This window comes from Methylobacterium sp. PvP105, assembly GCF_017876975.1.
Taxonomy (GTDB): Bacteria; Pseudomonadota; Alphaproteobacteria; order Rhizobiales; family Beijerinckiaceae; genus Methylobacterium; species Methylobacterium radiotolerans.
In genome coordinates this window covers 6,192,855-6,414,191 of the sequence record NZ_JAGIPA010000001.1, presented here as the reverse complement: position 1 = coordinate 6,414,191, position 221,337 = coordinate 6,192,855, and the positions used below count along the sequence as shown (strand labels likewise).

Genomic DNA, 221,337 nt, shown 5'->3' with positions numbered 1-221,337 from the left:
TGCGCGTTCAGCTCGAGCCGCAGCTGCTCCAGCTCTCGGCACCGCACCTGACCCCCGACGACATCCGCGATCTCGACGCCCTCTCGAAGGAGTACGGCGCGGCGCTGGAGACCGGCCAGGTCCTCCGCTGGGGCGACCTGAACAGCCGCTTCCACCTCGACCTGATCCGGCACGCCGGCCGGCCGCGCTCCCTGGCGATCGTGTCCGCGCTCCTGCAGGATTGCGAGCGGCCGACGCGGCTGCAGATCTCGACCTCCGAGGACGCGACCCGCGCGGTCAGGGAGCACGCGCAGATCCTGGCCCTGTGCGAGGCCGGCAAGTCCGACGAGGCGGCCGCCTGCCTGCGGCGCCATATCGAGCATATCGGCGTCTCGCTCATCGCCCTCTACCGGGGCGCGCTCGTCGAGGCGTGAGGGGGCCCGCCCCCGCGCGGCCGGGTCAGTCCGGCTTGGCCGACCGGCCGCCGATCCGGCCCGGCAGGCGGGTGAGGCGATCCTTCATCTCCAGCACCTTCTGGACCTTCGAGCCGAGAGTCAGGAGCTGGACGAGGCGCTCGGTGTCGAGGCGGCGCACGTCCGCGTACCATCCGGCGAACAGCTCGAAGAGGTCGTGCATCTCCCGGAGCCGCGCCTGGGCGTGCCGCTCCTCCTCGGTCCCGGGCTCCTGCATCAGGAGCTCGCGCAGGAGTGTCAGCGTCGGGTCGACCTCGCGCTTCTTGCGCTCCTCGACCAGCGTGCGGACGATCTGCCAGATATCCTCGGGCGTCGTGAAGTAGTCGCGCCGATCGCCCGGCCTGTGCTGGAGCCGGACGAGGTTCCAGGCCTGGAGCTCCTTCAGGCCCATGCTGACGTTCGAGCGCGACACGCCGAGCCGCTCGACGATCTCGTCGGCGTTGAGCGGCCGCTCGGCCACGAACAGCAGGGCGTAGATCTGCCCCACGGTCCGGTTGATGCCCCAGCGCGAGCCCATCTCGCCGAAATGCAGCACGAAGGTCTGGACGAGCGGGGGCAGCTGCACGGCAGGGATCCGACGCGGGGAGAGGTCAGGCGGGCGCCCCCCGGCTTATCAGCTCTTGAGCCAATACCGGAGGACCGTCGCGACGAAGCCGAGGCCGACGATGCTCGAGGCCCAGAGCCCCGCGAACCACGCGAGGCGTTTCCAGAGGGGCTGTGCTGCTGCGGGTGCCATCAGTGATATCCGTGCGCGTCGACTTTGCCGCGGAAGACCCAGTACGCGTACGCGGTGTAGGACAGTATGATCGGGATCAACACCGACGCGCCGGCGAGCAGGAAAATCTGGCTCGCCTCGGGGGCGGCCGCCTGCCAGATCGTGATCCGGCCCGGCACGACGTCGGGGAAGATGCTGATGCCCAGCCCCGCGAAGGTCAGGGCGAACAGCCCCAGCGCGATCAGGAAGGGCGCCCGCTCGGCGCCGCCCCGCAGGGTGCGCCACAGGGCGAAGGCCGCGAGCGCCACGAGCAGCGGCACCTGCGCGGTGACGAGCACGTTCGGCATCGCCAGCCAGCGCTCGTAGTAGCGGCCCTGGAGGAACGGCGTCACCGCGCTGACGAGCGCGATGGCCGCGACCGTCGCCGCGGTGAGGCGCAGGGCGAGGCGCCGGGCCCGCGCCTGGAGCAGGCCCTCGGTGCGCATCACCAGCCACGTCGCCCCGAGCAGCGCGTAGGCGACGACGAGGCTCGCGCCGACGAGGAGGCTGAAGGGCGTGAGCCAGTCCCACCAGCCGCCGGCATAGGCCCGCCCCTCGACCGCGATGCCCTGCAGCAGCGCGCCCAGCGCGATGCCCTGGGCGAGGGCCGCCACCAGCGAGCCGCCCGCGAAGGCCACGTCCCAGGCGGCGCGGTGGCGGGGATCGCGCCAGCGGAACTCGAAGGCGACGCCGCGGAAGATCAGGCCGAGGAGCATCGCGATGATCGGCGCGTAGAGCGCCGGCAGGATCACCGCGTAGGCCAGGGGGAAGACGGCGAACAGGCCGCCGCCGCCCAGAACCAGCCAGGTCTCGTTGCCGTCCCAGACCGGGGCGACCGAGTTCATGGCGGTGTCCCGTTCCTCGCCCGGTCGCAGGACCGGGAACAGCAGGCCGATGCCGAGATCGAACCCGTCCATGACGATGTAGGCGAAGACCGCGAAGGCGATCACGAGCGCCCAGACCACCGTGAGGTCGAAGCTGTAGGCCATGGGTCCCTCACTCGGCCGGCTGGAGGTGACGGTCGGGATCGATCGCCGGGGCGGGCGTGATGCCCGCCGTCCGGATCGGCGCGCCGGGCTCGATCCCGCTCTCGCCGGCGTGCGGGGGCTGGCCCATCAGGCGCAGGATGTAGCCGGTGCCCATGGCGAAGACCGCGAAGTAGATCACCACAAAGGCGGTGAGCGAGGCCGCCACCGCCGGCGCGTGCAGCGGCGAGGCCGACTGCGCGGTGCGCAGCAGGCCATAGACCGTGTAGGGCTGGCGCCCGACCTCGGTGGTGATCCAGCCGGCCAGCACCGCCACGAACCCCGCCGGGCCCATGGCCACCGCGAAGCGGTGCAGCGGGCGCCACGCGTAGAGGGTGCCGCGCCAGCGGGCGAGGAGGCTCAGGGCGCCCAGGAGCAGCATCAGCATCCCGAGGCCGACCATGACGCGGAACGACCAGAACACGATCGGCACCGGCGGCCACTCCGCCCGCGGCAGGCTGTCGAGCCCCTTCAGGGGCGCGTCGAGGGCGTGCTTCAGCACCAGCGAGGACAGCTTCGGGATCTCGACCGCGTAGCGCACCGTGCCGGACTCCTGGTCGGGCAGGCCGAACAGCACCAGCGGCGCGCCGTCCGGGTGGCTCCGGAAATGGCCCTCCATGGCCATGACCTTGGCGGGCTGGTGCTCCAGGGTGTTGAGGCCGTGCGCGTCGCCCGCGAGGATCTGGACCGGCGCGACCAGGGCGGCCATCCACATCGCCATCGAGAACATCGTCCGGGCGGCCGGGTTGGCCCGGTCGCGCAGCAGGTGCCACGCGCCGACCGCGCCCACCACCAGCGCGGTGGTGAGGTAGGCGGCGAGCACCATGTGCACGAGGCGGTACGGGAAGGACGGGTTGAACACGATCGCCCACCAGTCCAGCGGCACGAACTGGCCCTCGGCGTTGGTGCCGTAGCCCGCCGGCGTCTGCATCCACGAGTTCACCGCCAGGATCCAGAACGCCGAGAAGAAGGTCCCGAACGCCACCATCAGCGTCGCCGCGAAGTGCAGCCGCGGCCCGACCTTCGTCATGCCGAACAGCATCACGCCGAGGAAGCCGGCCTCCAGGAAGAAGGCCGACAGTACCTCGTAGGCCATCATCGGGCCCAGGACGGGGCCGGTCTTGTCGGAGAAAACCGACCAGTTCGTGCCGAACTGGTAGGACATCACCAGCCCGGACACGACGCCCATCGCGAAGGCGATCGCGAAGATCTTTATCCAGTACTTGAACAGGTCCATGAAGACCTGGCGGCCGGTGGCGAGCCAGAGCCCCTCCAGCACGGCGAGGAAGCTCGCGAGGCCGATCGAGAAGGCCGGGAACACGATGTGGAAGGCCACGGTGAACCCGAACTGCATGCGGGCGAGGATCAGGGGATCGAGGTTGGCGAGCACGTCGGGCCTCCGGCTCTGGGCGCGACTCGTCCTATAGCAATTTCAGAAATATCTGAAAAGTCGGAACATACGGGAGCCCGCGCGGCGTCGGGCCGCGCGCCGGCGCGCGGCGGCGATCCGGGCATCGGGGGTCTGGACGTCCGCGCCCGAACGCGTCAGGGTCGCGGCATTCCCTACAGGTCGGGACCGCGCGGGCCCCTGGACGCGCGCCGCGCGACGGGACGCCGCGTCCCGACGCAAGGAGAGCACGCGCCCCCATGGCCGACACCCCCGTCTCCGCCGCGCCCGTCGATCTCGCCGCCGCGCTCTCGGCGCGCATCCGCGGCATCGGCACGAGCCAGATCGGCCTCGTGGCGGATCGCGGGCGCGACGACCCGGAGGTGGTCAAGCTGTGGATCGGCGAGGGCGACCTGCCGACGCCGCCCTTCATCGTCGAGGCCGCGCACCGGGCGATGCTGGCCGGGCACACCCGCTACACGACGTCGCTGGGGCTGCCGGCGCTGCGCGCGGCGCTCGGCGCCTACCACGCCCGCCACTGGGGCGTGGAGATCCCGCCGGACCGGTTCGGCGTCACGGCGGGCGGCATGAACGCGATCATGCAGGCGGCGCAGGTGCTGCTGGAGCCGGGCGACGAGATGATCATCCCCTCCCCGGCCTGGCCCAATCTCGGCGAGGCGGTCCGCATCGCCGGCGGCGTGCCCGTGACGGTGCCGTACCGCCGCCTGCCGGACGGGCGCTTCGCGCTGCCGCTCGCCGACATCGCGGCGGCGATCACGCCGCGCACCCGGGTGATCATGGTGAACTCGCCCTCGAACCCGACGGGCTGGACCATGCCGCTCGCCGAGATGAGAGCCCTGCGTGACCTCGCCCGGGAGCGCGGCCTCTGGATCCTCTCGGACGAGGTCTACGCGCACTTCACCTACGGCAACCGGATCGCGCCGTCCTTCCTGCAGATCTGCACGGAGCACGACCGGCTGATCGTGACCAACACCTTCTCGAAGAACTGGGCGATGACCGGCTGGCGGGCCGGCTGGGTGATCTATCCCCGCGGCCTCGCGCCGACCTTCGCCAAGCTCGGGCAGTACAGCACCACCTCGATCCCGACCTTCGTCCAGCACGCCTGCATCGCGGCCCTCGAGGAGGGCGACGGCTTCATCCGCACGATGGTGGACCGCTGCGCCGAGGCCCGGTCGATCCTGGTGGAGGGGCTGTCGCGCCTGCCGGGCGTCACGGTCGCGCCGCCGGACGGGGCCTTCTACCTCATGGCCCGGATGGGCGGCGACGAGCCGAGCCTCGACCTGGCGCTGCGCCTGCTGCGGGAGGCCAAGGTCGGCGTGGCGCCCGGCACCGCCTTCGGCCCGGAGGGCGAGGGCCTCGTGCGGATGTGCTTCGCCATCAGCCCGGACCTGGCGCGGGAGGCGGTGCGCCGGCTCGCGGGCGTGCTCGGGACCCGGGCGCCGGCCGCCGCGGCGCAGTGAACCGGGCGGGGTCCGGCGGCCCTTCCGCCGCCGTGCGGTCCCCGCCCGCGCCGGCTCAGCGACCCCAGCGCAGGACCAGCGCGTCGTTCCGCCGGGCGAGCTCGATCAGGCCGGCCCGCGTCGCCGGGTGCAGGGGCTGGATCGGCAGCCGCGCGGTCTCGCTCGCGATCACCCCGCCCTCGGCCATCAGCGCCTTGCAGGCGAGCAGGCCGCACTGCCGGTTCTCGTAGTTGATCAGCGGCAGCCAGCGCGCGTAGGCGTCCATCGCCTCCTCCCGGCGGCCGGCCGCGTAGGCGTCGGTGATCTGGCGGATGCCGTCCGGGTAGCCGCCGCCGGTCATCGCACCCGTAGCGCCGGCGTCGAGGTCGGCCATCAGGGTGATCGCCTCCTCGCCGTCCCACGGGCCCACGACGGCGTCGCCGCCCAGCGCGATCAGCTCGCGGAGCTTGGACGCGGCGCCCGCGGTCTCGATCTTGAAGTAGGCGACGTTCGCGATCTCCCGGGCCATGCGCGCCAGGAGCGGCGCCGACAGCGGCGTGCCCGCCACCGGCGCGTCCTGGATCATGATCGGGATCGCGATCGCGTCCGAGACCGCGCGGAAGAAGTCGACGATGCCGAGCTCCGGCACGCGGATCGTGGCGCCGTGATAGGGCGGCATGACCATCACCATCGCGGCGCCGGCCGCCTGGGCGCGGCGCGAGCGCTCGGCGCAGACCTGCGTGGCGAAGTGCGTCGTCGTCACGATCACCGGCACGCGGCCGGCGACGTGCTCCAGCACGGCGTGCATCACCCGCTCGCGCTCGTCGTCGGTGAGGACGAACTGCTCGGAGAAGTTGGCCAGGATGCACAGGCCCTGGCTGCCGGCGTCGATCATGAAGTCGACGGCCCGGCGCTGCCCGTCGAGGTCGAGGGCGCCCGACGCGTCGAAGACCGTGGGGGCGACCGGGAAGACGCCGCGATAGGCGCGGGCGGGCGAAGTCATGCGCGATCCTCCTGCCGGGATCGCGCATCCGGCGGACGACCGTGTCCGCGGGCGGGATCCGGGCGCCTCTTAGCACGCGGCCTCGATCCTGGCGCGGGCCGGGGCGCGCGCACCGAGCAGTCGACAAGCGCACCGGCTTTCCTGTACGGCCGAGCTCTTCTTTGCTTTGTCCCTCGACAGCCGAGATCACGCGCGGCGGCCGCACGAGAACAGCGTTCTCTTTTCGGAGCTACTGTAATGCGATTTTTCTCTGCCAGCCGCGTCGCGGCGTTCGTCGTCGCGGCGCTCCTCGGCGCAGCCGCCAGCGCGCCCGCGAAGGCCGACGATCTCGACGCGATTCGCGCCGCCAAGACCCTGCGCATCGGCACCGAGGGCACCTACGCGCCCTTCACGTTCCACGACGCGTCCGGGCAGCTCGTCGGCTTCGACGTGGAGATCGGCCGCAAGGTCGCCGAGCAGCTGGGCGTCACGCCGCAATTCCTCGAGGGCAAGTGGGACGGGCTGATCGCCGGGCTCGACGGCAAGCGCTACGACGTGGTCATCAACCAGGTCGGCATCACCAAGGAGCGGCAGGCGAAGTTCGACTTCTCCGAGCCCTACATCCGGGCGCGGGCCGTGCTGATCACGCGGGCGGACCGGTCCGACATCAAGTCCTTCGCCGATCTCAAGGGCAAGAAGGCCGCCCAGAGCCTCTCCAGCAACTTCGCGCGCCTCGCCGAGCAGTCCGGCGCCGAGCTCGTCGGGACGGACGGCTTCGACCAGTCGGTCCAGCTCGTCCTCACCGGCCGCGCCGACGCCACCGTCAACGACAGCCTGTCGTTCCTGGACTTCCACAAGCAGAAGCCGAACGCCCCCGTGAAGATCGCCGCCGAGCAGGCCGACGCGGACGCCTCCGGGATCATCATGCGCAAGAACAACCCGGCGTTGAAGGCCGCGATCGACAAGGCGCTGGAGGCGATCCGGGCCGACGGCAGCTACGCGGCGATCGCCCAGAAGTACTTCGGGGCCGACGTCTCCAAGTAACCCGTCCGCGGCGCGCCCGCCCGGGCGCCGATCCCGCACAGCCCGCCGCTCGATCCGCCCGGTAGGAGACGCCGCCCCGTGCCGCACTGGCTCGACCTCATGCTCCAGTCGCTGGGGCCGCTGCTCGCGGCCGGCCTGCGCTTCACGGTGCCGCTGACGCTCATCGCCTTCGCGCTCGGCCTCGCGCTGGGACTCGGCACCGCCCTCGTGCGGCTGTTCGCGCCCCGGCCGCTGGCGGCGTTGGCGTGGCTCTACGTGTGGATCTTCCGGGGCACGCCGCTCCTCGTGCAGCTGTTCGTGATCTTCTACGGCCTGCCGAGCACCGGCATCCTGATCGACGCCTTCCCGGCCGCCGTGATCGGGTTCACCCTCAACGTCGGCGCCTACACGTCCGAGATCGTCCGCGCCGCCATCGCCTCCATCCCGAAGGGGCAGTGGGAGGCGGCCTACGCCACCGGGATGACGCCGGTCCAGGCCCTGCGCCGCACGATCCTGCCCCAGGCGGCGCGGGTGGCGGTGCCGTCGCTGGCGAACTCCTTCATCGCGCTGGTGAAGGACACCTCGCTCGCGGCCGCCATCACGGTGCCGGAGCTGTTCCAGGCGGCCCAGCGCATCGTCGCCGTCACCTACGAGCCGCTGATCCTCTACATCGAGGTGGCGCTGATCTACCTCGTCCTGTCGACGCTGCTGTCCTGGCTCCAGACGCTGCTGGAGCGGCGCCTCGGGCGCTACGGCGGCTACCTGGAGGCCCGCGCGTGATCGCCCTGTCGGCCATCGAGAAGCGCTTCGGCGACAACCCCGTCCTGCGGGGCGTCGACCTCGCGGTCCCGGAGGGGCGGGTCACGGCGCTGATCGGCCCGTCGGGCTCGGGCAAGTCGACGCTCCTGCGCTGCGTGAACCTGCTGGAGGTCCCGCAGGCCGGGACGCTGACCCTCGGCGACGTCCGCCTCACCTTCCGGCCCGGCAGCCCGCCGGCGCGGCGGGACGTGCTCGCCGTGCGCCGGCAGACCGGCATGGTGTTCCAGAACTTCCAGCTCTTCCCCCACCGGACGGTGATGGAGAACGTCACCGAGGGGCTCGTCACCGTGGCCAAGTGGCCGCAGGCCCGGGCCCGGGCGCGCGCGCTGGAGCTGCTGGAGCGCGTCGGCCTCGCCCACAAGGCCGCGGACTGGCCCGCCAGCCTGTCGGGCGGCCAGCAGCAGCGGGTGGCGATCGCCCGGGCGCTGGCCCCCTCCCCGCGCCTGCTGCTCTGCGACGAGCCGACCTCGGCCCTCGACCCGGAACTCGCCGCCGAGGTGGTGGACGTGCTGGCCGGCCTCGCGGGCGCCGGCACGACCATGCTGATGGCGACCCACGACCTGCGCCTCGCGCGGCGCGTCGCCGACACGGTGGTGTTCCTGGAAGGCGGGCGCGTCGTCGAGCAGGGCGCGGCCGCGGACGTCTTCGCCCGGCCGGCCGATCCGCGCAGCCGCCGGTTCGTCCGGACGCTGCTCGGCGAGGCGGCGGACGAGGCCTGACCGGCACGGGCCGGACGCGCGGATCAGCGCGACAGGCAGCGCAGGGTGAGAAGATCCTCGACGGTCAGCGCGGTCCCGAAGATCAGCGGCCGCCAGGCCGGCAGGGTGGCGAGGATCAGGCCGGCCGTCAGGGCGAGCCAGGGCAGGACCGGTCGGAGGCCGGGGCCGGCGGCCCTCACGCGGGAGACCGCGCCAGCGACGCCTCCTCCCCGCGGCCGACCAGCACGAGGCCCAGGCCCGCGGCCAGCATCGCCCCGCCCCAGAGCAGGAAGCCGAGGTCCCAGTACAGCCACTGCTCCCGGGGCGTCAGCTCGTTGACGTGGTGCACGCCGAGGATCTCGTGGTCGATCACGCCCTCGACGAGGTTGAACAGGCCCCAGCCGATCAGGAGCGACCCGGCGAGCAGCTTGCTGGACCAGTAGAGGTGCGTGCGGTGCGCGGCGCGCCAGAGGATGAACAGCCCGAGGACCACGAAGACGTAGGTCGCGCTGTGGAAGATGCCGTCCCAGCGGGTGTTCAGTTCGAGGTTCGGGATCGTGTCGATCGGGTACCAGCTGCTCAGCATGTGGTGCCATTGCAGCACTTGGTGCAGCACGATCCCGTCGAAGAAGCCGCCGAGGCCGAGCCCGAACAGGATGCCCGCGCTCAAGGGGAAGACCCGTTCCCGGGTGTCAGCCGCTCTCATGCGCAACTCCAGCGTGGCGGATGCCGAGGTAGCGCGTCGCCCTCCTCGCGGCGGGCGCAGCGAAGCGCCGCGGGACACGCGGCATCCGTGAGCGTCGTGTCGTCCGGGCGGCTTCGCTCCGCCCGCGCGGACGACGGCGTCCTGGGGGAACCCGCTCCGGAACCCGGCGGATCCGTCACGCCCCCCGCTGGGCCGCGGCCGGCGTCGAGACCATCCGCAGGTAGACGGCGAGGCCCGCCAGGAACACGGCGAGGCCGAGCCCCGTGGCGTAGGGCGCGAAGCCCTTGCCGGCGACGGCGATCGCCGAACTGTGCCCAGCCAGGAGATCGGTGCCGGCGAGCAGCACGCCGATGCAGCTCTCGCCGACGAGGAATCCGGAGGCGAGGAGCACGCCCCGCCGGCGGGCGTACCCCACTGCCTTGTCGGCCTTCGCGTCCCCCTTCGGTCCGACGCGGGCGCGCAGCCGGCGCTCGGCGATCCAGCCGAGGACGCCGCCGATCGCGATCGTCATCTCCACCGAGAGCGGCAGGTACATGCCGATCCCGACCGTCAGGGCCGGGAAGGTGAGGTCGCGCCGCTTCAGCCAGGTCTCGGCCGCCACCAGCACCACCCCGAGCCCGGCCCCGATCAGCACCATGGTCCAGGGCAGCTCGCCGTGCGTGATGCCGTTGGCGATCTGGGTCATCAGGGCCGCCTGGGGCGCCGGCATGGCGCTCCCCGCGTCCTGCCCGTCATGCGCGGGCGCGCCGACGAAGCCGTAGGCCTCGTAGAGCAGCGACAGGAGCGGGGCGATCACCACGGCGCCGACCCCGACGCCGAGGATGAGCGCGACCTGCTGGTGCCAGGGCGTGGCGCCCAGCACCTGCCCGGTCTTCAGGTCCTGCAGGTTGTCGTTGGCGATCGACGAGGTGGTGATGATCACGGACGTCAGCAGCAGCGCCATGCCGGTCACGAACCGGTCCCCCTCGGGCCCCGCGGAATGCCCCAGGATCAGGGGCAGGAGCAGCGCGGTCGCCATCGTGGTCAGGATGCCGATCCCCGAGATCGGGCTGGACGAGGAGCCCAGCAGGCCCGCGAGGTAGCCGCAGGCCGCCGCCATCAGGAAGCCGAACAGCACCGTGAACAGGGTCGCGGCCACCGCCAGCACGATCATCAGGCCGCCGAGGTCGGCCGGCGCGGCGAAGTACGCGAACAGGATCGCGAGCGGCACGCACAGGGCCAGCGTCGCGGCGGCGACCCAGGTGATCGGCAGGTCGCGCTCCTCGCGCGGGTGATCCTTGCCGAGACCGCCGCTCCCGGACAGGGCGGCGCGGATGCTTCCGAAGATCGGGCGCGCCAGCGAGCCCACGGTCCACAGCCCGCCCACCGCGATGATGCCGGCGCCCATGAGGCGCACCTGCCCGGACCAGACCGCCTCGGCGGCCGCACCCGCGGACTTGCCGGGGTCGGGCGACAGGGCGGTCAGCATCGGGACCGCGATCCCCCAGGCGATCAGGACGCCGGTCAGCAGCGCGAGGCAGGCGCCGATGCCCACGAGGTAGCCGACGCCGACCAGCGCCAGCGAGAAGCCGGTCCCGGTGCGGAACACCGCGCCGCCGAGGCTGACCGCGCCGTTGAGGCCCTCGCCCAGGACCTTCAGCCCCGTGGTGGCGAGCCCGATCGTCCCGGCCGCCGCGGCGGCCCCGAGCAGGTCGCGCAGGCCGCGGCCGCCCTGCTCCTCGTGCCCGGTCTTGAGAACCTCCGCGGCGGCGATGCCCTCGGGATAGGGGAGATCGCTGCCCGACACGAGGGCGCGGCGGAGCGGGATCGAGAAGGCGACGCCGAGCAGACCGCCCAGCAGGCAGACCGCCGTGGTCTGCCAGAACGGGAAGCCGTGCCAGTGGCCGACGAGGACGAGGCCGGGGAGAGCCAGGATGACGTTGCACAGGGTGCCGGCCGCCGAGGCCTGGGTCTGCACGATGTTGTTCTCGAGGATGCCGGCGCCGCCCATCAGCCGGAAGGCGCCCATCGAGATCATCGCGGCCGGGATCGAGGACGAGAACGTCATCCCGGTCTTCAGGCCCATGTAGAGGTTGGCGGCCATGAACACGACGGTGATGGCCGCGCCGAGCGCGATCCCCCGCAGGGTCAGCTCGGCCTGACGGTCCTGCGTCTTCGGCGTGATCGTCGGGCTGCGGGCGTCCATCATCCACTCGGGCTGCGGAAGGCACAGCACGCGAGGGGCCGGAAACGTTCCCGCGCCGTCGCCGGCCGGGCGGCCTCGCCCGGTCCCTGGGGCGATCTGTCCCGCCGCGGACCGAGCATCGTGATGCAGTCACCCGGCGCGGCGGCGGGTTTGACAGCAGACCGCCCCGTCCGGGTGCGGACCTCTCCTCCTCCGGAATGCGCCGCCGTGTCCAAGTGGTACCTCTACGGCATCGCCCTCGTGGCCGGGGTTGCGAACGCCATCGAGCCCGGCCAGAACGCCACGCTGGCGAAGGTCACGGGGCAGCCGATGCTCGCGGGCCTCTTCTGCTTCGGCCTCGCGATCGCCTGCTTCCTCGCCGCGATGGTCGTCGCCCGGCTGCGCGGCCGGACCCGGGCCGAAGCGGCCACGCCCGTCCCCTGGTGGGCGTGGCCGGGCGGCATCCTCGGGGCCACGGTCGTCCTGGCGCAGCTCTACATCTCCGAGAAGGTCGGCGCGGCGCCGTTCCTGGGCTGCGTGATCACGGCGGGCGTGGTCGGCTCCATCATCCTCGACCATCGCGGCCTCGTGGGCTTCGAGCGCCACCCCGCCGGGCGCTGGCGCGTCCTCGGCGGCGCGCTGATGGTCGCGGGCGTCGCCCTCGTGGCGGCGTTCTGACGGGTCGGTCGATCCGAACGCCTCGCACCCTCAGGATCCCAGCATGCTCTTCCTCTACGGCTTCGCGCTGCTCGCGGGCGTCGCCACCGCGATCGAACCGGGCCAGAACGCGGGCCTCGCCAAGTCCCTCGCGCGGCCGCTTCTCGCCGGCGTGGTGAGCCTCGTCGTCAGCGTCGCGGCGATCTCCGTCGCCATGCTGGTGACGGGGCAGTACGGGCTGCCGCCGGTGGACCGCCTCGCGCAGGTGCCCTGGTGGGCGTGGCTCGGCGGCCTGATGAGCGCGGGCCTCACGATGGCGCAGCTCTCCGTGTCCAAGCGGATCGGGGCCGCCACCTTCCTCGGGCTGATCGTGACGGCGGGCGTCGTCACGTCGATCCTGCTCGACCATTTCGGCTTGGTGGGCTTCAAGGTCCACGAGGCCGGCCTGTGGCGCGTCCTGGGCGGCGCCCTGATGATCGGCGGCGTCGGGCTCGTCGCGCGGTTCTGAAGCCCGCCCGGTCAGATCGTCCAGCCGCCGTCGATCACGACGGCCTGGCCGGTCGTGTAGGTCGCGCCCGCGAGGTAGACGGCGAGGTCGGCGATCTCCTCGGGCGTGCCGAGCCGGCCGATCGGCTGGCGCGCGATGAAGGCCGCCCGGGTCTGCTCGTAGTCGCCCTGCTGGCGGATGCGCTCCTGCAGCGACGGGCTCTCCACCGTGCCGGGGCAGATCGCGTTGCAGCGGATGTTGTGGCCGACATAGTCGGCGGCCACCGCCTTGGTCAGCCCGATCACCGCCGCCTTCGTCACCCCGTAGGCGCAGCGGTTGGGTACGCCCTTCACCGAGGAGGCGACCGAGGCCATGTTGACGATGGCGCCGTCCCGGCGCTCCAGCATCCCGGGCAGGACAGCCCGGATCGTGCGGATCATCGCCTTCACGTTGAGGTCGAGGGCGAAGTCGAGCTCGTCGTCGCGCATCTCCAGGATGGTGCCGGCGTGCACGGTGCCGGCGCAGTTGAACAGGATGTCGACCGCGCCGATGCGCGCGACCAGGGCCCTGACCGCGTCCCCGTCCAGCACGTCGAGGGTCGCGGTGCTGAGGGTGTCGGCGCGCAGCGCGGCGAGGGCGTCGGCGTTGATGTCGGTGGCGTGGACCCGCGCCCCGGCGCGGGCGAAGGCGAGCGCGCTGGCGCGCCCGATCCCCTGCCCCGCCGCCGTGACCAGGACCGTCTTTCCGGAAAGATCTGCCATTGCTCGCTCCAGCAGGCTGCGCGTCGCCGCGACGGTGTCCGGACCGGGTCGCGCGGGTCGCGCCCGGCGGGGCCGCCGATCAGGTCCGGAGGCCCGGCTGAGCGGCCCATCCTTGTAGGTTCTGACCGCGCCGGGCTCCAGGCCCGATCGTCCCGCGCGCCCCGCCCGGACACGACAGAGGCGGCGTTTCCAACATAGGCTGTCGCCCGCCCGCATCCGGCCCCGTATGGCGACTGCGATCACGAGCGGGGCAGCGCGTGCGCCGAAACCTACGACGCCTCTGGTCGGGCGAGGCCGGGATCACCTGGCGCGCCGCCATGCTGCTCGGCCTGCTCAGCAGCACCGTCTCGACGCTGTTCAGCCAGCTCACGGCGGCCCGGATCGGCCGGGACGCCGCCGTCGACTGGATGGTGGTCGCCGCGATCCCCCTGCGCGACGGCGCCCTCCAGGTGGATCCGTCCGGTCCGGTGATTCTCGCCGGCATCCTGTTCCACCAGTGGGCGGACTTCTCCTGGGCCGTGGTGTTCTTCGGCCTGCTCGGGCGCTGGACCGGCCGCCTCGGCCCCTGGACGCTCGCGCTGGTCGCGCCGGCCTGGGCGCTGCTCACCTCGGCGAGCGAGTGGCTCGTGCTCGTTCCCCTGCTGCCGTTCCGGCAGCCGATCTTCCCCCTGGAGCAGCCCTACTGGATCGGCTTCCTGGTCCACGCCACCTCGGCCTCGCTCTACCCGCTGTTCCCGTACCTGCGGGACGCCGTCGCCGGGCGGCGCCCATCGCCGCATCGCCGGTTCGCGGCCGGCTGGAGCGGCGCCACGCTGCTGATCGGCGGGTTCCTCGGGGTGCTGGCGCTCCTCGGCGCGCAGGGTCGGGAGATCGCCTGGATGGGCCGCGACCCGGCCTTCGACCAGGCTTACATGCGGCGCATGATGGCGCACCACCGGCAGGGAATCGACCTCGCGAGGCTCGGGGCCGAGCGCGCGCAGGACGCGCATCTCCGGGCCCTCGCCCGCCTGATCGCCGCCGCCCAGAGCGGCGAGAACGCGGTCTTCGATCAGTGGTGGCGCAGTTGGTTCGGGGCCGCGTCGCAGATCTGCGCGCCGGCGGAAGAAGCGTCGATGCCGGGCATGCTGGAGCCCGGCCGGATCGACGCGCTCCGCGGGATGCCCGGCAAGGCCTTCGACGCGCAGTTCGTGGCGCTCATGACCGTCCACCACGTCGGCGCCATCCGGATGGCCGACGCCGCGATGGCCGAGGCGTCCGATCTCCGCCTGCGGATCATGGCGCAGGCGATCCGCCACGGGCAGCGCGGGGAGATCGCCCTGATGCGCGGGGTCGAGGGGCCCGAGGCGGTGCGGGTGGCGCTGGGCAACCTCGTCCTGCCGGCCGGCGACGCGGCCCCCGACCGGGCGGCCGCGGATCGGCCGGCCCCGTAGCGTCGGATCCGGGGCCGGCGTTCGGGCGTTCTCCCGGAATCGTCGTTCTATGGAGGATCGCCGTGGGGCTCGCCGCCTTCGTCTTCTTCGTCGTCCCGTGGATGGCCGTCGCGATCTGGATGTCGATGCGCCCGTCCGGCGCGCGCCTCGGTACGCCGGCCGCCCCCTGGCGCCCGCTGACCGATTACCCGCCGCCGGCCCGGGACCAGCGGCGGGCCGGCGAGACGCGGAGCATGGAATCGGGCTCCGCCCACGACGGCAAGCACGCGCCGATCGAGGCCGTCTAGGGCGCTCGCCGCCGCGGCGGATGCCGGCTCGGCGCGCGCGTCAGAACGCGGGCTTCGAGCCGGGTCAGGGCTCCGCCTGCAGCAGGTGGAGGTTGAAGTCTCCGCCCTCGCCCTTCCAGAGGGCGCGGGGCTGCCAGCCGCTCTCGACCGCGAGCGCCCGGAAGGCGTCCGCCGGGTACTTGTGCGAGATGTCTGTCCGGATGCTCTCGGCGGCCGCGAACGCGATCGTCCGGTCGCCCAACCGGTAGGTGGCGGGCCGCGTCGCGACGAGGTGGGCCTCCACCCGCAGCGGGTCCGGGCAGATCCGGACGGCGTGCCGGAAATTGTCGCGGTCGAAGTCGGCGCCGAGTTCCCGGTTCAGCCGCGTCAGGATGTTGCGGTGGAACGCGGCCATCAGGCCGTCGGCGCGCCCGTAGGCGCGCTGCAGGCGGTCCGGGTCGGCGGTGCCGTCCGCGCCGACGAGGAACAGGCTCGGCCCGAGCGTCGCGCGCGCGCGCTCCAGGAACAGCCGGGCCTCGCGCGGATCGAAGTTGCCGATGCTCGTCCCCGGATAGAAGCCCAGGATGCCGCCCGGCCCCGCCGCGCGCGGCAGCCGCACCGGCTGCGAGTAGTCGGCGCAGACCGGGATCATCGGGATGCCGGGGTAATCGGCGGCCAGCCGCCGGATCGCGGCCTCCAGGTACGCCCCCGAGATGTCGATCGCCACGTAGGCCGCCGGATCGGGCAGCGCGTCGAGGAGCGTGCGGATCTTGCGGCTCGCGCCGCTGCCGAACTCCACGACCGTCACGCCCGGCGGCACCCGGCGCGCCACGTCGGCGGCGGCCTGGGGCAGGACGGTCATCTCCTGCGCGGTCGGGTAGTAATCGGCGCTGTGGCAGATCCTGTCGAACAGGTCCGAGCCGGTCTCGTCCCAGAGATACTTTCCCGGCAGCGTCTTCGGCTCGGCGGTCAGGCCCGCGAGGGCGTCCTGGAGGAAGGCGTCGGTCGAGGCGTCGGTCGAGCTGTCGGTCGAGCTGTCGGTCATGGCCGGGTCGCCGGGCGCGTGGCGGTCAGGATCACGAGGGCGAGCCGCTCGACCGCGTCGTAGGCGTCGGTCGCCAGCTCCTCGCCGTACTCGTCGGGGTCGAACTCGCGGTAGGTCCAGTCCAGTCCGGACCGGCCGCAGAGGTCGGCCACGGCGTCGCGGAACGGGTCCTCCCCGTCGACGATCGCCGCGCCGGTGAACAGCACGAGGCTGCCGCCGGGCGCGAGCCGCCCGGCCGCCTGCTCGGCCACCGCGAGCGACAGCCCGGCCCCGAGGGGACCGCCGCCGTGCCGGTAGGCCCGCTCCGCCGTGTCGATCATGAAGGGCGGGTTCGACACGATGAGGTCGAACTGGCCCTCGACGTCGCGCAGCATGTCGCTGCGGCGGACGTCGACCCCGTCGGTCCCGGCGAGCCGGGCGTTGACGCGCGCCGCCCGCATGGCCGCCGGGTTGATGTCCACGAGCACCACCTCCGCGCCCGGCGCCCTCTTGGCGACGCAGATCCCGGCCGCGCCCGAGCCGCAGCCGATATCGACCGCCCGGCGCACCGGCCGCGACCGCCCCTCGAGATGCGCGATCACAGCCGCGGCGAAGCGCATCGTGTCGGGACCGAAGAACACCGCGTCGGCCGCGCTCGGGGGATACGCGGAATGCGCGAACAGCTCGCCGTCGAGGCTGGAGAAGCGCAGCGTCGGCCGCAGCAGCGGGCCGTCCTCGATCACGGCGCCGGCCGCCCGCATCAGGCGCAGGATCGGCTCCGGGACCAGGTCGGCGCGGAACGGCCGGCTCCAGCCGAACACGTCGCGCAGGCTCCGGGCCTCGGCGTTGCGCGGCCGGGCGTTGACGTGCGCGTGGGTGGCCGGCGTCACCGTGGTGAAGCTGTAGCCGGTCTCGCGCAGCGCGCGCCCGAGCGACAGCACCGCCTCCTCGTCCTCGGGAAACGGAACGGCGGTCGGAACGGAACGCGTCATCGGTCGGCCCTCAGCTGTCCATCTGGCGCACCACGAAGGCGCCCGATGCGAGATCGGCGGCGACCTGCTGGGCGTCCCAGGTCGGGGGCGCCTCCCCGCGGCGGAACGGGCAGGCCCAGTCGTCGGGAACGGCGCGTCCGCTGAACTGACGGGCTGCCGAGCTCTCGCCGTGCTGGGCGAGCATGGGATTGATCGTCCCGGTCCAGGCGGCGTCGCGGTCGACGATCGCGGTGCGCAGGCGCTCGTAGCGGCCCGCCGCGCGCAGCCGCTCGAACTGGTCGTGCAGGTTGAACACCAGGGCGGGCGTCTCGAAGCGCCGGGCCCGGCGGCTCGCCCCGGGATGCAGCCCGACCAGGAAGAACCCCTGGCCGCCGAGGCTCAGCGAGAAATGCGGATCGTCCGGGTCGGCGGCGACGCGGGGATCGTAGGCCTGACCGAGGCGCTGGTCGGTGTCGGAGAGCGACTGGACCCGCCGCCACAGCGCCGCCTCGAAGGCCTCCTCCGTGAGCGTGCGCGGCCCCTCGAACAGGACCGCGAAGCTCTGGAACAGGCTCGGCTGCGCGCGGTACCGACAGATGAAGGCGAGCAGCGCCGGATAGATGCGGGTATCGTCCCGGTCGGAGGTGATGTCGCGGGCGACCACGATCTTCATCTGACCGCGCGAGAGGGCGGATTTGGCGCCGACGCAGGGAAACGGGGCATGCTGGATGAAGTCCCGGAACCGCGCGGCAACGGGATGATGCTCGTCATTCGTGGGAAGCTGCATGTGAGCGTTGGTTCACACCACCGAGATCGGGCGCGCACGCACACCCCCGCCCGACCGGCCGAGGTGTCGTCCCGACTTGAATGCCCGGAAAACCGGAGCCCGAGGGCATTGTTCCCGATCGAACACAGCCATACCGCGATTAATGTATGTTAATCCCCGAATTGATAGATAGGAAATCGACTGAATACTTGGGTGGCGGCGACGGTGATCTCGATCGACCGGTGGCCGAATGCTCGGGGGCGCTCACAGGGCGCGCGGGATCGCGGTGCGGCAGCGCGGCCACGCTCGCCGCGTCGTGATCCGTGCCGGAGACGGCGTTAACCATCCGATTACCGCGCGATCCTAGCGCGATCGACTGAAACGGCGCCGTCGCGCCGGCCGGTCGCGCACGATGAACGCCGCATCTTACCTGTATTCCTGGTCCGCCGCCGCCGCGACGCACCTCGATCTGTTCGGTTCCCTGGGCCTGATCCTGGGTTTTACTGCGGGGGTGATGCCGCGGCGGACCTGGATCCTCGCGGCCTCGGCGGCCTGTGCGGCGTGCTTCGGTGCCCATTACCTCACGCTCGGTGCGCTCACCGGGACGGCGATGTGCGCCATCTCGGTGCTGCAGAGCCTCGTCTCCCTCCGCTGCGTCGGCGCGCCCGGCCGGAGCGGCTGGGTCCCGCCCGTCTTCGCCGCGAGCACCCTCGCGGCGGCGTGCCTGACGGCGGCCACGTGGAACGGGTGGCCCTCGGCCTGCGCGGCGACGGGCTCGCTGCTCGCCACCGGCGCGCGCCTCCAGGCGGCGCCGCAGACGATGCGCCAACTCTTCCTCGGTGCCTCCCTGTGCTGGGCCGGGCACAATCTCCTGGTCGGCTCGGTCTTCGGATTGACCTGCGACGTGCTGACGATCCTCGGCCTCGTGATCGCGCTGCTGCGCGCCGTCCCGGTTCCGCCGCTCGAGCCGGTCGGGCCCGACTGCGCGCGGGCGTGAGGCGCACCGGGCCTGCGGCGATCGATCCGGGAAACCCGCCGCGGCTCCGCTGTTGCACAGGTGCGGGGCCGTGCCGGCCCGCGGCCGAGGAAGAGAGCGGGACTTGCCCGAAGCGACCTATCCGCCCCTCGACGTGCTCAAGCCGGTGGCCGACGGCGTCTGGATCGTCGACAGCGGGCCGCTCCGCGCCCTCGGCATACCCCTGCCCGTCCGGATGACCGTCGTCCGCCTCGCGGACGGAGCGCTCTGGCTGCACTCGCCCACGCGCTTCGACGCGGGCCTGCACCGAGCGATCGCCGCGCTGGGACCGATCCGCCATCTGGTCGCGCCCAACATCGCCCACTGGACCTACCTGAAGGACTGGCAGGCCCAGTGTCCGGAGGCTCTGACCTGGGCAGCCCCGAACCTGCGCGAGCGTCGCCAGGTCCGCCGCTCCGGCCTGCGCGTCGACCGGATCCTGGAGGACGCGGCGCCGCCCGATTGGGCGGCGGACCTGCGCCAGGTCGTCGTGCCGGGCGGGTTCGGGTTCCGGGAGGTCGCGTTCTTCCACGGCGCGAGCCGCACCCTGATCCTGACCGACCTCGTCCTCAACCTGGAGCCCGCGAAGATGCCGGCGCTCCTGCGCCCGTTCCTGCGGCTCGCCCGCATGACGCCGCACGGCGAGCCGCCGCCCTATCTGCGCCTCGTGATCAGGCTCCGGCGGCGCGACGCCGCGCGGGCGGCCGCGGATCTCGTCGGCCTCGCGCCGGAACGCGTCGTGTTCGCGCACGGCCTCTGGTTCGCCGCGGACGGTGCGGCACGTCTGAGACGCTCCCTCCGCTGGCTCGGGACGCCGTCCTGAGCATGGCCGCCGTCGGCGTCAGGCCGCGGCGATCCGCTGCCGCATGATCCGGGCCCGGCCCCGCCGGCAGGTCCGCGGACAGCGGCGGCGCGACGGGCCCGATCGGGCCGAACCCGGCCGCCAGGAACCACTTCCCGGCATCCGCGTCGCGCCGCGCGATCAGCCCCTCGCGGCGAAGTTCCGGCCCCGCACCGCTCCGGAACACCGCCGGGACCGCGCGGTCGGCCAGCCACGGACCGGCGGCCGCGCAGGGCGGGATCGCGGCCGTCCCGGCCGGCTCAGGCGCGGCCCATGGCGACCGATCCGTCCGCCCGGTTCAGGGCGCTGACCCGGGGCCCGCGGAGACGCGGGTTCTGCTGCTCCAGCGCGTCGAGGACGGCGTTGGCAGCCTCGATGATCGCGCCCGGCGATCCGCCCGGGATCTCGGGCCGGATCGCCTCGGCGAGACGCGCGAGGCAGGTCTGCTCGATCTGCGGATGATCGGCGCCGGCGGCCTGGCGCCAGTAGGCGGCGTAGACGTTCTCGGCGATCGTTCGGGCCGTCCGATCGTCGCCCGGCGTGTCCTGCTCCATCGCGTCCCTGCCTCGATCGCGTGATGACCGGCACAAGGGCGGCGACGGCAGCGGTGCGTTCAAGGCTCTCCGGGGAAGTCCTTTTCCGGACCGTCCGCCCCGCCGCCCTCCCCGCCCTCCCCGCCTTCGGCGGGATCGGCTCCCTCGATCGCGCGGGCGAGCTCGGTCAGCACCTCCTCCACCATCGGCGGCCAGGGTGCCCGCTCCTCGTCCATCAGGCGCGCCGCGCCGACCAGCGCCGAGATCTGCGCCTCGTAGACCGGCCGGCCCACCAGCTGCGCGTAGCGAACCCGCGCCGCGAGCGCCGTGGCGAGGCGCTGAACCTCCGCGATCTTCGCGCTCGGCGCGCCGCTGCCGTCGCCCATCCGTCCACCCCCTCGGGATCCTCAGAGATCCTCATAGGCCATGGCCGGGATGCAGTCAGGACCGGCTACCAGGCTTCGAGGATCCGGCCGCCGACGAGGGCGACCACGAGGCCGACCAGCAGCGCCAGACCGATGTCCCGGAGCGGCGCGGTGATCCAGCCGGTCTCGGGAACCGGGGGCGCCACGAAGCGCGTCAGGCTCTCGGGCAGGGCCGGCGCCGGCGGCACGGACCTCCGCCGCAGGCCGTTGCGGATGCGGTGCATGGGCGCGATCCCCGGGCGACCTCAGGCGGTCTCGACTTGGCGGGACGCGGCCGCCGGCTGGGCCTTCCGCGCGGACGTCTTCGGGCGAACGAAATCGCCGAGCGGCTTGCAGGTCGGCAGGCCGATCACCTCGACCGAGCGGGGCGCGGCCTGCGGCAGCGCGGTGTGCGGAACCGGGGTCTCCGTCCCGTCCGCGGCCTCGGCCTGCCCGTCGGCGGAGTCCGGCAGCTCGACGCGGTGCCCGATCAGGTAGGCCTCGATGTCGATGAGGCGGTGGCGCAGGCGCCAGATGTCGTTCTCGACGCCGTTGATCTGCACGAGGAGGTCGGAGACGGTGCCCTGACGCGCCGCGATGGCCGAGAGCACGGTGGCCCGCTCGTTCAGCAGAACGGCCTTGACGGTCGGGTTCATGACGTACGCCTCCGAATGTTACGGCACCACGATTCGCGAATTCGGAAGCGAAGACAGTTCTCAAAATGGCTTAGCCGTTACGCCCGAAGGTGAGCCGCCGCATTCGCTCGCCGAACGACTCGCGCCGCGACGGCGATCGCGCGGATGGCTGACGGAGGCGGACGGGAACTTCTCGCGCGCGCGTGCGTCAGTTTCGCACAGACCGACGCACGCAGCGCTGGGAGCTTCACATGCGCAGATCCGCGACTCTCGCCATGGCCGCCGCCCTGACCCTGGCCTCCGTCACCGCCTGGGCCGATCCCGTGAGCCAGACGGGCACCGGCGGCGGCCCCGCCACCACCGCCAAGGCGCCCCACACCGCCGCGACCGGCCAGACCGTGCCGAATCCCGGCGCCCTCGGCCCGAACGAGACCGGCAGCATCGAGCGCCGCGACGCCGTCGAGGAGCGCAACGACGCGATCACCCGCGGCATCTGCATCGGCTGCAGCCGCTGAGGTGTCGGTGCGCCGAGGGCGGGACGTCGATACGGCCGCGTCATGACCGCGGTTCATGGCCGGGGCGCCGCGGCCGCGGCCGGGGCTTGAAGCCGCGGCCGTCCTGGCCCACATCAGCGCGCCTCACCAACCATGAACAGGAGTGAACACGTGGCAAACGAGTCTGTCGAACAGGCGGCAGAGAAGACCTATTACGGCCTGACCCTCTCGCAGCACGCCGAGCGGATCCGGAAGCTCGCGACGGAACGCGGCCTGACCGGGGAGACCTTCGACCGCGTGACCGCCCAGGCCGTGGCGATGATCCCGACCATCAAGGTGACCGACGCCGCCCAGCGGTGAGCCGGGCCGGGCCGATCACTGCTCGGCCCGCAGCCCCTTGAGGATGCGCCGGGCGATGGTGCGCACGGCCTCATCGTCCCGCGCCTCGCCCTCGACCGTATCCCACAGGTGGGCGAGGCTGCCCTCGAGCTCGTCCAGCAAGTCCGGGTGCCGCCGCGCCAGGAACCGCATCGTCCCGAACAGGAGATGCTCGGTCGCCATCTCGCGCCGGCGCGCCTCGGTGACGGGATCCGCGTGCGGTTTGGTGGTCTGATCACTCATGGTCGGGCAACGGCCCGAGCGGGCCGCGGTTCGCCGGGCCGAGCGCGGTGCGACGCCGCGGATGGCACCGCGCTCGGCCCGGTGCGCGCGACCGGGAACAGCGCCGGACCGGCCCGGTTTGCCGGTCAGGACAGGGCGTCCGGAGAGGGCAGACGATGGCCGAGGCGGATCCGCGCAAACCCGGGGACGAGGCCCCGCCCGGCACGCCGGGCACCGGCGAGAACCTGTGCCGGACCTGCGGCGGCACCGGCAAGGTCGCCGACGCGCAGTGCTCCGAGTGCCGAGGCACCGGCATGGTGACGACCGGCATCGGCGGGGCCTGACGCCGCACCGCCCCGCTCAGGGGTCCGCTCGGAGCCGCGGCGGGCTCAGCGCCGCAGCGCGCCGAACCACGCGGTGAGCGGTTCCACGAACGCCGCCCAGGTCCGCGACCACACCGTGCCGGTGCGCGCGTCCGCCGGGCGCGAGCCGGACATCAGGGCCGCCACCAGGGCATCCTCGCGGGTCTTGCACTCGTCGAGGGCGTTGCGCTCGTCGCCGGCGCGGCTCTGCCCGGTCGGCTGATGCCCCGAGGCGTCCCGCAGGCAGCGGTGCCAGGCGCGCTCCAGCTCGGCCGGATCGGTCGCTCCGGCGGCCGGCGCCGCAACCGCAGGTCCGGTGGCCAGGAGGAGCATCGCGGACAAGCTGAGCACCGGCATGCGCATGCTCGCTCTATGCCCGATTCGCGTCCCGGAGGGATAGAACGTAGCAGCAACAGTGGTCGCGGCTCGGCGCGGTCGCCGGTCAGCCGGACCGATCGTGCTTGGCCATCCGGCAGCTGTGATCCATCAGGTACTCGGCGCTGGCCTCCGGCTCCCGATACGCCAGCAGAATCATCCCGCCCCGCGGATCCCCGGGATCGGCTTCCACCGCCGCGAAGCTCGCGTCGTGCAGCCGGCCCTGCCAGCCGGGCACGCGGGCCAGCGCGGCGAACGGGTTGAACGCCGCCATCGCGTCCGCCGGGACCCGCATGGCGACGTAGGGCACCTCCTCGAGCGGCACCGGGAACGGGGCCCAGCTCTCGCCGACGGCGTCGCCGTGGGCCTTCAGGGCCGCCACGACGCTCCGGCGCATGCAGTCGAGGTGGATGTGCAGCTGATCCTGGCTGCGGCCGCCCACGGAATTGACCTCCAGGCCGACCGCAGAGGCGGGCAGACGGCCCTGCAGCGCGTCCGACACGTAGTGCCGGGCCGCGAGCGCCGCCCGCCAGTAGGCCGCTCCCCGAGGCCCCTGGAGCACGGAGGCCTCGATGCCCGAGACGCTGTCGGTGGGCATCACCACCGTGTGGGTGGGCTGGCCCGGCGCGCGCAGCACCGCCGTTCCCGGGCGCGCCGCGTCGCCGAGGTCGACCGCGAGGCAGGGAAAGCTCCGGCCCGCGGCCTTTTTGGCGAGCACGCAGCCCTGCAGCGCCACCCAGAGCACGTCCCGGACCGGGTTGGCCGCGATGGCCGCCGGCATCGCCGCGAAGGCGAGGAGGGTCGCGACGACCAGAGTACCACGCATGATCAGATGTTCCGGTCCCCGGCCGTTGTTATGATACGTCCGGCGGCGCGCCAGCAGTGTACGCGGCCGCCGTCGCCGTGAGGTTACGTTTCCGCGATGCTGAGATGGAACGCGCAGTGGCAGGGCCTGATACGGGTCGCGGCCTGGATCCTGGTGGCGCTGATCGCCGCGGTCACGCTGGTGCCGATCGGCCTCCGCCCGGTGGTCACGGCCGATCCCAGCTTCGAGCGCGTCGCGGCCTACGCGGTGGCCGGGCTGCTCATGACGGTGGCCTACCCGCGGCACTGGCTCTGGATCCTGGCGGGCACCGTCGTGCTGGCCGGCGGCTTGGAAGCCGGCCAGACCCTCACCGGCACCCGCCACGGCCGGTTCGACGACTTCCTCGTCAAGGCCGCCGCCGGCCTCGTCGGGGCCCTGGCGGGCCGCCCGCTCGCGATCCTGGCCGACCGCTACCGCGCCGGCGGCACCGTGACCGGCACCACCCTGGCCGGCCGCGATCTGGGCGACCGCACCTGCGGCTGAGTCGCGGCGGGCCCGGTCCGCCGCCATCTCGGACACGGACGGCGCGCGGCGCCGCGGGCCGTCACCGCGCCCATGCCGCCGGTGCATGGCCGCGGCGCCGGTCCGGTGCCGGGCGACGGGCTCCCGGTGGAAACCGCCGAGCTTGACCCGCGTTGCCCGAAGGGGCTCTCACGCGGGGTGCTGCATGTTCGGCGCGGCCAAGCTCACGGGACGGTTCTGGTTTCGCAAGACGTGGACGGGCAAGCTGGTCCTGCTCGTCGAGGAGGAGAGGCCGCGGTGGTTCGGCCGCTCCGGCCTCACCAAGCTTCGCTGGCGCGACGCCCGCCTCCTCGACCTGGCCGAGGCGCCGATGCGCACCCTGATGACTCTCGAGCGCAGCTACCGGGCCGACTACGCGGCCGGGCCAGCCCGGGTCCTGCAGGCCGTCGTCCCGCCCGGGGCGCGCGGCGCGATCACCACACCGATCGGGACCGCGGCCAACGCCTGAGCGTCGCCGCGGCGCGAGGGCGCGGGCCGAGCATGGAGGGGCAGGGCTCGGCCCGCCTGTCGTTCGGCTTCTTACCCCCAAAGCCGGAGCGACCCTGCCAGTCACCATGGCAGGGTTAACGCTTCCTGAAGAGCCCGCGGCTGGCCGGTCGGTGGGCGGCGGCGGAACGCGCGCCGCGACCCGCGGGTCGGCCCCGGGGCGGCGGAAAGATCGGGCACGAAGAGCGCCATTGATCTATGTTGGTATTCGCCACTCCATTCGGTAGATAACAGGCATAATGGGTTATCTCCGTGCAGATAAGGCCTTGACTGTCGAGAAGCGAATCCACGTTCATGAATCACTCACACGTGAGAGGCGCCCATGGAAGATAGCAATCCTGCACCGCATCAGGACCCGATCGATTTCGTCGAGCTGACTGCCGATATTGTTTCGGCTTATGTCGCCAACAACTCCGTTCCGGTTCCCGACCTCCCGTCGCTCCTGTCCGGCGTCCACGCCGCGCTGGCCGGTCTCGGCCACACGACGGGCTCGTCCGAGCCGGAATTCAAGAAGGCGACGCCCGCGCAGATCAAGAAGTCGATCACGCCCGACGCCCTGATCAGCTTCATCGACGGCAAGCCGTACAAGACGCTGAAGCGGCATCTCACCGGCAACGGCATGACGATCGAGCAGTACCGGCAGCGCTACGGGCTGCCGCCGGACTACCCGACGACCGCGTCCAACTACTCGGCGATGCGCGCCGAGTTCGCCCGCAACGCCGGCCTGGGGCACAAGCGCCGCAGCCCGGCCGCCAAGCGGAGCGAGCCCGCGGACTCCGTCGCGGCGGATGCCGGCGCCGGCACCGGCACCGGCACGAAGGCCACCAAGAGCCGCAAGACCCGGAAGGCTACCGCGGAGGCGTGAGAGCCCCGGCCGCGCGCTCCGGCGCGCGCTCTGCCGGCGCCCACCGCGCCAGGACCTGAGATGACGGGACCGGGTACGGCCTCGCCGGACCCACCCGTCACCTCCCGGCCGGTCCCGGACCGGCCCGCGCCACACCGGCCCGTCCCGTGCGGGCCCCTCCGCCGGTCGGCGCGTCGGAACGACGCCTGCGGCCAGCCGTTGGGCCGGTTGAACGCCCGACCGCGCCCGACGGAGCCGAGCTTGACCCGATCGATCCCCGCCCTTCTCCTCGCCGCCGCCACGTTGGCCGCCCTTCCGGCCGCGGCCCTCGCGCAGGATCGGCCCGGAGCCGGAGCGGCGCCTCCGGTCGAGACCGCGCCGAAGCCGGCAGCCGACACGAAGGATCCGGGCAAGACCGCCACGGAGGCCGTCACGCATCCGTCCGCCGTGCCGCCGGCGGAGGGCGAGGTCGGCACCGGCAAGCCCCCGGCCACCGGGGACGCCCCCACGACCGGCCGGTAACGTCCGCCCCCGCGAACCCCACCCTGTTCGCCCGTCCGCCTGCGCGGCCGGCGGGCCTCTCCCTGTCGCGGCCGAGCCCCGTCGCGGCCAAGCATCGGCCCTGTCGGGCGAGGTGAGCCGGATCATGCGTCCAGACCGGGTCGTTCACACCGGCCGCGAGCCCATCGTCCCCGTTCGAAGCCCCGCCGGCACTGGGTCGCGCCTGCTGCGCCGGCACAGCGCCGGCATCGCCGCGCCGGACCCGCGTCTCTGGGCGCTGACCCTGGCGATCATCGCGGTCGACGCCGTCTGGATGGCGGCGTCCGGCATGGCCGTCGAGCCCCTGGGCTTCGGCCTCGCCGCCTTGGCCGTCCTCGTCCTGCTGCTCGCCGCGGCCTGCCTGAGCACGGTGAAGTCCGATCCGCCCCTGCGGGGCATGGCCCTGGCGAGCGCGTTCCTCATCGCCTTCACGGTGCCGGTGGCGGTCCTGCATTTCCTCGCCGCCGGGATCGGGCTGCCCTTCGTCGATCCGGCTTTGGCCCGCATCGAGACCGCCCTCGGCTTCGACTGGACGGGCCACGTGGCCTTCCTGGCGCGGCATCCGACCCTGTCGTGGTGGCTGGCGCTCGCCTACCATTCCAGCGGCCCGCAGGTCGGGCTCGTGGTGATCGCGCTGAGCGCGACCCGCCGGCTCGGCCGGCTCTGGACCTACATCCGGCTGTTTTCCGCGACGCTGCTGTGCGTGATCGGCCTCGCCGCCCTCCTGCCGGCGCTCGGCCCCTACGCCCACTACGCCCCGCGGGTCGTCCCGTCCGAGCCCCTGGAGACGGTCGGCGCGCTCTGGCACCTCGAGCCGGTGGCGCGGCTGCGGGCCGGCACCCTGCACACGCTGGCGCTCGGCGACCTGCGCGGCCTCGCGACCTTCCCGTCCTTCCACGTCTGCCTCGCGCTCCTCACGGCCTGGGCGCTGGCGCCGGTGCCGCTCCTCGGCCCCCTGGCCGCCCTGCTCAACGCCGCCGTGATCGTCGCGACCCTCGGGTCGGGCGGCCACTACCTGCCGGACGTGCTGGCGGGGGGGCTCCTGGCCCTCGCGGCCCTGGCCTGCCGGGCCCGGCGGCGCGGGCCGACGGCCGATCCGGCCGCGCGCGGTCCGGCCGCCCGGAGGATCGAGGCGCTCGACGCGATCGAGACGATCCGGCCCGCCGACGCCTGAGGGCCGGTCCGGCCGCGAACAACCCCGCGCCCGGCGGATTAGCCGAGGAGCGGAGAGGCGCGACGATGACCCGGACCCGGTGGACGACCCGCGACATGCCGAGTCAGGCCGGACGGCACGCGATCGTCACCGGCGCGACCAGCGGGCTCGGCTACGAGGCCGCCCTCGCCCTCGCGGGGGCGGGCGCCGCGGTCACCCTCGCCGCCCGCGACGGCGAGAAGGCCCAGCGCGCCATGGCGTCGATCCGGCACCGTCACCCGGAAGCGCGGCTGGCCTTCCGCCGCCTCGACACCGCCAGCCTCGCCTCCGTGCGCGCCTTCGGCGAGGCCTGCCGCGCGGACGGGCAGCCCGTCGACATCCTGCTGCTCAACGCCGGCATCGCCTCCGTGCCGCGGCGCGAGGAGACGGGGGACGGGTTCGAGCGCCAGTTCGGCACCAACTATCTCGGCCATTTCGCGCTGACCGGGCTGCTCCTGCCCCTGGTGCCCGCGCGGGTGACCTCCCGGATCGTCCCGGTGGCGAGCCTCGCCCACCGGCCCGGACGGATCCACTTCGACGACCTCCAGCTCCGGCGCGCCTACGGGCCGCAGAAGGCCTACCGGCAGTCGAAGCTCGCGATGCTGATGTTCGGGCTCGAACTCGACCGCCGCCTGAGGGCGGCGGGGGCGCCGATCCGCGCGATCCCGGTCCATCCCGGCGCCGCCCGGACGGACGTGTTCCGCCGCGGCGACCGGGCAGGCCCCGTCCAGCGCCTTGCCGGGCACCTGATCTTCGCGGTGATCGGCCAGCCCGCGGCGCGGGGCGCGCTGCCGCTGCTCTTCGCCGCCACCGCGCAGGAGGCCGAGGGCGGCGCCTATTACGGTCCCGACGGGATCTGGGAGCTGCACGGCCATCCGGCCCGGGCCGACATCGCCGCGCAGGCCCGCGACACCGCCGCCGCCGCGCGGCTCTGGTCGGTATCCGAGGCCCTCACGGGCGTCGACTGCACCGTCTGATCCTGCGCCCCCGACGGGCGCCGCTTGCCCCCCGACCCCGCTCTCCATAGATCCCGACGATGACGGCACTCCCCTTCGACAACAGCTACGCCCGCCTGCCGGAGCGCTTCTACGCGCGCCGGCCGCCGACGCCGGTGGCGGCGCCGCGCCTCGTCCGGCTCAACCGCCCGCTCGCCGAGGAGCTCGGCCTCGACCCGGACTGGCTCGCCGGCCCGGACGGCGTCGCGGCGCTCGCGGGCAACACCGTCCCGGACGGCGCCGACCCGATCGCCGCGGCCTATGCCGGGCATCAGTTCGGCCAGTTCGTGCCGCAGCTCGGCGACGGCCGCGCGGTCCTCCTCGGCGAGGTCGTCGACCGCAACGGGCACCGCCGCGACATCCAGCTGAAGGGCGCGGGCCCGACGCCGTTCTCCCGGCGGGGCGACGGGCGGGCGGCGCTCGGCCCGGTCCTGCGCGAGTACCTCGTCAGCGAGGCCATGGCGGCGCTCGGCATCCCGACCACCCGGGCCCTCGCCGCCGTGACGACCGGCGAGCGGGTCGTGCGCGAGACGCTCCTGCCCGGCGCGGTCCTGACCCGCGTGGCGGCGAGCCACATCCGGGTCGGCACCTTCCAGTTCTTCGCGGCGCGGGGCGACGTCGAGGGCCTGCGGGCGCTCGCCGACCACGTCATCGCCCGGCACCATCCGGACGCCGCCGGGGCCGCCAACCCCTACCGCGCGCTCCTGGAGGGCGTCGTCGCGGCCCAGGCCGACCTCGTGGCCCGCTGGCTGCACGTCGGCTTCGTCCACGGGGTGATGAACACCGACAACATGTCGGTCGCCGGCGAGACGATCGATTACGGGCCGTGCGCGTTCCTCGACGCCTACGATCCCCGGACGGTCTACAGCTCCATCGACCGCAACGGCCGCTACGCCTACGGCCAGCAGCCGCGGATCGCGCTCTGGAACCTGACGCGGCTCGCCGAGACCCTGCTGCCGCTCCTCGCCGAGGCCGAGGACGCCTCGGTCGCCGAGGCCGAGGCGGCGCTGGCCACCTACGCGCCGCGCTTCGAGGCGGCCTATCACGGCGGCCTCGCCCGCAAGCTCGGACTCGCCGAGACCCGGGACGGCGACCCGGCCCTGGCGGGCGACCTCCTCAAGCGCATGGCCGAGAACCAGGCCGACTTCACCCTGACGTTCCGCGCCCTCTGCGCCGCCGCGGAGCGCCCGGACGCCGATGCGACCGTGCGCGACCGGTTCGTCGATCCGACGAGCTACGATGCCTGGGCGGCCGACTGGCGCGCGCGGCTGGCGCAGGAGGCCCGCGACCCGGCCGAGACCGCCGCCGCGATGCGCGGGGTGAACCCGGCCTTCATCCCGCGCAACCACCGGGTCGAGGCGATGATCGAGGCCGCCGTGGAGCGGGACGACTTCGCGCCGTTCGCGACGCTCCTCGCCGTGCTGGCCCGCCCCTACGACGACCAGCCGGATCACGCCGCCTTCGCCGAGGCGCCCGCGGGCGGCGGCGTCGGCTACCGGACCTTCTGCGGCACCTGAGCCCGGGCGCCGCCGGTCAGGACCGCGGCCAGGTGAAGATCTCGCGCACCCCGCCCGCGTGGCGAAACCAGTGGACGCGGGTCGCTGGATTGAAACCGTGATCCTGGTACGAAGTGGCGATCACCGACACGAGAGTCTCGGCCGCCGAGCGGTCGTGAATGTCGTAGGCCAGAAGTTTCGGAGCACCGTCGGTCTCGCGGGTGAGATCGCGAACCAGAATCGAATACGACATATCCCCCCTCCTTTCGACACGAAGCATGTACTCAAGATTATATCTCCAACGCCAGGATCGTTCGCGGAAGGATCATGTAAAGGTTAAACAACGTTAACGGGAATGTGTTGATTTGATACGGCCCCGGTTGGACTCGCCGAGCGCGGCGGTCATCCCGGCGGTTCCGCGGGTCGCGACGCCGGATCGGTCCGGGGCGAGAGGCGAGGCTGTCGACCGGGCTCGAGCACCGAATCACGCCGCGGCACCGGCCCGAGAGCTGCTCCCGATCGTGTCGCAGCGGTCTGGACGGACGACGATCCGGGTGGAGAAAGTCGCGCCATGCCCCCTCTCACGTGCGGCACAGGCTCGGCGCGCCTCCGCCTCAACTCGATCGGGACCGGCCCTAGATGAAGGCGAGCGCCCGACCGGACCTGACGGGCGCCGGAGCGGACCCGGAGGCCATGGTGAAGCGGATCCGGGCGGGTCTCGTCGCGGCAGGACTCGCGCTGCTGGTCGCCCAGTGCGCGCCCACGCCCGGCGCGCCGGCGGCCGGGATCGTCGTCGCCTCCAAGCTCGACACCGAGGGCGGGGTGCTGGGCAACATCATCCTGCAGGCGCTGCAGGCCCGGGGCCTGCCGATCGTCGACAAGATCCAGCTCGGCGCGACCGCGATCGTCCGGCAGGCCCTGATCGAGGGGCAGATCGACGTCTACCCGGAATACACCGGCAACGCGGCGTTCTTCTTCGGGAAGGCCGATCTCCCGGTCTGGAAGGATCCGGAGGCGGCCTACCGCACGGCCCGGGACCTGGATCGCGCGGCCAACGACCTCGTCTGGCTGACGCCCGCCTCGGCCAACAACACCTGGGCGATCGCCGTGCGCCAGGAGATCGCGCGGGCCGCGGGCCTGAGGACCATGAGCGACTTCGGCCGCTACGTGGCGGGCGGCGGCGCGATCAGGCTCGCCGCCTCGTCGGAATTCGTGACCAGCCCGGGGGCGCTGCCGGCCTTCGGCCGCGCCTACGGCTTCACCCTCCGGCCGGACCAGCTCGTCATCCTGGCCGGGGGCGACACGGCCGCCACGATCGCGGCGGCGGCGCGGGGCACCTCCGGCACGAACGCCGCCATGGTGTTCGGCACCGACGGCAGCATGGCGGTCGCGCGCCTCGTGATGCTGGACGACGACAAGGGCGTCCAGCCGGTCTACCAGCCGGCGCCCGTGGTCCGCGGCGCGGTCCTCAAGGCCCATCCGGAGATCGCCGCGGTGCTGGACCCGATCTTCCGCAGGCTCGATCTGGCCACGCTCCGGGATCTCAACGGGCGGGTCCAGATCGGCGGCGAGCCGGCCTCCGCGGTCGCGGCGGACTTCCTCCGGCGGAACGGGTTCGCGCGCTGAGCCGGTCACGCGGACAGCGCCGCGACCCGCGCCTCCGCGGGCGGGGTCGTCGGCCGCCCGCGGGATCCCGCGTCGACAAGCCGGGGCTCCGTCGGCAAGGATGCGCGGCGGGGCGCCCGAGAGCGTCGCGACGCCGGTGACCCGCCTCATGAGACCCGTCCCGCTTCAGTCCACCTGTGCGTCCCGGGACGCCGTCGGCGCGTGAGGACGGGATTACTGTCCGCGACCGGGCGGCCGCGCCCGGGCGTCGATCCGCTGGGCGCGGCCTTCGCGGCCGTGCTCGGGGTGAGCCTGCTCGCCCTGCCGCTGATGACGACCCGGCCGAACCGGATCGCGGCCGGCACCGCGCTGTCGGCGTGGTCGGCGCTCCCGACCGGCGCGGCGCTCCTCCTCGGGGGCGTCGTCGCCCTGGCGCTGCCGCTGCTGGCCCTGCGGTCGGCGCCGCTCCTGCGGCTGGCCGCCGCCTCCGCGATCCTGCTGCTGCTCGGCCTCGCGGCCGGCTGGGCGGCCGACCACCTGACCGCGCCGGGCGACCGCTACGGCCGGGTCTCGCCGGATGCCGGCTGGTGGCTCGCCTCCGGGACGGCGGCCCTGGCGGTCGGCGACGCGCTGGCGCGGATGCGGCCGGGGCCGATCCCGCGGATCGCCCTGCTGGCCCTGCTGGTCGCCGCGACGGGGCTCGCCCTGCGCACCGGGTTCTGGGACAACCTCTCGGTCCTGCGGGAATATGCCGGCCGCTCCGACACGTTCGGCCGGGAGCTGCGGACCCACGCCGCCCTCGCCCTCAGCTCGGTCGCGGCCGCCGCCCTCATCGGGATCCCGGCGGCCGCGCTGGCGCGCCCGGTCCCGCCCCTGCGGGCGGGCCTGCTCACGGGCCTCAACGTCGTGCAGACCGTCCCGTCCATGGCCCTGTTCGGCATGCTGATCGCCCCCCTGGCCTGGATCGGCCGGGAGGTCCCGGGCGCATCGGCCCTCGGCATCGCGGGGATCGGCGCCGCGCCGGCCTTCGTGGCGCTGTTCGCCTACGCGCTCCTGCCGGTGGCCGCCGCGACCGTCGCGGGCCTCGACGCCGTGCCCGGGCCGGTGCGCGACGCCGCCCGGGGCGTCGGCATGACCCAGCGCCAGCGGCTGTTCCAGGTGGACCTGCCCCTCGCCCTCCCGGCGATCCTGACCGGGATCCGGATCGTCCTCGTCCAGAATATCGGCCTCGCGGTGATCGCGGGCCTCGTGGGCGGCGGCGGCCTCGGCGTGTTCGTCTTCCAGGGCATCAGCCAGAATGCGGGCGACCTCGTCCTGCTCGGCGCGCTGCCGACCGTCGCCCTGGCGACCGGCGCCGCCGTGCTGCTCGACGCCGTCATCGACCTGAGCCGCGGCCGCGCGGCGGAGCGGACCCCATGATCGATCTCGCCGGGGTGAGCCGCGTCTTCGAGGGGCGCACGGTCGTGGCGGACGTCACCCTGCGGGTCGAGGCCGGGACGATCCTGACGGTGGTCGGCACCTCGGGATCCGGCAAGACCACCCTGCTGCGCATGATCAACCGCCTGATCGAGCCGAGCGCCGGGACGATCCGGATCGCGGGCCGGGACGTCCGGGAGGTGCCCCCGCACCTCCTGCGCCGCGGGATCGGCTACGCCATCCAGGGACACGGGCTGTTCCCCCACCGCACGGTCGCGGAGAACATCGCGGTGGTCCCGAAGCTCGTCGGCTGGGAGCGCCGGCGGATCGCCGCGCGGGTCGACGAGCTTCTCGGCCTGTTCAACCTCGATCCGGCGGTCTACCGGGACCGCCTGCCGGCGGCGCTCTCCGGCGGCGAGCAGCAGCGGATCGGCGTCGCCCGGGCGCTCGCGGCCGAGCCGCCGATCCTGCTCATGGACGAGCCGTTCGGCGCCCTCGATCCGATCATCCGCGGGCGGGCGCAGGCGGATCTGCTGGCGATCCAGGCGCGCTACGGCACCACGATCGTGCTGGTGACCCACGACATGACCGAGGCGCTCCATCTCGGCGATCGGGTCGCCGTGATGGATGGCGGGCGCCTGGTGCAGGAGGCCGCGCCGGCGGACCTCATCGGCGCACCCGCCACCGCCTTCGTCGGCGCCCTCCTCGGCAGCGGCGAGCGGGCCTTCCAGCTCATGGCCCTGCGCGTCGTGGACGATCTGGTCGAGCCCGGCCCGGCGCCGGGCCCGCCCATCCCGGCCGGGACCACGGTGCGGGCCGCCCTCGCCGAGAGCCTGTGGTCGCGGCGCCCGGCCCTGCCGGTCAGCCGCGACGGCGTCGTCCTGGGCCGGGTGACGCGGGAGGCCCTCGCGGCGCGGGGTGCCCGGCCGTGATCGGCGCCCCGCGGATCGCCCGGGCCGCGCTCCTCGCCCTGCTGGGGGCGTTCCTGGTCGCTCCGGGCCTGTTCGCGCCCCTGTTCCGGCCCTTCGCCCCCGGCGACGCGCCGCCGATCTACGCCCAGACGCCGCTGCTGACGCTCGCCGTCACCCACCTCCTGCTCGTCGCCGCCGCGACCACGATCGCGGCCGCGATCGCCCTCGGCCTCGCGGTCGCGGCCACGCGGCCGGCCGGCCGCGACGTGCTGCCGTTCGCCCGGTCGGTGGCCCGCATCGGGCAGACCTTCCCGCCCGTCGCGGTCCTGGCCCTGGCCGTCCCGATCCTCGGGTTCGGGGCGGTTCCGACCCTGATCGCCCTGGTCCTCTACGGACTCCTGCCGATCTTCGAGACCGCCCTCACCGGGCTCGAGGATCTCGACCCGGCGCTGATGGAGGCCGCGCGCGGCATGGGGCTGACCGACCGGCAGCGGCTCGTCCGCGTCGAGCTGCCCCTGGCGCTGCCGATGATCCTGTCGGGGATCCGCCTCGCCGCCGTCATCGGGCTGGCGACGGCGACCATCGGCTCGACGGTCGCGGCCAGCACCCTCGGCGAGGTGATCATCTCCGGCCTGCTCACCGGCAACACCGCCTACGTGCTGCAGGGCGGCCTCGCCGTGTCCGCGCTGGCCCTGCTGATCGATGGCGGCTTCCGAAGCCTCGAGCGCGAAGCCGCACGACGGGCTGGATTTCGTTCCTAGACGCGACTAGAACGCCAGCGGGGCCGTACGCGCGGCCCTGGGGCGTGGAACCCCCTGTCTGATGGTCGGTGCCGACCACAACGGCACCCGTATCCTTGACCACACGGTCGGGGAGCCTGCGGCGTATGTCCAGGCGTTCCGGCGCTAAAGGTCGTAGGGACCGTTCAGACACGGTTTTCCAACTCCCCGACTCGGGATGGTCGAAGGCTCGCTCGCGGGGGCGCACCGCGAGCCAGGGCCTGCCGGGAGGATGGGCCGTGGGTTCCAGCGATCCCGAGACGCGCAGGCGGCAGCTCGACCGGCTGCGCGCGGCCTACGAGGCCCATCCGGGCCGGCCGGACCGCGCGACCATCGGCAGCGGCGCGCGGCACTCGCGGGCGCTCCTCGGACGGATCCTCGTGGCGCTCGGCGGACTGCCGGACGGGACCGGCCTGCCGGCGATCGGACCGCGCGGGAGCGGACGCGTCCGGACGTAGCGGCACGGGCCGCGGGCCACCGCCGGGAGACCTCGCGGAGGGCGTCGTCCGGATCGTTTGCGAGAGGCTCGGCAGCGGCAGCTTCGCCGGCACGGTGGCCGGCGCGCCGCCGCACTGACGGATCGGAGCGACGGGACAGGCGGGCCGACTTGGCGGTAAGACGCCGCTCATGACCCCCGCCGACCGAGACCGGTTCGAGAAATGCCTCGCGCTCGCCGCCCAGGGCGCCACGGCGGGCGAGCGGGCGGCCGCCCGGGCCGCCGCCGAGCGCATCGCGCGGGGCGCCGGAATGACCCTCGCCGAGGCGGCCGAGGCGCTCCGGCGTGACGGGCAGGCCTCCGCCGACCGGGCGCCCCGCCCGCCTCCGCCGCGGCGGCCCTATCCCTGGGCGCAACCCAGGGCGCCCGTGACCCCCATCACGGTCGAGGAGTTGCTGCGCCAGAAGGCCGAGACGGAGGCGTGGCGCAAGCGGAGCGCGGCGGCCGCCGACCGCCGCCGGAAGCGGGAACGCGCCGACGAGAACGCCTACGTGGCGGAGCAGCGCGCCCGACAGGCGCAGCGCGACCGGGACTGGGCGCGCGCCCGCGCGGATCCCCCGGGCGCGCCGGGCGACGAGACCTGAGCGCCGGCCGGCCGGCTCAGCGGTGATGCCGCGGCCGCGCGCTCCGGTGCGCCCGCGCCCTGCGGTGCCGCGGCGCGACCCGCGGCGGCGGCGGCTCCGCGGCGGCAACCGGGGGGCCGGGCGCGACGCCGTCATGGGCCGCGACGACCCGGCGGGCCTCCTCGACGCTCATGTCGCAGGCGCTCGTCATGCCCTGCAGGGCGCCCAGGGCGCGGTTGTACTCGGGAAGGTTGGTGCATCCGGGGACGCCCCACGCCCAGGCGGGGGCCGGCGCCGCGCCCGCCGCCGCCAGCACGAGGGCGGCAAGACCGTTCCTGACCGACACGGATCCCTCTCCTCTTCACCGGCGCCCGGAATCCGGCCCCGGGAGGCCGCGCGCTCGTCCGAGCGGCGGGTTCACGGAGGCCCGTTCAGGCCCCGCCGCACATGTGCTGCGAGTCGGGCAATGTCCAGGAATCCAGCGTGCGCAGGTTGGTCGTCGTGTACATCTTGCCGCGATCGTCGCCCCTGGGGCAGCCGGTCGGCAGGAGAACGAGGCAGGTCATCACCCGGTCGCCGACCCGCGAGCGCGCGACCGCGTCGACATACGCGTAGGACACGCCGTAGACGCCGTTCTTCAGATCGACGCTCGTCCCCTCGTCGATCCCGTCGCCCTTCGGCTTCGCGAGCGTGTCGCTGAACCGCGTCCCGATCCGCGCGATGGTTGTCGCCACACAGGTGCCGACCCGCGTCGGCATCTGCGCCTCGGCGGCGGGCGCGAACCCGAGACCGCCGAGGACCAGCGCGCCGCCCAGGATCGCTCCGGGACGAAGGCGCATCAGGCGGCTTCGAGGAGGAAGTTGGCCCGGCGGAACATCAGTTCGCGCCGGTAGAAGTAGACGCCGCGGCTCCGCATCGCCGCGTGCGCGGCGTCCGCGTCGAACCCGTACGGCCTGTCCCGGGTGATGTCGATGCAGCCGACATACGTCCAACGCACACCGTCGAGGAGCGACGGGATCGGCTGATCCTGCCGGACGGCGCAGAACTGCTCACCGTCCGAGGCCGAGACGAAAATGTAGAAGGTCTTCCGCGCGCACATCCGAACCTCCACGGGACTCGGGGGTGTAACCGCAACGCCACGGTCAAGCTATAAACCGATCACGGCAGAATAGTCAAGCTTCTGCCACATTTTCGTCACGTGTGAGACGGAACGCCCACGCCCTCCGCCTCACAGGCAGCCGACCCGCCGCAGGGCGCCGATCAGCTTCCGGCCGACGCGATAGCCGTTGAGGGATTCCGATCCGAGGATGCGGACGGTCTCGGCCGTGTCGGTCCGGTCGTACAGGAACAGGTGGTAATCCGCCCGTCCCCGCTCGGCGGGACCGCTGCTGACCTGACCGCAGAACGCCACCGTGGGCCCCGCCTCGGCGGGGATCGGCCGGATCTTGCGGAACAGCACGAGGCCGGCATCCGGGAAGGCCGCGGCGACCCGCGCCCGCATCTCGGCCTCAGGATCGTCCGCGGCCTGCCCGTGGGCGAACGGGGCCGCGAGCAGGCCACCGAGAAGCGCCGCCAGCACCGCGCATACACGGCCGGCTCCGGGCGCGGCGCGGAACGTCCGGACCTTCGATCTCGGTGCGGGCGGGCGGCAAGTGGCGACCATGGAGAGATTTCGCGACGCGCTCGAACCGTATTGGACCACGAAGATCCGCGAAGCGGAAGCGTCGGAGCCCGGCCGGTGCCGCACGTCGCGCGCGCGTCGAGAAATTCGACGGCTACCCTCGAAACCTCAGACATCACGACGGGCAGATCATCGGCCAGAGGAAGCAGATCACGTCGCAATAATTCTGCATTCAAAATTCGTTACTTGACGATCCCGTCATTCTTCATTGACATCGGGTAATGTCCGAGTATTCATGGTTCATATCAGGTATCGCGGAGATCGAAGAAGGGGCCGATCGAGTTGCGCAAGAATCAGGATCATCTCGAACGGACGATCAGCGACGTGGCCCTGCGCGTCGTGACCGCCTACCTGTCGAACAACGCGCTGCCGCACACCGGCATACCGCCGCTTCTGGTCACCGTGCACGGCGCGTTCTCCGCGCTCGCCGTCCGGCCGGCGGTTACCGAGGCGCCGCCCGAGCAGCCCGACGCCGCGCAGATCCGCGGCTCGGTCCGCCCGGACGGCATCGTCAGCTTCATCGACGGCCGGTCGTACAAGACCATGAAGCGGCACCTCACCGCGCACGGGCTCACGCCGGAGCGGTACCGCGCGCGCTACGGGCTCCCGGACGATTACCCGATGACCGCGCCCGGCTACGCCGAGCGCCGCTCGGAGATCGCCAAGGCGATCCGGCTCGGCAAGGCCGCCTGACCGACGTCCCCGTCCGCCGAGCCCCCCGTGAGCCGATCGCCCGCACGGACGGAGATACGCGGGACGGGGCGGCGCGCGGGCGCCTTCACCGAGGGTTCGCCCGTCGCGGCAACGCGCTCGGGCGGGAGGTATCGGGCCATGAAGGTTCTGTCGGGCTGCGTCACGCTTCTTCTCGTCTGCGCGGGGCCGGCCTCGGCGCAGACCGTCCTGGCCCCGTCCGGCGATTCGGCCGTGACCCAGCCCGGCGGGACGGCGGGTCGGGCCGCGCGACACAACATCCGGGAGGCCTATCGCAACGGCGACGTGGTCGGCCATCGGCACGCCCCGGTCACCCCCGCGCCGCGGCCGGACCAGCCCCGCCGCACGAACCCGCGCTTCTAGAAGCCCGATCCTCCGCGGCGGGGCCGGGCACCGCCTTCGGCGCTCGGGACCGCGCCGCACGGCGGACATCGCGTTTCCGCGTCCGCGCGGGCCGCGGTCTGAAATCGTCGTGTAATCCGGGCCGGTCACGGTCCGCGCACATATCGACCGCGGATCGCGGTCGCGGCGGGTCGAGGAGGACCGGATCGCTCCAGCAGCCGGTCCCGCCCATGACGGACAGGCGCTCGATGCTTCGGATTGTGATCGTCCTGACACTTCTGCTGGCCGGCGCACCGGCCTGGGCCGGGGCGCGCTGGCAGGACTTGCCGCCGACCCCCGCGCCGGTCGCCGGCACGACCCCGGGCCGGGCCGCCATCAACGGCATCCGGCTGTATTACGCCACGATCGGCAGCGGTCCGCCGGTCGTCCTGCTGCACGGCGGCCTGTCGAACTCCGATTACTGGGGCCATCAGGTCGCCGCGCTCGCCGCCCGCCGCACGGTCATCCTCGTGGACAGCCGCGGGCACGGCCGCAGCACCCGGGACGATCGGCCGTTCGGCTACGACCTCATGACCGACGACGTGGTCGGCCTGCTCGACGTGCTGAAGATCCCGCGCGCCGACATCGTCGGGTGGAGCGACGGCGCGATCCTCGGTCTCGACATGGCGATGCGCCACCCCGACCGCGTCGGCAAGGTGTTCGCGTTCGGCGCCAACGCCGATCCGTCGGGCCTGATCGAGGGTGTGGAGAAGAACCCGACCTTCGCCGCCTTCATCGACCGGGCCGGCAAGGAGTACGAGGCCCTCTCGCCGACCCCGAAGGACTACGCCGCCTTCGTCGACGCCGTGGGCCGGATGTGGAGCGGGCAGCCGCGCTGGACCGAAGCCGATCTGAAGCGGATCCGCGCGCCGGTCCTCATCGCGGACGGCGACCACGACGAGGGGATCAAGCGCGCGCACACCGAGTACCTCGCCGCCACGATCCCCGGGGCGGGCCTGCTGATCCTGCCGAACGCCAGCCACTTCGCGTTCCTGCAGGATCCGGCGCTCTTCAATGCAGCGCTTCTCGCCTTCCTGGACGGGCCGTGACCGCCGTGGACAGCCGCTCACGCGCGTGACGTCCGCCGCGCGCAACACGGCGACAGCCACGCACGGGCGGATACCCCGCCCCACAACCTGGATGGCCCGCCTCGACCCCGTCCGCCGCTGCGGCCGGTCGCACGGATCGCGGCCGCGCGACGCTCCGGGAACGGCGGCGCGATGTGGCCCCCGCTCGGTCAGGCGATCGCGAGATGGAGGAACTGGTTGAATTCACTCGGCAGGTAGGTCCCGAACGCGGGGCCGTTCACGAAGCCTCGACGCCGATAGAGTGCGAGCGCGGGCGCGAATGCGGGTCCGCATCCGGTCTCGAGGCTCAGGCGCCGCGCGCCGCGGGCGGCGGCGGCCGCGATGATGGTGTCGAGGATCGCCGCGCCGGCTCCCTGACGGAGGAAGTCCGGATGCGTCCGCATGGACTTCACCTCCGCCCAGCCGTCCGTCGCCATCCTGAGCGCCCCGACGCTCGCCACCCGTCCGCCGCGCCGCGCCGTCCAGACGGTCACGCCCGGTGCTCGCAGGCCTGACAGGTCGAGAGCGAACACGCTGCCCGGCGGCGAGGATGCGTGCATCCCGGCGAGATGGAGCGCCAGCAGCGCCCGTGTCTGACCATCGGACAGATCGTCCTGCGCGACCTCGAACATCGTGCCCCGACCATCCGCCCCGACATCCCCCGCGCAGGATGTCCTCCCGACCGACGATCAGCAAGGCGCGTGATGGCGGTGCCGGCCCGCGCGCCGAGGCTCCCGGCGGAGGGCTCGTCGGCGGATCCGCGCGATCCGCGGATCGCCGGACCGGGCCGCCCCGGCCTCCGCGCGACCCGCGACCGTGGCGCGCTCGGTGCATTTGTGAACGCCATCGCGTTCCCCGGTGCGGAACACGCCGCTATGGCGGTGCGTCACCGGGTGCGCGCACGCTCCGGTCGCAGAGGATCCACACGCTTGGTCGACGCCCGAATCCAGGCCGCGCGCCTCTCCGACCCCCTCGCGCCGGTGGACGGGTCGGTCGCGGCCGTCACGCGGCGGCTCGATTCCCTGCCGATCACGCGGCTCCACGCGGCGGCGCTCGCCGTCTGCACGCTGGGCCTGTTCACCGACATCGCCGAGGTCGCCCTGAGCAACGCCCTGGCGGCCATCTTCCTCGCGCCGCCCCACAGCATGCCGCGGGGCAGCCTCTCCCTGCTCCTCGCCTCCGTCTTCGCCGGCGGGGCCGTGGGCGCGCCCGTCTTCGGGATGCTGGGGGATCGCCTCGGCCGCGGGCGCGCGCTCCAGGCCTCCCTCGCGCTGATGGCCGCCGGATCGCTGGCCGCGGCCGCGAGCCAGGGGCTCACGGCGCTGACGATCGCCCGCACGGTCTCGGGCTTCGCGATCGGCGGGTTCCCGCCCCTGGTCGCCACCTACCTCGCCGAGGTGACGCCCGCGCGCCACCGCGGCGCGACGCTGCTGGTCTGCGCCGGCCTCGGGCTCCTCGGCGGCCTGGCCGCCATCGGCCTGGTCCAGATGCTCGCACCGGGCGCGCCGCTGGGGATCGAGCCGTGGCGCTGGGCGCTGATCCTCGGGGGCGCCCTGGCGGCGCTCGGCGGCCTCCTGTTCGCGCGGCTGCCGGAATCGCCGCGGTGGCTCGCCTCGGTCGGGCGCTCCGCCGAGGCCGACGCCGCCTGCCGCCGGTTCGAGCGGGCGGCCGGCCGGGTCCGGGTCGCCGCCCCCGCCGGCCCGGACCCGGCGCCGGCCGCGGCCGGGCCGGCGGGGTTCCGCGGCCTGTTCGCCGGGCCGCGCCAGCTGCGCCGGACGGCGCTGTTCGTCGGGCTCTACACCCTCGCCCCCCTGGCGACGATCGCCTTCCCGCTGCTCAGCGCCGTCGTGATGGTGGAGAAGGGGTTCAAGGTCGACCAATCCCTGGTCTTCGCTGCCCTGTCGATGCTCGGGCCGCCGCTGGGTACCCTGCTGACCGCGCTGGTGATCGACCGGCTCGAGCGGCGCGCCTGCCTGACGGCCCTGGCGGCGGCGATGGCGGCCCTCGGCACGGCCTTCGCCGCGAGCGGCACGTTCCTGACGCTGGTCCTCGTCGGCATCGCGTTCAACACCGCCGCGGCGACCTACGGCAGCATCCTCGCCGTCTACGCGACGGAGCTGCTCCCGACGCCGCTGCGGGCCTCGGCCATGACCTGCGCCTGGGCCGGCGGCCGGGTCGCCGCCGCGCTGGCGCCGATCATCCTCCTGCCGGTCCTCTCGGCCTACGGGCCGCACGCGATGTTCGCGGTGATCACGGTCGTCCTCGCGGCGAGCGCGGCCCTGCTCCTCTCCGGACCGCGCGGCCTGTCGGGGCGGGCCGTTGCGTAGGGAGCGCCAGAGGCGGCGCGGGCCTCCCGCAGGCGGGACCGGGGCGGATGGCGCCGGTTGCCGATCCGGCACGATTCACACGATAGGGTCGCGCAGGCGGCCGAAAGGGCGCGCCGGGAGTGCCGCACGTGTCTAGCCCGGAGCTCGTCCCGAGCCTCGTCGAGACGACCAGCCACGTCGACCCCAAACGGGCCTTCGAGTTCTGGCGCTGCACGGCCCTGGCCAGGTTCGGCGATATCGGCCGGCGGCACCCCCGGGAGCGGTTCTCGGCCAAGCGCCTGAGCGTGGCCTCGGCCGGCTGGTCGCTGACCCACACGGTGAGCAGCCCGGTCGAGCTGGAGTTCCGGTCCCGCCACGTCGACCGCAACGCCCGCGCCATGGTGGTGATCGGCCTCGGGCTCGACGGCGTCGGCTATCACGAGCAGCACGGACGGGGCGCCCAGCTGAACCCGGGCGACATCAGCTTCCTGACGCGGAACCGGCCCTTCGTGGCCGGCACCCAGAGCGCCTACGAAGAGATCCGCCTCGCCGTCCCGCGCGAGATGTTCGAGGCCTGGATCGGCGCCGCCGACGCCTTCGCGGGCCGCAGCCTCGGCCCGCACCCGGCCGGGGCGGAGGTCCGGGCTCGGCTGCGCGGCGTGGCCGGCTCGATCGCCTGGATGTCCGCGGACGAGGCGCAGGCGGCCGTCGAGGGCGTGCTCCATCTCCTCGGCCACCTCGTCGACGGCGCCGCCCGGCGCGGCGACCCGGAGGCGGTCTCGCAGGCGGCCGTCGTCTCCCTCGCCCGCGCCCATATCGCGCGGCGGATGCACGATCCCGACCTGAACCCGCAGGACATCCAGCGCGCGCTGGGCCTCTCCCGGACCAGCCTGTACCGCGCCTTCGCGGAGACCGGCGGCATCGCGGCGGCGATCCGCGACGCGCGCCTCGACCTCGCGCGCCGGCGCCTCGAGGCCCGCCGCGACGACAAGGTCCGGATCGCCTCGATCGCCTACGCGTGCGGCTTCACCGACGTGCCGACCTTCAACCGCGGCTTCCGCAAGCGCTTCGGCCTGGCCCCGGGCGACCTCCGGCCCACGCTCCCCTAGGCGCGGCGCGTCAGCCGGCGGCGGCGAGATCCGCCCGGCCCCGGACCTCGGCGGGGAAATCGAACACCGCGTCCGCGTGCGCGATCGTCGCCGGGCGATGGGCGACGATGACCCGCGTCATCCGCAGGTCCCGCAGGGCCCGGGCGATCACCGCCTCGGTGGCCTCGTCGAGATGGCTCGTGGCCTCGTCGAGGAACAGGATCTCGGGCCGCCGGTACAGGGCGCGCGCCAGCACGATGCGCTGCTTCTGGCCGCCCGACAGGGTCGAGCCCATGTCGCCGACGAGGCTCTCGAAGCCCATCGGCATGCGGCGGATGTCGTCCAGGATCGCCGCCCGAGCGGCGCACTCGGCGATCCAGCCCGCGTCCGGATGCTCGTCGAAGGCCGCGATGTTCTCGGCGATCGAGCCGGCGAACAGGCCGTCGCCCTGCATCACGCCGGCGATCCGGCGCCGGTAGGACCCGGCCGCGGTGCGGATGTCCTGGCCGTCGGCGGCGACGATCCCCTCGCTGGGCGGCGTCAGCCCCATCATCACCTTCATGAGCGAGGTCTTGCCGCATCCCGAGGGGCCGGTGATCGCGAAGCAGGCGCCGGCCCGGACCGACAGCGAGACCCCGCGGAAGATCCAGGGCTCGTCGGCGCCGTAGCGCAGCGCCAGGCCCGCGCCGGCGAGCGCGCCGGCCCCGATGGCGGCGACCGGGGGCGCCCCCGGCTGCGCGCCGGCGGCGAGATCCTGCTCCTCGGGCTCGCACAGCACGATGTCGGCGAGCCGGTCGGTCTGCACGTCGAGCATGCGCAGCTTGAACCACGCGTCGATCAGGCTGCCGATCCGGGTGGCGAACTGGTCGCGGTAGGCCAGGAACGCCACCAGCATGCCGAGCGACAGGGACCCGCCGATGACCGCGCGGGCGCCGAGCACCAGCAGGATCAGGCGGTCGAGGCCGAACAGGAACTCGTTCGCGCGGCCGAACACGAGGTCGAGGCGCTGCAGCCGCAGCCGGGCGTTCAGGGCCGTGACGAAGTGGTTCATCCAGGCGTTGCCGCGCCGCTCGCGCAGGTCGAGGAGCTTGACGCTCGCCATGCCGCGGACCGTCTCGATGAAGTGCGTCTGCTGGCGGGCCTCGGCCACGAGGGCCTCCTCGCTGCCCTCCCGGTAGGCGCCGTAGGCGAAGACCCGCAGGACCGCGTTGAGCGCCGTCGAGGCCAGGACCACGGCGACCAGCCAGCCGCCGTAGACCGTCAGCATCACCAGCATGCCGACCGCCATGAGCCCGTCGAGCATGGCCTGGACGAGGTCGGTCGTCAGGCCCTTCTGGATGGTGGCCAGGGAGCCGAACCGCGAGATCACGTCGCCGACGTGGCGCTTCTCGAAATAGTCGAGGGGCAGCCGCGACAGGTGGTCGAACAGGCCGGCCGACCACTGGTAGTTCAGCCGGGTCCCGGCCAGCATGATCGCCCAGGTGCGGGCGATGCTGAGGCCGAGCTGGAGCAGCAGCAGCAGCGCGAGGCCGATCGCCACCACGAGGAGCAGGTCGTGGTCGGCATTCACGATCACCTCGTCGATCACGACCTGCGAGGCGATGGGCATCAGGAGGGCGACGAGCTCGATCCCCAGCGACAGGGCCAGGACCTGGGCCAGGGCGGCGCGGATGCCGGCCATGTTGCGGAACAGGTCGCGCAGCCGCAGGCCCGGGGCGGCCCGCTCGCGCCGGAAGCCCGGGTTGGGCACCGCCTCCAGGGCGACCCCGGTGAATTCCCGCGACGCCTCCGCGAGGCTGACCCGGCGCCGGCCGCGGCCCGGATCGTTGATGACGAGGCCGCCGCGCTCGACCCGGGTCAGCACCACGAAGTGGTTGAGGCCCCAGTGCAGGATGCAGGGCAGCCGGAGCCGGGGCAGATCCGTGAGCTCGACCCGCAGGGCGCGGGCGGTCAGGCCCTGCGCGCCGCACAGGTCGATCAGGTTGCGCAGGGTCATGCCCTTGAGGGACAGGGGATGGCGCCGCCGCAGCGTCGCGAGGTCGATCTGGCGCCCGTGATAGGCCAGGACCATGGCGAGGCAGGCCATGCCGCACTCGGCGGCCTCGGCCTGGAGGACGACCGGCACCCGGCGGCGGAGCCCGAAATCCAGCCGGGCGGCGCGGGACGGCGCCGTCACGGCGCGGCCTTCCGGACCGGCAGGGCGTCGAGGCCGCCGCGCGTGACGAGGGCGAGGCTCTCCCGGACATGCGCCACGGGATCGAGCAGCCAGCGGTACAGCGACCGCTTCTCCAGGGCGATGTCGGCCTCGACCCGCATGCCCGCCTCGAGGCTGCGCCGCTCGCCGTAGGCCAGCACGGTGTCGGAATCGGGCCGGACCACGATGCGGTAGAGGTCGGTCCCCTCGCCCCGGGCGGCCGCGCGCCGCGCGAAATCGGGCGCGTCGTCGCTTCCCAGCGGCGCCCGCGTCACCTCGGTTACGACGCCGCGGTGCAGGCCGAAGCGCTGGAACGGGAAGGCGGCGTAGCGCAGCATCACCGGCGCGCCGGCCTCGGCGAAGCCGATGGCCGACGAATCCACGAACAGGTTGGCCTGGAGGCGCCCGGCGCTCGGCAGCAGGGTCAGCAGCGTCGCCCCGGCCGCCACGGTCTGGCCGACCTGCGCGCGGATCGACGTCAGGGTCCCGGCCTCCGGCGCCCGGACCTCGATGGCGCGGCGCGCCTCGCTCTCGGCCTTCTGCTGCGCCAGCTGGGCGGCGGTCCGGTCGAGGTCGGCGAGGTCGCGGGCCAGCCGGTCGTCGTAGGCGGCGAGCTGGGATCTCGTGTCGGCGAGCTTGCCGTCGATCTGGAGGCGGCTCTGCTGGAACTGGGCGAGCTGCGCGCTCGCCTGCATGTAGAGGTAGTTCTGGCTCTGGAAGTCGGCGGCGCGGGCGTAGCCGCGCGCCACGGCGTCGGCGAGCTCCTCGACCCGCGCCCGGAGCGGCGGAACCAGCTTGTCCTGCAGGTCGATCTGCTTGGCGAGCTGGGCCGACTGCTCGCTCAGATTCGCCACCTGCTCGCGCAGCGCCTGCCGCTCCGTGCCGGCGAGATCGGCCCGGGCGGCCCGCTGCCGCTCCACGCTCTGGCGCTGCCGCTCCAGCTCGGCGATCACGCGCTCCTGCGTGGGGCCGCTCGCCGACACGGCATCGAGGTCGATCGTGTACAGGAGCTGCCCGCGGGCGACCTTGTCGCCCTCGCGGACGCCGGTCGAGCCGACGCGCCCCGCCACCGGGCTGGCGAGGCTGATCAGCCCGATATCGGGCGCGAGCAGGCCGACGGCGTGGATGCGGCGCGTGTAGGTGCCCTGCCAGGCATAGAGGCCGAACGCCGCCACCATGACCACGCAGGCCAGGGCCACGATGCGGACCGGCAGAGGCTGGATGATCTGCGCCTCGCCCAGCCACGCGTTGCGTCGCGCCTCGATAACCTCAAGTCGAAAGAGCGGACTTGGCACCCGGAGAAAGCAACCTTCCTGAAAGAGACAGCCGTATTCGAGGACTATGCGCTCAGCATGCGCCGCCATACTCGGTCGCACCACGTGATCTGTGTGTCAACACTTGTTGCCACAACGAATTTTGAATACTTTCTGGTGCGTCAGAACGTCGCGGTCAGCCATAAATCTCAAACACAATCAGAGACTTACTCAGAAATCAGGCATCGCCGAGTTTGCGTCGCAAAATCGGGTCAATTTTTGCGATATCAGATGCTGCACCGCGAAGATCCCGCGGGAGGGGCCGCGCGGGAATCCGCCGTTCCGCAGCGCGCAGGCCGTCGAGTCCTGCGACGCCTGGAGCAGCGTCCGCGAATGGCAAGCCCTGTCAGTTTTTGCGCAGTCGCCGATATCGGTCGTCCGCGAACGGCATCGGCCGTTCCAGACCGATTGACACGAAGCACATCTCTGTAATCCTAAGGGCAGGCGCCGACGTCCAAGGCGCCTCGACGCTACGATCAGGCAATAGATCGAAGCAAATAACCTTCTTCCTGAATTCCAATCTGGAGAACGATCATGCAGGACAGCATCGATACCGTCCGCGAGCTGAGCGCTGCCGAGCTGGACCAGGTCGGCGGCGGCCTCGGGGTCGGCCTCACCGTCGGCCTCGGGGTCGACGCGAGCCAGGAGCTCGGTGCGGTCTCGGGGGTCGTGGGCCAGGTCGGCGGTCTAGTGAGCGGCCTGGTGGGCAGCGTGCTCGGCGCGGTCGGCGGTGTCGTCGGCGGCGTGACCGGATCCCTGCGCTGACGGTCTGACACCGGGAGGGCGGCCGCGGGGCCGCCCTCCTCCGTCGTGGGGAAGACCGCGACGATACCGGGATCGATGGGCCCGCATGGACGACACAGCCGAGAGTTCGGCCGAGAATTCGGCCGCGACCACCGACGGGACGTTCGCGTACGCCACGAGCGGCAGCACCGGGCATCTCTCCGGCCGTCCCGAGCTGACCTGCTACGCGCCGAGCGACCGCGGCCTCCCGGAGATCACCTTCATCGATTTCCGCTTCCCCGTCGGCGGGTGGAGCACGCACGCGGTCACCGGCCTCGAGGTCGCGGCCAGCACGCAGCCCGCCGGGGCGCACCACGCGGTCGATTACGAGATCGCGGCGCGGCTGAGCGAGCGCGAGGGCCTGCTGGTCCGGCGTCCGGGCCTGACCGGCACGACCCGGTGGGTGGGTCCGTATGCCGGCCGGGTCCTCTCCTTCTCGGCCGCGGCCGTCGAGCGGCTCGCCGAAGCGCCGGTCGGCAAGATCGCCTTCGCCGCGGACGGGCGCGATCTCCGCGCCTGCCGCAGCACCTGTCACATCCTCGACGCGCTGGCTTGCGCGCACCGGGACGACCCGTCGCCCGACCCGCTGCTCATCGAGAGTCTCCATCTGGCCGTCCTGCGCTCGGTCGTCGCCGCGCGCGCGCCGGGCCGGTCGGCGGCGCCCGACCTCTCGGCGTCGCAGGCCGGACGGGCCTGCGCGTATATCCGGGAGCACCTGGACCGGGAGATCACCGTCTCTGCCCTGGCCGGCATCGTCGGGCTCAGCGAGGGCTACTTCATCCGGGCCTTCCGCCAGACCACCGGGGTCACGCCCTACCAGTACATCATGCGCGAGCGCGTCGGCCGGGCCGAGGCCCTGATCCGCTCCGGCGCGGGATCGATGGCGGAGGTCGCCGCGCGATCGGGCTTCACGAGCGCCGGCGCCATGAGCCGCACGTTCCGGAAGCTCGTCGGGCGCTCGCCGACCGGGCGCACGGCGGGCCGGCGCGCCTGAGGCTCTGGAGCCGCTCACGATCGCTCAGGCAACGGTCTGGAACACGGGCATCTCCGGTTCGGACGGCCGCGCCACGAACCCCTCTCCCGCAAGGGGAGAGGGACCCGCGCCTCGTGCGGCGCGGGCTCGGCAATCGCGTCCGACTCATCGCGGTCGGGAACGGCTCTACCCGGCGGGCCGCCCCGTCGCCCCGCGGAACAGGTCCTCCATCTCGCGACGGACGCGGATCGCCTCCTGACCGGCGTCGTAGGCGACGTCGCTCCAGCGCACGGCCCGGCCCGCGGGCACGTCGGTCTTGAGGACCATGTTGTGGGCGAGCCCGATCGGCAGGGCGTCCTGCGCCAGGGACTCGGCCGCCGGCATCAGCTTGCCGTAGACGGTGAACCCGCCCTCGCCGTCGAGCCGCTCGCCGGCCCGCAGCGCGCGCTTGGCCGTGGCGGCGACGTCGCCGCGCCACTCGCCCGTCGCCCCCGTCGCCTCGCCGCGGACCGCGATGGAGGCGACCGAGATGCCGAGCTCGAGGCCGATCAGGTGATAGGGCTTGTAGGTCGCGGCGAACCGGCCGCTCGAATCGGTCTTGAGGCCGTACTGGGCGAAGCAGTCGCGCACGTAGGGGCTCGGCGCCTCGAACACCGCGTAGACGCCCCAGCGCAGGTCCCGGAAGACCGGCCGCCCGTCCCGCTCCACCGACGAGACCACCTCGACGGTGCCGCGCTCGGTGAGGAGGCCGCCGTCGGCCGCCGGCTTGAGGATGCCCGGCAGGTCGTCGACGCCGCAGGGCGGGAAGGCGAGGCCGTCGCGCGGCGGGGTGAGCCCGCAGGCGTTGGCCACGGCGGCCATCTCCAGCGCCGACTTGGTGCCGTCGAGGAAGGAGTTGAACATCTGCGGGTTGAAGTCGCCGCCAGCGACCTGGCTCTCGCTGAAGCCGTAATGGCCCCAGACCGTGTCGGGCGTGGAGGCGTGGTAGGCCGGGAGGTACTTGGTGCCCTTCCCGGCGCAGATCACCTCCAGCCCGATGGTGCGGGCCCAGTCGACCAGCTCGGCGATGAGCGCCGGCTGGTCGCCCGAGGCCATCGAGTAGATCACCCCGGCCTCGGCCGCCCGGCGCGCCAGCAGCGGCCCGGCCAGCACGTCGGCCTCGACGTTGACCATGACGATGTGCTTGGCCGCCGCGAAGGCCTGGAGCGCGTGGCGGATGCCGGCGGCCGGGCTACCGGTGGCGTCGATGACGATGTCCACGAACGGGCTCGCGATCATCGCGTCGGCATCCTCGGTCACGAGGGTCGTGCCGCCGCGCGCGGCCGCCTCCAGCGAGCGCGCGGCGAACCGGGCGTCGTCCCAGCCGACCCGGCGCAGCGCTTCGCGCGCCCGGTCCGGCGACAGGTCGGCCACCGCGACGAGGTGGATGCCGGGCGTGCGCGGCGCCTGCGACAGGTACATCGAGCCGAACTTGCCGGCGCCGATCAGGCCGACCCGGACAGGCCGGCCCTCGTCGGCGCGCCGCCGCAGCTTCGCGAAGAGGGACATGGGGCGTTCTCTCCCTGGGCGGGGCGGTCGGGACCGGGCCCCGCCGCGTTCGCCGCGTTGTTGGACAGGGACCTAGTGCGGTTCCCGAGGGCGTTGAGGGCCGCGGCCTGACAAGTCTGGCCGTCGGTACGGACGACGCGCGCCCTCGCCCGTGCCGGCGAGGGTCGGGGCGAGGGATCAGGTCTCTGCGCCTCGGGCCGCCCCCGCCCGGCTCTCCGCCTCCACGTCCAGGAGCCAGCGCCGGAAGGCCCGGATCTTCTCCAGGGCCCCGTCGCGCTCGCGGTAGCAGATGAAGTGGAGGTCGCGGGTCAGGCTCGCGGCCCGATCGCCGCCGAGGCGCACCAGCTGCCCGGCGGCGAGCTCGTCCCGGGCGAACCGCAGGGTCTCGAGCGCCACGCCGAGCCCCTGAGCGGCCGCCGAGATCACCAGCGAGCCCCGGTCGAAGGCCGCGCCCGCCGCCCCGGTCGGCATCGGCAGGCCGTTCCGGGCGAACCAGTCGGGCCAGCGGACGGGACTGAAGGACGAGTCGAGCCGCGCGAAGGGCCCGATCGGCCCGGCCGCGTCCGGCTGCGCGGCCCGGGCGACCGCCGGCGTGCACAGGGCGGCGATCTCCTCCGGTCCGAGGGACTCGACGGTCAGCCCGGGCCCGCGCGGCGGGCGGCCGTAGGCGATCAGGATGTCGATCTCCGCGTGCCGGCCGAGATCCACCGGGTCGGCGCTGGTCGACAGGTGGATGGCGATGCCGGGATGCGCCTCCACGAAGGCGGGGAGCCGCGGCCCGAGCCACTTCGCCGCGAAGCTCGGCGTGCAGTGGACGGCGAGCGCCGCGGCGAGGGCCGCGGGCGGCGGGCCGAGCTCCGCGCAGATCGCCTCGATCGCGTCGAAGGCGCCCGTCAGCCCCGCGAGCAGGCGCCCCCCGTCCGGCGTGAGCGTCGCCTGCCGGTTCGCCCGCCGGAACAGGGCGCGCCCGAACCACCGCTCCAGGGCGCGGATCTGGTGGCTCACCGCCGAGGGGGTGAGGTGCAGCTCCTCGCTCGCCCGCGCGAAGCTGCCGAGGCGCGCGGCCGCCTCGAAGGCCCGCAGGGCGGGGAAACTCGGGATCCGGCGCATCGGCGATCCGTGAATTGAATTCACGAAAAGCGTGAGAAATCGTCGTTTGTCAACGGAACGGGTGCGCAAGAGAGTGCCGGCGACTGCGCGCTCGGCCGCCGGACGGGCGCCCCGACGGGAGGATACGCCATGCTCGACGATCACGCCCACGACGCGGCCGTCGCCCTCGACCTGCCGAACGACGATGCCGGCCGCAGGCGGACCTCGATCTACCAGCCCGAGCAGGCCGGCCTGATCTTCCCGGAAATCCCGGACTTCGCCGACCACGCCGAGGAGCGCGCCTACCGCAAGCAGCACCTCGTCGCCGCCTGCCGCGCCTTCGCGCTGCACGGCTTCGACTACGGCTTCGCCGGCCACCTGACGATCCGCGACCCCGAGCGCCCGGAGCTGTACTGGACCAACCCGATGTGCGTGCACTTCTCGCAGGTGCGGATGTCGAACCTGATCCTGGCCGACCACAAGGGCCGGGTGGTCGAGGGGCGCCACGCCATCAACCGCGCGGGCTTCGTCCTCCACGCCGCCGTGCACGAGGAATACCCGGAGGTCATGGCGATGTGCCACGCGCACACGACCTACGGCACCGCGTGGTGCGCCACCGGCCGGCCGCTGGACATGATCAGCCAGGACGCGGCGGCCTTCTACAACAGCCACGCGGTGATCGGCGCCTCGGCGGGCGCCGTGGCGGTCGAGAAGGAGAGCGGCCTGTCGGTCGCCCAGCAGATCGGCCGCAACCGCGGCGTGCTGCACCAGAACCACGGCCTGCTGACCTGCTCGCAGCACAGCATCGACGACGCCGCCTTCTGGTTCATCGCCCTGGAGCGGGCCTGCCAGCAGCAGCTCCTGGTCGAGGCGTCCGGCATCAAGCCGCAGCTCCTCTCGGAGAAGACCGCCCGCTACAGCCGCGAGCACGTCGGCAGCGACTATATCGGCTGGCTGCACTTCCAGACGCTGTACAACCACATCGCCGAGACCCAGCCCGACATGTTCGCCTGAGACCAAGATCGACCCGAGCGGGCCGGCCCTCCCGCTAGGGGCCGGCGCGATCCGCCGGCCCTCGCCGCCCCTCGTACCGGGCCCGCGGCCGGATCAGGCTGCCCTGGCGGCCCTGCTCCATGGCGTGCGCCGCCCAGCCCAGGCTCCGGCCGAGCAGGAAGATCGTGAACGGCGCGCTCCGCGGCAGGCCCGCCGTCCGCACGAGCGCCGTCAGCGCCAGGAACGGCGTCGCGGCGGCGCCGGCCGGCACATCGAAGAGGGTCGGCTCCGGGCTGTCCCACAGCAGGTCCGCCGTCGCCTCCAGGCTCGCGTCGCGGGCGAAGGCCACGGCGTCGCGGCCGCGATAGATCAGGCTGCCCCGGTGGACGGTGCTGATCGCGGTGACGACCGACGGCTCGCCCCAGGCCATCGCCCCCGCGGCGATCGCCGCGCTGGCGCGGCTCCGGCCGCGCCGGTCGGCGAGCGCCGCGACGTCGGCGGCCCGGTACTGGCTGCGGCGCCCGCCCGGGGCGCGCCGCGCCTCGATCAGCCCGCGGCTGACATAGGCGTAGAGCGTCTGGGCCCGGATCCCGAGGGCGTCGAGGGCTTCGGCGCGGTCCAGCCAGTCCGTCATGTTGATCAGATGTATCAAGATTGATCGGTCCGTCGACGGCCGGCAGCGTGCGCGAACCACCCGAGGGCCGCGACCATGCGCGAACGACATGCCGACCACGACGCCCTGCCGCCGATCCTCACCGAGGCGCTGGCGGCCCTGGCGCTCCCGCCCGAGGCCGGGCACCGGCTGACGGTGACCGGCACCGGGAGCCTGCCCTCCTGCTTCCCGGTCACGGCGCTGGCGACGGCGTCGATCGCGGCCGCCGGCCTCGCCGTCTCCGAACTCCTCGGCCTGTCCGGACGTGCGCCCGCCGTCACGGTCGACCGGCACCTGGCCTCGGCGTGGTTCGGCACCTCGGTGCGGCCGCAGGGCTGGACGCTGCCGGCCGCCTGGGACCCGATCGCCGGCGACTACCGGACGGCGGACGGCTGGATCCGCCTGCACACCAACGCACCCCGTCACCGCGCGGCCGCCCTCGCGGTGCTCGACTGTCCGGGCGAGCGGGAGGCGGTCGCGTCGGCGGTCGCCCGGGCAGCGGCGGAAGGCCTCGAATCCGCCATCCTGCGCGCGGGGGGCTGCGCCGCGGCGATGCGCGGTCCCGACGAGTGGCCGAGGCTCGACCAGGGCCGGGCGGTCCGGGGCGAGCCGCTCGTCGCGGTCGCGGACCGGCCCGTCCGGCACCGCGCGCCCTGGCGCCCGGACCCGGACCGGCCCCTCGCGGGGATCCGGGTCCTCGACCTGACCCGCATCCTGGCGGGACCGGTGGCCACGCGCTTCCTGGCCGGCCTGGGCGCCGACGTCCTGCGGATCGACCCGCCCGGCTGGGACGAGCCGTCCCTGGCGCCCGACGTCACCCTGGGCAAGGTCTGCACGCGGCTCGACCTCCGGCAGGCCGCCGACCGCCGGCACTTCGAGACCCTGCTCGCCGAGGCCGACATCCTCGTGCACGGGTACCGCCCGGACGCCCTGGAGCGGCTCGGCTACGGCGCGGCGCGGCGGCGGACGCTCAACCCGGACCTGATCGACGTCGCGCTCTGCGCCTACGGCTGGGCCGGGCCCTGGGCCGGACGGCGCGGCTTCGACAGCCTCGTCCAGATGGCGGCGGGCATCGCGGCGGCCGGGCAGCGGTGGATGCGGGCCGAGCGGCCGGTGCCGCTGCCCGTCCAGGCGCTCGACCACGCCACCGGCTACCTGATGGCGGCGGCCTCCATCCGCGGCCTGATCGCCCGGCGGAGCGAGGGGCGCGCCGTCACCGCCCGGCTCTCCCTGGCCCGGACCGCGTGCCTGCTCACGGATCATCCCGGCAGCGCGCCGGGGCCCGCCTTCGGCGGATATCGCGACCGCGATTACGCCCCGCGGATGGAGCACACGGCGTGGGGACCGGCCCTGCGGCTGCACCCCCCGGTGCGGATCGGCGGCGCGCCTCTGCGCTGGGATCACCCGGCCGGCCCACTCGGCGCGACGGACGCGGCGCAAGTCCGGACGTTCGATAGCGCACGATTGTCCGGCTCGATCCGCCATCTCGGGGAGCAGAAGCGCTAGAAATTGACCAATCCTGGGAATGTTTTTGCAGCCGCCGCGCCGGCGAACGCTTGACACCGATCTATGTTATCTGGCAATCCGCATTCATGATTTGAAATCCGATCTGTAGCCGCTTTAAATATTGACTTTGATCTATCGACAAGCATCCAATTTTTATAAACACGATTCAGATCCGCAAAAAGCAGAGTAAATCACCACCGTTTACGTCAAAGCGCACCCGGTTCGCCGACCCCGTCTTGCACTGTGCCACACGGTTCGATGCCGAGAAGGATGACGATGAACGCGCCCGTCCCGGACCATCCCGTCCTGCGCGATGTCCCGATCGGCATCTCCGCCACGGGGATGCGGCGGGAGACGGATTCGATGGGCGGGATCGACGTTCCGGCGGACCGCTACTGGGGCGCGCAGACCCAGCGCTCGCTCCAGCATTTCTCGATCGGCAACGATCGCATGCCGAAGCGGGTCTACCACGCCTACGGCTACGTCAAGAAGGCCGCCGCCCTGGTCAACGCCGCCGCCGGGCGGCTGGAGGATTGGCGCGCGCAGGCCATCGTCCAGGCCGCCGACGAGGCCATCGCGGGGAAGCTCGACGCGAACTTCCCGCTCTACGTCTGGCAGACCGGTTCCGGCACCCAGTCCAACATGAACGTCAACGAGGTGCTGTCGAACCGCGCGATCCAGCTCCTCGGCGGTGAACTCGGCTCCAAGAGCCCGGTCCATCCGAACGACCACGTCAACATGGGCCAGTCGTCGAACGACACCTTCCCGACCGCGATGCACATCGCCACGGTGCTCGAACTCGACGAGGTCCTGCTCCCGCAGGCGCGGGCGCTGGCCGACGCGATCGACGCCAAGGCGCGGGCCTGGATGGACGTGGTCAAGACCGGAAGGACCCACCTCCAGGACGCGACGCCCCTCACGGTCGGCCAGGAATGGTCGGGCTACGTGGAGCAGATGCGCGACGCGCTGGCCCTGGTCGAGGCGTCGCGCGCCGGGCTGTACAAGCTCGCGGCCGGCGGCACCGCGGTCGGCACCGGCCTCAACGCCCCGGAGGGCTTCAGCGCCGAGATCGCCGCCAAGATCGCCGACCTCACCGGCAGGCCGTTCGTCACGGCGCCGAACAAGTTCGCCGCGCAGGGGTCGCTGGACGCCATGGTCGCCGCCATGGCGGCGGTGCGCGGGCTCGCCGTCGCGCTGATGAAGATCGCCAACGACATGCGCTGGCTCGCCTCGGGGCCGCGCTGCGGGCTCGGCGAGCTGCTGCTGCCGGCCAACGAGCCGGGCTCCTCGATCATGCCCGGCAAGGTCAACCCGACCCAGTGCGAGGCCATGGTGATGGTCTGCATCCAGGTGATCGGCGAGGACAACGCGGTCGCCTTCGCGGGGGCGCAGGGCAATTTCGAGCTGAACGCGATGCGCCCGATCATCATCAACAACACGCTGCACGCGATCCGCGTGCTGGGCGATGCCTGCGAGAAGTTCCGGACCTACTCGGTCGCGGGCACGGAGCTCAACCGGAAGCGGATCGACGAGACCGTGAACCAGTCCCTGATGCTGGTCACGGCCCTGTCGCCGGTGATCGGCTACGACCTCGCCTCGAAGATCGCCCACCGCGCCAACGACGAGGGCACGACGCTGCGCGCGGCCGCCCTGGCCGAGGGCGTTCCGGCCGAGCGCTTCGACGCGGTGTGCGATCCCAAGACCATGATCGGCCACGGGCTGGCCGGCGCCTGACCCGCCGGGACCGTCCGTCCTGCCCCCTCAGCTGAGCGAGACACCATGAGCACGAAGGTCGCCGATCTGTTCGTCCGGGCGCTGGCGCAGGCCGGCGTGAAGCGCATCTACGGCGTGGTCGGCGACAGCCTCAACGGCCTGACCGAGGCCCTGCGCCAGGACGGCTCGATTGCCTGGATCCACACCCGCCACGAGGAGAGCGCCGCCTTCGCGGCCGGCGCCGAGGCGCACCTGACCGGCGCGCTCGCGGTCTGCGCCGGTTCCTGCGGGCCCGGCAACCTGCACCTGATCAACGGCCTGTTCGACGCGCACCGCTCCCGCGTGCCCGTGCTGGCCATCGCGGCCCAGATCCCCTCGGCGGAGATCGGCCGCGCCTACTTCCAGGAGACGCACCCGCAGAACCTGTTCCAGGAATGCAGCCACTACTGCGAGTTGGTCTCCTCGCCGGCCCAGCTGCCCGGCGTGATCGAGACCGCGATCCGCGTCGCCGTCGCCGAGCGCGGGGTCGCGGTGGTGGTGATCCCCGGCGATGTCGGCCTCATGGCCATGCCGGGCGGGGCGCCCGACCTCTCGGCCGCCCTGGTGCCGCCCCCGCCCGTGGTGCGCCCGCGCGACGCCGAGCTGGACGCCCTCGCCGGGATGCTCAACGCGGCCGGGCGCGTGACCCTGTTCTGCGGCCGCGGCTGCGCCGGCGCCCACGCGGAGCTGCTGCAGCTCGCCGAGGCGCTGAAGGCCCCGGTCGTCCACGCGCTCGGCGGCAAGGAGCACGTCGAGTGGGACAATCCCTACGACGTCGGCATGACCGGCCTGATCGGATTCTCGTCGGGCTACCGGGCGATGCTCGACTGCGACACCCTGCTGCTGCTCGGCACCGGCTTCCCCTACCGCCAGTTCTACCCGGAGGACGCCAAGGTCGCGCAGGTCGACCTGCGGGCCGGGAGCCTCGGGCGCCACTGCCGGATCGACCTCGGCCTGATCGGCGACGTCGGCGCGACCATCACGGCGCTGCTGCCGCGGCTGCAGGCGAAGACCGACCGGGCGCATCTCGACGACAGCCTCGCCCATTACCGCAAGGCCCGCGCCGGGCTCGACGCGCTGGCGGTGGGCAAGCCCGGCGGCAAGATCCACCCGCAATACGTCGCCCGGACGCTCAGCGAGGCGGCCTCCGAGGACGCGGTCTTCACCTTCGACGTCGGCACGCCGACGATCTGGGCGGCGCGCTACCTCGCCATGAACGGCAAGCGCCGGCTGATCGGCTCGCTCAACCACGGCTCCATGGCCAACGCCCTGCCGCAGGCGATCGGCGCGCAGGCGGCCTATCCCGGGCGGCAGGTCATCTCGTTCTCGGGCGACGGCGGCTTCGCCATGCTGATGGGCGACCTGCTGACCCTCAACCAGCACAGGCTGCCGGTGAAGATCGTGGTGCTGAACAACGGCACGCTGGGCTTCGTCGAGATGGAGATGAAGGCCGCGGGCTTCCTCGAGACCGGCGTCGCGCTGGTGAACCCGGACTTCGCCGCCATGGCGAGCGGGGCCGGCATCTTCGCCCGGCGCGTGGAGGATCCGGCCGCGCTGCCGGACGCGATGCGCGCGATGCTGGACCACGACGGCCCGGCGCTCCTCGACGTCGTCTCGGCCCGCCAGGAACTGTCGATGCCGCCGAAGATCGGCCTCGAGCAGGCGACGGGCTTCGGGATGTGGCTCGCCAAGGCGGTGATCGACGGGCGCGGCACCGAGATCATCGACCTCGCCAAGACCAACCTCTGGCGCTGAGGCGCCCTTCCGAAGCCGGAGCTCTGCCCGATGATCCGCTGCGTACGCATCTGGACCGGTGACGACGACAATTCCTACTTCGCGGAAGGTGTCATCGACCTGCCCCACGGCGAGCGCGGCGACATCCTCAGCGGCACGACCGACGTGGTCTCGATCTCCTTCCGCGAGACCCAGGCCGGCGGCACCTACGCGTGGCACGCGGCGCCGACCCGGCAGTTCGTCATCACCCTGCGCGGCACCCTCGACTTCCAGACGAAGGCCGGGGCGCACTTCACGATCCGGCCGGGGGACATCCTCATCGCCGAAGACACGGCCGGCTCCGGCCATTCCTGGCGCCTCGTCGACGACGAGCCCTGGTGCCGGGCCTACGTGATCCTCGCCCCCGGCGCCGAGGCCAGGCTCCCCTTCGTCCCGAACAAGACCGCCTGAGGAGGGGCCCGATGGCCGACACGAGCGACGACGACAATCCCGACGTGGTGCTGATCGGCGCCGGGATCATGAGCGCGACCTTCGGCACGGTCCTGAAGGAGCTGGAGCCCTCGCTCAGGATCGCGATGTTCGAGACGCTGCACGACTGCGCGCAGGAGAGCTCGGAGGGCTGGAACAACGCCGGCACCGGCCACGCGGCCAATTGCGAGCTGAACTACACGCCCCAGCGCCCCGACGGCAGCGTCGACATCGCCAAGGCCCTGGAGGTCAACACCGAGTTCGACATCTCGCGTCAGCTCTGGGCGCACCTCGTGCGCAAGGGCGCGATCCCCGATCCCCGCGCCTTCATCCATCCCTGCCCGCACATGAGCTTCGTCTGGGGGGCCGAGAACGTCGCCTTCCTCAAGGCGCGCTACGCCGCGATGTCGGCGCACCACTGCTATCACGGCATGGAGTACAGCGAGGACCCGCAGGTCATCGCCGGCTGGGCGCCTCTGATCATCGAGGGCCGCGCCCCCGGCGAGCCGATCGCCGCCACCCGGATCGTCACCGGCACGGACGTCGATTACGGCGCCCTCACGCACCTGCTGGTCGGGCAGCTCGCGGCGCAGCCCGGCTTCGCCGTGCACTACAACCGCAAGGTCGTCGCCCTCGACCGGGTCGACGACGGCCGCTGGGCGGTGACCGTCGAGGACACCTACGACGCCACGCGCCGGACCGTGACGGCCAAGTTCGTGTTCATCGGCGCGGGCGGCGGCTCGCTGCCGCTGCTGCAGGCCTCGAAGATCCCGGAGGGGCGCGGCTACGGCGGCTTCCCGGTCTCGGGCATCTGGCTGCGCTGCGACGTCGACGCGGTCAGCGCGCGCCACCACGCCAAGGTCTACGGCAAGGCGGCCTCGGGCTCGCCGCCGATGTCGGTGCCCCACCTCGACACGCGCATCATCGGCGGCAAGCGCTCGCTGCTGTTCGGGCCGTACGCGGGCTTCTCGTCGCGGTTCCTCAAGCACGGGTCGCTCACCGACCTGTTCACCGCGCTGACGCCGCACAACGTCGTGCCGCTGCTCGACGTCGCCAAGGACAACGTCGCGCTCACCGAGTACCTCGTAGGCCAGGTGCTCCAGAGCTCCGACCACCAGTTCGCGACCCTGAAGCAGTTCTTCCCCAAGGCGCTGAAGCAGGACTGGACGTCGGCGGTGGCCGGCCAGCGGGTGCAGACGATCAAGCCGACCGGCCGGTCGAACCCGCTGGAGGAGGGCTACCTCGAATTCGGCACCGAGCTGGTGGCCGCGGCCGACAACTCGATCTGCGCGCTGCTCGGCGCCTCGCCCGGCGCCTCGACGGCGGCCTACATCGCGGTCGAGGTGCTGGAGAAGTGCTTCGCCGACCGGCTGACGCCGGACGCCTGGCTGCCCCGCCTCAAGGCCGTGATCCCGACCTACGGCATCGACCTCAAGCAGGACGCCGAGGCCTGCCGGCGCAGCCGGGCCGAGACCGCGCCGGTCCTGCGGATCGACAACGTCTGACAGTTCCGCGAGGCGCGGTTCCCCGCGCCCCGCCGGCGGACATCTGAGGGGGCGACGCGCCCGCTCCGGGGCGGCGGACCGGCGAGCTTCGGCCGGAGAGAGGACCGATGGACATCTCCGCCCTGATGCTGTCGCGCATCCAGTTCGCCTTCACGGTCTCGTTCCACATCATCTTCCCGGCCTTCACGGTCGGCCTGGCGGCCTGGCTCGCCTTCCTCCAGGCGCGGGCGATGATCTCGGGCGAGCCGGTCTACGACCGCCTGTTCGACTTCTGGCTCAAGATCTTCGCGGTCGCCTTCGGGCTCGGCGTCGTCTCCGGCATCGTCATGGCGTTCCAGTTCGGGACCAACTGGAGCGAGCTCGCCCGCCGCACCGGCCCGATCCAGGGGCCACTCCTCGGCTACGAGAGCTTCACGGCCTTCGCGCTGGAGGCCTCGTTCTTCGGGGTGCTGATGTTCGGCCGCAGGCGGGTGCCGCGCTGGTTCTACCTGTTCGCCTGCCTGATGGTCTGCCTCGGCACCAGCCTGTCGTCGTTCTGGATCCTCGTGAACAACTCGTGGATGCAGTACCCGACCGGCTTCGCCCTCCGGCCGGACGGCGTGTTCGTGCCGACCGACTGGTGGGCGATCATCTTCAACGGAGTCGTCTGGGTCCGCTTCCCCCACATGGTCCTGGCCGCCTACGTCACCACCAGCTTCTGCGTGGCGGCGACGGGCGCGTGGTCGATGCTGCGCGGTCGGGACCGCGCCGAGGCCCGCGCCATGGTCCGGATGGGGCTCGGCCTCGCCGCGGTCCTGGTGCCGCTGCAGCTGTTCTTCGGCCACCTCACCGGCGACTACGTGGTCAAGCACCAGCCCTCGAAGATCGCCGCGATCGAGGGCCACTGGGAGAGCCGGGCGCCGGCCGGCGAGATCCTGTTCGCGTGGCCCGACGAGGCGCAGGAGAAGAACCACTTCGTCATCGCCCTGCCGGCGCCCGCCGGCAGCCTGATCGACGACGGCACCCTCACCGGCAAGGTGATCGGCATCAAGGACATCCCCAAGGCCGACCGGCCGCCGGTGCTGATCCCGTTCTTCGCCTTCCGCATCATGGTCGGCTGCGGGCTGCTGATGCTGGCCCTGGCCTGGGGCGGGATCGCCTTCTACGCCACCGGGCGGCTGGAGCGGGCGCGCTGGCTGCAATGGGCGATCTTCCTGTCGTTCCCCCTGGGCTTCGTCGCGACGCTGACCGGGTGGTTCACCGCCGAGGTCGGGCGCCAGCCCTGGACGGTCTACGGCCAGCTGCGCACCGCCGACGCGGCGACGCCGTTCCTGACCTCCCCGCAGGTGGCGACCTCGCTCGCCGTGTTCGGCGCGGTCTACGCGCTGATCTTCGCGGCCGGCACCGTCTACATCTACCGCATGCTCAGGGCCGGCATCCTGCCGACGCCGGCCCATGTGGGGAGCGCCGCCAACCCCAAGCGGCCGCTCGCCGTGCCGGGCAACAGTCCCGGCACCCCCAGCAGCAATCCGGCGGAGTGAGCGGCCGTGATCGAATTCTGGGCCGCCGCCCTCGCCCTCACCCTGATGCTCTACGTGCTGCTCGACGGGTTCGACCTCGGCGTCGGCATGCTGTTCGGGATCGCCCCGGACGAGACCGCGCGCCGACACATGATGCAGGCGATCGCCCCCGTCTGGGACGGCAACGAGACCTGGCTGGTGCTCGCCGCCACGATCCTGTTCGGCGCCTTCCCCACGGTCTACGCGCTGCTGCTCTCGGCCTTCTACCTGCCGCTCCTCCTGATGCTCGCGGCCCTGATCCTGCGCGGCGTCGCCTTCGAGTTCCGCTACAAGTCCCGGCGGCTGCGGCGGGTCTGGGACGCGGGTTTCGTCGGCGGCTCCGCCTGCGCGGCCTTCGTGCAGGGCGTGACGGTCGGGGCGCTGGTGCAGGAGCTGCCGGTGCGCGACGGGCTCTACGCCGGCGGGGCGTTCACGTGGCTCACGCCCTTCTCGCTGCTCTGCGGTCTCGGCCTGTGCCTCGGCTACGCGCTGCTCGGCGCCGCGTGGCTGTGCGGCAAGACCGAGACCGACGTGCGCGACCTCGGCTTCCGGCTGCTGCCGCGGCTCCTGCTCGGGGTGCTGGTCTTCCTCGGCGCGGCCTTCGCGTACGCGCTGGCGATGAACCTGCGGGTGCTGCACCGCTGGCTCGAGCGGCCCGAGATGCTGGTCCTGCCCCTCGTGGGGGCCGCGGCCTGCGCCGGGCTCCTCTACGCGGCGCGGCGCCGGAACGACGCCCTGCCCTTCCCGCTGGTGGCGCTGATCTTCGCCGCCGCCTTCGCGACGCTCGCCGCCTCGTTCCTGCCCTACATGGTGCCGTTCAGCGTGACGGTGACCGAGGCGGCGGCGCCGGAGGCGAGCCTGTCCTTCATGTTCTGGGGGGCAGGCGTCGTGGTCCTGCCGATCACCCTGATCTACACCCTGGTGGTCTACCGGGTGTTCAAGGGGAAGGTCGACGTCGCCGAGCACTATGACTGAGCCCGCGGCCGGGTTCCCGGACCCGCTCCGGCCGGCGAGGCCGCGCGATGGCCGGTGAGGTCGCGCTCCCCGGCGACGCGCCGGGCCTCCTGCAGCGCGCCGCCGCGTGGTGGCCGCGCGAGGCGGCCGAGGCCGTGCGCATCGCGCTCACCGCCATCGCGGCGGTCTGGCTCGCCATGTGGCTCGAGCTGGCGCTGCCGCACTGGGCCGGCTGGACGGTCATCTCGGTGACGCTCGCCACCCGCGCGGCCTCCCTGCGCAAGAGCCTGTGGCGGGCCGGCAGCACGCTGGTGGGCGTCACCGTCGCGATGGTGCTGGTGGCCAATTTCGCCCAGGCGACCCTGGCCTTCGACCTCGCGCTGGCCCTGTGGATGGGCCTGCTCACCGCGGCCTCCAGCGTCGAGAGCGGCCAGCGCGCCTACGGCTTCGCCTCGATGGGCTTCACCGTGCCGATCATCGCGCTGGCCGACGTGCAGAACCCCGAGGCCGTGTTCCAGATCGGCGTCGACCGCTGCTCGACGATCCTCCTGGGGATCGGCTGCGCCTACGCGTCGAACGTGTTCGTGGCGCCGGGCGTCCCCGCCGTCAGCCGCGCCCTGGCGGGGCGGCTCGAGGCGGCCGCCGAGGCCTGCGATGCCTGGATGGCCGCCCTGCGGCGGGGCGAGCGGCCCGGCCCGATGCCGATCGCCGCCGTCATGACCCTGGGCGAGGAGGTCACCGACGCGTTCACCGAGCAGCCCTCCCTCCGCTCCGGCGGCCGCGGCATCCGCAACGCCGCGCCCCGGCTGCGGCGGGTGCTCGCCGCGGGCCTGCTGCGGGCGCTGCTGCCGGACCGGCCGGGATCGCGCTCGACCGACCTGATCGGGGCCGGCGGGGCGATCGCCGTCCGGCAGATCGGGCGCGTCCGCGTCTCGGCCCGGCTCCTGCGGGCCGGGGGCCGCGTGGGCCGGCGGCGGGTGCCGTTCCGCCCGCACCTGCTCCTGTGGAACGACCTGGACTGGGACGGCTGGCACGCCTTCGACAACGGCCTGCGCACCGCCGCCGCCGTCCTGCTCGTCAACGGCTTCTGGTACGTCACCGGCTGGTCGCACGGGGCCGGCGCCGCGACCTGGGCGAGCCTCGTCTGCGTCCTGCTCGCCGCCCATGCCGACCCGCGGGCGGAGTCCCGCGCCTTCCTGATCGGCGCGCTGCTCGCCGGCGTGGTCGGGCTGACCCTGCGCTACACCCTGCTGACGACCACCGGGAGCTTCGCGCTCCTGGCCGCGGTGCTGCTGCCGGTGGCGATGCTGGCGGTGGTCGGCCGCGCCGACAAGCGCGCGATCTACGGGATCGGCTTCGGCTTCTTCGTCTTCGGCGTGCTCGATCCCAAGAACCCGATGACCTACGACCTCGCCGACTCGCTCAACACCGTGCTGGCCGAGCTGCTCGGCATGGCGGTGGCGGCGATCGCGTTCGCCGCCCTGCCGCCGCCCGTGAGCGCCGCGACCCTGCGGATGCGGGCCCGCCGGCGGCTGGTCCGGTCGGTGCGCGGCGCGGCCCTCGACCCGGCGCCCCTGCTGCCGCCCCTCGACCGCTACCTCGCCCGGGGCTTCGGCCGGCTGGCCCTCATCGGCGCGGACGACGCGGCGGCCCGGAGCGGCGAGCGCCTGCTCGTCATCGGGCTCCTGCTGCTCGCCCTGCGGGAGACGGACGACCGGGAGGGCCGCCGCGTCGGCCGGGCGGTCTGGGCGCGGCTCGCCGCGCACCGACCGGCGGGGCCGGAGACGGCGCCGGATCCCTTGCGCGATCTCGCCGACCGGGCGACCCTGCCGCTCCAGGCGGAGCGCATCGGGGCGCTGGCCGCCCTCGTGTCGGATCTCGACCGCGCGGGCTGGCCCAACCTCGATCCGGGAGGGCGGGCGTGATCGGCGTGGTCGGGTTGCGGGCGGTCGACGTGCTGGGGCTCTACGTCGAGCCCGCGGTGATCTGCCTGCTCGCCGCCCTGGTGATCACCTGGGGCCTGCGCTGGATCCTGGACCGGATCGGCATCAACCACCTTGTCTGGAACCGCGCCCTGCTCGACTTCAGCCTCCTGACCGCCGTGACGGCGCTGCTGATCCTGTCCCTGCGCGTCCAGGGTCCGTGACATGGCCGCGAACCCGCGATCGTCCCTGCGCGACTGGCAGCCGCCGCCCGCCTACAACGTCGCCGCCACTCTGCTGGCGCTCGCGGCGGCCGTGGGCCTCGCCTACCTCGCCTTCCTCTACTACGCCTACACGCCCTGGACCCGGGACGGGCGCGTGCGCGTCTACACCGTGCAGGTGGCGCCCGAGGTCTCGGGCACGGTGGTGGCGGTCCGGGTCCGCGACAACCAGTTCGTCCGCAAGGGCGACGTGCTGTTCGAGATCGACCCCGGCACGTTCAGGAACGCCGTGACCCAGGCCGAGGGCGCCCTCGCCAGCGCACGGGCGCAGGCCGGATACCTCGCGGGGATCGCGCGGCGCACCGCCGATCTCGACGATCTCGCCACCACGCCGGAGCAGAAGCAGACGACCAGCGGGCAGGCGCAGGCCGCCCAGGCCAGCGTGGTCCAGGCGGAGGGCGCCCTGGCGCAGGCGCGGCTCAACCTGGAGCGCACGACCCTGCGGGCCACCGTGAACGGCTGGGTCACCAACCTGCTGCTGCAGGAGGGCGGGTTCGCCGCCACGGGGCAGCCGGCGCTGACCCTGGTCAACGGCGACAGCTTCTGGATCGAGGGCTATTTCGAGGAGACGCAGCTCCCGCGCATCGGCGAGGGCGACGCCGCGCGCGTGTCGCTGATGGCGTGGCCGGACCGTCCGATCCGGGGCCGCGTCACCGGCCTCGGCCGCGGGATCAGCGTCGCCGACGCCGCCCCGGGCGTCCAGGGGCTGCCGACGGTCAACCCGATCTTCACCTGGGTCCGGCTGGCGCAGCGGGTGCCGATCCGGGTCGAGCTCGACGACGTGCCCTGCCCGATCGTGCTGGCGGCCGGGATGACGGCGAACGTCGCGATCCTGGCCGAGAAGGCCGGACCGCCGGACGCCCTGCCGCCCGACCGGCGCACCGGCGCGGCCGCCGGCCGGCGCTGCGACGGGGCGCCGGTCGTCGAATCGCGGCGCTGAGAGCCCGCGTCGGGCCGCACCGTCCGGGAAAGCCGGGGCGTCTCGCCGCGTTAGACCGGCAGGCGCGCCGACGCGCGGCGCCCGCGATCGCGACGAGGATCCGATGGACTACAGGCAGTTCGGACGCTCCGGCCTCACCGTGCCGGTGCTCAGCTTCGGCACCGGCACCTTCGGCGGCACGAACGAATTCTTCCAGCGCTGGGGGCAGACGGACGTCGCCGAGGCGACCCGCATGGTCGATCTCTGCCTCGATTCCGGGGTCAACTTCTTCGACACGGCCGACATCTACTCCGGCGGCGCCTCGGAGGAGATCCTGGGCCAGGCCCTGAAGGGCAAGCGCGGCCGGGCACTGATCTCCACCAAGGCGACCTTCCGGTTCAACGACGACCTGAACCAGGTCGGCTCCTCGCGCTACCACCTGATCCGCGCCTGCGAGGCCAGCCTGAAGCGGCTCGGCACCGACCATATCGACGTCTACTTCATGCACGGCTTCGACGCGCTCACGCCCGTGGACGAGACGCTGCGGGCGCTGGACGACCTCACCCGCGCGGGCAAGATCGGCTATATCGGCGCCTCGAACTTCTCGGGCTGGCAGCTCATGAAGGCGCTCGCCACGTCCGAGCGCCACGGGCTCGCCCGCTACGTCGCCTACCAGGGCTACTACTCGCTGATCGGCCGGCACTACGAGTGGGAGCTGATGCCGCTCGGCCTCGACCAGGGCGTCGGCCTGATGGTCTGGAGCCCCCTGGGCTGGGGCCGCCTCACCGGCAAGATCCGCCGCGGACAGGCCAACCAGAGCGGTCGCATCGCCGCCGGCGGCGCCGAGGGCGGGCCGCCCGTCTCCGACGACTACCTGTTCGGCGTGGTCGACGCCCTCGACGCCGTGGCGGCCGAGACCGGCAAGACGGTGGCGCAGGTGGCGCTCAACTGGCTGCTGACCCGGCCGACCGTCTGCAACATCGTGGTCGGCGCCCGCAACGAGGAGCAGCTGAAGCAGAACCTCGGCGCCCTGGGCTGGACCCTGACGGCCGAGCAGGTCGCCCGCCTCGACGCGGCGAGCCAGGAGACGCCGATCTACCCGTACTGGCACCAGCGCGGCTTCGACGAGCGCAACCCCAAGCCGACTCCCTGGTAGACCGCCGCCTCGGCCGGGACGATCAGGCGTCGATCGGAAACGATGCGTTTCGATCGTTTCTGTTTCAACCTGCTCGGTCCCGGTCCAGGATGCCTGCGGATGGCGGGCCGGCTCGCGACGGCGTCGGCCCGGCCCTCCCCCCGCGCGAAGGAGCAAGGCGATGAGCTGGCACAGTGCCGAGGACCCGATCCCGGGCGACCATTTCAGCTGCGACGCGATCCGAACCCTGATCGTGCCCCGCTCGCGCGATCTCGGCTCCTTCGCGGTGCGGCGGGCGCTCCCCTCCACCGAGTGCCGGATGGTCGGCCCCTTCATCTTCTTCGACCAGATGGGCCCCTCGGAGTTCCTGCTCGGGCAGGGCATGGACGTGCGGCCGCACCCGCATATCGGCCTCTCCACCGTCACCTACCTGTTCGACGGCGAGATCATGCACCGCGACAGCCTCGGCACGGAGCTGCCGATCCGGCCGGGCGAGCTGAACTGGATGACCGCCGGCCGCGGCATCACCCACTCGGAGCGCACCGCCCCGACACTGCGTCAGACCGGCTCCCGGCTGTTCGGCATCCAGAGCTGGGTCGCCCTGACGGACCGGGACGAGGAGAACGCCCCCGCGTTCGAGCACTACGACGCCGCCGCGCTGCCGGTCCTCACCGGCGAGGGCAAGACCGTCCGGCTGATCGCCGGCGAGGCCTTCGGGGCGCGCTCGCCGGTCCGGACCTCGAGCCCGATGGTCTACGCCGACGTGGCGCTCGAGGCCGGCGCGGTCCTGCCCCTCGATCCGACCTACGACGAGCGGGCGATCTACACGGTCGCGGGCGCCATCGAGATCGCCGGCGACGGCTTCGGCGCCGGCCAGCTGCTGGTGTTCCGGCCCGGCGACCGCATCAGCGTGCGCGCCCTGGACTCGGCCCGCTTCATGGTGCTGGGCGGCGAGCCGATGGACGGTCCGCGCCACCTGTGGTGGAATTTCGTCTCGTCCCGGCCCGAGCGGATCGCGCAGGCCAAGGAGGATTGGCGCCAGGGCCGGTTCGACACCGTGCCGGACGACGCCGAGTTCATCCCGCTGCCGGAGGACCCGCAGCCCGTCCGCTACCCGTGAAACGGGCCGCGCCCCGGCTGTCCCGCGCGCGACCCGCGCGGGCATCGCCGCGCCAACGCAACCCTAGCGCGAACATTAAGGAGTTGTTAACCATTTTCCGTCGGTGTGAGACGGACCCCGATGCCTTACCGAAGGCTTGCGCTGCACCCTGTCGGCAGGACGCGTGATGGAACAGACGAAGCACCCCAAGGCCGAGGCGCTGGACCAGATCGACGCCGTCGCGCGCGAGGCCCGCGAGCCGACGACCCGGATCCGCACCGGCAACCTCGTCCTGCTCGCCGCGGACGAGCGCGTCTCGGCGCAGGGGCGCAACCAGAACCCGTCGCCGGTCGAGCGCTGGCCCGACCTGCTGGAGCGGGTGCAGGGCGCGGCGCGCTACATCCGGGACGTCGAGGACCGGGCGCAGGAGCAGGAGTCGCACGTCCAGCAGCTGCTGCGGCAGGTGCGCGCCGACATGGACGCGGCCCGCGCCCAGGTGCTGGCGGCCGAGCGGGAGACCCACGAGGTCCACGCGCAGGCCATCAAGCTGATCCAGGCCGCCGAGGACCGGGCCGCGGCCGCCGAGGAGCGGGCCGCGGCGGCGGAGCAGATGCTCCAGCGCATCGCCGAGACGATCGACGCGGAGTTCGTGATGCAGCCGGGCGGGCAGGCGGCCGGGCAGGCGGGCAGCCCCCAGGACGCCCGCACCCGGGCCTCCGCGACGCGGGCGGCCTCGTGACGGGCGCGGGTCCGGCGGGGTCGCCGCGGCGATGAACGCGGCGTTCTGGGCCGAGCTCGATGCCCGCATCGCGCGCGCCCGCGATGAGCCGGCAGAGCCGGCCCCGGCGCTCGCCGACGGCCCCGGGACGGCCGACGCGCTGAGCCCGGCGGCGCCTTCCGGAGCGCCCCCCGAACCCGCCGCGGATCGCCCGTCGCGGCCGGTGTCGGACTGGAGCCAGATCCTCGACACGCTCTCGGCCGCGACCGTCGCGGCCCAGGCGCAGGATCAGCGCCTGCGCCGGCAATCGACCACCTGCGAGACCCTGGCCGCGGATCTCGAGGCCGCCCAGCAGGAGATCCAGACCCTGAGGGCGCTTCTGGAGGAGACGCGGGCGCAGGCGGCGCGGCAGGTCCACGAACGCGAGACGGAGGCCGACCGGCGCGTCCGGGAGGCGGAGGCGCGCGCCGAGGCCGCGACCCTGCGGGCGGCGGCGGCCGAGGACTGGCTGAGGCGGATCGAGCAGGCCAGCCGGGACCTGCGGCCCGACGGGCGGCACGCGGCCGCCTGAGGCGGGGAGCGCCGGCCGGCGCGGAGGCGACCGGGCGTCGGCCGCGAATCAGCGGCGACCTGACGGGGCCGGTCGGCTCAGGCGGCGCGCTCGCTCGGCACGCCGAGGCCGATGGAGCGCGCCAGCGCGGACCGACGCTCGGCATATTCCTGCGCGACCATCGGGTAGTCCGCCGGCAGACCGTAGCGCTCGCGGTAGCTCTGGGGGTGCAGGCCGTGGGCCGTGAGGTGGCGCTTGAGCGTCTTGTAGCGGCGCCCGTCGATGAAGCTCACGATGGCGTCGGGCCGGATCGAGTTGCGGATCTGCGCAGCGCTGGGCCGGTCGCGCAGCGCGTCCAGATCCGCCGCCGCGATCGACGGCTCGCCGCGGTCGGCCAGCGCGGTGATCGCGTCGTGACACTGCGCGATGAGGGCCGGGAGATCCCCGGCGGAAACCCGATTGTTCGATACGTAGGCAGCGACGAGCCCGGCCGTCAGCTCGATATTGGTTTGCGGGCTGACGAGGGTCGAATCGGACACGGTCTAGGCTCCTGGGAAGGTCAAGAACCTTCATAAGTTGGCCCGCGCCGTTGCGCTTGCCTGAGAGCGTGCTACCGTTTTCCCGAGCGCGCGCGGCGAAGCATGAATACAAGAAGTTGCGATGAGGACTTTGTTCTCGACGGCGGATTTCAAGCCGAAAGACAGTTTCCGCCTCTGGCGTGAAACGATCTTCGAGCGCATCGTGCCGGTCGAGCTGACCCCTGCCACGGCACACGCCTTCGCCGGCACCCTGGAGGCCGCCGAGGTCGGACCGCTGCTGATCACGCGCGTGACGCAGAGCGCCGTCACCACCGTCGCGACCCCGGACACGATCCGCCGGCACGGCAAGCACGAGACCCTGAACGTCGCGATCACGCTGAAGGGCCGCGTGTACAGCGCGCAGGACGACCGCACCGCCATCCAGAATCCCGGCGACATCGTCGTGATGGACCGGCGGCCGGCCACGATGGCCTCCGACGTCGACACGCAGACGCTGTTCGTCGAACTGCCGCGCGAGTCGCTGGAGCGCGCCCTCGGCTCGACGCGCCGCTTCACGTCCCTCACGATCGGCGCGGATCAGGTCGGCACGTCGATGGTCACGACCTTCTTCCAGGAACTGGTCCGCAATGCCGGGCGGCTGACGCCCGACATGTCGAACCGCATGGCGTCGGTCGGCATCGATCTCATCGTCGCGAGCATCGCGGAGCGCCTCGCGCACGACACCCCCAAGAACATCCAGGGCGTCCTGATCTTCCAGCGCGCCCTGGCGCATATCGAGGCCCATCTCGGCGACCTGAACCTCGACCCCGCCCGGCTCGCGGCGGCCGTGGGCGTGTCGCTGCGCCACCTCCAGGCCCTGTTCCGCGAGCAGGACAGGAACATCGCCGACTGGATCTGGCGGCGGCGCCTGGAGATCGCCGCGCAGCGTCTGGCCGATCCCGGCTTCGCCCATCTCGCCGTCGGGGAACTGGCCTATAGCTGCGGCTTCTGCACCCAGAGCCATTTCAGCCGACGTTTCAAGGACAGCTACGGGATCTCACCGAGCGAGTACCGGTGGCGCAACCGGAGCGCGCCCGAACTCGTCGGCTGACGATCCGCTACTGCAGGACGGCGCCCGCCGTGTTCGCGCGGATCCATCCCGGAGCGAGGATGTCGCCGCCCTCGGTGATGATCCAGGGATTGGCATCCTCGGCGTCGATCGCCGCGATCGCGGCGGCGAGGGCTGCCCGCAGCGTGGGGAAGCTGTGTGACACGGCCACCCGGGCGGGCGCGTAGCCCGGCCAGAGGGTCAGTTCGGCGGGCCTGTCGAGGTCGGTCGGCATCATGGGTCGCGCGGGGCTGGGAGAGCACGCCGTCCGGGTCGCGGGCGTGCGGGAAAGGGGCGGAGGACGCGTGCGGTCAGGCGGTTTTCGGCTTCGGCCGGGGCACGCGCACCTCGACCATCTGTCCGGTCATCGGGTTCAGGATCAGCATGACAGCACGTCTCCGGTGGACCTGCCCGTAGAACGCCCGCCGATCGCGCCCGGATCGGGGCGGTCGGCGCAATTGTGAGGTTTGGGTAAACCAACCGTTCACCGTGGCGGCACGCCGTTCATCCGCCCCGTATCCGCCCCGTATCCGCCGGAGGCTACAACCGAGCGTCGTGCAGGCGGAGGGCCGCGCACGTACCGTTTTAGGCGTAGGAACCGGCGGAGCGCTGCCGCCCGTGAGCGGGATCGGATGCCGCACCGATCCGACGCGCTCCGTCGCGAAGGCCGTCCCGCGGGCAGACAAAAGCCCGCCGCGGCAGGACCGGGCGGGCGAAGTGGCGGCATAGGGTCGGGAGGTTCGCCGTGGCGGCGACCTGCCATTCTGCCCATGACAGCCGCATGACAGGCGCGTGACTTGTCGCGCGGCCGTCGCGTGACACACGGCCGGTCGGGTCAGGCCCGTTCCGGCTCCGCCAGCAGGATGGCGGCGCGGATGGCGGCCCGGCGCAGCCCGGCATCGGCCCAGGGCTGATCGATCAGCGTCCGGGCGAAGGGATGCGAGGCCACCGCCGCCGCGGGGTCGATGCGGAAGCCGTCCCCGAACGCCACCGAACCGGGCGTGGGATCGGCCAGATAGGCGTCGACGACGGCCGAGACGTCGTCATCGACGATATCCAGGGTCGTGAACAGGTCGAGAGTCATCGGGCGCTTCGCCATGGCGGCGCTATAGCCGCGCCACCGCGACAGGATCACGACTCCCCTGCCGCTCTCTGCGCCGCGGTCAGGACGCGCTCGGCCCGACCATCGCGGTGGAAGAGGCAGATGAGAGACGTAGCGCTGGAAATACCATCGCGTCCGCTCGTGCTCGCTCGGGGCGGGCAAGGCGGCCACGCGGCAGACGCGGGGATTGAGGCTCTGCGTGATCCGCTCGATCACCCCGCCCTTGCCGCCCGAGTCGCGGCCCTCGAGCAGCACGACCACGCGCAGCTTCCGATCCTGCACCCAGTCCTGCCGGGGGACCAGCTCGTGCTGCAGCCGGAGCCGTTCGCGGACGTGGACCTTGCGGTCGAGGCGACCGGGCGGTGCGCCGCCGTGGTCCGCCGCCAGCCGGTCGAGGCGCTCCTCCTCGAGCCCGAGGCCCGGCTCCTCGTCGCAGCTGTCGGCGAGGTCGCGCCGGATCGCCTCCAAGGTGGCATCCGGGGTGGCATCCGGGGTGGCGTCCAGGACGGCGCTGTCGTCGGGCCGCAGCGCCGGTCCTCCTGCGCGTCGCGGGACCGAGCCAGGGCAGTGTTCCGTGACACGCCTGAGAAAGCGCCGCGCCGCCGGCGGCCGTTCCCGTGTCGCGCCGGTGATCGTTCCGTCATACGGTTCCGCCACCGATCAGGGCGACCGGAGATGCGTCATGGCTGGAGAAGCGACGAGGGCCGCGCCGAAGCGTCGGCGGGACGATCCGGATCCGGCGCGCGCCGAGGGCGAGAAGGTCGGCGCGCGCATCGATGCCGCCTTTGAGAAGCTCGCCGGGAAGCTGCGCGCCCGCGCCGACAAGGCCCACGCCAAGCTCGACGCGGCGACGAAGGCCGACAAGCGCGCGGTGCTGCTGCGCCGCTACGAACTCTACGCGGACGCGGCGGCCTATCTCGAAGAGCGGCTCGTCGATCGCGGGGAGCGATCCGCGTGATCTCCATCGACCCGGCCGGGCGCGCCGCCGCCCACCGCAGCTGACCGCGAGGATACCATGTTCGACGCGACGAAGATGCTCGCCGACGCCCTCGGCGAGCACCTCGCCCTCACCTACCAGCGGACCTTCGGCAGCCGGGAGCCGCGCTACGCCGAGATCATTGAGGCCGCGGCGCGCCTGACGATCGAGCGGCTCGTCGGGAGCGACGCCCTCTACCACGACGGCGACCACACGGCCCTCGTCACCCTGGTCGCCCAGGACATCCTCCGCGGCCGCTTCCTGCAGCAGGGCATCACGCCCGAGGACTGGCTGCACATGATCCTGGCCGCCCTCTACCACGACATCGGCTACGTGCGCGGCGTCTGCGCCGGGGACCGGCTGCAGGCCTTCGTCATCGACGCGCAGGGCACGACCGTCAGCCTGCCCCGGGGCGCCTCGGACGCGGCGCTGGCGCCCTACCACGTCGAGCGCTCGAAGCTCGCCGTGCAGGAGCGCTTCGGCACGCACGATCTCGTCGACGCGGCCCGGGTCATCCGGGCGATCGAGCTGACCCGCTTCCCGGTGCCGGAAGCCGATTCCCATCGCGAGACCGGAACCGAGGCCGGCCTGTTGCGGGCGGCCGACCTGATCGGTCAGCTCGGAGACCCGCTCTACCCGCGCAAATTGAACGCCCTGTTCCACGAATTCGCCGAGATCGGCGTCAACGCCGAACTCGGCTACGACAGCCCGGCCGACCTCGCGGAGCGCTACCCGTCGTTCTTCTGGGGCAAGATCGAGCCCGTGATCGGGGACGCGATCCGGTTCCTCGACCTCACGGTCGAGGGGCGGGGCTGGGTCGCGAACCTCTACGCCCACGTCTTCGCCATCGAGCACGACCGCCGGCGCATGGGCCCGCATCCGGGACCGGGCCCCCTCTGAGGCCGCGGCGACCTCAGGGGACCGCGACGAGCTTGGTCAGCGCCCGGACGAGCTCCGACGCCACGAACGGCTTCTCGAGGATGGGCCGGCTGGCTCCGGCCGAGGCGCCGGAGACCCGCACGTCGCCGGTGGCGAACAGGTACGGCACGCCGAGGACGCCCAGCCGGTCGGCGACCGGATAGACGGTGTCCCCGTCCCCCAGATTCACGTCGAGCACCGCGGCGTCGGGCTTCCGCTCCGCGATCAGATCCAGCGCGAGATCGGCGCGCGAGACCGGACCGATCACCTCGGCCCCGGCGCTGCGCAACCAGCGTTTGACCTCGCTGGCGATGAGATACTCGTCCTCGACGACGAGGACGCGGCACCCCGAGAGCGGGGGAACAGCCTCGGGCACGACCCCTCCCGTCCTTGCGCGACCTTCAACCGCGATCCCGCGCAACCACCGGAGGTTCGCCCGTCCAGAGGATCGGCCGCGCGCTCGAAAGCGTGGCCCCACCCGGCTGTGTCGGAGGAACGTCGGGGCGGGGCCACACCGACGGCGAACCGTCGGCGGATCGAGCATGTCACCGGTCGCGCCGGCGCGAACTTACCTGTGTCAGATCCCGCGCCGCAAGTCTCAGCGATCCGATTTCGGCAGCAGGTTGCGGGCCTCTTGCACGGCGTCCCGGCAGCCCTGGTCGCCCTTCGCGTTGAGGTCGACGGCGCGCTGGAGGGCGGTTTTGGCCTGCGAGACCTTGTCCTCCGACGCGAGGCCCGGCGCGGCCTTGGCGTCGCCGCCCTGCGCGGCCGCGGCGGCCGCCGTCGGCCGGTTCTCGGACTGGCGCCGGACATCGTCCGGCGAGGTCGCGACCCGGCCGCTCGCCACGTCGTCGGCCTGCCCCTTGCCGCTCGCCGCCCCGACCGGTCCCGACACACCGCCCACGGTGCCGGGCGTGCCGCCGCTCTCGCGGGAGGCCCCGCCCTTCTGGGCGCGGTCCGTGTCGGGCGTGCCGACCGGCTTGGCCGCGCTACCCGTGGTGGTGCCCGTGGTCGTGCCCGTGGTCGTGCCCGTGGTCGTGCCGGCCGTCTGCCGGCTCGCGGCGTTCTCCGGCCCCTTGCGCTGCCCGTAATCGGGCTCGGAGGTGGGTGCCCCCATCCCGACTTGGTTGCCCATGTCCCGCCTCAGCTGGGCGATGGCGTCCGTGCAGGGGCCGCCCTCCTGGGCGAGGGCGGCGGCCGGGATCGTGGTGAGGGCGGTCAGGGCCGCGGCCCCGCGAAGTAGGTTGAACAGGCGCATACAGGTTCCCTTCAGACGCTTGGGATCACCTGTGGTTCAACCCCCGCTTCTCGGCGTTGTTCGGCGCCCGGCCGCGCTCATGCGGGTGGCGGGGCGCCGGGCGGGAAGAAGCGGTTGGCCGGTCGCGCGAGGCCGAGATGGTCGCGCAGCGTCGTTCCCGCGTAGTCCCGGCGGAACAGCCCGCGCCGCTGCAACTCCGGCACCAGCCGGTCGACCACGTCGTCGAGCCCCTCGGGCACGAACGGGAACATCACGTTGAAACCGTCGCAGGCGCGCGTCTCCAGCCATTCCTCCATCCGGTCGGCCACCTGCGCGGGCGTGCCGACCATCTGCAGGCCGCCGTAGCCGCCGACCTTGCGGGCGAGCGCCCGCACGGTCGCGCCGGTGCGCCGGGCGTAGTCGACGATCTGGGCCTGCCCGCTCTTGCTGGCGTTGCTCTCGGGGAGCTCCGGCAGCGGCGCGTCGAGGTCGAAGCCCGTCGCGTCGACGCCGAGGCGGACCGAGAGGTTGGCGAGGCCGCTGTCGGGATGGACGAGGTCGTCGAGGCGCGCCTTCTTGGCCCGCGCCTCGTCCTCCGTCTGGCCCAGGACGACGAAGCAGCCGGGCAGGATCTTGAGCTGGTCCGGGTCGCGCCCCGCCGCCGGCATCCGACCCTTCACGTCGGCGTAGAAGGCTTGCGCCGCCTCCAGGGTCGAGCCCGCGCCGAACACCATCTCGGCGGTCTCGGCGGCGATCTGCTTGCCGGCCTCGGAGGCGCCGGCCTGGACGATCACCGGCCAGCCCTGCACCGGCCGGGCGACGTTGAGCGGGCCCTTCACCTTCAGGAAGTCGCCGCGGTGGTCGAGGACGTGCATCTTCGCCGGATCGAGGAACAGGCCGCTCGCCGGATCCATCGTGAAGGCGTCGTCGGCGAAGGAATCCCACAGGCCGGTCACCACGTCGAAGAACTCGCGGGCGCGGGCGTAGCGGGTGGCGTGCTCCAGATGCGCGTCGCGGCCGAAGTTCAGGGCCTCGTCCGGGTTGCCGGAGGTGACGAGGTTCCAGCCGGCCCGCCCCTTCGAGATGTGGTCGAGGGAGGCGAACTTGCGGGCCACGTGGTAGGGCTCGTTGTAGGTGGTCGACGCGGTGGCGATCAGGCCGATCCGCTCGGTGAGCACGGCGAGCGCCGGCAGCAGGGTCAGCGGGTCGAACGACGTCACGGTGGCCGAGCGGCGGAGTGCCGCCACCGGCATGTTCATCACCGCCAGATGGTCGGCCATGAAGAACGCGTCGAACTTCGCGGCCTCCAGCCGCCGGGCGAAGTGCGCCAGGTGCTCGAAGTTGAAGTTCGCGTCCGGATAGCCGCCCGGATAGCGCCACCACGCGGTGTGGATGCCGACCGGGCGCATGAAGGCGCCGAGATGCAGCTGGCGGTCCCGGCTCATCGCTGTCCGCTCCGGTCTCTCACGGATGCTTGTGGATCGGGTCGACCCAGTACACGGTCTCGGGCGCCTCGGCGGCCTCGACGTCGGGCAGGTTGACCACCACCGCCTCGTTGTCGGAGCGCACCAGCACGCAGTGCAGGGGCTCGTCGGTCGAGGCATTGATCTCCTGGTGCGGCACGAAGGGCGGCACGAAGATGAAGTCGCCCGGCCCGGCCTCGGCGACGTATTCGAGCCTGTCGCCCCAGCGCATCCGGGCGCGGCCCGAGACCACGTAGATCACGCTCTCCAGTTCGCCGTGGTGGTGCACGCCGGTCTTGGCGTCGGGCTGGATCGCCACCGTGCCGGCCCAGATCTTCTGGGCGCCGACCCGGGCGGCGTTGATCGCCGCCTGCCGGTACATGCCGGGCGTCTGCGCGGTGTTGGCGTCGAGCCGGTCGCCGGGGATCACCCGCACGCCGTCGTGCTTCCAGCGCTCGGACGCCCCGTGGTCGTGGGCGTGGGCGTGGTCCTGCGCGTGGCCATGTTCGTGCGCGTGGCCGTGGTCGTCGCCGCTGTCGTGCATGTCGGATCCTCCCGCGCCATCATTGCACGGCGGCGGCGGTTTGCGAGACGCTCGTGTCGAGGATCGCCTCGGCCCGCGGCGCGCGGGCCTTCGGGATCAGCCCGGCGCGGACGTAGAGATCGATGCTGCGCTGCTCGTCGGCGATCACGGACGCGTCGATCGGGACGGCCCGGTAGGCGGCGCGGCCGAACCAGCGCAGCGGCACCGCCTCCGGCAGGCCGATGAGCTTCGACCAGACGGACGCGTAGGGCTTCGGATCCGTCAGGGCCCAGGCCCGGGCGCGGGCGAGGCGCGCGCCGAAATCGGCGAGCAGCGCCCGCTTGGTCCGGATCGCGTCGTCGCTCGCCACCGCGAAGGTCAGGCCCGGGGTGATGCCGTTGCCGTCGCGGATCACCCGGACGAGGCCGGCGAGCTCCGCCGTGGAGGTGTAGGGCTCCCAGGTCGACCAGGCGTCGACCGCCCCGGAAGCCAGCGCGATCTTGGCGTCGGCCGGCGGCAGGAAGCTGAAGGTCACGCTGTCGGCGGGCAGCCCCGCCTCCTCCAGCGCCGCCAGGACCACCTGATGGCCGATCGAGCCGCGGTTCGTCGCGACGCGCTTGCCCTTCAGGTCGGCCACGGTGCGCAGGGGCGATTCCTTCAGGACCAGGATCGCCAACCCGTCCTGCCGGTTGCGGAAGGCCAGGAAGGCCTTCACCGGCACCCCGGCGGCGGCCGCGAAGGTGAAGGGCGCGTCGCCGACGCCGCCCGCGTCGATCGCGCCGGCGTTCAGCGCCTCGAGCAGGGGCGCGGCCGCCGGGAACTCGCTCCAGTCGAGCCGGTAGGGCAGCCCGTCGAGCACGCCGGCCGCCTCCATCAGCGCGCGGGCATTGCCGCGCTGGTCGCCGACCCGCAGCACGTCCTGGGCCTGCGCCGGCCGGACCGCCAGGAGCGCCAGCAGGGCGAGGATGACGGCGCGCATCAGGCGGCCTCGGCGGCGCCGCGGCGCCCGAGGGCGTCCCGGAAGGCGGGCAGCAGCGCCCGGCCGTACTGGAGCGCGTCCTCCAGCGGGTCGAAGCCGCGGATCAGGAAGGTCCGCACGCCCAGGTCGTGATAGTCGAGCAGGGCGTCGGCGACCTGCTCGGGGGTGCCGACCAGGGCGGTCGAGTTGCCCGCCGCCCCGGTCTCGGCCGCGATGGCGGTGAACAGGCGCTTGTCGTGGCGCGGCCCCGCGGCGGCGGCCGCGAGGAGCCGCCGGGAGCCCTCGTTCTGCGGCGTCGCGGCCGGGCCGAGGCCCTTGGCGGCCCGGACGGCCCGGGTCCGGGCCAGGATGTCCTCGGCGCGCTCCCAGGCGCGCGCCTCGGTCTCGGCCAGGATCGGCCGGACCGACAGGCTGAAGCGCGGCGCCCGCCCGTGGGGCGCGGCCGCCGCCCGCACCCGGCCGATCAGCTCGGCGACCTGCGCGTGCGTCTCGCCCCAGAGCGCGTAGGTGTCGGCGTGGCGGCCGGCCACCGCCAGCGCCGCCGGCGAGGCGCCGCCGAAATAGACCGGGATCGCGTTGACCGGCTTCACCTCGGAGAAGCCGCGCTCCACCCGGTAGTGATCGCCCGCGTAGTCGAACGGCTCCGCGGCGGTCCAGCTCTGCCGGACGATGTCGAGGAACTCCCGGGTGCGGGCGTAGCGCGCGTCCTTGGTGAGGTGGTCGCCGTCCTGGGCGAGTTCCCGGTCGTCGCCGCCGCTGATCACGTGGATCGCGACCCGGCCGCCGGTGAGCTGGTCGAGGGTCGCGAACTGCCGCGCCGCCACGGTCGGTGCCGTGAAGCCGGTGCGGTGGGCGATCATCAGCCCCAGCCGCTCGGTCACGGCGGCGACCTGCCCGGCGAGCAGGAGCGCGTCCGGCGTGGTCGCGTGGAAGGCCACCAGCACCCGGTCGAACCCGCCCCATTCGTGCGCCTGCGCCAGGAGCTTCAGGTAGTCGCGGTCGATGGACGGCCCCGCCGCCGGGTGGATCTCGGAGGTGTGGCGGGGCGCGACGAAGCCGATGAACTCGACGGCGTCGGGGGGAAGCAGGCTCACGGGGCGATCTCCGGGTCGAGGGCGGGTTCAGGCGCCGAGGGCGGCCCTGCCGGCGGCGGCGCGGACGGCGTCCCCTTGCGGCCAGTGGATGCGCGCGCACAGGACGTCGCGCAGGTGCCGCTCCAGCGGGTTCGCCCGGGACAGGCCGGCGTTGCCGCACAGCTCCGCGGCGCGCTGGACCGCCGCGACGGCGTTCTCCGTGGCGGTGAGCTTCACGAAGCCGGACTCGCGCGGCGGCGAGGGATGTCCCGCGTCGACCTCGGCGGCGAGCCCGGCGACGAGGCGCGCGTTGACGGCGAGCAGCCGCTCGTTCTCGCCGACCGCCTCGTGGAAGCGCGGCAGGCTCGCGAGCGGCGCCCCGAGGCTGCCGGGCCGGCGCGCCCGCAGGAAGCCGATGAACCAGTCCTGCGCCGCCCGGGCCACGCCGTCGTAGAGGGCGGCGAGCAGGGTGCAGCTCCAGGCCTGCTGCCAGGGATCGGGGCCCGACCAGCCGCCCGGCGGCCGCAGGTCGACGGCGTGGTCCCCGGGGATCGGCACGTCCGTGAAGTGGACGTCGTGGCTGCCGGAGGCGCGCAGGCCGAGATGGTCCCAGGTCTCGGCGATGCGGATGCCCGGCGCGTCGAACGGCACCAGGACGTTGCCGGTGCGCGGCTCCGCCTCGTCGGTGCGGACGAAGACGAGGCCGTAGGCGAGCCCCGGCGCGCCGGTCGCGTAGATCTTGTGCCCGGAGATCCGCCAGCCCGCGCCGTCGCGGCGGGCGACCGTGGCCGGCAGGCCGCCCCGCGCGGGCGTGCCGAGTTCGGGCTCGACCCGCAGGGCGTTGATCAGCGCCCCCCGCGCCACCGCCGCCGCGCCGACCGCGTCGGCGAGCGCGCGCGGCCACGGGGTATCCGGCCGGTGGATCAGCCCGTGCTGGAGATACTGCATCGCCACGACCAGGGCGGTCGCCGGGTCGGCGGCGCCGAGCGCCCGCACCAGAGCGGCGGCCCGCGCGAGGCCCGCCCCGCCGCCGCCGAGACGCCGCGGCACGGTGAGGGCCAGGAGACCGGCCTCCCGCAGCGCCGCGAGGGAATCGTGCGGGAAGGTCCCCGCGCGGTCGTGGTCGGCCGCGCGGGCGGCGAGCCGCCCGGCGAGGCTGCTGACGATGTCGGGGGGCGGGACGGCGACGGTCATGGGGTGTTCGGCGACGTGATCGGCGGGCGGCCGCGCGGCGCCATCCCGGGAGCCGCGATGGTCCGCCCGGACCCAGATCGCGTCAACGGAATGCCGTTCCGAATATTCATGGATCGGCAGGAGGATGTTGCCGCGTCGTCGGTCGGCGAAGAAGAACGGTCTCCGCCCACAGGGGGCCGGCATCGAACCTTTCCCCGTCATCGTTCGGCATCCCATCATCGAGAGACAGACGAACGACGCCCCGTGCCGATGAGCCGAGCCGCCCGAGCGCCGCGCGACGGCGCCGATCCGTGAATGATCTTACCCGATCGCGCGAAAATAGAGGAAACGCTTTCGTTGACTCGGTCTCGCAGCGATCGAATACTCGGCACCCTGATCCCTCGACGGATCATTCCCGAAGACGAGGACGCCAGATCCGCCCGGTCGCGCGACCGGGGCGGTGACGCGCGCCGTTCCCGCCGCGCGGTCGCGCGGCCCGGAGACCCGAGATGACCGACGCGCCCTCCCGACCGGGCAGCCCCTCCTCCGATCCCGCGCCCTCCCGGCGGCGCCTGCTGCAGGTCGGCGCCGCGGCCGCGGCCCTGCCGCTCGGCCTCGGCATGGGCACCGGCCGCGCCTGGGCGCCCGGACCGGGGGCACCGTTCGATCCCGGCCCGCTCTGCCGGCCCGCCGCCGCGGAGGCGCCCGCGGGCCCGCTCCGGACCGTGAAGCTGGCCTGGAACGCCACGGCCATCTGCACGGCGGCCGCGCCGCTCGCCAAGGAGCAGGGGATCTTCGCCCGGCACGGCCTCGACGTGGAGTTCGTCAATTTCGGTGGCTCGACCGAGGCCCTGCTGGAGGCGATTGCCACGGGCAAGGCCGATGCCGGGATCGGCATGGCCCTGCGCTGGCTCAAGCCCCTGGAGCAGGGCTTCGACGTGAAGATCACCGCGGGGCTGCACGGCGGCTGCCTGCGGCTGCTCAGCGCCAGATCCTCCGGCATCGCCGACATCGCCGGGCTGAAGGGCAAGACCATCGCGATCAGCGACCAGGCGAGCCCGGCCAAGAACTTCTTCGGCCTGCTGCTCGCCAAGGCGGGGATCGACCCGGAGAGCGGGGTGGAGTGGCGGCAGTACCCGGCCGACCTGCTCAACCTCGCGGTGGAGAAGGGCGAGGCGCAGGCGCTGGCCGATTCCGACCCGCGGACTTGGATCTGGCTGAAGGACCCGCGCTTCACCGAGGTCGCCACCAACCTGTCCGGAGAATACGCCAGCCGGACCTGCTGCGTCGTGGCGGCCCGCGGCAGCCTGATCCGGAACGACCGCGCGGTGGCGCGCGCGCTGACCCGGGCGATCCTGGAGGGTGGCCACGCCGTCCACCGGGATCCCGAGGCGGCGGCCCGGGCGTTCTCCGGCTACGGCGGCAAGGGCTCGATCGCGGATCTCGCCGCGATGCTGCGCAGCCAGCAGCACGGCGATAGCCCGGTCGGCGGGGATCTCAGGCAGCAGCTCGCGCTCTACGGGGACGAGTTGAAGCAGGTGAACGTCCTGCGGCGATCCACCGACACGGCGAAGTTCGCCGAGCGGATCTACGCCGACGTGCTGAGCTGAGGCGCGCCATGTCCGGAAGCATCGCCGCCGGCGTCGCCCCGCGGGCCGCCGCCCCGTCCCGAAGGCTGCCGCGGCCGCCCTGGCGGATCGTCCTCGCGGGTGCCGCCTGGCTCGCCCTGGCCGGGGTGACCCTCGGCCTGCCCGAGGCGGACGACCTGCCCGAGACCGCGGCCCTCGGCTCCGGGGCGGCGGCGCTCGGCCTCGCCCTCCTGGTCTTCGCGCCCGCGGCCGGCCGCCTCGGCACCCTCGGGGTGCGGCTGCGGCACGGGAGCCCCTGGTTCGCGGTGCTGGCCCTGGCGCTGATCGCCTGGGAGGCGGTGACGGCGAAGCTCGCCCTGCTGCCGATGCCGTTCTTCCCCTCGCCCCAGGCGATCCTGGAGGTCTTCCTCGATGACTGGCCGAAGCTCGGCGGCAGCATCCTCAATTCCCTGATCCTGCTCTCCGGCGGCTACGCCATCGGGGCGGCGACCGGCTTCGTCCTGGGCGTCGCCATCGGCACCTTCCGGGCGGTGGGCTACTGGGCCCATCCGGTGCTGCGCTTCGTCGGGCCGCTGCCGGCCACGGCGTGGCTGCCCCTCGCCTTCTTCGTCTTCCCGTCCTCGTGGTCGGCCAGCACCTTCCTGGTGGCTCTGGCCACCGGCTTCCCGGTCACGGTGCTGACCTGGTCGGGCGTGGCGGGCGTCAACAAGGCCTATTTCGACGTGGCGCGGACGCTCGGCGCCTCGCGCGGCTTCCTGATCCTGCGCGTGGCGATCCCGGCGGCGCTGCCGCACGTCTTCGTCGGGCTGTTCATGGGGCTAGGCGGCTCCTTCGCGGTGCTGGTCGTCGCCGAGATGCTCGGCGTGAAGTCCGGCCTCGGCTGGTACCTCCAGTGGGCGCAGGGCTGGGCCGCCTACGCCAACATGTACGCGGCGCTGATCGTGATGGCGCTGATGTGCTCGTCCCTGATCACGCTGCTGTTCCGCCTGCGCGACCGCCTGCTCGCCTGGCAGAAGGGGCTGGTGCAATGGTAGCCGCCGCGACCCTCGAACGCCCCGAAGCCGGCGCGGCCGGCGCCCGCCTGACGGTCGAGTCCGTCAGCCACGCCTTCGCGATCCGCGGCGCGCCCCTGCCGGTCCTCGACCGGGTGAGCCTCGACGTGGAGCCCGGCGGCTTCGTCGCGCTGCTCGGCCCCTCGGGCTGCGGCAAGTCCACCCTGCTGCGGCTCGTCGCCGGCCTGGAGCCGCCCGACCAGGGCGCGATCCGGGTCGACGGCGACCTCGTGGAGGGGCCGGACCCGTCCCGGCTCCTCGTCTTCCAGGACCCGACGCTCTATCCGTGGCGGACCGTGCGCGGCAACGTCGCCCTCGGGCTCGAGGCCCGCGGCGTCGGGCGGTCGCGGGCGGCCCGGGTCGACCGGGCGCTGGGGCTCGTCGGCCTGTCCGGCTTCGCGGATGTCTACCCGCACCAGCTCTCCGGCGGCATGGCGCAGCGGGCGGCCCTCGCCCGGGCGCTCGTCAACGAGCCGCGCCTGCTGCTCCTCGACGAGCCGCTCGGCAAGCTCGACGCCCTGACGCGGCTGGCCATGCAGGCCGAGATCCTGCGGCTCTGGCAGGAGAAGCGCTTCACCGCGCTCCTCGTCACCCACGACGTCGAGGAGGCGCTGGTCCTGGCCGAGCGCGTGATCGTGCTCTCCGACCGCCCGGCCGCGATCCGGGCCGCGCTGCCGGTCGCGGTGCCCTATCCGCGCCACCGCGACGATCCCGAGATCGTGCGGCTGCGCCGGGAGATCCTGGGAATCCTCGGCCAGCCGGCCTGAGCGTCGCCGCCGCTTCAGCCCCGCGCCGCCGACGGGGCCGCCCCGACGGCCGCTGCCCGCGGCCGGTGCCGGCCGATCCAGAAGACCAGGGCGCAGCCGGCGCCGGTGAGGGCGCAGAGCGGGAGCAGGGCGACGGGGAAGCTGCCGGTCTGCTCGCGCAGCACCCCGATCAGCGAGGTGATCGCCCCGGTGCCGAGATGCGCCAGGGTGTTGATCGCCGCGATGCCGGCGGCCGTCTGGGCCGGCGGCAGCGTCTCGGTCGCCAGGGCGAAGAACGGGCCCTTGATCGCGTAGTTGCCGAGCAGGACCAGCGAGAGCAGGACCAGCGTCATCCAGAGCGAGCCGGTCAGCAGCGTCAGGGCGAAGCTCACCGAGGTCAGCGCCAGCGGCAGGGCCGTGCTCCAGATCCGCTCGCCGCTGCGGTCCGCCCGCAGGCCCCAGACGATCATGAAGACCGAGGCGATGCCGAACGGGATCATGTTCAGCAGGCCGGTCTGCAGGTTGCTGAGGCCGAACCCCTTGAGGATCTGCGGCATCCACAGCGACAGCGTGTTGCTGGTGGCCGAGCTGCCCGCGTAGATCACGGCCAGCAGCCAGACCTGCCGGCTCGCGAGCACCGCCCAGACCGCCGCGAGGCCGTGGGCGTGGTGCCCGGCGCTCGCCTCCGCGGCGCGCCGCTCGGCCTCCAGCCGGTCCGTCAGCCAGCCGCGCTCCGCCGGGGTGAGGAAGGTCGCCTCGGCCGGCCGGCTCGGCAGCAGCGCGAGGGCGGCGACGCCGAGCAGGACGGCCGGGACCGCCTCCATGATCAGCAGCCACTGCCAGCCGCGCAGGGACGCGGCGCCGTCCAGGGTGAGCAGCGCCGCCGAGAGCGGCGAGCCGAAGAAGCTGGAGAGCGGGATCGCGACCATGAACATCGCCACGATCCGCGCCCGGTAGGCCTTGGGGAACCAGTAGGTCAGGTACAGGATCACGCCCGGGAAGAACCCGGCCTCGGCCGCGCCCAGCAGGAAACGGGCGGTGGCGAAGCTGACCGGACCGGTGACGAAGGCCGAGCCGATGCCGACGAGCCCCCAGGTGATCATGATCCGCGCGATCCAGATCCGCGCGCCGACGCGCTCCATCGCGAGGTTGCTCGGCACCTCGAACAGGACGTAGGCGACGAAGAACAGGCCGCCGCCCAGGCCGAAGGCCGCGGCGGAGAGGCCCAGATCGTGGTTCATGGTCAGCGCCGCGAAGCCGACATTGACCCGGTCGACGTAGGCGATGAAGTAGCAGAGCACGAGGAAGGGGATCAGGCGCAGGCCGACCTTCCGCATCGTTCGGCTCTCGAAGGCGGCCGCGTCCGCCGCGTGTGGCGTGGTCGGTGTTGCCATGGTCCTGTCCTCGCTGGAATTCGGGCGGGCGCGCCCCGGCCTAGCGGTCGAAGCGGAAGAGTTCGGCGGGCGTCTCGGCCAGGACGATCCGGCGCTCGGCCGGGTCCGGCACCCAGGCGTCGAGGTCGCGCCGGGCCTCGGCGGGGCTGGCCTGGGTCTCGAACTGCGTGTGCGGCCAGTCGCTGCCCCAGAGCAGGCGCCGCGCCCCGAAGGCGCCGCGCAGGCGCTCGGCGGCCTGCAGCGCCGTCTGCCGGCCGGCCTCGCCGCTGCCGATGCGGTAGGCGCCCGACAGCTTGACCCAGACGCGGCCGCCGCGGCCGAAGCCGAGCAGGTCGGCGAAGCCCGGATCGGCGATGCCGAGGGCCGGGTCGATCCGGCCGAAATGGTCGACCACGACGGGGACGCCCGCCTCGACCAGCGGCGGCAGCAGCCGCGCGAGGCGCCGCGCCTCGGCCTGGACCTCGATCTGCCAGCCGAGATCCGCCACCCGCGCGAGGTGGGCGCGCCAGACCGGGCCGGCGAAGTCCGGGTCCGGCCGCCCGATCAGGTTCAGGCGCAGGCCGACGACGCCCTGCCCGGCGAGGTCGCGCAGCGCGGCGGTCTCGGCCTCCGGGGCCAGCACGGCGATGCCGCGCAGCCGCTCCGGCGCGGACCGCAGGGCCGAGACCATGTAGCCGTTGTCGGTACCGAGGAAGCTCGGCTGGATCAGCACGCCGCGCGCCATGCCGTTCCGGTCCAGCATGGCGCGGTAGTCGGCGATGCTCGCGTCGTAGTCGGGGGCGTAGCGGCGGTCCCCCGTGAGGGTGAGGGACCGGGTGAAGACGTGGGCGTGGGTGTCGACCGCCGCCACGCCGTCGCCGGCGGAGCCGGGCCCGGCCGCGCGGCCGCGGGCCGGAAGCGCGAGCGTGACGCCGCCCGCGAGCAGGGTGCGGCAGAAGCGGCGCCGGTTCATCGGATCATCTCACGGTCTGGGGGATCAGCGCGCCGCCGGACTGCCGATCCGGCAGGAGCGCGACGGCGAGGAGGACGAGCCCGTAGGCACCGAGGGCCGACAGGCCGATCGCCGGGCCGAGCCCGAGGATCTCGCTGAGCAGGCCGACGCCCAGGGGCAGCAGGCCGGAGGCGAGGCGGCCGGCGTTGTAGCAGAAGCCCATCCCGGTCCCGCGCAGGCCGTCCGGGAAGAGCTCGCTGAACAGGGCCGCGAGGCTCGCGGGGATGCCGGCGGTGCAGAAGCCGAGGGGGGCCCCGAGGAGGAGCAGGCCCGTGCCGCCGACCGGCAGCAGCAGGTAGACGACGACCAGCGCCATGCAGCCGGCCGCGTAGAGCGCCACCGTCCGGCGCCGCCCGAGCCGGTCCACGAGCCCGCCGGCGACGAGGCAGCCGAGGCCGAAGGCCGCGATGATGATCGCGAGGTAGAGCCCGGTGCCGAGGACCGAGGCGCCGCGCTCGACGCTCAGGTAGGTGGGCAGCCACGTGAACAGGGCGTGGAAGCCCCCGTGGGCGCCCAGGCCGAGCAGCGTCGCGAGCACCGTGACCCGGCGCAGGCCGGGCGCGAAGATCGCGAGCGATCCGGCCGGCGGCCGGGCCGGCCTTCCGACCGGCCGCGCCGGCTCCGGGACCGAGCGGCGCAGGTAGATCAGGAGGAGCGCGGGCGCGAGGCCGCAGGCGAACAGGGCCCGCCAGGCGGTCTCCTGATCCAGCACCGAGAAGGCCGCGGTGGCCAGGAGCACGGCCGCCCCCCAGCCGAGGGCCCAGCCCCCCTGCACGGCGCCCAGCGCCCGGCCGCGGTGCTCGGGCCCGATCGCCTCCGCCATCAGCGCGGCGCCGGCCGCCCACTCGGCGCCGAAGCCGATCCCCTGCAGCGCCTTCAGGGTCAGCAGCTGGGCGAAGCTCTGCGCGAAGGCCGCCAGGAAGGTCGCGACCGCGAACCACAGCACCGTGATCTGGAGGGCCCGGACGCGGCCGATCCGGTCCGCCGCGAGGCCGCCGAGCCAGCCGCCGAGCGCCGCCGCGACGAGCGTGACCGCGCCGATCAGGCCGGCCTCCGAGCGGCTGAGCCCGAAGCTCGCGACCAGCGCGGGGATGGCGAGGCTGAACATCTGCACGTCCAGGGCGTCGAGCGACCACCCGCCCAGACAGGCCCAGAAGGTGCGACGCTCGGCCGGACCGACGTCGCGGTACCAGCGGAACACGGGCTTTCCTCCGCCCTCCGAAGAGGACTAGTCATTTATATGAATAAATGAGCACGCGCGCGCCGGCGCGTCAAGGCGCCGGCCTCTCAGCGGATGTCGACGTGATACCGGAAGTCCTTGGCCGCACCGCGGGTCACGCGCCACTCGATCGGGCGGGCGTCGAAGCCGAAGGCGAGGCGCTCGATGACCACGACCGGGTCACCGTCCGCGATCTCGAGGCGCTCGGCCTCGGTCGCGTCGGCGATGCCGACGGTCAGGGTCTCCTCGGCGCGGGCGACGATCTCGCCGCAGAGGCGCTCGTAGGCGGGGTAGAGGAGGTCGCCGATCTCCGTCAGCGGGGCCGTCAGGATCGGTGCGAACCGTGCGGCCGGCAGCCAGATCGCCTCGGACAGGATCGGGCGGCCCTGCAGGTGGCGCGTCCGGATCAGGCGGATCGCCGCGCCGCGCGCGTCGAGACCGAGGGCCTCGCGTGCGGCCGCGGGGGCCGGACGGGCCTCGCGCGACAGGATCCGCCCCTCCGGCACCGCCTGCGTGCCGTCCGGCCCGAGATGCCGGAAGAACCGGAACAGGGACCGGTCGAAGCGCGGCCGCCGCACGAAGGTGCCGCGGCCCTGCTGACGCTCGACGAGGCCGTCGGCGACGAGGACGTCGATCGCCTTGCGCACGGTGCCGATGGCGACCCGGTGGGTCGCCGCCAGCTCCGCCTCCGTGGGGATCGGCTCGCCCGAGCGCCAGACGTTGCGGGCGATCTGGAAGGCGATCTCGTCCCGCAGGCGCTGATAGAGCGGCAGACGGAGATCGGGCTGCGGCGCGGACGTTGCGGTCATGTGTATGACTGTATGACCAACGCCGGCGGACGCCAATGGGTGGCACAGCGGTGTCGGCGTGCCCGAGGGGCCGGTCCACAGCGTCGCAGGACTGGACCTATCCGCGGGGTCGCGGGTTCTCGCCGGGATTTCCCGGAACCAACCTCCAGCGAGGCGCGGATGGTCGAACGTCACACGGCCCAGGAGAGCCGACAGGGCCGGCGCGGCAGGCCGGTGCTGGTCGTGCTGCTCGTCAGCGTGGGGCTCATGATCGCCGCCCTGGCCGGGCTGATGATCTGGCAGGGTGAGACCGCGCCGCCCGATTACGCCAGCCAGAGCCAGGCCGCCGCCCGCACGGCCGTCACCGGCTCCGGGAGCGGCGCGGGCGCCGCGCCGTCCGGCCCGCGGTCCGCGCCCTGACCCACGACGACGGGCACCGGCGGCCTCGCCCGGCCTTCGAGGGGAGCCGAGACGTCCCTCATGACGCTCGACGACGCCCCCAAGACGAAGGGTAATGCCCGGGCGCGGGCCCGCGTCGACGTCGAGTCGACGCCGTCGCTCGGCGATGCCGGCGACAGGGCTGATCGCGACAACGTCATCGCGATCATTGCGCGGTCGTCGACCGGGCACCCGGGCAAGACTTCGGCGACCCGAACTTGATCCCGCCGGGAACCGCCTCATTTCGTCACGAGGCTCGAGCGCGACGGGAAGCGCCTGAGGGTTCGGACCGCCTGCACCGCCCAACGCCGTCGACGTCCGAGCCCCGCGCGCCCGGTCGTCGCGCAACACCCAAGGGGGACCACTCGATGAGCGAGACGATCGACAAGACGGACACGACGACGTTTCACATGGAAGGCAAGTGCCCGTTCGGCGGCGACCGGATCGGCGGCGCCCTCGGCAACCGGCCGACGCTGGAGAACTGGTATCCCCATCGCCTGCGGGTGGAGGTGCTCCACCAGAACGGGCTGGCGGCCGATCCCCTCGGCCCGGATTTCGACTACGCGGCCGAGTTCGCCAAGATCGACTTCGAGGCGCTCAAGCGCGACATCAAGCAGTTCCTGACCTCGTCGGTGGACTGGTGGCCGTCCGACTACGGCAATTACGGCCCGCAGATGATCCGGATGGCCTGGCACTCGGCCGGCACCTACCGGATCGCCGACGGGCGCGGCGGCGCCGGCACCGGCCTGCAGCGCTTCGCCCCGATCTCCAGCTGGTGGGACAACGGCAACACCGACAAGTCGCGGCGCCTCCTGCAGCCGATCAAGCACAAGTACGGCAACGCCCTGTCGTGGGCCGACCTGATGGTGCTCACCGGCAACTGCGCCCTCGAGATCATGGGCCTGCCGACCTACGGCTTCGCCGCCGGCCGCCTCGACGCCTGGGAGGCGGACAACGCCACCTACTGGGGTCCGGAGGTGGTCGAGATGGGCTCGGTCTCGAGCTTCGACGACATGGTGAACCGCGACAAGCGCTGGCGAGGCAAGAACGGCGACGCCGATTACGACCTGGAGAACCCGCTGGCCGCCTCCCACCAGGCGCTGATCTACGTGAACCCGGAGGGCCCCTACGCGAGCGGCGACCCCCTGGCCTCCGCGCGCGACATCCGGATCACCTTCACCCGCATGGCGATGAACGACGAGGAGACGGTGGCGCTGATCGCGGGCGGGCACGCCTTCGGCAAGAGCCACGGCATGACCCCCGCCAAGGAGATCGGTCCGCCCCCCGAGATGGCGCCGATGGAGGCGATGGGCCTCGGCTGGCACAATCCGAAGGGGTCCGGCGCCGGCAAGGACACGATGACCAACGGCATCGAGGGCAGCTGGACGCCCGATCCGACCAAGTGGGACAACGCCTACCTGGAGAATCTCTTCAGGTTCGAGTGGGAGCAGACCAGGAGCCCGGCGGGCGCCCTCCAGTGGACGCCCAAGGATCCCGACGCGCCGAAGACGCCGGACGCCCACGTCGCGGGCCAGATGCACCCGCTGATGATGATGACCTCCGACATCGCCCTGAAGGTCGACCCCGACTACCGCAAGGTCTGCGAGAAGTTCCTCAACGACTTCGACGCCTTCACCCAGGCCTTCTCCAAGGCGTGGTACAAGCTGACCCACCGCGACATGGGTCCGAAGCACCGCTACCTCGGCCCGGAGGCGGTGATCGAGGACGGGCTCCTGTGGCAGGACCCGCTGCCCGAGCGGGACTACGCGCTCGTCGGCGAGGCCGAGATCGCCGCGCTGAAGCAGGCGATCGCCGCGACCGGCCTGTCGGTCTCCGATCTCGCCTTCACGGCCTTCTCGGCGGCCTCGACCTACCGCGACAGCGACAAGCGCGGCGGCGCCAACGGCGGCCGCCTCGCGCTCGCGCCGCAGAAGGACTGGGCCGTCAACCGGCGGGCCGCGCCCGTGGTCGAGGCCCTGCGCGGCGTGATGGCGACTTTCAACGACGGGCGCAGCGACGGGAAGAAGATCTCGCTGGCGGACCTGATCGTGCTGGGCGGCTGCGTCGCCGTGGAGAGGGCGGCCCGCGACGCCGGGGTCGAGACGCCGGTCCCGTTCACGCCGGGCCGGGTGGACACGACGCAGGCGCTCACCGACCTCGAGATGTTCGAGTGGCTGAAGCCGGTGGTGGACGGGTTCCGCAACTACGTCGACGACGGCTTCGGGCAGATGACGCGCAGCGTGTCGCCGGAGGAGATGTTCCTCGACAAGGCCAACCTGCTGACGCTGACGGCCCCGGAATGGACCGTCCTGACCGGCGGCCTGCGCGCGCTCAACGCCAACCACGACGGGTCGAACCGGGGCGTCCTGACCGACCGGGTCGGGGTGCTGACGACCGACTTCTTCCGCAACCTGACCGACGTCGACCTGGTCTGGGAGAAGGCGGACGCGGACGGGATGACCTTCGCGCTCAAGGACCGCGCGAGCGGGCAGACGAAGTTCGAGGCGACCCGCAGCGACCTCGTCTTCGGGTCGAACGCGCAGCTCCGGTCCATCGCCGACGCCTACGCGGGCAGCGACGGCCAGCGCCGCTTCGTGGCGGACTTCGTCAAGGCCTGGGACAAGGTCATGATGCTCGACCGCTTCGACGTGAAGGGTCACCGGCGCTACGGGCCGATGGCGGCCTGAGACCCGCCATCGGGACCGCCCGCGCCTCCCGGCGCGGGCGGTCCCTCAGAGCGCTCGCCTCACGGCCTGAGGCTGTGCGACGCCAGCGCGGCCCAGTACGCGGCGCCGACCGGCAGCGCCTCGTCGTTGAAGTCGTAGCCCGGATTGTGGAGCGGCAGGCTCCGCTGCGCCCCGTCGGTCCCGATCCAGGCATAGGCGCCGGGACAGGCCTGGAGCATGTAGGCGAAATCCTCCGACGCCATGGAGGGTCCGACCTCGCCGCGGCGCGCGGTGATGTCCGGCACGGTCCCGGCCGCCTCCAGGGCGGTGCCGACGGCGTCGGCGGTGTTGACGGTGGCGGGGTACCCGAACCGGTAGTCCACCTCCGCGCGGGCGCCGTGCGTGCCGGCCGTCCCGCCCGCGATGGCCGCGACGAGCTCCGCGACGCGCTTGCGCACGGCCTCGTCCAGGCACCGGACCGTGCCGCGGATGACCGCGCGGTCGGGGATGACGTTGTAGGCGTCGCCGCCGTGGATCTGCGTGACGCTGAGCACGACCGGGTCCGTCGGGGCGATCCGGCGGCTCACGATGGTCTGCAGGGCGAGGACGATCTCGGAAGCGACCACCAGCGTGTCGGTGCCGCGCTCCGGCATGGCCGCGTGGGTCCCGAACCCGGCGACCGTGATCTCGAACGTGTCGAGGGAGGCCATGATGGCGCCGACCCGGGTCGCGAAGGTCCCCAGCGGCAGGCCCGGCCAGTTGTGCAGGCCGTAGACGGAATCGCACGGGAACAGCCGGAACAGGCCGTCCTCGACCATGGCGCGCCCGCCGCCCTCGCACTCCTCCGCCGGCTGGAAGATGAAGTGCACCGTGCCGGAGAGGTCGGTGCGCGACGCGAGGTGCCGCGCCGCGCCGAGCAGCATCGCCACGTGGCCGTCGTGCCCGCAGGCATGCATCACGCCGGGCGTCCGGGAGGCGTAACTCGCGCCCGTCGCCTCCTGGATGGGCAGGGCGTCCATGTCGGCCCGCAGGCCGACGGTCGGCCCGTCGCCCCGGCTCAGGGTCCCGACCACGCCGGTGCGGCCGAGCCCGGTCTTCACCGAGAGGCCGCAGGCGGCCAGTTCCCGGGCGACGAGCTCCGCCGTGCCCACCTCCTGGAAGGCCAGCTCGGGGTGGGCGTGCAGGTCGCGCCGCCACGCGACCATCCGCTCCACGGTCTCCGCCTCGATGCCCATGCGACCTCTCTCAAATGCCGGCGCTGCCGGAGCGCCTCGATCCCCCGTCCGGACCCTACGCCGATCGGCGCGGCGGTTCACCCCAGCGGGGCGTGCATGAAGAACTGGGCGATCAGGACCGCGCCGAGGAAGGTCCCGGCATTGGCCATGAACGAGACCACGACGATCCGCCAGCCGAGGCGGCGGAAGGCGGGCACGTCCTTGGCGACCGAGAGCCCCGCGAAGGTCAGGATCGGCGTGGCCAGCGCCAGGAAGTTGAGCTTGCCGGTCAGGGCGGCGATCTCGGCGGCGTAGGGCGTGCCGGGATAGGTCAGCGCCATGCCGATGATCGAGACCCAGAGGACGGCGGGCAGGCGCCGGCCGAGGAGCAGGTAGAGGCCCCAGCCGGCGAGCACGGTGCCGATGATGATCGCCATCCCGGCCACGACCTGCGCGTCGGGGACGACGCCGTAGGTGAGCCAGTTGCCGATGAGCCCGTAGGCGCCGATCAGGATCCAGGCGAGCACGGTCTCGCCGAGGCCGATCCGCACCTCCTGATGGGCCGGCGCGGCCGCCTGCGCGGCGCCCTGCGGGTCGGCGGCCGCCGGGCGGGCGGCGTCCGGCCGGTTGCGGCCGAGGATCGGCTCCAGCTTGCCGTAGGCCCAGATCGTGAAGGGCAGCGACAGGAACAGCGTGAAGTACGTGCCGATCGTGGTGGTGACGAGGTTGCTGGCCGCCGCGAAGGTGGCGACGTCCTTGGCGACCTCAGGCGTCTGCTGGGCCGCGATCGCCCCCGAGGCCGCGGCCATCATGCTGCCGGAACCGACGCCGGCGCCCATCGCCAGCGCCAGCGGGTTGAAGATCCCGAGGCTGGTGACCAGCCCGGCCAGCAGGGCGATGAACACCGCGCCGAACACCGTGCCGGTCAGGTACTCGGCCAGCACGCCGCGCCCTTCCGGCGAATCCATGCCGTAGCGCTCGCCGATGATGGCGAGGCTCGGCTCGCGGCCGACCGAGAAGGTCGCGCCGATCGCCTCCCGCTTGATGCCGAGCAGGAGCGCGACCGGCAGGCCGAACACCATCGTGCCGAAGAAGTGGCCGAATTCCTGGAACGCCAGGGCCCAGCCCGAGGCCAGGATCTTCGGCAGCGACCCGCCGACGAGCAGGCCGAGCTTGGCGATGAAGATCAGCAGCGCCGGCTGCAGGTAGGCGCCGGCCGCGTTCTGCAGGGCGCCCGACAGCCGCAGCGGCGCGGGCAGGCGCGGGCTCATCAGCCCCAGCGCGCCGCCCAGCAGCAGGGCCCAGAGCAGCGGGAGCAGCACGATCTTGCCCGACCCCACCGGGATGCTGACGTTGCCGATCGCCTCCGCGATGACGACGATGACCAGGGCGAGCAGGAACAGCGTCAGCTTCCCGCCGCCCGAGACGGCGGGCGCGACCGGTCTCGCCTCCGCCGCATAGAGTTCGCCCGCCATCGTCACTCTCCCCTGCCCTGCTCGGGCCTGCCTGTTGCTCCGCCTGCCGGTCTCGATCGCCGGTCTTGTCGCTTGATCCTGTCGAACGGTCCGCCCGGCGTCGGGCTCAGCCCACGTAGCCGAAGGTCACGGCCGGCGCGGCGGCGGTCTCGACCCAGACGCTCTTGGTCTGGGTGTAGGCCATCAGCGCCTCGCGGCCCGAGGAGCGGCCGAAGCCCGAGCGGCCGAAGCCGCCGAAGGGCGAGGCCACGTTGATGGTCTTGTAGCCGTTGACCCAGACGGTGCCCGCCCGGAGCGCCGCCGCGACCCGGTGGCCGCGCCCGCCGTCGCCGGTCCAGACCGCGCCGGCGAGGCCGTAGGGCGTGCCGTTGGCCAGCGCGACCGCCTCGTCCTCGCCGTCGAACGGCAGGACCGCCAGGACCGGGCCGAACACCTCCTCCCGGGCGATCGCGGCGTCCGGCGCGACGCCGTCCACGATGGTCGGGCCGTAGTAGAAGCCGCCCGTGTCGCGTAAGGCGGCGGGGCAGGCCCCACCCGCCGCGATCGTCGCCCCCGCCCCCGCGGCGGCCTCGACCATGGCGGCGATCTTGTCCCGCTGGCGCCGGTTGTTGATCGGGCCGATCTGCGTCGCCGGGTCGGTCGGCGCGCCCACCGGGATGCGCGCGGCGGCGTGGGACAGGCGCTCGACGAAGGACGCGTGGATCGAGCGGTGCACGAGGAGCCGGGAGCCGGCCACGCAGCTCTGCCCGGCGCCGCCGAAGATCGCGGCCTGCGCGCCGATCAGCGCCCGGTCGAGATCGGCGTCGGCGAACACGATGTTGGCCGACTTGCCGCCGAGCTCCAGCACGCTCGGCACGATGGCGCGGGCCGCCGCGGCGGCGATCTGCGCACCGGCCTCGGCCGAGCCGACGAACACGACCAGCCGGGTCTCGGGATGGGCCACCGCGGCGGCGCCGGTGGTCGGGCCGGCGCCCGCCAGCACCGAGACGAGGCCGCGCGGCATCCCCTCGGCCCGGTCGCAGAGCAGGCCCAGCGCCAGCGAGGTCAGGGGCGTCAGCTCGGAGGGCTTCAGCACCACGGCGTTGCCGGCGCAGAGCGCCGGCGCGATCTGCCAGCCCGCGGTGAAGATCGGGGCGTTCCAGGGGGTGATCTGCACCACGGTGCCGAACGGCTCGTGGCGGGTGTAGTTCAGGTGCGAGGTCGGGACCGGGATGACGTCGCCGTGGAGCTTGTCGCACCAGCCGGCGTAGTACTCGAACATCTCGGCGACCTTGGCGACCTCGCCGCGGGTGTCGCGGATCGGCTTGCCGGCCGAGAGGGTCTCCAGCTCGGCGAGCGCGCCGGCGTGCTGCCGGACCAGGGCGGCGACCGCCCACAGCGCGCGGCCGCGGGCGGCGGCGCTCATGCCCCACCACGCGCGCTGGGCGTCGCGGGCCGCCGCCATGGCGGCCTCGACGACCGACGGGCCGGCATCGGCGAAGGTCGCGAGCACGCCGCCGTCGGCGGGGTTGGTGAGATCGAGGGCGGCGCCGGTCCCGGCGAGGATCTCGCCGGCCACGACGCTGCCGATGCGGCCGCCCGGCAGCAGGTCGGCCAGGAGGGCGGCGACCCGATCGGCGGCGGGCGAGTGCGGCGTGCCGGACATCAGTGGGCTCCCTTGGGATCGCGGTAATCGGCCATGCGGGTGAAGTCGGCCGCGTCGGGGATGGCGGCCTGCGTCGCCTGCCAGATCCGCTTCACCTCGGCGGAGAGCGGCAGGTCGATCCCGCACGCGGCGGCGAGTTCGAGGGCGAGGCGCACGTCCTTGCGCATCAGGCCGGCCGAGAAGCCGCTGTCGAAGGTGCCGGACTGGACCCAGCGCGGGACCATGACCTCGCTGATCGCGCTGCGGCCGGTCGCGGTGTTCACGACCTTGACGGCCTCCTCGGCCGAGAGGCCCGCCGCCTCGGACAGGCGCAGGGCCTCGCCGGTGGTCACGAGATGAGCCGCCACCAGCAGGTTGTTGACGAGCTTGACGATGTTGCCGGCGCCGGACGGCCCGACATGCGGGGCGCGGGCCGACATGGCTTCCAGGACCGGACGGGCCAGTTCGTAATCCGCCTCCGCTCCGCCGATCATCATGGTCAGGGTGCCCTCGGCGGCGCCGGACGGGCCGCCGCTCACCGGGGCGTCGAGGAGCGCGTGACCGGCCGCGGCGAGGCGCTCGGCGAGGCGCCGTGTCGTGCCGGGATCCGAGGTCGAGGTGTCGATCACCACGACCTTCCGGTCGGTCCGGGACAGGAGGCCGCCCTCCGCGGTGACCACCGCCTCCACGTCCCGCGCCAGCGGCAGCGAGAACACCAGGGCGTCGGCCCGGCGGAGCACGTCGTTGAGGGCGTCGAGGGTGGTGACGCCGGCCGCCTCGGCAGCGGGGCGCCGGCCCGCGTCGATGTCGTAGCCGAGGACCGCGAAGCCCTTGCGGGCCAGGGTCGCGGCCATGCCCAGACCCATATTGCCGAGCCCGACGACCCCTACCGTTGCGATGGTCATACCGATCCGTCCTCACCGTGCGGGAGGATGATCTCGGCAAACGAGCGTTGCTACAATCATGGATTTTTGCACGTAACGTGCGGAAATCCAGCACGGTAGGGTCAGGCCGGTGGCGGACGGAACGCCACCATGTGGTCGGCCAGCCAGCCTAGCAGGCGCGCCGCGCCCTCGGGCAGCCGTCGCCCGGCCCGGATGACGAGGTGGGCGGTCGCCTCGGACAGGATGCTGTCGCGCAGCGGCACAGCGTCGAGGAGGTCGGCCCGCAGCTCGGCCGCGACCACGAAGCGGGGCAGGAAGGCGACGCCCATCGCGGCCATGACGAAGCGGCGATGCAGCTCGAAGGACGCCGTCTCCAGCCGCGGCACCAGCCGGAAGCCGCCATCCGCCTCGACGCGGCCGATCAGCTGGCGCACCCCGTGGTCGGGCGGCAGGAGGGCGGCGGGCTCGGTGGCGAAGCTGCGCAGCGGAACCGGCGCCGATCCATCCGCGAGGGGATGGTTTTTCGGCAGGATGGCGAGCAGCGGCTGCCGGGCGGTGACGATTCCGCGGACATCCGGATGCGCGGGCGGGTTGTAGACGAGGCCGATATCCGCGTCCCCCCGGGCTATGGCCGCGAGGATCCCGTCGGTGGTGCCGATCTCGACCTGATAGGCGATGCCCGGATGGTCCTGCGCGAACCCGGCGAGTGCATTGTCGAGGAGGTCGATCAGGAAGCCGGCGCCGCAGCGCAGGCTGACCGTGCCCCGCTGCACCCCGCGCAGGCGCTTCAGCTGGTCCTCCAGCAGCGCCGCCTCGTCGGCCTGCCGCTGCGCGTGCGCGGCGACCAGACGGCCGGCCTCGGTGGGGACGACACCCCGGGGCAGGCGCTCGAGCAGGGTCTCGCCGACCTGCGCCTCGAGTTCGATGATCTGCCGGCTCACCGCCGAGGCGGCGACGTTCAGCACCTCGGCGGCCGCCCGGACAGAGCCCGCGCGCACGACGGCCAGCAGGTAGCGCAGGGCGCGGTCGTTCACGGCGGCGGGTTCCCGTCTGCCGCGCCGCGCCGGTCGACCGCCACGGCGCCCCGTGCGACGACGAGCACGGGCTCCTGGCGCTCGACGATCACCTGTGGCACGCCGCCGGCCGCGAAGGCGATCAGGTCGGCCCGCGCGCCGGGCGCCACCGCGCCCGGACCGATGCCGAGCACCTGTGCCGGGACGGCGGTGATCGGCGCCAGCAGCGCCGCGAGCTCCGCGTCGGTGCGCAGGTCGAACCGGTAGGCGGCGAGCTGGGCACGGGCGACCATGCTGGTGACGGTGGCGGGGTTCCAGCAGTCGCGGACGTTGTCGGTACCGAGGCAGACCGGGACGCCGAGCGCCCGCAGCCGCGGGATCGGCGGGCATCGGGCCCCGCCCGGCACGCTGCTGAGGATTGCGACCCCGGCCCGGTTGAGGGCCTCGGCGATCCGGCCGAGCTCCAGGTCGTCGGCTTCTGCCAGGGCGAAGGCGTGACTGATCGTGACCTGCCCGCCGAGCCCGGCCGCCACTGTCCGGGCCGCGATCGCCGCGATCGTGGCGAGGCCGGCCGCGCCGCCCTCGTGGAGATGGATGTCGATGCCCCGTCCGTGCCGCTCGGCCAGGGCGAAGACGACGTCCAGGTGACCGTCGCGGTCGCCGTCGATGCCGACGGGGTCGAGGCCGCCGACGAGGTCCGCGCCCATCCGCAGGGCGGCGTCCAGGTCGTCGGCGACCGGCGGGCATCCCAGGATCCCGCTCTGCGGGAAGGCGACGATCTGGATCTGCAGGCAGTCGGACCAGCGCGCCCGGAGCTCGAGGATCTGGGCGAGGTGGTCGAGCCGCGTGACGTCGTCGACGTCGACATGGGTCCGCAGGCTGGTCGTGCCGCCGCGGAGCATGCGTTCGAGCAGCGCCTCGGCGCCCTGCTCGGCGAGCGGGATCCGCGTGGCGCGGCGGAACGCCTTCTCGTCGTCGATGATCGCCCGGACGGACCCCGCCGCCGCGTGCGGGCGCCACGGGAGGCCGAGCAGGCACTTGTCGAGATGGACGTGCCCGTCGGTCAGGCCCGGCAAGACCAGGGCGCCGCCGAGATCGATCGTGCGGCCGGCGGGCGGCAGCGGCGCGCCGGGATCTCGCAGCGCCGCCACGCGGTCGCCCAGGATGTCGACGGTTGCCCGGCTTCCGTCGGCGAGCGCGGCGTCGCGGAGGCGCAGGTCGCAGGGAGCGTCCGCGGGCGGTTCGGCGATCGACGTCATGGCGGGGGCTTCCTTCAGAGCGGCCGGCCCGCCGCCACGACGGTCCGGATGGCGAAGCTCGACTGCAGCCGGGCGACCCCCGGCAGCCGCGACAGCACATCCTTGTGCAGCCGCTCGTAATCGGCCGCGTCGATCACCTTGAGCTTCACGAGGTAATCGGCCGTCCCGGTCATCAGATAGCAATCCTGCACCTCGGGACAGCGCCGGACGGCCGCCTCGAACCGGTTGAGGTAATCCTCGGTCTGGCGGTCCAGGGTGAACTGGGTGAGGACCACGAGGCCCGGCCCGTCGACCGCGCCGCCGATCAGCGCCGTGTAGCCCCGGATGGTGCCGGATTCCTCCAGCAGCCGCACGCGGCGGTGGCAGGCCGAGGCCGACAGGCCGACCGCCGCGGCGAGATCCGCGTTGCTGATCCGGCCGTCGCCGCGCAGGGTCTGGATGATGCGGCGGTCGATCTCGTCCACGCGCGACTCGCAGGATCTTCGAAGAGGCCGCAGAAACTTGCACAGCCAAGCTTCGAATTCAAAGGCCTTCGACAGCACGCACGCTCATTCGACGATCCTCCGTGTAGCCTTCCGGCATCGCATCCGAGCGCTGTCCCGAGGGCCGCCATGAGCATGATCGATCGCGATCTCCGGCCCGATGCGGGCCCGGCCGGGACGGCCTCCGCACTCCTCACGATCGATCTCGCGGCCCTCGCGGAGAATTACCGCCTGCTCGCCGCCCGGGCGGGGACCGCGACCTGCGCGGCCGTCGTCAAGGCGGACGCCTACGGGCTCGGCGCCGACCGGGTCGCGCCGGTTCTGGCCGCCGCGGGCTGCCGGCACTTCTTCGTCGCCCAGGTCGGCGAGGGCGTGGCGCTCCGGTCGATCCTCGGACCCGGCGCGGTGATCGCCGTGCTCAACGGCGCCGCCCCGGGCAGCGAGGCGACCTGCGCGGACCACGACCTCGTGCCCGTCCTCAACGACCGTTCCCAGCTCGACGGCTGGCAGGGCCTGGCCCGGCGGCGCGCGCGGCGCCTGCCCGCGATCCTCCAGGTCGACACCGGCATGGCCCGCTTCGGCTTCGCGCCGGACGAAGTCGGCGTGCTGCTCGACCGGCCGGACGCCCTCGCGGGCCTCGACCTGCGGCTGGTGATGAGCCACCTCGCCTGCGCGGGCGAGCCGGACAGCCCGGTCAACGCGGCGCAGCTGTCCGTCTTCCGGGCCGTCCGCCGGCGCCTGCCCGCGGTGCCGGCGAGCCTCGCGGCCTCGTCGGGGATCTTCCTCGGTCCGGACTTCCACTTCGACCTGGTGCGCCCCGGCGCCGCCCTCTACGGGATCGCCCCGCAGGAGGGCGCGCCGAACCCGATGCGGCCGGTGATCGGGCTGCGGGCCCGGGTGATGCAGACGCGCAGCGTCCCGGCGGGGACGCCGGTCGGCTACGGGCACGCGGCCACGGTCGCCCGGGACAGCCGCCTCGCCACGGTCGCGATCGGCTACGCCGACGGGTTCTTCCGCAGCACGGCGGGCGGCGCGGCGTGGTTCGGCGGCGTTCGCCTGCCGGTGGTCGGGCGCGTCTCGATGGACAGCCTCGTCCTCGACGTCACCGACGCGGCGCCCGGCACCCTCGGCCCGGGCGCGCTCGTCGACATCGTCGGGCCGGAGCGCGACGTCGACGCCGCCGCCGCCGCGGCCGGCACGATCGGCTACGAGGTCCTGACCAACCTCGGCCACCGCTTCCACCGCGTCTATCTCGGAGCCTGAGGCCCGCCATGCACGTGCTCATCCTCGGCGGCGGCGTCGTCGGCGTCACCTCGGCCTACTACCTCGCCCGGGCCGGCCATCAGGTCACCGTGCTGGAGCGCCAGCCCGGCGCCGGCCTGGAGACCAGCTTCGCCAATGCCGGCCAGGTCTCGCCGGGCTACTCGGCCCCCTGGGCGGCGCCCGGGATCCCCGTGAAGGCGCTCAGGTGGCTGATGATGCGGCACCGGCCCCTGGTGCTGTGGCCGCGGCTGGAGCCCCGCCTCTACGCGTGGCTCACGCGCATGCTCGCGAACTGCACCGAGGAGGCCTACCGGCGGAACAAGGGCCGCATGGTGCGGCTGGCCGAGTACAGCCGCGACGCGCTGCGCGACCTGCGCACCGAGACCGGCATCGCCTACGATCACCGGGAGAAGGGCACGCTGCAGCTCTTCCGGACGCGGAAGCAGCTCGACCATGTCGGCGACGACACCCGCGTCCTCGACGCCTACGGCGTTCCCTACACGGTGCTGGATCCGGCCGGCTGCATCGCGGCCGAGCCGGCACTCGCCGCCGTGCGCGACGTCTTCGTCGGCGGCCTGCGGCTGCCGGGCGACGAGACCGGCGACGCGCACCTGTTCACACAGCGCCTCGCCGCGCTCTGCGAGAGCCTCGGCGTGACCTTCCGCTACGGCACGGCGATCGCGCGGCTGCATCACGCCGGCGACCGGGTGACGGCGGTCGAGACCGCCGACGGGGCGCTTCTGCGGGCGGACGCCTACGTGGCGGCGCTGGGCAGCTACACGCCGGCCCTGCTGCGCCCCCTCGGGATCGCCCTGCCGGTCTACCCGGTGAAGGGCTACTCCCTGACGCTGCCGATCACCGACGCGGAGGCCGCGCCGGTCTCGACGGTGATGGACGAGACCTACAAGGTCGCGATCACCCGGCTGGGCGACCGCATCCGCGTCGGCGGCACCGCCGAGCTCGCCGGCTTCAGCAACGCCCTGCGCGGGCCGCGCCGCGAGACCCTCGCGCGCTCGGTGCAGGACCTGTTCCCGGCCGGCGGCGATCTCGACCGCGCCGCGTTCTGGACCGGCCTGCGGCCGATGACGCCGGACGGCACGCCGATCGTCGGGGGCACGCGGGTCGGGAACCTGTTCACCAACACCGGTCACGGCACGCTGGGCTGGACCATGGCCTGCGGCTCGGGCCGCCTGCTCGCCGACCTCGTGTCCGGCCGCGCCCCCGAGATCGCGAGCGACGATCTGGCGCTCGGCCGCTACGCCGCGTGAGCCGCGCGGTCATGGCAACGCCGGCGCGCCGCGCGACGCGTGTCGTTGCGCACCAGCACAACCCTACCCCGCGCAGTGCAGAACGAGATATGACTCTGCGTTGAAAAACACGCCGCGAGTCACCGCGAGGCATGTTCGAGACCCCGGCACGGTCATTCATTATTCATCGCGATACGACCAACGGTTGATTACATGATGTCCATGAATCGCGGAGTCGCGACATCGCGGCATAACTTCTGACAGACTCGGGCAACCCCTCGCACCGAATCGAGTTTAGGATCTGAACGAACGATCCGGGTGCGCAGATGAGTTTCATCGTCGTACAGGGCCAGGAAGATCACGAGCAGGCGGACGCCGTTCTCCGGGGCGTCGCCGACGGGCTGGCCCGCCTGTTCCGCGTGCCCGATCACCCGCCCGGCGTTCAGGACCTGCTGGATGCCGGAACGCGGGACGAGGATGACCGCCCAGGGCAGGTCGTCCAGCGCGGCGCGCGGCGCGGCGGGAGCCAGGGGCCTCCCGGGGCCCGGTCGGTGAAGACGGGCACCCGCGGGACGCGTCGCGGAGCGGCTCGACCGTCCAGCCGCGCGCGCGGGCGCCGGGCGATGGCCGAGGCGCAGTCCGGGCAACGCGACCCGTCCTGAGTCCGGCCCCGGCCTCAGCGCGCCGCGGACAGGCCGAAGCGCCGGATCTCCAGGTGCATCTGCTCGAGCGGCAGGACCTTGGCGGCCGCGCCGCGGTCGATCGCTTCCTTGGGCATCCCGAACACGACGCAGCTCGCCTCGTCCTGTGCGACCGTCTGCGCTCCGGCCCGGCGCATCTCCAGCAGGCCATTGGCGCCGTCGTCGCCCATGCCGGTCAGGAGGATGCCGAGGGCGTTCGCGGCCGCCGCCCGGGCGGCCGACCGGAACAGGACATCGACCGACGGGCGATGGCGCGCGACGAGAGGACCATCCTTCACCGACACCGCGTAGCTGCCGCCCCGGCGCTCGACCATGAGGTGACGCCCGCCGGGGGCGATCAGGGCGCGGCCCCGCATCACGGGATCGCCGTCCTCCGCCTCCTTGACGGTGATCGCGCAGAGGCCGTTCAGGCGCTTGGCGAACGCCGCCGTGAAATGCTCCGGCATGTGCTGCACGATGACGAGGCCGGGGGACTCGGCGGGCAGCACCTCGAGCACGTCGCGCAGGGCCTCCGTCCCACCCGTCGACGCGCCGATGCAGACGATCCGGTCGGTCTCGACCACCACGCGACCGGGGACGGGCGGCGGCAGGACGGCGTCGGCCGAGAGCTTCGCCTCGACCAGCTGCCGGGGCGGCCGGCTCCCGCGCAGCTTGGCCCGCGCGGCCGCCCGGACCGCGTCGCAGACCCGGACGGTGGACTCGAGCAGGAACTGACGCGTGTCGACCCGCGGCTTCGGCAGCACGTCGACGGCCCCCGCCTCCAGGACCTCGAACAGCATCCGGGAGCCCGCCCCGGTCAGGGTCGAGCAGACGATCACCGGGAGCGGCTTCTGCGCCATGATCTTCCGCAGGAAGGTCAGTCCGTCCATGCGGGGCATCTCGAGATCGAGGATGATGACGTCCGGGATCTCCTCCTGGATCCGGCGGGCGGCGATGAACGGATCGGCGGCCGTTCCCAGGATCTCGATGTCGGGCGCCGTCTCCAGGATGCTGCACAGGGTCTGGCGGACGGAGGCCGAGTCGTCGACAACGAGGACGCGGATCGGTCGGGACGCGCTCACCGGCTGGATTCCCTCAGCTTGCTGAAGACGGTGGAGGAGACCTGGTCGAGGCCCGCCACGCCGACGCCCGCCGTGGACTCGGAATGGCCGACGATCAGGTAGCCGCCGGGGCGCAGATGCGCGGCCAGACGCGCGACCACGGCCTTCTGGGTCGGCTTGTCGAAGTAGATCAGCACGTTGCGGCAGAAGACGAGGTCGACGTCCCGGTCGATCGGGTAGACCTCGTCCATCAGGTTGAGCTGCTGGAACCGCACCCGGGCGCGCAGCTCCGGCACGATCCGCCCCTCGCGCCGGGCCCGGTCGCGCGCGACCATCACGTAGCGCCGCCGCAGGTCCGGCGGCACGGCGGCCAGCATCTCCTCCGGGTAGATCGCCGTGCGGGCGCGGTCGAGCACCTCCGACGAGATGTCCGTCCCGAGGATGGCGTAGCGGAACCGGTCGGCGGCCATGTCGTGCAGGACCATCGCCAGCGTGTAGGCCTCGGCCCCCGTCGATGCCGCCGCGCTCCAGACCTTGAGCAGCGGCCGGTCGCCCCGCGCCGCCAGCCGCGGCACGATCGTCGTGCGCAGCAGGTCGAAATGCGCGGGCTCGCGGAAGAAGTCGGTCTTGTTCGTCGTCACGCAGTCGACGAGGTGCGGGAACTCGTCCGCGAGATGGCCGGCCTCGAACAGGTGGCGGCCATAGGCCTCCAGGGTCGGGAGATCGAGGGCGCGCATGCGCTTGCGCAGCCGGCCCTCGACCATGGTGCGCTTGGCCGGCGGGAGCTGGATGCCGACGTGCTGCTGGATGAGGTCGGCGACGGAGCGGAAGTGCCGGTCGCTCAGGTGACCCGGATCGGCCTCCATGGTGGCGGATCCCTCAGGCGGCCTGCGAGGGTGCGGCCTGCGAGGGTGCGGCCAGCGCCGGGCCGTCGCCGTCCATGAGCGCGACGAGGTCGAACACGACCACGAACGCCTCGCCCCGGCGGCCGATGCCCGCGATGTAGCGCGCGTTCCAGCGCCCGCCGACCTCGGGCGCGGCCTCCATCTCGGCGCTGTCGAGTTCCGTCACCTCGATCACCCGGTCGGCCACGAACCCGACCCGCAGCGCCCGGCCCGGCATCGGAACGTTGAGCAGGATGATCCGCGTCGCCGGCGTGCGCGCGACCGGCGGCAGGCCGAGCTTGGTCCGCAGGTCGACCACCGGGTAGCTCTGCCCGCGCACGTCGATCATCCCCAGCAGGAAGGCCGGCGCCTGCGGCAGCGCCGCCGGCACCCGGTAATCGAGGATCTCGTGGACGTGCTCGACGTCGATCCCGAAGGTCTCGGCCCCGAGGCCGAGGGTCAGGTACTGCCACACACTGGACATGCGGGATCTCCGGATGGATCGGGGCGCGGCTGCGGCTGCGGCTGCGGCGGCGGCCCGGCGGCGGGATCCGCGCGGCGACAGGTGCCGCGCGGATCCGGGCTTCGGGCGGCGGGTCAGGCGACGCGGGTGAAGGCGGCGTCCTGCGCGTCGCCCGCGCCCATGTCGAGGGCGAAGCCGCCGCCCGCGGCCGGGCCGCGCCCGCCCGCCCGCTTCGGGCTCGGCGAGCGGATCGCCGCCGAGGAAGCGCCCGAGGCCGGGCCCGCCGAGGCCGTGCCCATCCGCGCCGCGGTCGCGCGCAGGCGCGTCACCGCCTGATCGACGCCCGCCAGGGGGACACCCGCCAGGGGCGCGCCCGGCGCGGACGCCTCGGCGAGGCGGAAGTAGGCGATCGTCGCCTGCAGCTTCTCGGCCTGGGTGGCCAGCTCCTCGGAGGTGGCCGAGACCTGCTCGGACGCGCTGGCGTTCTGCTGGGTGACCTTGTCGAGCTGCTGGATCGCCTGGTTGATCTGGCCCGAGCCGACATCCTGCTCCCGGCAGGCGGCGGTGATCTCCTCGACCAGGCCGGCGGTCTTCTTGATGTCGGGCACGAGCCGGCCCAGCATGTCGCCGGCCTGCTGGGCGGCCTTGACGGTGTCGGCCGAGAGCGTGCCGATCTCGGCCGCGGCCGCCTGGCTGCGCTCGGCGAGCTTGCGCACCTCGCTGGCCACCACCGCGAAGCCGCGCCCGTGCTCGCCGGCCCGGGCGGCCTCGACGGCGGCGTTGAGGGCCAGGAGGTCAGTCTGGCGGGCGATCTCCTGCACGATGGTGATCTTCTGGGCGATGGTCTGCATGGCCTCCACGGCCCGGCCGACGGCGACGCCGCTGGCCTCGGCGTCCTGGGCCGATTGCCGGGCGATCGTCTCGGTCTGGCTGGCGTTCTCGGCGTTCTGCTTCACGTTGGCGGCCATCTCCTCCATCGACGCCGAGGCTTCCTCGGTCGAGGCCGCCTGCTCGGTCGAGCCCTGCGACAGCTGCTCGGCCGACGCCGACAGCTCCTGGGACCCCGCGGACACGTTGCTCGCCGCCGCGCTCGCCTCGGCCACGACGGCGCGCAGCTTCGTCAGCATGGTCTGCAGGGCGAGGCCCATCGTGTCCTTGTCGGAGAGCGGCCTGGCCTCGACCGTGAGGTCGCCCCGCGCGATGGCGTTGGCGAGCGCGGCCGTCGCGTTCAGGTTCTCGGTCATGCGGCCCATGGCGCCGACGAGGTCGCCGAGCTCGTCGTTCGAGGTGACCTTCGCGGTCTGGCTCAGGTCGCCCATGGCCACCGCGTCGGCCAGGGTCACGGCGCGGCCGAGCCCGCGGGAGATCGAGAGGGCGAGCCAGGTGGCGATGCCGAGGCCGAGGAGGAGGGCCGCCGCCGCCACGGTCAGCAGGATGGTCTGACCCTGGGCCGATTCCGCGTTGGCCTGGACCGCGGCCTCGTCCATGAAGCGCTTCTGCCGCTCGGCCAGGGCCTCGAACGCGTCGATCGCGGTCGTGCTCACCTTCGCGTAGTCACCCGAGGCCAGCTCGGCCGCCTTCACCGATGTCCCGGTCTCCACGACGGCCAGCGCGCGCTGGAACGAGGCCGCCCAGGTCGCGAACCGCTCGCGGACGCCCGCGACGGCGACGCCCGCCGTCTGGGCCGCCGGGGCGAGTTCCTCCAGGGAGCGGTTGATCTCCTCGCGCGACTGCTTGGCGAGGGCGACGCGCTGCTGCAGCGCCTCGGCGCTCGTCGTCCCGGTCGCGGAGGTGAGCTGGCCCCAGGCCCGCTCCACCCGGCCCTTGAACACCGCGGCGACCCGCGCCAGCCGGTCCGCGGCGGGGTTCTGGGCGTCCGCCGGCGCGACGATCAGGGCGTCGAGGTCCGTGCGCAGGGCGGCCAGCGCCGGGCGACCCGCGGCATTGATCTCGGCCCAGGTCTTCCCGTTCGAGTTCTCGCGGGTCATCTCCAGGGCGCGGGTCCCCAGCTCGGTCTGCTTCTCGAACTTGCCCATCAAGTCCTCGAACAGGCGCCGGCCCTCGTCGGACATGAGGAGCGGCCTCACCTTGGCCAGGGCCGCCATGGCGTCGGCCCGGTTGTTCGTCACGCGCTTGGCGAACTCCGCCATCTGCGCCTCGTCCGGGCTGAGCAGGGCGCCGCGGACGTTGAACCCGGCGCGGATGGCGTTCGCCTTGCCCTCGAGGACCAGCTTCTGCACCTCGGCGCGGCTGAGGACGTACTTCATCGTGGCGTCGGCCGCGGTGAGCCGCTGGTAGCCGACGCCGCTGGCGGCCCCGAGGAGGACGAGGATCGCGCCGAAGCCGACCCCGAGCTTGGCCTTGATCGAGAAACGCATCGTACTCACCCCTACGCACACAACGCTTCGAGAAGACTGCACCAGGACTTCAGTTGAGGATCTGCTCGAGGTCGGGGACGATGATGAAGTCGTCGCCCGCCTTGACGATCGCGCGGATGTACTCGGGCCGCCACGTCGTCCCGACCGGCGGCACCGCCTCGCAATCGGCCGGGTCGACCTCGGTGACCGCGAACACCTTGTCGGCCACCAGCGCGACCACCACCGGATCGCCCGCCACCGCCACCTCCAGGACCAGGAAGCGCGTGTCCGGGCTGTCGGCCGCCGCCGGCATCCCGAACCGCCCGCGGATGTCGGCCAGCGGCACGACGTTGCCGCGCACGTTCACGATCCGGTCGACATGCGCCCACGCCCCCGCCACCCGGGTCGCCGGGATCGGGTCGATGATCTCGCGCACCATCCCGGCCTCCAGCGCGAAGCTCTCCGTGCCGATCCGGAACATCACCACCTGCCGGCCGCCCCGCTGACCCGCCGGACCGCCCACCCGCGCGCCAGGCTGAGCGCCCACCTGCGCGTCAGACTGCGCGCCCGCCTGCGGCCCGGACCCGGGAGACCCGCGCGTCACGCCGCGCGTCACGCCGCTCATCACGCCACTCGTCACGCCGCCGCTCATCACGCCACCTCCTGGTAGGCGCGCGGGCTCTCGCGCGGGCTCTCGTGCGCCCGCTCGCCGCCGCCCACGAGCCGGCCGACATCGACGATCAGCGCGGCCGTGCCGTCGCCCAGGATCGTCGCCCCCGAGAACGTCGCCACGTCCGCGTGCAGCTTCGACAGCGACTTGATCACCGTCTGGTGGTTGCCGATGATCTGGTCCGCCACCAGGCCGACCCGCGCCTCGCCCGCCGACACCACGATCACCTTCTGGTGCTCCTCCGGCTCGCCCGGCGCCCCGAACAGGTCGCGCAGCCGCAGGAACGGCACCAGCGCGCCGCGGATGTTCAGGAAGTCCCGCCCGCGCCCGCCGCGCTCGCCCGCGGGCAGCGCGACGCACTCCTCCACCGCCGCCAGCGGGATCACGTAGCGCCCCGCGCCGACCCGGATCAGCAGCCCCTCGATGATCGCCAGGGTCAGCGGCAGGCGCAGCGCCACGCAGGTCCCGCCCCCCGGCTCGGTGGTGATGTCGATCGTGCCGCGCAGGCTCTCGATCGTCTTCTTGACCACGTCCATGCCGACCCCGCGCCCCGACAGCGCCGAGATCGTCGGCGCGGTCGAGAAGCCCGGCGCGAACAGGAACTGGTAGATCTGCTGGTCGCTCAGCACCGCGCCGGGCGCGCACAGGCCCCGCTCCTCGGCCTTGGCGCGGATGCGCGCCGCGTCGAGCCCGGCGCCGTCGTCGCGCACGCTCACCAGCACCTGGGCGCCGACATGCTCGGCGGTGAGCGTGATCCGGCCCGTGGCGGGCTTGGCGGCGGCCGCGCGCTGCGCGGGCGCCTCGATGCCGTGGTCGATGGCGTTGCGGATCAGGTGGACGAGCGGGTCGGCCAGGCGCTCGATCACGGTCTTGTCGAGCTCGGTCTCCTCGCCGCCGGTGACGAACTCGACCGGCTTGCCGAGGTCGCGCGCGAGGTCGTGGACGAGGCGGCGGAAGCGGCCGAACAGGGCGCCGATGGCGACCATGCGGATGCTCATCGTGGTGTCGCGCAGGCGCGCCGAGAGGCGCTCGATCTCCTCCGCGACGGTCTTGAGGCCGGGATCGGCGTGCAGGCCGGCGAGCTGGCCGAGGCGGGCCTGGGCGATGACGAGTTCGCCGACCCGGTCCATCAGCTCGTCGAGCCGCTCGGCCTCGACCCGCACGCTGCTGGCCGGCCGGTCCTCGGCCCGCCGCGCCGGCGCCCGGGCATCGGCCGGCGCGGCAGCGGCGACGGGCGGGGCGGCGACGGCCGGGGCGGCAGCGGCAGCGGCAGCGGGCGCGGCCGGTGGTGCCGGCTCCGCCGCGACCGGAGCGGGGGCGCGCGCCTGGGCCGGCACCGGCTCGGGCGGGGCGGCGTCCGGCAGCGCCGGGCCGGCCGGCTCCAGGGTCAGGACCATCTCGTCGCGCACGAACAGGAACACCTCCTCGACCGCCGCGCGGCTGACGGGCCCGCGCAGCGTGACGTCCCAGCCGAGGGCGAGGCTCTCGGGATCGAGGCCGGGCAGCTCGGGCAGGGCCTCGAGCCGCGGCACGACCGTGCAGGCGCCGAGGTCGCGCAGCTCGTCGAGGAGGGCGAGCGGGTTGGTGCCGTTGCGCAGGACGTCCAGGGCGAAGGCGATGCCGATCCGCCAGCCGGCCTCGGCGGGCGGGGCGGCGGAAGCGGCGGCGGAAGCGGCGGCGGAAGCGGCGGCGGTATCGGCAGCGGTATCGGCAGCGGCCTGGGCCGCGTCGGCGCCCGCGGCGCCGAGGAGCTGCTCGAGCTCGGCCAGGATGGCCTCGCCGATGATGGGCGCGCTGGCCTCGGGCTCCTCGATGAGGCCGCGGATGAAGTCCTTGGCCGAGAGGGAGACGTTGACGAGGTCGCGGCCGACCGGGACCTCGCCGCGGCGGACGCGGTCGAAGGCGGTCTCGAAGTCGTGGGTGAAGGCGGCGACCTGCTCGAAGCCGAACATGGCGCCCGAGCCCTTGATGGTGTGCAGGGCGCGGAAGGCGGTGTCGATCAGGGTCCGGTCCTCGGGCCGGTCGCCGAGGTCGAGCAGGGTCGTCTCCAGGCAGGCGAGCAGCTCGGCGGCCTCGGCGCGGAAGATCTCCGCGGGATCCAGGGCAGTCATGGGACGATCGGACCCTCGCACACAGCACGCAGATACAGAATGAAGCGCCCCATCCCGAGCGGGGCGAGATTCCAGCTCCGAACGCGGGCCGTTTCCTTCGCGACCAGGCAGTCGAACGGACTATCCCGGCGCGCGACGCCCGCGCGGCGACGGGGAACGACGAGCACCCGCCGCCCGACCTCTCCGGTTGTATACGATTGGACCCGAAATTTTCCGTTAACGGCCAGATTTCGACCCTGGAAGCAAAGTATATCTCGCCAAGCCATGAAGCAAAAGATTGTCGGATACAGCGATCGCGTGAGCCACGGATCACAGGATCGCGGGCGCGCGGCCTCCGGCACGCGGATGAGTCCGGCACGGCGCGTCGACGCGCAGCCGCGCGGATGCGGGCCGCGACAGCCCCGTGCGGGAGGCGGCGAGGAGATCGGATCGGGAGCGGTCGTCGGACCGGGGCCGGTCGCGGCCTAACCGGCGCGGGCAGGCCCGGCCGCGGCGCGACCGCCGGCCGGGCCGGAGCGGGCCGCGCCCGGACCGCGGCTGCGCGGCGCGCCGGCGCCTAGAACAGGTCGATGCCGTCCAGATCGTCGGCGGCCGCAGCGTCGGCGGCCGGCTTCGCGGTGGCGGGGGCACCGCCGAGCAGGCGCTCCGTCAGGCGCGCCCGAACCTCACCCAGCGTGCAGCTCCCGATCGCCGCCTCGATCCAGGCCGGGTCGGCCGCCGCACCCGGCGCCGCGACGCGGTCCGCGCTGTCGGCGGAGAGCCGGCCGAGTTCCGCTCCGGCCGAGCGCAGCAGGCCCTCGACGTTCTGGATGCGCTGCTTGGCCCGGTCCTGGAACTGCATCGCCACGATCGCCGCCGACACATCCTGCGTGATGGCCTGCGTGGTCTCGGCGGTCTGCTGCAGGATGCCCGCGACCTGCGCGTTCTGCTCGACCAGCGCCCGCATCACCATGCGGACGCGCGTCTCGGCGGTCCGGCTCTCCTCGGACATGTCGATCGCCGCGATGTCGCCCAGCAGGGCGTGGCTGCTGCGCAGGCCGGCCGCCATGGTGCCGATCTGCTGCTTGATCACGTCCGACAGGGCGTTGATGGTCGTGGCGAGGCCGCGCACCTCGTCGGCGACCACCGCGAAGGCCGCGCCGCTGGCGCCGGCCCGGGCCGCCTCGATCTTGGCGTTCAGGGCGAGGAGGTTGGTCTGGCGGTTGATCCGCTCGATCTGCGCGACGCTGCCCTCGACCGACGTCAGGCCCTCGAGCACCCCCGTGAGCCCCTGGGCGAGGGTCGAGCCGCGGGACGACATCAGGGTGATCCGCTCGATCAGCGCGGTGAGCGTCTCGCCGAGGCCGGCGGCGACGTCGCCGAGCTGCAGGGTCTTGTCGTCGATCTGGACGGTCTGAACCGAGGCGACGAGCCCCCGGACGATCTCCGACTGCTCGCAGGTCGAGGCGGCTATGTTCTGGAAGCGGTTGGACAGGCCGTGGACGTTGGCCTCCACGTCGGTGGAGACGATCCCGAGCTCGGCGACGAGGGCGTCGAGCAGCGCCCGCTGCTGCGCCGAGAGGCCGAGCCAGGCCTGGAGCAGGTCGGCCGCCCCCGCGGCGGGTGCCGGCTCGGCCGGCATCGCGACGTGCGGCGACGCGGGCTCGGACTCGATGGATGACGCGGCCGCCTCCGCGGGCGGGGCCGGCGGGATCGCGGCGCCGGGCGCCGCGCCCGATCCGGGCCGGTCTTCGACCCGGCCATCCCCCCGGCCATCGCCCCGGCCATCGCCCCGGCCATCGGGTCGCAGCTCGGGACGCATCTGGGGCCGGCGAAACCGGCCCGGGACCTGCCTGAGAATGTCGTGGGCGGCTTGGAAGGACATCGGCGGGCGGATCTCTCGGCGTCGACCGATGCGCGCGGGTCAAGCGGCAATCCGACGGTCGGTGCCCGCCCGAGGCTAAGGATCGCCGTTAAAGAAAGCGTTATCGGTCGGCCGAAGGCTGCAACGGGAGACGCAGATCGCAGTATTAAATCAGGAAGACTATTCAATGCAGGGCAGACCTCCGTCCTGTGCTGGACCCGCCCCCGCGTCAGCCGCCCTCGATTGGCCGAACCTTCAGGAAGAATTTACCCGCCACGGTGTTGACTCGAACGGGGCGGCGCGTCGCCCCGCAAGTCTGTCGTCGAGGTCACGAACCCGCATGTCCGAGGCTCCCGCCCTCACGCTCGCTCCCGACTGCACCATCCGGACCGTCCGGTCGCTGCAGGACACGCTGGCGGCGGCGCTCGCCGGCGCGGCGCACCTCACCCTCGACTGCGCGGCGGTCGAGCGCGCGGACATCACCTTCGTCCAGATCGTACTCGCGGCCGACAAGGCGGCGCGGCGGCGCGGCGCCGGCGTCGCGCTGGTCAACGTCCCTCCGGCGGTGGAGAGCGCGTTCCGGCGCGCCGCGATCGCACTCCCCAGCGCGCCGGTCCTCTAGGCGCGCACTCCAGGCGCAAGAACGGAATACGTGTCATGGCCACTGTCCTCGCCGTCGACGACTCGCCCAGCATCCGGCAGATGATCAAGGTGGTGCTCGGCCCGGCCGGCCACACGGTGATCGAGGCCGGCGACGGCGCCGAAGGCCTCGCGAAGGCCCGGAGCGAGAGCGTCAACCTCGTCATCACCGATCTCAACATGCCGGTGATGAACGGGCTGGAGATGATCAAGCAGCTGCGGACTCTGCCGAGCTGCACGGGCGTGCCGATCCTCTTCCTGAGCACGGAATCCGACGAGGGGATCAAGCAGCAGGCGAAGGCGGCCGGGGCGACCGGCTGGATCACCAAGCCGTTCAAGCCCGAGCAGCTGCTCGCCGTCGTGGGCAAGCTCGTCCGCGCCTGAGGCCGCGCGGCCGGGACGGCCGCGCCCCGCCCCGCCCCGCCCCGCGCGGCGGGCCTGCGGAACGCGGTGCAATCGGCTATGGACCTGGATCGACCGGCCGGGACGCCTCCGGCCGCGGGGTCTTCCAGTTCGCGGGCCTTCCATGCTGAATACCGGTTCGAACGCGCCGACCGAGGACGGCAAGAGCCTGGAACGGGCCCTCGGGCACCAGGTCCGCGCCCTGCGCCGCGAGCGGGAACTCTCAGTCGCCGATCTCAGCGCGGCGGCCGGCATCTCGCCCGGCATGGTCTCGAAGATCGAGAACGGGCAGATCTCGCCGTCGCTCGCCACGGTCAACGCGGTGGCGAAGGCGCTCAACGTGCCGATCACCACCCTCTTCGCCGCCTTCGAGGAGAGCCGCGACTGCTCCTACGTGAAGAAGGGCACCGGGGTCGTCATCGAGCGGCGCGGCACGAAGGTCGGGCACATCTACGAACTGCTCGGCGCCGGCATCCGCGGCGAGACCGTGCTCGAGCCCTACCTCATCACCCTGGAGGAGGATGCCGAGGTCTATACCGGCTTCCGCCACGCGGGCATCGAGTTCATCTACATGCTGAGCGGCGAGGTGAGCTACCGCCACGCCGGGCAGGATTACCACCTCAAGCCGGGCGACGCGCTCCTGTTCGACGCCGAGGCGCTGCACGGGCCGCAGGCGCTGATCAAGCGGCCGATGACCTACCTGTCGATCATCGCCTATCCCCGGCAGTGAACGCGGCGCGCCCGCCTGCCCGACCTCGCCGCAGCCGGTGACTAATTTCTCGGCAGGAAATTTTAGTGATCCTCAGTTGACGAATCCGGGACGCCGTGCGAGCCGTATGCCGGCAGGCGGCACGGAGTTCGCAGCGTCATGTGCGGGATCGTCGGACTATTCCTGAAGACTCCGAGCCTGGAACCGCAGCTCGGCGCGCTGCTGTCCACGATGTTGGGGACGATGACCGATCGCGGCCCCGACAGCGCCGGCTTCGCCGTCTACGGCGACGCCGCCGCCGGGGTGAAGCTCACCTTGCGCGGGGCGGATGCGCGGGCGCTGGCCGCCGTCGTGACCCGGCTCGAGGCCGAGACGGGCCAGGACTGCGCGGCGCGCGCGCGGGATACCCACACGGTGCTGAGCGTGGACGCGGCGGCGGCGGACGCGGTCCGCGCCTGGCTCGCGGACCACGCGCCGGAGATCGACGTCGTCTCCGCGGGCCGGCGGATGGAGATCTACAAGGAGGTCGGCCTGCCCGCCGCGGTGGCGGACCGCTTCGACCTCGCCGGCATGGCGGGCAGCCACGGCATCGGCCACACCCGGATGGCGACCGAGAGCGCCGTGACCACGAACGGGGCGCACCCGTTCTCGACGGGGCTCGACGAGTGCCTCGTCCATAACGGCTCCCTGTCCAACCACAACGACCTGCGCCGGCGGCTGCGCCGGGAGGGCGTGCACTTCGCCACCAGCAACGACACCGAGGTCGCCGCCGGCTACCTGAGCTGGCGGATGCGCGCCGGCGCCTCCCTCGAGGAGGCCCTGCAGGCGAGCCTGACCGATCTCGATGGGTTCTTCACCTTCGTGGTCGGCACCCGGACGGGCTTCGCGGTCCTGCGCGACCCGATCGCCTGCAAGCCCGCCGTCATGGCCGAGACGGACGCCTACGTGGCCTTCGGCTCCGAGTACCGCGCCCTCGTGGGCCTGCCCGGTATCGAGGCCGCCCGGGTCTTCGAGCCGGAGCCCGCCAAGGTCTACGCCTGGGAGCGCCACTGATGCCGACCGTCGACCTGCGCGCCGAGCCGCTGCGCGCCCTGAACCGCGCCCTCCACGCCCTGCGTCCCGACACGAACGAGACCCGCTGGACGGTCGTGAACCCGGACGGACGGCACGCCATCGCGGCGGGCCTCGACGCCCCGGTCCACGTCGAGATCGAGGGCAACGCCGGCTACTACTGCGCCGGCATGAACAAGCGGGCCACCGTCGTCATCGGCGGCAATGCCGGGGTCGGCGTCGCCGAGAACATGATGTCGGGCGTCGTCCACGTGCGCGGCGACGCCAGCCAGGCGGCCGGGGCCACCGCCCAGGGCGGCCTGCTCCTGATCGACGGCAATGCCGGGGCGCGCTGCGGCATCTCGATGAAGGGGGTCGACATCCTCGTGAAGGGGTCGATCGGCCACATGTCGGCCTTCATGGCCCAGGCCGGAACACTGACGGTGCTGGGCGATGCCGGCGAGGCGCTGGGGGATTCGCTCTACGAGGCCCGGCTCTATGTCCGCGGCGCGGTGACGAGCCTGGGCGCCGACTGCGTCGAGAAGCCGATGGGCGACGCGCACCGGGAACAGCTCTTCGCCAAGCTCGCGGCCGCGGGCCTCGCGGGCGAGGTCGATCCGGGCGAGTTCCGCCGCTACGGGTCCGCACGCAGCCTCTACCACTTCCACGTCGACAACGCCGGAGCCTACTGATGGCCGAGACGCCCCCGCGCACGGTCCCGCGCACCTCGGCGACCTTCACCCCCGAGGTCATGGCGGAGATCCGCCGGGCGGCCGCGACCGGCATCTACGACATCCGCGGCGCCGGCGCGAAGCGCGCGCTCCCGCATCTCGACGACCTGCTGTTCCTCGGCGCCTCGATCAGCCGCTACCCGCTGGAGGGCTACCGCGAGCGGTGCGGCACCGAGGTGGTGCTGGGCGACCGCTTCGCCGCGAAGCCGATCCGCCTGAAGACCCCGGTGACCATCGCCGGCATGAGCTTCGGCTCCCTCTCGGCCAACGCCAAGGAGGCCCTCGGCCGGGGCGCGAGCCTCGCCGGGACCTCGACCACCACGGGCGACGGCGGCATGACCCCGGAGGAGCGGGGCCACTCGCAGACGCTGGTCTACCAGTACCTGCCCTCCCGCTACGGCATGAACCCGGACGACCTGCGCCGGGCCGACGCCATCGAGGTGGTGATCGGCCAGGGCGCCAAGCCCGGCGGCGGCGGCATGCTGCTCGGGCAGAAGATCACCGAGCGAGTCGCCGGGATGCGCTGCCTGCCGCCGGGCATCGACCAGCGCTCGGCCTGCCGCCACCCGGACTGGACCGGTCCGGACGACCTCGCGATCAAGCTCGAGGAGTTGCGCGAGATCACCGACTGGGAGAAGCCGATCTACGTGAAGGTCGGGGCGAGCCGCCCCTACTACGACACCGCCCTCGCGGCGAAGTCCGGCGCCGACGTCGTCGTGCTGGACGGCATGCAGGGCGGCACCGCGGCCACGCAGGACGTGTTCATCGAGCATGTCGGCATCCCGACCCTGGCGGCGATCCGGCCCGCCGTGCAGGCCCTCCAGGACCTCGGCCTGCACCGGAAGGTCCAGCTCGTGGTCTCCGGCGGCATCCGCTCCGGCGCCGACGTCGCCAAGGTGCTGGCGCTCGGCGCCGACGCGGTGGCGATCGGCACCGCGGCGCTGATCGCGCTCGGCGACAACGATCCCCGCTGGGAGGCCGAGTACGCGGCGCTCGGCACCACGGCGGGCGCCTACGACGACTGGCACGAGGGCAAGGACCCGGCGGGCATCACCACGCAGGATCCGGAACTCGCCCGGCGGCTCGACCCCGTGCTCGGCGGCCGGCGCCTCGCCAACTTCCTCGCCGTCATGACCCTGGAGGCGCAGACCATCGCCCGCGCCTGCGGCAAGAGTCACCTCCACAACCTGGAGCCCGAGGACCTCGTCGCCCTGACGATCGAGGCCGCGGCCATGGCCCAGGTCCCGCTCGCCGGGACGGACTGGATCCCCGGCAAGGCCGGGCCATGAGCGCCGGGCCATGAGCGCCGGGCCATGAGCGCCGGGCCATGAGCGCCGGGCCATGAGCGCCGCGCTCTGACGACCGCGCTCCGAGAGACCGGGGCCGCCGCCGGGCGACCCCTCCCCCGTTCCGGCCCTCGTCGGCCCTAGTGAGGGTGCACGCGATGTCGCTCGATCTCGAGACCGCCGCCAAGGAGCGCGGCATCAAGTACTTCCTCGTCTCGTACACCGACCTGTTCGGGACCCAGCGGGCCAAGCTGGTCCCGGCCGCGGCGATCGCCAGCACCTGTCGGAACGGCGCGGGGTTCGCGGGCTTCGCCACCTGGCTCGACATGAGCCCGGCCGATTCCGACCTCCTCGCGATCCCCGACGCGGACGCGCTGATCCAGCTGCCCTGGCGCCCCGAGGTCGGCTGGCTGCCGGCCGACCTCGTCATGGACGAGCGCCCCGTCGAGCAGGCGCCCCGCAACCTGCTGAAGCGCCTGATCGCCGAGGCGGCGGATCTCGGCCTCGCGATGAAGACCGGCGTCGAGTGCGAGTTCTTCCTGATCACCGCCGACGGCGCCGAGCCCGCCGACATGTCCGACCGGCAGACGAAGCCCTGCTACGACCAGTCGGCGCTGATGCGGCGCTACGACGTGATCAGCGAGATCTGCGACGCGATGCTCGCCCTCGGCTGGAACCCCTACCAGAACGACCACGAGGACGCGAACGGCCAGTTCGAGATGAATTGGGACTACGACGACGCCTTGGTCACCGCCGATCGCCACGCCTTCTTCAAGTACATGACCCGCTCGATCGCCGAGAAGCACGGCCTGCGCGCGACCTTCATGCCCAAGCCGTTCGCGGAGCTGACCGGCTCGGGCTGCCACGCCCACGTCTCCCTCTGGCGGGACGGGCGGAACGTCTTCGCCGACCCGTCCGACCCGACCGGCCTGTCGCCGACGGGCTACCACTTCATCGGCGGCCTGATCCACTCGGCCGACGCGCTGGCGGCGATCACCAACCCCTGCGTCAACTCCTACAAGCGGATCAACGCGCCCCGGACCAATTCGGGGGCGACCTGGGCGCCCAACACGGTGACCTACTCGGGCAACAACCGCACCCACATGATCCGCATCCCCGGGCCGGGGCGGTTCGAGTTCCGCCTCGCCGACGGGGCCGTCAACCCGTACCTGCTCCAGGCGGCGATCCTGGCGGCCGGCCTCGACGGGATCCGCAACCACCGGGATCCGGGCCCGCGCCTCGACATCAACATGTACACCGACGGCCACACGGTCGAGGGCCTGAAGCGGCTGCCCCTCAACATGCTGGACGCCCTGCGCGCCCTGTCGGGCAGCGCGATCCTCGGCGAGGCCCTGGGCCCCTTCGTGCCGAGCTATCTCAAGCTGAAGAACGAGGAGTGGAACGCCTACTGCCAGCACCTCACCCAGTGGGAGCGGGACACGACCTTGGATTGCTGAAGCCGCGCGGAACGGCCCGCGCCGCGACCGGCCGTCTCATTTCAGGTGGTAGGCCACCCCGGCGATCAGCGCCTTCTCCTCGGTGTTGAGGGTGCGCCGCGGGTCGCCGCCGAACTTGTTGTGCCAGTACTGGAAGCCGGCGAAGACCTCGACCCGGTTGGGCGTGTCGGCGAGCAGCTGCCCGACATCGAGCACGAGGTTGGTCTGCGAGACGAATTCCAGCTGCGTGTCGTACTGGTTGATCGTGCCGTAGCGGCCCTTGGGCAGGACGATCGTGTTGAAGCCGGCCAGCGACAGCGGCAGCCCAGTGAACGGCAGCGGGATCGTGTAGGTGATCTCGAATTCCGGCGTCATCTTGAACTCGACGCTGCGGAAGTGCGCGTAGTCGAAGCCCGGTACGGCATCGCGCCCGGAATTGCCCGGTACGGGACCGTTCCCCGCCAGGCCGTTGCGGGAGAATTCCTTGTAGCCCTGGACCTTCAGGTTCACGAACCCGGCCGGCACGTCGAAGGCGAAGCTCAACCCGAAGGTGCCGGCGCGCTTCTCGGAATCGAAGGTCGTGTCCTTGGTGTTGACGTCGGCCCCGAACGACAGGCCGATATCCTTGACGATACCGGGAACGGCGAGGGCCTGCGTGTCGAAGACCTGGTTGAGGCTCAGGACGCCCCGGTAGATCAGGTAGAACTCGGTGGCGCCGACGCCCTCGAACCTGCCGACCCGATTGCCCGCCGGGTCCTGGGATCCGGACCGGAGGATGTCGAGGGAGAGCAGGTTCGTCCCGTAGGCCCACGAATTGGCGTGGAACAGGTTGATCACGTTCTTGGGGACCTCGCGCCCCACGAACTGGCCGTCGGGACGCTGGACCCGGAGGCCGGGCTCCGCGGAGGGCCCCTGGAAGCGGTAGCTCACCACAGTGTCGGAGAAGGCGAAGACGGACGGCGGCGGCGCCGCCATCACGGTGGCGGCCGCGACGGGAACGCCGGCCTCCTGGCGCCTCGTGCGGGCCGCGGCCGGCGTCGGCGCCGCGGCTGAGGCGGTGGCCGGGGCCGGCTCGGGCTCGGCGCGGGCCGGACCGGCCAGCCCGGTCCCGCAGGCCAGGATCAGCAGCCCCGCAGCCGAGAGCGGGCTCACCCGGGACACCGACCGGAGCATCGCGCGCGCCTCCCCTGGCCCGTCCTCTGAACGGCGCCCCGCGGACCGCGACCGCCCCGGCGCGACGCCGGTCACAACAGCTTCCAGAACACGAGGATCATGACCGCGTAGGCGGCGGTCAGCAGCGCGGCGCCCTGCAGGTTGACCCGGGTCCGCCGCGCCGGATCCGGCGTCAGCCACCAGTCCAGCCGCCGGGCCGTCCAGGGCACCATCAGGGAGGTGAGCAGCACGCTGAACACGTTGCCGATGAACAGGGCGACCGGGAAATCCACCTTCAGCAGCCCGGCGAGGATCGGCGTGCCGACCAGGACGCCCCACAGGAACACGGTCGGGTAGAGCGTCAGCACGACGATCATGTTCATCTTCCACGCCGCGGGCGCCACCCCGCCGGGCGGCGCGACGTTGCGGAACCACTGCTCGAAGCCGCTCTGCACCGTCCGGGTGTGGAATTCCGCGGTCATCGGCACCGCCTCGGCGACCAGCGCCTGCCGCTCCGGCGAGTCCATCCAGGTGCGCAGGTTCGCCTCGCTGTCGAAGCGCAGGATCGCGACGTAGTCCTCCTGCACCCCCGGCACGGCCGGCTCGAACCGGTAGCCCTGCATGCCGGGCGCCCGCGACTGCGCGGCCGCGATCTTCTGCTCCCAACGGAGGTAGGCCGCCTCCATGCCGGGCTTCACGCGGGTGCTGATCACCGCGCTGACCGGCGAGGTCCGGGCCGCGCTGGCGTCGTCCTTGACGATGTGGACGTCGTCGCGGCCGACGAGCATCGGCGTGGCGCCCTGGATGCGGGCCTGCCGCTCGGGGGAGGCCAGCCAGGCCTTGGCCTGCTCCAGGCTGTGGAACCGCTGCACGATCACCCAGTCCACCTGCAGCGGCGGGCGCGGCGGGATCAGCTGCTGCTCGATGAAGCCGGGAAAGGCCGCCACGACGGCACTGGTGTCAGTCTGCCATCGGGCGAAGGCGTCCGCGCTCTCCGGCCGGATGGTCGTCTGCGTCACGATGCTGACGGACGTTGTGGCACCGCTCATGACCCTACGCGCTTCCGTTGCACGGCTGTCTGCACGCGCGCGTTCGTGCGGAGAGGCGGACGGCCCTCGGCCCCGCCTCTGGTCACCGCCCGGCGGGTCCGGGACGGTCCCGACGGGCTCCACCTCCGGCGGACCGGGCGACGGGTTCGTGGGCCAAGACACCGGGACGGCGACAGACTCGCGGGGACCTGCCGCTCCGCGAAACACGAGGAGAAACAACCGAGAATTGATCTTGCATCCAGCGTTCACCACTTGACTGGCGGCACTGCCCTGCAAGCCTGCATCAGCAGACAAGCCTCTGCCGAAGTCAAGACCTCAACACGGAAGACAAATATATTATTTGTAAATACGATACGTTCTCTACAGCACTCGTCTTTTTAGCCGAAAGTCTTCGACGATATTTATCTCGCGCGCGCGGGTCCTGGAACGCCGAAATTTTTCGGCTCCAGCCCGGCCCGGCGCCCGCCACGCTGGGACGGAGCGACAACAAAAAAGAGGCGGGCTGGAGACGTTCGTTCCCCGACGCGCGCCGCCGAGGGCCCGGCCGGACGGTCCTCACCGGATAGCTTGGCCGGGTAGCCCTGGCCGGGCAGCCTTGGCCGGGCAGCCTTGTCGGGCACCCTTGGCCGGGCAGCCCCGGCCGGACGGGCCGGCGCCCCGTAAGGCAGCCTTAACACTAACCGACCATACCCGGGGGCTGTCGTAGGGCCTCTGGGGTGTGTGCGTGCCGCAATGAATGCCGTGTCAGGACCGCCCGCCGGGCTCAGCACGTCCCTGACGCCGCGCGTTCTCGACGGCAGCACCCCGCACGCCGAACCGGTGACCGGCGTCGTGGCGGGCGAGGCGGCCCGGGCGGCGTCGAGCAGCGCCGCGACGGCCCCCGCGGCGCCGGCTCTCGACCCGGCCCGGATCCGGGACCGCATCGACGCCCTGATCGACAACCAGATCACCGCCGGCCGGATCACCGGCGACCAGGGCGGCGTGCTCCGCCAGCTGCTCACCGCGCCCGAGGCCGGGGCAACCGCCGATCCGGCGGATGGACCGGCCTCGCAACCGGCGCGTTCCGCCACCAGCGGAACTCCCGACGCGTCCCAGGACCCGACCGCGTCGGGCGACGCGCGCCTCAGCCCCAGCGAGACGCTGGCCTCCTTCATCCAGCAGATGCAGCGGACGCAGAGCCGGACCATCGGCTACGGCAGCGACGGCGCCCGCAACACCGATTTCGCCAGTTCCCGGCTGCTCGACTTCAACACCTGAGCGCGGCGCTACCAGGATCGCGCGATCCGCGAGACCCGCTGCACGGCGAGGCTGTAGGCCTCCGCATCCGCGTCGACCTGGACATGGACCCCGCGCGCGCTGGTCGTCACGACGCGGGCGCGCACGGTCCCGAGGATCGCCGCGTCGATCACCAGCTCCGTTCCGGGCGCGGCCGCGAACGCGTCGGGCATCGCCATGAGCAGGCCGCCCGCGCTGACGTCGAGGATCGCCGCCCGATAGCTGCGCCCCGCGTCCCGGACCCGAGCGGAGAGCGTGACCGGAAAGCGGGGCGCCGCGCGGCGGTCGCCGGCCTCACGCATGGTGCCCTCGCGGGCAGGACGACTTCATCTCGACTATAGACACCCACACCGACCTAATAGAGACAAATACATTCTCGGTTAAGGTAAAGAGCCGGTTAACCTTCTGCCACGACACTGCGCCCGCGCGCACAGTTCCGCGCCCGCCCGTGTCGGAGCCGATGAGCGCAGACCTGCCCCTTGCCCAGCCCGCCCGCCCCGGCGCCCCCGGTCCGGAGACCGAGGCCCTGCGCCAGATCGTCGACGCCGCGGCCGGGCTGATCCTGCGCCTCGACGGTGCGGGTCGGGTGACCTTCGCGTCCGCGGGGGGCCGGTCGATCCTCGGCGCGGGCGCCGAAGGCCTGGTCGGGCATCCGCTGCGCGACGCCCTCCACCCGGACGATGCCGGCGCCCTCGCGGACGCCGCGGGCGCGGGCCGGTCCGACACGGCGCTCGTGCGGATGCGGGGTGATCCGGGCTGGGTCGCGACGGTGCTGGTCGTGCGCGCGATCGCCGGCACGGCGGATCGGGTCGTCACGGTCCGCGCGGCCTCGGAGCCGGAGCAGACCTACGCGAACCTGCGCACGAGCCGCGACCATTACCGGGCCCTCGTCGACACGCTGCCGCAGCTCGTCTGGATGGAGCGGGCCGACACGGGCGAGACGATCTACGTCAACCAGGCCTTCGAGGCCTATTGCGGCCCGATCCCCACCACCCGCGCGGCCCGCACGGACCGGTTCCACCCCGAGGACGCCGGCCGGATCGCCGGGGCCTACGCCAAGGCCCGCGTGCAGGGCCGGTCGAGCGAGATCCAGGGCCGGGTCGCCGACCGGGCCGGCCGCTTCCGCTGGCACCAGTTCGTGGTCCGGCCCCTGCACATGGGCAGCGACCTGATCGGCTGGCTCGGCTCCGCCCTCGACATCGACGAGATCGTCAGCGCCCGGGAAGCGCTGGTCGAGAAGGGCGAGCTCCTGCGCCTGGCCCAGGAGGCGGCGGGCGCGGGCCTGTTCGACCTCGACCTCGCGAGCCGCGACCTGATCCTGTCGCCCGACAGCGCGCGCCGCCTCGGCTTCTCGGGGGACCGTCCGGCGGTGGTGAACGTCGCCGAGGGGATGCGGCGGGTCGTCCCCGCGGATCGCGCCGCGACCCTGCGGGCGGTGCGGGCGGCCGCGGCCGAGCGCAGGACCTTCGACGTCGCGTTCCGGGTGCCGGACGCGGGCGGCGGCTGCCGCTGGATCCAGGCGATCGGGCGCCCCCATCGCGACCGCGACGGCGTCGCGGCGCGGATCGTCGGCCTGACCCTCGACATCACGGCCCGGAAGGACGGCGAGCGCGCGCTGATCGCCGCCAAGGCGGCGGCCGAGGCGGCCCGCGCCGAGGCCGAGCGCGCCGACGCGGCCAAGACCGAGTTCCTCTCGGCGATGAGCCACGAGATCCGCACGCCGCTCAACGCGGTGATCGGCTTCGCCGGGCTGCTGGCCGAATCCGGCCGGCTCGACGGCGATCTCCGGCGCTACGCGGAACTCGCCGCGACCGCGGGGGCGAACCTCCGCACCGTCGTGGACGACATCCTGGACTTCTCGTCCGTCGAGGCCGGGGCGATCAACCTCGACCCCGAACCGGTCGCGCTGCGCCCCCTCGTCGATGCCTGCCTGGGCATCGTCGAGGCGCCGGCCCGCGCCAAGGGCCTCGATCTGGTCGCCCAGATCGACGCCGCGGCGCCGGACCGGCTGGTGTGCGACCCCGGGCGGCTGCGGCAGATCCTGCTGAACCTCCTCAACAACGCCGTGAAGTTCACGCCGCGGGGCCGGGTGACCGTCGACCTGTTCCACGAAGAGGCCGGTCCGCGCGGCGACACGATCCGCTTCAGCGTGACCGATACCGGGATCGGGATCGCGCCGGACCGCCAGGAGCGGCTGTTCCAGCGCTTCTCGCAGGCCGACAGCTCGATCCGCCGCGCGTATGGCGGCACCGGCCTGGGGCTGGCGATCAGCCGGCGGCTGGTCGAACTGATGGGCGGCACGATGGGTCTCGTCTCCGCGGAGGGACGCGGCTCGACCTTCTGGTTCGCCCTGACCCTGCCGCGGGCGCCGGCCGCCGCGGCCCCCGTCCGGTCGGCGCCGGCGCGGCCCGGACGCACCGGGCGCATCCTCCTGGTGGAGGACGTGGAGATCAACCGCGAGCTGGCCTGCACCGTGCTCAGGGCCGCCGGTCACGTCGTCGACGTCGCGGCCGACGGTATCGGGGCGGTCCGCGCCGTCGAGGCGGCGCCCTACGATCTCGTGCTCATGGACGTCCAGATGCCGCGCCTCGACGGCATGATGGCGACGCGGCTGATCCGCTGCCTGCCGGGCCCCGCCGCGCGGGTGACCGTCGTGGCGATGAGCGCCAACGTCCTGCCGGACCAGGTTCAGGCGTTCCGGGCGGCCGGGATGGACGACCATTTCGGCAAGCCGTTCGAGCCCCAGGAACTCTGCGCCGCCGTGGCGCGGTGGCTCGGCGACCCCGCCGGCGAACCGGCCGGCGAATCCGCCGATGCGGCCCCGGAAGACGAGCCGACCCTCGACCGCGCCCGCTACGCGGACAATATGGCGCTGATCGCCCCGGACACGCTGGCGCGGCTCCTCGGACAGTTCCAGAGCCGGGCCCGAGAGGCGTTCGCGGCCCCGGATCCCGGAACCGCCGGCACGGCGGCCGGGCGCGCGACGCTGCGCGCCGAGGCGCACGCGCTCGCGGCCGCGAGCGGTCTCCTCGGCTTCATGCCGCTCAGCCGGGCCTGCGCGGCCCTGGAACAGGCCGGCGACGACGTGACCTTCGACGCGCTGCTCGCCCGCGCCCGCGACCTCGCCGTGGCGGCCGTCGCGGAGACCCGGACGCTGCTCTCCGGCGGCCCCGCGTCCCTCCGGACCGCCTCGGGAGCGCGGTGATGACGACGACCCGACCGGGCGCCGGCGCCGAGGGCCGCGTCGCGATCCTGGCCGACGACGACGAGTTCTTCCGCCTCGCCATGGCGTCGCTGCTGTCCCGGCAGCTCGGCTTCGCGCGGGTGATCGAGACGGCGAGCCTGGACGAGGCGCTGGCCGCCCTCTCGGGGACGCCCGAGACCGCCCTGGCGCTGTTCGACCTGCAGATGCCCGGCATGGCGGGCGCGGGCTCCGTGGCGGCGGTGCGGGAATGCTACCCGGCGGTCAAGGCCGCCATCGTCTCGGCCTCCACCGCCCGGGCCGACGTGCTGACGGCGCTGGCCGCCGGCAGCCACGGCTACGTGCCCAAGACCCTCGGGACCGCGGAAGTGCTGCGGGCGGTCTCGGCGATCCTCGACGGCGCGATCTACGTGCCGCCCTTCATGGCGGACCCGCCGCCCAGCGCGGCCGCGCCGCCGGTCGGCGAGGTGTCGCTGACCCGCCGGCAGCGGGAGGTGCTCGAACGCATCGTGGCCGGGCGCTCCAACAAGGAGATCGCCCGGGAACTCGATCTCGGCGAGGGCACCGTGAAGGTGCACGTCGCCGCCCTCCTGCGCACCCTCGGCGTCGCCAACCGGGCGGCCGCGGCGGCCACCGGCCCGCGGATCCTCGCCGGACTAGGCCGGCCGGCCTAGTCCCGGCCGGCCCGTCCACAGCCTGTGGGCATCGCCGGGCCGCGGAGGAATGCCTGCGGGTGCTGCGCGGTCCCGGCGAGATCTTGCGGCGTCTACTGGATCGACTGCGAGGAAACCGCCTAATAGCGGCCTAGTCCTTCTTCGCTCTGTATTGTCCGCGTCGCGGAAAGGGGTGGTTAGGGATAGAGGCCGGATTCTGTCGGTGTCCCGCAAGTCACGTAGCGTATCGACATGCATCGCAGCCTCATCGGGTGGGCCGCGGCCCTGGCCGCGGCGGGATGCCCCGCGGCCCGGGCCGCCGACTGGTATACCGGGGCCGAGACGCCGGCCGGCCCGGATGCCTGGATCGTCGCCGTCGACACCTCGGCCGCGATCGCCTCGCAGGGGTCGCAGTTCGCCAGCGCCACCGTGACGGCCGCTCCGGCGGGCGACCTGCTCACCAGCGGCGTCCGCGTGCGGGTCGACGGGCTGATCGGATCGTACCGGGCCGAGAGCCCCGGCGCCCCCCGCGCCGTCGGCCAGCAGGCCGACCTCGCCGCGATGGCCGGCTACGCCCTCGTCGGCCCGGACAGCGTGCTCAGCGGCTTCGTGGGCCTGGCCGTGCGCCGCGACGAGGTCGCGCAATCCGGGCTGACCGAGACGGTGGCCCGCACGGGCGTCGGCCTGAAGACGGCGCTCGACTACTACGCCCGGCCGACCGCCTTCACGATGTTCCACGCGACCGGCACCTACAGCACCGCGTTCAACGCCTATTACGGCCGCGTCCGCTTCGGCATCGCGGCGCTGGCGGGCGGCTATGTCGGGCCGGAATTCGCCGCCCTCGGGGACGACTACTACCGGCAGTGGCGGGTCGGCGCGCATCTGAGCGGCATGCAGATCGGCGCGGTGCAGCTCGGCCTCTCGGCCGGCTACGTCCACGACCACGTGCGCAAGGGCGGCCTCTACACCGCCCTCGACATGCGGACGGGCTTCTGATGGCCCGCGCGACGCCCCTCGGCGGCCCGGCGCCCGCCCAGGCCCTTCCAACCGCCATCCCGGGCGCCATCACGGGCGCCATCCCGGCCGCCCCGGCGGCGCGCCCGCGCCTCCTGATGGCCCTCCTGTGGGCGACCTGGGCGCTCTGCGCCGCCCTCGCCCTCGGCTTCCTGACGCAGCCGGTGGGCCTGACGGCCCAGGGCGTGCTCTGCGCCGCCGCCGGAGCCGGGATGCTCGCGCTCTGGCTGCTGTTCCCCCGCCGGGGCCTCGCCCGGATGGCCTTCCTGGCGCTCGGCACGGCCGTGGTCATCCGTTACGCCTACTGGCGGGTGACCGGCACGCTGCCGACCCTCGACGATCCCGTCAGCTTCGGGCTCGGCGTCGTGCTGGCGCTGGCGGAACTCTACTGCGTGCTGATCCTCACGGTCAGCCTGATCATCAACGTCGCGCCGCTGGCCCGCGGCGCCGCGCCGGTCCTGCCCGAGGCGGACCTTCCCACCGTCGACATCTTCATTCCGTCCTACAACGAATCCGCCGAGATCCTGGGCCTCACGCTGGCGGCGGCGCGCAACCTCGACTACCCGGCCGGCCGCGCCACCGTCTGGCTGCTGGACGACGGCGGCACGGACCAGAAATGCGCCGACCCGGACCCCGCCAGGGCCGGCGCGGCGCGGGCCCGCCGCGCCGCGCTGCAGGCGCTCTGCGCCGGGCTGGGCGTCCGCTACCTGACCCGGGCGCGCAACGCGCACGCCAAGGCCGGCAACCTCAACAACGGCCTGACCCAGGCCCGCGCCGACCTCGTTCTGGTGCTCGACGCCGACCACGCGCCGTTCCGGCCGTTCCTGCGGGAGACCGTGGGCCTGTTCGCCCGCGACCCGAAGCTGTTCCTGGTGCAGACCCCGCACGTCTTCATCAACCCGGACCCGATCGAGCGGAACCTGCGGACCTTCACCCGGATGCCGTCCGAGAACGAGATGTTCTACGGGGTCACGCAGGCCGGCCTCGACAAGTGGAACGGCTCGTTCTTCTGCGGCTCGGCCGCGCTCCTCCGGCGGAGCGCCCTCGACGCGGTCGGCGGGTTCTCGGGCGTCACGATCACGGAGGATTGCGAGACCGCCTTCGAGCTGCACGCCCGCGGCTGGACCAGCGCCTACGTCGACCGGCCGCTGATCGCCGGCCTCCAGCCCGAGACCTTCGCCGACTTCATCGGCCAGCGGGCGCGCTGGTGCCAGGGCATGTTCCAGATCATGCTCCTGAAGAATCCGCTGTTCAAGCGCGGCCTGAAGCCGATCCAGAGGCTCTGCTACCTGTCGAGCATGACCTTCTGGTTCTTCCCGCTGCCGCGCCTGATCTTCATGCTCGCGCCGCTGCTGCACATCTTCTTCGACGTGAAGATCTTCGTCTCCTCGATCGACGAGGCGCTGGTCTACACGGCGACCTACGTGGTCGCCAACATGATGATGCAGAACTACCTCTACGGCCACGTGCGCTGGCCGTGGGTCTCCGAACTCTACGAGTACGTGCAGGGGGTCTACCTCGCCCGCTCCATCGTCTCGGTGGTGCTGTCGCCCCGCAAGCCGAGCTTCACCGTCACCAACAAGGGCCTCGGGCTCGACCGCGACCACCTGTCGGGGCTGGCGTGGCCGTTCTTCGCGATCTTCGGGGCGCTGGCGGCGGGCTGCGCGACGGCCGCGTGGCGCTACCTCTACGAGCCGGGCGTCACCAGCCTGATGCTGGTCGTCGGGCTCTGGTGCCTGTTCAACCTCGTCATCGCGGGCGCGGCCCTCGGCGTCGTGGCCGAGCGCCGTCAGACCGAGCGCAGCCACAGCCTGCCGGTGAACCGGCGCGCCGTCGCGTCGGTCGGCGGCGCCGTGTTCGAGGTCGTGGTGGAGCGCGCCTCCGCCGAGGGCTGCCGCCTGCGCCGCTGCGACGGGTCGACCTGGCCGGCCGCGGCCGAGGCCGGGAGCCCGGGCCGGATCGTCCTCGCCGAGGGGTCCGGCGCCGTTCTCGCCTTCCGCCCGCGCGCCGGCCTGTCGGGCGACACCTGGGAGGTCGCGTGGGAAGTCGCGCCTGCGGAAGCCGGCGCCCCGCTGTTCCGCGGGCTGGCCGAGCTGATCTACGGCGACGTCTCCGCCCTGCAGGCGTTCCTGTCGGGCCGGCGCCGGCCGAAGGACCTGCTCTCCGGAAGCCTCCGCTTCCTGGCCTGGGGCATCACCGAGCCGGTCCGGGCCGTCACCTACGCGCTCCGGGACCGCGGCGCCGCTCCGGCGGCCGCTCCGGAAGTCCCGGCCGCGATCGTCCCGGCGCCGGCGGCCCCCGCGGAGATCCCGCAGGCGGCGTCGATCCCCCTGCCGGTCGTCGACGTGCCCGTCGCCGAGCGGGCTGCCGCGGCCGCCGCCCCGGCGGTGCCGGCGCCCGTCGCGGTGACCGCTCCGGTCGGCGCCCCGGCGACCGCCGAGCCGGCGCCGGCCAAGCCCGTGCCCGTGCCCGTGCCCGCGCCCGCGCCCGCGCCCGCGCCGGCGCCGACCCCGCTCCCGGCGGCCGAGCCGGACGTCTCCGTCGCGATGCCGCTGACGGAAGCGGCGTGGAGGCAGGCGGTCGCCAGGCTCGCCGCGGCCGAGCCCCCCGCCGCGGCATCCGGCACGGACGCTCCCGAGCCGCGCCTCGACCCGGCCGCCTGGCTCGCGGGGATCTTCGCCCTCGCCGGCGCCGAGCGCCCCGAGCCGGCCCGCGCCGCCGACATCGTCCGCGGCCCCGACTTCCGCGCGCTCGTCCGCGCGCCCGCCGATCCCGCCGCCATCCGCTCCGCCGCCTGAGGTCCCGATGCGTCACGGCCTTCGCCCGGTCCTCGCGGCCGGCCTCCTGACCTGCGCCGCCGGCGCCTCGGCCCAGACCTTCTCGGGGGTCGGGGCGGCCCCGGTCCTGACGCTGCCGTCGCCCGAGCGGGCGCCGGTCGCCGCGCCCGCCGCGCCGCCCCCGACCGCGGCCGGCGCGGCGGACCCGGTCGTCGCCGAGCGCGGTCCGACCCTCCGGCGGCTGCCGTCGATCGCCGAACCCATGCGGCTCTGGGGCGAGAACGGCCGCCTGAGCTTCGCCTTCTACGCCACCGAGGCCGAGGCGCGGGCGGGCGGGCGCTTCCAGGTCGGCTACATGGCCGCGGTCTCGATCCTGCCCGACACCGCGCGGCTGACGCTCAGCGTCAACGGCGCCGCCCTCGGCAGCGGCGCGATCGACGGCAGCCGCGGTCTCCGCAGCCTCGCCTTCGACCTGCCCGCGGGGACGCTGGCCCGGGGCTTCAACCGGATCGACATCGCCGTGGCGCAGCGCCACCGCGTCGACTGCGCGGTCCCGGCGACCTACGAGCTGTGGACGCAGATCGACCCCGAGACGACCGGCCTCCTCGCGGTCACGGACGGCCCGCAGGCGCCGGCCGATCTGGCGGCGATCGGCGGCGGCCCCGACGGAGCGGTGCCGATCCGGCTGCTCCAGACCGGCGGGAAGCTCAGCCCGCGCGCCGTGGAGCGGGCGCTCGCCGCCCTGCAGGCCGCGGTTCTCCTCGGGGGCTTCCGGCAGCCCGCGGCGGAGTTCGCGCCGGCCGTCGAGGCCGGCGACGGGCTGGCGCTCGCGGTCGGGCGCGTCTCCGAACTGGCCGCGAGCCTGGATCTGGCGCCGCTCGGCCCCGTGACCGGGCCGCGCCTCGCCCTGCTGCCGCGGAACGCGGAGCGTCGCCCGGTCCTGGTCGTCACCGGGCCGGAGGACGCCGACGTGACCGCGGCCCTGGGGCAGCTCGAGGATCTCGCGCGCGCCGACCGGCCGGGGACGCCGCAGGGCCGCCGGGCCCTGGCCGATGCGGGCGGCCGCCCGGTCTCCGGGGGCGAGACCCTGACCTTCGCGGATCTCGGCATCCCGGACGCCCACGTCGCCGCCCGCACCCACCGGATCGCCTTCGACCTCGCGCTGCCGCACGATTTCATGCCGGCCGATTACGACAAGCTGATCCTCGACCTCGACGCCGCCTATCCGGCCGGTCTCGCCCCCGGCGCCCAGATCGTCGTGGCGATCAACGGCGCCACCGCGGCGAGCACGCCGCTGGGCCGGCCGGGCGGCGAGGCGATGACCCGGCGCGCGGTGGTCCTCCCGCTGCGGCTGCTCCGGCCCGGCCAGAACCGGATCGCGGTCCGCGCGGAGCTGCCGCGCGGGGACGACCGGGCCTGCCCGGACGAGGCGGCGGTGCCGACCGAGCGGCTGTTCCTGGCCGCCACGAGCCGCCTGACCCTCCCGCCGCTCGCGCGGATCGGCCGCCAGCCCGAGCTCGCCGAGACCGTCGCCGAGGCCTTCCCGTACGCGACGGCCGGCCGGCGCCCGACCCTCGTGGTGCCCAATCCCGATCGGGACACGATGGCGGCGGCCGCGACCCTCGCGGCGCGGCTCGGCCTCGCCGCCGGGCGGGTGCTGCCCTTCGCGTTCGCGGCCGGCCGGGCCGGGATCTCCGGGCCGGCCGTGGTGGTCTCGCCCGCCCCGGCCCTCGACGGCACCGTGCTGGCCGCCGCCGGCCTCGATCCCCGGGCCGTGTTCGACGCCTGGGCCGGGCGGGACGCCGTGCCGGCGCGCGAGAGCGGGCCGGCGCTGCGGCGGCGCGTGCTGCGGACCGACGGCCTCGCCGCCTGCAGCGCCCTGGTGCGCCCCGCGCCCGACGCCGTGGCCGAGGCCGCGACGCGGTCCGGCGCGCGGCCGCCCGCCCCCGTCCTGACGGATGCCGCCGCTCTCCTGGCCCAGGGCGTGACCGGGCCCGCCCCGGACGATCTGGTGACCCTGGTGACGGCGCCGAGTTCGGCGGGCCTGCGCGAGGCGGTGGCCTGCCTCGTCCATCCGCGGGTCTGGACGCGGCCCGCGGGGCGTCTCGCCGCGCTCTCGTCCGTCGACGGCGGCGTGGCGGTCGAGGCGGCGGCCGAGCCCCGCTACGTGGCGACCCTGGCCCCGGCCCCGGGCAACCTCCGCCGCGTCGCGGCGGGCTGGCTCTCGCTCCACGCCGGCCTCTTCGGCCTCGCCGGCCTGCTCCTGGCCGGCGGCCTCGCCGGCTCGACCCACCTGCTCGTGCGCAACCTCGGTCGGAGACCGGAATGAGCGTCCTGATAAGCGTCCTCCTGCGCGGCCTCGCCGGCCTCTGCGTCCTGACCCTCCTGGCTGCCCGCCCGGCGCTCGCCGCGACGGCCTCGGCCCCGCCCCTCGCCGGCACCCTCCGGAACGCCGAGGCGTGGCGGGCCTACAAGGCCCGGTTCGTCAGCGAGCAGGGCCGCGTGGTCGACACCGCCAACGGCGGCATCAGCCACAGCGAGGGCCAGGGCTACGGGATGCTGCTCGCGGTGGCGGCGGGCGACCGCGAGGCCTTCGAGCGGATCTGGACCTGGACCCGGGCGAACCTGATGGTCCGCGACGACCAGCTGATCGCGTGGCGGTGGGAGCCGGACAAGCGCCCCGCCGTGGCCGACATGAACGACGCCTCGGACGGCGACCTGCTCGTCGCCTGGGCGCTCACCGAGGCCGCCGAGGCGTGGCACGAGCCCGAGCATCAGGTCGCCGGCCGCCGGATCGCCGTCGAGCTCGGGCGCAAGCTGCTCCTGCCGCGCGCGCCGCAGGGTCCGCTGATCCTGCCGGCGGTGGCGGGGTTCTCGGCCGAGGATCGGGCGGACGGCCCGGTGGTGAACCTCTCCTACTGGGTCTTCCCGGCCCTCGACCGGGTCGGCCTGCTCGCGCCCGAGTTCGACTGGCGGGCGCTCGCGCGCAGCGGGCGCCGGCTGATCGCGGCCGCCCGCTTCGGGTCGCAGCGGCTGCCCGTGGAGTGGATCTCGCTGTCCGGGGCCGCGCCCCGCCCCGCCGACGGGTTCCCGGCGGAGTTCGGCTACAACGCGCTGCGGATCCCGCTCTACCTCGCCATGGCGGGCATCACCGAGCCGGATCTCTACGCGCCGTTCCTCGCCCTGTGGCAGAAGCCCGAGGCCGGGCTGGCGCTGGTCGAGACCGGGACCGGACGGGTCGCCGCGCGGCTGACCGAGACCGGCTACGCCGCCATCCCGGCGCTGGCCGCCTGCGCGAGCCGCGGTGCGCCGTTCCCGGCGGCCCTGACGCGCGTCCGCGCCGAGAGCGAGAACTACTACCCCGTTACCCTGCAGCTGCTGGCCCTGGCGGCCCTGAACGCGCGGTACCCGGCATGCGCACCGCGCTGATCCTCGCCGCCCTGCTGGCCGCCGCTCCGGCCGCCGCCGCCGGCGCGACCGCCGGGCCCGCCGCCAGGCCGGACGAGACCGCCCTGCGCTACTACGCGAGCCAGCACCAGCGCGCGCGGGTGGAGGCCGAGACGGAGCGGCTGCGGCGGCGCCATCCCGGCTGGCAGCCGCCGGCCGATCTCTGGACCGCGCGCGCCGGCGGCGAGGACGAGGACGGCCTCTGGGACCTGCTCGGCGCCGGCCGCGACGCCGATCTCGCCGCCGCGCTCGCCGCCCGCGCCCGGGCCGAGCCGGGTTGGACGCCCTCCCCGGCGCTGCAGTCCGCCCTGTCCGCGCGCGCGCTGCGCGAATCCTGCCTGTCCCTCGCCAGGGCGGGCCGCTGGCCCGACCTCGCGACCCTCGCCGCCGGCCGCGCCGCCGACATCGCCGCGGCCGACGCCGAGGTGGTCTGGGCCGTCGCCGAGGCCTACGGCCGGACCGAGCGGCCCGAGAAGGCCTACGACCTGCTGCGCGGCGCGCTCACCGGCGGCCGGTTCGGGCCCGAGGAGCGGCGGGTCAGCCTGCTGCGGGCGATGCAGATCCTGCCGATGGCCGATGTCGACCGGCTGGCCGCCCTCGGCGAGGCCCGGGACCTGGACGCGATCCGCGTCGACCTCATCCGCGGCCGGATCGGCGCCGTGCTCCACGACGAGGCCGGGCAAGCGGTCTCGGCCCACGACCTCGCGGCGTTCGAGGCCTACGCGGAGGCCGCGCACGATCCCGACCAGGCCGCCCTCGTCGCGTGGCTGGCGTTCAAGCGGCGCGACCTGCCGACGGCCCTCGCGTGGTTCAAGCGCGCCGTCGCGCGGGGCGGCGACGCCATGGTGGCGCACGGCCTCGCCCACACCCTCCGTCTCCTCGGCCGGCGGCGCGACGCGGAGGACGTCGCCTACGCGTGGCGGGCGCCGCTCGTGAACAACAGCCTCCTGTTCATCGACCTGCTGGAGACGGATCTGACCCGGGCGGACCCGCCCGCCATCGAGCCGGAACGGCTCAGGCGCTACGCCGAGGTCACCCTGGCGACGGCCTCGGGCGAGGGCGCGCAGGCCCTCGGCTGGTACGCCTACAACCGCTGCCAGTTCGACACGGCCCTGGGCTGGTTCCGGCGCGCCGTGGCTTGGTACCCCAAGGAGGCGACGGTCTACGGCTACGCCCTGTCGCTGCGCCGGACGCGCCAGGAGCGCACCTTCCTGGAGGTCGTGAACCGCTACGACGGGCTGTTCCCGCGGGTGGTCGACCTGCTGTTCCAGAGCGCCGCGGCCCGGCCGATGCCCTGCGAGGCGCCGGAGTCCCGGACCGCCAGGGCCGAGCCCGCGGCGAGCGCCGGCTATCTCGAACTCGCCGCGGTCACCGGCCCGGCCGCGCGCGGCCGCGTGCCGCCGCCCGACGAGATCGCCGCCGGCCGGACGCCGGCGCCGCCGGCGATCCGGCGCAGCGACTTCCCGGTGGCGGTGCTCATGGAGAACGACCTGCGCGCCGCGCCGACCGGGAGCCCGGTCACCGAGGCGCGCTGGTCGGCGCGGCCGCGCGGCCGCGCGCCCACGGTCGCCCGCCGCGTGCCGGGCGTCGGGCCGATGCCCTACGAGCGCTACGGCTTCGCGCTCCTGCCGGCCTGGAACGGCGGCGAGCAGGCGAGCCAGCCGAGCGCCGCCGACAGCCCGGCGCCGCGGGGGACCCTCTGGGCCGAAGAGCAGGCCGCGCGGGCCGGAACGGAGCCGGGCGGCCCCGCGGACCGGGAGGCGCCGGCGACCACGGGCGCCCTCGGCGCGCGGCAAGCGATGCGTAACCAGACCGTGCGAGAGACGACGCCGTGACGTTCCCTGTCCGCCCCCTCCGCGCCCTGGCGCTGACCGCCCTCCTCCTCGGCGCCTGCACGGCCCGGGACGCGGCGCGCTCCGTCGCCGGAACCCCGCGCTACGCCAGCCTGGACGCGATCGCGGACGGGCGGCTGCCGGCCTCGGCCGATCCCGGCCGTCCCGCCACGCCGATGGCCGTCCTGCCGGACTGGGCGGGCCGGCCGGTGCGACTGCGGGAGCACGACGGCGCCGACGCCTTCGAGCAGGCCGTGTCGCTGAGCCCCGCGCCCCGCGGCGCGGGGGGCGAGAACGGCATCCTGCTGCGCATGCCCCGCGGCAGCGCGGCCGGGGAGGCGAGCCCCGCCGGCGGCCGGCCGACCGAGACCGGCATCCGCGCCGAGCTCGCCGCGGCCTTCCCCGGAACGGCGATGCAGGTCGTGACCCGGCCCGCCGCCAACGCCTACGGGCCCTACGGACTCGCGGTCGGCCGGGCGGCGGGGGGCGCCCGCTGCCTCTACGCCTGGCAGTGGATCGCCGCCGCCCCCGATCTCGACCCGGCCTCCGGGCGATCCGGCCCGGTGTCCCTGCGGATCCGGCTCTGCCGCGACGACATCACCCTCGAGGCGATGGCCGCCGCGATCACGCAGATCACGCTCGTGCCACGCCACGCGGGAACGCCCGTCGCGGGCCCGTCGGCGGCGCGGCCCGTCCCCGCGGCGCGGCCCCGCACCGCGGGCCGTATTCCGGCCGCGGCGCGGGATCCCGCCCCGGTCGCCCGGGCCGCGGTCGCCGCGACCGCCCCGCCGCCGGGCCGGCGCTACCTGGGCGTCGCCGAGGCGCCGGACGGCGGGCGCGGGCCCCAGGACGCGGGTCCGGCCGCGCTGCGGCAGGCCTCGATCGGCGCACCGCCCTCCATCCAGGCCGAGGCGAGCGGCGCCGACCTGCCACCCGAGGCGCTCCGCGGCCCGGTCGCCCGGACCGGGATCCGCCCGTGAGGATCGCATGACCGACCGTATCCTGCTGGTCGAGGACGATCCCGGCTCGCGCGACCTGATCGGCGCCCTGCTGGCGGCGCGCGGCGACGCGTTCGACTGCGCGGCCGACGGGTTTCTGGGCCTGCGGCTCCTGAGCGAGCGCCGCCACGCCGTCGTGCTCATCGACTACCACCTGCCCGAGATGGACGGGTACGCTCTCGCGCGGCTGATGCGCGAGATCGTCGGCGCGCAGGGGCGCGTCCGCCTCGTCGGGATCACGGCCGACCGGCACGGCCTGGCGTCGCGCCGGGGCGCCGACGCGCTGTTCGACGCGATCCTGGTCAAGCCGGTCGAGCCCGACCTGCTGTACGCGACGCTCGACCGCCTGCGCGCGCCCGACGCGGCGCCGGACGCGGCGTCGGACGGGCCCGCGGGCGTCGCACCGGACCCGTCGCCGAGGCCCGCCGACGAGGCGCCGGCCGAGGCGCTGTGGCGGCGGCGCGGCCTCCCGGGGCGCCCGCGCGCCGCCCTGTACCCGGATCTCGGCGCCGAGGCGGCCGCCGCGGTGGGCCACGCCTTCCGCCTCGCCCCCGTGGCGGAGGCCGATCTCATCCTGATCGGCGCGGCGGAGGGTCTCGCGCAGAGCCGGGCGCTGCCGCCGGGAAGCCCGGGCCACCTGCTCCCCACCGTCGATCTGACCGGACGTCTCGGCCACGCCTGCGACGCGACGTTCCGGGTGGACGATCCGGCCGCCTGGACGGCGCTGGCGCAGACCTGCCGCGCCTTCGCCGAGCGCCGCGCGGGACTCGCCGCCGCGGTTCGGGATTCGGACGATCCGGCCTGCCGGCTGCTCAGCTGGCTCCACGTCGGCGCCCGCAGCCTGCCCCTGTCGGCCGCCGAGGCGCCGGCGCCCATCCTGGCGGCCGGGCTGGTCCGCAGCGCCGCCATGGCGGCGATCCTGGCCCTGACGGAGCAGGAACTGGCCGCCTGCGTGCCGGCCGGAGGCGGGCTGGCGGTCAGCCTCACGCCGGCCGGGCTGTCGGCCGCGGCGGCCGGCCTTGCGGCGGCTCCGGCCGCGCGCCCGGCGCCCGATCCGGAACCTGTCCGCGACGCGGCGCGGGTCGAGCGCCTCCGCGACGCGATCGGCGCGGCCGAGGTCGCGCGCCTGACCGGCGACCTGCGGGCGCGCCTCGAGGCGGCGTTCCCGCCCGGAACCCCGCGCCCGACGATCGCCCAGGAGGCGCACGCCCTGATCGCCATGGCGGGCAGCCTCGGCTACACGCGCCTGGCGGCGGCGTGCCGGACCCTCGAGGCCGCCGTGACCGGCGGCTCGGACGAGGCGGACGCCCTCGGGCACGTCAGGGGCGCCATCCGCGACGTCCTCGCGGAGCGTCCGGCCGCCTGATCGCCCGATTCCGGGACGACCCGCGATCCGGGCCGGCACCAGCGACTGGAAGATCGCCCCGCGAAGCCTGGAGGTCCCGGATCGGTCGCGCCGTCGCCCCGCGCGGCGGCGCCGCCCCCTCCGACCCGGATCGCGGTGCCCTGAGGCGGGATTGCCCGGCCGTGACGGGACGGATTATTTCTTGTCCGTCCGTCTCAGCCGGGGCGCCGCCGCCCCGATCGAGGGCCGCGGCCGCGGCCGCAACGCGCCGGATGTGCTGCCCGGATCGGCCTGCCGGCAACATTGATCAGCTATTCACGGCCGCTCTATTGCATTCTTGGACATTTACAATTCCACCGCGATCGATTGTCCGGAAGCGTTGACGGGGCTCCGTCGACCCTGTCTATCCTGTCGACAGAGACATCGTAGCCGCGCGTTATTGGCTGACGAACATGCGCTTCGCGGGACGCACGGTCTCAGCCGGACGTCCCGCACCGCGCCACGCCCCGTCGCCGATCCTGCCCGCGCAGATCGACGGCGGTCGCGTGCCCGTCGCGGCCGACACCGCTCGGCCGTACCGCGCGGCGACGTTGCTCAACCCGACGGCAATGTCGGCCGGCCGATCCCGAGTCGTTAAGCACGCCTTGAAGTCTAGTGCGGTTCGACACAACAAACGGGATCGCCCCTCGATAAGCAAGTCTCCGCGGTTCACAGTCTCGATCAGCCGACCCGTTTCGCGACGACAGAGGTTCCAATGTCTGACAACCACGAGAAGTTCATGGCCCGGGCGATCGCCCTGTCGGAGAAGACGTCACTGGTCGACAGCGCCGGCGGCGTGTTCGGCTGCGTGATCGTCCAGGACGGCGAGATCATCGCCGAGGGCGCCAACCGCGTCGTCGCCGAGAACGACCCGACCTGGCACGGCGAGATCGAGGCCATCCGGAAGGCCTGCAAGGCGCAGGGCAGCTTCAAGCTCCGGAACGCGACGCTCTACACCAGCGCCGAACCCTGCCCGATGTGCATGGCGGCCGCCTACTGGGCCGGCGTCAAGAACGTCTACTACGCGGCGCAGGTCGAAGACGCGCTGGAGTACGGCGGCTTCGACGACAGCATGATCTACGCCGAACTCAAGAAGGATGTCGGCGAGCGCTCCATCCCGACCCAGCAGATCATGCGCGAGGAGGCCGTCGAGGTCTGGAAGAAGTACGCGCAGAAAGCGGACCGCGTCCCCTACTGAGGGCCGGATCGCGAGATCGGCCGTCCTGTTCCGCCCGCTCAGGCCCCCTCGCCCGAGCGGGTCTCCCCGCCCGCGCAGTGCCTGGACATGAATGCTGAGAGCCTGAGGACGGTCTGCAGAGGCCCGGTCATCGACGCGGGCGACCCGCAGTTCCGGGACGCCCTTCACGGGAACCTGTGGAACAGACTGATCCCGGACCGGGCACCGCAGATGATCGTCAAGGCGGCCGACGAGGACGACATCGTCGCCACGGTGACGTTCGCCCGCGCGCACGGCCTCAAGGTGGTCGTCCGCGGCGGCGGCCACAATTGGTGCCAGCCGACCCTGCGCAACGGCGGGATCCTGATCGACCTCGGGAGCCTCGACAAGATCCTGGCGATCGACGTCGCGCAGCGCCGGGCCGTCATCCAGCCCATTCTCAGCAACCGCGACATCCAGAAGGCGCTCAACGGCCACGGCCTCGCCTTCCCGACCGGCCACTGTCCTCAGGTCAAGGCCAGCGGCTACTTCCTCGGCGGCGGCATGGCCTGGAACCCCACGGTCTGGGGCTACGGGACCGAGAGCCTCGAGGCGATCGAGCTCGTCACCGCCCAGGGCGACTTGATCCGGGCCAGCGAGACCGAGAACCCGGACTTCTTCTGGGCCGCGCGCGGCGCAGGCCCGGGCTTCTTCGGGATCGTCACGAAGTATTTCCTCAAGCTCCACGCGCTGCCGAAAGCCATTCACGGGAGCGAGTACTTCTATCGCCTCGAGGACGCGCCGGCCATCGGCAGGTGGCTCGGCGAGGCGGCGCCGACGATCGCGCCGAGCGTCGAGCTGACCCAGTTCCTCGTCAAGGCGCCGCCCGCGCTGGCCGCGCAGGCGGCGGCCCAGAACGGCTGGGTCTGCATGGTCACCGCCACCGCCTTCGAGGACACACCGGAGGCGGCGCGGCGCGCGCTGGCGCCGCTGGACGGCGCACCGGTCGCGCCCCTGTCGCGCGCGCGGGCGACGCCCCTCGACTTCGAGCAGCTCTTCGACGCGTCCGGCGCGCTCTTCCCGGAGGGCGTGCGCTCCCGGGTCGAGGCCACCTACTCCAATCACTGCCCCGGCGCGCTGATGGCCGCCATCCTGCCGCTGTGGCGGAGCGCGCCTTCGGCGACCTCGGTGTTCCTGTCGACGATCTTCTGCGGGCCCGACGTCCCGGGGCCGCAGCGGGACATGGCCCGCTCCATGACCTCGAAGGTCTATGGCGGCCCCTGGACCATGTGGCGCGAGGCGGACGACGACCAGGCCAACGCCGCGTGGCATCAGGCGGTGATCGCCGCGCTGAAGCCGTTCAACATCGGCTACTACATCGGCGAGACCGACACGGTCGAGCAGCCCGAGATCGTCGCCCAGGCGTTCACGCCCGAGAAGTGGCAGAGGCTGTGCGCGCTGCGCGACAAGCACGATCCGGACCGCGTGTTCTTCGACTACTTCGACGGTCTCCGCTGAGCCGAGGTGCGGTCACGTCGGCGTGTCGATCGCGTCCCACGGCGTGTCGCGGTCGTTCTGGAAGCCGGTCAGCCAGTTCAGCGCGACGTGACGCTCCGCCACGACGTCGCCGTTGAGCCCCGCGGGGGCCACTCCCTTCTGCCGCGCCTGCCGGACGACCCAGTGCTCCCGCCACGCGCGGTCCAGCGCCTCCAGGATCTCGCCGGGCGGCCGCAGGCGCGCGACATCCGCCGCGCCCGCGTCCTGCGCGAGCGGCGCGACTGCCCGCCAGAGCGCGTCCACGTCGGCCGCGGCGTCGCTGTCGGCGATCCGGGCCGCGCTCGCGCCGAGCGTCCACAGCAGGGTGTTCGCGGCCTCGTAGCGCCAGGACGCCGCCGCGGCGTCCCTGGGGTCCGCCGCCTCGATCCGGGCGCGCTCGGCCGGCGACAGGGAAGCGAAGCCGGTGGGATTCAGCGCCCTATGTCCCGGCGCGATCAGCGTCGTGCCGGCGCCGAAGGCCTGCCCCCAGGCGGCGATGTAGAGCAGTGCCAGAGCCCGCCGGAGCACCTCCGCCGGTGGTCGAAGTGCCAACTCCGCCTCGCCGAGCGCGGGGGGCATGCCGGCCGGCGGCTTCGGGTCCAGGTTCCCCAGCCGCTCCAGGGTCCGGGCGCGGCGCGCGACGGCGTCGGGCGGATAGGGCAGGCGCGCCGCGGGATCCGTCTCACCCGCGGCCGACATGAGGAGCGCCATGTCGGGCGCGCGCACCGAGCCGTCCGGCAGGAAGAGGACGGCGTTCGCCGCGAGCGCCCAGGCCTCGACGCGCGGCAGATCGGGCGCGGCGACCGCGAAGCTGACGTGGTTGCGGACGCGCTGCAGGTGGCGCCACAGGTGGTAGCGCAGGGCGGTCATCTGGCCGTCGCCCCGTCCCATGACGTAGCCGATGAACCCGTCGAGATGCGGCTGCAAGGCGGGGTCGGACAGGTCCCGACGCCCGTTCGGCTCGTGGGGGAAGGCCAGCGCGGGCAGGTCGCGCACGGTCGCGTAGGCGTTGACGAGAAGCGGCTCGTCCGGCGGCGCCTCCGCCGCCGGTGCCGCATCGGCGCGTCCGAACAGCCGCTTCAGCAGATTCATGTCTCTCCCTTCCGGTCTTCCCGTGAAGCGGCGCCGTCGGGTCTGCGGCCGCGGAAGCGGGCGCGCGCACAGTGAGGCGGGCGCCCCGGCCGGGCAAGGCGCACCGCGCGCGCCCGGACGATCCTCCCCGAGCCGGCCGCGCCGGCGCCCGGCGAACGCTCACCCGAACGGCCCGGGCGCCGGGCCGCGGACGCGAGCCCGCCCGCTCCGCGCCGGAGGCGGAGCCCTCGCCGACAGGATGGGCGCGCTCAAGCCCGAGGCCCTCGTCGTCGGCCGCACCGGGGGCTTCTTCGTCAGCGCAGGCCCGGCGCCGGCCGACGACACGCCGACGACACGCCGACGACACGCCGACGACGGCGGGCGCGGCCCGAACGATTGTACAGTCGCCCCGCGCGCACGCTGAACCGATCCAGCGCCCGGGAACACGCTTATACTTTATATAATAACCTTTTCTCTCTATCGATCTTACGTATCCGGTGGATATCGCAGATATCGCCTCGCCGATATGCCGGTCGCCGGCCATGTTAGGTAGTATGCCCTGGTTGATAACAATTTTTGTTGCGACAACTCGGCGGCGAGCTATGCTATCGATACAGGATAGGCAACCGAATCGAGTCGGTCTTGCGTATCGAACCTGTATTGCCGCAGGGCACGGCAACCGTTCGGGGCTGCCAAAACACGGATCGACCGGGCTACCCGGTCGAGGCGACGCGCGGGTGTGCCGATCATGATGTTTGCTGTCCCCGCCCTGCTGTTGGAGCTGGCGTTGACGACGCCGGCCTCGGACAAGATGCCGGTCTTCGACGTTCGTGGCAGCTGCCGGGCGGCGACGCAGGAGATGACCCTCGATGTCGGTCGGCAGAAACTCTGCCTCCAGGACGAGGGATCGGCCCGCGCCGAGGTGGCCAAGAAGTGGTCCAGCTTCCCGGCGGTCGACCGGACGCGCTGCGCGGCGGAAGCCCAGCTCGACGGCCTGCCCAGCTACGTCGATCTGCTGGAGTGCCTGACCCTCGCCCGGGAAGCCAAGGCCGAGGACGGCCAGTAGCCGCGGCTGGACCGAGGCCGAAGACCGTCCCGTAACGCTCTCAGGTTGAGGGTCGACCGTGCCGATCGTGTTTCAGCTCCCCGGATCCCTCCGTCTCCTCGTCCTGGCCGCCATCGCGGGACTCGCCGCCGGCTGCCACGATTCGAACCAGTACGTCCCGCCGCCGCCGCCCACCGTCTCGGTCGCGCAGCCGGCCATGCGCACGGTGACGCGCTACTTCGAGCTCACCGGCAACACCAAGGCCTTCGCGGCCGTCGAACTCGAGGCGCGGGTCCAGGGCTTCCTGGAGGCGATCACCTACAGGGACGGCGCCGTCGTGAAGAAGGGCGCGCCGCTCTTCTCCATCCAGCGCAACACCTACGAGGCGCAGCTCAAGCAGGCGCAGGGCGCCCTGGCGGCGCAGCAGGCCACCCTGGCGAACGCCCAGTCCGAGTATCAGCGCCAGTCCACGCTGGGCCGGCAGGAATTCGCCTCGCAGGCGCGCGTCGAGGACGCGAAGACCAAGCTGGACCAAGCCAGCGCCGCCCTCATGGAGGCGCAGGCCAATCTCGACATCGCCACCATCAATCTCGGCTACACGCAGGTCTCGGCGCCCTTCGACGGCGTGGTCACCAACCACCTCGTGGATGTCGGGGCGCTCGTCGGCATCAGCGGGCCGACCAAGCTGGCGCAGCTCGTGCGCATCGATCCGCTCTACGTCTACTTCAACGTCAGCGAGCAGCAGGTTCTGCTGGTCAAGCAGCACCTGCTCGCGACGCAGCGGACGCTGGGCGACCTGTCCAAGATCCCGGTGGAGATCGGCCTGCAGACCGAGACCGGCTATCCCCATACCGGCAAGCTCGACTACCTCGCGCCGCAGGTCGACCCGTCCACCGGCACGCTGATGGCCCGGGCGCTCATCGAGAACGGCGACCACGCGCTCCTCCCGGGCCTGTTCGTGCGGGTCCGGATCCCGGTCGGACGCCAGGATAAGGCCCTGCTGGTCCGCGACGACGCCATCGGGACGAACCAGCAGGGCAGCTACGTGCTCACGGTCGGGGCCGACGATGTCGTTTCCCAGCGGGTGGTGACGCTCGGCCCCCGGGACGGGCGCTACCGGGTGATCGAGACGGGGCTCGCGCCCGGCGACTGGGTCGTCACGGACGGCATCCAGCGGGCGATACCGGGCGCGAAGGTCGCCCCCCAGAGGGCGGCCGTGGCCGACGCCTCGTCCGAACCGGCGCCGCCCCAGCGGTGAGAGATCGGCCGCGGGACCCGGCCGCGCCGACGCGGCCCCGGGTCTGCGGCGCCGATCCTCCCCGCGCCCGGGGGCCGGCCTCCGCCAAAGCGCGTCCCGCCGATGCGGTGGGACGGCCCCTGAGACGCCGGCACCGAGGGCCAACGGCATGATCTCGCGCTTCTTCATCGAGCGGCCGGTCCTGGCCAACGTGCTGGCCCTGGTCATGGTGCTGATCGGCGCGGTGTCGCTGCTCAACCTGCCGGTGTCCCAGTATCCCAACGTCGTGCCGCCGACGGTCCAGGTCACCACCCGCTATCCGGGCGCGAGCGCCCGCACGGTGGTCGACACGGTGGCGCTACCGATCGAGCAGCAGGTCAACGGCGTCGAGGGCATGCTCTACATGCAGTCGACCAGCGCGAGCGACGGCACCTACACGCTCACGGTCACCTTCGCGATCGGGACGGACGGCGACCAAGCCCAGGTGCTGGTGCAGAACCGGGTCGCGATCGCGATGTCGTCGCTGCCGCAGGCGGTCCAGGTTCAGGGCGTCACGACCCAGAAGAAATCCACCGCGGTCCTGCAATTCGTGACACTGTCGGCCAGCGACGGGAAGTTCGACAGCCTGTTCCTGTCGAATTACGGCGTCATCAACGTGCAGAACGAGCTGGCCCGGCTGCCCGGCGTCGGCAACGTCACGGTGTTCGGCGCGGGCCAGTACGCGATGCGGATCTGGCTCGACCCCGACCTCGTCCAGGCCCGCGGCCTCACCCCCGACGCCATCATCAACATCGTGCAGCAGCAGAGCCAGGAGGTCACCGCGGGCGCCGTCGGGATGCCGCCGGTCCCGGCCGGACAGGACTTCCAGTACACCCTCAACGTCAACGGGCGGCTCAACAACGCCCCGGACTTCGAGAACATCGTCATCAAGGCGGACGCGCAGGACGGGGGCCGCATCACCCGCCTGCGCGACGTCGGCCGGGTCGAGCTCGGCGCGCAGACCTACAGCCAGTCCTTCACGCTGAACGGGCAGCCCGCCGCCGGCATCGGCATCTACCAGCTGCCCGAGGCGAACGCGCTGACGGTGGCGAACGCGGTCCGCGCCCGGATGGCCGAGCTCGCGAAGACCTTCCCGTCGGGCCTCGTCTACGCCATCCCGTTCGACACGACGGAGTTCGTGCAGGCCTCGATCCACGAGGTCTACAGGACGCTGTTCGAGGCGGCCGTGCTGGTCCTGATCGTCATCCTGGTCTTCGTCCAGGACTGGCGCGCCATGCTGGTGCCGGCGACGACGGTGCCGGTGACCATCATCGGCGCCTTCGCGGCCATGGCGGCGATGGGCTTCAGCGTGAACCTCTCGACGCTGTTCGCCATCGTGCTGGCCATCGGCATCGTGGTGGACGACGCCATCGTGATCGTCGAGGGGGTGTCCCACCACATCGACGCGGGCCTCTCGCCGCGGGCGGCGGCCGAGAAGGCGATGGAGGAGCTGTTCGGCCCGATCATCGGCATCACCCTGGTGCTCATGTCGGTGTTCGTGCCGGCCGCGTTCCTCCCCGGCCTGACCGGGCAACTCTACAAGCAGTTCGCCCTGGTGATCGCCGCGACCGCGCTGATCAGCGCGATCAACGCCGCCACCCTGAAGCCGACCCAGTGCGCCCTGTGGCTGCGCAAGCCGGTGCCGCCGGAGAAGCGGAACGTGTTCTACCGCGGCTTCAACCGCGTCTACGGCGTCCTGGAGAACGGGTACGCCCGGCTGATCGCCAGCATGGTCCGGCGCAGCGGCCTGATGGTCGCCGCGGCACTCCTGCTGATCGGTCTCGCCGGATGGGGGCTCACCCGCCTGCCCACCGCCTTCCTGCCCACCGAGGATCAGGGCTACGTCCTGATCGGCGCGCAGCTGCCGGACGGGGCCTCGAAGGAGCGCACCGACGCCGTGATGCAGCGGATCAGCGCCCAGGCGAAGGCGACGCCGGGCGTCGACAACGTCCTCTCGATCAGCGGCATCTCGGTCCTCGACTCGAACGCCACCCTGCCCAATGCCGGCGTCGCCTACGTGGTTCTCAAGAACTGGGACGCCCGCGCCGGGGAGAAGGGCCAGGATCTGCGCAGCCTCTACGAGCGCTTCAACACGATGCTGGCGGGCGTCGAGGACGCCGACACCTTCGTGCTGATCCCGCCGCCGATCCAGGGCATCGGCAACGCCAGCGGCTTCACCATGCAGATCGAGCTGCGCAACGGCGACTTCGACTACCCGCTGCTGGAGAGCCTCGCCCGGACGATCGTCGCCGACGGGAACGCGCAATCCGGGCTGCGGAAGCTCAACACCTCGTTCCGGGCCGGCGTGCCGCAGATCGCGATCGCGGTGGACCGGGTCAAGGCCGAGGCCCTCGGCGTGACGGTCGGTCAGGTCTTCTCGACGCTCTCGAGCTACGTGGGCTCGTCCTACGTCACGCAGTTCAACAAGTTCGGCCGAACCTTCCAAGTCTACGTGCAGGCCGCGCCCGATTACCGGCTCCGTCCCGAGGACGTCGAGAACCTGAAGGTGCGCGCCGGCAACGGCGTGATGGTACCCCTCGGCACCGTCGTGGAGATCAGAACCGTGCAGGGCCCGTCCCTGATCAGCCTGTACAATCTCTACCCGACGGCGACGATCGTCGGCGGGGCGGCACCGGGCTTCAGCTCCGGGCAGGCGCTGGACCTGATGCAGCAGATCGCCGCGAAGGTGCTGCCGCCGGGCACGGGCTACGACTGGACGGCGATGTCGTACCAGGAGAAGGCGGTCGGCGCGCAGATCTACCTCGTGTTCGGGCTCGCCATCCTCCTCGTCTACCTGGTCCTGGCCGGCCAGTACGAGAGCTGGATCCTGCCGCTGGCGGTCCTGCTCGGCGTGCCGCTGGCGCTGCTGGGCACGGTCGGGGCGCTGCTGCTGCTCGGCGTCGCCAACAACCTCTACACGCAGATCGGCCTGATCCTGCTGATCGCGCTGGCGAGCAAGAACGCCATCCTGATCGTCGAGGTCGCCCGCGAGAAGCGGCAGTCCGGCCTCGACATCGCGGCCGCCGCCGTGGAGGCGGCGCGACTGCGCTTCCGCCCGATCCTGATGACCTCATTCGCCTTCATCCTCGGCGTCCTGCCCCTCGTCACCGCCTCCGGGGCCGGGGCCGCGGCGCGCAAGTCCATCGGCATCACGGTGTTCAGCGGCATGCTCGCCTCGACCTGCCTGGCGGTGCTGTTCGTCCCGTCCTTCTACGTGATCCTGCAGCGCCTCGAGGAGCGCCGCGCGCGCGGGCGGCAGCCCGGGCCGGTCGCCGCCCCGCCCGCGCCCGGGACAGCCCCCGAGACCGGTCCCGCGTGAGCCGGAGCGCGGATACGGCTCACGCCCGACCGGCCCACGACCGGCGCCGCGGCCGCCGCGCGCCGCCGCTTCCTCCGGCGCGCGCCGCGCCGGATCCGCGGCCGGACCTTCGTCGACCCGCCCATACGGCACGCCCGACCGTTGACGGCCTGGCATCGCCAACCCTATTAGATATAGCATCAGCTATAATGATGGGTCAGGGCTATGACGCACACCGGCACTCCGCGTCGACGCTCGGCTCCGGGATCGGTCCTGTGCGGCCTCGCCGCGGCGCTCGCGCTCACCGCGGCCCCGGCGCGGGCCCAGAGCCTGCCCACCGCCGCCGAGAACCTGACGCCGGGCGACCTCGACAGCGAGCATCTGTTCGGCTTCACCGAGGGCAGCGACCTCGGCGTTCCCGGAGAGGCGGAGCTGGAATGGGAGACGAGCGGGCGCCTCGGCCGGCGCGTCGCCCGCTTCCTGACCGTGGACAGCTCCCTGGCCCTGAAGGTGCCGCTGACCCACGATTTCCGCTTGGCTCCGGGCGTCACCTTCAACGCCTACGACATCGGTGCGCCCGGCACCCCGACCCGGACCACGGGCGGTTTCAACGGCGGCTTCCTCGAGACCCGGCTGCGCCTGCTGGACCGCCGGGCGGCCGCCTTCGGTCTGACCCTCAACATCGTGCCGGGCTACGGAACCGTCGACGGCGGGTCGGGCGTGCCGGCGCGCAGCTTCGGCACCGAGATCGGCCTGCTGGCCGACCGCGAGATCATTCCCGGCAAGCTGATCGCCGCCGTCAATGTCGGCTTCGCGCTCTCGACGACGCGGCTGACCGCGATGGACGCGCCCGTGCGCGGTTCGGGGATCGAGGTGGCGGGGGCACTGGCCTACTGCGTCCGGCCCGGCCTCTTCCTCGGCGGCGAGGCACGCTATGCCCGGACCTACGACGGTCTGGCGCTCGATAGGTTCGCGGGCGAGGCCGTGTATCTCGGGCCGACCGCCTACACGACCCTGTCACCCCAGGCCTGGGCCTCGTTCACCTGGAGCTTCCAGGTCGCCGGGCGGGCGACGGGCGAGCCCGGGCCGCTCGACCTGTCGAGCTTCGACCGCCATCAGATGCGGTTGCGCGTCGGGTACAGCTTCTGATCGCGGCCTGCGGGCTCCACAGAGGTCACGGACGGGCGCCAGTACAGCGGGAGGACGCCGGTCCTCGAGCGCTTTGAAAGAGAGACTGGCGGAGAGGGGGTCCGCCAACTACCCTTCCGTAGCCGTTCGCCATCCTCCGGCAAGTCGCTGGAAAATCGGTATTTTCCGTCACACGGCGTTCGCCCTCGTTCGCTTGCGTACGCCCAAATCCGCGATTACGGTGTGGGTAGCACCGTGGGTACGGATACCATGTCGGGGAAGCTCACCGCCATCGGCGTCGCAAAGCTGAAGACCCCCGGCATGTACGGGGACGGCAACGGCCTCTGGCTTCAGGTCACCGGCAAAGGCGGGAAGAGCTGGATCTTCCGGTACACCCTGAAGGGCAAGTCCCGAGAAATGGGGCTCGGCCCGGTCAACACCTTCTCGCTTGCCGAGGCGCGTGACAAGGCCCAGGCCTGCCGGAAGCTCTGCTACGAGGGCATCGACCCCATCGAGATGCGGCGCGAGCGGCGCCAGGAAGCGGCCGTAGAGGCAGCGAAGGCAGTCACCTTCCGCACCTGCGCCGAAGGCTACGTCGAGGCTCACAAGGCCGGCTGGCGCAACGGGAAGCACGTGGCGCAGTGGTCCGCCACGCTGGAGGCCTACGCGTACCCGATCATCGGTGAGCTACCGGTCCAGGCGGTCGACACCGCCCTCGTCATGCAGGTCCTGCAGCCAATCTGGACCGAAAAGCCCGAGACGGCGTCACGCGTGCGTGGCCGGATCGAGGCCATTCTGGATTGGGCGAAGACCAACACCTATCGGTCGGGCGAGAACCCGGCGCGGTGGAAGGGACACCTGTCCAATCTGCTGCCGAAGCGGTCGAAGGTCCGGAAGGTCGAGCACCACCCCGCCCTCCCCTTCGCCGAAGTGCCCGCCTTCATGAAGAAGGTCGGCGAGCATTCGGGCGTTGCCTCGAAGCTCATGGCTTTCACGATCCTGACGGCGGCGCGCACCGGCGAAGCGCTAGGCGCTCTCTGGTCCGAGATCGACATGCAGGCCGGGGTTTGGACCTTACCGGCCGAGCGGATGAAGGCTGAGGTCGAACACAAGGTGCCGTTGTCGGCCCCCGCTCTCGCCCTGCTGGCCGAGATGCAGGGGCTGGACGATATCTACGTGTTCCCCGGAAACCGTGCTGGTAGGCCGCTCTCCAACATGGCGATGTTGATGCTGCTCCGACGCATGGGCCAGGACGACATCACCGCACACGGCTTTCGTTCGAGCTTCAGCGATTGGGCAGCAGAGACTACGTCGTTCCCGTACGAGGTTCGGGAGATGGCTCTGGCTCACACCATCGAGAACAAGGTTGAGGCAGCCTACCGACGCGGAGACCTATTCGCGAAGCGGCGCGAGCTGATGGATGCCTGGGCGACGTTCTGCCGGGGAACAGAATGACAAGCGAGGACGAACTCCAGGACGCCGGATCAACCGTAGAGGCGGCGAACGGGAGCTTCTATGCTGCCTACAAGCGGCAGTTGACCGAGCTTATCTATAGCATTGAGCTTGCTGGATTGGACGCCCTGGAAAATTCATCACTTCAGTCGCCTGACAGAACAGAGCTTGAGAACGGTCTCAGAATACTCAAAAACAACAAATCTAATTTGCTTAGACTTTTGTCCAAGATCATAGATGAGGAAAAGCCATCGTTTTTTGAAGAATGCACAATTGAAAATATAACGAACGTGCTCTCGGGCGTCTTCATGACGTCGAAGTATCTGCGCCTGACGGATAGCGCTGTGCAGGAGACGCTTCGGAAGCAAGCAAACATTGCTAGAGCGGCTCGACAACCGAAGCTGAGCAAGGAAAAGGCAGGCCGCATTGAGATGGTTAAGCGGCATTGCGCGGCGGCGGGAGTAGACCTTCGGAACCCCTATAAGGCCGCCGAAGTAATCCGCGACGCCGTGAATGCCGAGCGCGCCAAGGCGGGCAAGCCTGGAGTGACTGTGCGATCCATCCAGAACTGGATCAACGAAGCCGAACTGGCGACAAATTCGGAAAATTCTTGAAAGCTTTCCGAAGGCTTTCAAACCCTTTCCGACGCGATGCTCGACAGTACAGCCTACACTCACCAGAACTCAGCATAGTCGCTGGAACACCAGCGGCGCGCTAAGGAAGATCAGTCATGGCTCTGCAGCATGTGCAGGCGCCGCAGGTAGACCTGCGCGCGTCAACGGGAAAGCTTTTGCACCGCCCCAAGGATGTTCAGGACATCCTCGGCATCGGCCATACCACGCTCTACCGGCTGATCGGCCAGGGCAAGCTGAAGGTGGTCAAGATCGGCGCCGCCAGCCGCGTCACGGACGACAGCGTCCGTGCCTATGTCGCGTCCCTGATGATGGAGGCCGCGTAGCACGATGGCCCTGAAAACAGTTGAGGGACGGAGCGCGGCCAGGCGCTCACGTCCCTCGGAAGATGTCGCTCGGCAGACCGACCTCTCCGATATAGCACCTCACCGGCATATCGCCAACGGCCGCCCCTTCGTTTTCGATAGCCGCGGATGCTTCCTCGGCTTCGTCACGGGTCCTGCCGAGGCGCGGGCCCTCCTGCGGGGAGGCGCACTATGATCGCGCGCCACCTCCTTCAGCACGATGATTTCCTCTGGGCGCTGGACAACAGCCGGCGCCGGTACCGGGTGCGCCCGACGCGCCCTGGGGATCTGACCTTCCGGCCCGGGGAGACCTATCCCGGCCTCATCACCGTCGTGAGCATGACCAAGCCTTTGTACACGGTGATGGCGGAGCGGTGCCAGGTCTCTCCCGGTCCGTGGCTCGACACCGACGCCTACGCCGACTTCCGGCTGCTCGCGATCAACCGCAAGCGCGCCCTGCGAAACCATGGAGGTGCGCGATGACGGCGGGCCTTCACACCTCATCTGCATCCACTCCCGGGGTGCCGCCTTCGAGCGGCCTGCCGGCTGCTCTGGCGCCGCTCGTTGCCGAACGCCGCTGGCTGGTGTGGCGCTGGGAGACGACCGAGAAGGGGCGCCTCACGAAGGTGCCCTACCGGGCTGATCGGCCAGATGCGAAGGGTTCGAGCACGGACCCCCGAACCTGGACGGACCACGACACGGCGGCGGCTGCGGTCGCGGCTGGGCGCGCCGATGGTATCGGCTACGCCCTGCATGGCGGCACCGTCGGGGCCTTCGACCTCGATCATTGCAGAGACCGGGAGACGCACGAGATCGCGCCGTGGGGTCTCAAGCTCCTGGACCGCGCCCGCAGCTATGCCGAGGTCACCCCCTCCGGCGAGGGCATCCGCATCCTGGGCATGGTGGCAGGTCCGAAGGTGCATCGCAAACAGCGGGTGCCCATGACGGCTGAGGGTTCGATCGAGACCTTCCGCGACGCCGAGCGGTTCATCACCATCACGGGCGACGCCCTTCCGGATGCTCCGGAGACCTTGGCCCCGCTCGACGCAGTGATAGACGTCACCGTCGCCGAGCTGGACCAGGCCAAGCGCGCCGAGAAGGAGGCCGAGCGTGAAGCACGGCGGAAGGCGGAGCAGGAAGAGCGCCGAGGAACCACCAGCGAGCGCGCGGCTGCCGGTGCCAAGTCCAGGATCTATGACGGCGACTGGGACCTGCCGCGCGATCTTGATGACCTTGTACGGTTCGGACCTCCAGCCGGCGCGGACCGAAGCGCCGCCTTTCACCATGCGGTTTGCTGGTTGAAGGACTACGGCTGGTCCGTGGACCGGATCGAGGCGCTGATGACCGCGCATCCTCGCGGCATCGCGGAGAAGTACGAGAGACGACTTCGAGCTGAGATCGAACGGTGCTGGGACAAGGCGGAGCCACCGCGCGACCGCGGCCGCACGAAAAGCTCTGGCGGTGATCAACAGGCCTGGGATGAGAACGAGCCGCAACAGGAGAAGGCAGCCCCCAAGCCCATCCCGCTGCGCTGGCACCGTGACGCGGATCCGAATGCCGACCGGGCGTGGCTGGTGCGTGACCTCATCGCTCAGACCGGCAAGGGCCTGCTGTCCGGCCAATGGGGCTCGGCCAAGACTTTCATCGCCCTGGACCTGTCGGGATGTGTGATGACCGGCGAGCCCTTCGCTGGCCGGCAGGTTATGCGTCGTGGCGGCGTGCTGTTCATCGCACCGGAGGGGGCCTTCGAGATCCCGATCCGTCTGAAAGGCCTCGTCGCGGGCAAGGTGGCCGGCACGGCGATGGCGCAGGCTGCCGCCGGAGAGCGTCTGGTTGATCCCGACGATCTACCATTCGCCTGGATCGAGGAGTGCCCTCGGCTGGTCGACCGGGATGCGACCGACACGCTGGCGCTCACGGCCGATGCCGCGGTGCGCGAGCTGCGCGAGCGCTACGACCTGCCACTGGCTCTCATCATCGTGGACACCGTCGCGGCCGGCGCCGGGTTCGATGACGAGAACAGCGCCGCCGAGACCCAGAAGGTGATGAATGCGCTGGAGCGCTTGAGCCACCACACGGGGGCGTTCGTGCTGGGCGTCGACCACTTCGGTAAGGCCGTCGAGACTGGCACCCGAGGTTCCTCGGCCAAGGAGGCGGCTGCCGACACGGTGCTGGCGGCCCTCGCCAGCCGGGACGAGGCCGGCAACATCTCCAACACGCGAATGGCCGTGCGAAAAGTCCGGGGCGCTCGGACCGGGCAGGAAACGCCCTACAGCCTGGACGTGGTGCAGATCGGCGAGGACCAATGGGGAGAGCCGGTCACGACATGCGTGGTGAACTGGCAGGCCGACCGGACCGCAGGGGACGCAGCCGCCGCGCCGAAGGATAGATGGCCTACTTCTTTGAAGGTGTTCCGCAACGCGCTGCTGAACACCCTGGCCGAGAAGGACAAGGGAACGCGCATCCGGCCCTATGGCGGTGAAGGTCCGGAGGTCTTGGCGGTGACTGATAAGGCCGTGCGAACCGAATTCTGTGCCGCCTACCCAGCGGACGGAGATACGGAGCGGCAGCGGTCTGACGCCAAGCGCAACGCCTACAACCGGGCCAGGAAGCAGGCGCTGGAGAAGGGTCTCATTGGCGCCCGAGATCATGCCGGCTTCGACTATCTCTGGCTGGCGCACGACGATGCGGACTGATCGGACACCCACGCGGACGGAGCGGACACTTCTAGTGTCCGCGTCCGCTTCGTCCGCATGTGGGCGTGGATTTTGTGGACGTTCGTCCGCTTCGTCCGCTTCGTCCGCAGGTGGCTGGCGAGCGCAAATTGAAGCCCACAAGCTGGCCAGGCGACGGTATCAAGATACCGCGCGGCTACCCGCCGGCTGGCGTCCGCATCTCTCCGGTCTTTCGGGCTGCTCGATGTGCGACAGGTCCCAGACCACAGCGTTGAACACGGCAGCGCGCGGGCCCTGCTGCTGAGAAAATTTCTGGCGCTTATCGCCGAGGGCTGATGGCGGACATGCCCTCCGCTAAGCGGCGCGGAAAAACAGGGCATGCCAACGCCTTGGGTTCCGCCCTGGACCGCTACCCACATCTCAACCCACGATCAGGGGCGATCTTAAGCCCGAACCAGCCTTCACGGCGGCGTCTTCGGCAGAACAATTCGGCCTCAAGTCGGGGTCGTCGTTACGATCAGCGCCCAAGCGAACGAACGCCAGCGAACAGCGGCGAACTACTGCGGCCAATACTTGGGAAATCTGGACAAATCGAAGCAAATCAACTATATAGGCTGAACCACAAGCGGTCGGCCAAATGTCGTTCCAAGCTCAACCTGCCACTACTCGTTCGCCCAAGCAGCGCTCGGCGCTCGCCAACGGCAGCCGACCGTTCCTCGTGACCGTGCCGGGCAGCACCGAGGCGGCGCGGCACTACAAGTCCGTGCTGGACGAGGTGGAAGCCGAGCGGGGCGGCAAGGCGGCCATGTCGGTCACCCAGCGCGAGGCGGCCCGTGCCTATGCCGGCCTCGCTGTCGAGCTGGCCAAGCTGCACGCGGCCATGGCTGCCGGCCAGAACGTCGACCTGGAGGCCCTGGGGCAGATCGGGGACCGGATGGACCGACAGGCCCGCCGCATGGGCCCTCCGACCCCTCCCGAGCGCCCTGGCGTCCGTGAGCGCTATGCGAGGCGCCCGGCATGAACTTGGCCTGCCGACCCCTCTGCACCATGCGTGAGGCCCTGGCCGATCCCGCCATCTTCGCGGAGATCCTGCCGGGCGACACCTGGGCTCCTTGGCGCGCCATCCTGATCGCCTCCAGGGGCGAGGCGCTGACCGACGACGAGCGGGCGATCTTCACTGCTCTGACCGGCCGCGAGCGTGAGCCTGAGCGCCCCGTAGACGAGCTGTGGGGCATCGTGGGCCGCCGCGGCGGCAAGTCCCGCGCCTTCTCCGTGCTGGGCGCCTACCTGGCCGGGCTGGTGGACTACAGCGGCGTCCAGGCCCCGGGCGAGCGGATCAAGCTCCCCATCATGGCCTCGACGACGGTCCAGGCGGCCAAGATCTTCTCGTACATGCTGGGCGTCTTCGAGCACTCGGCCGAGATGCAGGACATGGTCGACGGGGATCCGACCTCGGACACCATACGGTTGCTGTCCGGCGTCGACATCGAGGTCCGGCCGGCGAACTACAAGACGATCCGCGGCGAGACCTTGGCGGGTTGCTTGGCCGACGAGGTGGCCTTCTGGCACCTGGAGAACAGCGCTAACCCGGACACGCTAATCCTCGACGCGGTGCGGCCGGGGTTGGCGACGACGGGCGGCCCGCTGTGCGTGCTGTCGAGCCCGTATGCCCGCAAAGGCGAGCTGTACCGCACTCACCAGCGGGATTTCGGGCCGAACGGCGATCCGGCGGTGCTGGTGCTGCGGGCGCCCTCGCAGACCATGAACCCGAGCCTGGACCCGGCGGTGGTGAAGCGGGCCTACACCCGCGACCCGGCCGCGGCCTCGGCCGAGTACGGCGCCGAGTTCCGCAAGGACGTCGAGGCCTTCATCAGCCTGGAGGCCGTGCAGGCGTGCATGGACGTGGGTGTCCGCGAGCGCCCGCCGGTCCAGGGCACCCGCTACGTCGCCTTCGTGGACCCGGCCGGCGGCGGCGCCGACAGCATGACCCTGGGCATCGCGCACCGGGAGCAGGACCTGATCTTCCTCGACGCGGTTCGCGAGGAGACCGTCGGCACCTCACCGGCTGTGGTGGTGGAGCGGTTCGCGGAGACCCTGAAGGCCTACGGCGTCACGAAGGTCACGGGCGACCGCTATGCCGGCGAGTGGCCGCGGGAGCAGTTCGCCAAGCACGGCATCACCTATGCCACGTCCGAGAAGTCCAAGACCGAGATCTACGCGGCCTTCCTGCCCATCCTGAACTCGGAGCGCGCCCGGCTGATCGAGGCGCCGAAGCTTGAGGCGCAGATCGTCTCCCTGGAGCGCCGCACCACCCGCGGCACGGGCCGGGACATCATCGACCACCCGCAGGTGAAGGGCGCCCACGACGACGTGGCGAACGCCGCGGCTGGCGCCATCGTCCACGTGGCGAGCGTGGCCAAGCCCCTCGTGATCACGCCTGAGCTTCTGGCGATGTCCAAGCTCCCTGGCCCGCGCTCCCGCAACCGCTACGGGAGCCTGCGCTGATGCCGATGAGGACCATCATCCATCGCAAGCCGACGAAGCGGATGGACCCGTTCTCCCGTGCGGTCATGCGCGAGTTGAACAGCCGCGCCCTGGTCGGCATCCCCGGTGACAGCATGCATCCCGGCGAGAAGGGCGAGGCCCCGATCAGCAACGCCGTGCTCGGCTACCTCTTCGAGCACGGCCAGCCTGAGAAGAACCTCCCGGAGCGTCCGCACCTCGTGCCGGGCGTGGAGAGCATCCGCGATCAGGCCGCCGAACGGCTGCTCAAGGCTGCCAAGGCCGCGTTCCTGGGCGACCTGGATGCGCCGGAGAAGGCCCTTCACGCGGTCGGGCTCATGGCGGTGGCGGCTGTCCAGCAGCAGATCACGGACGGGGCATTCGCGCCCCTCGCCGAGCGGACCATCAAAGCCCGCCTCCGTCGCGGCAGGACGGGCACTAAGCCGCTGATCGACACGGGCGCCTACCGCCGGTCGTTCACGTACACGATCCGGCGCGGCAACGCGGCCTTGCCCGACAATAGCTAGACTTTGACAGTAAAGGAACGGCGATGGCCTATCGTGTGGCTTTATACAGCGCAGCAGCTCTCACTATTGACGGCCGCCCGTGCCGCCGTTGGCCTGCTGCGGCCTACACCGGCATTGCCAATGATCAGCGGTACTTCGCCATCGTCCAGCCGGTGAACCTGATGTCTGCGTCCTGGGCGCCGGCCTCGGCTGTCACCGGCAATCCGGCGGACGGCGGCGTGATCGAGCTGCACGCACCCACGGAGAAGCCCTCCGACGTGCCGCTGTCCAACTTCGTCCCCTGGAACCCGCCAGGCAACTGAAGGAGAGGCTGATGCCCGATAGTCCCATGAAGTTTTGCGCCTCGATGACGAAGTGCAGCAAGGCCTACACGGTCGGCGCACCCGGCACGGTGAAGATCGCGCACGACAGCGCACCGATCGACGAAAGCAAGATCAACGGCATTCTCACCTTCCTGTCGAGCAAGCTTTCGGAAGGCGACTTCGCGACCGTCACCGACATGCTGGACGACGTGATCGACAAGGCCGAGGACCTGAACCCTACCAAGCGCATGGCTGCCGACGCTCTGCCGGCCGCGACGCGCCGCATCGTGCGTCGGGCCGTCCGTGGCCCGCTCCTCGGCTACGACGCCCGCCCGGCGGGTATGGGCATGGCGGTCGACGCGCAGCGCGAGGCCGAGGTGAAGGCCGTGCTCCCGAACCACGACCGGCTGAAGCTCGGCGGATCCTTCGGCTACGCGGCGCCGATCCCGCCGAAGCCCTCGCGGCCGCTCACGACCGCCACGCGCGCCGAAGTCGAGCGCGAATTCCCGAACATGTTCAAGGGGAGCTGAGCACCATGCCGAAGGCAGCCCTGACCCTGATCCCGCCCGCACGCACGCCCGAGCGGCAGCGGCTTGCAGACGCCATCACCGAACGTGATCGCCGGCTAGCCCTCGTCGCGGCCAAGCGCGCCGAGATCAAGGCCACCGACGAGGCTCGATATCCCCTCTACACACGTCAGGGCGACCTTGAGCAGGAGATCCGCGACCTCGGCGGCAACCGCAACGAGTCCGCTCGCAGAGACGCGCTGCTCCGCGGCGAGAGTTTCACCAGCAGCAATCGGCTGGACGAGGCTCGCGCCGAACTGGCAGCCGTCAACGATCAGATCACGGCCTCCAAAAAGGCCGGGGCCGAGCTTCAGACAGACCTTCAGCTTCTAGAGATGCCGTGCACGATTTCTCAGATGGACGTCGAAGACGCGATTAAGGCGGTTCTGAACGCTGACGAGACGCGGGCGGCCGTCATTGATGAGCTGCTGGACCTTCAGCACCGGGTGACGATGCTCCGGCGCGCCGCCAACGCCACCTTCGGGCTGTGGGACCCCGGCGCTGGCTACTCGCCGAGCAGCACGACGGCTCTGCCGTGCCCCTGGCAGGCCGCGCGCGACCGCCTCGCCTCCGATCCCGATGCCCGGCTCCCCATGCCGGAGGACGTGTTCGCCGAGCCGCCACCGCGCTCGGCAGCCTGATGCTGCGCAGTGACCGGCATAGCTGACAGGGCGGGTGCCGGACGCGCAGCAAGTGCGGGGCTTTCGAGCTTCACCCGCACGGCGCCCAGCCGCTGAGTGGCGCTCTCCAAGTAACCGGCGGCAGACGGGACAAACAGCCGATGTTCCCGCACCCGACAAAGCCTCCGGCGCGCACGACGTGCCGGGGGCGCCATCTGGGATCTGGCTATGTCCGAACTCTACCTCCGCAAGCTCCAAGTCGCTGTCGAAGGCGGCCGCACTTGGACTTACGATGGCACCAAGCCCGACAGCGTTGCGGACGGCCGCACGGACGGCCCTGGCTTGCGGATCCGCTTCAGCACGCAACAGGGGGATGTCAGCACGCCGAACGTCCTGCGGGTGGACATCTTCAACGTGTCCCAGAGCAGCGTCGCCGCTACGCTGATGACCGGCAGGCAAATCACCCTGTCGGCCGGCTACGGCGACGGCCCCGCGCACGTCCTGTTCAAGGGCCAGATCCGGCAGGTCCGCGCGAACATGCGTGACGACGTGATGGACCCCGACAGCTACTTGGCGATCCTTGCGACCGACAGCAGCGCGCCGCGAAACTATGCGGTCGTGAACAAGACGCTCTCTGCCGGTCACACATACTATGATCGCCTGATGGTCTGCGCCGACGCCCTGAAGGCGATGGGCGTGCAGATCGGCTATATCGACAAGGACGCCCTGACCAAGACCAAATTCCCGCGCGGGGCCGCTCTGTTCGGCAACGCGAAAGACTGGTTGCGACAGACGTGCCGAGCTACCTCGACATCGTGGTCTATCCAGAACGGCACGTTTCAGGTTGTCGCCAACAACAAGGCCAAGCCCGGAGGAGCCATTGTCCTCAGCGGGCAGACCGGCCTGATTGGTCAAGCTATTCAGACCATCGGCGGCATCGAGGGCCGCAGCCTCTTGAATGGCCAGATCGTCCCAACCGCAACAGTCAAGATTGATAACAAGTCGATCCAGCGGGCCGAGATCGATCCGAGCATCGCGGGAGAGCCGAACAATCGGTTGCTCGCACAGTACGGCGCACTTTCGGCGGATGGAACCTATAAGGTTTTCTACGTCAGCCACGAAGGCGATACGCGCGGCAACCCGTTCTATACAAACTTCGTGGCGGTGACGACGGCGGAAGGCTCGGTCCCTCCGCAATATGCTTCGCGCGGAATAGCGCTACCAAGCAATTGAGAGAGACGCCGCCATGACGGATCAGGATAACCTAGACGAGAAAGTCTTTGACGGCGCCATGCTCGGCGCGCGTGCGGGCTTAGGCTTGTACGCAATCGAGGCGGACGACGAGATTTGCTCGCAAGTCGCCATGTCTGTGCTGACGGCCTTTGCTCTATCGGGCGGGCTAGAGCCTGAAAATCTGGAGCGGCTGCGAGACATCGTGGTTCGCGCCGTCGAGACCCGGAGGAATTGACGTGGAAGCCGAGTTCGAGATCGCCGGCAACCGCTATCGGTTCGACCGGATGCCCGCTCAGACGGAGACCCGCATCCTGCGCCGGTTCGCACCCATGATCGCTGAGGCCGTGCCGCTCGTCCTGGCTCCTGGCCCGCGCATCGCGCTGCGCTCCAACATGGACGTGCAGAAGGTCATCCAGACCGTGTTCCGGGCCTGGGGCAGGCTGTCGGACGACGACACGGACATGATCGAGCGCGCGAGCTGCGGAAGCCTCAGGCGCGAGCACAGCGGCGCGTGGGTGCCGGTCTGGCCGAAGGGCGACCCGGAACCGGCCTTCCCCGACATCGACGGCGCCGCGCTGGAGCACATGGTCGGCTACGCGCTCGGCTTCACGGTCAAGCGGTGGCTGGAGGGCGGCGGCGAGATGGTGCCGGCTGAGATCCGCGCCGTCATCGGCAAGCTGCACTGAGGAGGAACGCACATGGACGACTGGCTGAAATCCTTCTCCGTCGCGCTCGGCTTTCAGGTCGACACCGGCTCGCTCAACACGGCCAAGAAGTCGATCGCGGACTACGAGGCCGCCGTGAAGGCCGCCGAGAAGCGCATCGAGGACGCCCGGTGGGCCGGCGCCAAAACCGAAGAGGAGATCGCGAAGCTCACGCGCGACACGAACCTCAAGGAGGCCAAGGAGGCGCTGGCCAACGCGCAGGCTATCGACAAGGCCGAGAAGGAGGCCGCGCAGAAGCGGGAGCAGCGCCACAAGGACTTCATGTCCAGCATGAGCAAGCTCGCCCTCGCGGCGACGGCCATGGCGACCGCCATTAGCTACGCAGCGAACCGCGTCGCGCAGTCCTTCGACCATCTCGGGTTCGTGTCGCAGCGGACCGGGGCGTCCGTCCAGGCCCTCAACTCGCTGGGCTACGCATTCAAGCAAGTCGGCGGTTCGTCCGAGCAGGCTATCTCTGCCGTCGAGAGCTTCACGAAGGCTCTGCGGGAGAACAGTGGCGTCAAGGGCTTCGTCGCCGGCCTCGGCGTCGACATGACCAAGGATAAGACGGACCAGTTGCTTGATACCGTGCGGATCCTGCAGGGGCACGGTTATGACGCCGGTTCTAGGGAAGCCGCCTTGGCCGGCATCTCGGAGGAAAACTACGCCCTTCTGACGAAGTACATCGACCAGATCGACCGCTACCGTGCCGAGTACAACAAGCTCACGACCTCACTTGGCGTCGACACCAAACAGTCGACCGATGCGTCTATGGCGTTCCAGCGCTCGCTCACCCGGTTGCAGGCCACGGCCTCAGCCCTCGGCGATAAGCTGATGGTCAGCCTAGCGCCAGCTCTCAAGGCTATCGTGGACCGCTTTCAGGACTGGATCGCGGCGAACCCTGAGAAGGTCGAACGCGTGATGAACGACATCTCGAAAGCCCTTGTGTGGGTGGCCGAGAAGATCGGCGCCATGATCGAGAGCATCACGGGTAGCGATGGCGATGAGTTCGTGAAGCGGTGGGACGACATCGTGACGCGAACGGAGCGGTTCGCCGGGGCGGTCGAGCGTAGCGTCTTGGCTATTGAGCGGCTGCTCAAGATGACCGGCCTTCTCAACCGCGAGGCCGTGCCGGGCATGGGTAGCTTGGTGACGGGCTATCGGGATTGGGTCCATCGCACCTTCGGCAACGAGGCCGGGACGCCTGGTGTCGTTGTCACGCCCGGCGCGAAGCCAGGGCCCGTTGAAGACAAGCGCACTTGGTACGAGCGCTATGCTCCGACAATCCTGGGCGGCAAACCCGACCCGAACGCGCCTGCGGATAGCCGTGGCGGTCTTCGCGCCCGCGCGGCTCGCGCCCTGCGAGGTGACCAGTCTGGCGGCGTGGCGGCCAATCCTGGAGCCTACAAGGACGTGTTGGACCATATCGCCCGGTCTGAGGGTACAGCGAAGGCGCCGGGCGGCGGCTACAACACGTCCCTCGGTTATGGCCGCTATCTGCCGGGCGGACAGGAACAGACCCTCACGACGAAGACGCTCAACGAAATCCTGGCGCTGGGCAACTACATGCGACGGCAGCCCGGCAACCCCAACTCGTCCGCCATGGGCCGGTATCAGATCGTCGGCGACACCCTACGCGATCAGATGCGCAAGCTCGGGCTCAAGGGAACCGACTTGTTCGACGAGAAGATGCAGGATCGCATTGGTGCGAACCTCGCGCGGCAGCGTGGAGCTAGCTCAGTCGGGCTTCGACAGGAATGGGCTTCGCTCGTTGGCGCCAACAATCGCATCGCGGTTGAGCTGATGCAGAAGGTGGACCCTAAGGCATCCACGATGCCGTTGGAGCGGCAGCCCTCCCCGGGAGCCGTCGAGCGCGCTGCGCAATCATCCATCCATGTCACGTCGCCCAAGATCGAAGTGCAGGGCGGCTCGTCCAGTGTGGCGCCGGTCATCAACGTGCCGGGTCTGCCGCGCATGATGCAGATGCCGAACTTCGACGTGAAGGACTACATGCAACCGGCGCCGTCTGCGGCGTACTCCATCACCAACAATGGCGGGAACACCAGCAAGGCGGTGCATCAGACGTTCAACACCAACACGACCATCCACGAAGCCCGGAATGTCCGTGAAGCTGGGCGGATGATGGAGAGCACGTTCGGCCGGATGCACAATCTGGCTTTGGAGAACGCTCAGTCCGCGACGGTCTAGCGGGGTGCGGACCGAAGCTCCCCGTTCCAGACGCTCGTCTGATGGTTGACCAGGGCTGTCTTGGACAGCGGGCGCCCGTCCACGGTCGCCGATTGGATCTGTAGGTAGCCCGCGCCGACGAACTGGCCGCGATAGGCGATGGTGTTGCCGCGCCCGTTCCGGCAATCAATCGTGACGTGGCGGCCTGCGGTGTCGGTCGCATCGCAGGCAAAGCCGAGCCGGTCCAGGCGCTCAAAGTAGCCTTTCGCGAACCGGTCGCCGGAAGGCCCCTCGTCGGGGTTGTCGGCCATCGGGACCTGCGGGCGACTGAGATCGGGATGTTGCGCCCACGGCCCGGCGACGGCCGGCACGGCGGCTAGCATCACGGCGAAGGCGAGGGCGTAGCGCATCCCGGCAAGCGCTCAGGCGTGCAGAGCGATAGGCGAAGAGCGCTCGAAGATCACATCGGCGTTCTGCCAATGATGGATCGCCATCAAGGGCCCTAGGTCCAAGTTAGGATCCAGCACGAAGACCCTGATTAGTTTTGGATTGTCCGCGCGATCCTGCACAGCCATAGCTTGCCATGGCTGCAGCCCGAGATGTTGGAGCAATTTCGCACCAGGATTATTGAAGTCTGGCATAGCTCACACTCCATGGCCTGAAACTAAGTTTACCCCAAGTGTCTTAAGAGTTTGCTCAAGCGGCATACAGAAGGACAAATTCGAAGTACCGGCCGCAATCAAGCCGACGGCATGCTGTCCATCCTCTGTGACAACCAAAGATCCGCTATCTCCTGCTTGTGAAAACGGCTGACCTCCATCTCCCATGATTGCCAATGCGCCACCTATATACACTAAAGCTTTGAACCGGTCTGCGTTGTACGGAATTGGAACTGGCGCTGACAGAACCCCGATCACTTGCCCGCGCGTCAGTCCCGTTGTGCGGCCCACCTTCATAACGCGTACGCCAGCAATCGGCATCATTATCTGGGTCGGGGTGTCGTACGCGCCATCCCCATGCATCGATGTGACCCGATCGGGATTAACGACTTCGAAGATGGCGGCATCATGCAGCTGTGCCGGGATGATGCGAGGATCCCCACTCAGGATCGGAATTGACCGGGTATGGCGCCCCAGCGTCTCGGGCACCGGGTGGCTTCGGTCCGGCGACGCGTCGAACGGAGCCGGCGACAGGATTGGCATCCCGTCCTCCATGTGATTGCACCCACCTGTCACGTGGTTGTTGGACAGGCCGAACAGAGTGCCTGCCCCGTCCTGAACCAAGCAGCCGAGACTACCCGCGCCATGAATGGATGCTGGGTGGATTGAGCTGCCGCAAGCAATCCGGTCTTTGTGGCGATATGACCTTTTGGTTGTCGGCGGCTGCGGGGGCGCTGGAGGCGGGTTGCTCTGCAATTGAGCTGACCCAATCCAGTGCACGGAAACGCCCTCAATCAAAGGAGGCAGCCCGCGCGCTCGTGTCGCCGGGATTGCACCTTTTGTGCAAATAGTCACAGTTTTCGACGGCTCGTCGTGGAAGACTGCGGTCACCATCAGCCGGCCAAGCAACTGGTCGGAACCATCCGGGATTTCGGTTTCAGGCTTGGGCGGAAAGACGGCAGACAGGGGCTTTCTACTACCCGGAGAGTCGAAGTCGTCGTTAACCAAAAACCCGTTAGACTTCGCCCATTCATAGAAGGCCAGGCCGATATTTGCGGCGTCTGCCATGATTTGTTCTCTTTAGGGTAGCGGCGAGCGTCGTTCTGGGCGCGGCCAACAGCGAAGCTGACAGGCATCCTTAGGGCAGGACGCAGCACGCAATCAACTGCAGGTAGTCACAAACAGCGGGGACTATTGGCCGCTGGAAACCTCAGGGCTGCCTGCCTGTTTCCGCAGCCGCACTCCCGGCCCCTCGCCGTTCTCGTCGATGAAGATGATGCCGGCCGCTTCGAGCGCGGCCTGGAGGGCGGCAACGGTTCGATCCTTGAGGGCTTCGCCTCGCTCGAAGCGGGCCACGGTGTCGGCTGAGACGCCCGCCGCCGCAGCAAGATCCCGAACGCCCAAGCCGAGCGCGGTTCGAGCCATCTTGCACTGGACAGCCTGCATTTCATAACCCTGTTACGATTTCGGTTGACGGCTGTCCGAGGCAGGCGTAATCATAACCTCGTTCCGATTTCGGAACAATAGATGGTTTCGGCGCCTGGCGCCGGCCCCTCCAGACATGCCCTGAAGCCTTCAGCCCCGGAGCACACCGGTTATGGCAATGCCCCCGCTCGCCCTGAAGCCGGCCCGCCGCCGGCCCGCCGCTACCCTCTACGCCAGCCCCCGCCCCGTCATTGAGGCCGATGAGGCCGCCCCCGGCACCGTCGAGGCATGGGAGGCTATTGCCCCCATCCGCCCCGACACCGCCCACGTCCGCGCGCCGCGCTTCCTCGACCTCGCCGGCGAGCTGCTGACGGCCGCCATCATCATTGCCGGGGGCGTGTTCGCCTACGGCTTCATGCCTGTCGCTTGAGGGAGGGTGCCATGAGGAAGCCGAACACCGCCAAAGCCGCCCCGGAGGCGCAGGACCTTCGCCAGCGCGCCGCCCAGGCCCGCGACGCCGCCGGCCGGTTCATCAGACGACGCTCGCCAGTCGAGCCCTCGCCGGATCACACTGCGCAGGTCCAGCATGCCGCCCTCACCGGCGACGTGCTAGCCGCCTGCGGCATCGATCACCGCGACGGCACGGTCTCCTATGCCGATGCCACCGGCAAGGTCGTGCGCCGGCCCATGGCGCACTGGGTCGCGTTCACCGCCCAGCAGATGCACACCCATGTGCGGCAGGAGATGGGTCGCCGTCTCGTAGTCGAGGCGGGCGACCTGACGGCCGAAGAGCACGCTGCGTGGGAGGCTCGGCTCCGGCGCGAGCTGCGCAGCGATGCCGTGCATGCCCTCACCTTCCGGCATGACCAGGCATTCGAGGCGGCTCAGGCACTCCGGACCGGCGCCGAACCTGCCGCGCCGGCGCCGCGTGAACAGGGCGCGACCGAAGTGCGGCTGCTCGCCCGAGGGCTCAAGGCGGCCGTGGATTTTGCCGATGCCTCGGTGGAAGAACTCGCGGTCATCCACGAGAAGATGCGCCACCTCTCCGATGTGACCTACGCCATGGCTTGGCAGGGCTGCTGCCAGTTGGACACGGCCAGGTCGACCGAGGGATCGCACAACGTGGCGGGTCGCCTGCTGCAATGGCTCGGCGAGGCCCTGACGGACGTAGAAAGGCGCGCCGCGGACGAACTGCAGCGCCGTCGGCCCGATCGTCCTTGGGACCGCCGAATTCGACTGGCGGCCATCGCCGCTGGTGTGATCGAGAACGGCGACACGACCGAAACCGCGACCTTCATCGCAGAACTCGCCACCTTCGCAGTCGAACAGGCAGGACGCTGACCATGGGCAACATCCTCACCTTTCGGCGTCGCTCGCGTCCGCCGATCCCCGACACCCGCGCCCGCATCGAGGGCGCCCTGGCCTTGGCCCTCGACGCGGTTGACCACCTCGTGGCTGCCCTGGACGAGTTCGACGGGGATCCGGACGTCGAAGACGGAGGCGACGCGGAGCCGAGCCTTGGCGCACCCGAGGGGCATGCCTCTCAGGTCGTGTGGCTGCGGGGCGGCGATCGCGACCTTGAGGGGGTGTGAGTCGGCCATGAAGGGACTCACCTCTAAATCCAACTCAATCAATGACTTAGGGCCTGAGTGGAGCCTCGAAGGACTCACCCCATGCGAATGATCTCGGGGAACCCGATTTCCTCTCGGGATCAAACACTTGCAGCCAAATTTTCGGTCTCACCGGCGATGCCGGGGAAGCCGAGCAAATCTAGCACCCACGCCCGCCGCGACAGCTGAGGGGCATATCTGCGGACGGACGTGGATGGTCGACGAGACGGTCGAGAACTCGCCGGCAAATTGAGGGCTACCCTGGACGCCTTGCCAAAATATGACCGCCGCGCGCGGAGCCGGTGTGGGCGATTTTGTCCCTACCAGTTCGCCGTTGTCCGCTCACAGTCGCGTTCATGGCGTGGGTACGGCAGGGGGTAAGGAACTAAGCTTTGGAGCTAAGTCTATGACTTTAAATGATAAATCACGAGGAACTGGCGGAGAGGGGGGGATTCGAACCCCCGATGCCCTTGCAGGCATGCCGCATTTCGAGTGCGGTGCATTCAACCGCTCTGCCACCTCTCCGCAAGGTGCCTCGATGAGACGGGCGGTGCGTAGCACGCGCGGTCCGGCTTCACAAGCGAGACGTCGCGCGCCGGCGCCAGCTCAGACCACCACGGTGATCGCCTGCGCGGCGCGGGTCAGGCCGGTGTAGAGCCAGCGCGCCCGGTGCTCGCGGAACGCGTAGGATTCGTCGAACAGCGTCACCCGATCCCACTGCGACCCCTGTGCCTTGTGCACCGTCAGCGCGTAGCCGTAGGTGAACTCGTCCGTCTCGCGTCGCAGGAACAGCGGGATCTCCTCGTCCGTGCCGGAGATCATCGCGCGCAGCACCTTGATGTCGGTGGGCTTCCGGCGGAGCGCCGGGTCGTCCTCCGGCACCACGTCGAGGCGGATCAGGTCCGGACGCGGCGGCGCGCGCAGGGCCTGCACGGTCCAGGTCGAGCCGTTGAGCAAGCCCTTCACCCGGTCGTTGCGCAGGCAGACCAGCTTCTCGCCGATCGCCGGCATCGGGTCCGTGTGGCCCGCGAGTTCCCGGAGCCGGGCATTGTAGAGGCGGCGGGTCTTGTTCAGACCGACCAGAACCTGGTCGCACTCGAGCACCTCGGCCGGATCCAGGGCGCGGCGTGACACGATCCGGCTCTGCCCGTAGCTGCCGAGCTCCAGCCGGCCGCCCTCGCGCACCGTCATCGCCATGCGGACGATCGGGTCGTCCTTGGCCTGCCGGTGGACCTCGGTGAGCATCACGTCGGGCTCCGCCTCGGTGAAGAAGCCGCCGCCGCGCACCGGCGGCAGCTGCGCCGGGTCGCCCAGAACGAGGACCGGCCGCTCGAAGGACAGGAGATCGTTGCCGAGGTCGGAATCGACCATCGAGCACTCGTCGATGATGATCAGGTCCGCCTTGGCGGCCGGGCCCGACCGGTTCAGCGTGAAGGTGGGCCCGCCCTCCTCCGCCTCCTTGGTGCGGTAGATCAGCGAGTGGATCGTGGCGGCGTCGTAGCAGCCCTTCTGGCGCATCACCGAGGCCGCCTTGCCGGTGAAGGCCCCGTAGACCACCGTGCCGTCGACGTCCTCGGCGATGCGGCGGGCGAGCGTCGTCTTGCCGGTGCCGGCATAGCCGAACAGCCGGAACACCTGCGATCTCCCGTCCCGCCGCCACGCGGCGATCGCCTTCAGCGCCGCGTCCTGCTGCGGCGCGTAGGCGGCCGGCAGACCCGCACTCACGGCCAGCGCACAGTCGGCGGCATCGAGGAGAGGATGGAGGCGACGTTGCCGCCCGTCTTCAGGCCGAAGATCGTGCCCCGGTCGTAGAGCAGGTTGAACTCCACGTAGCGGCCCCGCCGCACCTGCTGCTCGTGGCGGTCCGCCTCGGTCCAGGGCGTGCCGAGATTGTCGCGCACGATTTTCGGGTAGGCCTCCAGGAAGGCCTGGCCCACGTCGCGGGTGTACGCGAGGTCGGCCTGCGGCGTCCCGCTCCAGAGGTAATCGTAGAAGATCCCGCCGATGCCGCGCGGCTCGTTCCGGTGCTTGAGGTGAAAGTACTCGTCGCACCACGCCTTGTAGCGGGCGTGATCGATGCCGTGCGCCGCGCAGGCCCGCTCCAGGCAGGCGTGGAAGTGGCGGCTGTCGGGATCGTCCTGCGTGCGGCGCCGGTCGAGCACCGGCGTCAGATCGGCCCCGCCCCCGAACCACGCCCGCGTCGTGGCGACGAACCGGGTGTTCATGTGCACCGTCGGCACGTGCGGGTTCCACGGATGGGCGATCAGCGAGATGCCGGTGGCGAAGAAGCGCGGATCCTCGGCGGCGCCGGGCATCTGGGCGCGGAATTCCGGCGCGAACTCGCCGTGCACCGTCGAGATGTGCACGCCGGCCTTCTCGAAGACGCGGCCCCGCAGCATCGCCATGACGCCGCCGCCGCCCGGCCGCCCGGTATGGTCGGTCCGGTTCCACGGCGTCTTCTCGAACGTCCCCGGGGCCTCGGGCGCGTCGGGGTGGAACGGACCCGCCGCCTCCGCCTCGAGGGTCTCCAAGGCGGCGACGATCCGGTCGCGCAGCGTCTCGAACCACGCCGCGGCCTCGGACTTCATGGCCGTCACGTCGGCCTCGGAGGGAGGCGCAGCCAGGGCTGCGCGCGCGTCGTCCGGCATCGTCATGGCACAGGCTTTTCCACCCTGCCGGGCGCACGTCAATGCGGTCGCGACCCCGCGTGACCGCGCCGGCCTCCCGCGCCGGCCTCCCGGCCGCGGACCGCCGCCCTACGCGGGCGCCGACCGCTCGCCGACGGGCTTGAGCAGCCCCGTGGCGGTCGCCACCAGTTCCCCGGCCTCGTCGCGGATCTCGGCCTCGCAGAAGATCACCGACCGCCCGGCCCGGGTGACCCGTCCCTCGGCCGTCAGGACGCCGCGGCCGGGCGCGAGGAAGCGGGTCTGCATGTCGAGGGTCACCACGGGGCGCCCCGCCCGCAGCCGCGCCGCCGTCCCGAGGGCGACGTCGAGCAGGGTGCAGAGCGCGCCGCCATGGGCGATGCCGAGGTTGTTGGCGTGCTCCGGTCGCAGGGGGAGGCGCAGCCGCGTCCGGCCCGCGCGGACGTCGAGCGCCTCGATCCCGCAGTAATCCACGAACGGGATGGTGGCGCCGAAGACGGTGCCCGGTTCCGATTGCTGGTCCACGTCGATCGCCCCGGCTCCTGCCCCGCCCGGCTCCTTACCGCCGTGCCGCCCCCGAGGCCATGACCGGACCGCCGCAGATCACGTGACAGTCGGGCCGAAACGTTCGTCCCGCCCCGACCGGCTCACGGGCCGTCCCGGCGGGCCCCCGCGTGAAGTTCTGCGCCTCTCATCTGACCGGAGACGGATCTTCGCAGAGGAAGCCGGCGGCGAGATCGCGGCAGAAGGCATAATCGATGCCCGTCCGCGTAGCCCGGTCTCATCCAACCTCGGCTCCGGGGTGTCGGTTTGCTCCACCGTCGATTTCAGCTCGACCCTCGGTTTGAATAATATGCGTGTTCATGGCGGGGGCATTGTGTAGGGAAATGCTCGACGACGACTTGATTTTGCTGCACAGACGTTAGAACCGTCTCACCACGGTCGGATAGAGGGAATCATCGATGGACGACAACGCCACTGAGCAGCAGCAGACCTTTATCGAGCAGGCGTCCGACATCGTCTCGGCGTACGTCTCGAACAACTCCGTGCCGATCAGCGAATTGCCCGGTCTGCTCGCCGGCGTTCACGCCGCGCTGACGAAGCTGTCCGCCCCCGCGGCGGCCGTCACCGAGACGGCCGACAAGCCGACGCCGGCCCAGATCCGCAAGTCTGTGACACCGGACGCCCTGATCTCGTTCATCGACGGCAAGCCGTACAAGACACTGAAGCGGCACCTGTCGCGCAACGGCCTGACGATCGAGCAGTATCGCGAGCGCTTCGGGCTGCCGCGCGACTATCCGTCGACGGCCGCGAGCTACTCGGCCCAGCGCTCGGAACTCGCCCGCAGCCTCGGCCTCGGCCAGCAGCGCCGCAAGTCCGCCGCTCCGGCGCCGGCTCCCGAGCCCGTCGCGGAGGCGACCGAGAAGCCGAAGCGCGCCAGCCGCTCCCGCAAGGCCAAAGAGACGGCCTGAGACCGCCCGACGCAGGCCCGAGCCCGGCACCCGCCCGGGGCTCGTGGATACCGGCCGGCGCGCGCCCCGCGCGTCGGTCCGTTACGCGAAGTCGGCGAGGTCGTCGGCCACGTCGCCCGCGGCGATCTCCGTCTCGGCCCTGTGCCGCTCGTCCGGCTCGGCCTCCGCCTCGGTCCTCCCGGGCCGCGGCACCGGCCGCTCGGGCACCGGCGCGGGCTCCGGCCGCGCCTGATCGGCCTCCGCCTCGGGGAATCGATCCGTCACCCGCCCCGCCATGCTGCGCGCTCCCCGACCCGACGACCGGAGGGCAAAGCGCGGACGGCCCTCCGCGTTCCGCCCAGGGCGATCGCGCCGGCTTGATCGGGCTGGCCGGAGGGGAGATCCGGGAGGTCGGCGCTGTCGGAGCGGACGCGCCCGACGGGCCTCCGGCATCGGCGACGGAATGCCCGATGATCGACACACCCGGGCGGAGACACGCCGCGCCATGCTGAGAGGCACCGCGAGGCGCAGAGAGGCGTCGCGATGCGTTGAACGGCCGGACAGGCCGATCGGGAGCGGGATTTGGGCAATCGCTACGGGCTGGAGATCCGCGCCGCCGCGGGGGCCGATGCCGCGGGCCTCGCGGCCCTGCTGGGCGAGGCGGGGGTCTCGGTCGGTGCCGCCGACCTCGCGGCCCGGCTCGAAGCCCTGCAGCGGGGCGGCGGCAGCGCCCTCGTCGCCGTGGAATGGGGACCGCCGAGCGGCGTCATCGCCGTCGCCCCCGTGCGGACCCTCGACGCGCCGCGGCCCTTCGGCCTGATCACCGGCCTCGCGGTCGCCGCCGAGTCCCGCCGCCGCGGCATCGGACGGGTCCTGCTGAAGGCGGCCGGCCGGGCGGCGCGGCAGGCGGGCTGCGACCGGCTGCTCCTGGCCGCGGGGCCGGACCAGGAGGCCCTGCGCGCCTTCTGCGCCGCCGCCGGCTTCGCCGCAGAAGGGACGATGCTCGCGCGGCCGCTGCTGAAGCGGGGCGCCGGGGACGGGTGAGATCCGCGACATCCTGGCCGAAGCCGACACGGCTCACTGGGCGTTGATCTCGGAGAGTGGAGCCCCCCGATGACGCTGCGATCCGAGACCCCGCCGCCCCCCGCGAACCTGCCCGTCGATCCGCCGCCGGATTCCGAGGCGCCGACCGCCGCGCAGCTCAAGGGCGACATCGACAGCGGCCGCACCGCCGACAAGACCCCGCACATGGATATCGGCGCGGCCCCGCTCGGGACCTGCGAGGAGGCCGGCGGGACGCCGCCGACGCCCCGGGAGGTCCGGATCGCCCGGCAGAACGAGCGGGCGCCCTCGGAGCGGGTGGCCCAGGGCTACCCGCACCAGCGGCAGCCCTGGGTCCTGCCGCTCTACGCCGGCCTCATCGTCGCGGCCGCCGTGGGGCTCGGCCTCGTGCTCTGGCTGACGCGCTGACGGCGGGGCCGGGGCGGAACCGGGCCGGTGCCATCCTGGCGCAGGACGGCACGGTCGCGGCGGAGGCGGCTTAAAGGTCGATTCACGTCGATGCGGTTAGCGTGACCTTACTGCAGTCTTGCGTAACCGATCCTCCATGCCCCCATCCGTCGATGCTCCGCCGGACCTGTCCGGGCTCCTCGAACTGTCGCGCATCGAGAATCTCGATCTCAAGCCGGTGATCCTCCGGGTTCAGACGGACCTGTTCGTCCGGGCCGCGGCCCGGGACCGGACCGAGATCGAGATCTTCGAGTCCCTGGCCTGCGGCCTGATCCCGACGGTGGACGAGGAGACCGCCCGGGTCGTGGCCCGCAAGCTGGCCCCCTGCCCCGAGACGCCACCCGCGGTGCTGGAGGCGCTCGCCCTGCGCGGCGGCGGCGCCCGCGACGCGGTGGTGGAGCTGGCCCCGACCCTGAGCCACCGCCTGATCGAGGCGGCCCTGGCCGAGGGGTCGGACATCGCCGCCCGCATCGCCGCCCGGGCCGGGCTGAGCCGGGAGGCGGTGGACGAGCTGTCCCGCGAGGGCCGCCCCGAGATCGACCGCGCGCTGGCGGCCAATCTCGGCCACACCCTGCGGGGCGCGGCCCTGTCGCGGCTCGTGGATCGCGGCCGCGGCGCCCCCGACCTCGCCCGGCTGCTGCTGGTCCGGCCCGACGTGTCGGCCGCCGACCTCGTGCCCCTGTACCTGCACGCCGACCCGATGCGCCGCACGGTGATCGGCCGGGCCGTGGAGGCGACCGCCGCCCTGCGCCCCTGCCCGCCGCCGCCCCGCGGCCTCGGCGAGACCCTGACCGGCCTGTCCGCGGCCCGCGACGTGCCGGCCTTCATGGCGGCGCTGGCCGACGGACTCGGCCTGCCCCGCGATTTCCTGACGGTGGTCGCCGACGCGAGCGCCCGCTACGATCTGCTGACCCTCGGCCTGCGGGCCGCCGGCCTGCACGAGGAGGAAGCGGTCTACATCTTCCTGACCCTCAACCAGGGGGTGGCTCGCTCGGCCGAGCGCGTGGCCGACCTCGTCCGGCTGTTCCGCACCGTGAGCCGCCCCGCCTCCCGGGACCTGATCGCCGCGATCCTCGACCGGCCGCTGGCCGAGCGCGGGCGGAGCGAGGCCCACCAGCCGGCGCACGGCCCGGAGGCCAAGCTGCGCCAGGGCGCCGAGCGCGTCGCCGCGCAGCGGCCGCCCGTGCCGGCGCGGGCCCGGACGGCGAGCGGCGGGGAGCCGGCCTGACCGGCCGGCCGTCAGCGCGGCTCGGTCCGGAGATCGCCCTTCGGACCACTCTTCGGATCGCTCTGCGGCTCGGCGCCCCGCCAAGCGGGCTGCCGGTCGGTCTCCTGCAGGGTGTCGTTCGAGGGCGGCGCCTCCGCGGCGCGGCGGCTCAGCTCCGCCATCAGGCCGCGGGCCAGCACGGCGCGCACCGCCCGGTCCCGGGTCTCGGGCGGGACCGCCTCCAGGGCGGCCGGCACGACCGCCTGGGCGCTCGGGACCGCCCCGGCGAGCTTACGGGCCTCCGCGGCCGGATCCGCGCCGGTGCGAAGCATGGCGAAGTAGGAGAGCACGCCGATCACCAGCGCGGCGCGCAGCAGGACGGTCATGAGACGGTTCCTCCGCTCGAGATCGCGCGAAGCATTCGACGGATTTCGTGAACCGGGCCTCTACCAACCCGAGCTTTCCCGCACGATGGTGAACGAAGCTTGTTCGCGATCGGCTGGTTACCTCGCGGAAAGCATCCCGACCATTCGGACAAGTCCCGCAACACTCGTTTAAGCCGGCTCTGCGACCGTCCGGTAGTCGTTCGAAGTCGAACCGGAGGCGCGACGGATGCGGGAACGCAGCCAGCGCGACGCGTGCCAACCTTGACCATCAAGACTGTCCTGACGTCTCTGATCGACGACCGGCTCGCGGGTCTCGTCCACGAATCCGTGGCCGACAATCCGGCCGCCCGTGCGCGACACCAGCGCTTCCTGGTGTCGCGGCTGGCGACCGGCGCCGTGATGATGGCCGGGCTGCCGCCCTACCTGCTCTGGCGGGGGGTGCCATCGGGCTTCGAGGTCCTGGCGATCGCGAGCCTGCTGCTGCCGGTCCTCGCCGCCGTCCTCCTCACCCGCACCGGCTCCCTCTGGGTCGCCCACGCGGTCTCGTCGGCGGGCCTGACCGGCCTCGTCGTCGCCCTGGCGGGCGTCACCGGCGGCGTCACCTCGCCCGCCGCGGTCTGGCTCGTGGCGATCCCCCTGGAGGCGCTGGTCTCCGGCTCGCTCCGCGCGACGATCGCGGCCGCCGCGATGGCGGTCCTCGGCGTGCTGGCCGTGGTGGCCCTCGGGGCCTGGGCCGGCTCCCTGCCGGTCATGGACATCTCGGCCGCGATCGCCCTGCCGGCCTTCGCGATCACGGCGATCGGCCACGTCGCCGCCCAGGCCCTGGAGCACATGCGCAACGAGGGCGTCTGGCGCGAGCGGCTGCGCGACAACGAGGCCCGCGACCGGCTGCTGCTCTCGGCGATCGACGACCTCGTGACCTGGCACGACCGCAACGGCCGCGTCCTGGAGGCCTCGGTCTCGGCCGTGCGGCTCCTCGGCAGCGACCCGGCCCGGCTGCGCGGCCACGGCCTGCTGGAGCGCGTCCACGTCGCCGACCGTCCGGCCTTCCTCAAGGCGGTGAGCGACGTCGCCGCGACCGGGCGCCCCGCGACGCTGCCCCTGCGCCTGCACGTCGAGCCCGAGACCGGCCGCGCCGACGGCGCGAGCCTGATCTACGCCGAGATGCGCGCCCACCGGATCGAGCACGGCCCGCACGACGCCGCCATGGCGGTCGTGGCGGTCACCCGCGACATGACCGAGCATCACCGGCACGCCGCGGAACTGGAGCGCGCCCGCGCCGAGGCCGAGCGGGCCGACGCGATCAAGGGCCGGTTCCTGGCCAACGTCACCCACGAGCTGCGCACGCCGCTCAACGCGATCATCGGCTTCTCCGAGGTCCTGGCGGGCGAAGGCGCCGTCAGCCTCGGGCCGGTCCAGGCGCGGGAATATGCCGGCATCATCGGCGCCTCCGGCCACCACCTGCTCGGCGTCGTCAACACGCTGCTCGACATGAGCCGGATCCAGAGCGGCAACTTCGACTGCGCGCCCGAGACCTTCGACGTCGCGGACCTGCTCCGGGGCTGCTGCGACCTGATGCGGCTGAAGGCCGACGCCGCCGGCGTCGCCCTCACCGCCGCCCCGTCGGGACCGGTGGAGATCACGGCCGATCCCGCCGCCTGCCGGCAGGTCCTGATCAACCTCATCTCGAACGCCGTGAAGTTCACCCCGTCGGGCGGCCGCATCGACCTCTCCCTGCGGCGCGGCGCGGGCAGCCTGGACATCGTCGTGGCCGATACCGGCGTCGGCATCGGCGCGGACGACCTGCCCAAGCTCGGCACCCCGTTCTTCCAGGCCGGGAGCGGCGGCTACAAGCGGCAGCACGAGGGCACCGGCCTCGGCCTGTCGGTGGTCCAGGGCCTCGTCGGCCTCCACGGCGGCTCCCTGCTGATCGAGAGCGCCCCGCAGGCCGGGACCGTGGTGACCGTCACCCTGCCCCTCGTCTGCCAGGCCCCCGCGACCGCGCACGGCCCGGCCCCGATCCGCACGGCCGTGCGGGGCGCCCCGGCGCCGCGCCGCGTGGTGCGCCTGCCGCTCGGCCTGTTCGACGCGGAGCCGGGCCTCGCCGCGGCCCCGGCCGAGCCGGTCCTGCGCCGCACCGGCTGACCCGAAGATCCCCGGAAGGAGACATGATGTCAGGCTACCGCGAGATCACCGTACCGGGCGAACCCGGCCGCGCCCGCCGGTCCGCGCCGCGCCGCCCCGCGGTCCAGGGCGACTGGCGCGCCGTGCTCGTCGGCGCGCTGAAGGCGACGGGCGCCACCTGCCGCACCAGTCCGGGCACCGTTCTCGGCAGCCTCGTCGCCCTCGGCGCGGCGGGCTTCGTCTGCGTCAACGCCCTCGGCTACCAGACCGGGCGCCACCCGGCGCCGATCCTGCCGAAGCTCGCCCAGAAAGCGCCCGCCCCCCGCGAGGCGGCGCCGGCCGCCAAGGAGGCCACCCGGGAACCCGCCCGGGAACCGGCCCGGGAGCCGGTGCGCGTCGTCGAGGCCGACCGTGCCGCCGCACCGCTCCAAGCCAAGCCGGCGGCCCGGGACGCGATCGGCGAGCTGATCCGGTCCGAGGAGACCACCGCCTCGGTCACCCCGAAGGCGTCGCCGGTCCGGCCGGCCGCCAAGCCGACCCCGAAGGACACGAAGGACACGAAGGACACGAAGGACACGAAGGACACGAAGGACGCGAAGGCGGCCAAGCCCGAGAAGGACGGCGATCCGGTGCTGCGCGCCCAGAAGGCGCTGTCGAAGCTCGGCTACGCGGTGAAGCCCGACGGCGCGATGGGCCCCGGCACCCGCGCGGCGATCGAGAAGTTCGAGCGCGGCGCCAAGCTGCCGGTGACCGGAGAGGCGACCGGCCGGACCCTGCGCGAACTGGTGGCGCGGGCGGGCCACGGCTAGCGAGACCCGGCGGCAACCCGCGCCGGAGGGGCGGCGCGGGTGCCGATCGTCGCGACAAGTCGGTGCGCCGCCCCTCAGTACTGCGTGCCGGTGAACCGGCAGATCGTCTTGCAGCGCGGGCCGCCATTGGCCTGCCAGGACTTCGCGTGGCCGATCGATCCGGTCATGTCCTGCGTGGGATTACCGCCGGGCCGATGCACGACGATGTTGCAGGCATCGCTCGGGGTCCGCTGGTAGCGCGGGCAGGACGTGGAGTCGCGGTTGCCCAGTAAATCCATGAGCGTCTCCGGACGGGCGTGGGCCGACGGCACAACACCGCACAGGCAGGCGACGATCAGCGTCGCGCGCGAGGTCATTCTCCGCATCGGAGTGCTCCTTGAATCATCGTGAACTGCGAATTCGGGCGCCCTTTGCTCAGTTAATCAGCAAAAAATACTGTAGATGTGCGCTGACGCACACGGATCAATCCTTTTTTAATCCCGAAGAATACTGGTTTTTCTGACGGAATATTTTGCGCGCTGAAGCGTTCATGCCAGATGGCCGACGCGGCGCGTCCGCGCTGGCCCGCGCTTGCCCGCGCCGGCGCTTTCGCGCATGGCGGAGGCCGCACCGCTCCGAGCCCGCGGGGTTCGAGGGACGACCGCCGCGTCGGACCGCCTCCCGCGGCGAGCCGAGGTTCACAGGGCTACAGACGCATGCGCCTGCGCTCCGATTTCTGGGTCTCGGCCCATCTGCGGCGCCTGGACGTCGCGGGCATCCCGGCCGTGCTGCGCCGGCGCGGGTCCGCGGAGGCGGGCGCGATCTTCGTGAAGGTCGACCGCCTCGACGGCAGCGCCGATCTCTACGGACCGGCGCCGCAGGCCCTGTTCGAGGCCGAGGAGAGCGGCGACCGCCGTTTCACCGCGATCGTCACCGGCGGCAGCCCGCTCGACGTGGAGGAGCGCCTGACCAAGGAGATCCGGTTCGATTCCGATCTCTGGATCATCGAGATCGACGACCGCCAGGGGCGGCATTTCCTGGATCTGGCGGAGTAAGGTGAAGGCGCGCCGACCGTCTCTGCGAGCGAGAGCGAAGCGACCCGGAGGCGCCACGCCGACCGACGGCGCGCCGCCCTGGGATCACTTCGCCCCGCTCGTGAAGACGAGAGCACAGCAAACGCCGCGCGGCGCTCCGCACCGCGTGACAGTGACGGGGCCGATCAGCCCTCGATGATGCGCTCGTCGAGCTTGCGATCGACGGTCTCGACGGTGCGGTCGATCTCGGCGTTCGGCTCGCCGAGCTGGTGCGAGATCAGCTTCACCAGCAGGTCGACCCGCTCGATGTAGGGCGCGCCGTTCGCCACCGCCCGCGCCGCCGAGGACGGCTTCAGCAGGCTCTCGGCGGCCTTAGCGTACTTCTCGAACGGCACTTGGTCGGCCGGGTCGGCGCCGAGCTTCCGGGCGATGCCGTCGACGTGGTCGTAGATCGCCCGCGAGCGCGCCAGGTCGCCGTGGACGGCGTCGTGGATCGATTGCGGCTCGCCCGGGGTGATGCAGCGGTAATTGCCGGTGAGCAGCATCGACCACTTGGCGAGCGGCACGAACAGCGAGTCGAACACCTTGAGCTTCACCGGCACGTCGTGCCCGTCGAGGCGCACGGCGTCGATGTCGGCCTCCAGCTCCCGGAGCAGCCGGTTGTGGGCCTCGTCCGCGAAGGTCGCGGCCTTGAAATTCGTCGGCAGGCCGACGTGGAGGACGTTCGCCTCCTCCTCCGGCGGCCGGAAGGCCTGCGGATCGGGGGAGCAGAGCGACACCAGCCCCGGCTCGAACCGGTCCCACACGCCGGCATTGGTGTAGGCATCCTCGAGGTCCATGGCGGCGAGCGCCGGGATCCGCTTGAGGTAGGGCAGCGGCGGCATGTTCATGATCGACAGGCACGGCAGCCTCGCCGCCGCGATCTTGATCATCAGGACGCGGATCGTGTGGTTGTTGTACTGCGGCTCCTGCATGGCGAGGCCGACGAGGTCGTAGCGCGACACGTCGACCTCTTCCGGCGGCATCGCGTCGACCTTGCCGGGCAGATCGCGCGAGTGGATCGCCCGGTGCTCCTTCTCGTCGCGCAGCTTGATGCGGACCTCGGTCCCCTCGCGGTTGATCAGGTCCGCGGTCTTCCGCCGGCACACCAGGGTCACGTTGTGACCGGCCATCAGGAGCTTGGTCCCCAGGAGCGAGCCGTAGGAGGCCCCCAGGATCAGGATGTTTCTGGCCACGTCTTTCCTCCCCAGCATTGAAGACTTGCTGTGTGTTGTCTGGCTGCTGGGAACAGCGCGTCCACGCCACGCCCCGAGCGCACACGCGATGGATGGCAGCCGGGCGAGAGGAAGGCAAGCCTTCTGGTATACCTAATCCCAAACCCTTTGTGAGGCCCCGCCGGTGACAGGCGGGGCGATCCCTATCGTCCGCACCTGGGATCTCCACAGGGCCGAGCCTCCGAGATCTCGCGCTGGGCGGTCTCGGACCGCGGACGGCGACCGCTCCGCCCGCGTGCCCTAGCCCCAGAGCTCCGGCGTCGGCGGGTGCATCAGGCTGCCCTCGTAGCGCAGCGGCGGGTCACGGTCGCGGGCCAGCAGCAGCGGTCCGTCGAGGTCGACGAACTCCGCGGCGTTGGCGAGCAGTGCCGCCGGCGCCATGCCCAGCGAGGTGCCGAGCATGCAGCCGACCATGATCGAGAGCCCCCGGGCCCGCGCCTCGCGGGCGAGGAGCACCGCCTCGGTCAGGCCGCCGGTCTTGTCGAGCTTGATGTTGATCGCGTCGTAGCGCCCGGCCAGCGCGTCGAGTCCGGCACGGTCGTGCAGGCTCTCGTCGGCGCAGACCGGCACCGGGTGGGGGATCTCGGCCAGCAGGGCATCGGCGTCGGCCGGCAGCGGCTGCTCGATCAGCGCGACGCCCGCCTTCAGGCAGGCCGCGAGGTTGGCCTCGACGTTCTCGGGCCGCCACGCCTCGTTGGCGTCGACGATCAGCCGGGATTCCGGCGCGCCGGCCCGCACCGCGGCGATGCGCTCCGGATCGCCGTCCCCGCCGAGCTTGACCTTGAGCAGCGGCCGGTGGGCGGCCTTGCGGGCGGCCTCCGCCATGCTCTCCGGCGTGCCGAGGCTCAGCGTGTAGGCGGTGATCGCCGGCCGGGGCTCGGCGAGACCCGCGATCTCCCAGGCGGGGCGGCCCTGGCGCTTCGCCTCGAGGTCGAACAGCGCGCAGTCGAGGGCGTTGCGCGCGGCGCCCGCCTTCATGCGGGCCATGAGCGCGTCCCGCTCGATCCCGGCGGCGATCGCCTCTGCCTGGCCCTCGATCAGGGCGCTGACGCTCTCGACGCTCTCGCCGTAGCGCGGATAGGGCACGCACTCGCCGCGCCCGACCGCGTCGCCGTCCGCGATCGTCGCCACCACGACGGCGATCTCGGTGCGGCTGCCGCGCGAGATCGTGAAGGCGCCGGCGATGGGAAAGCGCTCGACGGCGAGGGTCAGGCGGCGCGCCATGTCAGGCCTCCGGGAAGTCGGCGACGATCCGGTCGACCAGCCCGTCGACGCCGAAGCGCACCGGGTCGGTGGCGGGCAGGCCGTGCTCGGACGCGAGCTTGTCGAGGAGGGCCCGCGCCTCGCCCTCGGCGAGCGCCTGTGTGTTCACCGCGATGCCGACCGGCCGGATCGCCGGGTTGGTCAGGCTGCCGAGCTGCACGGTGAGGTCGATCACCTGCCGGATGGTCGGCAGCGGGTGCTTCACGCCGCGCATGTTGGTGCGGGTCGGCTCGTGGCAGACCACGAAGGCGTCGGCCTGCGCGCCGTGGAGCAGGCCGAGGCTCACGCCCGCGAAGGACGGGTGGTAGAGCGAGCCCTGGCCCTCGATCAGGTCCCAGTGGTTCGGGGCGGCTTCGGGCGCGATCGTCTCGACGGCGCCGGAGATGAAGTCGGCCACGACGGCGTCGATGGCGACGCCCCGGCCGGAGATGAACACGCCGGTCTGGCCGGTGGCGCGGAAATCGGCGTCCAGGCCGCGCGCGCGCATGCCGCGCTCCAGGGCCAGCACGGTGTACTTCTTGCCGACGGAGCAGTCGGTGCCGACGGTGAGCAGGCGCCGCCCGGCCCGCTTGGTGCCCTTGCCGGTGGGGAAGCGCTCGTCGGTGTGGCGGACGTCGTGGAGCTGGCGGCCGCGCCGTGCCGCGGCCTCGGCGATGGCCGGGACCGTGCCGAGCTTGACGTGCAGGCCGCTCGCCACGTCGAGCCCGGCCTCGATCGCCGCGACGATCTCCTTCACCCAGTGGTCCGGCAGCACGCCGCCGGCGTTGACGACGCCGATCACCAGGGTCCGGCAGCCCTTCGCCAGGGCCTCGGCCAGGGTCATGTCGGGGATGCCGAGATCGGCGGCGCAGCCGGGCAGGCGCATCTGGCCGACGCACCACTCGGGGCGCCAGTCCTTGATCCCGTAGGCGGTCTTCGCCGCCAGCGTGTCGGGCACGTCGCCCAGGAACATCAGGTAGGGCGTGGCGATCTGCATCGGTCGAGCAACCTTCTCCGGGAGGCCGGCGGACCGTCTATGCGGGATCGCGGGCGCCCGGCGCAATGCACGAGGCCGGCCAGGCGCGCAGATGCGGCCGCATCCCCAACATGCCTGGCCTGCACACCGTCGTCGCGGGCGCAGCGAGGTGACCCGGGCATTCGCGGCGCTCGGGGACCGCGCTGCCCCGGATAGCTTCGCGGCGCTCGCAGGGACGGCGCGGTCGTCGCCTCAGGCTTTCGGCGCCTGTCGATCCCGCTCAGGCGGCGCGTCGTCGCGCCACCCCCGCCTCGTTGGCCACCGCGCCCGCCGGCGACAGCACGCCGGTCGCCCGGACCATCCCCGCGGCGCCCGCCAGCGCCCCCGCGCGCAGCTCCAGACCGAGGAAGCGCGCGCGCTCGAACGGTCCCGGCAGGGTCAGGCCGTCCGCGAGCGCCCGGTCGAAGCCGAAGCGGGCGTAGTAGGGCGCGTCGCCGACCAGCAGCACGGCGCCGTGGCCGAGGGATTCGGCACGGCCGAGCGCCGCCTGCATCATCACCGAGCCGAGCCCCTGCCCCTGGATCGCCGGATCGACGGCGAGCGGGCCGAGCAGCAGCGCCGGGCGGGCGAGCCCGGCCTCGACGTGCCACAGCCGCAGGGTGCCGACGAGGCGCCCCGCCCGGGTCGCCGCGAAGGCGAGGCCGCGGGCCGGCAGCCGGCCCTCGCGCAGGCGCTCCGAGGTCTTGGCGCGTCGATTGCCGGGAAAGCACGCGTCGAGCAGGCGCTCGCGCGCCGGGACGTCGTGAAGGTGCTCCGCGCGGATCTCGATCATGGCTGTGCCCTCCCCGGGCCGGCAAGCGGGAGAAGCGATGGATCGTCTCGACGAGCGATCAGGGCTGGCCGCCGCTTCCGGAGAAACGGCAGCGGCCCTTAACGCAGCGTGACCGCAGGGTGGTTCCAGACGCACGGGATCCGTGCGTCCGCCTCCTGCCGCCTGTCACCCGCCGGGAGCAGTCTCGGAAGGATGCCGCCCGGAGTGTCCCGGGCGGCGCGCGCGATCAGATCACGATCTGCTGAAGGGGCGGGAAGCCGTTGAAGGCCACCGCCGCGTAGGTCGTGGTGTAGGCGCCCGCGCCCTCGATCAGCACCTTGTCGCCGATCGAGAGCGAGACCGGCAGCGGGTAGAGCTGCCGCTCGTAGAGCACGTCCACCGAGTCGCAGGTCGGGCCGGCGATGACGCAGGGCTCGGTCGCGTCCCCGTCCCGCGCGGTGCGGATCGGGTAGCGGATCGCCTCGTCCATGGTCTCGGCCAGCCCGCCGAACTTGCCGATGTCGAGGTAGACCCATCGGACCTCGTCGGCATCCGCGGACTTGCGCGACACGAGAACAACTTCCGCCTCGATCAGGCCGGCATTGCCGACCATGCCGCGGCCCGGCTCGATGATCGTCTCGGGGATCTGGTTGCCGAAATGCTTGGTCAGGCCCCGGAAGATCGCCTCGCCGTAGCTCTCCACGCCCGGCACCGCCTTGAGGTACTTGGTCGGGAAGCCGCCGCCGAGATTGACCATCGACAGGCCGATGCCGCGCTCCGCGCACTCGCGGAAGACCGCCGCCGCGGAGCCGAGGGCCCCGTCCCAGGCCTCGGTGTTGCCCTGCTGCGAGCCGACATGGAACGAGATCCCGTAGGCCTCCAGCCCCTGGCGGTGGGCGTGCTCCAGCACGTCCGCGGCCATCTCGGGCACGCAGCCGAACTTGCGGGACAGGGGCCAGTCGGCGCCCGCGCCGTCGCAGAGGATGCGGCAGAACACCCGGATCTCGCCGGCCGGCACGTCCACGGCCTCGGCGGCCCGGGCGATCTTCTCGACCTCGGCCTGGCAGTCGACCGCGAACAGGCGGATGCCGAGCTTCAGGGCGCGGCCGATGCAGCGCTCCTTCTTGATGGTGTTGCCGAAGGAGATCCGGTCGGCGGTGGCGCCGGCGGCCAGCACCATCTCCATCTCGGCGACGGAGGCCGTGTCGAAGCACGAGCCCATCTCGGCCAGAAGGCGCAGCACCTCGGGAGCCGGGTTCGCCTTCACGGCGTAGAACACCCGGGTGTCCGGCAGGGAGCGCGCGAAGGCGGTGTAGTTGTCGCGCACGACGTCGAGGTCGAGGACCATCACGGGGCCCTCGTCCTGACCGAGGTCGCGGCGCACGCGCAGGTAGTCACGGATGCGGTCGGTCATGGTCGTCTCCCGGCACGGGTTCGCGGGCGCCCTACGCGGGGCGCGCTGTCGAAGATGACGGCCTGACAGGCCGCCGGCGTCAGGGGGCGATGCGTCGCGCGGACCCACGCGCTTTGGAGACGCGTGCGTCAGTGCGGGCGCAGAGCACCCGGAAGCTGCCGTGGATTGGAAGGGAGGACCCCCACCGCACGCCGGGCAAAGAGAAACAAGCCTCTTCGGTGCCGGCCTTTGGAGGGCCGACGAGACCAAAAAAGCCCGTTCGTCGTTGCTTTAAGCTGCGTCCCCCGTGGAGAGCGGGGTTCGCCGGTTTCGCCTCCGGCTGCCGGTTGTTGTCGGGGTCCGGTGTTGCCACCTGGATGCCGGCCGTAGGGATCCACCCTTGCGACCATCGATCCTTTAAGACCCCTGGCGGCTGTCCGGCAGTTGACCGGATGCCCACCAACCGACACGCGGCCACAGGCACGTGCGAAATTGGGCACGGCGCATATACGGAGACGGGTCCCGCGCGACAAGGGGAAACCGCCCCGAAACGCCCGCTTTTCCGCCCGCAATCCACACCCCGCGCGCTCCGTTGCAAAAACGACGCATCCCGCCGGCGCGCGGCGGGCCGCGCGGGCTTCCCAAGCGCGGCGGAAGCGGGCATCTGACCGGAGGGGGCAGAGGACTCAGGCGAGCGAGCGATGGCCGGGCCGATCAGATCCACCGCGACGGCGCGGGCGTGAGCGCCCCCCTGTGAGCGCTCCCTTGCGCAGCCCGGTCGGCGACGGGCTCCCCGAGCCGACGATCCGCACCGCCACCCTCGCCGATCTCGACGCCCTGGTCGCCCTGGAGCACGCCGCCTTCGCCACGGACCGGGCCGAGCGCCGGGCGATCCGCCACGCGATCCGCTCGCCCACCATGGACGTGCTGGCGGCCCTGATCGACCCGCCGGACCGGGATCCGATTCCGGTGCTCGTGGGCGCCGCGGTGCTGGAGCGGCGGCGCGGCAGCCGGATCGCCCGGCTGGCCTCGATCGCGGTGGCACCGAATCGCGGCGGCCTCGGCCTCGGCGGCCGGCTCCTCGACGCCGCGGAGGCCCGCGCCCGCGCCCAGGGCTGCGACCGGCTGCGGCTGGAGGTGCGCGCGGACAACGGCGCCGGCATCCGGCTCTACGAGCGCCGGGGCTACACCCGCTTCGCCGTGCGGCCGGACTATTACGAGGACGGGATGGAGGCCTGGCGCTACGAGCGCGCGCTGTAGGCGACGCGCGGGGTGCCGCCGGTCCGCGGGCGGCCCGCGGGCCGGCAGGCCCCCGCCGATATCCGGCCCCGATCGAACGGTCCGTTCTCGCGACCCGATCCGCCATGACGAGGGCGCGCGACGGCCGGACGGGCAGGACGCCGGCAGGTTGCCGGCAGGACGCCGGCAGGCCGGCCCCGCGCGGCCCCGGGCCCGGCCCGGGGCTCCTCGCGGATGCGGCGCGGGGCGCCAGATCCGCTCCCCGCCGCTCCCGGGGCGGGAGCCGCACCGCCGCGCCGCCGAAGAGCGGGCCGATTTCGGCCCGTCGAAATTCGGCGCGATTTCGTCAGACAAGTCTTCGCGCGGACAATCTCTGTGTTTATCCATATAAACGGCGGATCATAAAATATCCTAATCTTTATTACGGATAGCGCGATCGCTCGATTGCCCGACGAAACCTGACGTTATAGGACCGAGCATCGCAGATCCTGAGATTTTCTCCCATGAGTCGCTGGCTGGGACGCTTCTCGATCCGGACCTTGCTGTGCCTGGTGATCGTCATCATGGCCTGCATGGCGCTGGGCAACGCGGTCAGGTCGCTCGTCGACGCGCGGGCGCAGGCGGCGCGCGCGGCCCGCGCCGTGACCCTGACGGAGGCGAGTCAGGGCCTCCTCAGGGCGATCCTGCCGCTGCGGCTCGAGCGCGGATCGTCCCTCGCCCTCGGGGGTGAGGCGCCCGCGGACGCGAAGACCCTGTCGACCGTCGCGGGCAGCCGGCAGGCGCTGACCGAGAATTACCGCCGGGCCCAGCGCAGCCTGAGCGATCTGGCCGAGCCGGCGGTCAGCGCGACGCTCGACCGCCTGACCACGGCGCAGGAGGCGATGGCGGCCCTGCGCCCCCGCATCGACGAGGCCCTCCGGCTGCCGAAGGCGCGGCGCGACCCGGCGCTGCGGGAGGCCGCGATGGCCGCCTTCCAGGACCTGCTCGAGGCGCTGACGGCCACGCTGAAGGCGGTCGACGCGTCCATTCCCCGCTCCGATCCCGCCCTGCAGCGCTATCTCGCCCTCAAGCAGGCGGCCTGGGACACGCGCGTGGCCAGCGGCAACGTCGCGGTGCGGGTGCAGAGCTCGCTGGTCGCCGGCGCGTCGTGGTCCCTGCCCGAGACGATCGCGGCGGCCGAGGAGCGGACGGAACTTCTGGCGGCGTGGCGGCGCACGACCGAGGCCGCGACCGGCGTCTCGGAGGCGGTGCGGGCCGCGTTCGAGCGGGCGAAGGCCAGCAATTTCGAGGGCGAGACCAGGGCCATCGGGCAGGCGGTCTTCGACGCGCTCAGCACGCACACGCCCCCGCGCCACTCGTTCGCGGAGCTGCGCGACCGCAACACCGAGAACCAGCGCTCCCTCGTGGCCCTCTGCGACGCGGCCCTGGACGCGATGGTGGCGCGCGCCGAGGCCCTCGCCGACGCGGCCCGGAGCGACGTCGCGCGCAGCGGGGCGGCGCTGCTGGCGGTGATCCTGCTGGTGGCCCTCGGCCTGTGGACCCTGTTCGGCGGCGTGCTGCGCCCGCTCCGGGCGCTGACCGCGACGATGCGGGCGCTGGCCGACGGGGACGCCTCCGTCACGGTCCCGGCGCGCACCTACCGCAACGAGATCGGCGCGATGGCGCGGGCCGTCCAGGTGTTCAAGGACAACCTCATCCGCAGCCGGCAGCTCGAGTCCGAGGCCGCGGAGGCGCGGCTGGCGGCGGAGGCGCGCCGCCGGTCCGACCTGCGGGCGATGGCCGAGCGGTTCGAGCGGACGGTCGGCGGCATCATCGCCCAGGTCTCGGACTCGGCCACCGCGCTGCAGGGTACGGCCCAGACCATGACGGCCACCGCGACCCGGACCGCCAGCCAGTCCAGCACGGTGGCGGCCGCCGCCGAGGAGGCCGCCGCCAACGTCAGCACCGTGGCGGCGGCGGCCGAGGAACTCGGCGCCTCCGTGGAGGAGATCGGCCGGCAGGTCGAGGGATCGACCAGGCTCGCCCAGGGGGCCGTCTCGGAGGCCGGGCAGACGGGCGCGCTGGTCCGCGACCTGAGCGGCGCGGTCGCGCGGATCGGCGACGTGGTCGGGCTGATCGCGGCGATCGCCGGGCAGACCAATCTGCTGGCGCTCAACGCCACCATCGAGGCCGCCCGCGCCGGCGAGGCGGGCCGGGGCTTCGCGGTCGTCGCCGGCGAGGTGAAGGCGCTGGCGGCGCAGACCGCCCGGGCGACCGAGGAGATCGCCGGCCAGATCGCCGGCATCCAGGGCGCGACCGGCGGGGCCGTCGCGGCGATCGGCGCGATCACGGGGCGGATCCAGGAGATCAGCGGCGTGGCGAGCGCGATCGCGGCGGCGGTGGAGGAGCAGGGATCGGCCACCCGGGAGATCGTCCGCAACGTCGGGCAGGCGGCCATCGGCACCGGCGCGGTGACCAGCACCATTCTGGGGGTCGCCGGGGCCGCCGAGGAGACCGGCCGGGCGGCCGCCGCGGTACTCGCGGCGGCGTCCGCGCTGTCGCGGCAATCCGAGACGCTCACCGCCGAGGTCGCGCGCTTCCTCGACAGCGTCCGGGCCGCCTGACCGAACGGTGCCGGGGCCCGCGGGCCTCCGCCCCGATCTCGCCCGTTTAGGGGAGTCTTACGGCTCGCGCGCTACAGCGTACGCAACGGGCGGGCGCAATCCCGCCGCGCATGAGTCGCCGTCCATGGCCGTGATCGTCGCCTTCGTCATCAATGCGGGGCTCAACTTCGTCCTCGGCCTGCTGATCGCCAAGCTGCTGGGCCCGGCGGATTTCGGCCGGTTCGCCCTCGCGACCACCGGCGCCATCGTGCTGAACACGGTGCTGTTCGAGTGGCTGCGCCTGTCGGCGACGCGGTTCTACTCGGGGCGCGTGCGCGTCGACGAGCCGTGGATCCGCCACGGGCTCGACCGGGCCTACCTGCGCATCGGCGCCCTGCTCCTGGCCGCCGCGGCCCTGTGCGGGGCCTTCGGCTTCGCCGGCGGCGCCGACGGGCGCGAGGCGGTCCTGTGCGGCACCGGCCTCGCGGCCCTGGGCATCGGCGTGTTCGACTATCACGCGGCCCTCGCCCGGGCGCGCTTCGACGGCAAGCTCTATCTCGGCCTCGTCGCGGTGAAGAACGTCCTGTCCTTCGCCCTGATGGCGGCGGCGGCGTGGTGGCTGCCCCAGCCGGCCTGGGTGCTGGCGGCGGCGGGACTGAGCCAGCTCCTCGCGGTGGTGGTGCTGCGCCACCCCCTGCGGGACCCGCGCACGCCCCTCGAGCGGCCGCGCCTGTCGGCGACCTGGCGGGTCTTCGCGCGCTACGGCCTGCCGCTCATCGCCGCCAACACCGCCTACCAGTGCCTCACCTTCGTCAATCGTGGCGCCATCGCGGGCCAGGCCGGCTTCGCCGAGGCGGGCTACTTCGCCCTGGCGGCCGACGTCACCTCGCGCGCGCTGATGACGCTGGGCACCGCCCTCGACCTGCTGCTGTTCCAGCTCGCCGTGCAGGCCGAGGAGCAGAGCGGCCGCGCCGCCGCCGAGGCGCAGGTCGCCGCCAATGCCGGCACCGTGTTCGCCCTGCTGGCGCCCTGCGCGGTCGGCTTCTGGGCGGTGCTGCCGGCCCTCCAGGGGCTGGTGGTGCCGGACGCCTATCGCGGGCCGTTCGAGACCTACAGCACCGTGCTGATGCCGGGCCTGTTCTGCCTCGCGATGATGTTCTACGCCCTCAACCCGGTCTTCCAGATCCGCCGCCGGACCCTGCCGGTGGTCGCCGCCGCCCTGGTCGGCCTCGCGGTGAACGGCGCCGGCCTCCTCGTCCTGCCGGACCGGATGGGCGGTCTCGGCGTCGCGCTGGCGCAGAGCGCCGGGCTCGCCGCCGCCGGAACGTGGCTCGGCTGGCGCGCCCTGACCGGCGCGGAGCGGATCGCGCTGCCCTGGGGGGAGATCGGCGTCGCGGCGCTCGCCTGCGCGGCGATGGGGCTCGCCCTCGCCCCCTTCCGGCAGCTGCCGCCCGCCACCGCGCTGGCGGTCCTGGTTCCGGCCGGGATGGTTCTCTACGGGACCCTGGTCTGGATCCTCGACATCGCCGGCCTGCGCCGCCAGGTCCTGGCGCGCCTGCGCCCGGCAGGGACCGTGGCGGCGGAGTAGGCTCGCGCGCCGCCGCCGCAGTGGAAATCCCGCCGCTGAAACCCCGCGACTCCACCTCCGCTTGAATCCGCCGCCGGATCCGGCGACACCCGTCCTGGAATGGATACAAACAGGACCGGGGCGGGAACGATGGGCGTGTACGAGCCCGGCACCGAGGCGGAGGCCGGGGAGATCGTGCGGGCGGCCGCGGGGCGCGGCGAGCGCCTGCGCCTCGCCGGCGGCGGCACCGCCGCGGGGCTCGGCCGGCCCGCGCAGGACAGCGCGACCCTCTCGGCGAAGGCCCTCACCGGCGTCACGCTCTACGAGCCCGCCGAGATGGTGGTGGCGGCCCGGGCCGGGACGCCGCTCGCCGAGGTCGAGGCGCTGCTCGCCTCCCGCGGCCAGATGCTGCCCTTCGAGCCGATGGACCTGCGCGGCCTCTACGGCAGCGCCGGGGAGCCGACCCTCGGGGCGGTCGCGGCGATCAACAATGCCGGTCCCCGGCGGATCAACGCCGGCGCGGCCCGGGACAGCCTGATCGGCGTCCGCTTCGTCAACGGGCGCGGCGAGGCGATCAAGTCGGGCGGCCGGGTGATGAAGAACGTCACCGGCCTCGACCTCGTGAAGCTGATGGCCGGCGCCCACGGCACGCTGGGCCTGCTCACCGAGATCACCTTCAAGGTGCTGCCCGCCTGCGAGCGGGTGGCGACCCTGGTCTTCTCCGGCCTGGAGGACGCCCGGGCGGTGACCGCCCTGGCGGAGGCGCTGGGCTCGCCCTTCGAGCTCACGGGGGCCGCGCACCTGCCGGCGGGGATCGGCGCCCCGGAGGCGCGGACGCTGATGCGCCTCGAGGGCTTCTCCGACTCCATCGACTACCGCGCGGGCGCGCTGAGCCGCCTGCTGAAGCGCTACGGTCAGCCCGAGACCCTGGACGGTGAGGCCGGCGCCGCCCTCTGGCGGTCGGTGCGCGACGCGGCGCCGCTCGCCGAGCCCCGGGAGGCCGCCCTCTGGCGGATCTCCACCGCGCCGACCCGCGGGCCGGCCCTCGCGGCGGCGGTCGCGGCCGAGCGCGAGGCGCGCTGGTTCTTCGACTGGGGCGGCGGCCTGATCTGGCTCGCCACCGGCTCGGCGGGCGATGCCGGCGCCGCGACGGTGCGCCGGGCGGTGAAGGCCCAGGGCGGCCACGCCACGCTGGTGCGCGCACCCGACGCCGTGCGCGCCGCCGTGCCGGTGTTCGAGCCGCTGGCCGAGCCGCTGATGCGGCTCACCGCCGGCATCAAGGCGGCGCACGATCCCGCCGGGGTGCTCAACCCCGGCCGGATGTACGCCGGACTGTAAGCATCAGATTTCGCCCCTCCCCGACCGTGGGGAGGCGTGGCGCCGAGGACGCGACCCGTGCAGACCAACTTCGCCCCCGCCCAGCTCGCCGATCCCGCCATGGCGGCGTCGGAGAAGATCCTGCGGACCTGCGTGCATTGCGGCTTCTGCACGGCGACCTGCCCGACCTACCTGCTTCTCGGGGACGAGCTCGATTCCCCGCGCGGGCGGATCTACCTGATCAAGGACATGCTGGAGGGCGGCAAGCCGGCCTCGCAGGAGGTGGTCAAGCACGTCGACCGCTGCCTCTCGTGCCTGTCCTGCATGACCACCTGCCCGTCGGGGGTGCACTACATGCACCTCGTCGACCACGCCCGGGCGCATATCGAGGAGACCTACACCCGCCCCGCCGGCGACCGGTTCCTGCGGGCGCTGCTCGCCCAGGTCCTGCCCTATCCGGGCCGCTTCCGCCTCGCGCTCACCGCCGCCAGGCTCGGCGCGCCGTTCCGGGGCCTGGTGGCCCGGCTGCCGCGGGTCGGCAACCGCCTCGCGGCCATGCTCGACCTCGCGCCGGCCGGGACGCCGCCCCGCGAGCCGACGAACCGGCCCGGCCGGTTCCCGCCGGCGGGCGCGGGGGCGGCCGGGACGGCCCCCAAGCGCGTCGCCCTGCTGCGCGGCTGCGCCCAGAGCGTGCTGCGGCCGGACTTCAACGCCGCCGCGATCCGGCTGCTCAACCGGCACGGGATCGAGGTCGTCCACGCGAACGAGGGCTGCTGCGGGGCGCTGACCCACCACATGGGCAAGGAGGACTCGGCCCACGCCCACGCCAAGCAGGCGATCGACGCCTGGGACGCCGAGATCGCCAAGGGCCTCGACGCGATCCTGGTCACGGCCTCGGGCTGCGGCACGACCATCAAGGATTACGGCTTCATGTTCCGCGACGACCCGGCCTACGCCGAGAAGGCGCTGCGGGTCTCGAGCCTGGCCAAGGACGTGACCGAGTACCTCGCGCTGCTCGACCTGGCCCCCGTCGCCGAGACCGACCTGGTGGTGGCCTACCACTCGGCCTGCTCGATGCAGCACGGCCAGGGCATCCGGCTGGAGCCCAAGACGCTGCTGAAGCGCGCGGGCTTCACCGTGAAGGACGTGCCCGAGGGCCACATCTGCTGCGGCTCGGCGGGGACCTACAACATCCTGCAGCCGGAGCTGGCCGCGAAGCTGCGCGCCCGGAAGGTCGCCAATATCGAGCGCGTGCGCCCCGACGTGATCGCCACCGGCAACATCGGCTGCGCCACGCAGATCGGGAAGGGCACCGGCATCCCGATCGTCCACACGGTCGAGCTGCTCGACTGGGCCACCGGCGGCCCGAAGCCCGCGGCGCTGGCCGGGGTGGCGCCGCGGCTCGAAGCGGCGGAGTAGGCACACGCCTGTCGCGACGCGGCAGGCCGTCATCGCGCGCGCAGCGAGGCGATCCGGCGATGCGGCCCAGGGATGCGGCCCATCCGCGATCGTCAGCGCCGCCCTGGATCGCTTGGCTGCGCTCGCGACCGCGGACCGGCCGCCTCCGCGCCGTGACAGGCCCGTGACATCTATTCACGTTGACCCTTGCCAAATCCGCGCAGCGGTCTGTAATGATGTCGACCCCTCTCCGGTCCCGCCGGTCGCCGCAACGGCCCGCGGACGTGACCGAATTCCTCGCGAAATCGGTCGTGGTGTCGCGGCGGGCCCTGTCGGTCCGCCTGGCGGCGGCCCGTGCCGCCCGCGATCGGGCAGGTGTCGCACGACGCGGCGGAGTTCCTCCGTCGCACCCAGGAATTCACGGCCGGTCCCCCGCCGGCCGAGATTGTTTCGCGAGGTCGGGACCACGATGGACGGACGCACGGCCCAGCATAGAGCTGCGCGTGCCCCGGAGGCGCACGAGGCGCGTCGCACCGGTCCGTCCGTCCGCCCGGCCTGTTTCAACCCCAGGCGCCCAGGGCGCCGAACGGCGGTTGACGGCAATTTCCCCTCGAACCCATCCGCCTCGGCGACGAGGCCGGCATCCCGCCCGACAGGTTTGACGTCGGGCGAGGCGCCGCCGGGACCACGGGCACGGAGAACGACGTCGGCCGCCATGCCGAGAGTCCGACATGGCCAACAAAATGCTGATCGACGCGATGCACCCGGAGGAGACCCGGGTCGTCACGGTCCACGGGTCTAGGGTCGAGGAGTTCGACTTCGAAGCCGCCAACCGGCGCCAGCTGCGCGGCAACATCTACCTCGCCAAGGTCACCCGGGTGGAGCCGTCGCTCCAGGCGGCGTTCGTCGAGTATGGCGGCAACCGCCACGGCTTCCTGGCCTTCAACGAGATCCATCCCGACTACTACCAGATCCCGCTGGCCGACCGGCAGGCGCTCCTCGAGGAGGAGGCCCGCGACGCCGAGGAGCACCGCGAGCGCGAGGAGCGTCGCCGCCGGTCGTCGTCGCGCCGGTCCCGCGGCCGCCGCGCCGAGGCCCGTGCCCGCGGCGCCGACGAGACCGTGAGCGCCGAGGACACGCACGCGGCCGCCGAGGGCGAGGATCAGGCCGAGGTCCGGAACGAGTCGGGGATCGACCCGGCCGTCCAGCCCGACACGCTCGCCGAGAACCCCGAGGCCGTGCAGGAGGCCCTCGCCTCCGAGGCCGCCGCCGGCGACATCCCGGCGGACGGCGAGCCGGCGCGCGCCGCCGAGCCCGCGGTCGACGCGGCCGGATCCGACCTGTCCGAGACCGCTCCGGTCGAGGCGCAGGCCGCCCCCGCCGGGGCCGAACCGGTCGCCGCCGAGTCCGGATCCGACCTGTCCGAGCCGGAGGCCCGCATCGCCGTCGCGGAGGCGCTGACCGTGTCCGACGCGCCGGGCGAGACCGTCGCGGACGCGCTCGCGACGGAGGCGAGCGAGGCGGAGGAGTCCGCCGCGCCGACCGCCGCCGACGCGGCGGACGAGGCCTCCGAGGAGGACGACGAGGAGTCCGACGACGACGAGGATGAGGACGAGTCGGAGGACGACGAGGACGAGTCCGACGACGACGAGGAGTCGGACGAGGAGTCGGACGATCCCGACGCCGAGCCCAAGATCGCCCAGGTCGGCGGCAACGGCGACGCGCTGGCCGAGATCCCCGAGCGTCCGCGCCACTACCGCCGCCAGTACAAGATCCAGGAGGTGATCAAGCGCCGCCAGATCATCCTGGTGCAGGTCGTCAAGGAGGAGCGCGGCACGAAGGGCGCGGCGCTCACCACCTACCTGTCGCTCGCCGGCCGCTACTCGGTGCTGATGCCCAACACGGGCCGCGGCGGCGGCATCTCCCGCAAGATCACCTCGGCGGCCGACCGCAAGCGCCTCAAGGAGGTCGTGCAGGACCTGGAGGTGCCCGAGGGGATGGGCGTCATCCTGCGCACCGCCGGCGCCTCGCGCTCCAAGCCCGAGATCGCCCGCGATTTCGAGTACCTGATGCGGCTGTGGGAGTCGGTCCGGGAGCTGACCCTGACCTCCATGGCCCCGGCGCTGGTCTACGAGGAGGGCTCGCTGATCAAGCGCGCCATCCGCGACCTCTACAACAAGGATCTGGACGAGGTTCTGGTCGCCGGCGAGGACGCCTACCGCGAGGCCAAGGACTTCATGCGGATGCTGATGCCCGGCCAGTCCAAGGTCGTGAAGCCCTACCGCGACTCGACGCCGATCTTCGCCCGCTTCGGCGTCGAGCAGCAGCTCGACGCGATGTTCTCCACGCACGTCTCGCTGAAATCCGGCGGCTACCTCGTGATCAACCCGACCGAGGCGCTGGTCTCGATCGACGTCAACTCCGGCCGCGCCACCCGCGAGCACGACATCGAGGACACCGCCCTCAAGACGAACCTGGAGGCCGCCGAGGAGGTCGCCCGCCAGCTGCGGCTGCGCGACCTCGCGGGCCTGATCGTCATCGACTTCATCGACATGGAGGAGAAGCGGAACAACCGCGCCGTCGAGAAGAAGCTCAACGAGTGCCTGAAGAACGACCGGGCGCGCATCCAGGTCGGCCGGATCTCGCCGTTCGGCCTGCTGGAGATGAGCCGCCAGCGGATCCGCACGGGCGTGCTCGAATCCTCCTCGATCCCCTGCGCCCATTGCGGCGGCTCGGGCTTCGTGCGCGCCACCGCGTCGGTGGCCCTGCACATCCTGCGCTCGATCGAGGAGGTGCTGCTCAAGTCGGCCTCGCACAACCTCGTCCTGCGCACCCGCACCGAGATCGCGCTCTACATCCTCAACCAGAAGCGCGGGCACCTGCGCGAGCTCGAGGTGCGCTTCGGCGTGACGATCACGATCGCGGCCGACGAGCGGCTGGCGGCCACCACCCCGTTCCAGCTCGACCGCGGCGAGCCGGCCCAGCGGGCGGAGGGCCCGGTGACGGGCGTGCGCGCCCAGGCGATCTCGCCCGCGATGGAGTTCGACGACGAGGACGAGGAGGCCGACGAGGCCGAGGCCGAGACGGAGTCCGAGGGCGAGGCCGACGAGGGCCGGGCCGAGGCCCGCGAGGACGGGTCGCGCGAGGACGGCGAGGGCCGTCGCCGCCGCCGCCGCCGCCGGCGGCGCGGCGGTCGCCAGGAGGGCCGCGGCGAGGAGGGCCGCGCCGAGGACGATCGCGGCGACGACGATCAGGACGACTCGCAGGACGACCCGCAGGACGGCGCCCGTTCGGACGCGGAGAGAGGCGACGGGGACTGGGACGGCGAGCAGCCGGCCGGGACCGAGGCCCCCGCCGCGGCCGTCGCCGCGGAGGCCGGCGACGCCGACGAGACGGTGGCCGGTTCGGACGAGGCGGCCCGGTCCGAGGACGAGGGCGGCCGTCGCCGTCGCCGCGGACGCCGCGGCGGGCGCGGGCGCAGCGAGGGCCGCTCCCGCGACGCGTCCGCGACGGACGACGCTTCGGAGGCCGCGGGCGACGTCGTCGCCCTGTCGGCGGAGGAGCCGGTGAGCGCTGAGGCGGTGGCCGAGGCGGTCGGATCGGCGCCGGCACCGGCCGCCGACGCCGAGACCGCGGTGGACCTGCCGGTGGCGCCGGCCGAGTCCGCGGCGCCGGCGGCCGACCGGGCGAGCGTCGGCGCGCAGGCAGAAGCCCCGTCGCCCGAGCCCGCGTCGCCCGAGGCCGCCCCCGCCGAGCCGGCGCCCGAGCCCGTGGCGATCGTGCTGACGCCCCCGTCCGACCCGGATCGGCCGAAGCGCGCCGGCTGGTGGTCCCGCACCAAGGCGGCCCTGACCGGCGAATGAAGCATTGCGCCCCTCGATAGAGCGCTATCCGGGGGCGCAACTTCTCGAAGAAAAGCTGTTGCGCCGCAGGGATGCCCCGCAACGCTTGTTCGGAGACTAGTCTATCCTTCACCATTGGTTGAAGGTTCTGTGTGACCATGCGCTCCGATTAGAATGTCGGAGAGGCCCGCATGTTCAGTTTGCGCCGGCAGCGTCAGACCCCTGACGCGCTAGCAACCCCGGTGACGGCGATCGCACCGGTCGAGACGGCCGTTGCCGCGCCGGTCGAGACGGCACCGAATCCCGTCGCGGAACTGGCCGTCGACCGGGAATGGCTGACCCTCCTGGCGCGCCTGTCCGCCTCCGCGTCCGATGCCGGCACCTCGATCGGCTGGATGACCCACGACGCCTCCGGCACCGCCGAGCAGGCCCGTCTCATCGCGGCCGCCAGCGAGGAACTCGCCGCGACCACCGGTGAGATCGCGGCCCGCTCCTCGTCGGCGGCCGAGATGGCCGAGACCGCCCGGGCGGGCATCGCCACCTGCGTGGGCGACCTGCACCGGGCCACCGACGGCATGCGCGGGATCGAGGAGGGCACCGAGGAGATCGGCAGCCGTCTCGACAGCTTCTCGACCGCCGCGCTGCGGATCGAGGAGATGGCCGGCACGATCGCGGCGATCTCGGCCCAGACCAACCTGCTCGCGCTCAACGCCACGATCGAGGCGGCCCGGGCCGGCGAGGCCGGGCGCGGCTTCGCGGTGGTCGCCGCCGAGGTGAAGACGCTGTCGGCGCAGACCGCGAAGGCGACGGACGAGATCCGGGCGCGGGTCAGCGGCCTGCGCGAGGAGATGGCCGCGATGCAGGCGGCCGTGTCGCGCAGCCGCAACGCCGTCGAGGCCGGCGCGGCCGCGATGGTGCGGGCCAATGCCCGCGTCGAGGCCGAGAGCGGCGCCGTCGCGAACGTCGCCGCGCAGATGCGCGAGGCCTCGGAGATCCTCGGCCAGCAGATGCAGGCCACCGGCGACATCGCCCAGAACGTCGGCCGCATCGCGGAAGGGACCGACAAGGCGCGCCGGGAGATCGGCGACGCCCTGGCGCAGCTCGGACGGATCGAGGATCTCGGCCGCACCCTGCTCGACCGGCAGACCGGAACCACCGCGGATCAGCGGGTGATCCGCCTGTCGGCGGATTGCGCCGCGTGGCGGCGCGCCGTCGCGGCGACGCTGGTCGGCATGCGCTCGACCGACACGCCGCCGGAGGGGATCCCCGCCGACGCGACGCGGCCGGCCGCCATCGAGACGCCCCTGGCGCAGGCCCGCGAGCAGGCGGCCGCCCTGGTCCGCCACGTGCGCAGCCAGGCCTGGGACTCGGCGACCACGGCGTTCGTGGCGTTCGAGGCGGCGGTGAAGGAAGCCCGGGCGGCGATCGAGGCCTGAAGGCCGGCCGGCCCCGGGTCCGCCGCGACCCGGGACCGTCTCAGGAGGCGATCGGACGCCGTCAGCCCGGCGGCGGCTCGGATCCCGGAGCTGCCGGCGCCGCGTCGGCCCTCTGGCGATCCCGCTCCTTGCGCAGTTCCCGCTCGGCCAGCAGCCAGAACTCGATCTCGAAGCCCTCGGGCCGGTGGTTGCGCTCCCAGAGTTCGTAGGCCCGCTCGCGGATCTGCTCGAAGGTGATCGTGTCGGGCGACCGCGGCGGGGGCTGCGGTGCCGACGCCTCCACCCCGGATGGGGGTTCCGGCGCGGTGCCGGTCTCGGACGCGGGCGCCTGTGTCCCCGCCATCGGGTGATCCGGAGGCGGACGGAAATCGGGGGGCACTTCCATGGCGCCGGCCTCAGGAGGCCGGCTTGTCGAGATAGGCGGCGACGCTGGTGATCCGGCTCCCGACCATCGTCACCGCCTTGCGCAGCCGCTCCTCGCTGACACCGAAACGCTGCGCCCACTCCTCGCGGGTGGCGCGGTCGTAGATGTCGATATGCGTCTTGCCTCTGGCCTCGGTCGACATGCTGTGCCCGCTCCGGTTCGCCGTCAGGCGCGGCCGTGCCGCGCGCCCTGGAGGGACAACCGGGCTCGGAGACTTCGGTTGCCGCCGGTCGCGCGGGACGGGCGGCCGGGGCGCGCGGCGGATCAGGGTGCGGTCGGCGCGGGGCTCGGGACCGGCGCCGGATCCGCTTCGGCCGCGTCCGGGCGGACCCGCGCCGCCACGAAGGCGGTCAGCAGCGGCACCAGCAGCGCCGTGACCACCACGCTCGCCGCCACCAGCACGGTGGCGGGACCGGCGGCCTCCCTGTAGGCCGGGTTGGCGGCGGCGATGATCGCCGGCACGGCGGCGGCGTTGCCCGCCGTCGAGGCGGCCGCGACGCCCGCCACGCCGTTGCCCCCGGTGAGCCGGTCGGCGACGAACAGGGCCGCCCCGGTGATCGCCACCACCGCCACGCCGAGACCGATGCCGAGGAGGCCCGCCTGCCAGATCTTGGCGAGGTCGAGTCCGAAGCCGAGGGCGAAGGCGAAGAACGGGATCATCACCGGCGCCGCCCCCGACAGGAAAGCGCGCATGTCGCGGTCGAGGTTGCCGAGGATCATCCCGATCAGCAGCGGCAGGATGCTGCCCACCAGCGTCGGCCACGGGAAGGCCGACAGACCCGCCAGCCCGAGGGTCACCATGGTGAGGAACGGCCCGGATTCGAGGCTCATGATCGCGTAGGCGCCGGCATCCTTCGGGCGGCCGAACTGCCCCATCAGCGCGAGGTAGAGACCGCCGTTGGTGTCGTTCATGGCGGCGACGATCGCCAGCGTCGAGATCCCCGCGAAAGCCCCGCCCACCACCGGCGCCTCGCCGAGGAGCTGGCCGAACACCACGCCCATGATCGCCGCGATGCCGACCTTGGCGGCCAGCAGGACGCCGCCCTTGCGGGCGATCGCCGGGGTGGCGCGGAAATCGATGCCCGCGCCCATGCAGACGAAGAACACCGCCAGGATCGGCAGCGCGCCGTTGAACAGCGCGCCGGTGAACGAGCCGAAGAAGGTCGCGGTGTTCGGGAAGAGCGTGTGGAGGATCGCGCCGAGGAACAGCGGCACGACCATCAGGCCGCCGGGCACGCGCTCCAGGGAGCGCTTGATGGGTATCTGCATAGGTCGCCCTTCCGGTGCCGCCCTGCCCGGGCCCTGGCACCCACTCTTCCCCCCGGGCGGGCTGCTACAACCTTTCGACAAGTCGGCGCAACTGGCGCCCGGATCAGCACAAATGTTGACAAGTCCGCCGGCGCAACGCTGACTCGGCGCGGATCGGCTCGATCCACGGAGGCGTCCCCGGATGTCGTCAGCGATGTCCCCTTCCCTGTCCGGCTCCCCTGACCCGGCGGAGGCGCCCGGGCAGCGGGCGCTCCGCGGCGCGGAGCCGGCACGGCCCGCCTCCCTGGCCGACGGCCTCTATCAGGCGATCCGCACCGGCATCGCGAACGGCACCTACGGGCCCGACGCGCGGCTCCCGAGCGAGCACGACCTCGCGGGACGCTTCCAGGTCTCGCGGCCGGTGGTGCGGGCCGCCCTCGACCGGCTGCGCCGGGAGGGCGCGATCGTCTCGCGGCAGGGGGCCGGCAGCTTCGTGCGGGCGCGGCCGGTGCGCCCGGCCCTGGGCTTCGCCCCCGTGGAGAGCGTCGCCGACATCCAGCGCTGCTACGAGTTCCGCCTCACCCTCGAGCCGGAGGCGGCCTACCACGCGGCGCTGCGCCACGACGCGGCGGCCCTCGACCGGATCGCGGCGGCCCTCGACCGGCTGGCGGTCGCGACCCGGCAGGAGCAGCACCGGGCGGACGCCGATTTCGCCTTCCACCACGCGATCGCGGCGGCGTCGAACAACCACTACTACGCGGCCTGCCTGGAGGCGCTGCAATCCCACATCGCCGTGGGCATGACGATCCACGGCCTCGCCCTGCAGGGCCCCCGCTCCGGCCTGCGCGGCGTGCTGGAGGAGCATCGCGGGATCTTCGCGGCGATCGAGGGCCGCGACGGCGCGGGCGCCCGCAGCCGCATGGCCGCCCATATCGCCGGGTCCCGCGACCGGCTGTTCGAGGGGCGGCTCCTCGATCTCTCGCTCGGACGGCCCGCGGAGGCCGGCGCCGCCGCGCCGCCCGCTTGACCGCCGCGCCGGCCGGTCTGTATGCCTCGCGACAACCTGACAACAAGGACGCGAGCCGCGCTCGGCCGGGCGGCGCGGCCGGCGAGGCTCCCGCCATGATCCGCCCGACATGACCCGCCTGCGCCTCATCGCCGACGATCTCACCGGCACTCTCGACACGGCCGCGGGCTTCACCGGCCTGTGCGGGTCGATCCCTGTGGCGTGGCCCGAGATCCTGGCCGCGGAGGCCGCCGAGGGCTCGAGCGGGTGCCTGGCGATCGATTCCGGCACGCGGGAACTGTCGGCGGAGGCCGCCGGGCGGATCGTCGGCGCCCTCGCGCCCCGGCTGGACGGAGCCGGCATCGCCTTCAAGAAGGTCGACAGCCTCCTGCGCGGCCCCTGGGCGGCGGAACTCGCGGCGGTGCTGCGGACCGGGACCTGGGAGCGCTGCGTCGTGGCGCCGGCCTTCCCGTACCAGGGACGCCGCACGGCGGGCGGGCGGCAGCTCGCCCGGCGCGGCGCGGGCTTCGAGCCGGTCTCGGGCGACATCGCCGAGGCCCTGCGGGCGGTCGGGCTGCCGGCGCGTCGGGTCGACCCGGCCGACGGCCCCGTGGCGGGCGTCGCCGTCTACGACGCGGCGAGCGACGCCGATCTCGCCCGGGTGGCGGGTCTCGGTGGCGGCGGCCCGGTGCTCTGGTGCGGCAGCGGCGGCCTCGCCGCCGCCCTGGCGCGGGGCGCGGCGCCGCCGGGCGACGCCCGGCTGGCCGGTCCCGTGCTCGGGCTGTTCGGCTCCGACCGGCCCGAGACCGCGGCGCAGCTCGCGGCCTGCGGCACCCACCACCTCGTCCTGTCGGCGGACGATCCCGACCATGCCGGCGCTGTGGCCGCGCGCCTCGACCGGGACGGCGTTGTCCTGGCGAGCCTCGCGCTGCCCGCCGGCACCGCCCGGGAGGACGCCGCGGCGCATATCGCCGCGACCTTCGCGGGCGTGATCGACCGCATCCCGCGGCCCGGTACGCTGCTGGTCGCCGGCGGCGAGACCCTGAAGGCGCTCTGCCTCGCCCTCGCCGTCGCGCGCCTCGACGTCACCGGGCAGATCGCGCCCGGCCTGCCCCGCTCGACCCTGCGGGGCGGCCGCTGGGACGGGCTGCCGGTCGTGTCGAAGTCCGGCGCCTTCGGAACAGAGGGCGTCTGGCGCGACCTCCTCCACCAGAACGGCTTCCCGCACGACAGGAGCGCCCCGTGACCCAACATCTCGCCATCACCATGGGCGATCCCGCCGGCATCGGCCCCGAGATCATCGTCAAGGCCGCGGCCCGGCTGAAGGACCGGATCGCGGCGGGCGACCTGAAGCTCGTGGTCATCGGCAGCGCCCCGGCCCTGCGCCGGGCCGAGCAGGCGCTCGGCCTCCTGCCGGAGGCCATCCCGGAGGTCGCCGAGGCCGGCGACTGGCCGGCGCTGTGCTGCCTCCAGGCCGACGCCGAGGGCGCGCCGATCGAGCCCGGCCGGCTCTCCGCCGACGGCGGGCGCTTCGCCTACAAGGCGATCGAGGCCGGCGTCCGCCTGGCCATGGCGGGGCGGATCGGCGGCATCGTCACGGCGCCGCTCAACAAGGAGGCGCTCAACAAGGCCGGCTACCACTATGCCGGCCATACCGAGATGCTGGCGGAGCTGACCGGGGTGCGCGGGTCGGTGATGATGCTGGCCCACGGCAACATGCGGGTCTCCCACGTCACCACCCACGTCGCCCTGGAGGACGTGCCGAAGCGCCTGACCCCGGAGCGGCTGCGCCTCGTCATCGACCTCACCGACAAGGCCCTGAAGGGCCTCGGCCTCGCCAAGCCCAAGATCGCGGTCGCCGCGCTGAACCCTCACGCCGGCGAGGGCGGCCTGTTCGGGCGCCAGGACATCGACGTCAGCACGCCGGTGATTGAGAAGGCCAATGCCGAGGGTCTCGACGTGCACGGGCCGGTGCCGGGCGACACGGTGTTCGTGAAGCTGCGCGCGGGCCAGTACGACGCGGTGGTGGCCATGTACCACGACCAGGGGCACATCCCGGTGAAGCTGCTCGGCTTCGAGATCGACCCGGCCACGGGGAAGTGGATGGACCTGTCGGGCGTGAACATCACCCTGGGCCTGCCGATCATCCGCACCTCGGTCGATCACGGCACCGCCTTCGACATCGCCGGCACCGGCGTCGCCAACGAGCGCAGCCTCATCGAGGCGATCGAGTTCGCCGAGAAGCTCGCGGCCAGCCGCGCGGCGTGAGACTCGGCGGCGTGAGACTCGGCGGATGACGGGGGCGGCGATCCGCGCCCCCGTCCCGAGGTGCCGCGGCGGTCGCGATCATCGCCGGAGCCGGCCTCCGTGGAACGCGAGCCGGTCGTCCCGGGCCACGGGCTCGGCGAGCGTGTTTCACGTGAAACAAACCGGGAACATCGGCCTAGCGGATGTCGGCCTCCTGCCCCACCGCCTCGCAGGCGAACGGTGACGGCGGCGCCTCGACGCCGCGCCAGCGGCCGTAGGTCCAGGGGCGATACCACGCCGCTCCCGCGGGCAGGCGCTCCGGCACGAGGTCGATGCCGTGCGTGCCGAACGGCCCGCAGCGGCAGATCCGGGCGAAGCCCATCCAGCCGCCGGGCCAGAGCCCGTGCCGGGTGATGGCCGTGTCGGTGTACTCGGAGCAGCTCGGCCAGTGGCGGCACTGGCGGCCGACCAGGCCCGACAGCGTCAGCTGGTAGCCGCGGATCGCCCAGTGGGCGGCGCGCCGGACCATCCCGTCAGGCGGCCTGCCGCTTGGCGGCGATCTGGTCGAGGGCGTCCACCACCGCGTCGAAGGTCAGGAGCGTCGAGGCGTGGCGCGCCTTGAAGTCCCGCACCGGCTCGAGCACCGCGAGGTCGGACCACGCGCCGTCGGGCGCCGGACCGTTCTCCTTGAGCATGGACCGCATGGTCTCGCGGACGCCGCGCAGCTCCTCCGCGCTGGCGCCGACCACGTGCCGACCCATCAGCGACGAGGAGGCCTGCCCGAGGGCGCAGGCCCGGACCTCCTGGGCGAAATCCGCGACCCGGCCGTCCTCGCCCAGGACGAGGTCGACCGTCACGGTCGAGCCGCACAGGCGGGAATGGGCCGTCGCGGTCGCGTCCGGGTTCTCGAGCCGGCCGAGCCGGGGGATGTCGGCGGCGAGTTCCAGGATACGGCGGTTGTAGATGTCGTCGAGCATCGGGTCCTCGGCCGGAGGCACAATGTCCATCGGGACTCTGCCGCGTGCGACGCGCATTGCGCGTTGCCCCGCGAACGATGATATAGGCGCGATGCGGCCGCTTCGCGAGGAGGCGGGCCGTCGACCAGGGTCGCGCCCACGGCCACGGTGGTTCCCACGGCCTTTCGTCCATCCCGGGGCGCCGGCTTGAAACCTTTTCGAGCCCGGGATCTTCCCTCGAACGCCCGACGCGATCCGACGATGTACGCCAAGCCCGACAGCACCCCGATGAAATCCCGCATCGCGCGGGCCGGAGATGCCATGGATGCCGCGCTCAAATCCTTGTCCTACCAGGGTGACGGCCAGGGTTTCGACCGGAACGGGATCGACGGGCAAGGTCTGAACGGCATGCGCAATGACAATCGGCCCGCCGATGACGGGCGGCCCGTCGAGGTGGCGCCCGAGCCGACCTCCGCGACCCGCGTCCCGGACGGGATCGAGACCGGCCGCCCGAGCCGCGCCGAGGCCGAGGCCGCCGTCCGCACCCTCCTGCGCTGGGCCGGCGACGACCCGACCCGCGAGGGTCTGCTCGACACCCCGGCCCGGGTCACCAAGGCCTACGAGCAGCTGTTCGGCGGCTACGCGGTCGACGCCGAGAAGTTGCTGGAGCGCGTCTTCGAGGAGGTCGAGGGCTACTCGGACATCGTGCTGGTGCGCGACATCCCGTTCCACTCCCACTGCGAGCACCACATGGTGCCGTTCATGGGGCTCGCCCACATCGCCTACTATCCGACCCGGGGCGTGGTCGGCCTGTCGAAGCTCGCCCGCGTGGTCGACACCTTCGCCCGCCGCCTGCAGACGCAGGAGACCATGACCGCCCAGATCGCCGACGTGATCGAGAGCATCCTCAAGCCCCGCGGCGTCGCCGTGATGGTGGAGGCCGAGCATCTCTGCATGGCGATGCGCGGCGTCCAGAAGGCCGGCGTCTCGACCATCACGAGCCAGTTCCGCGGCGTCTTCAAGGACAACGCCAACGAGCAGGTCCGCTTCCTGACCCTGGTGCGCGGCGGCGCCAAGTAGCTCCGACGAGCGAGCCGGATCACCCTGCCATGACCGCGCGCGACATCGCCTTCGATCCCCCCGGCACCCGCGCCGAGGTCGAGGAGGGCGCGGCCCTCACGCCGCGCTTCGACCGCGACGGCCTCGTCGCCTGCATCGCGGTGGACGCGCGGGACGGGCAGGTGCTGATGCTCGCCCACATGAACGCCGAATCGCTGGCGCGCACCCTCGAGACCGGCGAGGCGTGGTACTGGTCGCGCTCGCGCCGGGAACTCTGGCACAAGGGGGCGACCAGCGGCCAGATCCAGCGCATCGTCGAGATGCGGGTCGACTGCGACCAGGACGCCCTGCTGATCCGCGTCGAGGTCGGCGGCGACGGCGGCTGCTGCCACACCGGCCGGCGCGACTGCTTCTACCGCAGCGTCGTCCGGGAGGCGGACGGCCGGGTGGTCCTGAAAGCCGCCGGGCGATGAGCCGCCCTCTTGCCACCCGGTGGCAAGACGAGTCCGCCGACCCGCATTTCCCGCCCGGAACCGTCGAGCCGCTCCGGCCGCCGCCGAGCCCCGGTCCGCTCGTCGGGCTCGCCCTCGGGGGTGGCTCGGCCCGGGGCTGGGCGCATATCGGGGTGATCCGCGCCCTGGAGGAGGCCGGCATCCACCCGTCCGTGGTGGCGGGCTGCTCCATCGGCGCCGTGGTCGGCGCCTGCTACGCGGCCGGGCGCCTCGACCGGCTCGAGGCCTTCGCCCGGGCGCTGACCCGGCGCCGGGTCGTCGGGCTCATCGATCCCCGCCTGCCGGGCTCCGGGCTGATCGCCGGCAACCGCCTCCGCCAGCGCCTCGCCGCCGATCTCGGCGAGCGCCGGATCGAGACGCTGCCGGTCCGCTTCGGCTGCGTCGCCACCGAGTACGGCACCGGCCACGAGGTCAGCCTGACCGCGGGCCCGGCGGTGGACGCGGTGCGCGCCTCCTACGCGATCCCCGGCCTGTTCCCGCCGGTGGCCCATGACGGCCGCGTGCTGATGGACGGGACACTGGTCAACCCGGTGCCGGTGGCGCTCGCCCGCGCGCTCGGAGCCGACTTGGTCATCTGCGTGAACCTCAACGGCGACACCGGCGGACCGGTGGTGCGCGAGGCACCGCACCCGCCCCCGCGCCGGGGCTTCCTGCAGGGGGTGCGCGGGCGCCTGCCGGGCTTCGACCGGCCGGAGCCCGAGATCGCCGTGCCGGGCATCGCCCGGGTGGTGCTCGACGCCTTCAACACCACGCAGGACCGGATCTCGCGGGCGCGGCTGGAGCGCGACCCGCCGGACGTGGCCATCGGCCCGGATCTCGCCGCCTTCGGGCTGTTCGATTTCCACCGGGCCGCGGAGGGCATCGCCCTCGGGCACCGCGCCGCCCGCGCCGCCCTGCCCCGGATCCGGGCCGTGCTGGAGGGTGCGGCCGCGCGGGCCTGAAAGGTCCGGGCGCGTCCCTTCGGAGGAGGCCGTCATCCGGCTGTCGTGGCCGCCTGCGATGGGCGCCGTGCATGCTGGAGGACCTCCAATGTATACGAGTCGCCGTCAGATCCTGCTGTCCGGAGGCGCGGGCCTCGTCGGGCTGGCCTCGGGCCTCGGACGGCCCGGCCTGAGCCGCGCCGCCGACCGGCCGGTCCTGACCCACGGTCTCCAGTCGGGCGATGTCGGCACCGACTCGGCGGTGGTCTGGGCCCGGTCCGACCGGCCCGCCCGGGCGATCGTCGAGTGGGCGACCACCGAGAGCTTCGCCGACATCCGCGGCGGCGTCTTCGCCGACGCCCTGCCGGAGACCGACGGCACCGTGAAGGTGGCGCTGACCGGGCTGCCGGCCGGCCAGGACGTGTTCTACCGGGTCCGCCTGGAGGACGTCGCCGCGCCGACCATCGTCGGACCGGCCCAGGTCGGGCGGTTCCGGACCGCGCCGGCGGACCGGCGCTCGGTGTCGTTCTGCTGGTCGGGCGACACGGCGGGCCAGGGCTGGGGCATCGACGAGGCCCGTGGCGGCATGACGATCTACTCCGCCATCCTGAAGAACCGGCCGGACTTCTTCATCCATTCCGGCGACACGATCTACGCCGACGGGCCGATCCAGTCCGAGGTGAAGCTCCCCGACGGCAGCCTGTGGCGCAACCGGGTGACCGAGGAGGTCGCCAAGCCCGCCGAGACGCTCGCGGAGTTCCGGGGCCGGCACAAGTACAACCTCACCGACCGGAACGTGCTGGCGATGAACGCCGCCGTGCCGATCCTGGCGCAGTGGGACGACCACGAGGTCACCAACAACTGGTGGCCGGGCGAGCCCCTCACCCGGGCCGAACACCTGAAGAAGAAGTACGCCGACCCGAACGTGCTGGCCCTGCAGCTGCGGGCGGCGAAGGCCTTCCACGAGTACATGCCGATGCGCTTCGAGCCGTCGGAGCCCGGCCGGGTCTACCGCAAGATCGGCTACGGCCCGCTGGTCGACGTGTTCATGCTCGACATGCGCTCCTACCGGGGGCCGAACGGCGAGAACCGGCAGACGGCGTACGGGCCCGAGTCCCACTTCCTCGGGCCGCAGCAGATCGCGTGGCTGAAGCGGGCGCTGCTCGAATCCCGGGCCACCTGGAAGGTGATCGCCGCCGACATGCCGCTCGGCCTCGTGGTCACCTACGACACGGACCGCAACTTCGGCTCCGAGGCGGTGGCGCAGGGCGACGGCCCGCCCCTCGGGCGCGAGCTGGAGATCGCCGACCTCCTGCGCTTCATCAAGAGCGCGGGCATCCGCAACACGGTCTGGCTCACGGCCGACGTGCACTACACGGCCGCCCACTACTACGACCCCGACAAGGCGCAGTTCCAGGATTTCGAGCCGTTCTGGGAGTTCGTCTCCGGGCCGCTGCACGCGGGCACCTTCGGGCCGAACGCGCTGGACAACACGTTCGGGCCGCAGCTGCGCTACGTGAAGGCGCCCGACAAGGGGCAGGTGAACCTGTCGCCGGCCGCCGGCTACCAGTTCTTCGGCCACGTGGCGGTGGACGGTCGGACCGAGCAGATGACCGTGACCCTCAAGGACGCGGCCGACACCGACCTCTGGCACGTCACGCTCGATCCCGTGAAGGCCTGAGACGGACCGCGGGTGATACGGGCTCGCGATGTCGGCCTGCTGGCCCGTCGACGCGAAGGGGTGCGGGTCCCCTCTCCCGTGCGGGAGAGGGACAGGGTGAGGGGTGCGACCGCTCCGGAAAGACCTGATCCCTCACCCCAACCCTCTCCCGCACGGGAGAGGGAGCGCGTCGCGCCCCGGCCCCGGCGGCCTGCCCAGAACCGGCGAGGCCCGGGGGCGGAGGGCGAGAGAGACGCGCGGTTCCGGCGCCGCTACGCCATCGTGATGTAGTCGCGCAGGGCCTGGTGCTCGGCCTCGACGGTGGCGATCTTGCGCGCCACCACGTCGCCGATCGACACGAGGCCGATCAGCCGCCCGTCCTCGCAGACCGGCACGTGGCGGAAGCGCCCGTCGGTCATCAGCGTCATGACCTCCTCGATCGTCGCGCTCCGGCCGCAGGTCGTGACCTCCGCGGTCATGTGCGCCGAGACCGGCGCGTCGAAGGCCGAGCCGCCGTGCCGGGCGAGCGCCCGCATGATGTCCCGCTCGGAGATGATGCCCGCCACCGTCCCGTCGGCCTGGGCGACCACGAGGGCACCGATGCGCTTGTCGGCGAGGATCTGGATCACCTCATCGAGGGTCTTGTCGGGGCCCACGGTGACGACGGAGCTGCCCTTCTCGGCGAGGATGCGTGCGACGGTCATGGCTCTCTCCCTATGTGACGCGTCCGGTGCGCCGTCAGCCCGCGGCGCCCTGATGGCATTCTCGGCCGGGTTGGCCCGGCTCGTTCACATTGTGGCGAGTGTGTGACCGATCCGGCCGGATGGCAAGGTGCCGGGCGCCGGGGCCGGGACTCAGTGCCGGCGCGGCTCCCGGGGATCCACCAGGGGGAACAGGAAGAAGCCCGCGATGAAGCCGCCGAGATGCGCGTCCCAGGCGATGGCGGCGTTCTCGCCGACGAGCGGCACGCTGACGAGGCCGAAGAGCAGGTTGGTCAGGAGCCAGATCACCAGGAACGACACCGCGGTGCGGTTGCGCAGCAGCTCCGGGATCGTCTCGGCGGGCCGGGGCGGCGGCACCTGCCAGGCCGGCGCGCCGTAGCCGGAGACCGGCGGCTGGAACACGAACCGGGCGGCGGCCGCCATCAGGGCGGAGATCCCCGCCGAGGCGCCGACCAGCGGTCCCGCGCTCAGCGGGTCGATCAGGATGTGGAGAAGCCCGCCGGCCGCCGTGCCGGCCAGCGCGAGCACGCACCAGCGCAGGGCGCCGCAGCGGCGCGCCACCGGGGCTCCGAAGGCCGCGAGCCAGACGCTGTTGAAGATCACGTGCATCCACGAGCCGTGCAGCAGCCCGTAGGTGACGAGCGTCCAGGGCTGGAGCGCGTGCTCGCCCACGATGTAGCGGGCGAAGGCCTCGCGGGCGGCCTCCAGGCCGGGATCGCCCGTATCGGCGGCGGCGCGGATCACCTCGGAGGCCCGGCCGGGATCGAACCAGAGGGTCCAGCGCGCCGGCACCAGCGCGAGGTCCAGGACCAGGCGGATGTCCCAGGTGTCCGGCAGCAGGAACTCGCGGACCGCCTGGATCGCCAGGAGCAGCCCGATCGACGCGGTGACGATGCCCGGCATGTTGAACACGGGCACGCGGCTCTGCCGCGGGAAATCGGGGGAGGCATCCATCGCGGCACCATGTCGGGGTGCGGCGCGATGGGGCAAGCCCCGGCGACGTATTGAAGCTCGCGAAGACCGGCCGGATACCGGTCCGCCACACCGGACCGGCCCGTCTCCGAGCCGGATCCACCGCGGGCAACCGCGGCGCGCCCGGCGGGGTGCGACGATTGTGTCGCCGGCCACGACGCGCTACCCCCCGCCCGGTGCGTCGCCGGTGGCCCGGCGACGCGCGGGTGCGGGGCCGGCACGGCCCGTGCGCCCGGACGCGGTGAACGCCCGGATCGGCCGGTCGCATCCCCGCGGATGTGCCAGAATGATCCGGGGATGAACCACAGGCGTTGAGAATCGGGACACCGATGAAGCATCCCACCAGCCGCATGCTCCATGCCTATTGGGAGCGCCTGCGCGGAGAACGGGCCGCGCCGGAACGCGCCGAGATCGAGCCGGGCGAGATCCGGCACCTTCTCGCCGACAGCCTGATCCTGGAGCTCGACATGCCGAGCCGCTCGGCGAGCATCCGGCTCGCGGGGACGCGGGTCTGCGCCCTGTACGGCCGCGAGCTGAAGGGCGAGCCCTTCGCCCGGCTGTGGGGCTCCCGGGCGACGGATCCGTGGCGGATCGTCGAGATCGTGGCCAGCGACACCCTCGGCGTCGTGGCCGGCCTGCGCGGGACCAACGCGGCCGGCGAGGCGGCGGATCTCGAACTCCTGCTCCTGCCCCTGCGCCACCGCGGCCGGACGCAGGTCCGCGCCCTCGGCACCCTCAGCCTCGACGGCGCGCCGCACTGGCTCGGCCTGCGCCCGCTGGTGGAGGCCGAGACCACCTCCCTGCGCATCCTGCCGAGCCGCCGGACCGAGCCGGTCCCGCCCGCCCGCACCGCCGTGCGCACGAGCGCGGGCTATCCCGGCCCGGTCCGGCACGGCCACCTCCTCGTCCATGCCGGCGGGCGTGCCTGAGGACCGTATTCGTCCAAGGTTACGCCCGGGCCGCACCGGCCAGTTGGATCGAATCAGCGCGCGCGCCCGCGGAAATCTTCGGCGCACAAGTCGATCGCGCGCGCCGCGACGGCGCTCGATAGTGGATGTTTCTACAAGGCCGATAGACCGCGAGACAGGAAAAAAGGGTTTCGTAACAGTCCGCACCTAGTCTGCACCGGCCATTCTCCCGGCGCAGGACCAAACTCGGAATGATCGCGGTCGCGGCCACCGCTGGAACTGATCTGCGCGGCCTCGCCGCCGAGCCGGCGCGCGGCGCCGCCGACCAGCGCCGCCACCAGCGCGTGCGGGTCGCCGTGCTCGGCCGCTACATGCTGGCCGACCGCCGGGAATATCCCTGTCAGACCGTGGACATGTCACCGGGCGGCGTGCGGCTGACCTGCGCGGTCAAGGGCGAGGTCGGCGAGCGCGTGGTGCTCTACCTGGAGCATATCGGCCGGATCGAGGGCGTCGTCGCCCGCACCTGCCCGGACGGGTTCGCGGTCCAGCTCAACGCCACCTCCCGCAAGCGCGACAAGCTCGCCTCCCAGCTCACCTGGCTGGCGAACCGGGAGATGCTGGGCCTGCCGGAGGGACGCTCGCACGAGCGCCTCGTGCCGACCAACACGGCGGTCGTCCTGCGCGTCGAGGGCGGCCGCGAGATCCGGGCGCGCCTCATCGACATCTCGATGTCGGGCGTGGCGATCTCCTGCCCGGTGCCGCTGCCCCTCGGCGCCGCCGTCACGGTGGGCAGCACGCCGGGACGGCTGGTGCGCTACTTCGAGGGCGGCTTCGGCGTGCAGTTCCTGCTGCCGCTCTCCCCCGACCGCTTCCACGCCGGGATGACGCTCTGACGCGCCTCCGGCCGGACCGGCCCGCGGTCAGATCTTCTTGGCGAGCTGCGCGGCGACCTCGTCGGCCGGCCGGGTCAGGTCGAGGGCGCCGACGAAGCGGTTCTGCGCGTCCATGACGTAGACGAGCGCGGTGTGCTCCATCGTGTAGTCCCCGTCCTTGGCCGGCACCTTGCGGGCGTAGGCCCGGTACGCCTTCTCGGTGGCGGTGACCTGCTCGGGCGTGCCGGTGAGGCCGGTGATGCGCGGGTCGAAGCTCGACAGGTAGGTCTTGAGGCTCGCCGGATCGTCCCGCTCGGGATCGACCGTGACGAAGGCGACCCGCATGGTCTTGCCCTTCGGGCCCAGGGCGGCCAGCACGTCGGAGATCTGCTGCAGGGTGGTCGGGCACACGTCCGGGCAGTGGGTGAAGCCGAAGAACACGAGGTGCGTCGCGCCGGCGAAGTCGCGCTCGGTGACGGTGCGGCCGTCCTGGTTCACCAGCGTGAACGGGCCGCCGACGCTCGGCACGCCCACCGGCGCCTTGTCGGGCAGGAACGCGAACACCGCCGCCCCGGTGAGGCCGACGAGGCCGAGGCAGAAGGCGACAAGCGGGACGAGGGCGCGGCGCATGGGACGGGTTCCGACCTCCGGGGGAGGCCGGCACAGCACACAACGGCGCGCGGAGGCAAGCCGGCGCGGTGCCGCCGGCCGCCCGGCGCCGCGCCGGCGCGACCGCTACGGCTTCGACGCCGGCTCCCCCGCGGGGCTCGCCGGGGCGGCGCCCTTCGGCGGCTCCTTGCCGAGATAGACGTATTCCGGCGCCGCCCGGAGCTGATCCTTGGTCGTGTCGATCCGCGCCTGGAGGGTCTTGCCGTCGGTGCGGTCGAGCTTGAGCACGGACGGGTCGACCGCGACGTATTTCGAGCCGATCCCCAGGAAGCCGCCGACCCCGATGATCCAGGCCTTCACGGCGCCCTTCTGGTCGAGGACGAAATCGGCGATCTGCCCGATCGTCTCGTTGGCGCCGTTGACGACGCTGGAGCCGATCAGCTTGCTGGCGACCATGTCGTCGGGATTCTGCGCCACGAAGGTCGGGCGCAGGTTGTCGGCCATGGTGGCGGGCGCACCGGGAACCGGGGTCGCGGCGCTGCCGCCGTCAGGCTTGGCGCCGTCGGTCTGCGCCGAGGCGGTGGCGAGGCCGGCCAGCAGGAGGGCCGAGGCGAGGAGCGGGGTGCGCATCGGAGCAGGTCTTTCAGAGAGGCCGAACACGGGGTGGCGCCGCCTCAAGGTTCTGGCGGGGCTTAAGTTCCGCGCGGTCTCGGCGCCGGCCGGGGATGCCGCGGCGGTTTGCCGGCTGCGCGTCGGCGCGGCGCGTCTTTGACGGCCGGGCCCGCGCCCCGCACAAGGCCGGCGCCATGCTCCGCCTTGCCCTCTACCAGCCCGACATTCCCCAGAACACCGGCACGATGCTGCGCATGGCCGCCTGCCTCGGGCTGGCGGTGGAGATCGTGGAGCCCGCGGGCTTCGACGTCTCGGACCGCCACCTGCGGCGCTCGGGCCTCGACTACCTCGACCACGTGGCGATCACCCGGCACCGCTCCTTCGCGGCCTTCGCGGCGTGGCGGGCCGAGGCCGGGATCCGGCTCGTCCTCGCCACCACGGCGGGCGCCGTACCCTACACGGACTTCGCCTTCCGCCCGGACGATTGCCTGATGGTCGGGCGCGAATCCGCCGGCGTGCCGGAGGCGGTGCACGCGGCGGCCGACGCGCGGATCGTGGTGCCGATCCGGCCGGGCCTGCGCTCGCTCAACGTCGCGGTCGCGGCCGCGATGATCGCCGGCGAGGCCCTGCGTCAGGTGGGCTAACCGCCGCCTAAGACAGCGCGCACGATGACGGCTTCCCGCCGTTTTCGCGAGCGGACGGAAGCGATCCAGGGCCGCGCGCCCTCCGTGACCGGGGCGCCGGCTGGCTTGCTCCGCTCCGCTCGCAAGGACGGAAACCGCAACGGATCCCGTTCCGCCGGCTTGGTAGGACGTGGTCTACCTTCCGACTGGAGAGACGCGCCGCCGCATGGACGACACCGCCTTCACGCCTTCCCGGCGCCACGCCGATCTCGGGCCCGCCTTCTTCGATCCCGTCACCCCGGCCCGGTTCCCGCGGACCATCCTGCGCTACCGCAATCAGGCCTGGGCGGAGCGGGTCGGCCTGGGCAACCTGTCCGACGAAGCGTGGATCGCCCATTTCGGCCGGTTCGAGCCCCTACCGGGCAGCTTCGAGACGCCGCTGGCCCTGCGCTACCACGGCCATCAGTTCCGCTCCTACAATCCGGACCTCGGCGACGGGCGCGGCTTCCTGTTCGCGCAGCTGCACGACCGGCTGGACGGGCGCCTCCTCGACCTCGGCACCAAGGGCAGCGGCACGACGCCCTGGTCGCGCGGGGCCGACGGGCGGCTCACCCTCAAGGGCGGGGTGCGCGAGGTGCTGGCCACCGCCCTCCTGGAGGCGCAGGGCGTCTACACCTCGAAGAGCTTCAGCCTGATCGAGACCGGCGAGGACCTCGTGCGCGGCGACGAGCCCTCGCCGGCGCGCTCCTCGGTGCTGGTGCGCCTGTCCCACGGCCATATCCGCATCGGGACCTTCCAGCGCTTCCTGGCGCTCGGCGAGCCGGACAACATCGCCCGGCTCCTCGACCACGCGATCGCGACCCACCGGCCGGAACTCTGGCGCGACGGCGCGGAGGATCGCGCCGTCGCCTTCCTGGACGACGTGGTCGCCCGGGTCGCCCGGATGGGGGCGCAGTGGGCGGCGGCCGGCTTCGTCCACGGGGTGCTCAACAGCGACAACATCAACGTCACCGGCGAGAGCTTCGATTACGGGCCGTGGCGCTTCCTGCCGCATTTCGACCCGGACTTCACGGCCGCCTACTTCGACGAGACCGGGCTCTACAGCTTCGGCCGCCAGCCGGAGGCGCTGTTCTGGAACCTCGCCCGGCTCGCCGACTGCCTGCTGGTGCTGGCCCCCCAGGCGCGCCTCGAAGCCGCCCTCTCGGGCTTCGGCCCGGCCCTGCAGGAGGCGTTCGCCGAGGCGCTGTTCCGCCGGCTCGGCCTCGCCGCGGCGCCGCGGCCGGAGACCGACCGGCTGGTCTCGGCGGTCTGGCGGTTCCTCGCCGAGACGCGGGCGCCCTTCGAGCGGTTCTTCTTCGACTGGTACGGCGGCCTCGCGAGCGCGCCCCGCGCGCAGGCCGGGCCGTCCGCCGGCCACTACGCGCACGAGGCCTTCGCGCCGGTGCGGGCCGCGCTGGAGCCGCTCGCGCCCGCCCCGGGGGCGCGGCTCGACCACCCCTACTTCGCGGAGGCGCCCTGCACGCTCCTGATCGACGAGGTGGAGGCGTTGTGGGCGCCGATCGCCGCGGCCGACGACTGGTCCCTGTTCGAGGCCAAGCTCGAAGCGGTGGCCCGGATGGCCGAGGCCTGCGGGACGGTGCCCGCCTCGGCCTGAGCGGCCTCCTCCTCGGCGAGTCGCCGGCGCTCCTCGGCGTAGCCCCCCGCGATGGCGAGATCGACCAGGCGCCGGGTCAGCCGGAAGGCCAGCCAGAACAGGGCGAGGCAGAGCAGGGTCGCTGCGGCGGCCTTGAGCGGGTCCACGGGGTTGCTCCGGTGATGTCTCCTCGGGCGGAGCGGTCCTCTTAGGGCCGCGGCGGGCCGCGGGGCAATTGGCCTTCGTGCCGAGACCGAGCCTGCGGCGCGGCGCCCAGGAATCGCCGCGCGGCGCCCCGACAGCGCGGCGCGGTCAGCCCACGCGGGGCGCCGAACCCGGTATCCGACCGGAACATGCTATGGCGGCCGCCGGCCGGATCCCGATATCCGGCGCTGAACGTCCCTCGATCAGGCGGATACCCGTGCGCGAGACCTTCCACATCGAAGTCCTCGGACCGGAGCCGGACGAGATCCAGACGCGGATCTCCGTGCGGGTCGGCAGCCTGGAGAGCGCGCAGGAACGGGCCCTGCGGCTGTTCGCCCGCGCGCGGGTGCCGCAGCGCTCGGGCGAGCCGGCCGAGGCCGTCCGGGTGATCGACGGCGCCGGCCGCGAGGTGTTCTATCGGACGCGCTTCGACGTGGGGGATTGAGGCGTCCGGAGCCCGCCGATGCGCACAGCCCTGATCCTGCCGATCCTCGTCCTCGCGGCCTGCGCGCTGTTCCTGCGCAGCTACACCCTGCCGCCGGCCCCGGACCGCCGGGGCGGCACCACGCTCCTCCTGACCTGGCCGAACCGCCCGGCCTTCGGCAGCCCCCGGGCCGAATGCCTCGCCGGACCGCCCGACGGGCCGGTCCTGCCCTGCCTCGTCGCCTCCGTCGCCCGGGCGCGCGACGACGGGTACGCGCTGCTGCAGCTGCCGTTCTGCGCGACCTGCTACGACCTGTCCGGGCGGATCGCCGTCATGGGCCGCGACGCGGCGGCGACGCGGGCGCGGCTGGAGCAGATCGCCCGCTTCGGATGGTGACGCGGGCCCGGGCGACGCCCTCCCGGGCCCGCTCCAGGATCCGGGCCACCGGGAACAGCGGATCGCGGCCCGCCTCCACCAGGAGATGGGCGATCGGCCGGCGCGCGGACCAGAAGGTGGTGCCGAGGGCGAAGCCCGGCGGCGCGCAGGAATCGATCCGGTCGATCGGCCAGTCGCCCGCGGCCACCGCCTCGGTCAGCCGGTGGACGAGCTGGACGCCCGGCGCGGTCTCCGGCCGCGTCTCGTCGTTGGCGATCTTCAGAACCCAGGCCTCCCGGCCGGTGACCGGCAGGATCAGGGAGGCCAGGAGCCGGTCGCCCCGGCGCAGGCGCGCGATCCGCACGCCGTCCGCGGCCCCGCGATCGGCCCCGAGATCGGCACTGAGATCGGCCAGCGCGGCGCGCAGGAACGCGACCTCCGCCGGCCGCTGCGCCAGGCTCGTGCCGGCCTCCCCCTTCCAGCCGGCGGCCTCGAGGGCGACGTGGGCCTCGAGGGCCGGGCCGAGGGCGTCGGGCGCGGCGAGGATGTCGAAGGTCACGGGCCCCGCAGCCTCCAGCCGCGCGCGGGCGCGGCGGAGCTTGCGGCGGCGCTGCCCGGAGAGGTGCCCGAGATAGGCGGCCCGCGCCTCTGGCCCGAGCCCGGTCAGGTCGAGCAGCCCGCGGTCGTGCGGCCAGAAGGCGGCGCGGCGCCCGCCCCGCGCCGCCAGGAGCTCCGGCAGGGGGCCGTCGGCCGGGGCGTTCGGCAGGAGGAGGCGCGGCGGCAGGCCGAGGGCGCCCGGCGCAGCGAGCAGCCCCGCCAGGGCGGCCTCCGGGGCGGTGCCGTCGAGGAGCGGCGCCCCGAACGGGGCGTAGCCGTGAGTCCAGCCCATGAGCAGCGGCAGCGGCACGCCCCAGCGGCGGCGCGACGGCCGGAACGGCCAAGCGGCGACGAGCCGGGCCCCGGCGGCCTCGGGGGGCCGGTCGGCGACGAGGAGGAGCCGGACGCCCGCCCCGAACGCGTCGCGGGCCGCCAGGGCGTAGCCCGCCTCGTAGAACGGGTTGCGCACCAGGCTCGCCCGGCCCAGGGCCCGCCAGGCCGGGACCCAGGGCGCCGCCCCGTCGAGGGGCCGGACCGCCGCCACGAGCCCGCCGGGAAGCGCGGCCGTGTCCGATGGGGTGCCTGACGCGGGGCCTGCCATCGCGGGACCGTCAGGCCGCGAGGCGGTGACGGATCGCGCCGGCGAAGCCGAGCACGTCGTAGCGCCACGCCGTCACCCCGGCGGCGGCGGCGAGCAGGACGAGGCGCAGGGCCTGCCCCGGCGGCATCAGCCCGCCGGGGACCAGGGCGATGCCGGCATTCACCGCGCCGCAGGCCAGCGCGATCCCGGCGATGCCGGCCATGTCGGCGAGCGGCAGCGGCATCGTCGTGCCGGTCCGGCGGGCGCCGAGCACCAGCACGAGGCAGGCCGCGCTCTGGCCGCCCGCGAAGGCGAGCGCCGCCCCGGCGGCGCCGAAGCGCGGGATCAGCAGGAGCGACAGCGCGGCGACGGTGGCGAGGGTCGCGAAGGCGGCGGCCGCCTCCAGGCCGCTGGAGCGGGCGAAGTAGATCACCTGCCCGAAGTAGTAGGCGCGGAACATCATCAGGATGCTCGCCAGGATCAGCACCGGGGCGAGCTCGCGCGCCTCGGCCCGGTAGTCGGGCCCGAGCAGCACCGCCACGACCAGATCGTCGAAGCACAGGAAGAACACCGCCCCGAAGGCCGCGATCAGCGTCATGGCCCGGGCGGCGTCGCGCAGCACCCCGGAGGCCGCCGCCATCCCGCCGACCCGCGCCTCGCGCTTGGCGATCGAGATCAGCGACAGGGCGATCGCCTCGCCGAACACGATGAAGCTCTGCTTCAGGAAGTCGGCCAGGGCCCCGTAGGCGCCGAGCCCCGCCGGCCCCACCGTCTTGGCGATGATCAGCCGGTCGAGGCTCTGGGCGAGCGCCGCCGTCCCGAAGGACAGCACCAGCGGCCAGCCGTAGGCGAACAACCGCAGGGCCTCCGCCCGGCTGCCGCGGCCGGGCATCATCGGGGCGATCGTGGCGGCGGCCGGGAGCGACGCCAGGGCGTTCGCGGCCGCCACCGCGCAGGCGAGGTGCAGGGGATCCTGCGAGAGGTGCAGCGCCAGGCTGCCGAGGGCCAGGATCAGGACGGCGCGGCTCATCACCGAGGCCGCCACCGCCCCGGCCCGCAGGCGGGTCCGGGCGATCTCGGTGGAGCCCTCGAACAGGGTGGTCCCGAAGGCCAGCGCCAGGATCGCGGCCGCCATCCGCGCCGGCATCAGGCCGAGGGCGGCGGCGAGCGCGCTGCCGAGCCCGGCGAGGAGCAGCGTGCCGCCCAGGATCCGCACCACGGTGCCGACCTGCGCGGGCTCGCGCGCCTCGTCGTAGAGGGCGAAGAACGCGAATTTCGGCCACTGGCAGGTCGCCCCGTAGAGCACGAGTGCCCAGGACAGGACGTACAGGTAGGTGCCGTAGCTCTCCACCGGCGCGAGCCGCGTGAACACCGCCACGGAGGCCATGTTCAGGGCGGCCGCGAAGCCCCGGGAGCCGACGTAGATCAGGCTGTGCCGGGCGATCATGTCCTAGAACCGGTCAGACGCACCACGACCTCGCACCACGCTGGGACAGACCGGCCCGTGGCGGGAGGTAACGCAGGGACGGCGCGCATGACAGCCCGGCCGTTGCAGGCGGCGTGCCGCCGGCCCTCAGCCCTGGCCCCGCGGGCGGATCAGCGACGTGCCGGTCATCTCGGCCGGCTGGTCCAGTCCCATCAGGTCGAGGAGCGTCGGCGCCACGTCGGCGAGCCGTCCGTCGGCCAGGGTCACGCCGTCGACGCCGACGAGCGCGGCGGGCACCGGGTTGAGGGTGTGGGCGGTGTGGGGCTCGCCGGTCTCGGGATCGCGCATCATCTCGCAATTGCCGTGATCGGCGGTCACCAGCAGCGCCCCGCCCTGGGCCGTCACCGCCTCGACGACGCGGCCGAGGCAGGTGTCGACGGTCTCCACCGCCTTCACGGCCGCCGCGAGGCTGCCGGTATGGCCGACCATGTCGGGGTTGGCGAAGTTCAGGATGATGAGGTCGTAGCGCCCGGAGCCGATCGCCTCCACGGCGCGGTCGGTGAGCTCCGGCGCCGACATCTCCGGCTGCAGGTCGTAGGTCGCGACCTTCGGCGAGGGCACGAGGACCGCGTCCTGCCCCGCGAAGGGCTCCTCGCGGCCGCCGTTCATGAAGTAGGTGACGTGCGGGTACTTCTCGGTCTCGGCCATGCGCAGCTGCGCGCGCCCGGCCCGGGCCACGGTCTCGCCGAGGCCGTTGGGCAGGTCGAGGGCCCCGAACAGGGTCTCGGCGAAGGCGTCGATCTCGACGCTGTACTGGACGATCCCCAGGGCGGCGGCGAACCGAACCGCGCGCGCGCGCTCGAAGCCCGCGAAGGCCGGGTCGAGGAGCGCCTCCAGGATCTGCCGGGTCCGGTCGGCGCGGAAGTTGAAGCTCAGGATGCCGTCGCCGTCCCGCATGCCGGCATAGTCGCCGATGATCGCGGGCTGCATGAACTCGTCGGACACGTCCTGCGCGTAGGACGCGGCGACGGCCTGCCCGGCCCGCTCGAACCGGGTTCCCCGCGCCTCCGTGAGGGCGTCGTAGGCTCTCTGGACCCGCTCCCAGCGCCGGTCGCGGTCCATCCCGAAATAGCGGCCGCACAGGGTGGCGATGCGGGCGCCCTTCGGGAGGGCCGCCTCGACGTCGGCGATGCAGGCGGCGGCGGAGCGGGGCGGCATGTCGCGCCCGTCGGTGAAGCCGTGGAGCCGGACCGGGATGCCGGCCGTCGTCAGCGCGCGCGCCAGCGCCACGGCGTGGTCCTGGTGCGCGTGGACGCCGCCGGGCGACAGCAGGCCGACGAGGTGGCAGGTTCCCCCCGACGCGCGCAGCGCCTCGATGAACCGGATCAGGGCCGGGTTCCGGGCGAGGGAGCCGTCGGCGACCGCCGCGTCGATCCGCGGCAGGTCCTGCAGGACCACCCGGCCCGCCCCGATATTGAGGTGGCCGACCTCGGAATTGCCCATCTGACCCTCGGGCAGGCCGACATCGGCGCCGAAGGTCTTCAGCCGCGCCCGGGGACGCTCCCGCATCAGCGCGTCGAAGACCGGGGTCCTGGCCTGGTGGACGGCGTTGTCGGCCACGGCGTCCCGCAGACCCCAGCCGTCGAGGATCACGAGCATCACGGGACGCGGGGTACTGTCGGGCACGGTCACAACTCTCCTGGGCTGCCGCGCGCGGCGCGCGGCCGGTCTCCGGGCCCTCTGCGCGGCCGGATCGTTGCGCGTGTCGATAATCGCCTTGGCCGCGCGAGACCACCGCCCCGAAGGGCCAACGGGCGACGGATGCGTGAGAGCGTCGGGTTTCTGACACGCCTCGTCCGCGCCCCGAACAGGCCGGGCGCGCGGACGACGGGGCCTCAGCCGGTCAATTGACGCGCGCCGCGTCGGATCCCGGCGGCAGGCCGAGCAGGCGGCGCTTCCGGCGCAGGGCGGCCCGGAACAGCGTCCGCCGGTAGCCCGGGTAGGACAGGAACCCCGCCGCCCAGGACAGGTGCATGGTCACGGCCGCCGGGCCGCTCATCACCAGGACGGGCTCCCGCGCCTTCAGCGCCAGGGCGAGGCCGCTCAGGGCGCAGCCTCCGGCATAGAGCAGCAGGGGAAGCAGCAGGGCGGGCATCAGGGCCGCCAGCGGCAGGGCCGCGACGGCGTAGAGCAGGACCAGGGCCGGCAGGATCTGGCGCGGGCGCGGCAGGCTGGCGTGCTTCTCGAGGGTCCGCGCGCAGCCGCGCCCGTAGTGGAGGTACTGCCGGGCGAGGCTGCCCAGGCAGGCGCGCGGGAAGTACGTGATGGCGAGCTCGGCGGCGAGGTAGATCCGCCCGCCCGCGGCGCAGAGCCGCCGGTCGAGTTCGGCATCCTCGTTGTGGGTGAAGGTCTCGTCGTAGCCGCCCACCCGCAGGAACTCGCGCCGGTCGAAGACCGCGTGATGGCCGTGGGCGACGTAGCCCGAGATCCCACCCTGCCGGTGGGCCGAGCCGCCGTTGCCGAGGCGGCTGTTCTGCGCGGCCGCGATCGCCCGCTGCAGCGGTGTGACCCCGACGGTCCGGAGCGGCACGACCACCGAGACGGCCTCGCGCAGGCGTATCGTGCCGACGAGATTCTGCACGAACCCCTCCGGATAGACGGCGTGGCAATCGGCGCGGACGAGGTAGGTGGAGGCGGGATGCGCCAGCCGCGCGGCGAGATTGATCGCCGCCGCCTGGATGCGGCGCTCGTTGTGGACGAGCCGGATGCGCGGGTCCCGGACGCTCAGGGCGGCGACGATCGCGCAGGTGTCGTCGCGACTGCCGCCGTCCAGCACCAGCAGCTCGCAGGCGATCGCGTCCCGGTCGGGCAGCACCGACGCGATGGCGTCGGCGATGTGCGCGGCCTCGTTCAGGGCCGGCATGGCGATCGTCACGAGCGGAGCGCCGGCGGCGCTCACGGGGTCCTGCATGGCGGTTCTCCCGAAACCTGGCCCCGGTCGCCGGCCGATCAGAGCCGGTCGTCCCGGACGGGGACCGGCGCCGCGCGCGGCGCCCCCCGAGGTCTCATTTGACGTGATTGGCTACGATTACGGTCGTTGATCACAACCACCACTTCAGTCGGCCGGACCGATACGACGAAAGGTGTAATTCGGACCGCCGCACCGCGATGATAGCCCGTTCCGGCGGGACGACCGGGCGGCACAACTTCCGATTCGCACCGAGTCCCCCGAGCTCGACCACGGGCTCAGAGCGTCATGCGGGACCGCCTCGAATGATGAAATCTCTGGATGCGCTTGCCCTCGGCACGTCGGAGCGCGGGCCGGCCGAACAGCGGACCGACCCGTCGACGCTGCGGGTGACCGAGATCGCGCCCGACGACCGGATCGTCGCCTTCGACGCGGTCGGCCTCTGGCAGTATCGCGACCTGCTGCGCGTCCTGATCCTGCGGGACCTGAAGGTGCTCTACCGGCAGACCGCCATGGGCGCCTCCTGGGCGATCGCGCAGCCGCTCTTCACCGTGCTGATCTTCACGGTGATCTTCGGGCACTTCGCCAAGATCCCCACCGACGGCGCCCCCTACGCACTCTTCGCCGGCAGCGCGGTCGTCCTGTGGACGTACTTCTCCGAGGCGGTGCGGCGCAGCGCCAACGGCCTCGTGGCGGAGGCCGAGCTCATCCGCAAGATCTACTTCCCGCGGCTGGTCATCCCGCTGGCGACGGTGGTGTCGCCGATGGTCGACTTCGCCATCGCCCTCGGCGTGCTGCTGGCCCTGATGGCCTGGTACGGGGCGGTGCCGGACTGGCACCTCCTCCTGGCCGTCCCGACCCTGATCGTCACGGCGATGCTCGCCCTCGGGGTGAGCCTCTGGCTCGGGCCCGTCAACGTCCGCTTCCGGGACATCAAGCACACGCTGCCGTTCCTGATCCAGATCTGGATGTACGCCTCGCCGATCGTCTACGCGTCGAGCATCGTGCCCGCCTCGGTGCGCTGGATCTACGCGCTCAACCCGATGGTCGGCCTGATCGAGGCGTTCCGCTTCGCCATCCTGGGCGGCACGCCGCCCGACGTTTTCGCGGTCGCCGTCTCGGTCACGGCCGCGCTCGCCCTGCTCGTCAGCGGACTGATCTTCTTCCAGCGCATGGAGCGCTCCTTCGCGGATGTAATCTGATGTCGATGGCAATCAGCGTACAGGATATCGGCAAGCAGTACTGGCGCGCCCCGCGCGCCGCGCACCAGAACTCGCTGCGCGACGCGCTGAGCGAGGGCGTCCGCGGCCTGGTGACCCGCCGCTCCGCCGCCCGACCGTCGCAGGAGAGCTTCTGGGCGCTGAAGGACGTCAGCTTCGGCATCCGGCACGGCGAGAATGTCGGCATCATCGGCCTCAACGGCGCCGGCAAGAGCACGCTCCTCAAGCTCCTGTCGCGGATCGCCGCGCCGACCACCGGCCGGATCCGCCTCGAGGGCCGGGTCGGGGCCCTGCTCGAGGTCGGCACCGGCTTCCACCGGGAGCTGACCGGCCGCGAGAACATCTTCCTCTACGGCTCGATCCTCGGGATGGACCGCCGGGAGATCGCCGCGAAGTTCGACGCGATCGTCGCGTTCTCGGAGATCGGCGACTTCATCGACATGCCGGTGAAGCGCTACTCCAGCGGCATGTATGTCCGGCTGGCCTTCTCGGTCGCCGCGCATCTCGAGCCCGACATCCTGCTCCTCGACGAGGTGCTGGCGGTGGGCGACTACACCTTCCAGCGCAAGTGCATGGACTTCGCCCGACGGCTCCAGGGCAAGGGTTCGACGATCCTGCTGGTCTCGCACAACATGTTCAGCATCAAGACCATGTGCGAGCGGGTGATCTACATCAAGGGCGGCCGCGTCGCTTATGACGGCCCCACCGACGAGGGCCTGACCCACTACGAGCGGGACAGCTACCTCGCCGACACCGCGTGGTTCCGCCCCGACGCCGGCGACCTGCCGGTCCGGATCAGCGACGTGACGATCGCCGACGAATCCGGCGCGCCGCGGACGCTGTTCCGCCACGGCGAGCGGATGCGGATCCGGGCCCGCTACAGCGCCGCGGAGCCGGTCGCCGACCCGCACGTCCTGTTCTCGATCACCCGGTCGGACGAGCTGCTCTGCTGCAATTTCAGCACGCAGGCGGACGGCGCCGGCCTGACCGCCCTCTCGGGCGAGGGCGAGGTGGAGCTGCTGACGCCGCCGCTGACCCTGACCGCCGACACCTACACGGTCTCGGTGGTGGTCCGGCAGCGCGGCTTCGAGCGGCTCCTCGCGGCCAAGATCGGCGGCCGCTTCCACATCGAGCACCCCGTCTTCGCGCCGGACGTCTTCGGCGTGTTCCACGAGGCGGGGACCTGGACAACGTACGGCGCCGCGTCGCAGCGCTGAGGCCCGGAGGGCGTGATGGTCAAAGGCGCGTCGGAACTCTGCCGTGACGGCGATGGGGGAACCGCGGGCGGGACGGCGTCCCGCGCCGGGCGGATCCGGTCGAACTTCGCCGCCTTCGATGCCCGGGTGCGGCACGCGGAGCGCCTCGCGGCGGCCGGCGACCGGGCCGGCGCGGCCGTCGAGACCGCCATCGCGGCGACCCTGGCGGCGCACCGGCACTGCGGCGTGTTCGCGAGCCCGCGCCTCGAACGGTTGATGACCGGGATCGGCCGAACCCTCGACGGCGGCGGCGACGCCCGGCACGGCGCGGGCGCCGACGGGGCCCCGTACCGGCGCGTCCTCCACGTCTGCACGCAGCTCGCCCCGGTGGGCGGCCTCACCAAGATGCTCGCGCTCTGGATCGGCGCCGACCGCGACCGGGTCAACGGCGTCGCCCTGACCCAGCACCGCGGCCCGGTCGACGCGCGGATCACCGCCGCGGTGCGCGAGAGCGGCGGCGGGATCCACCACCTGAACCACCACAAGGGCGACAAGCTCGCCTGGGCGCGGGAGCTGCGCCAGATCGCGCGCGGCTACGACGTCGTCGTCCTGCACATCCACTGCGAGGACGTGGTCCCGCTGATCGCCTTCGCGGATCCGGCGAAGAGCCCGCCGGTCCTGCTCCTCAACCACGCCGACCACCTGTTCTGGATCGGGACGCGGATCAGTCACGCGGTGATCAACCTGCGCGAGGCCGCGCGCCGGCTGGCCGTCACGCGGCGCGGCGTCGATCCGGCCCGCAGCCTCCTGCTGCCGACCCTGATCACCCTGCCCGAGCGCCAGCGAACCCGCAGCGCGGCCAAGCGGGCCCTCGGTGTCCCGGAGGACAGCGTCCTCCTGGTCTCGGTGGCCCGGGGGGCGAAGTACCGCAACGTCGGGGCGGTCACCTACGCGGACCGCCACGTCGACCTCCTCGCGGCGCATCCGCAGGCCCGGCTCATCGTGGTCGGCCCCG

The 221,337-nt window shown here is 72.6% G+C and carries 223 protein-coding genes and 1 tRNA gene (2 of these 224 running past the window's edge); 133 read left to right on the top strand and 91 right to left on the bottom strand.

Translation table 11 applies throughout. The features are described 5' to 3' along the window. Positions 1-413, top strand: the 3' portion of a protein-coding gene (locus J3A75_RS31190; protein ID WP_024828498.1) for a GntR family transcriptional regulator. 283 nt of this gene lie to the left of the window's left edge; 413 of the gene's 696 nt are visible here — the last part of the coding sequence; the start codon falls outside the window, past its left edge; the stop codon is at positions 411-413. A 25-nt stretch (positions 414-438) separates the two neighbouring features. Here the strand turns inward: J3A75_RS31190 and J3A75_RS31185 are convergent, their stop codons facing one another. Genes J3A75_RS31185 through J3A75_RS31170 form a run of 4 tightly spaced genes read right to left on the bottom strand, consistent with a single transcriptional unit; the run spans position 439 to position 3,621 of the window. Continuing rightward, positions 439-1,017 carry a GbsR/MarR family transcriptional regulator gene (locus J3A75_RS31185; RefSeq protein WP_012321841.1) on the bottom strand — a complete coding sequence of 193 codons (579 nt, stop codon included), beginning with the start codon at positions 1,015-1,017 and terminating at the stop codon, positions 439-441. 48 nt (positions 1,018-1,065) lie between these two features. Then, positions 1,066-1,188: a DUF2474 family protein gene (locus J3A75_RS31180; protein ID WP_012321840.1), complete on the bottom strand. Its 123-nt coding sequence runs from the start codon at positions 1,186-1,188 to the stop codon at positions 1,066-1,068. Then, positions 1,188-2,195, bottom strand: coding sequence for a cytochrome d ubiquinol oxidase subunit II (gene cydB, locus J3A75_RS31175; protein WP_012321839.1), 1,008 nt, complete (start codon positions 2,193-2,195; stop codon positions 1,188-1,190). Before cydB (J3A75_RS31175) ends, J3A75_RS31180 begins: the two co-directional genes overlap by 1 nt. A 7-nt stretch (positions 2,196-2,202) precedes the next feature. Next, complete coding sequence (locus J3A75_RS31170) at positions 2,203-3,621, bottom strand: cytochrome ubiquinol oxidase subunit I (protein ID WP_209650902.1); 1,419 nt, start codon at positions 3,619-3,621, stop codon at positions 2,203-2,205. Between the two features lie 257 nt (positions 3,622-3,878). Here J3A75_RS31170 and J3A75_RS31165 point away from each other — a divergent pair, with 257 nt between their 5' ends. Continuing rightward, a complete protein-coding gene (locus tag J3A75_RS31165) occupies positions 3,879-5,099 on the top strand; it encodes a pyridoxal phosphate-dependent aminotransferase (RefSeq protein ID WP_063110173.1) in 1,221 nt (406 codons plus the stop codon). Between the two features lie 55 nt (positions 5,100-5,154). Here the strand turns inward: J3A75_RS31165 and J3A75_RS31160 are convergent, their stop codons facing one another. Then, complete coding sequence (locus tag J3A75_RS31160) at positions 5,155-6,081, bottom strand: dihydrodipicolinate synthase family protein (RefSeq protein WP_029359869.1); 927 nt, start codon at positions 6,079-6,081, stop codon at positions 5,155-5,157. 237 nt (positions 6,082-6,318) lie between these two features. Here J3A75_RS31160 and J3A75_RS31155 point away from each other — a divergent pair, with 237 nt between their 5' ends. The 3 genes from J3A75_RS31155 (at position 6,319) to J3A75_RS31145 (ending at position 8,621) form a co-directional block, all read left to right on the top strand. Beyond that, the gene (locus tag J3A75_RS31155; protein WP_012321835.1) at positions 6,319-7,104 is read left to right on the top strand and encodes an amino acid ABC transporter substrate-binding protein; all 786 of its coding nucleotides are present in this window, start codon (positions 6,319-6,321) and stop codon (positions 7,102-7,104) included. 78 nt (positions 7,105-7,182) lie between these two features. Continuing rightward, a complete protein-coding gene (locus J3A75_RS31150; RefSeq protein ID WP_012321834.1) occupies positions 7,183-7,863 on the top strand; it encodes an amino acid ABC transporter permease in 681 nt (226 codons plus the stop codon). Beyond that, positions 7,860-8,621: an amino acid ABC transporter ATP-binding protein gene (locus tag J3A75_RS31145; RefSeq protein WP_209650901.1), complete on the top strand. Its 762-nt coding sequence runs from the start codon at positions 7,860-7,862 to the stop codon at positions 8,619-8,621. The genes J3A75_RS31150 and J3A75_RS31145 overlap by 4 nt, the downstream gene beginning before the upstream one ends. Positions 8,622-8,644: 23 nt before the next feature. Here the strand turns inward: J3A75_RS31145 and J3A75_RS31140 are convergent, their stop codons facing one another. From J3A75_RS31140 to J3A75_RS31130, 3 genes are all read right to left on the bottom strand, one after another. Beyond that, positions 8,645-8,800 (bottom strand): hypothetical protein, encoded by a 156-nt coding sequence (locus J3A75_RS31140; protein ID WP_012321832.1) that lies wholly within the window; start codon positions 8,798-8,800, stop codon positions 8,645-8,647. Continuing rightward, positions 8,797-9,306 (bottom strand): DUF2243 domain-containing protein, encoded by a 510-nt coding sequence (locus J3A75_RS31135; protein ID WP_012321831.1) that lies wholly within the window; start codon positions 9,304-9,306, stop codon positions 8,797-8,799. Before J3A75_RS31135 ends, J3A75_RS31140 begins: the two co-directional genes overlap by 4 nt. A gap of 175 nt (positions 9,307-9,481) precedes the next feature. Continuing rightward, on the bottom strand, positions 9,482-11,491 hold the full coding sequence (locus tag J3A75_RS31130; protein WP_071000251.1) for an OPT family oligopeptide transporter: 2,010 nt from the start codon (positions 11,489-11,491) through the stop codon (positions 9,482-9,484). Positions 11,492-11,698: 207 nt separating this feature from the next. On the opposite strand from J3A75_RS31130, the gene J3A75_RS31125 reads away from it, so the two are divergent. Continuing rightward, positions 11,699-12,148 carry a DMT family transporter gene (locus J3A75_RS31125; RefSeq protein ID WP_024828504.1) on the top strand — a complete coding sequence of 150 codons (450 nt, stop codon included), beginning with the start codon at positions 11,699-11,701 and terminating at the stop codon, positions 12,146-12,148. Between the two features lie 43 nt (positions 12,149-12,191). After that, positions 12,192-12,635: a DMT family transporter gene (locus J3A75_RS31120; protein WP_012321828.1), complete on the top strand. Its 444-nt coding sequence runs from the start codon at positions 12,192-12,194 to the stop codon at positions 12,633-12,635. Between the two features lie 11 nt (positions 12,636-12,646). Here the strand turns inward: J3A75_RS31120 and J3A75_RS31115 are convergent, their stop codons facing one another. Next, positions 12,647-13,375 (bottom strand): SDR family oxidoreductase, encoded by a 729-nt coding sequence (locus tag J3A75_RS31115; protein WP_012321827.1) that lies wholly within the window; start codon positions 13,373-13,375, stop codon positions 12,647-12,649. A 257-nt stretch (positions 13,376-13,632) separates the two neighbouring features. On the opposite strand from J3A75_RS31115, the gene J3A75_RS31110 reads away from it, so the two are divergent. Together J3A75_RS31110 and J3A75_RS31105 are read left to right on the top strand one after the other, a co-directional pair. After that, positions 13,633-14,805 carry a DUF305 domain-containing protein gene (locus tag J3A75_RS31110; RefSeq protein ID WP_245295838.1) on the top strand — a complete coding sequence of 391 codons (1,173 nt, stop codon included), beginning with the start codon at positions 13,633-13,635 and terminating at the stop codon, positions 14,803-14,805. Positions 14,806-14,867: 62 nt separating this feature from the next. After that, positions 14,868-15,092: a hypothetical protein gene (locus tag J3A75_RS31105; RefSeq protein WP_012321825.1), complete on the top strand. Its 225-nt coding sequence runs from the start codon at positions 14,868-14,870 to the stop codon at positions 15,090-15,092. Between the two features lie 64 nt (positions 15,093-15,156). On the opposite strand, the gene egtD is transcribed toward J3A75_RS31105, so the two are convergent. Genes egtD through gntA form a run of 3 tightly spaced genes read right to left on the bottom strand, consistent with a single transcriptional unit; the run spans position 15,157 to position 17,853 of the window. After that, the gene (egtD, locus tag J3A75_RS31100) at positions 15,157-16,116 is read right to left on the bottom strand and encodes an L-histidine N(alpha)-methyltransferase (RefSeq protein ID WP_053621863.1); all 960 of its coding nucleotides are present in this window, start codon (positions 16,114-16,116) and stop codon (positions 15,157-15,159) included. Then, a complete protein-coding gene (locus tag J3A75_RS31095; RefSeq protein WP_024828507.1) occupies positions 16,113-17,087 on the bottom strand; it encodes a methyltransferase in 975 nt (324 codons plus the stop codon). The genes egtD and J3A75_RS31095 overlap by 4 nt, the downstream gene beginning before the upstream one ends. A 10-nt stretch (positions 17,088-17,097) precedes the next feature. Next, a complete protein-coding gene (gene gntA, locus J3A75_RS31090; protein WP_024828508.1) occupies positions 17,098-17,853 on the bottom strand; it encodes a guanitoxin biosynthesis heme-dependent pre-guanitoxin N-hydroxylase GntA in 756 nt (251 codons plus the stop codon). A 391-nt stretch (positions 17,854-18,244) separates the two neighbouring features. Between gntA and J3A75_RS31085 the strand changes: the two genes are divergently transcribed. Together J3A75_RS31085 and J3A75_RS31080 are read left to right on the top strand one after the other, a co-directional pair. Continuing rightward, positions 18,245-18,829, top strand: a complete 585-nt coding sequence (locus J3A75_RS31085; protein WP_058607816.1) for a YgjV family protein — start codon at positions 18,245-18,247, stop codon at positions 18,827-18,829. Between the two features lie 103 nt (positions 18,830-18,932). Beyond that, complete coding sequence (locus J3A75_RS31080; RefSeq protein WP_071000249.1) at positions 18,933-19,670, top strand: DUF4336 domain-containing protein; 738 nt, start codon at positions 18,933-18,935, stop codon at positions 19,668-19,670. A gap of 278 nt (positions 19,671-19,948) precedes the next feature. Here the strand turns inward: J3A75_RS31080 and J3A75_RS31075 are convergent, their stop codons facing one another. The 4 genes from J3A75_RS31075 to J3A75_RS31060 form a co-directional block, all read right to left on the bottom strand. Continuing rightward, positions 19,949-20,242, bottom strand: coding sequence for a hypothetical protein (locus J3A75_RS31075; protein WP_071000248.1), 294 nt, complete (start codon positions 20,240-20,242; stop codon positions 19,949-19,951). Positions 20,243-20,301: 59 nt separating this feature from the next. Beyond that, positions 20,302-20,607 (bottom strand): hypothetical protein, encoded by a 306-nt coding sequence (locus J3A75_RS31070; protein ID WP_071000247.1) that lies wholly within the window; start codon positions 20,605-20,607, stop codon positions 20,302-20,304. 65 nt (positions 20,608-20,672) lie between these two features. Next, positions 20,673-20,870, bottom strand: a complete 198-nt coding sequence (locus J3A75_RS31065; protein WP_012321817.1) for a hypothetical protein — start codon at positions 20,868-20,870, stop codon at positions 20,673-20,675. Positions 20,871-20,891: 21 nt separating this feature from the next. Next, entirely contained in the window at positions 20,892-21,281 is a 390-nt protein-coding gene (locus J3A75_RS31060) for a hypothetical protein (RefSeq protein WP_071000246.1), read from the bottom strand. 230 nt (positions 21,282-21,511) lie between these two features. Here J3A75_RS31060 and J3A75_RS31055 point away from each other — a divergent pair, with 230 nt between their 5' ends. Together J3A75_RS31055 and J3A75_RS31050 are read left to right on the top strand one after the other, a co-directional pair. Continuing rightward, positions 21,512-21,775: a hypothetical protein gene (locus J3A75_RS31055; protein ID WP_071000245.1), complete on the top strand. Its 264-nt coding sequence runs from the start codon at positions 21,512-21,514 to the stop codon at positions 21,773-21,775. 150 nt (positions 21,776-21,925) lie between these two features. After that, positions 21,926-22,114, top strand: coding sequence for a hypothetical protein (locus J3A75_RS31050; RefSeq protein ID WP_012321814.1), 189 nt, complete (start codon positions 21,926-21,928; stop codon positions 22,112-22,114). A gap of 15 nt (positions 22,115-22,129) precedes the next feature. On the opposite strand, the gene J3A75_RS31045 is transcribed toward J3A75_RS31050, so the two are convergent. Next, positions 22,130-22,375, bottom strand: coding sequence for a hypothetical protein (locus J3A75_RS31045; RefSeq protein WP_012321813.1), 246 nt, complete (start codon positions 22,373-22,375; stop codon positions 22,130-22,132). A gap of 155 nt (positions 22,376-22,530) precedes the next feature. Between J3A75_RS31045 and J3A75_RS31040 the strand changes: the two genes are divergently transcribed. Next, complete coding sequence (locus tag J3A75_RS31040; protein WP_209650900.1) at positions 22,531-22,698, top strand: hypothetical protein; 168 nt, start codon at positions 22,531-22,533, stop codon at positions 22,696-22,698. A 45-nt stretch (positions 22,699-22,743) separates the two neighbouring features. Here J3A75_RS31040 and J3A75_RS31035 read toward each other — a convergent pair whose 3' ends face one another. Then, on the bottom strand, positions 22,744-23,073 hold the full coding sequence (locus J3A75_RS31035; RefSeq protein WP_234741029.1) for a hypothetical protein: 330 nt from the start codon (positions 23,071-23,073) through the stop codon (positions 22,744-22,746). An 85-nt stretch (positions 23,074-23,158) separates the two neighbouring features. Next, positions 23,159-23,917: a CDP-diacylglycerol diphosphatase gene (locus J3A75_RS31030; protein WP_071000244.1), complete on the bottom strand. Its 759-nt coding sequence runs from the start codon at positions 23,915-23,917 to the stop codon at positions 23,159-23,161. A 96-nt stretch (positions 23,918-24,013) separates the two neighbouring features. Between J3A75_RS31030 and J3A75_RS31025 the strand changes: the two genes are divergently transcribed. The 7 genes from J3A75_RS31025 (at position 24,014) to J3A75_RS30995 (ending at position 30,052) form a co-directional block, all read left to right on the top strand. Next, a complete protein-coding gene (locus J3A75_RS31025) occupies positions 24,014-24,439 on the top strand; it encodes a hypothetical protein (RefSeq protein ID WP_024828514.1) in 426 nt (141 codons plus the stop codon). Between the two features lie 184 nt (positions 24,440-24,623). Further along, on the top strand, positions 24,624-24,926 hold the full coding sequence (locus J3A75_RS31020) for a hypothetical protein (RefSeq protein WP_012321808.1): 303 nt from the start codon (positions 24,624-24,626) through the stop codon (positions 24,924-24,926). 360 nt (positions 24,927-25,286) lie between these two features. Further along, a complete protein-coding gene (locus J3A75_RS31015; RefSeq protein ID WP_012321807.1) occupies positions 25,287-25,829 on the top strand; it encodes a MucR family transcriptional regulator in 543 nt (180 codons plus the stop codon). A gap of 240 nt (positions 25,830-26,069) precedes the next feature. Next, positions 26,070-26,330 (top strand): hypothetical protein, encoded by a 261-nt coding sequence (locus tag J3A75_RS31010; RefSeq protein ID WP_024828515.1) that lies wholly within the window; start codon positions 26,070-26,072, stop codon positions 26,328-26,330. 124 nt (positions 26,331-26,454) lie between these two features. Beyond that, a complete protein-coding gene (locus J3A75_RS31005; RefSeq protein WP_058606332.1) occupies positions 26,455-27,522 on the top strand; it encodes a phosphatase PAP2 family protein in 1,068 nt (355 codons plus the stop codon). 65 nt (positions 27,523-27,587) lie between these two features. Next, complete coding sequence (locus J3A75_RS31000; RefSeq protein WP_012321804.1) at positions 27,588-28,517, top strand: oxidoreductase; 930 nt, start codon at positions 27,588-27,590, stop codon at positions 28,515-28,517. Between the two features lie 59 nt (positions 28,518-28,576). After that, a complete protein-coding gene (locus tag J3A75_RS30995) occupies positions 28,577-30,052 on the top strand; it encodes a protein adenylyltransferase SelO (RefSeq protein ID WP_012321803.1) in 1,476 nt (491 codons plus the stop codon). A gap of 16 nt (positions 30,053-30,068) precedes the next feature. On the opposite strand, the gene J3A75_RS30990 is transcribed toward J3A75_RS30995, so the two are convergent. Continuing rightward, positions 30,069-30,284: a hypothetical protein gene (locus J3A75_RS30990; RefSeq protein ID WP_024828518.1), complete on the bottom strand. Its 216-nt coding sequence runs from the start codon at positions 30,282-30,284 to the stop codon at positions 30,069-30,071. A 440-nt stretch (positions 30,285-30,724) separates the two neighbouring features. On the opposite strand from J3A75_RS30990, the gene J3A75_RS30985 reads away from it, so the two are divergent. From J3A75_RS30985 to J3A75_RS30960, 6 genes are all read left to right on the top strand, one after another. Then, positions 30,725-31,657: an ABC transporter substrate-binding protein gene (locus J3A75_RS30985; protein ID WP_024828519.1), complete on the top strand. Its 933-nt coding sequence runs from the start codon at positions 30,725-30,727 to the stop codon at positions 31,655-31,657. A 201-nt stretch (positions 31,658-31,858) separates the two neighbouring features. Then, positions 31,859-33,055: an ABC transporter permease gene (locus J3A75_RS30980; protein WP_071000243.1), complete on the top strand. Its 1,197-nt coding sequence runs from the start codon at positions 31,859-31,861 to the stop codon at positions 33,053-33,055. Continuing rightward, entirely contained in the window at positions 33,052-33,984 is a 933-nt protein-coding gene (locus J3A75_RS30975) for an ABC transporter ATP-binding protein (protein ID WP_012321799.1), read from the top strand. Before J3A75_RS30980 ends, J3A75_RS30975 begins: the two co-directional genes overlap by 4 nt. Further along, positions 33,981-34,724 (top strand): ABC transporter permease, encoded by a 744-nt coding sequence (locus J3A75_RS30970; RefSeq protein WP_012321798.1) that lies wholly within the window; start codon positions 33,981-33,983, stop codon positions 34,722-34,724. Before J3A75_RS30975 ends, J3A75_RS30970 begins: the two co-directional genes overlap by 4 nt. Positions 34,725-34,981: 257 nt before the next feature. Next, positions 34,982-35,200, top strand: a complete 219-nt coding sequence (locus tag J3A75_RS30965) for a hypothetical protein (RefSeq protein ID WP_209650899.1) — start codon at positions 34,982-34,984, stop codon at positions 35,198-35,200. Positions 35,201-35,369: 169 nt separating this feature from the next. Next, positions 35,370-35,822, top strand: a complete 453-nt coding sequence (locus J3A75_RS30960; protein WP_209650898.1) for a hypothetical protein — start codon at positions 35,370-35,372, stop codon at positions 35,820-35,822. Between the two features lie 16 nt (positions 35,823-35,838). On the opposite strand, the gene J3A75_RS30955 is transcribed toward J3A75_RS30960, so the two are convergent. The 4 genes from J3A75_RS30955 to J3A75_RS30940 form a co-directional block, all read right to left on the bottom strand. Beyond that, positions 35,839-36,147, bottom strand: coding sequence for a hypothetical protein (locus J3A75_RS30955; RefSeq protein ID WP_012321795.1), 309 nt, complete (start codon positions 36,145-36,147; stop codon positions 35,839-35,841). Between the two features lie 85 nt (positions 36,148-36,232). Beyond that, entirely contained in the window at positions 36,233-36,640 is a 408-nt protein-coding gene (locus J3A75_RS30950; protein WP_029361613.1) for a hypothetical protein, read from the bottom strand. Then, positions 36,640-36,900, bottom strand: coding sequence for a hypothetical protein (locus J3A75_RS30945; protein ID WP_012321793.1), 261 nt, complete (start codon positions 36,898-36,900; stop codon positions 36,640-36,642). Before J3A75_RS30945 ends, J3A75_RS30950 begins: the two co-directional genes overlap by 1 nt. A 129-nt stretch (positions 36,901-37,029) precedes the next feature. Beyond that, positions 37,030-37,464, bottom strand: coding sequence for a hypothetical protein (locus J3A75_RS30940; protein WP_043375033.1), 435 nt, complete (start codon positions 37,462-37,464; stop codon positions 37,030-37,032). A 300-nt stretch (positions 37,465-37,764) separates the two neighbouring features. On the opposite strand from J3A75_RS30940, the gene J3A75_RS30935 reads away from it, so the two are divergent. The 3 genes from J3A75_RS30935 (at position 37,765) to J3A75_RS30925 (ending at position 39,623) form a co-directional block, all read left to right on the top strand. Next, complete coding sequence (locus tag J3A75_RS30935) at positions 37,765-38,175, top strand: MucR family transcriptional regulator (protein ID WP_029361611.1); 411 nt, start codon at positions 37,765-37,767, stop codon at positions 38,173-38,175. Between the two features lie 138 nt (positions 38,176-38,313). Further along, positions 38,314-38,556, top strand: coding sequence for a hypothetical protein (locus tag J3A75_RS30930; protein WP_012321790.1), 243 nt, complete (start codon positions 38,314-38,316; stop codon positions 38,554-38,556). Positions 38,557-38,783: 227 nt separating this feature from the next. Beyond that, positions 38,784-39,623: an alpha/beta fold hydrolase gene (locus tag J3A75_RS30925; RefSeq protein ID WP_012321789.1), complete on the top strand. Its 840-nt coding sequence runs from the start codon at positions 38,784-38,786 to the stop codon at positions 39,621-39,623. A gap of 188 nt (positions 39,624-39,811) precedes the next feature. On the opposite strand, the gene J3A75_RS30920 is transcribed toward J3A75_RS30925, so the two are convergent. Continuing rightward, complete coding sequence (locus tag J3A75_RS30920) at positions 39,812-40,273, bottom strand: GNAT family N-acetyltransferase (RefSeq protein ID WP_012321788.1); 462 nt, start codon at positions 40,271-40,273, stop codon at positions 39,812-39,814. 297 nt (positions 40,274-40,570) lie between these two features. On the opposite strand from J3A75_RS30920, the gene J3A75_RS30915 reads away from it, so the two are divergent. Together J3A75_RS30915 and J3A75_RS30910 are read left to right on the top strand one after the other, a co-directional pair. Further along, positions 40,571-41,968 carry an MFS transporter gene (locus J3A75_RS30915; protein WP_012321787.1) on the top strand — a complete coding sequence of 466 codons (1,398 nt, stop codon included), beginning with the start codon at positions 40,571-40,573 and terminating at the stop codon, positions 41,966-41,968. A gap of 128 nt (positions 41,969-42,096) precedes the next feature. Then, on the top strand, positions 42,097-43,056 hold the full coding sequence (locus J3A75_RS30910; RefSeq protein ID WP_024828525.1) for a helix-turn-helix domain-containing protein: 960 nt from the start codon (positions 42,097-42,099) through the stop codon (positions 43,054-43,056). Positions 43,057-43,066: 10 nt separating this feature from the next. On the opposite strand, the gene J3A75_RS30905 is transcribed toward J3A75_RS30910, so the two are convergent. After that, positions 43,067-45,211, bottom strand: coding sequence for a peptidase domain-containing ABC transporter (locus J3A75_RS30905; protein ID WP_063110351.1), 2,145 nt, complete (start codon positions 45,209-45,211; stop codon positions 43,067-43,069). Then, the gene (locus J3A75_RS30900; protein ID WP_041372407.1) at positions 45,208-46,524 is read right to left on the bottom strand and encodes an HlyD family efflux transporter periplasmic adaptor subunit; all 1,317 of its coding nucleotides are present in this window, start codon (positions 46,522-46,524) and stop codon (positions 45,208-45,210) included. Before J3A75_RS30900 ends, J3A75_RS30905 begins: the two co-directional genes overlap by 4 nt. Before the next feature lie 552 nt (positions 46,525-47,076). Here J3A75_RS30900 and J3A75_RS30895 point away from each other — a divergent pair. Both J3A75_RS30895 and J3A75_RS30890 read left to right on the top strand, forming a co-directional pair. Further along, positions 47,077-47,307, top strand: a complete 231-nt coding sequence (locus tag J3A75_RS30895) for a hypothetical protein (protein WP_012321783.1) — start codon at positions 47,077-47,079, stop codon at positions 47,305-47,307. Between the two features lie 85 nt (positions 47,308-47,392). Then, on the top strand, positions 47,393-48,319 hold the full coding sequence (locus J3A75_RS30890) for a helix-turn-helix domain-containing protein (protein WP_029361430.1): 927 nt from the start codon (positions 47,393-47,395) through the stop codon (positions 48,317-48,319). 165 nt (positions 48,320-48,484) lie between these two features. Here the strand turns inward: J3A75_RS30890 and J3A75_RS30885 are convergent, their stop codons facing one another. Together J3A75_RS30885 and J3A75_RS30880 are read right to left on the bottom strand one after the other, a co-directional pair. After that, complete coding sequence (locus J3A75_RS30885) at positions 48,485-49,846, bottom strand: NAD(P)H-dependent oxidoreductase (RefSeq protein WP_029361429.1); 1,362 nt, start codon at positions 49,844-49,846, stop codon at positions 48,485-48,487. 177 nt (positions 49,847-50,023) lie between these two features. Further along, positions 50,024-50,956 (bottom strand): LysR substrate-binding domain-containing protein, encoded by a 933-nt coding sequence (locus J3A75_RS30880; RefSeq protein WP_024828530.1) that lies wholly within the window; start codon positions 50,954-50,956, stop codon positions 50,024-50,026. A 129-nt stretch (positions 50,957-51,085) separates the two neighbouring features. On the opposite strand from J3A75_RS30880, the gene J3A75_RS30875 reads away from it, so the two are divergent. After that, entirely contained in the window at positions 51,086-51,949 is an 864-nt protein-coding gene (locus tag J3A75_RS30875) for a class II aldolase/adducin family protein (protein ID WP_012321779.1), read from the top strand. Between the two features lie 34 nt (positions 51,950-51,983). Here J3A75_RS30875 and J3A75_RS30870 read toward each other — a convergent pair whose 3' ends face one another. Next, positions 51,984-52,580 (bottom strand): citrate/2-methylcitrate synthase, encoded by a 597-nt coding sequence (locus tag J3A75_RS30870; protein WP_245295836.1) that lies wholly within the window; start codon positions 52,578-52,580, stop codon positions 51,984-51,986. Between the two features lie 57 nt (positions 52,581-52,637). Between J3A75_RS30870 and J3A75_RS30865 the strand changes: the two genes are divergently transcribed. From J3A75_RS30865 to J3A75_RS30800, 14 genes are all read left to right on the top strand, one after another. After that, positions 52,638-54,086: a CoA transferase gene (locus tag J3A75_RS30865; RefSeq protein WP_071000241.1), complete on the top strand. Its 1,449-nt coding sequence runs from the start codon at positions 52,638-52,640 to the stop codon at positions 54,084-54,086. Positions 54,087-54,362: 276 nt separating this feature from the next. Then, positions 54,363-55,820 (top strand): class II fumarate hydratase, encoded by a 1,458-nt coding sequence (gene fumC, locus J3A75_RS30860; protein ID WP_012321776.1) that lies wholly within the window; start codon positions 54,363-54,365, stop codon positions 55,818-55,820. Between the two features lie 45 nt (positions 55,821-55,865). After that, complete coding sequence (gene poxB, locus J3A75_RS30855; protein WP_012321775.1) at positions 55,866-57,593, top strand: ubiquinone-dependent pyruvate dehydrogenase; 1,728 nt, start codon at positions 55,866-55,868, stop codon at positions 57,591-57,593. Between the two features lie 30 nt (positions 57,594-57,623). Further along, positions 57,624-58,022 (top strand): hypothetical protein, encoded by a 399-nt coding sequence (locus tag J3A75_RS30850; protein WP_071000240.1) that lies wholly within the window; start codon positions 57,624-57,626, stop codon positions 58,020-58,022. Between the two features lie 11 nt (positions 58,023-58,033). Further along, positions 58,034-59,545, top strand: coding sequence for a malate dehydrogenase (quinone) (gene mqo / locus J3A75_RS30845; RefSeq protein ID WP_071000239.1), 1,512 nt, complete (start codon positions 58,034-58,036; stop codon positions 59,543-59,545). Between the two features lie 107 nt (positions 59,546-59,652). Next, positions 59,653-61,065: a cytochrome ubiquinol oxidase subunit I gene (locus J3A75_RS30840; protein ID WP_012321772.1), complete on the top strand. Its 1,413-nt coding sequence runs from the start codon at positions 59,653-59,655 to the stop codon at positions 61,063-61,065. Positions 61,066-61,071: 6 nt separating this feature from the next. Next, positions 61,072-62,058, top strand: a complete 987-nt coding sequence (cydB, locus tag J3A75_RS30835; RefSeq protein ID WP_012321771.1) for a cytochrome d ubiquinol oxidase subunit II — start codon at positions 61,072-61,074, stop codon at positions 62,056-62,058. A 47-nt stretch (positions 62,059-62,105) separates the two neighbouring features. Then, on the top strand, positions 62,106-63,962 hold the full coding sequence (locus tag J3A75_RS30830) for an FUSC family protein (RefSeq protein ID WP_209650897.1): 1,857 nt from the start codon (positions 62,106-62,108) through the stop codon (positions 63,960-63,962). After that, on the top strand, positions 63,959-64,183 hold the full coding sequence (locus J3A75_RS30825) for a DUF1656 domain-containing protein (RefSeq protein ID WP_012321769.1): 225 nt from the start codon (positions 63,959-63,961) through the stop codon (positions 64,181-64,183). The genes J3A75_RS30830 and J3A75_RS30825 overlap by 4 nt, the downstream gene beginning before the upstream one ends. Position 64,184: 1 nt before the next feature. Further along, positions 64,185-65,180, top strand: coding sequence for an HlyD family secretion protein (locus tag J3A75_RS30820; RefSeq protein WP_012321768.1), 996 nt, complete (start codon positions 64,185-64,187; stop codon positions 65,178-65,180). Positions 65,181-65,283: 103 nt separating this feature from the next. Beyond that, a complete protein-coding gene (locus tag J3A75_RS30815; protein ID WP_012321767.1) occupies positions 65,284-66,315 on the top strand; it encodes an aldo/keto reductase in 1,032 nt (343 codons plus the stop codon). Positions 66,316-66,475: 160 nt separating this feature from the next. Then, a complete protein-coding gene (locus J3A75_RS30810) occupies positions 66,476-67,414 on the top strand; it encodes a pirin family protein (RefSeq protein WP_209650896.1) in 939 nt (312 codons plus the stop codon). 166 nt (positions 67,415-67,580) lie between these two features. Further along, entirely contained in the window at positions 67,581-68,132 is a 552-nt protein-coding gene (locus tag J3A75_RS30805) for a hypothetical protein (protein ID WP_209650895.1), read from the top strand. A gap of 31 nt (positions 68,133-68,163) precedes the next feature. Next, positions 68,164-68,682 carry a hypothetical protein gene (locus tag J3A75_RS30800; protein ID WP_043074819.1) on the top strand — a complete coding sequence of 173 codons (519 nt, stop codon included), beginning with the start codon at positions 68,164-68,166 and terminating at the stop codon, positions 68,680-68,682. A gap of 77 nt (positions 68,683-68,759) precedes the next feature. Here J3A75_RS30800 and J3A75_RS30795 read toward each other — a convergent pair whose 3' ends face one another. Continuing rightward, on the bottom strand, positions 68,760-69,200 hold the full coding sequence (locus J3A75_RS30795) for a MucR family transcriptional regulator (protein ID WP_024828540.1): 441 nt from the start codon (positions 69,198-69,200) through the stop codon (positions 68,760-68,762). Positions 69,201-69,321: 121 nt separating this feature from the next. Here J3A75_RS30795 and J3A75_RS30790 point away from each other — a divergent pair, with 121 nt between their 5' ends. Then, positions 69,322-70,290 carry a helix-turn-helix domain-containing protein gene (locus J3A75_RS30790; RefSeq protein ID WP_058606319.1) on the top strand — a complete coding sequence of 323 codons (969 nt, stop codon included), beginning with the start codon at positions 69,322-69,324 and terminating at the stop codon, positions 70,288-70,290. Between the two features lie 7 nt (positions 70,291-70,297). Here J3A75_RS30790 and J3A75_RS30785 read toward each other — a convergent pair whose 3' ends face one another. Together J3A75_RS30785 and J3A75_RS36735 are read right to left on the bottom strand one after the other, a co-directional pair. Continuing rightward, a complete protein-coding gene (locus J3A75_RS30785) occupies positions 70,298-70,525 on the bottom strand; it encodes a hypothetical protein (protein WP_024828541.1) in 228 nt (75 codons plus the stop codon). A 597-nt stretch (positions 70,526-71,122) separates the two neighbouring features. Then, entirely contained in the window at positions 71,123-71,917 is a 795-nt protein-coding gene (locus tag J3A75_RS36735; RefSeq protein WP_409518690.1) for a hypothetical protein, read from the bottom strand. A gap of 154 nt (positions 71,918-72,071) precedes the next feature. On the opposite strand from J3A75_RS36735, the gene J3A75_RS30775 reads away from it, so the two are divergent. Then, entirely contained in the window at positions 72,072-72,347 is a 276-nt protein-coding gene (locus tag J3A75_RS30775; RefSeq protein WP_012321759.1) for a hypothetical protein, read from the top strand. Positions 72,348-72,404: 57 nt separating this feature from the next. Then, the gene (locus tag J3A75_RS30770) at positions 72,405-73,265 is read left to right on the top strand and encodes a hypothetical protein (protein ID WP_012321758.1); all 861 of its coding nucleotides are present in this window, start codon (positions 72,405-72,407) and stop codon (positions 73,263-73,265) included. 13 nt (positions 73,266-73,278) lie between these two features. Here J3A75_RS30770 and J3A75_RS30765 read toward each other — a convergent pair whose 3' ends face one another. From J3A75_RS30765 to J3A75_RS30735, 7 genes are all read right to left on the bottom strand, one after another. Then, a complete protein-coding gene (locus tag J3A75_RS30765; protein WP_012321757.1) occupies positions 73,279-73,659 on the bottom strand; it encodes a response regulator in 381 nt (126 codons plus the stop codon). 222 nt (positions 73,660-73,881) lie between these two features. After that, positions 73,882-74,541: a hypothetical protein gene (locus J3A75_RS30760; RefSeq protein WP_209650894.1), complete on the bottom strand. Its 660-nt coding sequence runs from the start codon at positions 74,539-74,541 to the stop codon at positions 73,882-73,884. Positions 74,542-74,618: 77 nt separating this feature from the next. Further along, entirely contained in the window at positions 74,619-75,965 is a 1,347-nt protein-coding gene (locus tag J3A75_RS30755) for an LLM class flavin-dependent oxidoreductase (protein ID WP_209650893.1), read from the bottom strand. Positions 75,966-75,984: 19 nt separating this feature from the next. Beyond that, positions 75,985-76,527, bottom strand: coding sequence for a cupin domain-containing protein (locus tag J3A75_RS30750; RefSeq protein ID WP_024828543.1), 543 nt, complete (start codon positions 76,525-76,527; stop codon positions 75,985-75,987). A 19-nt stretch (positions 76,528-76,546) separates the two neighbouring features. Further along, the gene (locus J3A75_RS30745) at positions 76,547-77,485 is read right to left on the bottom strand and encodes an ABC transporter substrate-binding protein (protein ID WP_024828544.1); all 939 of its coding nucleotides are present in this window, start codon (positions 77,483-77,485) and stop codon (positions 76,547-76,549) included. After that, positions 77,485-78,579, bottom strand: a complete 1,095-nt coding sequence (locus tag J3A75_RS30740) for an LLM class flavin-dependent oxidoreductase (protein WP_209650892.1) — start codon at positions 78,577-78,579, stop codon at positions 77,485-77,487. The genes J3A75_RS30745 and J3A75_RS30740 overlap by 1 nt, the downstream gene beginning before the upstream one ends. A 27-nt stretch (positions 78,580-78,606) precedes the next feature. Next, positions 78,607-79,752 (bottom strand): acyl-CoA dehydrogenase family protein, encoded by a 1,146-nt coding sequence (locus tag J3A75_RS30735; RefSeq protein WP_209650891.1) that lies wholly within the window; start codon positions 79,750-79,752, stop codon positions 78,607-78,609. A 488-nt stretch (positions 79,753-80,240) separates the two neighbouring features. On the opposite strand from J3A75_RS30735, the gene J3A75_RS30730 reads away from it, so the two are divergent. Genes J3A75_RS30730 through J3A75_RS30720 form a run of 3 tightly spaced genes read left to right on the top strand, consistent with a single transcriptional unit; the run spans position 80,241 to position 83,139 of the window. Continuing rightward, positions 80,241-81,341: an ABC transporter substrate-binding protein gene (locus J3A75_RS30730; protein ID WP_024828547.1), complete on the top strand. Its 1,101-nt coding sequence runs from the start codon at positions 80,241-80,243 to the stop codon at positions 81,339-81,341. Positions 81,342-81,349: 8 nt separating this feature from the next. Beyond that, positions 81,350-82,354 (top strand): ABC transporter permease, encoded by a 1,005-nt coding sequence (locus J3A75_RS30725; protein ID WP_029359528.1) that lies wholly within the window; start codon positions 81,350-81,352, stop codon positions 82,352-82,354. After that, positions 82,348-83,139 (top strand): ABC transporter ATP-binding protein, encoded by a 792-nt coding sequence (locus J3A75_RS30720; protein ID WP_012321748.1) that lies wholly within the window; start codon positions 82,348-82,350, stop codon positions 83,137-83,139. Before J3A75_RS30725 ends, J3A75_RS30720 begins: the two co-directional genes overlap by 7 nt. Before the next feature lie 14 nt (positions 83,140-83,153). Here the strand turns inward: J3A75_RS30720 and J3A75_RS30715 are convergent, their stop codons facing one another. From J3A75_RS30715 to J3A75_RS30700, 4 genes are all read right to left on the bottom strand, one after another. After that, on the bottom strand, positions 83,154-84,512 hold the full coding sequence (locus tag J3A75_RS30715) for an MFS transporter (protein ID WP_043074812.1): 1,359 nt from the start codon (positions 84,510-84,512) through the stop codon (positions 83,154-83,156). 40 nt (positions 84,513-84,552) lie between these two features. Then, positions 84,553-85,464, bottom strand: a complete 912-nt coding sequence (locus J3A75_RS30710) for an amidohydrolase family protein (protein WP_209650890.1) — start codon at positions 85,462-85,464, stop codon at positions 84,553-84,555. Positions 85,465-85,468: 4 nt separating this feature from the next. Beyond that, positions 85,469-86,704 carry an MFS transporter gene (locus J3A75_RS30705; RefSeq protein WP_209650889.1) on the bottom strand — a complete coding sequence of 412 codons (1,236 nt, stop codon included), beginning with the start codon at positions 86,702-86,704 and terminating at the stop codon, positions 85,469-85,471. Between the two features lie 86 nt (positions 86,705-86,790). Further along, positions 86,791-87,531: a GntR family transcriptional regulator gene (locus J3A75_RS30700; RefSeq protein WP_053621886.1), complete on the bottom strand. Its 741-nt coding sequence runs from the start codon at positions 87,529-87,531 to the stop codon at positions 86,791-86,793. Between the two features lie 159 nt (positions 87,532-87,690). Between J3A75_RS30700 and J3A75_RS30695 the strand changes: the two genes are divergently transcribed. The 3 genes from J3A75_RS30695 (at position 87,691) to katG (ending at position 90,635) form a co-directional block, all read left to right on the top strand. Next, positions 87,691-87,930 (top strand): hypothetical protein, encoded by a 240-nt coding sequence (locus J3A75_RS30695; protein ID WP_012321743.1) that lies wholly within the window; start codon positions 87,691-87,693, stop codon positions 87,928-87,930. Positions 87,931-87,990: 60 nt separating this feature from the next. Then, positions 87,991-88,170 (top strand): hypothetical protein, encoded by a 180-nt coding sequence (locus J3A75_RS30690; protein WP_012321742.1) that lies wholly within the window; start codon positions 87,991-87,993, stop codon positions 88,168-88,170. Between the two features lie 146 nt (positions 88,171-88,316). After that, entirely contained in the window at positions 88,317-90,635 is a 2,319-nt protein-coding gene (gene katG / locus J3A75_RS30685; RefSeq protein ID WP_012321741.1) for a catalase/peroxidase HPI, read from the top strand. A 59-nt stretch (positions 90,636-90,694) separates the two neighbouring features. On the opposite strand, the gene J3A75_RS30680 is transcribed toward katG, so the two are convergent. The 7 genes from J3A75_RS30680 to J3A75_RS30650 form a co-directional block, all read right to left on the bottom strand. Continuing rightward, the gene (locus J3A75_RS30680) at positions 90,695-91,849 is read right to left on the bottom strand and encodes a M20 aminoacylase family protein (protein ID WP_209650888.1); all 1,155 of its coding nucleotides are present in this window, start codon (positions 91,847-91,849) and stop codon (positions 90,695-90,697) included. A gap of 77 nt (positions 91,850-91,926) precedes the next feature. Continuing rightward, positions 91,927-93,303, bottom strand: coding sequence for a DUF3100 domain-containing protein (locus J3A75_RS30675; protein WP_071000225.1), 1,377 nt, complete (start codon positions 93,301-93,303; stop codon positions 91,927-91,929). A gap of 106 nt (positions 93,304-93,409) precedes the next feature. Beyond that, on the bottom strand, positions 93,410-94,948 hold the full coding sequence (locus tag J3A75_RS30670) for an aldehyde dehydrogenase family protein (RefSeq protein ID WP_209650887.1): 1,539 nt from the start codon (positions 94,946-94,948) through the stop codon (positions 93,410-93,412). Next, entirely contained in the window at positions 94,948-95,832 is an 885-nt protein-coding gene (locus tag J3A75_RS30665) for an NAD(P)-dependent oxidoreductase (protein WP_071000223.1), read from the bottom strand. Before J3A75_RS30665 ends, J3A75_RS30670 begins: the two co-directional genes overlap by 1 nt. A gap of 101 nt (positions 95,833-95,933) precedes the next feature. Then, on the bottom strand, positions 95,934-96,845 hold the full coding sequence (locus J3A75_RS30660) for a LysR family transcriptional regulator (protein ID WP_012321736.1): 912 nt from the start codon (positions 96,843-96,845) through the stop codon (positions 95,934-95,936). Next, positions 96,842-98,083: an amidohydrolase gene (locus J3A75_RS30655; protein WP_071000222.1), complete on the bottom strand. Its 1,242-nt coding sequence runs from the start codon at positions 98,081-98,083 to the stop codon at positions 96,842-96,844. Before J3A75_RS30655 ends, J3A75_RS30660 begins: the two co-directional genes overlap by 4 nt. A gap of 14 nt (positions 98,084-98,097) precedes the next feature. After that, entirely contained in the window at positions 98,098-98,547 is a 450-nt protein-coding gene (locus J3A75_RS30650; protein WP_012321734.1) for an Lrp/AsnC family transcriptional regulator, read from the bottom strand. 147 nt (positions 98,548-98,694) lie between these two features. Between J3A75_RS30650 and alr the strand changes: the two genes are divergently transcribed. The 3 genes from alr to J3A75_RS30635 all read left to right on the top strand — a co-directional run bounded on the left by alr (position 98,695) and on the right by J3A75_RS30635 (position 101,737). Then, entirely contained in the window at positions 98,695-99,828 is a 1,134-nt protein-coding gene (gene alr / locus J3A75_RS30645; RefSeq protein ID WP_083374413.1) for an alanine racemase, read from the top strand. Positions 99,829-99,836: 8 nt separating this feature from the next. Continuing rightward, a complete protein-coding gene (locus tag J3A75_RS30640; protein ID WP_071000221.1) occupies positions 99,837-101,096 on the top strand; it encodes a D-amino acid dehydrogenase in 1,260 nt (419 codons plus the stop codon). 305 nt (positions 101,097-101,401) lie between these two features. Continuing rightward, on the top strand, positions 101,402-101,737 hold the full coding sequence (locus tag J3A75_RS30635) for a hypothetical protein (protein ID WP_063110502.1): 336 nt from the start codon (positions 101,402-101,404) through the stop codon (positions 101,735-101,737). Positions 101,738-101,751: 14 nt separating this feature from the next. Here J3A75_RS30635 and J3A75_RS30630 read toward each other — a convergent pair whose 3' ends face one another. The 7 genes from J3A75_RS30630 to J3A75_RS30600 form a co-directional block, all read right to left on the bottom strand. Beyond that, a complete protein-coding gene (locus J3A75_RS30630) occupies positions 101,752-102,837 on the bottom strand; it encodes a chemotaxis response regulator protein-glutamate methylesterase (protein ID WP_012321731.1) in 1,086 nt (361 codons plus the stop codon). Continuing rightward, the gene (locus J3A75_RS30625; protein WP_209650886.1) at positions 102,834-103,682 is read right to left on the bottom strand and encodes a protein-glutamate O-methyltransferase CheR; all 849 of its coding nucleotides are present in this window, start codon (positions 103,680-103,682) and stop codon (positions 102,834-102,836) included. The genes J3A75_RS30630 and J3A75_RS30625 overlap by 4 nt, the downstream gene beginning before the upstream one ends. 13 nt (positions 103,683-103,695) lie before the next feature. After that, positions 103,696-104,184, bottom strand: a complete 489-nt coding sequence (locus J3A75_RS30620) for a chemotaxis protein CheW (RefSeq protein ID WP_058607681.1) — start codon at positions 104,182-104,184, stop codon at positions 103,696-103,698. Between the two features lie 113 nt (positions 104,185-104,297). Next, positions 104,298-106,541 (bottom strand): methyl-accepting chemotaxis protein, encoded by a 2,244-nt coding sequence (locus J3A75_RS30615; RefSeq protein WP_071000220.1) that lies wholly within the window; start codon positions 106,539-106,541, stop codon positions 104,298-104,300. Between the two features lie 49 nt (positions 106,542-106,590). Beyond that, a complete protein-coding gene (locus J3A75_RS30610) occupies positions 106,591-107,172 on the bottom strand; it encodes a chemotaxis protein CheW (RefSeq protein WP_209650885.1) in 582 nt (193 codons plus the stop codon). Then, the gene (locus J3A75_RS30605) at positions 107,172-109,301 is read right to left on the bottom strand and encodes a chemotaxis protein CheA (RefSeq protein WP_209650884.1); all 2,130 of its coding nucleotides are present in this window, start codon (positions 109,299-109,301) and stop codon (positions 107,172-107,174) included. Before J3A75_RS30605 ends, J3A75_RS30610 begins: the two co-directional genes overlap by 1 nt. 556 nt (positions 109,302-109,857) lie before the next feature. Further along, on the bottom strand, positions 109,858-110,922 hold the full coding sequence (locus tag J3A75_RS30600; protein ID WP_245364384.1) for a methyl-accepting chemotaxis protein: 1,065 nt from the start codon (positions 110,920-110,922) through the stop codon (positions 109,858-109,860). A 562-nt stretch (positions 110,923-111,484) separates the two neighbouring features. Between J3A75_RS30600 and J3A75_RS30595 the strand changes: the two genes are divergently transcribed. The 7 genes from J3A75_RS30595 to glnT all read left to right on the top strand — a co-directional run bounded on the left by J3A75_RS30595 (position 111,485) and on the right by glnT (position 117,418). Continuing rightward, positions 111,485-111,766, top strand: a complete 282-nt coding sequence (locus J3A75_RS30595) for an STAS domain-containing protein (protein ID WP_012321724.1) — start codon at positions 111,485-111,487, stop codon at positions 111,764-111,766. 35 nt (positions 111,767-111,801) lie between these two features. After that, entirely contained in the window at positions 111,802-112,167 is a 366-nt protein-coding gene (locus J3A75_RS30590) for a response regulator (RefSeq protein ID WP_024828568.1), read from the top strand. Between the two features lie 142 nt (positions 112,168-112,309). Next, on the top strand, positions 112,310-112,915 hold the full coding sequence (locus tag J3A75_RS30585) for a helix-turn-helix domain-containing protein (protein WP_012321722.1): 606 nt from the start codon (positions 112,310-112,312) through the stop codon (positions 112,913-112,915). Between the two features lie 138 nt (positions 112,916-113,053). Further along, entirely contained in the window at positions 113,054-113,947 is an 894-nt protein-coding gene (locus J3A75_RS30580) for a class II glutamine amidotransferase (RefSeq protein ID WP_012321721.1), read from the top strand. Further along, complete coding sequence (locus J3A75_RS30575; protein WP_012321720.1) at positions 113,947-114,636, top strand: protein glxC; 690 nt, start codon at positions 113,947-113,949, stop codon at positions 114,634-114,636. The genes J3A75_RS30580 and J3A75_RS30575 overlap by 1 nt, the downstream gene beginning before the upstream one ends. Beyond that, positions 114,636-115,964 (top strand): FMN-binding glutamate synthase family protein, encoded by a 1,329-nt coding sequence (locus J3A75_RS30570; protein WP_209650882.1) that lies wholly within the window; start codon positions 114,636-114,638, stop codon positions 115,962-115,964. The genes J3A75_RS30575 and J3A75_RS30570 overlap by 1 nt, the downstream gene beginning before the upstream one ends. A gap of 155 nt (positions 115,965-116,119) precedes the next feature. Then, entirely contained in the window at positions 116,120-117,418 is a 1,299-nt protein-coding gene (gene glnT / locus J3A75_RS30565; protein WP_012321718.1) for a type III glutamate--ammonia ligase, read from the top strand. Positions 117,419-117,454: 36 nt separating this feature from the next. On the opposite strand, the gene J3A75_RS30560 is transcribed toward glnT, so the two are convergent. Both J3A75_RS30560 and J3A75_RS30555 read right to left on the bottom strand, forming a co-directional pair. Further along, a complete protein-coding gene (locus tag J3A75_RS30560; protein WP_029361171.1) occupies positions 117,455-118,570 on the bottom strand; it encodes a hypothetical protein in 1,116 nt (371 codons plus the stop codon). A 71-nt stretch (positions 118,571-118,641) separates the two neighbouring features. Further along, positions 118,642-119,598: an antibiotic biosynthesis monooxygenase gene (locus tag J3A75_RS30555; RefSeq protein ID WP_071000217.1), complete on the bottom strand. Its 957-nt coding sequence runs from the start codon at positions 119,596-119,598 to the stop codon at positions 118,642-118,644. 741 nt (positions 119,599-120,339) lie between these two features. Between J3A75_RS30555 and J3A75_RS30550 the strand changes: the two genes are divergently transcribed. Further along, complete coding sequence (locus tag J3A75_RS30550; RefSeq protein WP_024828571.1) at positions 120,340-120,855, top strand: hypothetical protein; 516 nt, start codon at positions 120,340-120,342, stop codon at positions 120,853-120,855. Positions 120,856-120,863: 8 nt separating this feature from the next. Here J3A75_RS30550 and J3A75_RS30545 read toward each other — a convergent pair whose 3' ends face one another. Then, positions 120,864-121,175 carry a PilZ domain-containing protein gene (locus tag J3A75_RS30545; protein ID WP_012321714.1) on the bottom strand — a complete coding sequence of 104 codons (312 nt, stop codon included), beginning with the start codon at positions 121,173-121,175 and terminating at the stop codon, positions 120,864-120,866. A 158-nt stretch (positions 121,176-121,333) separates the two neighbouring features. On the opposite strand from J3A75_RS30545, the gene J3A75_RS30540 reads away from it, so the two are divergent. The 11 genes from J3A75_RS30540 to J3A75_RS30490 all read left to right on the top strand — a co-directional run bounded on the left by J3A75_RS30540 (position 121,334) and on the right by J3A75_RS30490 (position 138,854). Continuing rightward, a complete protein-coding gene (locus tag J3A75_RS30540) occupies positions 121,334-124,078 on the top strand; it encodes an ATP-binding protein (protein WP_209650881.1) in 2,745 nt (914 codons plus the stop codon). Next, positions 124,078-124,749: a LuxR C-terminal-related transcriptional regulator gene (locus J3A75_RS30535; protein ID WP_012321712.1), complete on the top strand. Its 672-nt coding sequence runs from the start codon at positions 124,078-124,080 to the stop codon at positions 124,747-124,749. Before J3A75_RS30540 ends, J3A75_RS30535 begins: the two co-directional genes overlap by 1 nt. Positions 124,750-124,980: 231 nt before the next feature. Continuing rightward, positions 124,981-125,724, top strand: a complete 744-nt coding sequence (bcsS, locus tag J3A75_RS30530; RefSeq protein ID WP_012321711.1) for a cellulose biosynthesis protein BcsS — start codon at positions 124,981-124,983, stop codon at positions 125,722-125,724. Then, positions 125,724-128,540 (top strand): UDP-forming cellulose synthase catalytic subunit, encoded by a 2,817-nt coding sequence (bcsA, locus tag J3A75_RS30525; RefSeq protein WP_071000215.1) that lies wholly within the window; start codon positions 125,724-125,726, stop codon positions 128,538-128,540. The genes bcsS and bcsA overlap by 1 nt, the downstream gene beginning before the upstream one ends. Positions 128,541-128,547: 7 nt before the next feature. Beyond that, a complete protein-coding gene (locus tag J3A75_RS30520) occupies positions 128,548-130,848 on the top strand; it encodes a cellulose biosynthesis cyclic di-GMP-binding regulatory protein BcsB (RefSeq protein WP_071000214.1) in 2,301 nt (766 codons plus the stop codon). Then, positions 130,845-131,948, top strand: a complete 1,104-nt coding sequence (locus J3A75_RS30515; protein ID WP_071000213.1) for a glycosyl hydrolase family 8 — start codon at positions 130,845-130,847, stop codon at positions 131,946-131,948. The genes J3A75_RS30520 and J3A75_RS30515 overlap by 4 nt, the downstream gene beginning before the upstream one ends. Further along, positions 131,933-133,801: a hypothetical protein gene (locus J3A75_RS30510; RefSeq protein ID WP_071000212.1), complete on the top strand. Its 1,869-nt coding sequence runs from the start codon at positions 131,933-131,935 to the stop codon at positions 133,799-133,801. Before J3A75_RS30515 ends, J3A75_RS30510 begins: the two co-directional genes overlap by 16 nt. Further along, positions 133,798-134,778, top strand: coding sequence for a cellulose biosynthesis protein BcsN (gene bcsN, locus J3A75_RS30505; RefSeq protein ID WP_071000211.1), 981 nt, complete (start codon positions 133,798-133,800; stop codon positions 134,776-134,778). Before J3A75_RS30510 ends, bcsN begins: the two co-directional genes overlap by 4 nt. Before the next feature lie 7 nt (positions 134,779-134,785). Next, entirely contained in the window at positions 134,786-136,162 is a 1,377-nt protein-coding gene (locus J3A75_RS30500; protein WP_059408634.1) for a response regulator, read from the top strand. A gap of 733 nt (positions 136,163-136,895) precedes the next feature. After that, complete coding sequence (locus J3A75_RS30495; RefSeq protein WP_012321704.1) at positions 136,896-137,378, top strand: nucleoside deaminase; 483 nt, start codon at positions 136,896-136,898, stop codon at positions 137,376-137,378. A gap of 87 nt (positions 137,379-137,465) precedes the next feature. Continuing rightward, positions 137,466-138,854: an FAD-binding oxidoreductase gene (locus J3A75_RS30490; RefSeq protein WP_071000210.1), complete on the top strand. Its 1,389-nt coding sequence runs from the start codon at positions 137,466-137,468 to the stop codon at positions 138,852-138,854. A 12-nt stretch (positions 138,855-138,866) separates the two neighbouring features. Here J3A75_RS30490 and J3A75_RS30485 read toward each other — a convergent pair whose 3' ends face one another. Next, a complete protein-coding gene (locus J3A75_RS30485; RefSeq protein WP_083374412.1) occupies positions 138,867-139,964 on the bottom strand; it encodes a DUF4272 domain-containing protein in 1,098 nt (365 codons plus the stop codon). A gap of 238 nt (positions 139,965-140,202) precedes the next feature. Here J3A75_RS30485 and J3A75_RS30480 point away from each other — a divergent pair, with 238 nt between their 5' ends. From J3A75_RS30480 to J3A75_RS30385, 20 genes are all read left to right on the top strand, one after another. Beyond that, positions 140,203-140,367: a hypothetical protein gene (locus tag J3A75_RS30480; protein WP_159392773.1), complete on the top strand. Its 165-nt coding sequence runs from the start codon at positions 140,203-140,205 to the stop codon at positions 140,365-140,367. Positions 140,368-140,691: 324 nt separating this feature from the next. Further along, a complete protein-coding gene (locus J3A75_RS30475) occupies positions 140,692-141,009 on the top strand; it encodes a hypothetical protein (protein ID WP_245295833.1) in 318 nt (105 codons plus the stop codon). Positions 141,010-141,067: 58 nt separating this feature from the next. Next, complete coding sequence (locus J3A75_RS30470) at positions 141,068-142,246, top strand: efflux RND transporter periplasmic adaptor subunit (protein ID WP_071000209.1); 1,179 nt, start codon at positions 141,068-141,070, stop codon at positions 142,244-142,246. A gap of 148 nt (positions 142,247-142,394) precedes the next feature. After that, positions 142,395-145,583, top strand: a complete 3,189-nt coding sequence (locus J3A75_RS30465; RefSeq protein ID WP_071000208.1) for an efflux RND transporter permease subunit — start codon at positions 142,395-142,397, stop codon at positions 145,581-145,583. A gap of 204 nt (positions 145,584-145,787) precedes the next feature. Next, complete coding sequence (locus J3A75_RS30460) at positions 145,788-146,711, top strand: hypothetical protein (RefSeq protein WP_071000207.1); 924 nt, start codon at positions 145,788-145,790, stop codon at positions 146,709-146,711. 249 nt (positions 146,712-146,960) lie between these two features. Beyond that, a complete protein-coding gene (locus tag J3A75_RS30455) occupies positions 146,961-148,145 on the top strand; it encodes a tyrosine-type recombinase/integrase (protein ID WP_209650880.1) in 1,185 nt (394 codons plus the stop codon). Next, complete coding sequence (locus tag J3A75_RS30450; RefSeq protein ID WP_209650879.1) at positions 148,142-148,756, top strand: hypothetical protein; 615 nt, start codon at positions 148,142-148,144, stop codon at positions 148,754-148,756. Before J3A75_RS30455 ends, J3A75_RS30450 begins: the two co-directional genes overlap by 4 nt. A 116-nt stretch (positions 148,757-148,872) precedes the next feature. Next, on the top strand, positions 148,873-149,100 hold the full coding sequence (locus J3A75_RS30445) for an AlpA family transcriptional regulator (protein WP_209650878.1): 228 nt from the start codon (positions 148,873-148,875) through the stop codon (positions 149,098-149,100). Positions 149,101-149,310: 210 nt separating this feature from the next. Beyond that, positions 149,311-149,601 (top strand): hypothetical protein, encoded by a 291-nt coding sequence (locus J3A75_RS30440; RefSeq protein WP_209650877.1) that lies wholly within the window; start codon positions 149,311-149,313, stop codon positions 149,599-149,601. Then, the gene (locus J3A75_RS36730; protein WP_245364385.1) at positions 149,598-151,814 is read left to right on the top strand and encodes an AAA family ATPase; all 2,217 of its coding nucleotides are present in this window, start codon (positions 149,598-149,600) and stop codon (positions 151,812-151,814) included. The genes J3A75_RS30440 and J3A75_RS36730 overlap by 4 nt, the downstream gene beginning before the upstream one ends. Positions 151,815-152,430: 616 nt before the next feature. Next, a complete protein-coding gene (locus tag J3A75_RS30430; RefSeq protein ID WP_209650876.1) occupies positions 152,431-152,814 on the top strand; it encodes a hypothetical protein in 384 nt (127 codons plus the stop codon). 26 nt (positions 152,815-152,840) lie between these two features. Further along, the gene (locus J3A75_RS30425) at positions 152,841-154,298 is read left to right on the top strand and encodes a hypothetical protein (protein ID WP_209650875.1); all 1,458 of its coding nucleotides are present in this window, start codon (positions 152,841-152,843) and stop codon (positions 154,296-154,298) included. Then, positions 154,298-154,822: a hypothetical protein gene (locus tag J3A75_RS30420; protein ID WP_209650874.1), complete on the top strand. Its 525-nt coding sequence runs from the start codon at positions 154,298-154,300 to the stop codon at positions 154,820-154,822. Before J3A75_RS30425 ends, J3A75_RS30420 begins: the two co-directional genes overlap by 1 nt. Before the next feature lie 23 nt (positions 154,823-154,845). Next, positions 154,846-155,124, top strand: a complete 279-nt coding sequence (locus J3A75_RS30415; RefSeq protein ID WP_209650873.1) for a hypothetical protein — start codon at positions 154,846-154,848, stop codon at positions 155,122-155,124. 11 nt (positions 155,125-155,135) lie between these two features. Next, on the top strand, positions 155,136-155,654 hold the full coding sequence (locus J3A75_RS30410) for a hypothetical protein (protein ID WP_209650872.1): 519 nt from the start codon (positions 155,136-155,138) through the stop codon (positions 155,652-155,654). Positions 155,655-155,659: 5 nt separating this feature from the next. Next, positions 155,660-156,331: a hypothetical protein gene (locus tag J3A75_RS30405; protein ID WP_209650871.1), complete on the top strand. Its 672-nt coding sequence runs from the start codon at positions 155,660-155,662 to the stop codon at positions 156,329-156,331. A gap of 207 nt (positions 156,332-156,538) precedes the next feature. Further along, positions 156,539-157,543 carry a hypothetical protein gene (locus tag J3A75_RS30400; protein WP_209650870.1) on the top strand — a complete coding sequence of 335 codons (1,005 nt, stop codon included), beginning with the start codon at positions 156,539-156,541 and terminating at the stop codon, positions 157,541-157,543. 13 nt (positions 157,544-157,556) lie between these two features. Next, entirely contained in the window at positions 157,557-157,778 is a 222-nt protein-coding gene (locus J3A75_RS30395; RefSeq protein ID WP_209650869.1) for a hypothetical protein, read from the top strand. Between the two features lies 1 nt (position 157,779). Beyond that, on the top strand, positions 157,780-158,229 hold the full coding sequence (locus J3A75_RS30390; RefSeq protein ID WP_209650868.1) for a hypothetical protein: 450 nt from the start codon (positions 157,780-157,782) through the stop codon (positions 158,227-158,229). Positions 158,230-158,241: 12 nt separating this feature from the next. Then, positions 158,242-160,455, top strand: coding sequence for a hypothetical protein (locus J3A75_RS30385; protein WP_209650867.1), 2,214 nt, complete (start codon positions 158,242-158,244; stop codon positions 160,453-160,455). Here the strand turns inward: J3A75_RS30385 and J3A75_RS30380 are convergent. The 4 genes from J3A75_RS30380 to J3A75_RS30365 form a co-directional block, all read right to left on the bottom strand. Then, positions 160,452-160,844: a hypothetical protein gene (locus tag J3A75_RS30380; RefSeq protein ID WP_209650866.1), complete on the bottom strand. Its 393-nt coding sequence runs from the start codon at positions 160,842-160,844 to the stop codon at positions 160,452-160,454. The two genes, J3A75_RS30385 and J3A75_RS30380, sit on opposite strands and share 4 nt — an antisense overlap. Positions 160,845-160,856: 12 nt before the next feature. After that, on the bottom strand, positions 160,857-161,075 hold the full coding sequence (locus J3A75_RS30375; RefSeq protein ID WP_209650865.1) for a hypothetical protein: 219 nt from the start codon (positions 161,073-161,075) through the stop codon (positions 160,857-160,859). Positions 161,076-161,078: 3 nt separating this feature from the next. After that, the gene (locus J3A75_RS30370; RefSeq protein ID WP_209650864.1) at positions 161,079-162,161 is read right to left on the bottom strand and encodes a hypothetical protein; all 1,083 of its coding nucleotides are present in this window, start codon (positions 162,159-162,161) and stop codon (positions 161,079-161,081) included. A gap of 123 nt (positions 162,162-162,284) precedes the next feature. Beyond that, positions 162,285-162,539 (bottom strand): multiprotein-bridging factor 1 family protein, encoded by a 255-nt coding sequence (locus J3A75_RS30365; RefSeq protein WP_209650863.1) that lies wholly within the window; start codon positions 162,537-162,539, stop codon positions 162,285-162,287. 151 nt (positions 162,540-162,690) lie between these two features. Between J3A75_RS30365 and J3A75_RS30360 the strand changes: the two genes are divergently transcribed. Genes J3A75_RS30360 through J3A75_RS30350 form a run of 3 tightly spaced genes read left to right on the top strand, consistent with a single transcriptional unit; the run spans position 162,691 to position 164,110 of the window. After that, the gene (locus tag J3A75_RS30360; protein WP_209650862.1) at positions 162,691-162,948 is read left to right on the top strand and encodes a hypothetical protein; all 258 of its coding nucleotides are present in this window, start codon (positions 162,691-162,693) and stop codon (positions 162,946-162,948) included. A gap of 11 nt (positions 162,949-162,959) precedes the next feature. Beyond that, positions 162,960-163,859, top strand: a complete 900-nt coding sequence (locus J3A75_RS30355) for a hypothetical protein (RefSeq protein ID WP_209650861.1) — start codon at positions 162,960-162,962, stop codon at positions 163,857-163,859. Between the two features lie 2 nt (positions 163,860-163,861). Continuing rightward, positions 163,862-164,110, top strand: coding sequence for a hypothetical protein (locus J3A75_RS30350; protein WP_209650860.1), 249 nt, complete (start codon positions 163,862-163,864; stop codon positions 164,108-164,110). Positions 164,111-164,563: 453 nt separating this feature from the next. Here the strand turns inward: J3A75_RS30350 and J3A75_RS30345 are convergent. The 4 genes from J3A75_RS30345 to J3A75_RS30330 form a co-directional block, all read right to left on the bottom strand. Continuing rightward, positions 164,564-164,653: transfer RNA gene (locus J3A75_RS30345), tRNA-Ser, on the bottom strand. 81 nt (positions 164,654-164,734) lie between these two features. Further along, a complete protein-coding gene (locus tag J3A75_RS30340) occupies positions 164,735-165,853 on the bottom strand; it encodes an ATP-dependent RecD-like DNA helicase (protein WP_071000197.1) in 1,119 nt (372 codons plus the stop codon). Next, positions 165,850-166,782, bottom strand: a complete 933-nt coding sequence (hemF, locus tag J3A75_RS30335) for an oxygen-dependent coproporphyrinogen oxidase (protein ID WP_024828669.1) — start codon at positions 166,780-166,782, stop codon at positions 165,850-165,852. Before hemF ends, J3A75_RS30340 begins: the two co-directional genes overlap by 4 nt. Before the next feature lie 102 nt (positions 166,783-166,884). Next, positions 166,885-167,298: a PaaI family thioesterase gene (locus J3A75_RS30330; protein WP_012321589.1), complete on the bottom strand. Its 414-nt coding sequence runs from the start codon at positions 167,296-167,298 to the stop codon at positions 166,885-166,887. A 437-nt stretch (positions 167,299-167,735) separates the two neighbouring features. Between J3A75_RS30330 and J3A75_RS30325 the strand changes: the two genes are divergently transcribed. Continuing rightward, the gene (locus J3A75_RS30325; protein WP_012321588.1) at positions 167,736-168,245 is read left to right on the top strand and encodes a MucR family transcriptional regulator; all 510 of its coding nucleotides are present in this window, start codon (positions 167,736-167,738) and stop codon (positions 168,243-168,245) included. Positions 168,246-168,326: 81 nt separating this feature from the next. Here J3A75_RS30325 and J3A75_RS30320 read toward each other — a convergent pair whose 3' ends face one another. Next, positions 168,327-168,521: a hypothetical protein gene (locus tag J3A75_RS30320; protein WP_012321587.1), complete on the bottom strand. Its 195-nt coding sequence runs from the start codon at positions 168,519-168,521 to the stop codon at positions 168,327-168,329. 285 nt (positions 168,522-168,806) lie between these two features. On the opposite strand from J3A75_RS30320, the gene J3A75_RS30315 reads away from it, so the two are divergent. From J3A75_RS30315 to J3A75_RS30305, 3 genes are all read left to right on the top strand, one after another. Continuing rightward, positions 168,807-169,268: a GNAT family N-acetyltransferase gene (locus J3A75_RS30315; RefSeq protein ID WP_043074674.1), complete on the top strand. Its 462-nt coding sequence runs from the start codon at positions 168,807-168,809 to the stop codon at positions 169,266-169,268. Positions 169,269-169,337: 69 nt separating this feature from the next. Next, positions 169,338-169,694, top strand: coding sequence for a hypothetical protein (locus J3A75_RS30310; RefSeq protein ID WP_012321585.1), 357 nt, complete (start codon positions 169,338-169,340; stop codon positions 169,692-169,694). Positions 169,695-169,830: 136 nt separating this feature from the next. Further along, positions 169,831-170,961: a DUF2336 domain-containing protein gene (locus tag J3A75_RS30305; RefSeq protein WP_012321584.1), complete on the top strand. Its 1,131-nt coding sequence runs from the start codon at positions 169,831-169,833 to the stop codon at positions 170,959-170,961. Positions 170,962-170,972: 11 nt separating this feature from the next. Here the strand turns inward: J3A75_RS30305 and J3A75_RS30300 are convergent, their stop codons facing one another. Beyond that, complete coding sequence (locus tag J3A75_RS30300) at positions 170,973-171,326, bottom strand: hypothetical protein (protein ID WP_012321583.1); 354 nt, start codon at positions 171,324-171,326, stop codon at positions 170,973-170,975. Between the two features lie 252 nt (positions 171,327-171,578). Between J3A75_RS30300 and J3A75_RS30295 the strand changes: the two genes are divergently transcribed. Both J3A75_RS30295 and J3A75_RS30290 read left to right on the top strand, forming a co-directional pair. Beyond that, positions 171,579-173,471, top strand: a complete 1,893-nt coding sequence (locus J3A75_RS30295) for a sensor histidine kinase (RefSeq protein WP_127992218.1) — start codon at positions 171,579-171,581, stop codon at positions 173,469-173,471. 26 nt (positions 173,472-173,497) lie between these two features. Next, positions 173,498-174,259, top strand: coding sequence for a peptidoglycan-binding domain-containing protein (locus tag J3A75_RS30290; RefSeq protein WP_209650958.1), 762 nt, complete (start codon positions 173,498-173,500; stop codon positions 174,257-174,259). A gap of 74 nt (positions 174,260-174,333) precedes the next feature. Here the strand turns inward: J3A75_RS30290 and J3A75_RS30285 are convergent, their stop codons facing one another. Beyond that, a complete protein-coding gene (locus J3A75_RS30285) occupies positions 174,334-174,624 on the bottom strand; it encodes a hypothetical protein (RefSeq protein WP_012321580.1) in 291 nt (96 codons plus the stop codon). A 330-nt stretch (positions 174,625-174,954) separates the two neighbouring features. Between J3A75_RS30285 and J3A75_RS30280 the strand changes: the two genes are divergently transcribed. Further along, positions 174,955-175,293 carry a DUF1491 family protein gene (locus tag J3A75_RS30280; protein ID WP_012321579.1) on the top strand — a complete coding sequence of 113 codons (339 nt, stop codon included), beginning with the start codon at positions 174,955-174,957 and terminating at the stop codon, positions 175,291-175,293. 164 nt (positions 175,294-175,457) lie between these two features. Here J3A75_RS30280 and J3A75_RS30275 read toward each other — a convergent pair whose 3' ends face one another. From J3A75_RS30275 to J3A75_RS30255, 5 genes are all read right to left on the bottom strand, one after another. Beyond that, on the bottom strand, positions 175,458-176,507 hold the full coding sequence (locus J3A75_RS30275; RefSeq protein ID WP_012321578.1) for a ketopantoate reductase family protein: 1,050 nt from the start codon (positions 176,505-176,507) through the stop codon (positions 175,458-175,460). A gap of 279 nt (positions 176,508-176,786) precedes the next feature. Further along, positions 176,787-177,770: an N-acetyl-D-Glu racemase DgcA gene (gene dgcA / locus J3A75_RS30270; RefSeq protein ID WP_024828674.1), complete on the bottom strand. Its 984-nt coding sequence runs from the start codon at positions 177,768-177,770 to the stop codon at positions 176,787-176,789. Position 177,771: 1 nt separating this feature from the next. Then, entirely contained in the window at positions 177,772-178,785 is a 1,014-nt protein-coding gene (gene dgcN, locus J3A75_RS30265) for an N-acetyltransferase DgcN (RefSeq protein WP_012321576.1), read from the bottom strand. Positions 178,786-179,044: 259 nt separating this feature from the next. Next, positions 179,045-179,596, bottom strand: coding sequence for a GNAT family N-acetyltransferase (locus J3A75_RS30260; protein WP_024828675.1), 552 nt, complete (start codon positions 179,594-179,596; stop codon positions 179,045-179,047). Positions 179,597-179,822: 226 nt separating this feature from the next. Beyond that, complete coding sequence (locus J3A75_RS30255; RefSeq protein ID WP_024828676.1) at positions 179,823-180,989, bottom strand: type III PLP-dependent enzyme; 1,167 nt, start codon at positions 180,987-180,989, stop codon at positions 179,823-179,825. A 732-nt stretch (positions 180,990-181,721) separates the two neighbouring features. On the opposite strand from J3A75_RS30255, the gene J3A75_RS30250 reads away from it, so the two are divergent. The 7 genes from J3A75_RS30250 to J3A75_RS30220 all read left to right on the top strand — a co-directional run bounded on the left by J3A75_RS30250 (position 181,722) and on the right by J3A75_RS30220 (position 194,349). Further along, positions 181,722-182,228, top strand: a complete 507-nt coding sequence (locus J3A75_RS30250) for a GNAT family N-acetyltransferase (protein ID WP_012321573.1) — start codon at positions 181,722-181,724, stop codon at positions 182,226-182,228. Between the two features lie 482 nt (positions 182,229-182,710). Beyond that, positions 182,711-184,810 (top strand): methyl-accepting chemotaxis protein, encoded by a 2,100-nt coding sequence (locus J3A75_RS30245; RefSeq protein ID WP_071000196.1) that lies wholly within the window; start codon positions 182,711-182,713, stop codon positions 184,808-184,810. Positions 184,811-184,934: 124 nt separating this feature from the next. Next, the gene (locus tag J3A75_RS30240; RefSeq protein ID WP_012321571.1) at positions 184,935-186,377 is read left to right on the top strand and encodes a polysaccharide biosynthesis C-terminal domain-containing protein; all 1,443 of its coding nucleotides are present in this window, start codon (positions 184,935-184,937) and stop codon (positions 186,375-186,377) included. A 129-nt stretch (positions 186,378-186,506) separates the two neighbouring features. Then, positions 186,507-187,694, top strand: coding sequence for an FAD-binding protein (locus tag J3A75_RS30235; RefSeq protein WP_071000195.1), 1,188 nt, complete (start codon positions 186,507-186,509; stop codon positions 187,692-187,694). A 57-nt stretch (positions 187,695-187,751) separates the two neighbouring features. Next, positions 187,752-189,092: a glycolate oxidase subunit GlcF gene (glcF, locus tag J3A75_RS30230; protein ID WP_012321569.1), complete on the top strand. Its 1,341-nt coding sequence runs from the start codon at positions 187,752-187,754 to the stop codon at positions 189,090-189,092. Between the two features lie 710 nt (positions 189,093-189,802). After that, positions 189,803-192,934: a ribonuclease E/G gene (locus J3A75_RS30225; protein WP_209650859.1), complete on the top strand. Its 3,132-nt coding sequence runs from the start codon at positions 189,803-189,805 to the stop codon at positions 192,932-192,934. 170 nt (positions 192,935-193,104) lie between these two features. Then, positions 193,105-194,349: a methyl-accepting chemotaxis protein gene (locus tag J3A75_RS30220; protein WP_012321567.1), complete on the top strand. Its 1,245-nt coding sequence runs from the start codon at positions 193,105-193,107 to the stop codon at positions 194,347-194,349. Positions 194,350-194,410: 61 nt separating this feature from the next. Here J3A75_RS30220 and J3A75_RS30215 read toward each other — a convergent pair whose 3' ends face one another. The 3 genes from J3A75_RS30215 to J3A75_RS30205 all read right to left on the bottom strand — a co-directional run bounded on the left by J3A75_RS30215 (position 194,411) and on the right by J3A75_RS30205 (position 196,042). Further along, positions 194,411-194,692, bottom strand: a complete 282-nt coding sequence (locus J3A75_RS30215) for a DUF2934 domain-containing protein (RefSeq protein ID WP_041372399.1) — start codon at positions 194,690-194,692, stop codon at positions 194,411-194,413. A gap of 52 nt (positions 194,693-194,744) precedes the next feature. Next, a complete protein-coding gene (locus J3A75_RS30210; protein WP_012321565.1) occupies positions 194,745-194,915 on the bottom strand; it encodes a DUF3606 domain-containing protein in 171 nt (56 codons plus the stop codon). Positions 194,916-195,037: 122 nt separating this feature from the next. Beyond that, the gene (locus tag J3A75_RS30205) at positions 195,038-196,042 is read right to left on the bottom strand and encodes a 2-keto-3-deoxygluconate permease (protein WP_024828681.1); all 1,005 of its coding nucleotides are present in this window, start codon (positions 196,040-196,042) and stop codon (positions 195,038-195,040) included. Between the two features lie 181 nt (positions 196,043-196,223). On the opposite strand from J3A75_RS30205, the gene J3A75_RS30200 reads away from it, so the two are divergent. The 3 genes from J3A75_RS30200 (at position 196,224) to pdxA (ending at position 199,295) form a co-directional block, all read left to right on the top strand. Continuing rightward, positions 196,224-197,048, top strand: a complete 825-nt coding sequence (locus J3A75_RS30200) for a FadR/GntR family transcriptional regulator (protein WP_012321563.1) — start codon at positions 196,224-196,226, stop codon at positions 197,046-197,048. Between the two features lie 109 nt (positions 197,049-197,157). Continuing rightward, positions 197,158-198,273 (top strand): four-carbon acid sugar kinase family protein, encoded by a 1,116-nt coding sequence (locus J3A75_RS30195; RefSeq protein ID WP_024828682.1) that lies wholly within the window; start codon positions 197,158-197,160, stop codon positions 198,271-198,273. Further along, a complete protein-coding gene (gene pdxA, locus J3A75_RS30190) occupies positions 198,270-199,295 on the top strand; it encodes a 4-hydroxythreonine-4-phosphate dehydrogenase PdxA (protein WP_024828683.1) in 1,026 nt (341 codons plus the stop codon). The genes J3A75_RS30195 and pdxA overlap by 4 nt, the downstream gene beginning before the upstream one ends. A gap of 175 nt (positions 199,296-199,470) precedes the next feature. On the opposite strand, the gene yidD is transcribed toward pdxA, so the two are convergent. Together yidD and J3A75_RS30180 are read right to left on the bottom strand one after the other, a co-directional pair. Further along, the gene (gene yidD / locus J3A75_RS30185; protein ID WP_024828684.1) at positions 199,471-199,803 is read right to left on the bottom strand and encodes a membrane protein insertion efficiency factor YidD; all 333 of its coding nucleotides are present in this window, start codon (positions 199,801-199,803) and stop codon (positions 199,471-199,473) included. 4 nt (positions 199,804-199,807) lie between these two features. Then, positions 199,808-200,251, bottom strand: a complete 444-nt coding sequence (locus J3A75_RS30180) for an iron-sulfur cluster assembly scaffold protein (RefSeq protein WP_024828685.1) — start codon at positions 200,249-200,251, stop codon at positions 199,808-199,810. A 387-nt stretch (positions 200,252-200,638) separates the two neighbouring features. Here J3A75_RS30180 and folE point away from each other — a divergent pair, with 387 nt between their 5' ends. From folE to J3A75_RS30160, 4 genes are all read left to right on the top strand, one after another. Continuing rightward, positions 200,639-201,310, top strand: a complete 672-nt coding sequence (gene folE, locus J3A75_RS30175) for a GTP cyclohydrolase I FolE (RefSeq protein WP_373866302.1) — start codon at positions 200,639-200,641, stop codon at positions 201,308-201,310. Positions 201,311-201,339: 29 nt separating this feature from the next. Further along, on the top strand, positions 201,340-201,762 hold the full coding sequence (hisI, locus tag J3A75_RS30170; RefSeq protein WP_012321557.1) for a phosphoribosyl-AMP cyclohydrolase: 423 nt from the start codon (positions 201,340-201,342) through the stop codon (positions 201,760-201,762). Continuing rightward, positions 201,759-202,742 (top strand): patatin-like phospholipase family protein, encoded by a 984-nt coding sequence (locus tag J3A75_RS30165; RefSeq protein WP_012321556.1) that lies wholly within the window; start codon positions 201,759-201,761, stop codon positions 202,740-202,742. The genes hisI and J3A75_RS30165 overlap by 4 nt, the downstream gene beginning before the upstream one ends. 88 nt (positions 202,743-202,830) lie before the next feature. Next, entirely contained in the window at positions 202,831-204,402 is a 1,572-nt protein-coding gene (locus tag J3A75_RS30160) for an alkaline phosphatase D family protein (RefSeq protein WP_012321555.1), read from the top strand. A 251-nt stretch (positions 204,403-204,653) separates the two neighbouring features. On the opposite strand, the gene J3A75_RS30155 is transcribed toward J3A75_RS30160, so the two are convergent. Next, entirely contained in the window at positions 204,654-205,085 is a 432-nt protein-coding gene (locus tag J3A75_RS30155; RefSeq protein ID WP_012321554.1) for a CBS domain-containing protein, read from the bottom strand. A 150-nt stretch (positions 205,086-205,235) separates the two neighbouring features. After that, the gene (locus J3A75_RS30150) at positions 205,236-206,057 is read right to left on the bottom strand and encodes a rhomboid family intramembrane serine protease (protein ID WP_058606240.1); all 822 of its coding nucleotides are present in this window, start codon (positions 206,055-206,057) and stop codon (positions 205,236-205,238) included. Positions 206,058-206,404: 347 nt separating this feature from the next. On the opposite strand from J3A75_RS30150, the gene J3A75_RS30145 reads away from it, so the two are divergent. Together J3A75_RS30145 and J3A75_RS30140 are read left to right on the top strand one after the other, a co-directional pair. Beyond that, complete coding sequence (locus J3A75_RS30145; RefSeq protein WP_012321552.1) at positions 206,405-207,004, top strand: PAS domain-containing protein; 600 nt, start codon at positions 206,405-206,407, stop codon at positions 207,002-207,004. Positions 207,005-207,234: 230 nt separating this feature from the next. Further along, a complete protein-coding gene (locus J3A75_RS30140) occupies positions 207,235-207,876 on the top strand; it encodes a PilZ domain-containing protein (RefSeq protein ID WP_024828689.1) in 642 nt (213 codons plus the stop codon). A gap of 27 nt (positions 207,877-207,903) precedes the next feature. Here the strand turns inward: J3A75_RS30140 and J3A75_RS30135 are convergent, their stop codons facing one another. Together J3A75_RS30135 and J3A75_RS30130 are read right to left on the bottom strand one after the other, a co-directional pair. Then, positions 207,904-208,485: an SCO family protein gene (locus tag J3A75_RS30135; protein ID WP_012321550.1), complete on the bottom strand. Its 582-nt coding sequence runs from the start codon at positions 208,483-208,485 to the stop codon at positions 207,904-207,906. 105 nt (positions 208,486-208,590) lie between these two features. Then, the gene (locus tag J3A75_RS30130) at positions 208,591-209,094 is read right to left on the bottom strand and encodes a PRC-barrel domain-containing protein (RefSeq protein WP_071000192.1); all 504 of its coding nucleotides are present in this window, start codon (positions 209,092-209,094) and stop codon (positions 208,591-208,593) included. 176 nt (positions 209,095-209,270) lie between these two features. Here J3A75_RS30130 and J3A75_RS30125 point away from each other — a divergent pair, with 176 nt between their 5' ends. The 4 genes from J3A75_RS30125 (at position 209,271) to J3A75_RS30110 (ending at position 212,356) form a co-directional block, all read left to right on the top strand. Beyond that, on the top strand, positions 209,271-209,720 hold the full coding sequence (locus tag J3A75_RS30125; protein WP_024828690.1) for a tRNA (cytidine(34)-2'-O)-methyltransferase: 450 nt from the start codon (positions 209,271-209,273) through the stop codon (positions 209,718-209,720). 205 nt (positions 209,721-209,925) lie between these two features. Then, positions 209,926-211,353 carry a protein adenylyltransferase SelO gene (locus tag J3A75_RS30120; protein ID WP_053620565.1) on the top strand — a complete coding sequence of 476 codons (1,428 nt, stop codon included), beginning with the start codon at positions 209,926-209,928 and terminating at the stop codon, positions 211,351-211,353. A gap of 400 nt (positions 211,354-211,753) precedes the next feature. Next, positions 211,754-211,981 (top strand): hypothetical protein, encoded by a 228-nt coding sequence (locus J3A75_RS30115; protein ID WP_012321546.1) that lies wholly within the window; start codon positions 211,754-211,756, stop codon positions 211,979-211,981. Between the two features lie 18 nt (positions 211,982-211,999). Further along, complete coding sequence (locus J3A75_RS30110) at positions 212,000-212,356, top strand: hypothetical protein (RefSeq protein ID WP_071000191.1); 357 nt, start codon at positions 212,000-212,002, stop codon at positions 212,354-212,356. Here J3A75_RS30110 and J3A75_RS30105 read toward each other — a convergent pair. The 4 genes from J3A75_RS30105 to J3A75_RS30090 all read right to left on the bottom strand — a co-directional run bounded on the left by J3A75_RS30105 (position 212,292) and on the right by J3A75_RS30090 (position 217,909). Continuing rightward, complete coding sequence (locus J3A75_RS30105) at positions 212,292-213,533, bottom strand: GNAT family N-acetyltransferase (protein WP_058606242.1); 1,242 nt, start codon at positions 213,531-213,533, stop codon at positions 212,292-212,294. The two genes, J3A75_RS30110 and J3A75_RS30105, sit on opposite strands and share 65 nt — an antisense overlap. Before the next feature lie 10 nt (positions 213,534-213,543). Then, positions 213,544-214,959: a lipopolysaccharide biosynthesis protein gene (locus J3A75_RS30100; RefSeq protein ID WP_053620563.1), complete on the bottom strand. Its 1,416-nt coding sequence runs from the start codon at positions 214,957-214,959 to the stop codon at positions 213,544-213,546. 126 nt (positions 214,960-215,085) lie between these two features. Next, a complete protein-coding gene (gene gpmI / locus J3A75_RS30095) occupies positions 215,086-216,597 on the bottom strand; it encodes a 2,3-bisphosphoglycerate-independent phosphoglycerate mutase (protein WP_041372804.1) in 1,512 nt (503 codons plus the stop codon). A gap of 244 nt (positions 216,598-216,841) precedes the next feature. Further along, on the bottom strand, positions 216,842-217,909 hold the full coding sequence (locus tag J3A75_RS30090) for a glycosyltransferase family 2 protein (RefSeq protein WP_024828695.1): 1,068 nt from the start codon (positions 217,907-217,909) through the stop codon (positions 216,842-216,844). 302 nt (positions 217,910-218,211) lie between these two features. Between J3A75_RS30090 and J3A75_RS30085 the strand changes: the two genes are divergently transcribed. The 3 genes in view from J3A75_RS30085 to J3A75_RS30075 are tightly spaced (at most 15 nt apart) and all read left to right on the top strand, a layout consistent with a single transcriptional unit that may run on beyond the window. Next, the gene (locus J3A75_RS30085) at positions 218,212-219,108 is read left to right on the top strand and encodes an ABC transporter permease (protein WP_024828696.1); all 897 of its coding nucleotides are present in this window, start codon (positions 218,212-218,214) and stop codon (positions 219,106-219,108) included. Beyond that, the gene (locus tag J3A75_RS30080) at positions 219,108-220,343 is read left to right on the top strand and encodes an ABC transporter ATP-binding protein (protein WP_029361107.1); all 1,236 of its coding nucleotides are present in this window, start codon (positions 219,108-219,110) and stop codon (positions 220,341-220,343) included. Before J3A75_RS30085 ends, J3A75_RS30080 begins: the two co-directional genes overlap by 1 nt. A gap of 15 nt (positions 220,344-220,358) precedes the next feature. After that, on the top strand, positions 220,359-221,337 hold the 5' portion of the coding sequence (locus J3A75_RS30075) for a glycosyltransferase (protein WP_012321538.1). The gene runs 716 nt beyond the window's last position; only the first 979 of its 1,695 coding nucleotides appear in the window; its start codon is at positions 220,359-220,361; its stop codon lies off the right edge, out of view.

What these genes read in the sequence shown, in the direction of transcription:
- J3A75_RS30540 (WP_209650881.1), top strand. Translation starts at nt 121,334, where the DNA reads ATGAGCGCAGACCTGCCCCTTGCCCAGCCCGCCCGCCCCGGCGCCCCC.
- J3A75_RS31160 (WP_029359869.1), bottom strand. Translation starts at nt 6,081, where the DNA reads ATGACTTCGCCCGCCCGCGCCTATCGCGGCGTCTTCCCGGTCGCCCCC.
- J3A75_RS30440 (WP_209650877.1), top strand. Translation starts at nt 149,311, where the DNA reads ATGATCGCGCGCCACCTCCTTCAGCACGATGATTTCCTCTGGGCGCTG.
- J3A75_RS30215 (WP_041372399.1), bottom strand. Translation starts at nt 194,692, where the DNA reads ATGGCGGGGACACAGGCGCCCGCGTCCGAGACCGGCACCGCGCCGGAA.
- J3A75_RS30205 (WP_024828681.1), bottom strand. Translation starts at nt 196,042, where the DNA reads ATGCAGATACCCATCAAGCGCTCCCTGGAGCGCGTGCCCGGCGGCCTG.
- J3A75_RS31030 (WP_071000244.1), bottom strand. Translation starts at nt 23,917, where the DNA reads ATGCGTGGTACTCTGGTCGTCGCGACCCTCCTCGCCTTCGCGGCGATG.
- J3A75_RS30475 (WP_245295833.1), top strand. Translation starts at nt 140,692, where the DNA reads ATGATGTTTGCTGTCCCCGCCCTGCTGTTGGAGCTGGCGTTGACGACG.
- J3A75_RS30110 (WP_071000191.1), top strand. Translation starts at nt 212,000, where the DNA reads ATGCGCACAGCCCTGATCCTGCCGATCCTCGTCCTCGCGGCCTGCGCG.
- J3A75_RS30615 (WP_071000220.1), bottom strand. Translation starts at nt 106,541, where the DNA reads ATGCGTTTCTCGATCAAGGCCAAGCTCGGGGTCGGCTTCGGCGCGATC.
- J3A75_RS31055 (WP_071000245.1), top strand. Translation starts at nt 21,512, where the DNA reads ATGCGCAGATCCGCGACTCTCGCCATGGCCGCCGCCCTGACCCTGGCC.
- folE (WP_373866302.1), top strand. Translation starts at nt 200,639, where the DNA reads ATGCGCAATGACAATCGGCCCGCCGATGACGGGCGGCCCGTCGAGGTG.
- bcsS (WP_012321711.1), top strand. Translation starts at nt 124,981, where the DNA reads ATGCATCGCAGCCTCATCGGGTGGGCCGCGGCCCTGGCCGCGGCGGGA.
- J3A75_RS30985 (WP_024828519.1), top strand. Translation starts at nt 30,725, where the DNA reads ATGGTGAAGCGGATCCGGGCGGGTCTCGTCGCGGCAGGACTCGCGCTG.
- J3A75_RS30360 (WP_209650862.1), top strand. Translation starts at nt 162,691, where the DNA reads ATGGCAATGCCCCCGCTCGCCCTGAAGCCGGCCCGCCGCCGGCCCGCC.
- J3A75_RS30100 (WP_053620563.1), bottom strand. Translation starts at nt 214,959, where the DNA reads ATGATCGCCCGGCACAGCCTGATCTACGTCGGCTCCCGGGGCTTCGCG.
- J3A75_RS30990 (WP_024828518.1), bottom strand. Translation starts at nt 30,284, where the DNA reads ATGTCGTATTCGATTCTGGTTCGCGATCTCACCCGCGAGACCGACGGT.
- J3A75_RS30720 (WP_012321748.1), top strand. Translation starts at nt 82,348, where the DNA reads ATGGTAGCCGCCGCGACCCTCGAACGCCCCGAAGCCGGCGCGGCCGGC.
- J3A75_RS30640 (WP_071000221.1), top strand. Translation starts at nt 99,837, where the DNA reads ATGCACGTGCTCATCCTCGGCGGCGGCGTCGTCGGCGTCACCTCGGCC.
- J3A75_RS30520 (WP_071000214.1), top strand. Translation starts at nt 128,548, where the DNA reads ATGCGTCACGGCCTTCGCCCGGTCCTCGCGGCCGGCCTCCTGACCTGC.
- J3A75_RS30460 (WP_071000207.1), top strand. Translation starts at nt 145,788, where the DNA reads ATGACGCACACCGGCACTCCGCGTCGACGCTCGGCTCCGGGATCGGTC.
- J3A75_RS31070 (WP_071000247.1), bottom strand. Translation starts at nt 20,607, where the DNA reads ATGGGCGACGGCAGCGGCGCGCCGAGCGCGAAGATCGCGGAGGTTCAG.
- J3A75_RS30210 (WP_012321565.1), bottom strand. Translation starts at nt 194,915, where the DNA reads ATGTCGACCGAGGCCAGAGGCAAGACGCATATCGACATCTACGACCGC.
- J3A75_RS30280 (WP_012321579.1), top strand. Translation starts at nt 174,955, where the DNA reads ATGCGCCTGCGCTCCGATTTCTGGGTCTCGGCCCATCTGCGGCGCCTG.
- J3A75_RS30365 (WP_209650863.1), bottom strand. Translation starts at nt 162,539, where the DNA reads ATGCAGGCTGTCCAGTGCAAGATGGCTCGAACCGCGCTCGGCTTGGGC.
- J3A75_RS30735 (WP_209650891.1), bottom strand. Translation starts at nt 79,752, where the DNA reads ATGACCGTCGCCGTCCCGCCCCCCGACATCGTCAGCAGCCTCGCCGGG.
- J3A75_RS31180 (WP_012321840.1), bottom strand. Translation starts at nt 1,188, where the DNA reads ATGGCACCCGCAGCAGCACAGCCCCTCTGGAAACGCCTCGCGTGGTTC.
- J3A75_RS30120 (WP_053620565.1), top strand. Translation starts at nt 209,926, where the DNA reads ATGGACGACACCGCCTTCACGCCTTCCCGGCGCCACGCCGATCTCGGG.
- J3A75_RS30610 (WP_209650885.1), bottom strand. Translation starts at nt 107,172, where the DNA reads ATGAGCGGCGGCGTGACGAGTGGCGTGATGAGCGGCGTGACGCGCGGC.
- J3A75_RS30890 (WP_029361430.1), top strand. Translation starts at nt 47,393, where the DNA reads ATGGACGACACAGCCGAGAGTTCGGCCGAGAATTCGGCCGCGACCACC.
- J3A75_RS30995 (WP_012321803.1), top strand. Translation starts at nt 28,577, where the DNA reads ATGACGGCACTCCCCTTCGACAACAGCTACGCCCGCCTGCCGGAGCGC.
- J3A75_RS31060 (WP_071000246.1), bottom strand. Translation starts at nt 21,281, where the DNA reads ATGAACCCGACCGTCAAGGCCGTTCTGCTGAACGAGCGGGCCACCGTG.
- J3A75_RS30320 (WP_012321587.1), bottom strand. Translation starts at nt 168,521, where the DNA reads ATGGCGGGGCGGGTGACGGATCGATTCCCCGAGGCGGAGGCCGATCAG.
- J3A75_RS30370 (WP_209650864.1), bottom strand. Translation starts at nt 162,161, where the DNA reads ATGGCAGACGCCGCAAATATCGGCCTGGCCTTCTATGAATGGGCGAAG.
- J3A75_RS30085 (WP_024828696.1), top strand. Translation starts at nt 218,212, where the DNA reads ATGATGAAATCTCTGGATGCGCTTGCCCTCGGCACGTCGGAGCGCGGG.
- fumC (WP_012321776.1), top strand. Translation starts at nt 54,363, where the DNA reads ATGAACGCGCCCGTCCCGGACCATCCCGTCCTGCGCGATGTCCCGATC.
- J3A75_RS30300 (WP_012321583.1), bottom strand. Translation starts at nt 171,326, where the DNA reads ATGACCGTCCTGCTGCGCGCCGCGCTGGTGATCGGCGTGCTCTCCTAC.
- J3A75_RS30455 (WP_209650880.1), top strand. Translation starts at nt 146,961, where the DNA reads ATGTCGGGGAAGCTCACCGCCATCGGCGTCGCAAAGCTGAAGACCCCC.
- J3A75_RS30950 (WP_029361613.1), bottom strand. Translation starts at nt 36,640, where the DNA reads ATGCGCCTTCGTCCCGGAGCGATCCTGGGCGGCGCGCTGGTCCTCGGC.
- J3A75_RS30785 (WP_024828541.1), bottom strand. Translation starts at nt 70,525, where the DNA reads ATGATGCCGACCGACCTCGACAGGCCCGCCGAACTGACCCTCTGGCCG.
- J3A75_RS30820 (WP_012321768.1), top strand. Translation starts at nt 64,185, where the DNA reads ATGGCCGCGAACCCGCGATCGTCCCTGCGCGACTGGCAGCCGCCGCCC.
- gpmI (WP_041372804.1), bottom strand. Translation starts at nt 216,597, where the DNA reads ATGCTCGTGATCCTCGACGGCTGGGGTCTGCGGGACGCCGTGGCCGAC.
- J3A75_RS30710 (WP_209650890.1), bottom strand. Translation starts at nt 85,464, where the DNA reads ATGAACCGGCGCCGCTTCTGCCGCACCCTGCTCGCGGGCGGCGTCACG.
- J3A75_RS30305 (WP_012321584.1), top strand. Translation starts at nt 169,831, where the DNA reads ATGCCCCCATCCGTCGATGCTCCGCCGGACCTGTCCGGGCTCCTCGAA.
- J3A75_RS30945 (WP_012321793.1), bottom strand. Translation starts at nt 36,900, where the DNA reads ATGTGCGCGCGGAAGACCTTCTACATTTTCGTCTCGGCCTCGGACGGT.
- J3A75_RS30975 (WP_012321799.1), top strand. Translation starts at nt 33,052, where the DNA reads ATGATCGATCTCGCCGGGGTGAGCCGCGTCTTCGAGGGGCGCACGGTC.
- J3A75_RS30805 (WP_209650895.1), top strand. Translation starts at nt 67,581, where the DNA reads ATGGAACAGACGAAGCACCCCAAGGCCGAGGCGCTGGACCAGATCGAC.
- J3A75_RS31135 (WP_012321831.1), bottom strand. Translation starts at nt 9,306, where the DNA reads ATGAGAGCGGCTGACACCCGGGAACGGGTCTTCCCCTTGAGCGCGGGC.
- J3A75_RS30810 (WP_209650896.1), top strand. Translation starts at nt 66,476, where the DNA reads ATGAGCTGGCACAGTGCCGAGGACCCGATCCCGGGCGACCATTTCAGC.
- gntA (WP_024828508.1), bottom strand. Translation starts at nt 17,853, where the DNA reads ATGCAGCTTCCCACGAATGACGAGCATCATCCCGTTGCCGCGCGGTTC.
- poxB (WP_012321775.1), top strand. Translation starts at nt 55,866, where the DNA reads ATGAGCACGAAGGTCGCCGATCTGTTCGTCCGGGCGCTGGCGCAGGCC.
- J3A75_RS30245 (WP_071000196.1), top strand. Translation starts at nt 182,711, where the DNA reads ATGAGTCGCTGGCTGGGACGCTTCTCGATCCGGACCTTGCTGTGCCTG.
- J3A75_RS30730 (WP_024828547.1), top strand. Translation starts at nt 80,241, where the DNA reads ATGACCGACGCGCCCTCCCGACCGGGCAGCCCCTCCTCCGATCCCGCG.
- J3A75_RS31085 (WP_058607816.1), top strand. Translation starts at nt 18,245, where the DNA reads ATGAACGCCGCATCTTACCTGTATTCCTGGTCCGCCGCCGCCGCGACG.
- J3A75_RS30130 (WP_071000192.1), bottom strand. Translation starts at nt 209,094, where the DNA reads ATGCGCACCCCGCTCCTCGCCTCGGCCCTCCTGCTGGCCGGCCTCGCC.
- J3A75_RS30500 (WP_059408634.1), top strand. Translation starts at nt 134,786, where the DNA reads ATGACCGACCGTATCCTGCTGGTCGAGGACGATCCCGGCTCGCGCGAC.
- J3A75_RS30560 (WP_029361171.1), bottom strand. Translation starts at nt 118,570, where the DNA reads ATGCTCCGGTCGGTGTCCCGGGTGAGCCCGCTCTCGGCTGCGGGGCTG.
- J3A75_RS30400 (WP_209650870.1), top strand. Translation starts at nt 156,539, where the DNA reads ATGTCCGAACTCTACCTCCGCAAGCTCCAAGTCGCTGTCGAAGGCGGC.
- J3A75_RS30495 (WP_012321704.1), top strand. Translation starts at nt 136,896, where the DNA reads ATGTCTGACAACCACGAGAAGTTCATGGCCCGGGCGATCGCCCTGTCG.
- J3A75_RS30790 (WP_058606319.1), top strand. Translation starts at nt 69,322, where the DNA reads ATGAGGACTTTGTTCTCGACGGCGGATTTCAAGCCGAAAGACAGTTTC.
- J3A75_RS30800 (WP_043074819.1), top strand. Translation starts at nt 68,164, where the DNA reads ATGAACGCGGCGTTCTGGGCCGAGCTCGATGCCCGCATCGCGCGCGCC.
- J3A75_RS30180 (WP_024828685.1), bottom strand. Translation starts at nt 200,251, where the DNA reads ATGCTCGACGACATCTACAACCGCCGTATCCTGGAACTCGCCGCCGAC.
- J3A75_RS31155 (WP_012321835.1), top strand. Translation starts at nt 6,319, where the DNA reads ATGCGATTTTTCTCTGCCAGCCGCGTCGCGGCGTTCGTCGTCGCGGCG.
- J3A75_RS31025 (WP_024828514.1), top strand. Translation starts at nt 24,014, where the DNA reads ATGCTGAGATGGAACGCGCAGTGGCAGGGCCTGATACGGGTCGCGGCC.
- hemF (WP_024828669.1), bottom strand. Translation starts at nt 166,782, where the DNA reads ATGACGATGCCGGACGACGCGCGCGCAGCCCTGGCTGCGCCTCCCTCC.
- egtD (WP_053621863.1), bottom strand. Translation starts at nt 16,116, where the DNA reads ATGACCGACAGCTCGACCGACAGCTCGACCGACGCCTCGACCGACGCC.
- J3A75_RS30895 (WP_012321783.1), top strand. Translation starts at nt 47,077, where the DNA reads ATGCAGGACAGCATCGATACCGTCCGCGAGCTGAGCGCTGCCGAGCTG.
- J3A75_RS30875 (WP_012321779.1), top strand. Translation starts at nt 51,086, where the DNA reads ATGCTCGACGATCACGCCCACGACGCGGCCGTCGCCCTCGACCTGCCG.
- J3A75_RS31095 (WP_024828507.1), bottom strand. Translation starts at nt 17,087, where the DNA reads ATGACGCGTTCCGTTCCGACCGCCGTTCCGTTTCCCGAGGACGAGGAG.
- J3A75_RS31165 (WP_063110173.1), top strand. Translation starts at nt 3,879, where the DNA reads ATGGCCGACACCCCCGTCTCCGCCGCGCCCGTCGATCTCGCCGCCGCG.
- J3A75_RS30410 (WP_209650872.1), top strand. Translation starts at nt 155,136, where the DNA reads ATGCCCGATAGTCCCATGAAGTTTTGCGCCTCGATGACGAAGTGCAGC.
- J3A75_RS30105 (WP_058606242.1), bottom strand. Translation starts at nt 213,533, where the DNA reads ATGGCAGGCCCCGCGTCAGGCACCCCATCGGACACGGCCGCGCTTCCC.
- J3A75_RS30665 (WP_071000223.1), bottom strand. Translation starts at nt 95,832, where the DNA reads ATGACCATCGCAACGGTAGGGGTCGTCGGGCTCGGCAATATGGGTCTG.
- J3A75_RS30425 (WP_209650875.1), top strand. Translation starts at nt 152,841, where the DNA reads ATGCGTGAGGCCCTGGCCGATCCCGCCATCTTCGCGGAGATCCTGCCG.
- J3A75_RS30380 (WP_209650866.1), bottom strand. Translation starts at nt 160,844, where the DNA reads ATGCGCTACGCCCTCGCCTTCGCCGTGATGCTAGCCGCCGTGCCGGCC.
- J3A75_RS30510 (WP_071000212.1), top strand. Translation starts at nt 131,933, where the DNA reads ATGCGCACCGCGCTGATCCTCGCCGCCCTGCTGGCCGCCGCTCCGGCC.
- J3A75_RS30830 (WP_209650897.1), top strand. Translation starts at nt 62,106, where the DNA reads ATGGCCGGTGAGGTCGCGCTCCCCGGCGACGCGCCGGGCCTCCTGCAG.
- J3A75_RS30285 (WP_012321580.1), bottom strand. Translation starts at nt 174,624, where the DNA reads ATGCGGAGAATGACCTCGCGCGCGACGCTGATCGTCGCCTGCCTGTGC.
- J3A75_RS30310 (WP_012321585.1), top strand. Translation starts at nt 169,338, where the DNA reads ATGACGCTGCGATCCGAGACCCCGCCGCCCCCCGCGAACCTGCCCGTC.
- J3A75_RS30865 (WP_071000241.1), top strand. Translation starts at nt 52,638, where the DNA reads ATGCGCGAACGACATGCCGACCACGACGCCCTGCCGCCGATCCTCACC.
- J3A75_RS30555 (WP_071000217.1), bottom strand. Translation starts at nt 119,598, where the DNA reads ATGAGCGGTGCCACAACGTCCGTCAGCATCGTGACGCAGACGACCATC.
- J3A75_RS30635 (WP_063110502.1), top strand. Translation starts at nt 101,402, where the DNA reads ATGAGTTTCATCGTCGTACAGGGCCAGGAAGATCACGAGCAGGCGGAC.
- J3A75_RS30940 (WP_043375033.1), bottom strand. Translation starts at nt 37,464, where the DNA reads ATGGTCGCCACTTGCCGCCCGCCCGCACCGAGATCGAAGGTCCGGACG.
- J3A75_RS30625 (WP_209650886.1), bottom strand. Translation starts at nt 103,682, where the DNA reads ATGGAGGCCGATCCGGGTCACCTGAGCGACCGGCACTTCCGCTCCGTC.
- J3A75_RS30595 (WP_012321724.1), top strand. Translation starts at nt 111,485, where the DNA reads ATGTCCGAGGCTCCCGCCCTCACGCTCGCTCCCGACTGCACCATCCGG.
- J3A75_RS31115 (WP_012321827.1), bottom strand. Translation starts at nt 13,375, where the DNA reads ATGGCAGATCTTTCCGGAAAGACGGTCCTGGTCACGGCGGCGGGGCAG.
- J3A75_RS30675 (WP_071000225.1), bottom strand. Translation starts at nt 93,303, where the DNA reads ATGGCGGGCGAACTCTATGCGGCGGAGGCGAGACCGGTCGCGCCCGCC.
- J3A75_RS30445 (WP_209650878.1), top strand. Translation starts at nt 148,873, where the DNA reads ATGGCTCTGCAGCATGTGCAGGCGCCGCAGGTAGACCTGCGCGCGTCA.
- J3A75_RS31015 (WP_012321807.1), top strand. Translation starts at nt 25,287, where the DNA reads ATGGAAGATAGCAATCCTGCACCGCATCAGGACCCGATCGATTTCGTC.
- J3A75_RS30750 (WP_024828543.1), bottom strand. Translation starts at nt 76,527, where the DNA reads ATGCACGACAGCGGCGACGACCACGGCCACGCGCACGAACATGGCCAC.
- yidD (WP_024828684.1), bottom strand. Translation starts at nt 199,803, where the DNA reads ATGGTCCGGCGCGCCGCCCACTGGGCGATCCGCGGCTACCAGCTGACG.
- J3A75_RS30260 (WP_024828675.1), bottom strand. Translation starts at nt 179,596, where the DNA reads ATGATCGAGATCCGCGCGGAGCACCTTCACGACGTCCCGGCGCGCGAG.
- J3A75_RS31000 (WP_012321804.1), top strand. Translation starts at nt 27,588, where the DNA reads ATGACCCGGACCCGGTGGACGACCCGCGACATGCCGAGTCAGGCCGGA.
- J3A75_RS30090 (WP_024828695.1), bottom strand. Translation starts at nt 217,909, where the DNA reads ATGCAGGACCCCGTGAGCGCCGCCGGCGCTCCGCTCGTGACGATCGCC.
- J3A75_RS30485 (WP_083374412.1), bottom strand. Translation starts at nt 139,964, where the DNA reads ATGAATCTGCTGAAGCGGCTGTTCGGACGCGCCGATGCGGCACCGGCG.
- J3A75_RS30515 (WP_071000213.1), top strand. Translation starts at nt 130,845, where the DNA reads ATGAGCGTCCTGATAAGCGTCCTCCTGCGCGGCCTCGCCGGCCTCTGC.
- J3A75_RS30145 (WP_012321552.1), top strand. Translation starts at nt 206,405, where the DNA reads ATGAAGCATCCCACCAGCCGCATGCTCCATGCCTATTGGGAGCGCCTG.
- J3A75_RS30585 (WP_012321722.1), top strand. Translation starts at nt 112,310, where the DNA reads ATGCTGAATACCGGTTCGAACGCGCCGACCGAGGACGGCAAGAGCCTG.
- J3A75_RS30880 (WP_024828530.1), bottom strand. Translation starts at nt 50,956, where the DNA reads ATGCGCCGGATCCCGAGTTTCCCCGCCCTGCGGGCCTTCGAGGCGGCC.
- J3A75_RS30480 (WP_159392773.1), top strand. Translation starts at nt 140,203, where the DNA reads ATGGGCGCGCTCAAGCCCGAGGCCCTCGTCGTCGGCCGCACCGGGGGC.
- J3A75_RS30670 (WP_209650887.1), bottom strand. Translation starts at nt 94,948, where the DNA reads ATGTCCGGCACGCCGCACTCGCCCGCCGCCGATCGGGTCGCCGCCCTC.
- hisI (WP_012321557.1), top strand. Translation starts at nt 201,340, where the DNA reads ATGACCGCGCGCGACATCGCCTTCGATCCCCCCGGCACCCGCGCCGAG.
- J3A75_RS30840 (WP_012321772.1), top strand. Translation starts at nt 59,653, where the DNA reads ATGGACATCTCCGCCCTGATGCTGTCGCGCATCCAGTTCGCCTTCACG.
- J3A75_RS30155 (WP_012321554.1), bottom strand. Translation starts at nt 205,085, where the DNA reads ATGACCGTCGCACGCATCCTCGCCGAGAAGGGCAGCTCCGTCGTCACC.
- J3A75_RS30140 (WP_024828689.1), top strand. Translation starts at nt 207,235, where the DNA reads ATGATCGCGGTCGCGGCCACCGCTGGAACTGATCTGCGCGGCCTCGCC.
- J3A75_RS30930 (WP_012321790.1), top strand. Translation starts at nt 38,314, where the DNA reads ATGAAGGTTCTGTCGGGCTGCGTCACGCTTCTTCTCGTCTGCGCGGGG.
- J3A75_RS30325 (WP_012321588.1), top strand. Translation starts at nt 167,736, where the DNA reads ATGGACGACAACGCCACTGAGCAGCAGCAGACCTTTATCGAGCAGGCG.
- J3A75_RS31130 (WP_071000251.1), bottom strand. Translation starts at nt 11,491, where the DNA reads ATGGACGCCCGCAGCCCGACGATCACGCCGAAGACGCAGGACCGTCAG.
- J3A75_RS30375 (WP_209650865.1), bottom strand. Translation starts at nt 161,075, where the DNA reads ATGCCAGACTTCAATAATCCTGGTGCGAAATTGCTCCAACATCTCGGG.
- J3A75_RS30465 (WP_071000208.1), top strand. Translation starts at nt 142,395, where the DNA reads ATGATCTCGCGCTTCTTCATCGAGCGGCCGGTCCTGGCCAACGTGCTG.
- J3A75_RS30570 (WP_209650882.1), top strand. Translation starts at nt 114,636, where the DNA reads ATGGCCGAGACGCCCCCGCGCACGGTCCCGCGCACCTCGGCGACCTTC.
- J3A75_RS30355 (WP_209650861.1), top strand. Translation starts at nt 162,960, where the DNA reads ATGAGGAAGCCGAACACCGCCAAAGCCGCCCCGGAGGCGCAGGACCTT.
- J3A75_RS30850 (WP_071000240.1), top strand. Translation starts at nt 57,624, where the DNA reads ATGATCCGCTGCGTACGCATCTGGACCGGTGACGACGACAATTCCTAC.
- J3A75_RS30220 (WP_012321567.1), top strand. Translation starts at nt 193,105, where the DNA reads ATGTTCAGTTTGCGCCGGCAGCGTCAGACCCCTGACGCGCTAGCAACC.
- J3A75_RS30430 (WP_209650876.1), top strand. Translation starts at nt 152,431, where the DNA reads ATGTCGTTCCAAGCTCAACCTGCCACTACTCGTTCGCCCAAGCAGCGC.
- mqo (WP_071000239.1), top strand. Translation starts at nt 58,034, where the DNA reads ATGGCCGACACGAGCGACGACGACAATCCCGACGTGGTGCTGATCGGC.
- J3A75_RS30925 (WP_012321789.1), top strand. Translation starts at nt 38,784, where the DNA reads ATGCTTCGGATTGTGATCGTCCTGACACTTCTGCTGGCCGGCGCACCG.
- J3A75_RS30405 (WP_209650871.1), top strand. Translation starts at nt 155,660, where the DNA reads ATGCCGAAGGCAGCCCTGACCCTGATCCCGCCCGCACGCACGCCCGAG.
- J3A75_RS30240 (WP_012321571.1), top strand. Translation starts at nt 184,935, where the DNA reads ATGGCCGTGATCGTCGCCTTCGTCATCAATGCGGGGCTCAACTTCGTC.
- J3A75_RS30290 (WP_209650958.1), top strand. Translation starts at nt 173,498, where the DNA reads ATGTCAGGCTACCGCGAGATCACCGTACCGGGCGAACCCGGCCGCGCC.
- J3A75_RS30255 (WP_024828676.1), bottom strand. Translation starts at nt 180,989, where the DNA reads ATGACCGACCGCATCCGTGACTACCTGCGCGTGCGCCGCGACCTCGGT.
- J3A75_RS31020 (WP_012321808.1), top strand. Translation starts at nt 24,624, where the DNA reads ATGTTCGGCGCGGCCAAGCTCACGGGACGGTTCTGGTTTCGCAAGACG.
- J3A75_RS30885 (WP_029361429.1), bottom strand. Translation starts at nt 49,846, where the DNA reads ATGTCCCTCTTCGCGAAGCTGCGGCGGCGCGCCGACGAGGGCCGGCCT.
- J3A75_RS30725 (WP_029359528.1), top strand. Translation starts at nt 81,350, where the DNA reads ATGTCCGGAAGCATCGCCGCCGGCGTCGCCCCGCGGGCCGCCGCCCCG.
- dgcN (WP_012321576.1), bottom strand. Translation starts at nt 178,785, where the DNA reads ATGCAGATCGCCACGCCCTACCTGATGTTCCTGGGCGACGTGCCCGAC.
- J3A75_RS30715 (WP_043074812.1), bottom strand. Translation starts at nt 84,512, where the DNA reads ATGGCAACACCGACCACGCCACACGCGGCGGACGCGGCCGCCTTCGAG.
- J3A75_RS30580 (WP_012321721.1), top strand. Translation starts at nt 113,054, where the DNA reads ATGTGCGGGATCGTCGGACTATTCCTGAAGACTCCGAGCCTGGAACCG.
- J3A75_RS30770 (WP_012321758.1), top strand. Translation starts at nt 72,405, where the DNA reads ATGTTCGACGCGACGAAGATGCTCGCCGACGCCCTCGGCGAGCACCTC.
- J3A75_RS30545 (WP_012321714.1), bottom strand. Translation starts at nt 121,175, where the DNA reads ATGCGTGAGGCCGGCGACCGCCGCGCGGCGCCCCGCTTTCCGGTCACG.
- J3A75_RS31005 (WP_058606332.1), top strand. Translation starts at nt 26,455, where the DNA reads ATGCGTCCAGACCGGGTCGTTCACACCGGCCGCGAGCCCATCGTCCCC.
- J3A75_RS31035 (WP_234741029.1), bottom strand. Translation starts at nt 23,073, where the DNA reads ATGCCGGTGCTCAGCTTGTCCGCGATGCTCCTCCTGGCCACCGGACCT.
- J3A75_RS30760 (WP_209650894.1), bottom strand. Translation starts at nt 74,541, where the DNA reads ATGCGCCTGTTCAACCTACTTCGCGGGGCCGCGGCCCTGACCGCCCTC.
- J3A75_RS30350 (WP_209650860.1), top strand. Translation starts at nt 163,862, where the DNA reads ATGGGCAACATCCTCACCTTTCGGCGTCGCTCGCGTCCGCCGATCCCC.
- J3A75_RS30575 (WP_012321720.1), top strand. Translation starts at nt 113,947, where the DNA reads ATGCCGACCGTCGACCTGCGCGCCGAGCCGCTGCGCGCCCTGAACCGC.
- katG (WP_012321741.1), top strand. Translation starts at nt 88,317, where the DNA reads ATGAGCGAGACGATCGACAAGACGGACACGACGACGTTTCACATGGAA.
- J3A75_RS31040 (WP_209650900.1), top strand. Translation starts at nt 22,531, where the DNA reads ATGGCCGAGGCGGATCCGCGCAAACCCGGGGACGAGGCCCCGCCCGGC.
- alr (WP_083374413.1), top strand. Translation starts at nt 98,695, where the DNA reads ATGAGCATGATCGATCGCGATCTCCGGCCCGATGCGGGCCCGGCCGGG.
- J3A75_RS30960 (WP_209650898.1), top strand. Translation starts at nt 35,370, where the DNA reads ATGACCCCCGCCGACCGAGACCGGTTCGAGAAATGCCTCGCGCTCGCC.
- J3A75_RS36730 (WP_245364385.1), top strand. Translation starts at nt 149,598, where the DNA reads ATGACGGCGGGCCTTCACACCTCATCTGCATCCACTCCCGGGGTGCCG.
- J3A75_RS30080 (WP_029361107.1), top strand. Translation starts at nt 219,108, where the DNA reads ATGTCGATGGCAATCAGCGTACAGGATATCGGCAAGCAGTACTGGCGC.
- J3A75_RS30600 (WP_245364384.1), bottom strand. Translation starts at nt 110,922, where the DNA reads ATGCCGGCCGAGCCGGCACCCGCCGCGGGGGCGGCCGACCTGCTCCAG.
- J3A75_RS30125 (WP_024828690.1), top strand. Translation starts at nt 209,271, where the DNA reads ATGCTCCGCCTTGCCCTCTACCAGCCCGACATTCCCCAGAACACCGGC.
- J3A75_RS30235 (WP_071000195.1), top strand. Translation starts at nt 186,507, where the DNA reads ATGGGCGTGTACGAGCCCGGCACCGAGGCGGAGGCCGGGGAGATCGTG.
- J3A75_RS30815 (WP_012321767.1), top strand. Translation starts at nt 65,284, where the DNA reads ATGGACTACAGGCAGTTCGGACGCTCCGGCCTCACCGTGCCGGTGCTC.
- J3A75_RS30755 (WP_209650893.1), bottom strand. Translation starts at nt 75,965, where the DNA reads ATGAGCCGGGACCGCCAGCTGCATCTCGGCGCCTTCATGCGCCCGGTC.
- J3A75_RS30605 (WP_209650884.1), bottom strand. Translation starts at nt 109,301, where the DNA reads ATGACTGCCCTGGATCCCGCGGAGATCTTCCGCGCCGAGGCCGCCGAG.
- J3A75_RS31075 (WP_071000248.1), bottom strand. Translation starts at nt 20,242, where the DNA reads ATGGAGCAGGACACGCCGGGCGACGATCGGACGGCCCGAACGATCGCC.
- J3A75_RS30590 (WP_024828568.1), top strand. Translation starts at nt 111,802, where the DNA reads ATGGCCACTGTCCTCGCCGTCGACGACTCGCCCAGCATCCGGCAGATG.
- J3A75_RS30420 (WP_209650874.1), top strand. Translation starts at nt 154,298, where the DNA reads ATGCCGATGAGGACCATCATCCATCGCAAGCCGACGAAGCGGATGGAC.
- J3A75_RS30195 (WP_024828682.1), top strand. Translation starts at nt 197,158, where the DNA reads ATGACCCGCCTGCGCCTCATCGCCGACGATCTCACCGGCACTCTCGAC.
- J3A75_RS30200 (WP_012321563.1), top strand. Translation starts at nt 196,224, where the DNA reads ATGTCGTCAGCGATGTCCCCTTCCCTGTCCGGCTCCCCTGACCCGGCG.
- glnT (WP_012321718.1), top strand. Translation starts at nt 116,120, where the DNA reads ATGTCGCTCGATCTCGAGACCGCCGCCAAGGAGCGCGGCATCAAGTAC.
- J3A75_RS30680 (WP_209650888.1), bottom strand. Translation starts at nt 91,849, where the DNA reads ATGGGCATCGAGGCGGAGACCGTGGAGCGGATGGTCGCGTGGCGGCGC.
- J3A75_RS30535 (WP_012321712.1), top strand. Translation starts at nt 124,078, where the DNA reads ATGACGACGACCCGACCGGGCGCCGGCGCCGAGGGCCGCGTCGCGATC.
- J3A75_RS30135 (WP_012321550.1), bottom strand. Translation starts at nt 208,485, where the DNA reads ATGCGCCGCGCCCTCGTCCCGCTTGTCGCCTTCTGCCTCGGCCTCGTC.
- J3A75_RS30385 (WP_209650867.1), top strand. Translation starts at nt 158,242, where the DNA reads ATGGACGACTGGCTGAAATCCTTCTCCGTCGCGCTCGGCTTTCAGGTC.
- dgcA (WP_024828674.1), bottom strand. Translation starts at nt 177,770, where the DNA reads ATGGCGCGCCGCCTGACCCTCGCCGTCGAGCGCTTTCCCATCGCCGGC.
- J3A75_RS30620 (WP_058607681.1), bottom strand. Translation starts at nt 104,184, where the DNA reads ATGTCCAGTGTGTGGCAGTACCTGACCCTCGGCCTCGGGGCCGAGACC.
- bcsA (WP_071000215.1), top strand. Translation starts at nt 125,724, where the DNA reads ATGGCCCGCGCGACGCCCCTCGGCGGCCCGGCGCCCGCCCAGGCCCTT.
- J3A75_RS30695 (WP_012321743.1), top strand. Translation starts at nt 87,691, where the DNA reads ATGGTCGAACGTCACACGGCCCAGGAGAGCCGACAGGGCCGGCGCGGC.
- J3A75_RS30920 (WP_012321788.1), bottom strand. Translation starts at nt 40,273, where the DNA reads ATGTTCGAGGTCGCGCAGGACGATCTGTCCGATGGTCAGACACGGGCG.
- J3A75_RS30225 (WP_209650859.1), top strand. Translation starts at nt 189,803, where the DNA reads ATGGCCAACAAAATGCTGATCGACGCGATGCACCCGGAGGAGACCCGG.
- J3A75_RS30690 (WP_012321742.1), top strand. Translation starts at nt 87,991, where the DNA reads ATGACGCTCGACGACGCCCCCAAGACGAAGGGTAATGCCCGGGCGCGG.
- J3A75_RS30160 (WP_012321555.1), top strand. Translation starts at nt 202,831, where the DNA reads ATGTATACGAGTCGCCGTCAGATCCTGCTGTCCGGAGGCGCGGGCCTC.
- J3A75_RS30150 (WP_058606240.1), bottom strand. Translation starts at nt 206,057, where the DNA reads ATGGATGCCTCCCCCGATTTCCCGCGGCAGAGCCGCGTGCCCGTGTTC.
- J3A75_RS30490 (WP_071000210.1), top strand. Translation starts at nt 137,466, where the DNA reads ATGAATGCTGAGAGCCTGAGGACGGTCTGCAGAGGCCCGGTCATCGAC.
- J3A75_RS30775 (WP_012321759.1), top strand. Translation starts at nt 72,072, where the DNA reads ATGGCTGGAGAAGCGACGAGGGCCGCGCCGAAGCGTCGGCGGGACGAT.
- cydB (WP_012321839.1), bottom strand. Translation starts at nt 2,195, where the DNA reads ATGGCCTACAGCTTCGACCTCACGGTGGTCTGGGCGCTCGTGATCGCC.
- J3A75_RS30395 (WP_209650869.1), top strand. Translation starts at nt 157,557, where the DNA reads ATGACGGATCAGGATAACCTAGACGAGAAAGTCTTTGACGGCGCCATG.
- J3A75_RS30165 (WP_012321556.1), top strand. Translation starts at nt 201,759, where the DNA reads ATGAGCCGCCCTCTTGCCACCCGGTGGCAAGACGAGTCCGCCGACCCG.
- J3A75_RS30700 (WP_053621886.1), bottom strand. Translation starts at nt 87,531, where the DNA reads ATGACCGCAACGTCCGCGCCGCAGCCCGATCTCCGTCTGCCGCTCTAT.
- J3A75_RS30450 (WP_209650879.1), top strand. Translation starts at nt 148,142, where the DNA reads ATGACAAGCGAGGACGAACTCCAGGACGCCGGATCAACCGTAGAGGCG.
- J3A75_RS31065 (WP_012321817.1), bottom strand. Translation starts at nt 20,870, where the DNA reads ATGCACCGCATCCGCAACGGCCTGCGGCGGAGGTCCGTGCCGCCGGCG.
- J3A75_RS30415 (WP_209650873.1), top strand. Translation starts at nt 154,846, where the DNA reads ATGGCCTATCGTGTGGCTTTATACAGCGCAGCAGCTCTCACTATTGAC.
- J3A75_RS30745 (WP_024828544.1), bottom strand. Translation starts at nt 77,485, where the DNA reads ATGCGCGCCGTCATCCTCGCCCTGCTGGCGCTCCTGGCGGTCCGGCCG.
- J3A75_RS30655 (WP_071000222.1), bottom strand. Translation starts at nt 98,083, where the DNA reads ATGACGTCGATCGCCGAACCGCCCGCGGACGCTCCCTGCGACCTGCGC.
- J3A75_RS31120 (WP_012321828.1), top strand. Translation starts at nt 12,192, where the DNA reads ATGCTCTTCCTCTACGGCTTCGCGCTGCTCGCGGGCGTCGCCACCGCG.
- J3A75_RS31045 (WP_012321813.1), bottom strand. Translation starts at nt 22,375, where the DNA reads ATGAGTGATCAGACCACCAAACCGCACGCGGATCCCGTCACCGAGGCG.